199 protein-coding genes, 7 tRNA genes, 2 pseudogenes and 1 riboswitch (1 of these 209 running past the window's edge) are annotated in these 230,686 nt (G+C 73.0%); of the genes and pseudogenes, 153 read left to right on the plus strand and 55 right to left on the minus strand.

The features are described from left to right. Positions 1-405 precede the first annotated feature (405 nt). On the plus strand, positions 406-990 hold the full coding sequence (locus ACFY93_RS03675; protein WP_391353244.1) for a helix-turn-helix domain-containing protein: 585 nt from the start codon (positions 406-408) through the stop codon (positions 988-990). A 19-nt stretch (positions 991-1,009) separates the two neighbouring features. On the opposite strand, the gene ACFY93_RS03680 is transcribed toward ACFY93_RS03675, so the two are convergent. Continuing rightward, positions 1,010-1,690 carry a gamma-glutamyl-gamma-aminobutyrate hydrolase family protein gene (locus ACFY93_RS03680; RefSeq protein WP_391353246.1) on the minus strand — a complete coding sequence of 227 codons (681 nt, stop codon included), beginning with the start codon at positions 1,688-1,690 and terminating at the stop codon, positions 1,010-1,012. Positions 1,691-1,767: 77 nt separating this feature from the next. Next, on the minus strand, positions 1,768-2,505 hold the full coding sequence (locus tag ACFY93_RS03685; RefSeq protein ID WP_391353247.1) for an FCD domain-containing protein: 738 nt from the start codon (positions 2,503-2,505) through the stop codon (positions 1,768-1,770). Positions 2,506-2,581: 76 nt separating this feature from the next. On the opposite strand from ACFY93_RS03685, the gene ACFY93_RS03690 reads away from it, so the two are divergent. From ACFY93_RS03690 to ACFY93_RS03710, 5 genes are all read left to right on the plus strand, one after another. Then, on the plus strand, positions 2,582-3,946 hold the full coding sequence (locus ACFY93_RS03690) for a glutamine synthetase family protein (protein ID WP_391353249.1): 1,365 nt from the start codon (positions 2,582-2,584) through the stop codon (positions 3,944-3,946). An 11-nt stretch (positions 3,947-3,957) separates the two neighbouring features. Then, complete coding sequence (locus tag ACFY93_RS03695) at positions 3,958-5,337, plus strand: aldehyde dehydrogenase family protein (RefSeq protein ID WP_391353250.1); 1,380 nt, start codon at positions 3,958-3,960, stop codon at positions 5,335-5,337. Then, a complete protein-coding gene (locus ACFY93_RS03700; protein WP_391353252.1) occupies positions 5,334-6,125 on the plus strand; it encodes a 3-oxoacyl-ACP reductase in 792 nt (263 codons plus the stop codon). Before ACFY93_RS03695 ends, ACFY93_RS03700 begins: the two co-directional genes overlap by 4 nt. Before the next feature lie 64 nt (positions 6,126-6,189). Beyond that, positions 6,190-7,449 (plus strand): haloacid dehalogenase-like hydrolase, encoded by a 1,260-nt coding sequence (locus ACFY93_RS03705; protein WP_391353586.1) that lies wholly within the window; start codon positions 6,190-6,192, stop codon positions 7,447-7,449. 47 nt (positions 7,450-7,496) lie between these two features. Beyond that, positions 7,497-8,414, plus strand: coding sequence for a DUF2510 domain-containing protein (locus ACFY93_RS03710; protein ID WP_391353253.1), 918 nt, complete (start codon positions 7,497-7,499; stop codon positions 8,412-8,414). A gap of 25 nt (positions 8,415-8,439) precedes the next feature. Here ACFY93_RS03710 and ACFY93_RS03715 read toward each other — a convergent pair whose 3' ends face one another. Next, positions 8,440-9,642, minus strand: a complete 1,203-nt coding sequence (locus ACFY93_RS03715; RefSeq protein WP_391353255.1) for an alanine racemase — start codon at positions 9,640-9,642, stop codon at positions 8,440-8,442. Between the two features lie 291 nt (positions 9,643-9,933). Here ACFY93_RS03715 and ACFY93_RS03720 point away from each other — a divergent pair, with 291 nt between their 5' ends. Beyond that, on the plus strand, positions 9,934-11,730 hold the full coding sequence (locus ACFY93_RS03720) for a hypothetical protein (protein WP_391353257.1): 1,797 nt from the start codon (positions 9,934-9,936) through the stop codon (positions 11,728-11,730). Then, positions 11,727-13,001, plus strand: coding sequence for a type VII secretion-associated serine protease mycosin (gene mycP / locus ACFY93_RS03725; protein WP_391353259.1), 1,275 nt, complete (start codon positions 11,727-11,729; stop codon positions 12,999-13,001). Before ACFY93_RS03720 ends, mycP begins: the two co-directional genes overlap by 4 nt. Positions 13,002-13,077: 76 nt before the next feature. Here the strand turns inward: mycP and ACFY93_RS03730 are convergent, their stop codons facing one another. Next, positions 13,078-14,049 carry a serine hydrolase gene (locus tag ACFY93_RS03730; RefSeq protein WP_391353261.1) on the minus strand — a complete coding sequence of 324 codons (972 nt, stop codon included), beginning with the start codon at positions 14,047-14,049 and terminating at the stop codon, positions 13,078-13,080. A 152-nt stretch (positions 14,050-14,201) separates the two neighbouring features. Here ACFY93_RS03730 and ACFY93_RS03735 point away from each other — a divergent pair, with 152 nt between their 5' ends. Then, complete coding sequence (locus ACFY93_RS03735; protein WP_391353262.1) at positions 14,202-14,933, plus strand: SseB family protein; 732 nt, start codon at positions 14,202-14,204, stop codon at positions 14,931-14,933. A gap of 54 nt (positions 14,934-14,987) precedes the next feature. Here the strand turns inward: ACFY93_RS03735 and ACFY93_RS03740 are convergent, their stop codons facing one another. Further along, positions 14,988-15,362, minus strand: coding sequence for a DUF1844 domain-containing protein (locus tag ACFY93_RS03740; protein ID WP_391353264.1), 375 nt, complete (start codon positions 15,360-15,362; stop codon positions 14,988-14,990). 392 nt (positions 15,363-15,754) lie between these two features. Between ACFY93_RS03740 and infC the strand changes: the two genes are divergently transcribed. From infC to ACFY93_RS03790, 10 genes are all read left to right on the plus strand, one after another. Next, entirely contained in the window at positions 15,755-16,450 is a 696-nt protein-coding gene (infC, locus tag ACFY93_RS03745; RefSeq protein WP_391353588.1) for a translation initiation factor IF-3, read from the plus strand. Positions 16,451-16,601: 151 nt separating this feature from the next. Then, a complete protein-coding gene (gene rpmI / locus ACFY93_RS03750) occupies positions 16,602-16,796 on the plus strand; it encodes a 50S ribosomal protein L35 (protein ID WP_007829094.1) in 195 nt (64 codons plus the stop codon). Between the two features lie 99 nt (positions 16,797-16,895). Continuing rightward, a complete protein-coding gene (gene rplT, locus ACFY93_RS03755) occupies positions 16,896-17,279 on the plus strand; it encodes a 50S ribosomal protein L20 (RefSeq protein WP_019325184.1) in 384 nt (127 codons plus the stop codon). A 131-nt stretch (positions 17,280-17,410) separates the two neighbouring features. Next, positions 17,411-18,259 carry a TrmH family RNA methyltransferase gene (locus ACFY93_RS03760; protein WP_391353266.1) on the plus strand — a complete coding sequence of 283 codons (849 nt, stop codon included), beginning with the start codon at positions 17,411-17,413 and terminating at the stop codon, positions 18,257-18,259. A gap of 110 nt (positions 18,260-18,369) precedes the next feature. Next, positions 18,370-19,542: an ATP-binding protein gene (locus ACFY93_RS03765; protein ID WP_391353268.1), complete on the plus strand. Its 1,173-nt coding sequence runs from the start codon at positions 18,370-18,372 to the stop codon at positions 19,540-19,542. A 163-nt stretch (positions 19,543-19,705) separates the two neighbouring features. Next, entirely contained in the window at positions 19,706-20,827 is a 1,122-nt protein-coding gene (pheS, locus tag ACFY93_RS03770) for a phenylalanine--tRNA ligase subunit alpha (RefSeq protein ID WP_391353270.1), read from the plus strand. Beyond that, positions 20,827-23,394, plus strand: a complete 2,568-nt coding sequence (gene pheT / locus ACFY93_RS03775) for a phenylalanine--tRNA ligase subunit beta (RefSeq protein WP_391353272.1) — start codon at positions 20,827-20,829, stop codon at positions 23,392-23,394. The genes pheS and pheT overlap by 1 nt, the downstream gene beginning before the upstream one ends. Before the next feature lie 250 nt (positions 23,395-23,644). Then, on the plus strand, positions 23,645-24,775 hold the full coding sequence (locus ACFY93_RS03780) for a SpoIIE family protein phosphatase (RefSeq protein ID WP_391353273.1): 1,131 nt from the start codon (positions 23,645-23,647) through the stop codon (positions 24,773-24,775). A gap of 248 nt (positions 24,776-25,023) precedes the next feature. Then, positions 25,024-26,364, plus strand: a complete 1,341-nt coding sequence (locus tag ACFY93_RS03785; protein WP_391353274.1) for a transcriptional regulator — start codon at positions 25,024-25,026, stop codon at positions 26,362-26,364. Between the two features lie 212 nt (positions 26,365-26,576). After that, entirely contained in the window at positions 26,577-27,116 is a 540-nt protein-coding gene (locus ACFY93_RS03790; protein ID WP_391353276.1) for an NUDIX domain-containing protein, read from the plus strand. A gap of 88 nt (positions 27,117-27,204) precedes the next feature. On the opposite strand, the gene ACFY93_RS03795 is transcribed toward ACFY93_RS03790, so the two are convergent. Continuing rightward, complete coding sequence (locus tag ACFY93_RS03795; RefSeq protein ID WP_391353278.1) at positions 27,205-28,077, minus strand: 3-hydroxybutyryl-CoA dehydrogenase; 873 nt, start codon at positions 28,075-28,077, stop codon at positions 27,205-27,207. Positions 28,078-28,246: 169 nt separating this feature from the next. Between ACFY93_RS03795 and ACFY93_RS03800 the strand changes: the two genes are divergently transcribed. Next, positions 28,247-29,503 carry a family 10 glycosylhydrolase gene (locus ACFY93_RS03800; protein ID WP_391353280.1) on the plus strand — a complete coding sequence of 419 codons (1,257 nt, stop codon included), beginning with the start codon at positions 28,247-28,249 and terminating at the stop codon, positions 29,501-29,503. Positions 29,504-29,691: 188 nt separating this feature from the next. On the opposite strand, the gene ACFY93_RS03805 is transcribed toward ACFY93_RS03800, so the two are convergent. Beyond that, complete coding sequence (locus ACFY93_RS03805) at positions 29,692-29,919, minus strand: DUF1918 domain-containing protein (protein WP_391353282.1); 228 nt, start codon at positions 29,917-29,919, stop codon at positions 29,692-29,694. A gap of 79 nt (positions 29,920-29,998) precedes the next feature. Continuing rightward, complete coding sequence (locus ACFY93_RS03810) at positions 29,999-30,967, minus strand: EamA family transporter (protein WP_391353284.1); 969 nt, start codon at positions 30,965-30,967, stop codon at positions 29,999-30,001. Between ACFY93_RS03810 and ACFY93_RS03815 the strand changes: the two genes are divergently transcribed. Together ACFY93_RS03815 and ACFY93_RS03820 are read left to right on the plus strand one after the other, a co-directional pair. After that, the gene (locus ACFY93_RS03815) at positions 30,966-32,432 is read left to right on the plus strand and encodes an aminotransferase class I/II-fold pyridoxal phosphate-dependent enzyme (RefSeq protein WP_391353285.1); all 1,467 of its coding nucleotides are present in this window, start codon (positions 30,966-30,968) and stop codon (positions 32,430-32,432) included. The genes ACFY93_RS03810 and ACFY93_RS03815 overlap by 2 nt on opposite strands. 227 nt (positions 32,433-32,659) lie before the next feature. Next, on the plus strand, positions 32,660-33,244 hold the full coding sequence (locus tag ACFY93_RS03820) for a histidine phosphatase family protein (RefSeq protein WP_391353287.1): 585 nt from the start codon (positions 32,660-32,662) through the stop codon (positions 33,242-33,244). On the opposite strand, the gene ACFY93_RS03825 is transcribed toward ACFY93_RS03820, so the two are convergent. Continuing rightward, positions 33,180-33,761, minus strand: a complete 582-nt coding sequence (locus ACFY93_RS03825) for a DUF6314 family protein (RefSeq protein ID WP_391353590.1) — start codon at positions 33,759-33,761, stop codon at positions 33,180-33,182. The genes ACFY93_RS03820 and ACFY93_RS03825 overlap by 65 nt on opposite strands. 200 nt (positions 33,762-33,961) lie before the next feature. Here ACFY93_RS03825 and argC point away from each other — a divergent pair, with 200 nt between their 5' ends. The 5 genes from argC to ACFY93_RS03850 are packed head-to-tail and all read left to right on the plus strand — an operon-like array spanning position 33,962 to position 38,873. Next, positions 33,962-34,990: an N-acetyl-gamma-glutamyl-phosphate reductase gene (gene argC / locus ACFY93_RS03830; RefSeq protein WP_391353288.1), complete on the plus strand. Its 1,029-nt coding sequence runs from the start codon at positions 33,962-33,964 to the stop codon at positions 34,988-34,990. After that, positions 34,987-36,138, plus strand: coding sequence for a bifunctional glutamate N-acetyltransferase/amino-acid acetyltransferase ArgJ (gene argJ / locus ACFY93_RS03835; RefSeq protein WP_391353290.1), 1,152 nt, complete (start codon positions 34,987-34,989; stop codon positions 36,136-36,138). Before argC ends, argJ begins: the two co-directional genes overlap by 4 nt. Further along, on the plus strand, positions 36,135-37,061 hold the full coding sequence (gene argB / locus ACFY93_RS03840) for an acetylglutamate kinase (protein WP_391353291.1): 927 nt from the start codon (positions 36,135-36,137) through the stop codon (positions 37,059-37,061). The genes argJ and argB overlap by 4 nt, the downstream gene beginning before the upstream one ends. After that, on the plus strand, positions 37,058-38,329 hold the full coding sequence (locus ACFY93_RS03845; protein WP_391353293.1) for an acetylornithine transaminase: 1,272 nt from the start codon (positions 37,058-37,060) through the stop codon (positions 38,327-38,329). Before argB ends, ACFY93_RS03845 begins: the two co-directional genes overlap by 4 nt. Positions 38,330-38,336: 7 nt before the next feature. Continuing rightward, the gene (locus ACFY93_RS03850; protein WP_391353295.1) at positions 38,337-38,873 is read left to right on the plus strand and encodes an arginine repressor; all 537 of its coding nucleotides are present in this window, start codon (positions 38,337-38,339) and stop codon (positions 38,871-38,873) included. A 34-nt stretch (positions 38,874-38,907) separates the two neighbouring features. Here the strand turns inward: ACFY93_RS03850 and ACFY93_RS03855 are convergent, their stop codons facing one another. From ACFY93_RS03855 to ACFY93_RS03875, 5 genes are all read right to left on the minus strand, one after another. After that, positions 38,908-39,645 carry an FAD:protein FMN transferase gene (locus tag ACFY93_RS03855; RefSeq protein WP_391353592.1) on the minus strand — a complete coding sequence of 246 codons (738 nt, stop codon included), beginning with the start codon at positions 39,643-39,645 and terminating at the stop codon, positions 38,908-38,910. A 43-nt stretch (positions 39,646-39,688) separates the two neighbouring features. Beyond that, positions 39,689-40,153, minus strand: coding sequence for an FMN-binding protein (locus tag ACFY93_RS03860; RefSeq protein WP_391353297.1), 465 nt, complete (start codon positions 40,151-40,153; stop codon positions 39,689-39,691). Positions 40,154-40,172: 19 nt separating this feature from the next. After that, positions 40,173-41,555, minus strand: coding sequence for a ferric reductase-like transmembrane domain-containing protein (locus tag ACFY93_RS03865; protein WP_391353299.1), 1,383 nt, complete (start codon positions 41,553-41,555; stop codon positions 40,173-40,175). Positions 41,556-41,663: 108 nt separating this feature from the next. Further along, positions 41,664-42,362, minus strand: a complete 699-nt coding sequence (locus ACFY93_RS03870) for a L,D-transpeptidase family protein (protein WP_391353301.1) — start codon at positions 42,360-42,362, stop codon at positions 41,664-41,666. 3 nt (positions 42,363-42,365) lie between these two features. After that, positions 42,366-42,953, minus strand: a complete 588-nt coding sequence (locus ACFY93_RS03875) for a pyridoxamine 5'-phosphate oxidase family protein (protein ID WP_391353302.1) — start codon at positions 42,951-42,953, stop codon at positions 42,366-42,368. Between the two features lie 241 nt (positions 42,954-43,194). On the opposite strand from ACFY93_RS03875, the gene ACFY93_RS03880 reads away from it, so the two are divergent. The 3 genes from ACFY93_RS03880 to ACFY93_RS03890 all read left to right on the plus strand — a co-directional run bounded on the left by ACFY93_RS03880 (position 43,195) and on the right by ACFY93_RS03890 (position 47,043). Beyond that, positions 43,195-44,391: an argininosuccinate synthase gene (locus tag ACFY93_RS03880; RefSeq protein WP_391353304.1), complete on the plus strand. Its 1,197-nt coding sequence runs from the start codon at positions 43,195-43,197 to the stop codon at positions 44,389-44,391. Between the two features lie 180 nt (positions 44,392-44,571). Continuing rightward, positions 44,572-45,999: an argininosuccinate lyase gene (gene argH / locus ACFY93_RS03885; RefSeq protein ID WP_391353306.1), complete on the plus strand. Its 1,428-nt coding sequence runs from the start codon at positions 44,572-44,574 to the stop codon at positions 45,997-45,999. 72 nt (positions 46,000-46,071) lie between these two features. Beyond that, positions 46,072-47,043, plus strand: coding sequence for an aldo/keto reductase (locus ACFY93_RS03890; RefSeq protein ID WP_391353308.1), 972 nt, complete (start codon positions 46,072-46,074; stop codon positions 47,041-47,043). Between the two features lie 25 nt (positions 47,044-47,068). Here ACFY93_RS03890 and ACFY93_RS03895 read toward each other — a convergent pair whose 3' ends face one another. After that, positions 47,069-47,740, minus strand: a complete 672-nt coding sequence (locus tag ACFY93_RS03895; RefSeq protein WP_391353593.1) for a 1-acyl-sn-glycerol-3-phosphate acyltransferase — start codon at positions 47,738-47,740, stop codon at positions 47,069-47,071. A gap of 340 nt (positions 47,741-48,080) precedes the next feature. Between ACFY93_RS03895 and ACFY93_RS03900 the strand changes: the two genes are divergently transcribed. The 3 genes from ACFY93_RS03900 (at position 48,081) to ACFY93_RS03910 (ending at position 50,412) form a co-directional block, all read left to right on the plus strand. Next, entirely contained in the window at positions 48,081-49,250 is a 1,170-nt protein-coding gene (locus ACFY93_RS03900; protein WP_391353309.1) for a glycerophosphodiester phosphodiesterase family protein, read from the plus strand. A 107-nt stretch (positions 49,251-49,357) separates the two neighbouring features. Further along, the gene (locus ACFY93_RS03905) at positions 49,358-49,864 is read left to right on the plus strand and encodes a sigma-70 family RNA polymerase sigma factor (RefSeq protein ID WP_391353310.1); all 507 of its coding nucleotides are present in this window, start codon (positions 49,358-49,360) and stop codon (positions 49,862-49,864) included. Between the two features lie 44 nt (positions 49,865-49,908). After that, the gene (locus ACFY93_RS03910) at positions 49,909-50,412 is read left to right on the plus strand and encodes a GNAT family N-acetyltransferase (protein ID WP_391353312.1); all 504 of its coding nucleotides are present in this window, start codon (positions 49,909-49,911) and stop codon (positions 50,410-50,412) included. Between the two features lie 100 nt (positions 50,413-50,512). Here ACFY93_RS03910 and ACFY93_RS03915 read toward each other — a convergent pair whose 3' ends face one another. After that, entirely contained in the window at positions 50,513-51,001 is a 489-nt protein-coding gene (locus ACFY93_RS03915) for a hypothetical protein (RefSeq protein WP_391353313.1), read from the minus strand. A gap of 1 nt (position 51,002) precedes the next feature. After that, complete coding sequence (locus tag ACFY93_RS03920) at positions 51,003-51,362, minus strand: hypothetical protein (RefSeq protein ID WP_391353315.1); 360 nt, start codon at positions 51,360-51,362, stop codon at positions 51,003-51,005. 753 nt (positions 51,363-52,115) lie between these two features. On the opposite strand from ACFY93_RS03920, the gene ACFY93_RS03925 reads away from it, so the two are divergent. From ACFY93_RS03925 to ACFY93_RS03960, 8 genes are all read left to right on the plus strand, one after another. Then, complete coding sequence (locus tag ACFY93_RS03925; protein WP_391353317.1) at positions 52,116-53,159, plus strand: ATP-binding cassette domain-containing protein; 1,044 nt, start codon at positions 52,116-52,118, stop codon at positions 53,157-53,159. Continuing rightward, complete coding sequence (locus tag ACFY93_RS03930) at positions 53,156-53,938, plus strand: ABC transporter permease subunit (RefSeq protein ID WP_391353319.1); 783 nt, start codon at positions 53,156-53,158, stop codon at positions 53,936-53,938. The genes ACFY93_RS03925 and ACFY93_RS03930 overlap by 4 nt, the downstream gene beginning before the upstream one ends. Positions 53,939-54,026: 88 nt before the next feature. Continuing rightward, positions 54,027-54,854 (plus strand): MetQ/NlpA family ABC transporter substrate-binding protein, encoded by an 828-nt coding sequence (locus ACFY93_RS03935; protein WP_391353321.1) that lies wholly within the window; start codon positions 54,027-54,029, stop codon positions 54,852-54,854. Positions 54,855-54,981: 127 nt separating this feature from the next. Next, positions 54,982-55,626 carry a GNAT family N-acetyltransferase gene (locus ACFY93_RS03940; protein ID WP_391353323.1) on the plus strand — a complete coding sequence of 215 codons (645 nt, stop codon included), beginning with the start codon at positions 54,982-54,984 and terminating at the stop codon, positions 55,624-55,626. Between the two features lie 191 nt (positions 55,627-55,817). Then, positions 55,818-57,029, plus strand: a complete 1,212-nt coding sequence (gene cbiE, locus ACFY93_RS03945; RefSeq protein WP_391353325.1) for a precorrin-6y C5,15-methyltransferase (decarboxylating) subunit CbiE — start codon at positions 55,818-55,820, stop codon at positions 57,027-57,029. A 346-nt stretch (positions 57,030-57,375) separates the two neighbouring features. Next, the gene (gene cobT, locus ACFY93_RS03950) at positions 57,376-60,915 is read left to right on the plus strand and encodes a nicotinate-nucleotide--dimethylbenzimidazole phosphoribosyltransferase (protein WP_391353327.1); all 3,540 of its coding nucleotides are present in this window, start codon (positions 57,376-57,378) and stop codon (positions 60,913-60,915) included. Positions 60,916-61,215: 300 nt separating this feature from the next. Then, a complete protein-coding gene (gene cobA / locus ACFY93_RS03955) occupies positions 61,216-62,448 on the plus strand; it encodes a uroporphyrinogen-III C-methyltransferase (protein WP_391353329.1) in 1,233 nt (410 codons plus the stop codon). A gap of 73 nt (positions 62,449-62,521) precedes the next feature. Beyond that, on the plus strand, positions 62,522-63,340 hold the full coding sequence (locus tag ACFY93_RS03960; protein WP_391353331.1) for a TrmH family RNA methyltransferase: 819 nt from the start codon (positions 62,522-62,524) through the stop codon (positions 63,338-63,340). A gap of 234 nt (positions 63,341-63,574) precedes the next feature. Here ACFY93_RS03960 and ACFY93_RS03965 read toward each other — a convergent pair whose 3' ends face one another. Beyond that, the gene (locus ACFY93_RS03965) at positions 63,575-64,882 is read right to left on the minus strand and encodes a protein kinase (RefSeq protein ID WP_391353595.1); all 1,308 of its coding nucleotides are present in this window, start codon (positions 64,880-64,882) and stop codon (positions 63,575-63,577) included. A gap of 624 nt (positions 64,883-65,506) precedes the next feature. On the opposite strand from ACFY93_RS03965, the pseudogene ACFY93_RS03970 reads away from it, so the two are divergent. From ACFY93_RS03970 to ACFY93_RS03980, 3 genes and pseudogenes are all read left to right on the plus strand, one after another. Then, positions 65,507-65,697: pseudogene (locus ACFY93_RS03970) on the plus strand (hypothetical protein). Positions 65,698-65,905: 208 nt separating this feature from the next. Then, positions 65,906-66,880 carry a phosphotransferase gene (locus tag ACFY93_RS03975; protein ID WP_391353332.1) on the plus strand — a complete coding sequence of 325 codons (975 nt, stop codon included), beginning with the start codon at positions 65,906-65,908 and terminating at the stop codon, positions 66,878-66,880. Positions 66,881-66,954: 74 nt separating this feature from the next. Continuing rightward, positions 66,955-67,248: a zf-TFIIB domain-containing protein gene (locus ACFY93_RS03980; protein ID WP_391353334.1), complete on the plus strand. Its 294-nt coding sequence runs from the start codon at positions 66,955-66,957 to the stop codon at positions 67,246-67,248. Between the two features lie 46 nt (positions 67,249-67,294). Here the strand turns inward: ACFY93_RS03980 and ACFY93_RS03985 are convergent. The 5 genes from ACFY93_RS03985 to ACFY93_RS04005 all read right to left on the minus strand — a co-directional run bounded on the left by ACFY93_RS03985 (position 67,295) and on the right by ACFY93_RS04005 (position 67,777). After that, positions 67,295-67,366: transfer RNA gene (locus ACFY93_RS03985), tRNA-Val, on the minus strand. 45 nt (positions 67,367-67,411) lie between these two features. Further along, positions 67,412-67,483 (minus strand) — tRNA-Val (locus tag ACFY93_RS03990). A gap of 35 nt (positions 67,484-67,518) precedes the next feature. Continuing rightward, positions 67,519-67,590, minus strand: a tRNA-Val gene (locus tag ACFY93_RS03995). A gap of 1 nt (position 67,591) precedes the next feature. Continuing rightward, positions 67,592-67,665 (minus strand) — tRNA-Cys (locus tag ACFY93_RS04000). 39 nt (positions 67,666-67,704) lie between these two features. Then, a tRNA-Gly gene (locus ACFY93_RS04005) sits at positions 67,705-67,777 on the minus strand. A 156-nt stretch (positions 67,778-67,933) separates the two neighbouring features. Here ACFY93_RS04005 and ACFY93_RS04010 point away from each other — a divergent pair. The 3 genes from ACFY93_RS04010 (at position 67,934) to ACFY93_RS04020 (ending at position 70,809) form a co-directional block, all read left to right on the plus strand. Then, a complete protein-coding gene (locus tag ACFY93_RS04010; RefSeq protein WP_391353336.1) occupies positions 67,934-68,989 on the plus strand; it encodes a chorismate-binding protein in 1,056 nt (351 codons plus the stop codon). After that, positions 68,986-69,807 carry an aminotransferase class IV gene (locus tag ACFY93_RS04015; RefSeq protein WP_391353337.1) on the plus strand — a complete coding sequence of 274 codons (822 nt, stop codon included), beginning with the start codon at positions 68,986-68,988 and terminating at the stop codon, positions 69,805-69,807. Before ACFY93_RS04010 ends, ACFY93_RS04015 begins: the two co-directional genes overlap by 4 nt. A gap of 144 nt (positions 69,808-69,951) precedes the next feature. After that, a complete protein-coding gene (locus tag ACFY93_RS04020) occupies positions 69,952-70,809 on the plus strand; it encodes a GNAT family N-acetyltransferase (protein WP_391353339.1) in 858 nt (285 codons plus the stop codon). A 41-nt stretch (positions 70,810-70,850) separates the two neighbouring features. On the opposite strand, the gene ACFY93_RS04025 is transcribed toward ACFY93_RS04020, so the two are convergent. After that, a complete protein-coding gene (locus tag ACFY93_RS04025; protein WP_391353340.1) occupies positions 70,851-71,375 on the minus strand; it encodes a DsbA family protein in 525 nt (174 codons plus the stop codon). A 239-nt stretch (positions 71,376-71,614) separates the two neighbouring features. On the opposite strand from ACFY93_RS04025, the gene ACFY93_RS04030 reads away from it, so the two are divergent. Further along, on the plus strand, positions 71,615-72,061 hold the full coding sequence (locus ACFY93_RS04030) for a hypothetical protein (RefSeq protein ID WP_391353342.1): 447 nt from the start codon (positions 71,615-71,617) through the stop codon (positions 72,059-72,061). Positions 72,062-72,328: 267 nt separating this feature from the next. Next, positions 72,329-72,481, plus strand: a complete 153-nt coding sequence (locus ACFY93_RS04035) for a hypothetical protein (RefSeq protein WP_391353344.1) — start codon at positions 72,329-72,331, stop codon at positions 72,479-72,481. Positions 72,482-72,522: 41 nt separating this feature from the next. On the opposite strand, the gene ACFY93_RS04040 is transcribed toward ACFY93_RS04035, so the two are convergent. Together ACFY93_RS04040 and ACFY93_RS04045 are read right to left on the minus strand one after the other, a co-directional pair. Continuing rightward, positions 72,523-73,080, minus strand: coding sequence for a CGNR zinc finger domain-containing protein (locus ACFY93_RS04040; RefSeq protein ID WP_391353345.1), 558 nt, complete (start codon positions 73,078-73,080; stop codon positions 72,523-72,525). 313 nt (positions 73,081-73,393) lie between these two features. Further along, positions 73,394-73,807, minus strand: a complete 414-nt coding sequence (locus ACFY93_RS04045; protein WP_003959770.1) for an SsgA family sporulation/cell division regulator — start codon at positions 73,805-73,807, stop codon at positions 73,394-73,396. Positions 73,808-73,998: 191 nt separating this feature from the next. Here ACFY93_RS04045 and ACFY93_RS04050 point away from each other — a divergent pair, with 191 nt between their 5' ends. The 7 genes from ACFY93_RS04050 (at position 73,999) to ACFY93_RS04080 (ending at position 81,791) form a co-directional block, all read left to right on the plus strand. Then, positions 73,999-74,433: a TIGR02611 family protein gene (locus tag ACFY93_RS04050; protein WP_391353347.1), complete on the plus strand. Its 435-nt coding sequence runs from the start codon at positions 73,999-74,001 to the stop codon at positions 74,431-74,433. Between the two features lie 207 nt (positions 74,434-74,640). Next, positions 74,641-74,712 (plus strand) — tRNA-Val (locus tag ACFY93_RS04055). A 459-nt stretch (positions 74,713-75,171) separates the two neighbouring features. Next, positions 75,172-76,458 (plus strand): extracellular solute-binding protein, encoded by a 1,287-nt coding sequence (locus tag ACFY93_RS04060; RefSeq protein ID WP_391353348.1) that lies wholly within the window; start codon positions 75,172-75,174, stop codon positions 76,456-76,458. Next, positions 76,458-77,456: an ABC transporter permease subunit gene (locus ACFY93_RS04065; protein ID WP_391353350.1), complete on the plus strand. Its 999-nt coding sequence runs from the start codon at positions 76,458-76,460 to the stop codon at positions 77,454-77,456. Before ACFY93_RS04060 ends, ACFY93_RS04065 begins: the two co-directional genes overlap by 1 nt. Continuing rightward, positions 77,456-78,352: an ABC transporter permease subunit gene (locus ACFY93_RS04070; protein WP_391353352.1), complete on the plus strand. Its 897-nt coding sequence runs from the start codon at positions 77,456-77,458 to the stop codon at positions 78,350-78,352. The genes ACFY93_RS04065 and ACFY93_RS04070 overlap by 1 nt, the downstream gene beginning before the upstream one ends. Positions 78,353-78,361: 9 nt before the next feature. Further along, positions 78,362-78,961: a hypothetical protein gene (locus ACFY93_RS04075; protein ID WP_391353354.1), complete on the plus strand. Its 600-nt coding sequence runs from the start codon at positions 78,362-78,364 to the stop codon at positions 78,959-78,961. Between the two features lie 91 nt (positions 78,962-79,052). Continuing rightward, on the plus strand, positions 79,053-81,791 hold the full coding sequence (locus ACFY93_RS04080) for a Tat pathway signal sequence domain protein (protein WP_391353357.1): 2,739 nt from the start codon (positions 79,053-79,055) through the stop codon (positions 81,789-81,791). Positions 81,792-81,823: 32 nt separating this feature from the next. On the opposite strand, the gene ACFY93_RS04085 is transcribed toward ACFY93_RS04080, so the two are convergent. Further along, entirely contained in the window at positions 81,824-84,271 is a 2,448-nt protein-coding gene (locus ACFY93_RS04085; RefSeq protein WP_391353359.1) for an SCO7613 C-terminal domain-containing membrane protein, read from the minus strand. A gap of 158 nt (positions 84,272-84,429) precedes the next feature. Here ACFY93_RS04085 and ACFY93_RS04090 point away from each other — a divergent pair, with 158 nt between their 5' ends. Both ACFY93_RS04090 and ACFY93_RS04095 read left to right on the plus strand, forming a co-directional pair. Then, positions 84,430-84,876, plus strand: coding sequence for an SRPBCC family protein (locus ACFY93_RS04090; RefSeq protein WP_391353360.1), 447 nt, complete (start codon positions 84,430-84,432; stop codon positions 84,874-84,876). 39 nt (positions 84,877-84,915) lie between these two features. Further along, a tRNA-Val gene (locus ACFY93_RS04095) sits at positions 84,916-84,987 on the plus strand. Between the two features lie 52 nt (positions 84,988-85,039). Here the strand turns inward: ACFY93_RS04095 and ACFY93_RS04100 are convergent. Then, positions 85,040-85,765 carry an exonuclease domain-containing protein gene (locus ACFY93_RS04100; protein ID WP_391353362.1) on the minus strand — a complete coding sequence of 242 codons (726 nt, stop codon included), beginning with the start codon at positions 85,763-85,765 and terminating at the stop codon, positions 85,040-85,042. A 168-nt stretch (positions 85,766-85,933) separates the two neighbouring features. On the opposite strand from ACFY93_RS04100, the gene ACFY93_RS04105 reads away from it, so the two are divergent. The 4 genes from ACFY93_RS04105 to ACFY93_RS04120 all read left to right on the plus strand — a co-directional run bounded on the left by ACFY93_RS04105 (position 85,934) and on the right by ACFY93_RS04120 (position 90,468). Then, entirely contained in the window at positions 85,934-86,500 is a 567-nt protein-coding gene (locus ACFY93_RS04105; protein WP_391353364.1) for a DUF4365 domain-containing protein, read from the plus strand. Next, positions 86,497-87,720: a hypothetical protein gene (locus ACFY93_RS04110; RefSeq protein ID WP_391353365.1), complete on the plus strand. Its 1,224-nt coding sequence runs from the start codon at positions 86,497-86,499 to the stop codon at positions 87,718-87,720. Before ACFY93_RS04105 ends, ACFY93_RS04110 begins: the two co-directional genes overlap by 4 nt. A 136-nt stretch (positions 87,721-87,856) precedes the next feature. Then, positions 87,857-89,833, plus strand: coding sequence for a threonine--tRNA ligase (gene thrS / locus ACFY93_RS04115; protein WP_391353367.1), 1,977 nt, complete (start codon positions 87,857-87,859; stop codon positions 89,831-89,833). A gap of 77 nt (positions 89,834-89,910) precedes the next feature. Then, positions 89,911-90,468, plus strand: coding sequence for an HIT domain-containing protein (locus tag ACFY93_RS04120; protein ID WP_391353368.1), 558 nt, complete (start codon positions 89,911-89,913; stop codon positions 90,466-90,468). A 416-nt stretch (positions 90,469-90,884) separates the two neighbouring features. Here ACFY93_RS04120 and ACFY93_RS04125 read toward each other — a convergent pair whose 3' ends face one another. Both ACFY93_RS04125 and ACFY93_RS04130 read right to left on the minus strand, forming a co-directional pair. Continuing rightward, entirely contained in the window at positions 90,885-92,552 is a 1,668-nt protein-coding gene (locus ACFY93_RS04125; protein WP_391353370.1) for a hypothetical protein, read from the minus strand. Between the two features lie 129 nt (positions 92,553-92,681). Continuing rightward, positions 92,682-94,877 (minus strand): elongation factor G-like protein EF-G2, encoded by a 2,196-nt coding sequence (locus ACFY93_RS04130; protein WP_391353371.1) that lies wholly within the window; start codon positions 94,875-94,877, stop codon positions 92,682-92,684. 232 nt (positions 94,878-95,109) lie between these two features. Between ACFY93_RS04130 and pgsA the strand changes: the two genes are divergently transcribed. The 15 genes from pgsA to ACFY93_RS04205 all read left to right on the plus strand — a co-directional run bounded on the left by pgsA (position 95,110) and on the right by ACFY93_RS04205 (position 110,802). After that, a complete protein-coding gene (gene pgsA / locus ACFY93_RS04135; RefSeq protein WP_391353597.1) occupies positions 95,110-95,829 on the plus strand; it encodes a phosphatidylinositol phosphate synthase in 720 nt (239 codons plus the stop codon). Next, positions 95,826-96,929, plus strand: a complete 1,104-nt coding sequence (locus ACFY93_RS04140; protein WP_391353373.1) for a phosphatidylinositol mannoside acyltransferase — start codon at positions 95,826-95,828, stop codon at positions 96,927-96,929. Before pgsA ends, ACFY93_RS04140 begins: the two co-directional genes overlap by 4 nt. Continuing rightward, positions 96,926-98,086 carry a glycosyltransferase gene (locus tag ACFY93_RS04145; RefSeq protein WP_391353374.1) on the plus strand — a complete coding sequence of 387 codons (1,161 nt, stop codon included), beginning with the start codon at positions 96,926-96,928 and terminating at the stop codon, positions 98,084-98,086. The genes ACFY93_RS04140 and ACFY93_RS04145 overlap by 4 nt, the downstream gene beginning before the upstream one ends. 263 nt (positions 98,087-98,349) lie before the next feature. Further along, positions 98,350-98,895 carry a hypothetical protein gene (locus ACFY93_RS04150; RefSeq protein ID WP_391353376.1) on the plus strand — a complete coding sequence of 182 codons (546 nt, stop codon included), beginning with the start codon at positions 98,350-98,352 and terminating at the stop codon, positions 98,893-98,895. 143 nt (positions 98,896-99,038) lie between these two features. Continuing rightward, a complete protein-coding gene (gene pdxS, locus ACFY93_RS04155) occupies positions 99,039-99,962 on the plus strand; it encodes a pyridoxal 5'-phosphate synthase lyase subunit PdxS (protein ID WP_391353378.1) in 924 nt (307 codons plus the stop codon). Between the two features lie 4 nt (positions 99,963-99,966). After that, on the plus strand, positions 99,967-100,575 hold the full coding sequence (gene pdxT, locus ACFY93_RS04160; protein ID WP_391353380.1) for a pyridoxal 5'-phosphate synthase glutaminase subunit PdxT: 609 nt from the start codon (positions 99,967-99,969) through the stop codon (positions 100,573-100,575). A gap of 48 nt (positions 100,576-100,623) precedes the next feature. After that, positions 100,624-101,376: a YebC/PmpR family DNA-binding transcriptional regulator gene (locus tag ACFY93_RS04165; protein WP_391353383.1), complete on the plus strand. Its 753-nt coding sequence runs from the start codon at positions 100,624-100,626 to the stop codon at positions 101,374-101,376. A gap of 135 nt (positions 101,377-101,511) precedes the next feature. Then, positions 101,512-102,042, plus strand: coding sequence for a crossover junction endodeoxyribonuclease RuvC (gene ruvC, locus ACFY93_RS04170; protein ID WP_391353385.1), 531 nt, complete (start codon positions 101,512-101,514; stop codon positions 102,040-102,042). Next, positions 102,039-102,650: a Holliday junction branch migration protein RuvA gene (gene ruvA / locus ACFY93_RS04175; RefSeq protein WP_391353388.1), complete on the plus strand. Its 612-nt coding sequence runs from the start codon at positions 102,039-102,041 to the stop codon at positions 102,648-102,650. Before ruvC ends, ruvA begins: the two co-directional genes overlap by 4 nt. A 38-nt stretch (positions 102,651-102,688) precedes the next feature. Continuing rightward, a complete protein-coding gene (gene ruvB / locus ACFY93_RS04180) occupies positions 102,689-103,759 on the plus strand; it encodes a Holliday junction branch migration DNA helicase RuvB (RefSeq protein ID WP_391353390.1) in 1,071 nt (356 codons plus the stop codon). Between the two features lie 165 nt (positions 103,760-103,924). Beyond that, a complete protein-coding gene (gene yajC / locus ACFY93_RS04185) occupies positions 103,925-104,416 on the plus strand; it encodes a preprotein translocase subunit YajC (RefSeq protein ID WP_391353392.1) in 492 nt (163 codons plus the stop codon). Positions 104,417-104,557: 141 nt separating this feature from the next. Next, the gene (gene secD / locus ACFY93_RS04190; protein ID WP_391353394.1) at positions 104,558-106,357 is read left to right on the plus strand and encodes a protein translocase subunit SecD; all 1,800 of its coding nucleotides are present in this window, start codon (positions 104,558-104,560) and stop codon (positions 106,355-106,357) included. Position 106,358: 1 nt separating this feature from the next. Continuing rightward, positions 106,359-107,480, plus strand: coding sequence for a protein translocase subunit SecF (gene secF, locus ACFY93_RS04195; RefSeq protein WP_391353396.1), 1,122 nt, complete (start codon positions 106,359-106,361; stop codon positions 107,478-107,480). Beyond that, positions 107,477-108,025 (plus strand): adenine phosphoribosyltransferase, encoded by a 549-nt coding sequence (locus ACFY93_RS04200; protein ID WP_391353397.1) that lies wholly within the window; start codon positions 107,477-107,479, stop codon positions 108,023-108,025. The genes secF and ACFY93_RS04200 overlap by 4 nt, the downstream gene beginning before the upstream one ends. 170 nt (positions 108,026-108,195) lie before the next feature. Next, complete coding sequence (locus tag ACFY93_RS04205) at positions 108,196-110,802, plus strand: RelA/SpoT family protein (protein WP_391353399.1); 2,607 nt, start codon at positions 108,196-108,198, stop codon at positions 110,800-110,802. 81 nt (positions 110,803-110,883) lie between these two features. Here the strand turns inward: ACFY93_RS04205 and ACFY93_RS04210 are convergent, their stop codons facing one another. Then, positions 110,884-112,113, minus strand: a complete 1,230-nt coding sequence (locus ACFY93_RS04210; RefSeq protein ID WP_391353401.1) for a DUF349 domain-containing protein — start codon at positions 112,111-112,113, stop codon at positions 110,884-110,886. A gap of 135 nt (positions 112,114-112,248) precedes the next feature. Then, a complete protein-coding gene (locus tag ACFY93_RS04215) occupies positions 112,249-113,091 on the minus strand; it encodes a peptidylprolyl isomerase (RefSeq protein ID WP_391353402.1) in 843 nt (280 codons plus the stop codon). Between the two features lie 181 nt (positions 113,092-113,272). Here ACFY93_RS04215 and ACFY93_RS04220 point away from each other — a divergent pair, with 181 nt between their 5' ends. The 5 genes from ACFY93_RS04220 (at position 113,273) to rpsD (ending at position 118,563) form a co-directional block, all read left to right on the plus strand. Next, positions 113,273-113,989 carry an MBL fold metallo-hydrolase gene (locus ACFY93_RS04220; protein WP_391353404.1) on the plus strand — a complete coding sequence of 239 codons (717 nt, stop codon included), beginning with the start codon at positions 113,273-113,275 and terminating at the stop codon, positions 113,987-113,989. Positions 113,990-114,000: 11 nt separating this feature from the next. After that, a complete protein-coding gene (gene hisS, locus ACFY93_RS04225; RefSeq protein ID WP_391353406.1) occupies positions 114,001-115,263 on the plus strand; it encodes a histidine--tRNA ligase in 1,263 nt (420 codons plus the stop codon). Positions 115,264-115,522: 259 nt separating this feature from the next. Then, positions 115,523-116,173: a vitamin K epoxide reductase family protein gene (locus ACFY93_RS04230; protein ID WP_391353408.1), complete on the plus strand. Its 651-nt coding sequence runs from the start codon at positions 115,523-115,525 to the stop codon at positions 116,171-116,173. 92 nt (positions 116,174-116,265) lie between these two features. Continuing rightward, positions 116,266-117,621 carry an AAA family ATPase gene (locus ACFY93_RS04235; protein ID WP_391353410.1) on the plus strand — a complete coding sequence of 452 codons (1,356 nt, stop codon included), beginning with the start codon at positions 116,266-116,268 and terminating at the stop codon, positions 117,619-117,621. A gap of 327 nt (positions 117,622-117,948) precedes the next feature. Then, entirely contained in the window at positions 117,949-118,563 is a 615-nt protein-coding gene (gene rpsD / locus ACFY93_RS04240) for a 30S ribosomal protein S4 (RefSeq protein WP_391353412.1), read from the plus strand. Positions 118,564-118,596: 33 nt separating this feature from the next. Here the strand turns inward: rpsD and ACFY93_RS04245 are convergent, their stop codons facing one another. Next, positions 118,597-120,777, minus strand: a complete 2,181-nt coding sequence (locus ACFY93_RS04245; protein ID WP_391353414.1) for an ATP-binding protein — start codon at positions 120,775-120,777, stop codon at positions 118,597-118,599. Positions 120,778-120,903: 126 nt separating this feature from the next. On the opposite strand from ACFY93_RS04245, the gene ACFY93_RS04250 reads away from it, so the two are divergent. The 13 genes from ACFY93_RS04250 (at position 120,904) to nusB (ending at position 134,136) form a co-directional block, all read left to right on the plus strand. After that, on the plus strand, positions 120,904-121,380 hold the full coding sequence (locus ACFY93_RS04250) for a DUF948 domain-containing protein (protein WP_391353415.1): 477 nt from the start codon (positions 120,904-120,906) through the stop codon (positions 121,378-121,380). A gap of 7 nt (positions 121,381-121,387) precedes the next feature. Then, positions 121,388-121,756, plus strand: a complete 369-nt coding sequence (locus ACFY93_RS04255; RefSeq protein WP_391353416.1) for a DUF6167 family protein — start codon at positions 121,388-121,390, stop codon at positions 121,754-121,756. After that, on the plus strand, positions 121,756-124,428 hold the full coding sequence (gene alaS / locus ACFY93_RS04260) for an alanine--tRNA ligase (protein ID WP_391353418.1): 2,673 nt from the start codon (positions 121,756-121,758) through the stop codon (positions 124,426-124,428). Before ACFY93_RS04255 ends, alaS begins: the two co-directional genes overlap by 1 nt. Continuing rightward, complete coding sequence (gene ruvX / locus ACFY93_RS04265) at positions 124,428-124,892, plus strand: Holliday junction resolvase RuvX (RefSeq protein WP_391353419.1); 465 nt, start codon at positions 124,428-124,430, stop codon at positions 124,890-124,892. The genes alaS and ruvX overlap by 1 nt, the downstream gene beginning before the upstream one ends. Positions 124,893-125,015: 123 nt before the next feature. Then, complete coding sequence (gene mltG / locus ACFY93_RS04270; RefSeq protein WP_391353421.1) at positions 125,016-126,911, plus strand: endolytic transglycosylase MltG; 1,896 nt, start codon at positions 125,016-125,018, stop codon at positions 126,909-126,911. After that, entirely contained in the window at positions 126,908-127,744 is an 837-nt protein-coding gene (locus ACFY93_RS04275) for a shikimate dehydrogenase (RefSeq protein ID WP_391353422.1), read from the plus strand. Before mltG ends, ACFY93_RS04275 begins: the two co-directional genes overlap by 4 nt. A 187-nt stretch (positions 127,745-127,931) precedes the next feature. Continuing rightward, the gene (gene aroC, locus ACFY93_RS04280; RefSeq protein ID WP_391353424.1) at positions 127,932-129,116 is read left to right on the plus strand and encodes a chorismate synthase; all 1,185 of its coding nucleotides are present in this window, start codon (positions 127,932-127,934) and stop codon (positions 129,114-129,116) included. Beyond that, complete coding sequence (locus ACFY93_RS04285) at positions 129,113-129,628, plus strand: shikimate kinase (RefSeq protein WP_391353426.1); 516 nt, start codon at positions 129,113-129,115, stop codon at positions 129,626-129,628. Before aroC ends, ACFY93_RS04285 begins: the two co-directional genes overlap by 4 nt. After that, positions 129,625-130,728 carry a 3-dehydroquinate synthase gene (gene aroB, locus ACFY93_RS04290; protein WP_391353428.1) on the plus strand — a complete coding sequence of 368 codons (1,104 nt, stop codon included), beginning with the start codon at positions 129,625-129,627 and terminating at the stop codon, positions 130,726-130,728. The genes ACFY93_RS04285 and aroB overlap by 4 nt, the downstream gene beginning before the upstream one ends. 163 nt (positions 130,729-130,891) lie before the next feature. Next, positions 130,892-131,830, plus strand: coding sequence for a Pro-rich N-terminal domain-containing protein (locus ACFY93_RS04295; RefSeq protein ID WP_391353429.1), 939 nt, complete (start codon positions 130,892-130,894; stop codon positions 131,828-131,830). 135 nt (positions 131,831-131,965) lie between these two features. After that, on the plus strand, positions 131,966-133,072 hold the full coding sequence (locus tag ACFY93_RS04300; RefSeq protein WP_391353431.1) for a M24 family metallopeptidase: 1,107 nt from the start codon (positions 131,966-131,968) through the stop codon (positions 133,070-133,072). A 60-nt stretch (positions 133,073-133,132) separates the two neighbouring features. Continuing rightward, positions 133,133-133,699: an elongation factor P gene (gene efp / locus ACFY93_RS04305; protein WP_391353433.1), complete on the plus strand. Its 567-nt coding sequence runs from the start codon at positions 133,133-133,135 to the stop codon at positions 133,697-133,699. 2 nt (positions 133,700-133,701) lie between these two features. Then, positions 133,702-134,136: a transcription antitermination factor NusB gene (gene nusB, locus ACFY93_RS04310; RefSeq protein WP_391353435.1), complete on the plus strand. Its 435-nt coding sequence runs from the start codon at positions 133,702-133,704 to the stop codon at positions 134,134-134,136. A gap of 194 nt (positions 134,137-134,330) precedes the next feature. Here the strand turns inward: nusB and bldD are convergent, their stop codons facing one another. Then, complete coding sequence (gene bldD, locus ACFY93_RS04315; protein WP_391353437.1) at positions 134,331-134,831, minus strand: transcriptional regulator BldD; 501 nt, start codon at positions 134,829-134,831, stop codon at positions 134,331-134,333. A 245-nt stretch (positions 134,832-135,076) separates the two neighbouring features. Between bldD and pyrR the strand changes: the two genes are divergently transcribed. The 14 genes from pyrR (at position 135,077) to ACFY93_RS04385 (ending at position 151,809) form a co-directional block, all read left to right on the plus strand. Next, the gene (gene pyrR, locus ACFY93_RS04320; RefSeq protein ID WP_391353440.1) at positions 135,077-135,655 is read left to right on the plus strand and encodes a bifunctional pyr operon transcriptional regulator/uracil phosphoribosyltransferase PyrR; all 579 of its coding nucleotides are present in this window, start codon (positions 135,077-135,079) and stop codon (positions 135,653-135,655) included. 92 nt (positions 135,656-135,747) lie between these two features. Next, entirely contained in the window at positions 135,748-136,737 is a 990-nt protein-coding gene (locus ACFY93_RS04325; protein WP_391353441.1) for an aspartate carbamoyltransferase catalytic subunit, read from the plus strand. Positions 136,738-136,741: 4 nt separating this feature from the next. Further along, positions 136,742-138,037: a dihydroorotase gene (locus tag ACFY93_RS04330; protein ID WP_391353443.1), complete on the plus strand. Its 1,296-nt coding sequence runs from the start codon at positions 136,742-136,744 to the stop codon at positions 138,035-138,037. A 47-nt stretch (positions 138,038-138,084) separates the two neighbouring features. After that, positions 138,085-138,642, plus strand: a complete 558-nt coding sequence (locus tag ACFY93_RS04335; protein WP_391353599.1) for a hypothetical protein — start codon at positions 138,085-138,087, stop codon at positions 138,640-138,642. Beyond that, positions 138,639-139,796 carry a glutamine-hydrolyzing carbamoyl-phosphate synthase small subunit gene (gene carA / locus ACFY93_RS04340; RefSeq protein WP_391353445.1) on the plus strand — a complete coding sequence of 386 codons (1,158 nt, stop codon included), beginning with the start codon at positions 138,639-138,641 and terminating at the stop codon, positions 139,794-139,796. The genes ACFY93_RS04335 and carA overlap by 4 nt, the downstream gene beginning before the upstream one ends. Beyond that, positions 139,789-143,100, plus strand: coding sequence for a carbamoyl-phosphate synthase large subunit (carB, locus tag ACFY93_RS04345; RefSeq protein WP_391353448.1), 3,312 nt, complete (start codon positions 139,789-139,791; stop codon positions 143,098-143,100). Before carA ends, carB begins: the two co-directional genes overlap by 8 nt. A 92-nt stretch (positions 143,101-143,192) precedes the next feature. Next, on the plus strand, positions 143,193-144,299 hold the full coding sequence (locus ACFY93_RS04350) for a quinone-dependent dihydroorotate dehydrogenase (protein WP_391353450.1): 1,107 nt from the start codon (positions 143,193-143,195) through the stop codon (positions 144,297-144,299). Continuing rightward, positions 144,296-145,159 (plus strand): orotidine-5'-phosphate decarboxylase, encoded by an 864-nt coding sequence (gene pyrF / locus ACFY93_RS04355; RefSeq protein WP_391353453.1) that lies wholly within the window; start codon positions 144,296-144,298, stop codon positions 145,157-145,159. The genes ACFY93_RS04350 and pyrF overlap by 4 nt, the downstream gene beginning before the upstream one ends. Before the next feature lie 299 nt (positions 145,160-145,458). Then, the gene (locus ACFY93_RS04360; protein ID WP_016638838.1) at positions 145,459-145,782 is read left to right on the plus strand and encodes an integration host factor; all 324 of its coding nucleotides are present in this window, start codon (positions 145,459-145,461) and stop codon (positions 145,780-145,782) included. A gap of 37 nt (positions 145,783-145,819) precedes the next feature. Then, on the plus strand, positions 145,820-146,413 hold the full coding sequence (gmk, locus tag ACFY93_RS04365; RefSeq protein WP_391353455.1) for a guanylate kinase: 594 nt from the start codon (positions 145,820-145,822) through the stop codon (positions 146,411-146,413). Positions 146,414-146,451: 38 nt separating this feature from the next. Then, on the plus strand, positions 146,452-146,724 hold the full coding sequence (gene rpoZ, locus ACFY93_RS04370) for a DNA-directed RNA polymerase subunit omega (RefSeq protein ID WP_003982715.1): 273 nt from the start codon (positions 146,452-146,454) through the stop codon (positions 146,722-146,724). A gap of 147 nt (positions 146,725-146,871) precedes the next feature. Continuing rightward, positions 146,872-148,074: a bifunctional phosphopantothenoylcysteine decarboxylase/phosphopantothenate--cysteine ligase CoaBC gene (gene coaBC / locus ACFY93_RS04375; RefSeq protein WP_391353601.1), complete on the plus strand. Its 1,203-nt coding sequence runs from the start codon at positions 146,872-146,874 to the stop codon at positions 148,072-148,074. 240 nt (positions 148,075-148,314) lie between these two features. Next, entirely contained in the window at positions 148,315-149,538 is a 1,224-nt protein-coding gene (metK, locus tag ACFY93_RS04380) for a methionine adenosyltransferase (protein WP_391353457.1), read from the plus strand. 123 nt (positions 149,539-149,661) lie between these two features. Beyond that, complete coding sequence (locus ACFY93_RS04385; RefSeq protein ID WP_391353458.1) at positions 149,662-151,809, plus strand: primosomal protein N'; 2,148 nt, start codon at positions 149,662-149,664, stop codon at positions 151,807-151,809. A gap of 104 nt (positions 151,810-151,913) precedes the next feature. Here the strand turns inward: ACFY93_RS04385 and ACFY93_RS04390 are convergent, their stop codons facing one another. Beyond that, on the minus strand, positions 151,914-152,477 hold the full coding sequence (locus ACFY93_RS04390) for a hypothetical protein (protein ID WP_391353460.1): 564 nt from the start codon (positions 152,475-152,477) through the stop codon (positions 151,914-151,916). Between the two features lie 368 nt (positions 152,478-152,845). On the opposite strand from ACFY93_RS04390, the gene fmt reads away from it, so the two are divergent. The 9 genes from fmt to ACFY93_RS04435 all read left to right on the plus strand — a co-directional run bounded on the left by fmt (position 152,846) and on the right by ACFY93_RS04435 (position 164,349). Next, the gene (gene fmt, locus ACFY93_RS04395; RefSeq protein WP_391353461.1) at positions 152,846-153,781 is read left to right on the plus strand and encodes a methionyl-tRNA formyltransferase; all 936 of its coding nucleotides are present in this window, start codon (positions 152,846-152,848) and stop codon (positions 153,779-153,781) included. Positions 153,782-154,105: 324 nt separating this feature from the next. Then, on the plus strand, positions 154,106-155,536 hold the full coding sequence (locus tag ACFY93_RS04400) for a transcription antitermination factor NusB (RefSeq protein WP_391353463.1): 1,431 nt from the start codon (positions 154,106-154,108) through the stop codon (positions 155,534-155,536). An 84-nt stretch (positions 155,537-155,620) separates the two neighbouring features. Beyond that, positions 155,621-156,307, plus strand: coding sequence for a ribulose-phosphate 3-epimerase (gene rpe, locus ACFY93_RS04405; protein ID WP_391353465.1), 687 nt, complete (start codon positions 155,621-155,623; stop codon positions 156,305-156,307). Between the two features lie 78 nt (positions 156,308-156,385). Continuing rightward, positions 156,386-157,429 carry a sugar-binding domain-containing protein gene (locus tag ACFY93_RS04410; protein WP_391353466.1) on the plus strand — a complete coding sequence of 348 codons (1,044 nt, stop codon included), beginning with the start codon at positions 156,386-156,388 and terminating at the stop codon, positions 157,427-157,429. A gap of 299 nt (positions 157,430-157,728) precedes the next feature. After that, a complete protein-coding gene (locus tag ACFY93_RS04415; RefSeq protein ID WP_391353603.1) occupies positions 157,729-159,171 on the plus strand; it encodes a GuaB1 family IMP dehydrogenase-related protein in 1,443 nt (480 codons plus the stop codon). A gap of 341 nt (positions 159,172-159,512) precedes the next feature. Beyond that, the gene (locus tag ACFY93_RS04420) at positions 159,513-161,015 is read left to right on the plus strand and encodes an amino acid transporter (protein WP_391353467.1); all 1,503 of its coding nucleotides are present in this window, start codon (positions 159,513-159,515) and stop codon (positions 161,013-161,015) included. 10 nt (positions 161,016-161,025) lie between these two features. Further along, positions 161,026-161,478, plus strand: a complete 453-nt coding sequence (locus tag ACFY93_RS04425) for an AsnC family transcriptional regulator (RefSeq protein ID WP_391353469.1) — start codon at positions 161,026-161,028, stop codon at positions 161,476-161,478. A 311-nt stretch (positions 161,479-161,789) separates the two neighbouring features. Then, a complete protein-coding gene (locus ACFY93_RS04430; protein ID WP_391353471.1) occupies positions 161,790-162,584 on the plus strand; it encodes a nitrilase-related carbon-nitrogen hydrolase in 795 nt (264 codons plus the stop codon). Between the two features lie 55 nt (positions 162,585-162,639). Continuing rightward, positions 162,640-164,349 carry an FAD-dependent oxidoreductase gene (locus tag ACFY93_RS04435; RefSeq protein WP_391353472.1) on the plus strand — a complete coding sequence of 570 codons (1,710 nt, stop codon included), beginning with the start codon at positions 162,640-162,642 and terminating at the stop codon, positions 164,347-164,349. Positions 164,350-164,387: 38 nt separating this feature from the next. Here ACFY93_RS04435 and ACFY93_RS04440 read toward each other — a convergent pair whose 3' ends face one another. The 3 genes from ACFY93_RS04440 to ACFY93_RS04450 all read right to left on the minus strand — a co-directional run bounded on the left by ACFY93_RS04440 (position 164,388) and on the right by ACFY93_RS04450 (position 167,655). Then, positions 164,388-165,317 (minus strand): TIGR03619 family F420-dependent LLM class oxidoreductase, encoded by a 930-nt coding sequence (locus ACFY93_RS04440; RefSeq protein ID WP_391353473.1) that lies wholly within the window; start codon positions 165,315-165,317, stop codon positions 164,388-164,390. A 91-nt stretch (positions 165,318-165,408) separates the two neighbouring features. Then, positions 165,409-166,104 carry a DUF5995 family protein gene (locus ACFY93_RS04445; protein WP_391353474.1) on the minus strand — a complete coding sequence of 232 codons (696 nt, stop codon included), beginning with the start codon at positions 166,102-166,104 and terminating at the stop codon, positions 165,409-165,411. Between the two features lie 144 nt (positions 166,105-166,248). Next, entirely contained in the window at positions 166,249-167,655 is a 1,407-nt protein-coding gene (locus tag ACFY93_RS04450) for a solute carrier family 23 protein (RefSeq protein WP_391353475.1), read from the minus strand. A 397-nt stretch (positions 167,656-168,052) separates the two neighbouring features. Here ACFY93_RS04450 and ACFY93_RS04455 point away from each other — a divergent pair, with 397 nt between their 5' ends. Continuing rightward, complete coding sequence (locus ACFY93_RS04455) at positions 168,053-168,511, plus strand: thioesterase family protein (RefSeq protein WP_391353476.1); 459 nt, start codon at positions 168,053-168,055, stop codon at positions 168,509-168,511. On the opposite strand, the gene ACFY93_RS04460 is transcribed toward ACFY93_RS04455, so the two are convergent. Further along, the gene (locus ACFY93_RS04460) at positions 168,471-169,682 is read right to left on the minus strand and encodes an MFS transporter (RefSeq protein WP_391353478.1); all 1,212 of its coding nucleotides are present in this window, start codon (positions 169,680-169,682) and stop codon (positions 168,471-168,473) included. The genes ACFY93_RS04455 and ACFY93_RS04460 overlap by 41 nt on opposite strands. Positions 169,683-169,845: 163 nt before the next feature. Between ACFY93_RS04460 and ACFY93_RS04465 the strand changes: the two genes are divergently transcribed. From ACFY93_RS04465 to ACFY93_RS04510, 10 genes are all read left to right on the plus strand, one after another. Beyond that, positions 169,846-171,048 (plus strand): ROK family protein, encoded by a 1,203-nt coding sequence (locus ACFY93_RS04465; protein ID WP_391353480.1) that lies wholly within the window; start codon positions 169,846-169,848, stop codon positions 171,046-171,048. A 355-nt stretch (positions 171,049-171,403) separates the two neighbouring features. Next, positions 171,404-171,534, plus strand: a riboswitch (FMN riboswitch). A gap of 155 nt (positions 171,535-171,689) precedes the next feature. After that, complete coding sequence (locus ACFY93_RS04470; RefSeq protein WP_391353482.1) at positions 171,690-172,298, plus strand: riboflavin synthase; 609 nt, start codon at positions 171,690-171,692, stop codon at positions 172,296-172,298. Continuing rightward, positions 172,295-172,939, plus strand: coding sequence for a nicotinamide mononucleotide transporter (locus ACFY93_RS04475; protein WP_391353483.1), 645 nt, complete (start codon positions 172,295-172,297; stop codon positions 172,937-172,939). Before ACFY93_RS04470 ends, ACFY93_RS04475 begins: the two co-directional genes overlap by 4 nt. Continuing rightward, positions 172,936-174,234: a bifunctional 3,4-dihydroxy-2-butanone-4-phosphate synthase/GTP cyclohydrolase II gene (locus ACFY93_RS04480; RefSeq protein WP_391353485.1), complete on the plus strand. Its 1,299-nt coding sequence runs from the start codon at positions 172,936-172,938 to the stop codon at positions 174,232-174,234. Before ACFY93_RS04475 ends, ACFY93_RS04480 begins: the two co-directional genes overlap by 4 nt. Positions 174,235-174,253: 19 nt before the next feature. Next, positions 174,254-174,739, plus strand: coding sequence for a 6,7-dimethyl-8-ribityllumazine synthase (gene ribH / locus ACFY93_RS04485; protein WP_391353486.1), 486 nt, complete (start codon positions 174,254-174,256; stop codon positions 174,737-174,739). Between the two features lie 34 nt (positions 174,740-174,773). Then, positions 174,774-175,046, plus strand: a complete 273-nt coding sequence (locus tag ACFY93_RS04490; RefSeq protein WP_391353488.1) for a phosphoribosyl-ATP diphosphatase — start codon at positions 174,774-174,776, stop codon at positions 175,044-175,046. Positions 175,047-175,098: 52 nt separating this feature from the next. Continuing rightward, entirely contained in the window at positions 175,099-175,947 is an 849-nt protein-coding gene (hisG, locus tag ACFY93_RS04495) for an ATP phosphoribosyltransferase (RefSeq protein WP_391353490.1), read from the plus strand. A gap of 22 nt (positions 175,948-175,969) precedes the next feature. Further along, complete coding sequence (locus ACFY93_RS04500) at positions 175,970-176,425, plus strand: PH domain-containing protein (protein WP_391353492.1); 456 nt, start codon at positions 175,970-175,972, stop codon at positions 176,423-176,425. A 245-nt stretch (positions 176,426-176,670) separates the two neighbouring features. Continuing rightward, positions 176,671-178,005 (plus strand): CNNM domain-containing protein, encoded by a 1,335-nt coding sequence (locus tag ACFY93_RS04505; RefSeq protein ID WP_391353494.1) that lies wholly within the window; start codon positions 176,671-176,673, stop codon positions 178,003-178,005. Beyond that, positions 178,002-179,105, plus strand: coding sequence for a CNNM domain-containing protein (locus tag ACFY93_RS04510; protein WP_391353495.1), 1,104 nt, complete (start codon positions 178,002-178,004; stop codon positions 179,103-179,105). Before ACFY93_RS04505 ends, ACFY93_RS04510 begins: the two co-directional genes overlap by 4 nt. Before the next feature lie 43 nt (positions 179,106-179,148). Here the strand turns inward: ACFY93_RS04510 and ACFY93_RS04515 are convergent, their stop codons facing one another. Both ACFY93_RS04515 and ACFY93_RS04520 read right to left on the minus strand, forming a co-directional pair. After that, a complete protein-coding gene (locus ACFY93_RS04515) occupies positions 179,149-181,020 on the minus strand; it encodes an AAA family ATPase (RefSeq protein ID WP_391353497.1) in 1,872 nt (623 codons plus the stop codon). A gap of 452 nt (positions 181,021-181,472) precedes the next feature. Beyond that, a complete protein-coding gene (locus ACFY93_RS04520; protein ID WP_391353499.1) occupies positions 181,473-182,009 on the minus strand; it encodes a uridine kinase in 537 nt (178 codons plus the stop codon). Positions 182,010-182,441: 432 nt separating this feature from the next. Here ACFY93_RS04520 and ACFY93_RS04525 point away from each other — a divergent pair, with 432 nt between their 5' ends. The 6 genes from ACFY93_RS04525 (at position 182,442) to ACFY93_RS04550 (ending at position 189,181) form a co-directional block, all read left to right on the plus strand. Continuing rightward, entirely contained in the window at positions 182,442-183,398 is a 957-nt protein-coding gene (locus ACFY93_RS04525; RefSeq protein ID WP_391353500.1) for a hypothetical protein, read from the plus strand. A 57-nt stretch (positions 183,399-183,455) separates the two neighbouring features. Continuing rightward, a complete protein-coding gene (locus tag ACFY93_RS04530; protein WP_391353502.1) occupies positions 183,456-185,009 on the plus strand; it encodes an amino acid permease in 1,554 nt (517 codons plus the stop codon). 202 nt (positions 185,010-185,211) lie between these two features. Then, a complete protein-coding gene (locus ACFY93_RS04535; protein ID WP_391353504.1) occupies positions 185,212-186,564 on the plus strand; it encodes a C39 family peptidase in 1,353 nt (450 codons plus the stop codon). Between the two features lie 218 nt (positions 186,565-186,782). After that, on the plus strand, positions 186,783-186,929 hold the full coding sequence (locus ACFY93_RS04540; RefSeq protein WP_391353505.1) for an SCO1431 family membrane protein: 147 nt from the start codon (positions 186,783-186,785) through the stop codon (positions 186,927-186,929). A gap of 135 nt (positions 186,930-187,064) precedes the next feature. Beyond that, a complete protein-coding gene (locus ACFY93_RS04545; protein ID WP_391353507.1) occupies positions 187,065-187,733 on the plus strand; it encodes a TetR family transcriptional regulator in 669 nt (222 codons plus the stop codon). 275 nt (positions 187,734-188,008) lie between these two features. Next, on the plus strand, positions 188,009-189,181 hold the full coding sequence (locus ACFY93_RS04550; RefSeq protein WP_391353508.1) for an acyl-CoA dehydrogenase family protein: 1,173 nt from the start codon (positions 188,009-188,011) through the stop codon (positions 189,179-189,181). A 391-nt stretch (positions 189,182-189,572) separates the two neighbouring features. On the opposite strand, the gene ACFY93_RS04555 is transcribed toward ACFY93_RS04550, so the two are convergent. Next, on the minus strand, positions 189,573-190,010 hold the full coding sequence (locus tag ACFY93_RS04555) for a hypothetical protein (protein WP_391353510.1): 438 nt from the start codon (positions 190,008-190,010) through the stop codon (positions 189,573-189,575). 265 nt (positions 190,011-190,275) lie between these two features. Between ACFY93_RS04555 and ACFY93_RS04560 the strand changes: the two genes are divergently transcribed. The 4 genes from ACFY93_RS04560 (at position 190,276) to fxsA (ending at position 194,420) form a co-directional block, all read left to right on the plus strand. Beyond that, the gene (locus tag ACFY93_RS04560; protein ID WP_391353512.1) at positions 190,276-190,716 is read left to right on the plus strand and encodes an AsnC family transcriptional regulator; all 441 of its coding nucleotides are present in this window, start codon (positions 190,276-190,278) and stop codon (positions 190,714-190,716) included. A gap of 108 nt (positions 190,717-190,824) precedes the next feature. Continuing rightward, positions 190,825-192,438: an amidohydrolase family protein gene (locus ACFY93_RS04565; RefSeq protein ID WP_391353513.1), complete on the plus strand. Its 1,614-nt coding sequence runs from the start codon at positions 190,825-190,827 to the stop codon at positions 192,436-192,438. Positions 192,439-192,990: 552 nt separating this feature from the next. Next, complete coding sequence (locus ACFY93_RS04570) at positions 192,991-193,782, plus strand: glycosyltransferase (RefSeq protein WP_391353515.1); 792 nt, start codon at positions 192,991-192,993, stop codon at positions 193,780-193,782. Between the two features lie 59 nt (positions 193,783-193,841). Continuing rightward, complete coding sequence (fxsA, locus tag ACFY93_RS04575; RefSeq protein WP_391353517.1) at positions 193,842-194,420, plus strand: FxsA family membrane protein; 579 nt, start codon at positions 193,842-193,844, stop codon at positions 194,418-194,420. 229 nt (positions 194,421-194,649) lie between these two features. Here fxsA and ACFY93_RS04580 read toward each other — a convergent pair whose 3' ends face one another. Together ACFY93_RS04580 and ACFY93_RS04585 are read right to left on the minus strand one after the other, a co-directional pair. Beyond that, complete coding sequence (locus ACFY93_RS04580) at positions 194,650-195,024, minus strand: RNA polymerase-binding protein RbpA (RefSeq protein ID WP_030677841.1); 375 nt, start codon at positions 195,022-195,024, stop codon at positions 194,650-194,652. A 452-nt stretch (positions 195,025-195,476) separates the two neighbouring features. Next, positions 195,477-196,092 (minus strand): annotated as a pseudogene (locus tag ACFY93_RS04585) (YitT family protein); the annotation flags it as partial. Positions 196,093-196,193: 101 nt separating this feature from the next. Here ACFY93_RS04585 and ACFY93_RS04590 point away from each other — a divergent pair. Further along, positions 196,194-197,693, plus strand: coding sequence for an aminotransferase class I/II-fold pyridoxal phosphate-dependent enzyme (locus ACFY93_RS04590; protein ID WP_391353604.1), 1,500 nt, complete (start codon positions 196,194-196,196; stop codon positions 197,691-197,693). A gap of 6 nt (positions 197,694-197,699) precedes the next feature. On the opposite strand, the gene ACFY93_RS04595 is transcribed toward ACFY93_RS04590, so the two are convergent. Beyond that, positions 197,700-199,388 carry a hypothetical protein gene (locus tag ACFY93_RS04595; protein WP_391353519.1) on the minus strand — a complete coding sequence of 563 codons (1,689 nt, stop codon included), beginning with the start codon at positions 199,386-199,388 and terminating at the stop codon, positions 197,700-197,702. A gap of 37 nt (positions 199,389-199,425) precedes the next feature. Continuing rightward, positions 199,426-199,620, minus strand: coding sequence for a hypothetical protein (locus tag ACFY93_RS04600; RefSeq protein WP_391353521.1), 195 nt, complete (start codon positions 199,618-199,620; stop codon positions 199,426-199,428). 341 nt (positions 199,621-199,961) lie between these two features. On the opposite strand from ACFY93_RS04600, the gene ACFY93_RS04605 reads away from it, so the two are divergent. Both ACFY93_RS04605 and ACFY93_RS04610 read left to right on the plus strand, forming a co-directional pair. Beyond that, positions 199,962-200,354, plus strand: coding sequence for an ankyrin repeat domain-containing protein (locus tag ACFY93_RS04605; RefSeq protein ID WP_391353522.1), 393 nt, complete (start codon positions 199,962-199,964; stop codon positions 200,352-200,354). A 301-nt stretch (positions 200,355-200,655) separates the two neighbouring features. Then, positions 200,656-202,068 (plus strand): HEAT repeat domain-containing protein, encoded by a 1,413-nt coding sequence (locus ACFY93_RS04610; RefSeq protein ID WP_391353524.1) that lies wholly within the window; start codon positions 200,656-200,658, stop codon positions 202,066-202,068. Positions 202,069-202,075: 7 nt separating this feature from the next. Here ACFY93_RS04610 and ACFY93_RS04615 read toward each other — a convergent pair whose 3' ends face one another. From ACFY93_RS04615 to ACFY93_RS04635, 5 genes are read right to left on the minus strand one after another with little or no spacing between them, the layout of a single operon-like run. Beyond that, positions 202,076-202,957: a 5-oxoprolinase/urea amidolyase family protein gene (locus ACFY93_RS04615; RefSeq protein WP_391353526.1), complete on the minus strand. Its 882-nt coding sequence runs from the start codon at positions 202,955-202,957 to the stop codon at positions 202,076-202,078. Further along, positions 202,954-203,571: a carboxyltransferase domain-containing protein gene (locus ACFY93_RS04620; protein ID WP_391353528.1), complete on the minus strand. Its 618-nt coding sequence runs from the start codon at positions 203,569-203,571 to the stop codon at positions 202,954-202,956. The genes ACFY93_RS04615 and ACFY93_RS04620 overlap by 4 nt, the downstream gene beginning before the upstream one ends. Then, complete coding sequence (locus ACFY93_RS04625) at positions 203,568-204,326, minus strand: 5-oxoprolinase subunit PxpA (RefSeq protein WP_391353529.1); 759 nt, start codon at positions 204,324-204,326, stop codon at positions 203,568-203,570. Before ACFY93_RS04625 ends, ACFY93_RS04620 begins: the two co-directional genes overlap by 4 nt. A 50-nt stretch (positions 204,327-204,376) precedes the next feature. Next, a complete protein-coding gene (locus ACFY93_RS04630; protein WP_391353605.1) occupies positions 204,377-205,216 on the minus strand; it encodes a putative hydro-lyase in 840 nt (279 codons plus the stop codon). A gap of 26 nt (positions 205,217-205,242) precedes the next feature. Next, a complete protein-coding gene (locus ACFY93_RS04635) occupies positions 205,243-206,562 on the minus strand; it encodes an MFS transporter (protein ID WP_391353530.1) in 1,320 nt (439 codons plus the stop codon). A 170-nt stretch (positions 206,563-206,732) separates the two neighbouring features. Between ACFY93_RS04635 and ACFY93_RS04640 the strand changes: the two genes are divergently transcribed. From ACFY93_RS04640 to ACFY93_RS04655, 4 genes are all read left to right on the plus strand, one after another. Continuing rightward, a complete protein-coding gene (locus tag ACFY93_RS04640; protein ID WP_391353531.1) occupies positions 206,733-207,437 on the plus strand; it encodes an FCD domain-containing protein in 705 nt (234 codons plus the stop codon). 202 nt (positions 207,438-207,639) lie between these two features. Beyond that, positions 207,640-209,166 carry a hypothetical protein gene (locus tag ACFY93_RS04645; protein ID WP_391353532.1) on the plus strand — a complete coding sequence of 509 codons (1,527 nt, stop codon included), beginning with the start codon at positions 207,640-207,642 and terminating at the stop codon, positions 209,164-209,166. Positions 209,167-209,463: 297 nt separating this feature from the next. Further along, the gene (locus tag ACFY93_RS04650; protein WP_391353533.1) at positions 209,464-210,345 is read left to right on the plus strand and encodes a hypothetical protein; all 882 of its coding nucleotides are present in this window, start codon (positions 209,464-209,466) and stop codon (positions 210,343-210,345) included. A 68-nt stretch (positions 210,346-210,413) separates the two neighbouring features. Further along, positions 210,414-215,189, plus strand: a complete 4,776-nt coding sequence (locus ACFY93_RS04655) for a hypothetical protein (protein WP_391353535.1) — start codon at positions 210,414-210,416, stop codon at positions 215,187-215,189. 104 nt (positions 215,190-215,293) lie between these two features. Here the strand turns inward: ACFY93_RS04655 and ACFY93_RS04660 are convergent, their stop codons facing one another. Beyond that, positions 215,294-215,809 carry a hypothetical protein gene (locus ACFY93_RS04660; RefSeq protein WP_391353606.1) on the minus strand — a complete coding sequence of 172 codons (516 nt, stop codon included), beginning with the start codon at positions 215,807-215,809 and terminating at the stop codon, positions 215,294-215,296. Positions 215,810-216,239: 430 nt separating this feature from the next. Here ACFY93_RS04660 and ACFY93_RS04665 point away from each other — a divergent pair, with 430 nt between their 5' ends. Genes ACFY93_RS04665 through ACFY93_RS04685 form a run of 5 tightly spaced genes read left to right on the plus strand, consistent with a single transcriptional unit; the run spans position 216,240 to position 224,246 of the window. Beyond that, positions 216,240-219,170 carry a nitrate- and nitrite sensing domain-containing protein gene (locus ACFY93_RS04665; RefSeq protein WP_391353536.1) on the plus strand — a complete coding sequence of 977 codons (2,931 nt, stop codon included), beginning with the start codon at positions 216,240-216,242 and terminating at the stop codon, positions 219,168-219,170. Continuing rightward, the gene (locus ACFY93_RS04670; RefSeq protein WP_391353538.1) at positions 219,167-219,607 is read left to right on the plus strand and encodes a roadblock/LC7 domain-containing protein; all 441 of its coding nucleotides are present in this window, start codon (positions 219,167-219,169) and stop codon (positions 219,605-219,607) included. The genes ACFY93_RS04665 and ACFY93_RS04670 overlap by 4 nt, the downstream gene beginning before the upstream one ends. Positions 219,608-219,616: 9 nt before the next feature. Then, on the plus strand, positions 219,617-220,012 hold the full coding sequence (locus ACFY93_RS04675) for a DUF742 domain-containing protein (protein WP_391353540.1): 396 nt from the start codon (positions 219,617-219,619) through the stop codon (positions 220,010-220,012). Between the two features lie 24 nt (positions 220,013-220,036). After that, positions 220,037-223,660: a hydantoinase B/oxoprolinase family protein gene (locus ACFY93_RS04680; RefSeq protein ID WP_391353541.1), complete on the plus strand. Its 3,624-nt coding sequence runs from the start codon at positions 220,037-220,039 to the stop codon at positions 223,658-223,660. Then, positions 223,641-224,246 carry an ATP/GTP-binding protein gene (locus tag ACFY93_RS04685; RefSeq protein ID WP_391353543.1) on the plus strand — a complete coding sequence of 202 codons (606 nt, stop codon included), beginning with the start codon at positions 223,641-223,643 and terminating at the stop codon, positions 224,244-224,246. Before ACFY93_RS04680 ends, ACFY93_RS04685 begins: the two co-directional genes overlap by 20 nt. Before the next feature lie 107 nt (positions 224,247-224,353). Here ACFY93_RS04685 and glpK read toward each other — a convergent pair whose 3' ends face one another. Both glpK and ACFY93_RS04695 read right to left on the minus strand, forming a co-directional pair. Continuing rightward, positions 224,354-225,889, minus strand: a complete 1,536-nt coding sequence (gene glpK, locus ACFY93_RS04690; RefSeq protein ID WP_391353545.1) for a glycerol kinase GlpK — start codon at positions 225,887-225,889, stop codon at positions 224,354-224,356. Positions 225,890-225,909: 20 nt separating this feature from the next. Then, positions 225,910-226,671, minus strand: a complete 762-nt coding sequence (locus tag ACFY93_RS04695) for an aquaporin (RefSeq protein WP_391353547.1) — start codon at positions 226,669-226,671, stop codon at positions 225,910-225,912. Positions 226,672-227,098: 427 nt separating this feature from the next. Between ACFY93_RS04695 and ACFY93_RS04700 the strand changes: the two genes are divergently transcribed. Together ACFY93_RS04700 and ACFY93_RS04705 are read left to right on the plus strand one after the other, a co-directional pair. After that, positions 227,099-227,923 carry a M15 family metallopeptidase gene (locus ACFY93_RS04700; RefSeq protein WP_391353549.1) on the plus strand — a complete coding sequence of 275 codons (825 nt, stop codon included), beginning with the start codon at positions 227,099-227,101 and terminating at the stop codon, positions 227,921-227,923. Positions 227,924-228,027: 104 nt separating this feature from the next. Beyond that, positions 228,028-228,564, plus strand: a complete 537-nt coding sequence (locus ACFY93_RS04705; RefSeq protein WP_391353551.1) for an NUDIX domain-containing protein — start codon at positions 228,028-228,030, stop codon at positions 228,562-228,564. Here ACFY93_RS04705 and ACFY93_RS04710 read toward each other — a convergent pair. After that, on the minus strand, positions 228,555-230,686 hold the 3' portion of the coding sequence (locus tag ACFY93_RS04710) for a TIM-barrel domain-containing protein (protein ID WP_391353552.1). Its footprint extends 265 nt past the window's final position; only the last 2,132 of its 2,397 coding nucleotides appear in the window; its start codon lies beyond the right edge, outside the window; its stop codon occupies positions 228,555-228,557. The genes ACFY93_RS04705 and ACFY93_RS04710 overlap by 10 nt on opposite strands.

Consider the following 230,686-nt stretch of genomic DNA (forward strand, 5'->3'; position numbering starts at 1 on the left):
GCCGGGTGGCTCCCTCGGCGCCGGGGCGGGGGGGGCGGGGGGGCGGCGGCGGGGCGCCCCCCCCCGGGGGGGGGGGGGGGGGGGGGGGGGGCCCCCCCGGGGGGGGGGGGGCCCGCCCCCCCCCGCCCCTCGCGGCGTTCGCGGGCACGGGCGGCGGCACGGGCACCCGGCACGGGCGTTCGGCCCCCGCCGGGGACCGGTACCTGGTGTACTGGCGCGAACCGTGGGGTTCGGGCCCGTTACGGGACGCGGATGTCACGCACGCGTGAAACCGTTTGCCGAACATGCGTAGGGTGCAGTGAGGCCGTGGGTCCCGGTGGACCGCCCGGCGCGGGTGCGGCGGCCTCGGCCGCGGCACCCGCCGTGACCCCGTGGACCGACGACGCACAGGAAGGAGCCGGAGCGATGGGCGACCACAAGGAGCAGCCCCTTCGGGTGGGCGCCGCCGTCCGGCGGCGACGCCGGGCCCTGCAGCTGACCCTTGCCGTCGTGGCCCAGCGCAGCGGCCTCTCGGTCCCCTTCCTGAGCCAGGTCGAGAACGAGCGCGCGCGACCGAGCAGACGCTCCCTCGAACGGGTCGCCGACGCCCTGGGCACCACCGCCGTCGAACTGCTCGCCGTCGCCGACCCGGCGTGCAGCGTCGACGTGGTACGCGCCGACGGCGCCGAGTTCACTCCCGAAGCCCGCGTGCGCTCCCTCGTGCGCGGTCACCACCAGCTGCACGCCATGGAGTTCACCGGCGACCACGACGAGGGCCGCGAATTCCAGCACCGCAACGACGAGTTGATGTACGTCGCCGACGGAGCCGTCGAGATCGAGGCCGAGGGCCGCGCCCACCGGCTGGGCCGCGGCGACACCCTCTATCTGACGGGCGGGGTGCGCCACCGGTGGCGGGCGACCGAACCGGACACCCGGGTGATCGTCGTCGCGGTCGCCGACCACATCGAGGCGATGGAGGACCGGCAGACCCGCGGCGGCCGGGGCGCCTGAGCGCCGTCGGGAGGCCGCGTCAGGACGCCGCGCGGACCAGGGCCCGCATCACGCTCAGGTCCTCTGCCATCTCCGGATGCCACTGGATGCCCAGCGCCCAGGCGGGCGCGGGCAGTTCGACGGCCTCCACCGTGCCGTCCGCGGCGTGCGCCGAGACCGTCAGCCCCCGGCCGAGACGGTCCACCGCCTGATGGTGGTACGTCGGAACGTCGGCCGGGTACGGCACGATCCCCGCGTACCGGCTCCCGGGGACGGCCGTCACCGTGTGACGGCCGAAGACACCCACCCCGGTGACATGGCCGTCGAGGTGCTGCACGAGGGTCCCGCCGAGCGCCACGTTCAGGAGCTGCATGCCCCGGCAGATGCCGAGAAGCGGGGTGCCGGAGGTGAGCGCCGCCTCGATCAGGGCGAGCTCCCAGGCGTCCCGCTCGGGCGCGGGCGGCCCCGTACGCGGGGAGCGCGCGGCGCCGTAGCACGAAGGGTCCACGTCGGGGCCTCCCGCGATCACCAGCCCGTCGAGGCGGGCGACGGCCGCCGCGGCGTGCCCGGGGGCGTCCGGCGGAAGCATCGCGGCCAGACCGCCCGCGCCCTGGACGAGCCGGGGATAGCCGGACGGCAGCAGGACGGCCTCCAGCTCCCACACACCCCAGCGGGCCCGGGCCTCCAGATACGTACTCACACCGATCAGCGGTCCGCTCACGCCCGCCCCTCCCAGCCTCGTCCTGGACCCCCGCGTTCCGGACGGGTCCCCGGGGGGATTCTCCGGTGCCCGGGGGGTCACGCGAGGAAGCCGCGCAGCAGCGCCGCCGTCCCCGCGCAGTGCTCGCGCATCATCTCCCGCGCACCGTCCGCATCCCCGTCGAGCACGGCCCCGACCAGGGCCATGTGCTGACGCTGCGAGTGTTCGAGGTTGCGGACCAGCAGCGGGATGCAGTCGAGCAGATCGTTGACCGACGCCCGCACGGCCGCGTACCGGGCCGTGAGCGACGGGGAGCCGCACAGCTGGGCCAAGGTGAGATGGAGCAGGGTGTCCAGCCGGCGGTAGTCGGCCGGTGACGCGTCGTGCGTCCGGGCCAGCGCGTCGCGCAGCCGCCCCGCGCCCTCCTCGCCGAGGCCGTGCGCCGCGCACAGACCCGCGGCACCCACCTCCAGGACCTCCCGGAACCGCAGGACGTCCTCGATGTCGACCTCGCGGACCCGGCGGCGCAGCGCGTCCTCGCCGTGCGCGTCGGGACGCGGCAGCACGAACGTGCCGCCGTGACGGCCGCGCCGCGGCTCCACCAGCCCCTGCTCCCGCAGCACCTTCAGCACCTCGCGCAGCGTGACCCGGCTGACGCCCAGCCGCCCGGCCAGCTCGCGCTCCGCCGGCAGCCGCTCCCCGGCCGGCACGAGCCCGAGCCGCACCAGCTGCAGGATCCGCTCCAGCGCCTCCTCGAATCCGTTGCCCGCCCGCACCGGCCGCAGCACCGCCGCCAGCCGGTCCCCCGGGAGGCCGTCGGCATCCGTCCCCGGCATCCGGTCGCGCCCCCTTCCCAGCAAAGGTTCTCCGCCATACCTTAAGGCTTCCGGCTGACCGAAGGAGGCCCTTCCCGTGGCAGACCGCACACCACCGCTCGGCGTGGAGGAACTGCACGCGCTCGTCGCGGCCGGCGACATCGACACCGTCGTCCTGGCCTTCCCCGACATGCAGGGCAGGCTCCAGGGCAAGCGGTTCGCCGCCCGCTTCTTCCTCGACGAGGTCCTGGAGCACGGCACCGAGGGCTGCAACTACCTGCTCGCCGTCGACACCGACATGAACACCGTCGACGGCTACGCGATGTCCTCCTGGGAGCGCGGCTACGGCGACTTCGCCCTGCGCCCCGACCTCTCCACCCTGCGCCGCCTGCCCTGGCACGAGGGCACCGCCCTGGTCGTCGCCGACCTGGCCTGGGACGACGGAGCCCCCGTGACGGCCGCCCCCCGCCAGATCCTCCGCCGCCAGCTGGAGCGTCTCGCCGACCGCGGCTTCACCGCCCGGGTCGGCACCGAGCTGGAATTCATCGTCTTCCAGGACACCTACGACCAGGCCTGGGACGCCGGCTACCGCGGCCTGACCCCCGCCAACCGGTACAACGTCGACTACTCGGTCCTCGGCACCGGCCGCGTCGAGCCCCTGCTGCGCCGCATCCGCAACGAGATGCAGGCCGCGGGCCTCACCGTGGAGTCCGCCAAGGGCGAGTGCAACCCCGGCCAGCACGAGATCGTGTTCCGCTACGACGAGGCCCTGGTCACCTGCGACCAGCACGCCGTCTACAAGACCGGCGCCAAGGAGATCGCCGCCCAGGAGGGTGTCTCGCTCACCTTCATGGCCAAGTACAACGAGCGCGAGGGCAACTCCTGCCACATCCACCTCTCGCTCGCCGACGCGGACGGCACCGGCGTCATGGCGGGCGACGGCCCCGACGGCATGTCCGCGACCATGCACCACTTCCTCGCCGGACAGCTCGCCGCGCTCAGGGACTTCTCGCTGCTGTACGCACCCGGCGTCAACTCCTACAAACGCTTCCAGCCCGGCTCCTTCGCCCCGACCGCCGTCGCCTGGGGCCACGACAACCGCACCTGCGCCCTGCGGGTCGTCGGGCACGGCCGCTCCCTGCGCTTCGAGAACCGGCTGCCCGGCGGCGACGTCAACCCGCACCTGGCCGTCGCCGGCCTCGTCGCGGCCGGACTGCACGGCATCGAGCACGAGCTTGAGCTGCCCGAGCCGTGCACGGGCAACGCCTACGCCGCCTCGTACGAGCACGTCCCGGCCACGCTGCGCGAGGCCGCCGAGCTCTGGGAGAACAGCCCCCTGGCCCGCGCCGCCTTCGGCGACGACGTCGTCGCCCACTACACCAACATGGCCCGCGTCGAACTCACCGCCTTCGACGCCGCCGTCACCGACTGGGAGCTGCGCCGCTCCTTCGAACGCCTGTGAGGGCCGCCGCCGTGCCGTACGAGCACCGACTGCGGGTACTGAACCCGGCGACCGAGGACGTCGTCGCCACCGTCCCGGCCGCCTCGCCCGACGACGTGGACACGGCCGTCCGGCGCGCCACGGCGGCCCAGACCGCGTGGGCCGCGGCCGCCCCCGGCGACCGGGCGCGGCTGCTGCGCCGGTTCGCCGCCGTCGTCGACGGCCACGTCGAGGAACTCGCCCGGCTGGAGGTCCGCGAAGCCGGACACGTCATCGGCAACGCCCGCTGGGAGGCGGGCAACGTCCGCGACCTGCTGGACTACGCCGCCGGGGGAGTGGAACGGCTCACGGGCCGGCAGATCCCGGTGCCCGGCGGCCTCGACGTCACCTTCCTCGAACCCCTCGGCGTCGTCGGGGTCATCGCGCCCTGGAACTTCCCCATGCCCGTCGCGGCCTGGGGCACCGCGCCCGCCCTCGCGGCCGGCAACGCGGTGCTCCTCAAACCCGCCGAGACGACCCCGCTCACCGCCCTGCGGCTGGCGGAACTCGCCCTGGAGGCGGGCCTGCCCGAACACCTCTTCCAGGTGCTGCCGGGCGAGGGCCCCGTCGCGGGCGAGGCGCTCGTCGGGCACCCCGGCGTGGCGAAGATCGTCTTCACCGGGTCGACGGCCGTGGGCAAGCGGGTCTGGGCGAAGGGCGCCGCCCACCTGAAACGCGTCACCCTCGAACTCGGCGGCAAGAGCCCCAACATCGTCTTCGCCGACGCCGACCTGGAAGCCGCCGCGGCCGCCGCCCCGATGTCCTTCCTGGACAACTCCGGCCAGGACTGCTGCGCCCGCACCCGCATCCTCGTCCAGCGCTCCGTCCACGACCGCTTCCTCGCGCTCCTCGCCCCCGCCGTGGAGTCCGTCGTGGTCGGCGACCCCGCCGCCGACGGCACCGCCATGGGCCCGCTGATCTCCCGGACCCAGCTGGAGCGCGTACGGTCCTACGTCCCCGCCGGCGCCGACGGCATCCGGGGCAAGGCCCCCGAAGGGCCCGGCTTCTGGTTCCCGCCGACCGTCCTCACCGGAGTCGACCCGCACGCGCGCGTGGCCGTCGAGGAGGTCTTCGGGCCGGTCGCGGTCGTCCTCCCCTTCGACGACGAGGCGGACGCCGTCCGGCTCGCCAACGCCACCGACCACGGCCTGGCCGGGTCCCTGTGGACCCGCGACGTCGGCCGGGCCATCCGCGTCTCGCGCGCCGTCCGCGCCGGGAACCTGTCCGTCAACTCGCACTCCGCCGTCCGCTACTGGACGCCGTTCGGCGGATTCAAGCAGTCCGGGATCGGCCGTGAACTCGGACCCGGAGCACTCGACGCCTTCACCGAGACCAAGAACGTCTTCATCAGCACGGAGGGCCCCGCACTGTGACCTCGCAGCCAACGGACACCATCTGCCGACGCCTGGCCGGCCGCACCGCCGTCGTCACCGGCGCCGGCAGCGGGATCGGACTCGCCACCGCGCACCGGCTCGCCTCCGAGGGCGCGCACGTCGTCTGCGCCGACGTCGACGAACCCCGCGGCGGCGCGGCGGCCGAAGCGACCGGCGGGATCTTCGTCAGGACCGACGTGACCGACGCCGAGCAGGTCGAAAGGCTCTTCGAGACGGCGTACGACACCTACGGCTCCGTCGACATCGCCTTCAACAACGCGGGCATCTCGCCGCCCGACGACGACTCCATCCTGGAGACCGGCCTGGAGGCGTGGAAGCGCGTCCAGGACGTCAACCTCACCTCCGTCTACCTGTGCTGCAAGGCCGTCATCCCCTACATGCGGCGCCAGGGCAGGGGCTCCATCATCAACACCGCGTCGTTCGTGGCCCGGATGGGCGCCGCGACCTCGCAGATCTCGTACACGGCGTCCAAGGGCGGCGTCCTCGCCATGTCCCGCGAACTGGGCGTCCAGTTCGCCCGCGAGGGCATCCGCGTCAACGCGCTGTGCCCCGGCCCCGTCAACACCCCACTGCTGCGGGAGCTGTTCGCCAAGGACCCGGAGCGGGCCGCACGGCGCCTAGTGCACATCCCGCTGGGACGGTTCGCCGAGGCCACCGAGATCGCCGCCGCCGTCGCGTTCCTCGCCAGCGACGACTCCTCCTTCGTCAACGCCACCGACTTCCTCGTGGACGGCGGAATCTCGGGCGCCTACGTCACGCCTCTCTGACCCGGCCCACTTGTCGGTGTACGGTCCACCTTCCATGGGATACCGAACTCTTCTCGCGTGGACCATGACCGCTGCCGTCGCCGCCGCTCCGCCGGCGGCGGCCGCCGCGGCCCCGTCCCCCCACCGGCCGGCCTGCCCCCAGCTGTCCAGGAAGCTGAGCTGGTACGGCGACAACCGTGAGCACCTGCAGGACGTCATCGACCGGCGCGGAACCTGCGCCGGACACCGGAGAACACCGGTCGCCGCCTTCGACTGGGACAACACCGTCACGAAGAACGACGTCACCGACGCCACGATCACCTGGTCCCTGCGGCACGACAAGATCCTCCGCCCCGCCCGCTGGAAGGACACCAGCGCGTGGATGACCGACGAGGCGGACCGGGCGCTGACCGCCGCCTGCGGCACCGACGTGCCCGTCGGGGCCCCGCTGCCCACCTCCACCGACACCGGCTGCGCCGACGAGATCCTGGAGATCCGCGAGGACGCGCGGACGATGAGCGGCGCCGCCGCCTTCGCCGGCGAGTGGAACCACCGCCGCACCGTCCCCCAGTACGCCTGGGTCCCCCAGCTCTTCGCCGGGCACACCGTCGCCGAACTCACCGCGTACACCGAGAAGGCACGCCAGGAGGCCCTCGCGGCGCCCGTCGGCTCGACCCGCACCGTCGGCACGCACACCGTCCCCGCGTACGTCCGCTACTACGCCCAGCAGCGCGACCTGATCCGGACGCTCCAGCGGGCCGGATTCGACGTCTACATCGTCTCGGCGGGCTCCGAACCCGTCACGGAGGTCTGGTCGCGCGGCGTCGGCGTCGACCGCCGGCACACCATCGCGATCCGGTCGATTCTCGACCGGCGCGGCCGCATCACGACCCGCAACCAGGGCTGCGGCGACGTCCCCGACAGCAAGGGCGAGGCCATCCCGTACATCGACGGCAAACGCTGCTGGATCAACCAGGAGATCTACGGTGTGCACGGCGCCGCCGCCTGGCAGCGCCAGGACGCGCGCCGGCGGGTGACGATCGCGGGCGGCGACGCCGACACCGACGTCACCTTCGTCGGCGACGCCACCGGGGCCCATCTCGTCCTCAACCGGAACAAGAACGAGATCATGTGCCGCGCGTACGACGACGCCGACGGCCGCTGGGTGATCAACCCGATGTTCATCGAGCCGCTGCCGCGCAGGACCGATCCGTACCCGTGCGCGAGCACCGCGTACAACGAGCCCGACGGCAGCCGCGGACCCGTACGGCGCGAGGACGGCTCGGTCGTCCCCGCCCAGCGGGACACCGTGTCCGGTCCGGCCGGGACGTCTGACCGGTTGTGATCCATGGGCGCGGACGGCGGTCCAACGGCAGGCTCTAGAGTGCCGGGATGAGTGTGACGCCTCCGCCCGGCTGGTACCGCGACCCGTCGTACCCGCTCGTCGAGCGCTGGTGGGACGGGACCGCCTGGACCGATCACCGGCGGCAGCCCGAGACGCCCCAGCAGCCCGCCCCGGTTCCGCCCCCGGCGCCCTCGCCGGGCGGCGGCCCGGGCCGCGCCAAGGCGGTGGCGCTCGCCACGGCCGCGGCCGTCCTGGTCGCCGCCGTCGTCACCGGGGTCGTCGTCCTCGGCGGCGGGGACGACGGCGGCGCCGAGGCGAGGACCACGTCGGAGCCGACCACGCGGACCGGCACGGCGTCGCCGTCGCCCTCCGCCTCCGAGTCCGCCGGGAACGACCCCGACGTCGTCGTCGACGACCTCAACGGCATCACCCTGCGGCTGCCCGACGGCTGGACCGAGCCCGGGGACCTCAGCGACGACGACGTCGTCATGACCACCCGCGGCACCTACGACTGCCCGGGCGGAGGCGGTGTCTGCCGGCACGGCACCGTCACCTCGCGCACCGTCACGTCGAACGACGAGAAGTCCCCGAAGGCGCTCGCCGAGGGCGACATCCCGGACGCCACGGACCACTTCTTCGACAACGAGGTACTCGACCGGCAGCCCTACGGGGGCGTCACCTCGCACCGGCTCGTCGCGTCCGGTCCGGTCGCCGTCGCGGGCAGCGCCGGATACTACGTCCGCTGGCGGGTCGAGACCGGCGAGGGGCCCGGCGGGTACGTCCAGTCGCTGGCGTTCCGGTCCAGCGTGGGCTCCCAGTCGATGGTCATCGTCCGCCTCGCCTTCGACGCGGGCGAGGCGGGGCCGCCGCAGGCCGACATGGACAGGATCACCAAGGGCATCCGGCCGGTGGGCGACGCGGACACCGGCGGAGGCGTGGGCAGCAGCATCGGGCCGTCGAAGTAGCGGCGGCCCCCGGGGCGGACGGGGCCTACAGGAACGTGTGGCCCTCACCCCGGTAGGTCGGCACGCTCGCCGTCACCGCGTCGCCCTCCACCAGGTGCAGCTCGGCGAACCGCTCGCACAGCTCCCCGGCCTTCGCGTGCCGGAACCACACCTTGTCGCCGACGAGCAGATCATCCGCCGGGGAGCCCAGCAGCGGAGTCTGCACCTCGCCCGCGCCCTCCTGCGGGTCGTACACCAGCCCCTCCGGCAGGTACGGGACGGGCAGCCGGTCCGCACCGGGGGCGCCCGACGCCGGATAACCGCCGCCGAGCACCGTCACCACCCCGACGCCCGGCCTGCGGACGACGGGCTGGGCGAAGAGCGCGGCCGGACGCCCCCGGAACGACGTGTAGTTGTCGAACAGCCGGGGCACGTACAGGCCCGACCCGGCCGCGATCTCGGTCACGGCGTCCTCGGCGGCCGTGTGCTGCACGCTGCCGGTGCCGCCCCCGTTGACGAACTCCAGGCCGGGCGCCACCGCCCGCACGGCGCGCACCACCTCCGCACGCCGCACGGAGAGCTCCCTGCGCGCCGCGGCCTGCATGAGCCGGACGGCACGCGAGCGCACCGGCCGCCCGGCGAGCGCGTCGCCGACCCCGGCGACATGCCCCTCGTACGCCATGATCCCCACCAGCCGGAACCCCGGCCGCCGTTCCACCGCGCGGGCCAGCTCGGCCAACTGATCCGCCGAGTGCAGCGGGGAACGCCGCGCCCCGACCCGCACCCGGCCGCCCAGCAGCCTGAGGGACGTGTCCAGTTCCAGGCAGACCCGGATCTCCTCCCGGCCGCCCCGGCGGGCGTCGTCGACGAACCGGAGCTGGGCCGGGTCGTCGACCATGACGGTCACGGCGGCCGCGAGCTTCGGGTCACCGGCCAGCTCGGCGTACCCCTTCCGGTCCGCCGACGGATAGGCGAGCAGCACGTCGTCGAAACCGGAGCGGGCCAGCCACAGCGACTCGGCGAGGGTGAACGACATGATCCCGGCGAAGCCGTCCCGGGTCAGCACCCGCTCCAGGAGCGCCCGGCAGCGCACCGACTTGCTGGCGACCCGGACCGGTTTGCCGCCGGCCCGGCGTACGAGGTCGTCCGCGTTCGCGTCGAACGCCTCCAGGTCCACGATCGCGACGGGCGCGTCGAGATGAGCGGTCGCCCGGTCGTAGCGGGCTCGGTCGGCGGCACGGGCAGTCATGACCGAAGCCTGCCAGACAGAATTACCGCAGGGTAGGGGGACGTTCCGGGCAGATCCCCCCGCCCTGCGGACTGGTTCCCTCCGGACGCCGGGCAGCCCGTAGAGTGGCGCGCACGCAGGGAGGGACGACCTGCCCGCCGGGCCGTGCCCGGGGTGGCGGCGCGCCGCCACGGGTATGCGTGCCGGTGACGGCCGGCCCGTCAGGGGGTGCGGCCCCTCCACGCGTGGAAGCAGGCCCCGCCGGGCACCGCGGCGGGCGAGCGGCCCGGGTGACGAGGAAACGGGGGGTGCATGAGCACGGACGCGCGCCGCGCCTCCATCCCTCCGCGCCCGGAAGCCCCGCCCCGCCCGGCGCACGCACCGGACACCACGGACACCGGCACCCCGGACGACGCGACGGCTCAGGACACGGCGAACCCGGGTACGACGGCTCAGGACGCGACGGCCCCGGGCGCGACTGCTCCGGACACGGCCGCCGCGGCCACGACGGACCCCGGCAGCGCGCGGGCCGCCACCGGCGCGCCGCGTACCGAGACCGGCCCCCCGGCCCCGTCCGCACCGACCGCCCCGCCCGCACCTACCGGGCCCACGGCGCCCCCCGCACCCCGGCGGCCCGGGGCCCGGCCCGCGCCGGCTCCCCGCCCGGACCAGTCCTTCACGGCGGAGGACTGGCCCCCGACCTCCCCGCGCCCGCAGTGGCGGCGCGCCGCGGAGCAGCGGCCGGCGGACCACGACGTGCGGACGCCGCCCCCGCGCACCCAGGACCGGCCCCCGGCGGGGCAGTGGCCGACCCCCTCGCGGCGGAGCCCGGACTTCGCCGGCGGCCGGCCCGTGCGCCCGCGGGAGCGCGACGGCGACGCGACCCCCGCCGGTTCCGTCGGTGCCCCCGCGCCCGGCGCCCCCTGGGCGCCCCCGGCCCGCAGGCCCGGTGGCCCGGACGACGGCGCCGCCTCACCGGACGGCTCCCACAACGGCACGGCGGACAGCGGCGGGCCCCCGTCCCGCGCGCCGCGCGTCTCTCCTGACACCGTCGCTCCCGGCCCCGCCGGCGCCCCGGACACGGACCCCGACGTCCGGGACGCGGACGGGTCCGTCCCGCCCCCGCCCGCGGCCTCCGCCCGGTTCCCCGACGGGCCGCCTCCCGCCGCACGCACCACCGGCCCGCCCGGCGGCACCGACCCCGACACCACGCGGCTGCGGCCGGTCCCGGCCCGCTCGCCCGGCGAAGCCCCGCGCCCCGCCCGCCCGTTCGTGTCGTTCGCGCGGCCGCAGACCCCCCCGGAGACCGGTGCGCAGCCGTACGGCGACCCCGCCGCCGCACGCCCCGGCGGCGCCCGCCACCGCTCCCGCGTGGCCGCGGCCGCCGCCTGCGTCGTCCTGGGCCTCGGCCTCATCGGTGGCGCGGCGACCGGCAGCTGGCTGACCGGCGACAGCGCGGCGGCCGGTTCGGCCGGCGCCTTCACGGCGGCCGGAGAGCTCTGGCACGGCGTCCCCGTGGACCGGCTGTTCCCGCCCACCGTGCGCGGCGACGGCGCCGGACCCGGCGGCGCCGACCGTACGTGGACGCGGATCGCCGTCGCCCCGGACAGCGGCTGCCGTACGGCCTTCGACCCGCTGCTGCGCAAGGCCCTCGCGCCGGTGGGCTGTCTGCGGCTGCTGCGCGCCACCTACACGGACGCCACCCGCAGCCATGTCACCACCGTCGGACTGCTGTTCACCGAGGGGGACGAGGCGGCCATGCGCGCGCTGAAGTCCCGCTTCGGGAAGGAGGGGCTCGGCGACCGTACCGACCTGATGCCCCGCCCGTACGCGGCGAAGGGCACCGTCGCCGCCGGCTTCGGCGACCGGCAGCGGGCCACCTGGACGCTGTCCGTCCTCACCGACGCGCCCGTGGTCGTCTACGCCGTCTCCGGGTTCGCCGACGGACGCACCGTCCGCAGCCCGCAGCCCGCGGAGAAGGCGACCGAGTCCGGCGCCACCTCGGCACCGGCCCAGTCCGGCCTCGGCCACGAGGCGCGGGGCCTCGCGGACCGCATCGAGCGGAGCTTCCGCAAGACCGTCGCCAAAGCCGTGGAGGACCCCTCATGAGCGCCCGGACGACCAACGGCCGGACCCCGGGCGCCCGCCGCGCGAACGCCCCGGTCCCGGGCGGCTCCACCACGGCGCGCGCTGCCGGCCGCGCCCGGGTGCGCGGCGCCGGACGCGTCCTCACCACCCTCCTGCTCGCCGGCTCCCTCGCCGTGCTGCCCGCGACCACCGCGCACGCCGACGGCATACGCGACCAGCAGTGGGCCCTGGACGCGATGCACATCCAGCAGGTCTGGGCCACGACGAAGGGCAAGGGCATCACCGTCGCCGTCCTCGACACCGGCGTCGACGCCGAGCACCCCGACCTCACCGGCAACGTCCTCGACGGCAAGGACATGGTCGGCTTCGGAGCCTCCCGGGGCGACCGGGCCTGGGCCCGGCACGGCACCGCGATGGCCGGGATCATCGCCGCCCACGGCCATGGCGCGGGCGACGCCGACGGCGTCGTGGGCGTCGCGCCCGAGGCGAGGATCCTGCCCGTGCGGGTGATCCTGGAGGACGGGGACCCGGCCCGCGGCAAGGCCCGCAACACCCGCGGCAACGCCCTGGCCGAAGGCATCCGCTGGGCCACCGACCACGGTGCCGACGTCATCAACCTCTCGCTGGGCGACGACTCCAGGTCGGCGCACCCCGAGCCCGCCGAGGACGCGGCCGTCCAGTACGCCCTCAAGCGGGGCGTCGCCGTCGTCGCCTCGGCGGGCAACGGCGGCGAGAAGGGCGACCACATCTCCTACCCCGCCGCGTACCCGGGTGTCATCGCCGCCACCGCCGTCGACCGGTACGGCACCCGCGCCTCGTTCTCCACCCGCCGCTGGTACGCCACCGTCAGCGCGCCCGGCGTCGACGTCGTCATCGCCGACCCGGACGACAAGTACTACGAGGGCTGGGGCACCAGCGCGGCCTCCGCCTTCGTCTCCGGGGCCGTCGCCCTCATCAGGGCGGCCCACCCGGGCCTCACCCCGGCCCAGATCAAACAGCTCCTGGAGGACACCGCCCGCAACGCGCCCAAGAGCGGCCGCGACGACGCGCGGGGCTACGGCTTCATCGACCCGGCGGCCGCCATGGACGCGGCAGGGGACCTGAAGCCGGAGGGACTGCACGCGGCGGCGTACGGCCGGAAGTACTTCGGGCCGGGCCCCGACGAGGCCGTGGACGACGAGGACACCGCGGGCTGGGTGAGCCTGCTCGCGGGCGGCCTCGGCGCGGTCCTGCTCGCCGCGGCGGTCGTGCTCTGGCGCGGCCGGAGGAACCCGCGCCACCCGTTCCTCTGATCCCTGACGGGAGCGGCGGAGACGCGCGGCCCGTCCCCGGGGCCCCCTGCGCCGAGGCCCTTCCGACGGGCGGCCGTCAGTCCGCGTCGGCCTCCCGGAGCGCGGAGACCGCCGCGCGGGCGGCCGACTCCACCAGCGAGACACCCTCCGCCTTCGTCGTGCCGCCGTCGGACAGCACCGCCACCAGGTAGTCGCGTCCGCCGGCCGTGACCCGTCCGATGCTGTTGACGTCCCACAGCCCGGTCGTGCTCCGCGGCAGCCAGCCGTTCTTGAGCGCCCACCCGGTGCCGTCGGCCGCCGCCGAGACACCCCAGTCCTGACCGGCGGCGACGGAGCTCATGAGACGGCGCACGAACGCACGGGAGCCCGCGTCGAGCACCGACCCACCCTTGCCCTCCGTGTCCTTCCCGAACAGCACCCGCAGCAGGGTCAGCTGATCGGCGGCCGTGGTCCGCGTCAGCCCCCACAGCGCCCCGTCCCCGCCCTCGGTCTCCGTCAGCCCGAACCGCTTGTTCGCCGTGCCGAGCCCGTCGGCCCGCCCGATCGCCTCCCACAGCGCCGACGCGGAGGCGTTGTCGCTGTTCTCGATCATCGCGGTCGCCCGCGACCTCTCCGGGGCGGTGAGGTCCCGGCCGGCGTCCTGCGCCTGGAGCAGCAGCGCCGCCAGGATGTCCGCCTTGACGATGCTGGCCGTGTCGAACGTCCGCGAGCCGTACGACGCGTCGGCGCCCGACTCCACGTCGAGCACCGCGACGGACACCTCGGCCCCGTCCTCCACGCTCACCGACGCCATCGCCTCGGCGAGCAGGGCGTCCCGGTCCACCGAGGGCTGTGCCAATGACTCCACCGACGCCTCCTCGCCCGCCCCGGCCCGTACCCGGGGCGTCGCGGACGACGGTACGGCGCCCGCGCCGGCGTGCGCCCGCTCCTTCACGTACACGGTCCCCGCCGCCGTACCGCCGACGGCCACCACGGCGGCCAGCGCGGTGCACAGCAGCGGGGGCCGGCGGGTTCGGCGGGCACGGCGGCGCCGTCCGGGAGAGTCCATGCCGGGGATGCTGGAGGGCGGCCCTGTGCGCACCGCCTGCCCGCGATGAGAGGCGTCTCAGGCGCGGCTGAGAAAACCGTGAGGGCCCCCGGCCTCGGGCCGCCCCGGGTCGGCGGCGCCGTCCCGGGGACCCACCGATAGGGTCGGTGACCGTGGCGAACAAGAACATTCCCGACCCCGGCTTCTCCGACGACGACGGTTCGGCCGACCCCCGGCTGAGCGCGGCGCTCGCCGCCTGGGCCGAGGACCGGACCGCCGTGGCACCGGTCCTCGAGGCGCTGAAGGGCGCCCGGCTGCTCGTGCCCGTGGTGGCCGTGCTCGGCGAGGTCGAACAGGACGCGTCGGGACTGCGCCGCGAGAAGACCAGTGACATGGCGGTGCCGACCCTCAGGGCGGGCGGCCGCACGGCGCTGCCCGCCTTCACCTCCACCGAGTCGCTGGCCCGCTGGGACCCGGAGGCCCGCCCCGTGGCCGTACCGCTGCACCAGGCACTGCGAGCCGCCGCGCACGAGAAGGCCGACACGGTCGTGCTCGACCTGGCCGGACCCGTCCCCTACGAGCTGACCGGGCCCGCCCTGCTGGCCCTCGCCGAGGGGCGGGCGACGACGGACCCGCTCACCGACCCCGCCGTGCTCGACGCGGTGCGCGGCGTCGTCGCGGCCGAACCGGCCGTGCGCCGTGCCCACCTCGGCCCCGGCCGGGCGGACGGCACCCTGGCCCTCGTCCTGGACGCGGACGCGATCCCGGCCGAGGCCGCCCGCGCGGTCGCCGAGCGGCTGGCCGCCGACGAAACGCTGAGGGCCCGCCTGGTGCGCGGTCTCGACCTGGCACTGCTGCCGGCCGGGACGACGCCTCCGGGCGAGCCCCTGTTCGTACGCGGGTGACGCGTGCGCGCGTGAGGTCGTACGCGTGAAGTCGTACGCGTGCGCGCGTGAGGATCAGCCGTAGACCGGGCCCGTGTACTTCTCGCCAGGACCCTGGCCCGGCTCGTCGGGGACGATCGACGCCTCGCGGAAGGCCAGCTGCAGCGACTTCAGACCGTCGCGCAGCGGCGCCGCGTGGAACGAGCTGATCTCGGTGGTGCTCGCGTCGAGCAGGCCGGCCAGCGCGGTCACCAGCTTGCGGGCCTCGTCCAGGTCCTTGTGGGACTCGCCCTCCTCGGTGAGGCCGAGCTTCACCGCGGCGGCGCTCATCAGGTTGACGGCGACCGTCACGATCACCTCGACCGCGGGAACCTCGGCGATGTCGCGGGTCATGGCGTCGAAGTCGGGGGCCCCGGCGGTTTCGGGGGACTGGGGAGGGGTGTCACTCATGGCCCCCACGATACGGTCCGGCGCGCGTGGCCCGGCGTCCGGTGCCCGTGCGCGGGACGGGGTGCGGGCCCCGTCGACCTCCGGTTAGCACCTGCCCGGGGGAGCTGCTAACCTTGTGTAACGACCGGTCGGACACGCATGTGTTCGACCCGCAAGTGGAGGCTCCGATCTCCCACCCGACCGTCCCCCGGGACGGCGGGTCACCCGGTCAGGCGGCCGCCATCGTTCCGTACGGACGATGGAGTCGCCCGAAGTGCGCCCCGCGGTTCACCGTGGCGGTGCTCCGGTAGTGCTTGGAGCCCCGCCTGTGTACCGGCCGGGGCATTTTTCATGTGCCGCGGTGGTTGGTCCACATGTCATCAGAGACATACGCGGCTGTCCGCCAGACCGCCGTGTGGTGCTACCGAGGAGGATCCATCAGCGCCGAGCCCCGCATCAACGACCGGATTCGCGTTCCCGAGGTGCGACTTGTCGGTCCCAGCGGCGAGCAGGTCGGGATTGTTCCGCTTGCCAAGGCCCTGGAGCTTGCGCAGGAGTACGACCTCGACCTGGTCGAGGTGGCCGCGACCGCGCGTCCGCCGGTCTGCAAGCTCATGGACTACGGGAAGTTCAAGTACGAGTCGGCCATGAAGGCCCGTGAGGCGCGCAAGAACCAGGCGCACACGGTCATCAAGGAGATGAAGCTCCGGCCGAAGATCGACCCGCACGACTATGACACCAAGAAGGGTCACGTCGTCCGGTTCCTCAAGCAGGGCGACAAGGTCAAGATCACGATCATGTTCCGTGGTCGCGAGCAGTCCCGGCCCGAGCTGGGCTACCGACTGCTCCAGCGTCTCGCTTCGGACGTCGAGGACCTCGGGTTCGTCGAGTCGAACCCGAAGCAGGACGGCCGAAACATGATCATGGTTCTCGGTCCGCACAAGAAGAAGACCGAGGCGATGGCCGAGGCCCGTGAGGCGCAGGCGGCTCGCAAGGCGGAGGCGAAGGCCAACCCCGGCAAGTCGCAGAACGCCGCCGACGACGAGATCACCGAGGCACCTGCCGAGGAGATCACCGAGGCCCCGGCCGAGGCTTCGGCCGAGGCCTGATCCCGGGGCGAGGGCCCTGGGCGCCCGGGACGCTGGTCCCGGGAGTCCCAGGACGCGAGTCCGGGGATGCCAACCCACACGAATGACGTTCCACCGTGCCCGGTCCCCGGACCGGGCACCGGAACGCCACTGACGAGGAGAGAACGGCGCCATGCCGAAGAACAAGTCGCACAGCGGTGCCAGCAAGCGCTTCAAGGTCACCGGCTCCGGCAAGGTGCTCCGTGAGCGCGCCGGCAAGCGCCACCTGCTCGAGCACAAGTCGTCGCGTCTGACGCGTCGCCTCACCGGCAACGCCGAGATGGCCCCGGGCGACGCCAAGAAGATCAAGAAGCTTCTCGGCAAGTGATGGCGGGACGCGCCCACCGCGCGTCCGACCCCAGACCGGGACCCAATCGTTTTCGGGTCGTGTGAGTCCAACCACGGCCCCGCTACAAGGAGTCAACAAGTGGCACGCGTCAAGCGGGCAGTCAACGCCCACAAGAAGCGCCGGGCGATCCTCGAGCAGGCCTCCGGCTACCGCGGTCAGCGTTCGCGCCTGTACCGCAAGGCCAAGGAGCAGGTCACCCACTCGCTGGTCTACAACTACAACGACCGCAAGAAGCGCAAGGGCGACTTCCGTCAGCTGTGGATCCAGCGCATCAACGCCGCTGCCCGCGCCAACGGCATCACGTACAACCGCTTCATCCAGGGTCTGAAGGCCGCCAACATCGAGGTGGACCGCAAGATCCTCGCGGAGCTGGCCGTCAACGACGCCGGTGCGTTCGCCGCCCTGGTCGAGGTCGCCCAGAAGGCGCTGCCGTCGGACGTGAACGCGCCCAAGGCCGCGTGACGCCCGCGCCGGCCCCGCCGGATGTGAACCGGACCCGCAGGCCCCCGCGGCCTGCGGGTCCGGTGCGTCCGGCCCCGCCGGCCGCCCGCAGCGTCCCCGATCCGCCCCCCTCCCTTCACCCGAGGTGACCCATGTCCGCCGCCCCTGAACCGGTCTCGCCGCGTTCGCCACGCGTCTCCGCCGCCCGGAGGCTGGCCCGGCGGAACTTCCGGGGCAAGGAGCGGCTGTTCCTCGCCGAGGGGCCGCAGGCCGTGCGCGAGGCCGCCGGACACCGGGCGGCGGGCACCGGCACCGCCACCCTCGTCGAGCTGTTCGCCACCGCCGAGGCCGCCGAGCGCCATGCCGGCATCGTCGCGGCCGCCCGCGACGCCGGGGCCCGCGTCCACCTGGCCGCCGACGAGGTCATCGCCGACATCTCGACCACCGTCACCCCGCAGGGGCTCGTCGGGATCTGCCGCTTCCTCGACACCCCGTTCGAGGAGATCCTGCGCACCCGCCCCCGGCTCGTCGCCGTCCTCGCGCATGTACGCGACCCCGGGAACGCCGGGACGGTCCTGCGGTGCGCGGACGCGGCCGGGGCCGACGCGGTGGTGCTCACCGACGCCTCCGTCGACCTCTACAACCCCAAGTGCGTGCGCGCGAGCGTCGGCTCGCTGTTCCATCTGCCGGTGGCCGTCGGCGTCCCCGTCGAGCGCGCCGTCGAAGGCCTCAAGGAGGCGGGAGTCCGCATCCTCGCGGCCGACGGCGCCGGGGACGACGACCTCGACGACGAGCTCGACCACGGCACCATGGACGTGCCCACCGCCTGGGTCTTCGGCAACGAGGCCTGGGGGCTCCCGGTGGAGACCCGGGCGCTGGCCGACGCCGTCGTGCGCGTGCCGATCCACGGAAAGGCCGAGAGCCTGAACCTCGCGACCGCCGCCGCCGTATGTCTGTACGCGTCCGCCCGCGCCCAGCGCGCCCGCGGCGCTCGCGCCTGAGGACGCCGGTGCCCGCGGCCTCCGTCCCTCAGGGGGTCCGCTCCGTCACGGAGAGCTAGTAGGGTGACGGGCTCGGGGGCCCTGCGCCGGACGAGAGGTGGGGTACGGGGATGAGTGTCGGTACGAGCGGGGCGCACAGGGCGCCGCGGGCCCGGGACGGGCGCGGCGCGTCCGGGTTCCCGCGCGGCGATCTCACCGGCCTCGGCATCGGCCCCGACGACCTGCCCGACGGACTCGTCGTCGCCGACGAGCACGGCCGGGTGATCTGCTTCAACGCCGCGGCCGCGAGGATCACCGCCCTCCCCGCCGCCGACGCCCTCGGCGGGCGGCTGGAGAAGGTCCTGCCCCTGGAGGACCTCGAAGGCCGCCGCTGGTGGCAGCTGACCGACCCGTACGGGGGTCTCGCGATCCGCGTCGCACAGCCCGAGCGCAACCTGCTGCTGCCGGGCGCCCGCGAGGTCCTCGTCTCCGCGCGGTACGTGCGCACCCGGCCCACCGGCCCCGTCCACCGCGTCGTCGTCAGCCTCCGCGACACCGAGGCCCGCCGCCGCACCGAGCGCAGCCACGCCGAGCTGATAGCCACCGTCGCCCACGAACTGCGCTCCCCGCTCACCTCCGTGAAGGGCTTCACGGCGACCCTGCTCGCCAAGTGGGAACGGTTCACCGACGACCAGAAGAAGCTGATGCTGGAGACGGTGGACGCCGACGCCGACCGGGTCACCCGGCTCATCGCCGAACTCCTCGACATCTCCCGCATCGACTCCGGCCGCCTCGAGGTGCGCCGCCAGCCCGTCGACATCGGCGCCGCCGTCGGACGGCACATCCAGGCGTACGTCGCCGCCGGCCAGCCCGCCGACCGCTTCCTGCTGCGGATCGAGCACCCCCTGCCCGCCCTGTGGGCAGACCCCGACAAGATCGACCAGGTGCTCAGCAACCTGCTGGAAAATGCGGTGCGCCACGGCGAGGGAACCGTCACCATCGACGTGACGCCCTCGGCGCCCCCGCGGGAGCGCGGTCGCACCGAGAACACCGAGGGCGCAGAGCACGCGGCCACGTCGGTCACCGTGAGCGACGAGGGCCCCGGCATCCCGGAGGAGTCCATGAACCGCGTCTTCACCCGCTTCTGGCGGGGCAGCAAACGCGGCGGCACGGGCCTGGGCCTCTACATCGTCAAGGGCATCGTCGAGGCCCACGGCGGCACCATCACGGTCGGCCGCGCCCCCGCCGGCGGCGCGGAGTTCCGATTTACGTTGCCCGTGAGCACCCCGGCGTATCTCCAGTAACGCCGCACGAGGGCCCACGGGCGCGTCCGCACACCCTGCGAGGTTCACCTCGCACCCCCGTTAGACTCGGCCTTTGGCACCTTCGCGTCCCCGTTCAGGGACCGATGCGTCTCCGAGCCGCGGACGGGGACCCACAGCCAGCCAACCGGAAGCACGGGAAGAGATGTCGGCACCGAATAAGTCGTACGACCCTGTAGAGGTCGAGGCCTTGAAACCGGAAGAGATCGAGCGCATGCGGGACGAGGCGCTCGCCGCCTTCGCCGCCGCCGGTGACCTCGACGCGCTCCAGGAGGCGAAGGTCGCCCACACCGGCGGCACCTCGCCGCTGGCCCTCGCCAACCGCGAGATCGGCGCCCTGCCCCCGCACGCCAAGGCCGACGCGGGCAAGCGGGTCGGCCAGGCGCGCTCCGCCGTGAACAAGGCGTTCGCCGCCCGGCAGGCCGAGCTGGAGGCGGAGCGCGACGCCCGCGTCCTGGTCGAGGAGGCCGTGGACGTCACGCTGCCCCACGACCGGGTGCCGGCCGGCGCCCGGCACCCGCTGACCACGCTCTCGGAGCGCATCGAGGACGTCTTCGTCGCCATGGGCTACGAGGTCGCCGAGGGTCCCGAGGCCGAGGCCGAGTGGTTCAACTTCGACGCCCTGAACATCGGTCCGGACCACCCGGCCCGAGGCGAGGCCGACACCTTCTTCGTGCAGGGGCCGGACGGCGGCACCGAGTCGGGCGTGGTGCTGCGCACCCACACCTCGCCCGTGCAGATCCGCTCCGCGCTCGACCGCGAGCCGCCGGTCTACGTGATCTGCCCCGGCCGCGTGTACCGCACCGACGAGCTGGACGCCACGCACACCCCCGTCTTCCACCAGGTCGAGCTGCTCGCCATCGACGAGGGCCTGACCATGGCGGATCTCAAGGGCACCCTGGACCACATGGTCCAGTCGCTGTTCGGCGCGGGGATGAAGACCCGGCTGCGGCCGAACTTCTTCCCCTTCACCGAGCCGTCCGCCGAGATGGACATGCTCTGCTACGTCTGCAGGGGCGAGTCCGTCGGCCACCCCGACCGGCCCTGCCGCACCTGCTCCAGCGAGGGCTGGATCGAGCTCGGCGGCTGCGGCATGGTCAACCCGCGGGTGCTCGTCGCCTGCGGCGTCGACCCGGAGAAGTACAGCGGATTCGCCTTCGGGTTCGGCATCGAGCGGATGCTGATGTTCCGCCACAACGTCGAGGACATGCGAGACATGGTCGAGGGTGACGTGCGCTTCACCCGGCCGTTCGGGATGGAGATCTGATGCGGGTCCCGCTTTCTTGGCTGCGGGAGTACGTCGACCTGCCTGCCACGCAGACCGGCCGTGACGTCCAGGCCAAGCTCATCTCGGCCGGGCTCGAGGTCGAGACCGTCGAGCACCTCGGTGCCGACCTCAAGGGCCCCCTCGTCGTCGGCCAGGTGCTGACCATCGAGGAGCTGGAGGGCTTCAAGAAGCCCATCCGGTTCTGCACCGTCGACGTGGGCCGGGCCAACGGCACCGGTGAGCCCCAGGAGATCGTCTGCGGCGCCCGGAACTTCGCCGTCGGCGACAAGGTCGTCGTGGTCCTGCCCGGCGCCACCCTGCCGGGCGGCTTCTCGATCAGTGCCCGCAAGACCTACGGCAAGACGTCCCACGGCATGATCTGCTCCGGCGACGAGCTGGGCATGGGCGACGACGGCACGCACGGCATCATCGTGCTGCCGCCCGAGTACGAGGCCGGCACCGACGCGATCGAGCTGCTGGAGCTCGTCGACGAGGTCCTCGACATCGCCGTCACCGCCAACCGCGGCGACTGCCTGTCACTCCGCGGTGTCGCCCGCGAGGCCGCCATCGCCTACGGCCTGCCGCTGCGCGACCCGGCCCTGCTCGACGTGCCGGGACCGAACGCCTACGGCTACCCGGTGAAGGTCTCCGACCCGGCCGGCTGCGACCGCTTCACCGCCCGCACGGTGACCGGGCTCAGCGCCGAGGCGCGCTCGCCGATCTGGCTCAAGCGGCGGCTCCAGAAGGTCGGCATGCGCCCGATCTCCCTCGCCGTCGACGTCACCAACTACGTGATGATGGAGCTGGGCCAGCCGCTGCACGCCTACGACCGCGGTCTGGTCAGGGGCACCGTCGGCGTGCGCCGGGCCGAGGAGGGCGAGAAGATCGTCACCCTCGACGGCGTCGAGCGGAAGCTGCACGCCGAGGACCTGGTCATCACCGACGACCGCGGTCCGATCGGGCTCGCCGGCGTCATGGGCGGCGCCGACACGGAGATCGCCGATCACGGCGACGCCGGGAACGCGACGAGCGACGTGGTCATCGAGGCCGCCCACTTCGACCAGGTGTCCATCGCGCGCACGGCCCGCCGCCACAAGCTGTCCTCGGAGGCCTCCCGCCGCTTCGAGCGCGGCGTGGACCCGCAGGCCGCCGCCGCTGCCGCGCAGCGCACCGTCGACCTGCTGGTGCTGCTCGCGGGCGGCACCGCCGAGGCCGGTGTCACCGAGGTCATCGCCCCGGCCGCGCCGCACACGATCACCGTCGCCGCCGACCACCCCGACAAGGTCGCGGGGGTGACGTACGGCCGGGAGACCGTCGTACGCCGCCTCCAGGAGGTCGGTTGCGACGTCTATGGAAATCCCGCCGCGTGGAACGCGTCGTTGGGGGGTGGTGGTCGGGCGACGGGCGGGCAGGACGAGCTGATCGTCACCGTGCCGTCCTGGCGGCCCGACCTCACCGACCCGAACGACCTGGCCGAAGAGGTCATCCGGCTGGAGGGCTACGAGAACCTGCCCTCCACGCTGCCCAGGCCGCCCGCCGGCCGGGGCCTGACCGCCCGCCAGCGGCTGCACCGCCGTGTCGGCCGCGAGCTCGCCGGGGCCGGGTACGTCGAGGCGCTGAACTACCCGTTCGTCAGCGAGCAGGTCTTCGACCAGCTCGGGCTGGACGGCGACGACCCGGCCCGCCGGGTCGTGAAGCTGGTCAACCCGCTCAGCGACGAGGAGCCGGCGCTGCGCACCTCGCTGCTGCCGGGCCTGCTCGGCGCGCTGCGCCGCAACGACGGCCGGGGCTCGCACGACCTCGCGCTGTTCGAGACCGGTCTGGTCTTCCGGCCGGGCGACGAGCGCGCGGCGGCCGCGAACCTGTCCGTCGACCGGCGTCCGAGCGAGGACGACATCGCCGCGCTGAACGCCGCGCTCCCCGCCCAGCCCCGGCACGTCGCGGTCGTCCTGGCCGGTGCCCGCGAACAGGCCGGCTGGTGGGGCAAGGGCCGCCCGGCGGACTGGGCCGACGCCGTCGAGGCCGCGCGGACCGTGGCCCGTGAGGCGGGCGTCGAACTGATCGTCCGCGGCGGCCGGTACGGACCGTGGCACCCGGGCCGCTGCGCCGAGCTCGCCGTCGTCTTGGACGGCACGGAGCACGTCGTCGGGCACGCGGGCGAACTGCACCCGCGCGTGGTGAAGGCGCTGAACCTGCCCGCGCGCACCTGCGCCATGGAGCTCGACCTCGACCGGGTGGAGCAGGCGGGCGGCGGGGCCCTGCGGGCACCGAGGATCTCCGGGTTCCCGGTGGCCACCCAGGACGTCGCGCTCGTCGTCGACACGTCGGTCCCGGCCGGCGACGTCGAGGGGGCGCTGCGCGAGGGCGCCGGTGAACTCCTCGAGTCCATCCGTCTGTTCGACGTCTTCACCGGCGAGCAGATCGGCGAGGGCCGCAAGTCCCTGGCGTACGCGCTGCGCTTCCGCGCCGCCGACCGCACCCTGACCGTCGACGAGGCCTCCGCGGCCCGCGACGCGGCCGTCGCCCTGGCGGCCCGGCGCACGGGAGCGGTGCTGCGCGGAGTGTGAACCCGGCCCGGCGGTGCCCCCGGCCGGGGCACCGCCGGGCGCCGCGCGAGGCTCGATCGGAGGGCGTGTCCGGAGTCCCGGGCGCGCCCTCCGGCGCGTTCCGCCCGCCCCTCGACGCCCGTACGGATACCTCACTCGTTCGGGTGACAAGTCAGGGCGTTCCATCCCGTTCGGGGCATGTGGTCGACAGAATCGGACCGGCCTCTCGGGGCCGGTCCACGCTGTCAGGGCCTATTGGGGGGCCGTCGGCATGACTCGTATCAAGGCTGGGCCTCCCCGAAGGTCAGGGCGCCCGGCACCGCCCGGCAGGGGCCTCGGGGCCGCCGTCGCCCGCACCATCCCGTCCGGGACCTCCCCGCGGCTGCGCCGCGCGCTGTCCCTCGGGCTGCCCACCCTGTGGGGCGCGACGGCGGTGACGTACAAGCTGACCTGCCCCCTCGCGCAGCAGACCGGACTCGGCGCCCGGCTGCTCAGCAGTGCCGTGTTCCTCGCGGTCGGCACCGGGCTGGTGTTCCATGTCCGGCGCGCGCTGCTGCGCGAGCTCAGGCAGGCCCGCGAGGCGGCGGGCGCCGCGCGGAGCGTGCTGCTGCGGCCGCTGCCGCCGCGGATCGAGGGGCTGAGGGTCGCGGCGGCGCAGCTCTCCGCGGACCGGGGCGCCCTCGTCGGCGGTGATCTGTACGAGGTGATCGCCACCGAGCACGGTGTCCGCGTGGTCATGGGCGACGTCCGCGGTCACGGGCTTCCCGCCGTCGCCACCGCGGCCGCCGTCCTCGGCAGTTTCCGCGAGGCCGTGCACGACGAGGACCGCCTCGACCGCGTCCTGAGGCGGCTGGAGCGGGCGCTCGAGAGGCATCTGCGGCAGCGGGCCCGGGGTGAGGCGGCCCCGGTGGGCACGGACCCCCACGACCCGGTGGCCGAGGAGTTCGTCACCGTGCTGCTGCTGGAGATCGGCGAGGACGGCCGGGTGAGCGCCCTCAACCGCGGCCACCCGTGGCCCTATCTGCTGCGCTCCCGCGCGGGCGCGGACGGCGCGCTGCACCGGGTGGAGCGATTGGTGGGCGGTGAGCCGCTGCCCCCGGCCGCCTGCGGCCGGCTCCCGCCCGGCGACGGCCTCCTGCTGCACACCGACGGCGCCGAGGACGCGCGCGACCGGCACGGCCGGTTCTTCCCGCTGCCGGCCGCGCTCACCGAAGCCCTCCGCGCCCAGCCGCACTCACCGCAGTCCGTCCTGCGGACCGTCTTCACGGGGCTGCTGCGCCACACCGGCGGAGCCCCCGCCGACGACGTCGCCCTGCTCGTCCTGCACAACGACCGGCCGCACGCCCCCGGACCGCGGGAGCCCGCCCCGCACGACCCGGCCGTCGCGCACCGCGCGCTCTGACCGTGCGGCGGGCGCCGTCCGCCCGGCCGCGGAGTGTCGGGCAGGCGGCCGGGCGGACGACGCGACGGGCCACCGCACTGTACGAGGGGGAGCCGGCGGCCCGGCCGGCCTCTTGCGAGGCATTTCAGTCAACCGGTACGGAACCCGTTGCGACAGCGCGCGTACCGCCCGTGTTCGCGCGTTCCGTTCACACCCCGTGTGAAGGGCCGGGCACTACCCTGTCGGCACCGAGCCACCGGAGGGCATCCATGCAGCCCAACACCCTGCTCGACGCGATACTCGACGAGGCCGGCGTCTCCCACGCGGGGCTCGCCGCCCACGTCAACCAGACGGGACGGGCACGCGGCCTCACCCTGCGCTACGAGCACACGGCGGTGGCCCGCTGGCTGAAGGGCCAGCGCCCGCGGGGACAGGTGCCCGACCTGATCTGCGAGGTGCTCGCGGCGCGGCTGCACCGCCCCGTCACCCTCGACGACATCGGCCTGGGCGTGCCCGGCGAACCGGCCGGCGCGCACGGCGCCTCGCTGAGCGGCTTCGTGGAGCGCGCCACCGCCCTGTGGCGCTCCGACGAGCAGCAGCGCCCGCACGTCCTCGGCGCCCCGGCCGTCACCGGGACACCCGCCGTGATGCCGGTGTGGGAGTGGGAGAACCCGCCCGAGGACGTGGACGTCTCGCGCGGCGGACGCCACCGGGTGAGCATGGCCGACATCGAGATGCTGCGGTCGGCCCGCGCGCACTACGAGGCGATGTACCGCAAGACGGGCGGCGTCGCGACCCGCACCCGGATCGTCGGATTCCTCAACTCCGAGACCGCGCCGCTGCTGCGCGGCAGTTACACCGACGCCACCGGGCGCCAGCTGCACCGTGCCACCGGCGGACTCGTCGCGGTCGCCGGCATCTGCGCCTACGACTCCGACGCGCACGGACTCGCCCAGCGCTACTTCCACCAGGCGCTGAGGCTCGCCAAGGCCAGCGGCGACCGGGGGCTGGGCGCCTACGTGATAGCGCTCCTCGTCAACCAGTCGCTGTTCATGCGGGAGTACCGGCAGTCCGTCGCCTTCGCGGAGGCCGCGCTGCGCGCCGCCGGCCGCCACATCACCCCGGCGCTCGCCTCCGACCTGTACGCGATGCAGGCCAAGGCGTACGCGCACCTCGGCGACGGCAGCGGCGCGCTGGCCTGCATCCGGCGCGCCGAACAGGCGGCGGAGCGCATCCGGCGCGGCCGTGAACCGGACGAGACGGGCTATGTGCAGCCGGGCCTGGTCAACGTGCAGGTGGCGGAGGCGCTGCTCAGCCTCGGCGATCTGGAGGCGGCGGCCGAGCACGCCGCGGCGGCCGTGGACACACCGGCGCACGACCGCGGCCGGGTGCACCGGCTCGCCATGCTCAGCCAGATCGAACTGCGGCAGGGCAACGCCGACAAGGCGGTGGCGACCGCGGTGCGGATGGCCGAGCAGGCGCGCGGCATGGAGTCGCAGCGGCTGCGGGACAGACTCCGGGCGGTGCGCGAACACCTGGTGCGCAACGGTTGCGCGGGCACGGCCGAGGCGGCCGAACTCATCGACGGGGCCCTGCGCGTACCGCTGTAGAGCGGCACGAGCGGCACGAGCGGCACGAGGGCGCGCTCCTCGGCGGCCGTGCGCCCACGCCACCGCCGCGTACGCCGCCACCGCCGCCGTACGACGCCGCCCGCCCGCTCCGCGCTCGCCCCCGCTGCCCCGCGCGCGGCCCTCCGTGAGCCCTGCTGCCGGGCCGTGCCTGCTGCGATATTGCCGTCTACTCGACGGAAGGTGGCAGAACCGTGCAGTGGACGAAAGAAAACGAACAAACTGTGTATGAGAACCGCTGGTTCAGCGTCAACCTCGCGGATGTGGCACTGCCGGACGGCCGGCACATCGATCACTTCTTGATACGGCTGCGGCCCGTCGCCGTCGCCACCGTCGTGAACGAGGCCAACGAGGTGCTGCTGCTGTGGCGGCACCGCTTCATCACCGACAGCTGGGGGTGGGAACTCGCGGCGGGCGTCGTCGAGGACGGCGAGGACATCGCCGAGGCGGCGGCGCGGGAACTGGAGGAGGAGACGGGATGGCGGCCGGGGCCGCTGCGCCATCTCCTGAGCGTGGAGCCCTCCAACGGGCTCACCGACGCCCGGCATCACGTGTACTGGGCCGACGAGGGCACGTACACCGGTCACCCCGTGGACGACTTCGAGTCGGACCGCCGGGAGTGGGTGCCGCTGAAGGTCGTCCCCGATCTGGTGGCCCGCGGCGAGGTCCCGGCCGCGAACATGGCGGCGGCGCTCCTGCTGCTGCACCATCTGCGGCCGGGCCAGGACGGCTGACGCACGCGTTCCCCGCGCCCGGGAGCCGGGCGCGGGGAACGGGGGCGGCACGAGGACAGCGGAAGCCGACCCAGGGCCCCGTGGGCGGTCAGCCGTACGTGTAGAAGCCCGAGCCCGACTTGCGGCCCAGCCGGCCCGCGTCGACCATCCGCTGCAGCAGCGGGGGAGCGGCGTACAGCGGCTCCTTGTACTCGTCGTACATGCTCTGCGCGACCGAGGCGACCGTGTCCAGACCGATCAGGTCGGAGAGCTTCAGCGGGCCCATCGGGTGGGCGCAGCCGAGCTCCATGCCGTTGTCGATGTCCTCGCGGCTGGCGATGCCCGACTCGAACATCCGGATCGCGGAGAGCAGGTACGGGATGAGCAGCGCGTTGACCACGAAGCCCGAGCGGTCCTGAGCGCGGATCGCGTGCTTGCCGAGGATCTTCTCGACCAGTGCCTGCGCGCGGCTCAGGGTGCCCTCGGAGGTGGTCAGCGCAGGGATCAGCTCGACGAGCTGCTGCACCGGTGCCGGGTTGAAGAAGTGGATGCCGATGACCTGGTCGGGGCGCGAGGTCGCGACGGCGAGCTTGACCAGGGGGATCGAGGAGGTGTTGGAGGCGAGGATCGCGTCCTGCCGGGTCACCACCTGGTCGAGCACCTGGAAGATCTCGGTCTTCACCTGCTCGTTCTCGACGACCGCCTCGATCACCAGGTCGCGGTCGGCGAACTCGCCGAGGTCCGTGGTGAAACTGAGCCGGTGCTGGGTGGCGGTGAGCTCGTCTTCGGAGATCTTTCCGCGTCCGGCGGCCTTGGCGAGGGAGTTGAACAGCCGGGTGCGGCCGATCTCCAGGGCCTCGCCGGTGGTCTCGGCGACCTTGACGTCGAGGCCGGCGCGCGCGCACACCTCGGCGATGCCCGCTCCCATCTGGCCGCAGCCCACCACTCCGACGCGCGAGATGTCTCCCGGGGTGTCCGTCACATCGTCCCTTTCGCAGATCAACGGGCCTGGGCAGGTTCCCGTGGTCCGGTGCCTGCTCCGATCGTGCACGTTACTCCGGAGGCACCGTTGATCGATCGTCCGGGTGGCGCCATGCTGCATGCCAGGACGGTCCGTGACGGAGCGGATCCACTGTGTTCGGAGGTAGCCGATGGGACGACTGTCACGCCGGGCGTTCGCGGTGGCCGCGGCGGCGACGCTGTCGGGGCTGGTGACGGCAGGCGACGCGGGCGCGGCGGGCTCGGCGTCCCGGGGCGGCGCGGGGCGCGGCCACCGCGGGACGCGTGAGCTGCGGGGGATGTGGCTGGCCACCGTCTCCAACCGGGACTGGCCCTCGCGGCCGGGACTGAGCGCGGGGGAGCAGCGCGCCGGACTCCTCGCCCACCTCGACACCGCGGTCGCCCGCCGCCTCAACGCCGTGATCTTCCAGGTGCGCCCCACCGCCGACGCCCTCTGGCCCTCCCCCTACGAGCCGTGGTCCCAGTACCTCACCGGCACCCAGGGCGAGGACCCTGGCTGGGACCCGCTCGGCACGGCCGTCGAGGAGGCCCACGCGCGCGGCCTGGAACTGCACGCCTGGTTCAACCCGTACCGGATCGCCAACCACACGGACCCGTCGAGGCTCGTCCCCGCGCACCCGGCCCGGATGCACCCCGACTGGGTCGTGCCGTACGGCGGGAAGCTCTACTACAACCCGGGTCTGCCCGAGGTCCGCGCCTTCGTCCAGGACGCGATGCTCGACGCGGTGCGCCGCTACGACATCGACGCCGTGCACTGGGACGACTACTTCTACCCGTACCCGGTGGCGGGGCAGACGTTCGACGACGACGCCGCGTACGCCGCGTACGGCGGGGACTTCCCGGACCGGGCCGCGTGGCGGCGCCACAACATCGACCGGTTGGTCCTGGAGACGGCCCAGCGCGTCGCGCGCGTCCGGCCCGGCACCCGCTTCGGGATCAGTCCCTTCGGGGTCTGGCGCAATGCCTCCACCGATCCGGGAGGCTCGGACACCACGGCGGGCGTGCAGACCTACGACGACCTCTACGCGGACACCAGGAAATGGGTGCGCGAGGGCTGGATCGACTACATCTGTCCCCAGGTGTACTGGAACATCGGCTTCGCCGTCGCCGACTACGCCAAGCTGCTGCCCTGGTGGTCGGCGGCCGTCCGCGGCACGGGCGTGCACCTGTACGTGGGGGAGGCGCTGTACAAGGCGGGCGACCCGGCGCAGCCCGCCGCCTGGCAGGATCCGGCCGAACTCTCCCGGCACCTCACCCTCGCCCAGGAGTATCCCCAGGTGCGCGGGCACGTCTTCTTCTCGGCCAAGGAGGCCGGCGAGGACCGGATCGGCGCGATGGCCCGCGTCGTCGCCGACCACTACCGGCATCCGGCGAGACCGCCGCGCTGACGGCGGCACGGCGGGCCGGGGTGCGGCTCCGGACGGTGGGCGGGTGGCCAGCGGCAAGCCGGATACGGGCTCGGCGCGGCGCCCATCGCGCCGAGGCCCGGCAGCGTGACGGGAGTCTTCTCCACCATGTTCTCCGCCATGCCGGTCAGGGCCACCGCCCGGCGTTCCCGCCGATTTCGCGACAGACCTCAGTACGCCTGGTGTGCGCCGAGGCCCCCGTGACCCGGCGCGGCGCTCCTGTGGCGGATCTCCGAGTCGGGACCCGGGGCCATCACGGCCTCGTGCCCGTCCTGGAAGCGGACCCGGTAGGGCGGGTTGCCCTCCGTGCCCATCACCTCGACGATCTCGGTGACCTTGTCGTGCTGCCCGACGACCCTGCCGTGCTGCACGAGCTGGTCACCCACGATTGCACGCATCCGAAGCGCCTCCTCTTCACCCGCGGGAGCAGCGGTTTCACGCCCGGCCGTCCCCGGCCGAAGGCCGGGCGCGCGGCTGTCATCCCCGCGCCCGCTGGGTGACCGCGATGCAGACCAGCACGGCGGCGGCCGTCAGTGGCGCGGCCGGTGTGAGGTGCTCACCGAGGAGCAGTACCGACCACACCAGTGTGAGCAGCGGTTGCGCCAGCTGCAACTGGCTGGCCTTCGGGACGCCGATCGCCGCCATGCCCCGGTACCAGACGACCAGACCGAGGAACTGGGAGCCGATCGCCACCCACAGCAGTCCCGCCACACTGTGCGCGCCCAGCCGCACGGGCTCGTGCGCGAGCGCGAGCAGGGTGCCGGGCAGGGACAGCGGCAGGCACAGCACCAGCGCCCACCCGATGACCTGCCAGCCGGGCATGACCTTCGCCAGCCGCCCGCCCTCGGTGTAGCCCGCCGCGCAGACCAGCAGCGCGGCGAAGAGGAACGCGTCCGCGCGGGTCAGCGCGCCACCGCTCTGCCGCACGGTGAACGCGATCACCGCCGCGGCGCCCGCGAGCGCGGCGAACCAGAACGTCCGCGAGGGACGGGCACCGGTGCGCAGCGCCGACAGCAGGGCGGTGGTGAGCGGGAGCAGACCGACGACGACGGCCGCGTGCGCGGTGGTGGAGGTCTGCAGGGCGAGCGTCGTCAGCAGCGGAAAGCCGAACACCACACCGCCCGCGACGACGGCGAGACCCGCCCAGTGCCGCCGGGCCGGCACGGGTACGCGCAGGGCCGCCAGACAGCCGCCCGCGACGACGGCCGCCAGCACACCGCGCACGGCCACCAGGGACCAGGGCCCGAACCCTTCGAGGCCCCACGCCGTCGCGGGGAAGGTGAGGGAGAACGCGGTGACGCCCAGCGCCGCCTGGAGGGTGCCGGAGCGGCGCGTCCGACGCGTGGCGGCCGGGTCGGCGGGGCCCTGGGCGGCGGCCGCGGTGGGGACGGCGGGCGACGTCACCGCTATCGGACTTTCGGCGATAGCGCTACTCTGTGCTCTCATGCAAGAGCGTAGCAGTGTCGGTGAACTGGCGGAACGGCTCCGAGGAGAGCTCGACCGCTACTCACCCGGCGGAAAACTGCCGTCGAGCCGGGCCCTGGTCGAACGGTTCCGGGTGAGCCCGGTGACCGTCTCCCGGGCCCTCGCCCAGCTGGCCGCCGAGGGCCTGGTGACCACCCGGCCCGGCGCGGGCGCTTTCCGGGCGCCGGCCCGCGCGCGGGCCGCCCCGGCGGGCGACACCTCCTGGCAGGAGGTCGCCCTGAGCGCCGACGCGGCCTCCGAACTCGTACCGCGCGGTGTCGACGCCTCCGGTGTCCTGGTCTCGCTCGCCGCCCCGCCCCCCGGCGTCATCGAGTTCAACGGCGGCTATCTGCACCCCTCGCTCCAGCCCGAGCGGGCGATGGGCGCGGCCCTGTCCCGGGCGGGCCGCCGCCCCGGCGCCTGGTCCCGGCCGCCGATGGAAGGACTGCCCGAGCTGCGCGAGTGGTTCGCGCGGGGGATCGGAGGCGTGATCGGCCCCGCCGACGTGCTGATCACGGCGGGCGGCCAGTCCGCGCTCACCACCGCGCTGCGCGCGCTCGCCCCGCCCGGCGCCCCCGTCCTCGTCGAGTCGCCCACCTACCCGGGGATGCTGGCGATCGCCCGCGCGGCCGGACTGCGGCCCGTACCGGTGCCCGTCGACACGGACGGCGTGCGGCCGGAACTGCTCGCCGACGCCTTCCGGGCGAGCGGCGCCCGGGTCTTCGTCTGCCAGCCGCTGTTCCAGAACCCGACCGGCGCCGTCCTCGCCCCAGGACGCCGGGGAGAGGTGCTGCGCATCGCCCGGGACGCCGGCGCGTTCGTGGTCGAGGACGACTTCGTACGCCGCCTGGTGCACGAGGACGCCGGGCCGCTGCCGCGCCCGCTGGCCGCCGAGGACCCCGACGGCGTCGTCGTGCACGTCGGCTCGCTGACCAAGGCGACCTCGCCCAGCTTCCGGGTGAGCGCGCTGGCCGCCCGGGGGCCCGTCCTGGAACGGCTGCGCGCCATCCAGGTCGTCGACACCTTCTTCGTGCCGCGTCCGCTGCAGGAGGCCGCCCTCGAACTCGTCGGTTCACCGGCCTGGCCGCGCCATCTGCGCACCGTGGCGGCCGAGTTGAGGAGCCGCCGCGACGCGATGGTCACCGAGCTGCGCGCGGGGCTGCCCGGGCTCGCCCTCCCGCACGTCCCGTCCGGCGGCTACCACCTGTGGCTGCGGCTGCCCGGCGCCACCGGGGCGGCCTGTCGCACCCACGGCCCCGGGGGAGAAGCCGCCCTGGTGGCCGCCGCCCTGCGGGCCGGTGTCGCCGTCACCCCGGGCCGCCCCTACTTCAGCGCCGAACCGCCCGCCGGGCACCTGCGGCTGAGCTTCGCCGCCGTGGCCGGCCGGGCGGAGATCACCGAGGGGGTACGGAGGCTGCGGGCCGCCTGGGAGGAGCTGCGGGGCTGAGAGGCCGCCCGCGCGGCCCAAGGGCCGGTTGCCGACGTGGTCCCGGCACCGGCCCGGCGTGGTCCCGGCACCGTTCCCGGCGCCGGGGACGGTGCCGGTGCGGGGCCCGCCCGCGCTCCCGTGGCCGGAATCCGCCGCTCCGTCAGGTCGGCGACACCGGCGTGAGTCGCCAAATACCCTCAGTTACGCCTCTTGACCTGCGCACTTCTTGGTCCCACGATCTCGACATGCATCTTCGGGTCACGTTCGTCGCCGCCGCGCGCAGCTCCTCGCTGCTCGCCGAACGTTTCGATGACGACCGGCCGCTCGACCAGGCGGGCTGGGACGAGGTCCAGCTCGCCGCCCCCGAACTGGTGCCCCTGTCGGCGGCCGAGCTGCGCTACTGCTCGCCCACCCCGCGCAGCAGGGCGACGGGTGCCGCGCTCGGCTACGCGCCGCTGGCCCAGCCCGCCCTGCGCGACTGCGACATGGGGCGCTGGCGCGGCTTCACGCTGGGCGAGGCGATGGCCCGCGAACCGGCGGCCGTCGACGCCTGGCTCGCCGATCCGCGCTCCGCGCCGCACGGCGGTGAGTCCCTGCTGTCCTTCATCTCCCGGATCGGCGGCTGGCTCGACACCCGGCCGGCCGACGACGGCAGCCGCATCGTCGCCGTGGCGGAACCCGCGGTCGTCCGGGCGGCCCTCGTCTACGCGCTCAAGGCGCCGCCGTCGACGTACTGGAACATCGACGTCCGCCCCTTGGCGACGGTCACCCTCGCGGGACACGGAGGCCGCTGGAACTTCCGGCTGGAGGGGTCGCCGCAGCGGGTGTGAGCCCGGCCCGGACACGCGTGTACCCGGTCGTGAGCACCAGGTCCTTGGCGGGACCGGCCACCCGCCACACCGTGCGCCAGTGGTCCCGGTCCGTGACCGTGAACTCGCCGCGGTAGTGGTCCGCCGCGCACGGATGGTCCGCGACGTACCGTCCGGTGCCGAGGTCCAGGTCGTGGAAGGGGCGGCCGTCGGCGAAGCGGACGGCCGCGGTGCCGGGGCGCGGGCCGGGCAGGAAGCGCAGCGTCCGCTCGGCCGGCCGGGGCGTGCCGTGCCAGACGAAGACACCGGACTCGTGATGCAGCAGCCCGCCGCCGCCCGCCCGGCCGCCGCCGTCGTCGTCCTCAGAGCCAAGGCCGGCGGTGGCGCCGGAGCCCGTGCCGGCGTCGAGCGGCGTGAAGGCCGTCGTCCCCGTGAACCGCCCCTCGACGCCGCCCGCGAGGTCCCGCACGACGCGCTCCACCCGCCACTCACCGGCGAGGTACTCCAGCACGTCCGCCACTGGCCCGAACTCGCCCATCGCGTCCCGCACTCCGTCCCGTCCGATCCCGCGCGCACCGTCGACGCGCTCCGCTTCCCTCCCCATCCTGCCGTCCGCGACGTACTGACCGGTCTCCGGGACTCCAATGGCACCCGGTCCGCGGCCGCCCCCGCCTCCTGGAAGGCGATTGCATAAACGTGCAGCGAAACGTATAGTCATGCCAACGAGGAGGAGGGTTCATGGCTGTACGTGCGGCAGTGGCCGGGGCGAGTGGGTACGCGGGCGGGGAACTGCTCCGTCTGCTCCTGGCGCATCCCGAGGCCGAGATCGGCGCGCTCACCGGCAACTCCAACGCGGGACAGCGCCTCGGTGCGCTGCAGCCCCACCTGCTCCCCCTGGCCGACCGGATCCTGCAGCCGACGACCGCCGAGGTGCTCGGCGGCCACGACGTGGTCTTCCTGGCCCTGCCCCACGGGCAGTCCGCCGCCGTCGCCGAGCAGCTCGGCCCGGACGTCCTCGTCGTCGACATGGGCGCCGACTTCAGGCTGAAGGACCCGGCCGACTGGGAGCGGTTCTACGGTTCCGCGCACGCCGGGACCTGGCCCTACGGCCTTCCCGAACTGCCGGGCGGCCGCGCCGCGCTGGAGGGGTCCAAGCGCGTCGCGGTGCCCGGTTGCTACCCGACGGCCGTCTCCCTGGCCCTCTTCCCCGCGTACGCGGCGGGACTCGTGGAGCCCGAGGCCGTGGTCGTCGCCGCGTCCGGCACCTCGGGAGCGGGCAAGGCGGCCAAGCCGCACCTGCTCGGCAGCGAGGTCATGGGCTCCATGTCCCCGTACGGAGTCGGCGGTCTCCACCGGCACACCCCCGAGATGATCCAGAACCTCGGCGCGGCCGCCGGTGAACCCGTCACCGTCTCCTTCACGCCCACCCTCGCCCCGATGACCCGCGGCATCCTCGCCACGTGCAGCGCCAAAGCCCGCGACGGTGTCCCCGCCGAGTCCGTGCGCGCCGTGTACGAGAAGGCGTTCGCCGACGAACCCTTCGTCCACCTGCTTCCCGAGGGGCAGTGGCCCGCCACCGCCTCCGTCCACGGCTCCAACGCCGTCCAGGTGCAGGTCGCCCACGACCCCGCCGCGCACCGCGTCCTCGCGATCAGCGCCATCGACAACCTGACCAAGGGCACCGCGGGCGGCGCCGTCCAGAGCATGAACATCGCCCTCGGCCTCCCCGAGGAACTGGGACTTTCCACGATCGGAGTCGCACCGTGAGCGTCACGGCAGCACAGGGATTCACAGCGGCGGGCATCGCCGCCGGAATCAAGGAGAACGGCAACCCGGACCTCGCCCTCGTGGTCAACAACGGGCCCCGCCTCGCCGCCGCGGGCGTCTTCACCTCCAACCGCGTCAAGGCCGCGCCGGTGCTCTGGTCCGAGCAGGTCCTGAAGGGCGGCCTCGTCTCCGCCGTCGTCCTCAACTCCGGTGGCGCCAACGCCTGTACGGGCCCCAAGGGCTTCCAGGACACGCACGCCACCGCCGAGAAGGCGGCAGAGGTCCTGAACGTCAACGCCGGAGAGGTCGCCGTCGCCTCGACCGGACTCATCGGCGTCCTGCTGCCCATGGACAAGCTGCTCCTTGGCGTCGAGCGGGCCGCCGCCCAGCTCTCCGAGCACGGCGGGGAGAAGGCCGCCATCGCCATCAAGACCACCGACACCGTCCACAAGACGTCGGTCGTGACCGGGGAAGGCTGGACCGTCGGCGGCATGGCCAAGGGCGCCGGCATGCTCGCCCCCGGCCTCGCCACCATGCTCGTCGTCCTCACCACCGACGCCGACGTCGAGGCCGACGTGCTCGACCGGGCCCTGCGCGACGCCACCCGGGTCACCTTCGACCGTGTCGACTCCGACGGCTGCATGTCCACCAACGACACCGTGCTGCTGCTCGCCTCCGGCGCCTCCGGGGCCACCCCGCCGTACGCGGAGTTCGCCGAGGCCGTCCGGGCCGTCTGCGACGACCTGGGCCGGCAGCTGATCCGGGACGCCGAGGGCGCGAGCAAGGACATCAAGGTCGAGGTCGTGAACGCCGCGAGCGAGGCCGACGCCGTCGAGGTGGGCCGCTCCATCGCCCGCAACAACCTGCTCAAATGCGCCCTCCACGGCGAGGACCCCAACTGGGGCCGCGTGCTCTCCGCGATCGGCACCACCTCCGCCGCCTTCGAGCCGGACCGGCTGAACGTCGCCATCAACGGCGTCTGGGTGTGCAAGGACGGCGGCGTCGGCGAGGACCGGGAGAAGGTCGACATGCGCTACCGCGAGGTCCACATCGTCGCCGACCTCGCCGCCGGCTCCGAGACCGCCACCATCTGGACCAACGACCTCACCGCCGACTACGTCCACGAGAACAGCGCCTACTCGTCATGAGCGAAACCAACCCCGCGGGCACGACCCGCAGGCACACCGCGCTGCCCAAGGCGCAGATCCTCATCGAGGCGCTGCCCTGGCTCACCCGCCACCACGGCAGGACCGTCGTCATCAAGTTCGGCGGCAACGCCATGGTCGACGAGGACCTGAAGGCCGCCTTCGCCCAGGACGTCGTCTTCCTGCGGCACGCCGGCCTCAAGCCCGTCGTCGTGCACGGCGGCGGCCCGCAGGTCAGCGCGGCCCTCGACCGGCACGGCATCGTCAGCGAGTTCAAGGCGGGCCTCCGGGTCACCACCGAGGACGCCATGGACGTCGTACGGATGGTGCTCGCCGGGCAGGTCCAGCGCGAACTGGTCGGCCTGCTCAACCAGCACGGGCCGCTCGCCGTCGGGATGACCGGCGAGGACGCGCACACCATCACCGCCGTGAAGCACCGGCCCACCATCGACGGCGAGTCCGTCGACATCGGCAGGGTCGGCGAGATCACCGGCATCGACACGGGCGCCATCGAGGCGCTCCTCGCGGACGGCCGCATCCCGGTCGTCTCCTCGATCGCCCGCTCCGAGGACGACGGACATGTCTACAACGTCAATGCTGATACGGCGGCTGCGGCACTCGCTGCGGCACTGGGCGCCGAGACCCTCATGGTCCTCACCGACGTCGAGGGCCTCTACGAGGACTGGCCGCACTCCGACGAGGTGATCAGCCGCCTCACCGCGAGCGAGCTGGAGAAACTGCTGCCGGAGCTGTCCTCGGGCATGGTGCCGAAGATGGAGGGCTGCCTGCACGCCGTACGCGGCGGCGTCACCACGGCCCGCGTCATCGACGGCCGGGTCCAGCACTCGATCCTGCTGGAGATCTTCACCGACGAAGGCATCGGCACGATGGTCGTGCCGGACGAACCGACCGAGGGGGACGCATGACCGGGACCACCGGTAACAACGCCGGGGCCATCACCGACGCCGGGGCCACCACCAACGCCGGGCTCACCGAGCGGTGGCGGGGCGCGCTCATGGACAACTACGGCACCCCCCGGATCCCCCTCGTGCGCGGCGCGGGCAGCAGGGTGTGGGACGCCGACGGCAAGGAGTACCTCGACTTCGTCGGCGGCATCGCCGTGAACGCGCTCGGCCACGCCCACCCGGCGGTCGTCGAGGCCGTCAGCACGCAGATCGCCTCGCTCGCGCACGTCTCCAACCTCTTCGTCGCCGAACCGCCCGTGGCGCTCGCCGAACGGCTCCTGGAGCTCTTCGGCCGCGACGGCCGCGTCTACTTCTGCAACTCCGGGGCCGAGGCCAACGAGGGCGCCTTCAAGATCGGGCGCCTGACCGGGCGTTCGCACATGGTCGCCACCGACGGCGGCTTCCACGGCCGGACCATGGGCGCCCTCGCGCTGACCGGCCAGCCCGGGAAGCGTGAGCCGTTCCTGCCGCTGCCCGGCGACGTCACGCACGTCCCGTACGGAGACGCGAAGGCCCTGGCCGAAGCGGTCACCGAGGACACCGCGCTCGTGGTCATCGAGCCCGTCCAGGGAGAGAACGGCGTCGTCGTGCCGCCCGCCGGCTACCTCAAGGCGGCCCGCGCGATCACCGCGGCGACCGGCAGCCTCCTCGTCCTGGACGAGGTGCAGACCGGCATCGGCCGCACCGGCCACTGGTTCGAGTACCAGGCCCACGAGGGAGTCCTGCCGGACGTCGTGACCCTCGCCAAGGGCCTCGGCGGCGGCCTGCCGCTGGGCGCCACCGTCGCCTTCGGCCGGGCCGCCGAGCTGATGAAGCCGGGCCACCACGGCACGACGTTCGGCGGGAACCCGGTCGTGTGCGCCGCCGGTCTCGCCGTCCTCGACACGATCGCCTCCGAGGGACTGCTGGAGAACGTCAAGCGGACCGGGGAGCGGCTGCGGGAGGGAATCGAGGGCGCCGACGGCCGCCCCGGCCACCCGTTGGTCGACCACGTCCGGGGTTCGGGGCTGCTCCTGGGTATGGTGCTCACCGAGCCGCTCGCGCCCCAGGTGCAGCGGGCGGCTCAGGACGCCGGCTTCCTGGTGAACGCGCCCGCCCCCGATGTCGTACGGCTGATGCCCCCGCTGAACCTGCGCGACGACGAGGTGGACGCCTTCCTGGAGGCCCTTCCCGGTGTCCTGGACGCGGCGGCCGCGGCAGCGGGCGGGGACGGACGATCCGGAGAATGAGACGACGATGAGCCAGGCGCAGGAGCACGACCACGCGGGACCCGCGGTACCGCAGACCCGCACCGCACGCCACCGCCGGATCGTGGACATCCTCAACCGGCAACCGGTGCGCTCCCAGAGCCAGTTGGCGAAGCTTCTCGCCGACGACGGGCTGACCGTCACCCAGGCGACGCTCTCCCGGGACCTGGACGAGCTGAACGCGGTGAAGATCCGCAACAACGACGGCGACCTCATCTACGCGGTACCGAGCGAGGGCGGCTTCCGCACCCCGCGCGCACCGCTGGGCGAGTCGGCGAAGGAGGAGCGGATGCGGCGGCTCTCCGCGGAGCTGCTGATCTCCGCGGAGGCGTCCGCGAACCTCGTGGTCCTGCGCACCCCGCCGGGCGCCGCGCAGTTCCTCGCCTCGGCCATCGACCAGGCCGAACTGCACGACGTCCTCGGCACCATCGCCGGTGACGACACGCTGATGCTGATCAGCCGCGACCCGGCCGGCGGCCAGGCGCTCGCCGACCACATGCTGCGGCTGGCACAGAACGACCACTGAGCAGGACGGGACCGGGCCGCGGCCGTACGGCGGCTCAGCCCAGACGGGCGGCGAGACCTCCGGTGCACCGGACCTCGTCGCCCGCCGTGATCAGCAGCGCCTCCGCGTCGGGCAGCTCCTCCAGCCATCCGAGCGCCGACCGGGAGCCCATCGCGAACGCGGCCGTCGCCCAGGCGTCGGCCCAGGTCAGCCGGGGCCCCACCACGGTCACGGCGACCAGGTCGGTGACCGCCGGCCTGCCGGTGCGGGGATCGACGATGTGCGCGCCCCGCTCCGCGGTCCCCGAGGTGGCCACCGCGAGCTCGTCGACGCCGGCCGCGGAGACCACCGCCGCCAGCGCGCCGGGACGCGCCGGATCGCTCACGCCGACCCGCCACGGACGGTGCGGCCCCGGCACCCCGCACAACTGGACGTCGCCACCGCCGTTGACGCTGACCCCCTCCGCCCCGGCGGCGACGAGATGCCGGGCCGCGCGTTCGGCCGCCCAGCCCTTCACCAGCCCCGTCGGATCGAGCCGTCCCTCGTACGTCGTGCTGAACCAGCCCTCGCTCAGCCGCTCCGCCTCCGCGCACAGCTCCAGCACCTCGGCGACCTCGGGGTCGCACGCGTCCAGGGCCAGGTCGCCGCGGGCCAGCCGGGAGACCTGGCTGTCGTCGCGGTAGGTGCTGAACACCTCGTCGGCCCGGTGCAGCCGCCCGACCGCCTCGTCCAGCGCCGCCCGCACGGCGCCGGGCTCTCCGCCGCGCACGTCGAAGGAGAAGACCGTGCCCATGACCTCCTCGGCGTGCCGCAGCGCGAACGGCGCCCGCGCGGCCTCAGCCACCGGCCCGGTCCAGCGCCGACTGCAGGGACTTCTTGTATCCGCCACTGGTGTAGGTGGCTCCCGAGACGGCGTCGATGTCGGCGCTGCCCGCCGCGACGGCCTCCCGGTTGAGGACCGGTACGGCGCTGTCGGTCACCTCGGTGCTGTGCCCGCCGCTGGGCGCCTGCACGGCCTCCGCCCCGGTGACCCTGCCGCCCGCCAGGGTGAGGCGGACCTGCACGGGGCCGTACTGGGTCTTCACGACGTCGCCGGTGACCGCACGGGCCGCGGAGGACCGCTGGGGGCCGCCTCCTTGGGGCGACTCCTGGCCCACGGCGCCGGGCCCGGGCTCCGCGCCGGCCCGTGCCGCCGCCTCCGCCGGGTCGGAGGCGGGTTTCAGCGACAGCAGCAGGACGATCCCGGACACGGTGGCGGCGGTCGCGAGGACGGCACGCCGAAGGGGGTGGCTCTTCTTCATCGCTCCTGGCTCCCGCCGCTCACATCTCGAACGACTCGTGGTGGATGCGGCGGGCGGGGACCCCGGCGCCGCGCAGTGCCTCGTACACCTGCTGGGCGAAGCCGGGCGGCCCGCACATGAAGACGTCGTGCCGGTCGATGTCCGGCAGTTTGCGGGCCAGGGTCTCCGGCGAGATGTCCGGGCGCTCGCCGTCGGGGCTGTTCACCGCGTACATCAGCCGGGCCCCGCGTTCCTCCGCGATGGTCTGCAGCTCGTCCCACAGGGCCAGATCCTGGGTGCTGTTGGCGCGGTACAGCAGGGTCAGGTCGCCGGAGGCCCCGGGCAGCGTCTCGAACAGCGCCCGCATCGGGGTGATGCCGACGCCGCCCGCGACCAGCAGCACCTTGCCGCGGCTGCGGCGGGACGCGGTCAGCGCGCCGTACGGGCCCTCGGCCCACACGCGGGTGCCCGGTTCCAGGTCGCGCAGCGCCGCGCTGTGGTCGCCGATTGCCTTCACGGTGATGCGCAGCATGGTCGGCCGGGGGGCCGCCGACAGCGAGTACGGGTGCGAGCTGAGCCGCATCCCCGGGGCGAGGAAGCGCCAGCGGAAGAACTGCCCGGCCTCGGCGCCCATCCGGTGCAGCTTCCGGCCGCTGATCAGCACCGAGACGATGCCCGGTGTCTCCTCGATCACCGCCTCGACGCGCATCCGGTGCCGCAGGTTCAGCCGGACCGGCACGAGCACCCGGTACCAGAGCAGCAGCGCGGTCACCGTCCCGTACAGCCCGTACCAGGCGGTCTTCGCGGCCGGCTGCGCGGCGAACTCGTTGCCGGTGGACAGCTGGTGCCAGAACGTCAGGAACACGGACGCGTACGTGAGCAGGTGCACGTGGTACCAGAGGTCGTACGGGATCCGGCGCCGCACCGGGCCGATCGAGAGCAGGCCGATGAGGAGCAGCAGCCCGGTGCCGATCGCCGCCTTGCCCATGTCCGGCAGCTGCCGCACGGAGTCGACGGTCTGGTCGACGAGGCCGCCGAGCCCGAGACCGGCCCGCAGCGCGTAGCCGTACATCGTCAGCACCAGGTGCGCGAGGACGAGGCAGAGCGTGTAGCGCCCGCTCATCGCGTGCCAGCGCGCGACCCGGTCGGAGCCCACCCGGCGTTCCAGGGCGGGCACCCGGGCCATCTGGAGCACCACGAGCGCCATCAGATAGCCCGCCAGCAGGCCGGTGATCCGGCCCGCGCCCAGGATCCGGCCGTCGGTGTCCGCGATGGCGGGGGTGGTGCTCCACCACAGCCAGAGCACCCCGGCCGCGCCCGCCCAGACGGCGAGCAGCAGGGGGACCGCCGGGGAGCGGCGTGGACGGATGCGGCGCATGGTCTGGCGACGCGCGGCGCGACCGCCGGCGATCGTCGTGGTCACGGTTCCTCCGTGGGGACGGGACCAGCTTGTGTGGCTCCTCGGCCCACAGATACGTCCCGGGACGGCGGTGCGTTCAACTCCCCGCCCCCGCCGTGGTGAAGGCCCGGTTCAGTACCGGGTGACGGCGGTCCCGCCCGACGCCGTGCCGATCGCGATGTGCGGGGAGCGCCGGGGATCCGCCCAGGCCAGCAGGCGCCGCATCGTGTCGCGCGGCACCGACACGCAGCCGGCCGTCGCTCCGCGCCCGTTCACGTGCAGGAAGACGCCGGCGCCGCGGCCGCGCACCGGCCGGTCGTAGTTGAAGCCGATGACGAGGGCGTACGCGTACGGGGTGGCGTACGACGCGAGGTGCTCCGCCTCGGCGGCGCGGCAGTCGGCGGGGCGGGGCTCGGTCCAGCGGTTGTAGGAGCGGGAGCGGTTGTCCTGGCACCACCAGGAGTCCTGGCGCACCCGGCGGTAGGGGACGTCCGTGCCCCCGGGTGCCCGCCGGAGGCCGAACGCGAACGGGAGGCCGTACAGCCCGGTGGGCGTGGTGTTCGTGCCCTGCCGGCGCGTGCCGCCCTCGGTGAGCCCGGCGGAGCCGAAGCGCGCGGGCGCCGACCCGGCCCGGACCCAGGTGCCGCGCCTGCGGTCCCACCAGGTGAGCGTCCCGGTCGTGGACGAGGTGCTCGCGGCGCGGGCGACGATCAGCTGGGTGCCGCCGCCGGTGTCCGCCATCCGCGCGGGCAGCGGCGGCCCGCCGCCGGGCACGGCGGCGAGCGTGAGGAGGGAGGCGGACGCGAGGGCGGCGACGGCACCGGGGGGCATGGCTCAGACGGTATGGGGCGGCAGCGGCAACGGCAGCCCGGGAAGTCCGTCCATGCTCGTCGCCACGTGCTCCTTCTTGGTGAAGTACGCGCTGAGCGAGGCGTCGTCCTCGCGCGCGAAGCGCTTGGCGTGCAGGTCGCGGTCCTCGTCGTAGGACATGAAGGGCACCGCGTAGCCGCAGGTGTCGCGGACGAGGTCGGCCCGCACGACGACGATCGCGCGCAGGCCGTGCCGGGAGGTGTCGATGTCCGGGAAGTGGTCCAGCAGCCCGGTGAAACGCGGGTCGCCACGGAAGACGGGCTCACCGCGGCCGTGCACCCGCACGATGTTCGGCGGGCCCTGAAAGGCGCACCACATCAGGGTGATCCTGCCGTTCTCGCGCAGGTGGGCGATGGTCTCTGCGTTGCTCCCCGCGAAGTCCAGGTAGGCCACGGTCAGCTCGTCGATCACCGCGAAGGATCCGGTGAGCCCTTTGGGGGAGAGGTTGACCGTGCCGTCCCCGGACAGGGGCGCGGTCGCCGTGAAGAAGAGGGGCTGCGCCTCGATGAACGTACGCAGGCGGCCGTCTATGCGCTCATAAGTCTTTCCCATGTCTAACGATTATGCTGGGAAATCTTTCGGCTGTCTAAGGGAATCGGCTCATTCCGGTAAGTGCCGGGTGTCAGGTGCCGGGCGCCGGGTGTGGGGGCGCGGGGGTGCGGGGCGGGGTCGAGGGGGCCGTCCCCTCTCGCCTCCGCAGGTTCGCCCGCAGGGGTGACACGACGGAATTGACGAATCATGCAGCCTCCTGCATACTCATGCATATCAGCGAATGCACTGTGAGGAGAATCCCGTGACCGAGCGCGTCGTACTCGCCTACTCGGGCGGCCTGGACACCTCCGTCGCCATCGGCTGGATCGCCGAGGAGACGGGCGCCGAGGTCATCGCCGTCGCCGTGGACGTCGGCCAGGGCGGCGAGGACCTGGACGTCATCCGCAAGCGCGCGCTCGCCTGCGGTGCCGTCGAGGCCGAGGTCGCGGACGCCAAGGACGAGTTCGCCGACGAGTACTGCCTCCCGGCGATCAAGGCCAACGCCCTTTACATGGACCGCTACCCGCTGGTCTCCGCCCTCTCCCGGCCGACCATCGTCAAGCACCTCGTCGCCGCCGCCCAGAAGCACGGCGCCACCACGGTCGCCCACGGCTGTACCGGCAAGGGCAACGACCAGGTCCGCTTCGAGGCCGGTATCGTCGCCCTCGCCCCCGGCCTCAAGTGCATCGCCCCGGTCCGTGACTACGCGATGACCCGGGACAAGGCGATCGCCTTCTGCGAGGACAAGCAGCTCCCGATCGCCACCACCAAGAAGTCCCCGTACTCCATCGACCAGAACGTCTTCGGGCGGGCCGTCGAGACGGGCTTCCTGGAGGACATCTGGAACGCGCCGATCGAGGACATCTACGAGTACACCTCCAACCCGGCCGAGCCCCGCGAGGCGGACGAGGTGGTCATCACCTTCGAGCAGGGCGTCCCGGTCGCCATCGACGGCAGGCCCGTCACCGTCCTCCAGGCGATCCAGCAGCTCAACGAGCGCGCCGGGGCCCAGGGCATCGGCCGGATCGACATGGTCGAGGACCGGCTCGTCGGCATCAAGTCCCGCGAGGTGTACGAGGCGCCGGGCGCGATCGCGCTGATCACCGCGCACCAGGAGCTGGAGAGCGTCACCGTCGAGCGCGAACTCGCCCGCTACAAGCGGCAGGTCGAGCAGCGCTGGGGCGAGCTGGTCTACGACGGCCTGTGGTTCTCCCCGCTCAAGCGCGCCCTGGACGGCTTCATCGACGAGGCCAACCAGCACGTGAACGGCGACATCCGGATGACCCTGCACGGCGGCCGCGCCGTCGTCACCGGCCGGAGGTCCGACACCTCGCTCTACGACTTCAACCTGGCCACCTACGACTCGGGCGACACGTTCGACCAGTCCAAGGCGCAGGGCTTCATCGAGATCTTCGGCCTCTCCCAGAAGATCGCCGCGCAGCGGCAACTGCGGGCGTAGCCCGACGCGGACCCGGCGCGACGGCACGGCGTCGCGGCCCGGCCGGGAACAGGCGGCCGCGACCCGACGCCGCGCACCCAGGAGCGTGCACACCGCCTCCCCGTCGTACCCGGCCGGGAGGCGGCCGCGCATCAGCGTCCTGCCCGTCGCACCTCACCCTCTCTCCAAGGAGCAACCGCAGTGAGCAGCAACACCGGTGACGTACGGCTCTGGGGCGGCCGTTTCGCCGACGGTCCCGCCGAGGCCCTGGCCAAGCTGTCCGCGTCCGTCCACTTCGACTGGCGGCTCGCGCCCTACGACATCGCCGGATCACGCGCCCACGCGCGCGTGCTGCACGCGGCGGACCTGCTGAGCGCCGACGAGCTGGACCGCATGCTCGCCGGGCTCGACCGGCTCGAACAGGACGTCGCCTCGGGCGAGTTCACCGGCACCGTCGCCGACGAGGACGTCCACACCGCCCTGGAGCGCGGACTCCTGGAGCGCCTCGGCGCCGACCTCGGCGGCAAGCTGCGGGCCGGCCGGTCGCGGAACGACCAGGTGGCCACGCTCTTCCGGATGTACCTGCGCGACCACGCCCGGATCATCGGCGGCCTCGTCGCCGACCTCCAGGACGCGCTGATCGGTCTGGCCGAGGCCCACCCGGACGTCGCCATGCCCGGCCGCACCCACCTCCAGCACGCCCAGCCGGTCCTCTTCGCCCACCACGTCCTCGCCCACGTGCAGTCCCTGTCCCGGGACGCCGAGCGGCTGCGCCAGTGGGACGAACGGACCGCCGTCTCCCCGTACGGTTCGGGCGCCCTGGCCGGCTCCTCCCTCGGCCTGGACCCGGAGGCGGTCGCGAAGGACCTCGGCTTCGAGCACGGCAGCGCCGCCAACTCCATCGACGGGACGGCCTCCCGGGACTTCGTCGCCGAGTTCGCCTTCATCACCGCGATGATCGGCGTGAACCTCTCCCGGATCGCGGAGGAGGTCATCATCTGGAACACGAAGGAGTTCTCCTTCGTCACCCTCCACGACGCCTTCTCCACCGGCTCGTCGATCATGCCGCAGAAGAAGAACCCGGACATCGCCGAGCTGGCGCGCGGCAAGTCCGGCCGGCTGATCGGCAACCTGACCGGCCTGATGGCGACCCTCAAGGCCCTGCCCCTCGCCTACAACCGCGACCTCCAGGAGGACAAGGAGCCGGTCTTCGACTCCTGCGACCAGCTGGAGATCCTGCTCCCCGCCTTCACCGGCATGATGGCGACGCTGACCGTGCACCGCGAGCGCATGGAGGAACTGGCCCCGGCCGGCTTCTCGCTGGCCACCGACATCGCCGAGTGGCTGGTCAGGCAGAGCGTGCCCTTCCGCGTCGCGCACGAGGTCGCGGGGGAGTGCGTCAAGGCCGCCGAGGCCGACGGGATCGAGCTGGACGAGCTCAGCGACGAGCAGTTCGCGAAGATCTCCCCGCATCTGACCCCCGAGGTGCGCGGCGTGCTGAACGTCCCCGGCGCCCTCGCGTCCCGTTCGGGCCGCGGCGGCACGGCCCCCTCCGCCGTCGCCGTGCAGCTCGCCGACATCAAGAAGGACGTGGCGGCCCAGCACACCTGGGCCACCGCCAAGCGGTAATCACCGCCCGCCGGGTGCCTCGCGGGTTACGTTGGTCGAAACCGTAACGGAGCCGACCCGACGGAGCCCGCGATGCCCCTGTCCCGCCTCGCCGCAGCGACGACTCCCACCGCCCACATCGGCCTGGGACTGGCCGCGGTGGGCCGCCCCGGGTACATCAACCTCGGACGCGACGACGACCTGCCCGCCGAGCGCAGCGTCGAGGCGCTGCGCGAGCGCACCCACGAACTCCTCGACGCGGCCTACGCGCAGGGGGTGCGCTACTTCGACGCGGCCCGTTCCTACGGGCGCTCCGAGGAGTTCCTCGCCGACTGGCTGAAGGCGCGCACCGGCGTCGACGACGTCGTCGTCGGCAGCAAGTGGGGTTACACGTACACCGCCGAATGGCGTACGGACGCCGAGGCGCACGAGGTCAAGGACCACAGCCTGGCCACGTACGAGCGGCAGCGCGCCGAGACCGCCGCACTGCTCGGCGACCGGCTCGACCTGTACCAGATCCACTCGGTGACCCCGGACAGCCCCGCGCTCACCGACAAGGAGCTGCACGCCCGGCTCGCCGAGGCCGCGGCCCAGGGCCTCACGATCGGCTTCTCCACCAGCGGCCCCGGCCAGGCCGACGCGATCCGCGCCGCGCTCCGGGTCACCGTCGACGGCGAGCCCCTCTTCCGTACGGTCCAGTCCACCTACAACGCGCTGGAGACCTCGGCGGAGCCGGCGCTCGCCGAGGCGCACGAGGCGGGCCTCACGGTGATCGTCAAGGAGGGCGTGGCCAACGGCCGTCTCGCCGGTCCCCACGCCCCGGCCGCGCTGCGGGCGGTCGCCGAGCAGGAGGGGCTGGGCGCCGACGCGGTGGCCCTCGCGCTCGTCCTGCGCCGGCCGTGGGCGGGCGTCGTCCTCTCCGGGGCCGCCACCAGCAACCAGCTCGCCTCGAACCTGCACGCCGCCGTCGTCGACCTGGACGAGGAGCACCTCGCCCGTCTCGCGTCCCTCGCCGAGGAACCGGGGGCGTACTGGCAGACCCGCGCGCGGCTGCCCTGGCACTGAACCGGGCGCCGCGTGCCGGGTGCGGTCAGGCGGCCTTCGCCTTGGTGGCGTACATGTCGACGTACTCCTGGCCCGAGAGCCGCATGACCTCGGTCATCACCGAGTCGGTCACCGCGCGCAGCACATAGCGGTCGCGGTCCATGCCCTCGTACCGGGAGAACTCCATCGCCTCACCGAAGCGGACCGTGACCCGGCCGGGGCGCGGGAAGCCGGAGCCGCCCGGCTGGAGCTTGTCGGTGCCGATCATGGCGAACGGGACGACCGGGGCGCCGGTCATCAGCGTCAGCCGGGCGATACCGGTGCGGCCCCGGTAGAGGCGGCCGTCGGGGGAGCGGGTGCCCTCCGGGTAGATGCCGAAGATGTTGCCGTCGTCCAGCACCCGGCGTCCGGTCATCAGCGCGGCCACGCCGCCGCGCCCGCCGTCGCGGTCCACCGGGATCATGCCGACGCCGGTGAAGAACCACGCCATCAGCCGGCCCTTGAGGCTCTTGCCGGTGACGTACTCGTCCTTGCCGATGAAGAAGACCTGCCGGTCGCAGACGAGCGGGAGGATCATCGAGTCGATGAACGTGAGGTGGTTGCCGGCCAGGATGACCGGACCGTCGCCCGGGATGTGCTCGGCGCCCTCCGCCCGTAGGCGGAACATCAGGCGCATGATCGGTCCGAGCACTGCCTTGATGAGCGCGAAGCGGGACAACGGGCCCTCCGGTGTCAAGGGATTCGGTATAAGTCTGTGCAGGTGAGGACGATACTCGCGGTCCCGGGATGATTGCACATCGGGTTCGTCCGCCGGCCGCGTGTCCTGGACACCCCTTCACCTGCGGGACTGCCCCGCGACGCGCCCCCGGGCCGGACGGACGGTGTGACGGACCTCGCGTCCCGCGGCCCGCCCGCGAGCCGACGCACCGTCACCCCACCGCCCCCGTCCGGCATCCGGTGTCACCCGCGTGTTCCGCCGGGGGTCTCCCCTCCGTCACCTCCTGGCACCTACGATCGTCCAGTTTTGACAGGTGCGGAGCGACGGCGGAAGGAAGCGCATGGGGACGCAGGAGTCGGACGAGCAGGACCGGGGAACGGCGCGGCGGGCACTGCTGACGGCCGCGGTGCTCGGAGCGGGCGGAGCGGTCGTGGGGCTGCCCGGCACGGCGCGGGCGGACGGACACCACGGGGGAGGCGGCTACCGGAGCCTGCCGAGACCGACCGTCATCGGACACCGCGGGGCCAGCGGCTACCGGCCGGAGCACACCCTCGGCTCCTACCAGCTCGCCCTCGACATGGGCGCGGACGTCGTCGAGGCGGGCGACCTGGTACCCACCAAGGACGGCCACCTGGTCTGCCGCCACGAACCGGAGATCGGCGGGACGACCGACGTCGCCTCGCACCCCGAGTTCGCCGGACGCAGGACGACCAAGAGCCTCGACGGCGTCGCCACCACCGGCTGGTTCACCGAGGACTTCACCCTCGCCGAACTGAAGACGCTGCGCGCGAAGGAGCGGATCCCGAAGAACCGCCAGCGCAACACCGTGTATGACGGCCGCTGGGAGATCCCCACCTTCGAGGAAGTCCTCGAATGGGCCGACGAGCAGACCCGCAGGCGCGGCAGGCAGGTCTGGATCTACCCCGAGCTCAAGCACCCCACCTACTTCCGCAAGCAGGGCCTCGGCCTGGAGGAACGGCTGGCGCGGCTGCTGCGCCGCTACGGCAAGGACAAGAAGAACTCACCCGTCATCATCCAGTCCTTCGAGCCCACCAGCATCCAGCGGATGAACAAGCTCGTCGGCAACCCGCTCGCCGTGCTGCTCTCCTCCGCGGGCAGCCGTCCCTACGACTTCGTCGAGACGGGCGACCCCCGCACCGTCGCCGACCTCATCACGCCCGAGGGCCTGCGGTGGATCGCCTCCTACGCGCAGGGCATCGGGCCCACCCTCGACCTGATCATCCCGAAGGACGCGGACGGCAACCTCACCTCGCCGACCACCCTCGTCCACGACGCGCACGCCGCGGGGCTGATCCTGCACCCGTACACGATGCGCAACGAGAACACCTTCCTGCCCGCGAACTTCCGCGAGGGCACCGATCCGAACGCCTACGGCGACGTCTTCGGCGCCTTCCGGACGTACTTCGAGACCGGGATCGACGGCGTCTTCTCGGACAACGCGGACACCGCGCTGCTCGCCCGCCAGGACTTCCTGGCGGACAAGGGCTGACGCGCCCGCGCCCCGGGGCGGTCAACAGCCCGGCCTCCTCACCCCGGTTCGGGTGACAACCGGCCGGTCCGGCAACCACGTGCCGGGCCGGCCGCGTCCCGGCGCACATGACCCACGACCTCGTTGCCGCCCTGCGTCCGCTGCTCAGCGCGGAGGCCTCGGCCGAGGCGCATGCCTGCGGGAGCGAGCCGGGCGACCTGGAACAGGCCGTCTGGGTCCGGTTGCTGGAGCGGCTGGAGAGGGACGGCCCGCCCCTCGACCCGCAGGCGTGGCTGCGCCGGGCCGTGCGCTTCGAGGTCCGCCGCAGCCGCCGTACGGCCCGCCACGAGCGCCCGTACGCCGCCGAGCCGGCCGACGTGCGCTGCCCCGGTCCCGAACAGCAGGCCCTCACCGACGCCCGTCGCCGCGCCGTGCACGCGGCGGTCCGCCGTCTCCCCGGCCGCTGCCCCGGCCTGCTCGCCGCGCTGCTCTCCCCGGCGGACCCGACCTACCGGGAGATCGCGGGCGAGTTGGGTATCTCACAGGGCAGCCTCGGTCCGGAACGCTCCAGATGCCTGGGATGTCTGCGCCGGTTGCTGACGCCGGAGGTTGCGGCTCCCGATCCGCGGGGATAGAAGTCAGGGAAACGGCTGAACAGGTGAGCGGGAGGCATGCACACATGGGCATGAGTGTGACCATCTCTGTGGCGTCCGAGGGGGACGCCGAGCAGATCTTCCGGTTGCAGTACCTGTGTTTCCAGGGCGAGGCCGCGCTGTACGGCAACTACCGCATCGCCCCGCTCGTGCAGAGCCTCGACTCGCTCCGCGCGGAGGTCGCAGCGGACTGCGTGTTCGTGGCGCGGCTCGGCGAGGAAGTGGTCGGCTCGGTCCGCGGCAGGGTCGACGCCGACGGGACGGCCGCGATCGGCCGGCTCTGCGTGCACCCGCGGCTGCAGGGCCACGGCATCGGGGCCCGCCTGCTCAACGCCGCGGAGAACGCCCTCGCCGGCGAGCACGGCGCCACGACGTTCCGGCTGCACACGGGCCACCGCAGCGAGGGCAACCTGCGCCTGTACCGGCGGGTGGGCTACGAGACGGTCGGCACCTCCGAGGGCGACGACGGCGTACCGATGATCGTCCTGGAGAAGCGCGTCCCCGCGGGCTCGTACGCCGCGACGGCGTAGGACGGGGCGGAAGGGGGCGCGACCGCGCACCGCGTGCGCGCCTCTGTCCCCCGCAGTCCCGCCGCCTCGGGGCGGGAGGGGCCGAGCGCCCCGGCGGGCGCTATCGGGCGGCGGGGCGCGCCGCCGCCTTGCGCAGCCAGTACATCGCCGACAGCGGCAGCAGCACCGGGATGAACAGATAGCCCATGCCGTAGTCCGACCACACCGTGGCATCCGTGAACGCCGACGGTTCCACCAGCGTCCAGGTCCCGACGATCAGCACGCCCGCGAGCTCGGCGGCGCAGCACACCAGCGCCGCGCGCCGGGCCCGCTCACCACCGCGTACGAGCGTGTACGTGATGAAGCCGTAGACGATCCCGGCGACGGCCGAGAGCGAGTAGGCCAGCGGGGCCTTGCCGAAGTCGGTGGAGATCTGGACGGCGGAGCGCGAGACGGCGCCGACCACCATCACCCCGTACAGCCAGACCAGCAGCATGCCGGGTCCGCGGATCAGCCGCGTACGCGGCGGGTCCTGCGCAGACCCGTGCCGCCCGTCGTGCGGCGCGTCCTGCCCGCCGGGCACGGTCCCGTTCTCCTCCGTGGCCGTCATCTCAGCTTCCCCAGATGTCATAGAGCCGTACCTCGAGGACGGCGAGGACGACGCCGCCGGCCGCCACCGTGATCGAACCCCAGCGCGTGCGTTCGGCCAGAGACATGAACCCCGTGGCCGGGACGCACGCGAAGGCGCCCAGCAGATAGGCCACGAAGATCGTCGTGCCCTGTTCCGGCTTCTCGCCCCGCGCCAGCTGGACGACGCCGACGACGAGCTGGGCCGCCGCGAGCAGTGACACGACGGCCATGCCGAGGAAGTGCCAGTCCTTCGTGGGCTGATCGCGGTAGGCGGCCCAGCCGCACCAGGCGGCGAGCAGCAGCGCGGCGACGGCGGTCGCGACCGTCAGGGCATCAAGCATGCCGCGACCCTATTACGGCCGGAGCCCCGCCCGCCCGCACCCCCGTGGCCGCCCGCCCCGCCTCCGGGACGCCCCCGGCCCGGCCACCTCCGCGCCCCACCGGGCACGACCGTCTCCGGGCCGCCCCGAGCCCGACCGGCTCCGGGGTTTCCCCGGCAGCCGCCCTCCCCGGGCTGCCCGCGCGCCGTCCTCGCCGCGGGCCGTCCGCGGCGCCGCCCTCGGCCGGTGCGGCCCGGCGCCCTGCGGGCGGCGTCGTCGTGTCCTTGCCCACAGCACCGCGGTGGTGAAGGCCGCGTCCGAGCCCCGCTCCGTACGGCCTCCGGCACGTACCCGCTGGTCAGCGGCCCGGGCGCGGTCGGCCGAGCGGCGCGGCCTGGGCTGTCCACGGGAGTCCGCTATGCGGACACCGGTGGCCGACTCCCGTCAAGTGTCTGCTTTACTTGCCCGCATGACCACGACGAGCAACCGCATCCCTGCGACCGAGGCGACCATGACGCCCGGTGCTCGTTGTATGTGTCGAATGTGCGCCTTCTAGAGGGCCCCCGCACCACCACCCCGAGTCTCGCGCCCCGAAGCGAGCCGCCGCGCCCTGTCCGTCCCCGGACGTGACCGGGCCCGCCCCGCGCACACGTTTCTTCCTTCCTCCCGGCTGCCGACGCCCCGGCGAGAACCGTGCCGCGTTCCCGACCGAATGCACCCGTGCCCGGGCACACCCACGCCCCGCACTCGACAGTGACGGAAACGGAAACCCCAGTGATCACGACCACGGACCTGACCAAGGTCTACCGCTCGCGCGGCCGTGAGGTCACCGCCCTCGACGGCGTCGACCTGCACGTCCGCGAGGGCGAGGTGTACGGCGTCATCGGCCAGTCCGGCGCCGGGAAGTCCTCGCTCATCCGCTGCGTCAACCTCCTGGAGCGCCCCACGTCCGGCACCGTGACCGTCGCCGGGACGGACCTCACCGCCCTGGCCGGACGCGGACCGCGTGCCGGGCGGGAACTGCGCCGGGCCCGCAGCCGGATCGGCATGGTCTTCCAGCACTTCAACCTGCTGTCCACGCGCACCGTCCAGGACAACGTCGAACTGCCCCTGGAGATCCTCGGCGTCTCGGGGAGGGAACGTTCCCGCAAGGCGCTGGAGCTGCTCGACCTCGTCGGACTCGCCGACAGGGCCAGGTCCTACCCGGCCCAGCTCTCCGGCGGCCAGAAGCAGCGGGTCGGCATCGCCCGCGCCCTGGCGGGCGACCCGAAGGTGCTGCTCTCCGACGAGGCGACCAGCGCCCTCGACCCGGAGACCACCCGCTCCATCCTCGGGCTGCTGCGCGACCTCAACCGCCGGCTCGGCCTGACCGTCCTGCTCATCACGCACGAGATGGACGTCGTCAAGACGGTCTGCGACTCGGCCGCCCTGATGCGCGACGGGCGGATCGTCGAGTCCGGCACCGTCGGCGAACTGCTGGGCACTCCGGGCTCCGAACTGGCGGCGGCCCTCTTCCCGGTGAGCGGCGACGCCTCCGCCGACGACCGGACCGTCATCGACGTCACGTTCCACGGGGACGCCGCGACCCAGCCGGTCATCTCCCAGCTCTCGCGCACGTACAACATCGACATCTCCATCCTCGGCGCCGCGATGGACACGGTCGCCGGCAAGCAGGTCGGCCGGATGCGCATCGAACTGCCCGGCCGCTACGAGGAGAACGTCGTCCCGATCGGCTTCCTGCGCGAGCGGGGGCTGCAGCTCGAGCTCGTCGAGAAGCCCGCCCGGACGCCCGTACTGGTGAAGGAAGGTGCCAAGTGACCTGGTCGGAGATGCAGCCGCTGCTGTCCGAGGAGGGCTGGAACACCTTCTACATGGTCGGCTGGTCCACCCTCATCGCGATCGTCGGCGGCCTCCCGCTCGGTGTCCTGCTGGTCCTCACCGACCGCGGCGGACTCCTGCAGAACGTGCTCGCCAACAAGGTCATCGGGCAGATCGTGAACGTCGCCCGCTCGCTGCCCTTCATCATCCTGATGGTCGCGCTCATGAGCTTCACGCGCTGGATCACCGGGACGACCATCGGCCGTGAGGCCGCGATCGTGCCGCTGGCCATCGGGGCCATCCCGTTCTTCGCGCGGCTCGTCGAGACGGCCGTCCGCGAGGTGGACGGCGGGCTCGTCGAGGCCGTGCAGTCGATGGGCGGCAACACCTGGACCGTCGTGCGCAAGGTCCTCGTCCCCGAGTCCCTGCCCTCGCTGATCTCCTCCGCGACCACGACGGTCGTCGCCCTCATCGGCTACTCCGCGATGGCCGGCACCGTCGGCGCCGGCGGGCTCGGAGACCTCGCCGTCCGGTACGGCTACCAGCGCTTCGAGACCGAGCTGATGTGGATCATCGTGGCCGTCCTGGCCGTGGTCATCTCGGCCATCCAGTTCGCCGGCGACTACGCGGCGCGCTCCCTGGACCGGCGCGGCGGACGCTCAGGCCCGGCACCGAGGCTGCGGTTCCTGAAGGCCGGCGAGTCCGCCCGCACAGGCCCCCGCCCCGGCGGCCCCGCGACGGCCGAGGCCGCGAAGGCGGACGCCGGCAGGACGGTCTGACCGCCCGGCACCAGGCGCCCGCACCCCCGAAATCTCCCCCGGCGCACCCGGCCGGGGGCGCACCACCCCTGAAGGAAAGGCACTTTTCGTGCGTAACACCGCCAAGATCACCACCGCTGTCCTCGCCGCCGGAGCCCTCACCCTGGGCCTCACCGCCTGCGGCTCGGACAAGGACGCCGCCTCCGGCACGAGCGGCCCGCTCGTCGTCGCCGCGAGCCCCGTCCCGCACGCCGAGATCCTCGACTACGTCAAGGACCACCTGGCGAAGAAGGCGGGCCTCGACCTGGAGGTCAAGGAGTTCACCGACTACGTCACGCCGAACACGGCGACCGAGGACGGCTCCGTGGGCGCCAACTTCTTCCAGACCCAGCCCTACCTCGACGACTTCAACAAGAAGAACGGCACCCACATCGTGTCCGTCGTCGACGTGCACCTGGAGCCCCTGGGCCTCTACTCCCACAAGGCCGAAAAGGCCGGCGACCTCAGGAGCGGCGCGACCGTCGCCGTCCCGAACGACACCGTCAACGAGGGCCGCGCCCTGCAACTGCTCGCGGCCCACGGGATCATCACCCTCAAGGACGGCGTCGGCACCTCGGCGACCCCCTCGGACATCACCGAGAACCCCAAGAACCTGAAGTTCAAGGAGCTGGAGGCGGCCCAGACGCCGCGCTCCCTCGACGATGTCGACGCCGCGGTGGTCAACGGCAACTACGCGATCGAGGCGGACCTGAAGCCGGCGAAGGACGCCCTCGTCCTGGAGACCGCCAAGGGCAACCCGAACAGCAATCTCCTCGCCGTGAAGAAGGGCAACGAGGACGACCCCCGGGTGAAGAAGCTCGCGAAGCTCCTCACCTCGCCCGAGGTGAAGAAGTTCATCGAGGACAAGTACGCGGGATCCGTCCTCGCCTCCTTCTGACACACCGTCTGCACCCCCACCGCCGCCGGGCGGTGGGGGCGGACCCCGTGGTGCGACCGAGTGCGTTCATGCTGCATGCTGGGCAGTTCAGCTGGCCCGAAGGTTTCCGAAGGTTACGGAGCGGCGCATGACTACAGCCCTCTCGGGGTTTCCCGACATCTCCATCAGCACGGAGCGGCTGGTGTTGCGCGCCCTCGACGAGGACGACGTCCCCGCCCTCGCCGAGATGATGAACGACGAGCAGATCGCCGCCTGGACCGACGTGCCCCAGCCCTTCACCGAGGACGGCGCCCGCACCTGGATCACCGAGTACGCGCCCGCCGAACGCGCTGCGGGCCGGGGCCTGGACCTCGCGGTCACCGAGTTCCTCACCCAGCGGCTGGTCGGCGTCATCCAGCTGGGCAGAACGGACTGGCGGCTGCGGGCCACCGAGCTCTCCTACATCACCGCCTCCTGGGCGCGCGGCGAGGGCTACGCGTCCGAGGCGGCGCTCGCCACCGCCCGGTGGCTGTTCAGCGACCAGAAGTTCGAGCGTGTCGAGATCCGCACCGCCGCCGACAACGCCGCCTCCCAGCAGGTCGCCCAGAAGATCGGCTGCATCAGCGAGGGCGTGCTGCGCAACGCCTGCATAGCCCACACGCGCACCGAGGACGGCGGCTGGGCCGACCTGCGCACCGACTTCATCGTGTGGAGCCTTCTCCCGGAGGACCTCGAGGGCAACGAGCGGCTCGCGGACCCGAGCGGATTCACCTCGTACTCCGACTGGAACTGACCCCCGGGCCGCCGGCCCCGGCGGGTTCGGGCCGTCCCACGGCGGGCGGCACCGGGACGGCACGGGCCCAGGACGCGCGGGAGGGCTCCCACACCCTTCGCGGCGCGGCCCGGCTCCACCAGGTACCCTCACCAAGCCCGCGTACGGGCTGCCCCGCACGACCGCGAAGAACCCCCTGGAGACTGACGACGATGGCCGACCGGGTCACGGTGATCGGCTGGGACGGCTCGCCACTGACCGCCGCGGCGCTCTCCGCCCTCGGCGCCGCCACGCTCGTGGCCGGTGCCGCCCACCACCTCGCGCTGCCCGAGGTGCCCGCCGCCGCGGAACGCGTACGGCTCGGCAGCGTCGCCCTCGCCGCGCGCCGCATCGCCGGCCACCGGGGCACCGCCGTCGTCCTCGCCGACGGGGACCCGGGCTTCTTCGGGGTGGTCCGCACCCTGCGGGCCCCCGAGTTCGGCCTGGAGGTCGAGGTCGTGCCCGCCGTCTCCTCGGTGGCCACCGCCTTCGCCCGCGCCGGAATGCCCTGGGACGACGCACAGGTGGTCGTGGCACACCCGCGCACGCTGCGACGCGCGGTGAACGTATGCCGGGCACACACCAAAGTGGCCGTCCTCACCTCGCCCGGCGCCGGACCGGCGGAACTCGGCCTCCTCCTCGACACGGTGCACCGCACCTTCGTCATCTGCGAGGAACTGGGCACCGAGCGCGAACAGGTCACCGTCGTCACCTCCGACAAGGCCGCCGACCACACCTGGCGCGACCCCAACGTCGTCATCGTCATCGGCGGCTTCACCGCCGCGGCCGAGGGCGGCGGCTGGATCGCCGGCCGCGACCCCGGCACCGGCCCGCGCGGCTGGGCGCTGCCCGCCGAGCTGTACGACGGTGAACTCGGCGAGGGCGAGGGCGAGTTGCTGCGCGCCGCCCAACTGGCCCGGCTGGGGCCCCGGGTCGGCGACCTGGTGTGGGACATCGGGTCGGGCAGCGGCGCCTTCGCCGCCGAGGCCGCGCGTGCCGGCGCCGCCGTCATCGCGGTCGACCGGGAGGCGGACGCCTGCGCCCGCACCGAGGCCGCCGCCCGGCGCTTCGGCGTCCAGACGCAGACCGTGCGCGGGAGCGCGCCGCACGTCCTGGAGAACCTCCCCGAGCCCGACGTCGTACGCGTCGGCGGCGGGGGAGCGGCCGTGGTCTCCGCCGTCGCCGACCGCCGTCCGCGGCGCGTCGTGACGCACGCGGCGACCCGTGACGCCGCCGAACTGATCGGCAGGACCCTGACGGAACACGGATACCGGGTCGAGTGCGCCCTCGTGCAGTCCGTCGAACTCGACACACGGGCCTGGACGGAGAAGGAGCGGAGCGTCGTGTTCCTGCTCAGCGGGGTACTGCCTGATCGCGCCCCGTGATCGTGTTGTCGTACCGCGCGAGGTAGGCTGGCCGATCGTTGTACCGCTCCCGCATGTCCGATATTCCGTCGGCCAATGTCCGGAAAACGCACCCGTTTTGGGGTGCGTGTGGTACGGCATGAACCGGAGGACGCGCAACGTGGCGCAGTCCACAGCGGACCGTCGCGGATCAACCTGTCGCGAGGACCGGACGACCGGGACAATGCCAGTTAATGGCTTTGTCGTCTTTGTTGGCCGGTCGTTCGTGCCGCTGGGCACGCACGCTCGTTCTTCACTGTGGGGCGGTCGGTGCGCCGTTCCGGGCGAGCTGGACTTGGAAGCACTAACCGATGGGCGAGGGGTACGCATGACCGACACCGGCCAGGTCCCGGGCGAGGGGCTGCCGGAGAACGCAGGCATGGTGGAGCAGTCCGGCGTCCTCACGCCGGGGGCGTACACCTACCTCGAGCCCTCCGAGAGTCCCGCCGACGAAGACGATCTGCTCCTGATGCCGGGCGCCCAGGGCGCCTGGGGCAACGAGGCGCCGCAGCAGGCGCCCGCCGTCCACGAGCCGGGACCGCACGAGACCGCGGGCCGCGACAGCGGTTCCGTCGACCTCGGCGGCGTCCGGCTGCCCGAGGCCGCGGCGCCGCAGCCCGTGCCGCCGCGCCGCCCGCTGCACCTGGGCCCGCCGACCCCGGACGTCTCCGCGAGCCCGGTGCGCTCGCTCGCCGACCGCGGCCCCGCGGGCGCGCCCGTCGCCGCACGTCCCGTACGGCAGCCGGGTCCGCCCACGACCGGCCCTGAGTACCTCGACACCCGGCACCTCGGCGAGACTCCGCCGCAGGGCGCCATGCCGTGGGGGGCGCCGGACACCGGTACGGGCGGCCTCACCGACGCCCAGCCGGTCCCGGAGCCCGCGCCGGCGCCCCCGGCACCGGAGGCGGCCGCGCCGGAGCCCGAGCCCGAGGCGCTCCAGAACCCCGACGGCACATTTCCGGCCGATGTGCCGGGCGTGGAGGCACCGGCTCAGGAGATCCCCGCGCAGGCCCCCGCCGTCGACACCCCCGCCGTCGGCGCCCCGGACATCGCCACCCCGGCCGTCGAGGCCGCGGCAGCGGTCGAGGCCGCCGCTCCGGAGACCGGGACCGAGGCCGACGCCACTTCGCAGCCGGTGCACACGATCCTGGAGGACGACGCCGCCGCACACGCGGGCGACGCGTCCGCGCAGGAGGCGGCGCCCGTGCCGCCGGGCGAGCCGCACCTCGCTCCCGCACCGGAGCCCGCCGCTGTCGCGCAGCCGGACCAGCCGTCCCCGGTGGCGGCCCCCGGCATCCACCTGATCGACACCCTGCCCGCCGCCGAGCAGCCCGTCGAGGCCGCCTACGTCGTGGACGCGGCGCAGGAGCCCGCCCCGGCCGCGCAGCCCGAGGACGCCCAGGCGGCGTACGCGGAGCCGCGGACCGAGGACGCCGTGTCCGTCGTCCACGAGGGCGCCGTCGCCCCGGCGCACGCACCCGGCGCGATCCCCGGTCAGGGAGCTGGACCCGTCCACGGTGAGGCGGAGGTTCCGGTCGCCGGTGCCCCCGGCCTGCCGGGCGTACCGCTCGGCCTCCCGCAGGAGCCCGGCGCGGACGACTCCCTCGGCCGCTTCGTACCCGTCGAGGGCCAGGTGCCGACGACCCCGCACCTCGCACCGACCCCGCCGCACCCCATGACCGTCGTGCCCCTCCCCGTGGACGAGGGCCGGGCGACCGGAGAGCAGCCCCCGGCGACGGAGCCGGACCCGGCCCCCGAGGCGGGCGTGGACGTCCCCGCTCCCGAGGCCGCCGACCCCGCGCCGCCGGCCCCCGAGACCGCCGACCCCGCGTCCCTCGCCCCCGAGGCCGTCGCCGACGTCGCGCCCCTCGACCCCGAGGCGGTCGCCACTCCTGCCGCACCGACCGGGCAGACCGGGACGCCCGCACCGGAGCCGGTGGGCCAGGAGCCCGTCACGGTCCCCGTCCCCGCCCCCCGCGAGGCCGAGGCGGCCGCGGCACCCGCGCCCGCGGCGGAGCCGGTGGCCGAGCCGGACGCCGAACCCGTAGCCGCACAGCAAGCGGACGACCTGGACACCCAGGGCGCCGACCAGGAAGAGAGCACGGCCCCTGTGGAAGACGTACGAGAGTCCACCGGTCCGGCCGCGCCCGGTTACGACGACGCCGAGCGCGAGGCGGTCCTGCGCGTGATGCGCGAGCGCCGTGACATCCGCAACGGCTTCCGCGCCGACCCGATCCCGCACGACGTCCTGCTGCGCGTCCTGGAGGCGGCCCACACCGCGCCGTCCGTGGGCCACTCGCAGCCCTGGGACTTCGTCGTCATCCGGTCCGCCGAGACCCGGCGGACCATGCACGAACTGGCGGCCCGCCAGCGCGAGGCGTACGCCAAGTCGCTCCCCAAGGGCCGCGCCAAGCAGTTCAAGGAACTGAAGATCGAGGCCATCCTCGACACCCCGGTGAACATCGTCGTCACCGCCGACCCGACCCGCGGCGGCCGGCACACCCTGGGCCGCCACACCCAGCCGCAGATGGCCCCGTACTCCTCCGCGCTCGCCGTGGAGAACCTGTGGCTCGCGGCCCGCGCCGAAGGACTCGGCGTCGGCTGGGTCAGCTTCTTCGACGAGCGCGAGATGGTCCGCGAACTGGGCCTCCCCGACCACCTGGAGGTCGTCGCCTACCTCTGCGTCGGCTACGTCGACGAGTTCCCGGACGAGCCCGAGCTGATGCAGGCCGGCTGGTCCAAGCGCAGACCGCTGTCGTGGGTCGTCCACGAGGAGACGTACGGCCGCCGTGCCCTGCCCGGTGAGGAGCCGCACGACCTGCTCGCCGAGACCGTCTCCAACATCCGGCCGCTGGACGCCAAGGCGCTCGGAGAGGCCTGGGAGCGGCAGAAGCGCATGACGAAGCCCGCGGGCGCGCTCGGCATGCTGGAGATCATCTCGGCGCAGCTCTCCGGACTGTCCCGGCAGTGCCCGCCCCCGATCCCCGAGCCCGCGGCCGTCGCCATCTTCGCGGGCGACCACGGCGTCCACGCCCAGGGTGTCACCCCGTGGCCGCAGGAGGTCACCGCCCAGATGGTGGCCAACTTCCTGGGCGGCGGCGCGGTCTGCAACGCCTTCGCGAACCAGGTGGGCGCCGAGGTCTGCGTCATCGACGTCGGCGTCGCCTCCGACCTCCCGGCCACCCCGGGCCTGCTGCCGCGCAAGGTCCGCGCCGGCACCGCCGACATGACGACCGGCCCCGCGCTGAGCCGCGAGGACGTCAGGGCGGCCATCGAGGTGGGCATCGAGACCGCCCGCGACCTGGTGGCCGCGGGCAACAAGGCCCTGCTCACCGGAGAGATGGGCATCGCCAACACCACCGTGTCCGCCGCCCTCATCTCCGTCTTCACGGGCGTCGACCCGGCCGAGGTGACGGGCCGGGGCACCGGCATCAACGACGAGACGCTGGCCCGCAAGACCGAGGTCGTGCGCCGCGCCATCGAGCTGCACCAGCCGGACCCGGCCGACCCCATCGGCGTCCTCGCGGCGATCGGCGGCCTGGAGCACGCGGCCATGGTCGGCCTGCTGCTCGGCGGCGCCTCCCTGCGCACTCCGGTGATCCTGGACGGGGTGAGCGCCGGAGCCGCGGCCCTGGTCGCCCGCGCCATCGCCCCCGAGGTCCTGGCGGCCTGCATCGCCGGTCACCGCAGCGCGGAGCCCGGTCACGTGGCGGCCCTCAACAAGCTGGGCCTGCGCCCCCTGGTCGACCTCGACCTCCGCCTCGGCGAGGGCACGGGCGCCCTGCTCGCGCTGCCGGTCGTCCAGAGCGCGGCGCGGGCGATGCACGAGGTGGCGACGTTCGACTCGGCCGGCGTCACCGAGAAGTAGCAGCATGGACGGGGCCGGACCGCGAGGCCGGGCCCCGTCCCCCTGCGGGCCGGACCGGGGCCGTGACCGGGCCGGGGGAACCACCCCCTCCGCTCATCGTCCCGTCCGTGTCCTAAAATCCGCACGTCAGGGGCAACTCCAGCGCCGCAGCGGCCCCGTCCGGCACCGCCCCGGTGCCGTCCCGCACCGCCGGAACCGAACCGCCCGGATGCGGACCCGGACCCGGGCGATGCCGCACCGCCCGGACCGCCGGACCGCGTCGCACCGTCCGGACCGCCCCGCACGAGGAGCCGTACCGCCATGGCCGAACACCCCGCCTACCCCGTAGGCCTCCGCCTCGCCGGTCGCCGCGTCGTCGTCCTCGGCGGCGGCCAGGTGGCCCAGCGCCGCCTCCCCGCCCTGATCGCGGCCGGCGCGGACGTCCACCTCGTCTCTCCCGACGCCACCCCCTCCGTCGAGGCGATGGCCGACGCCGGAGAGATCACCTGGGAGCGGCGGGCCTACCGGGACGGCGACCTCGCCGACGCCTGGTACGCCCTGATCGCCACCGGCGACACCGGAGCGAACACCGCTGCCTCCGCCGAGGCCGAGCGCCACCGCGTCTGGTGCGTCCGGTCCGACGACGCCGACGCGGCCACCGCCTGGACGCCCGCCACCGGTCACAGCGAGGGCGTGACCGTGGCCGTGCTCACCACCGACGCCCGGGGCCGCGACCCCCGGCACACCGCCGCGATCCGCGATGCCGTCGTCGAGGGCCTGCGCGACGGCACCCTCGTGGCCCCGCACCACCGCACCCGCACCCCCGGCGTCGCCCTGGTCGGCGGCGGGCCCGGCGACCCGGACCTGATCACCGTTCGGGGCCGCCGCCTGCTCGCCGAGGCCGACGTCGTCATCGCCGACCGCCTCGGCCCGCGCGACCTGCTCGCCGAACTCCCCCCGCACGTCGAGGTGATCGACGCGGCGAAGATCCCGTACGGCCGTTTCATGGCCCAGGAGGCCATCAACAACGCGCTGATCGGGCACGCCAAGCAGGGCAAGTCGGTGGTCCGGCTCAAGGGCGGCGACCCCTTCGTCTTCGGCCGCGGCATGGAAGAGGCCCAGGCGCTCGCCGAGGCCGGCATCGCCTGCACCGTCGTGCCGGGCATCTCCAGCTCGATCTCCGTCCCCGGCGCCGCCGGAATCCCGGTCACCCACCGGGGAGTCGCCCACGAGTTCACCGTGGTCAGCGGGCACGTGGCGCCCGACGACGAGCGGTCGCTCGTCGACTGGGCGGCGCTCGCCAGGCTGCGCGGCACGCTCGTGGTCCTCATGGGTGTCGACAAGATCGGCCGGATCGCCGAGACGCTGATCGCCCACGGCAGGGCGCCCGGCACCCCGGTCGCCCTCGTCCAGGAGGGCACGACGGCAGCGCAGCGCCGCGTCGACGCCACCCTGGAGACGGTCGCCGAGACCGTCCGCGCCCAGGACGTGCGGCCCCCCGCGGTCATCGTCGTCGGCGACGTGGTGAACGTGGGCCCGCACGCCCCGGCGTGACCACCGGCGCCCCGGCCACCCCGCGCAGCACAGGATCACAGGACCACCAGACCCAGGACGAGGCAGCACACCCGTGGCCGAGCTCATCACCATCGAGGACCCCGACGACCCGCGTCTGCACGACTACACGGGCCTGACCGACGTCGAGCTGCGCCGCAGGCGCGAGCCCGCCGAGGGACTGTTCATCGCCGAGGGCGAGAAGGTCATCAGACGGGCCGCGGACGCGGGTTACGCCATGCGCTCGATGCTGCTCTCCGCCAAGTGGGTCGACGTCATGCGCGACATGATCGACGGGCTCGCGGCCCCGGTGTACGTGGTCGACCCGGTTCTCGCCGAACGGGTCACCGGCTACCACGTGCACCGCGGCGCCCTCGCCTCCATGCAGCGCAGGCCGCTGCCGACGGCTCCCGAACTGCTGCGGACGGCACGCCGGGTGGCCGTCATGGAAGCGGTCAACGACCACACCAACATCGGCGCGATCTTCCGCTCGGCCGCCGCCCTCGGCATGGACGCCGTGCTGCTCTCACCGGACTGCGCGGACCCGCTGTACCGCCGCTCCGTGAAGGTCTCCATGGGCGCCGTCTTCTCCGTGCCGTACGCGCGCCTCGACGCCTGGCCGCGGAGCCTGGAGTCGGTCCGCGACGCCGGGTTCGCCCTGTTCGCGCTGACGCCGGACGAGAAGGCGGTCTCGCTGGACGAGGTGGCCGCGCACCGGATGGACCGGGTCGCGCTGATGCTCGGCGCCGAGGGCGACGGGCTCACCCGGCGGGCCCTCGGCGCGGCGGACACCTGGGTCCGCATCCCGATGGCCCACGGCGTCGACTCCCTGAACGTCGGCGCGGCGGCCGCCGTCGCCTTCTACGCGGTGACCGCGGGCCGGCCCACGGCCTGAGCCGTCCCGGGGTGTGGCGGCGGGCCGAGCCCGGCACGGAGCCGCGGGCCCGCCCCGGCATGGAGCGGGGGCCCGCCCCGGCATGGAGCGGGGGCCCGCCCCGGCATGGAGCGGGGGCCCGCCCCGGCACGGAGCGGCGGTCCTGATCCCGGGAGCGGCGGGCCCGAACCGGCCCGGGACCGGGCAGCGTGCCCGAGCCGCCCGGGACGACCGGGCGCGGGCCGGGGCGGAGGACTACTCCTCGCCGCTCAGCTCGCTCCAGTACCGCTGGGCCATCATGTCCTCGCCGGTGAGCGGAGCGTAGCCCTGCTCCTGCCGTACGCCCTCACGCCCGCCGCCGTCGTCGAGACCGCGCGCCGGCCCCTGGCAGCCCTGGGCCGCCGCGATGCCGAGCGCGACCAGCAGCGTGACCACGATGAACACGAACAGCCGCTGGCGCAGCAGCCGCGGGTTGGCCGGCCGCCGCCCCGTACCGGTGGGCCGGGGGCCAGGGCGCCCCGTACCGCTGCGCGGCGCGGGCCTGCCACCGGAGCGCGTGGTGTTGCGTGCCGGGGCCGGACGCGCGCCGGAGCGGGAACCGCCGCCCGTCCGGGGAGAGGGAGCACCCTGCGCCGGACGCCGCTGGGTGCGCTGCTCGGCGTACTGCTCGGCGAGGCGTCCGGTCGGCCGGTCCGGGTCGGTGCGCGGCCCGGGCGGCCGCACGTCCGTGAGCCCCTGCGCCTCGCGGGCGGCGATCTCCTTCAGCCGCAGCGACAGCTGGAGCGTGCTGGGCCGCTCCTCGGGGTCCTTGGCCAGACAGGCGCGCACCAACGGCGCCAGGGCGTCGGGGACGCCGTTCAACTGCGCCTCCTCGTGCACCACCCGGTACAGCATCACCTCCGAACTGCCGTGTCCGAAGGGGGAGTCCGAGGTGGCCGCGTACGCGAGTGTCGCCCCGAGCGCGAACACGTCCGTGGCCGGGGTGACCGCGGCGCCGCGCACCTGCTCGGGCGCCAGGAACCCGGGCGACCCGACGGCCGTACCGACGTGGGTGAGGGTCGAGGCGCCGGTCGCCCACGCGATGCCGAAGTCGATGATGCGCGGCCCCTTGGGGGACAGCAGGATGTTGGAGGGCTTGAGGTCCCGGTGGACGACACCGGCCTCGTGCACCGCGACGAGCCCCTCCGAGAGGGCCGCTCCGACCGCGGCGACGTCGGCCGCCGCCAGTGGGCCCTCCTCGGCGACCTTGTCGTGCAGCGAGGGCCCGGGAACGTACTGCGTGGCGAACCACGGCCGGTCCGCCTCCAGATCGGCGGCGACGAGCCGGGCCGTGCACCCGCCCCTGATCCGCCGGGCCGCCGACACCTCCCGCGCGAAGCGCGAGCGGAACTCCTGGTCCTCCGCCAGGTCGGGCCGGATCACCTTGAGCGCGACCCGCTGGCCACGCCGGTCGGAGCCCAGGTAGACCACGCCCATGCCGCCCGCGCCGAGCCGTCGGTGAAGCCTGAACGAGCCGACGACACGCGGGTCCTCGCGCCTCAGGCGCATCATCGCCATGTCCATCCCCGCTGCCCGGTCCGTTTGACGAGCCACAGCTTACGTTTCCACGGCCGGGTGCGCGCAGAGGCCGCGCCCTCACGACCCGATCGATTGTCCGCGTCCGGCGGCGTACGTGAAGAACGGTCAGGGTCCTTGCCTGCCCTGCGCCTTGGGGGTGCAGGTGTCCTCAACCGGCGCACCGCGCAGGGTGGTTGGGGTGGAGGCGGACGAACGGGGGGAGCGGGACGTTGTGCCCGGGGGCGGGCCGGACCCCCACGGCGCGGGGGAGGCCCGGCCGGGCCGGGGAGGGGGCGGAGCCGTACCTCCCGGCGCCGTGGAAGTGAGCGAAGTCACCCGGAGCGCCCAAGGGCCCGGCGGCCCGGCCGAGGACGGCGCGGAACGGACGGCGCACACCGGACCTCCCCCTCCGGGAAGACCCTGAGGACCGGGCCCGTTTCTCCACCCAGGGGAGTACTCGCCAGGTCATCGCTCATCCTCCGGGAGGCCCGGCAATCGGTACGAGGGCATGACGCCCGGCAGCCTTCGCACGCCTAGATTTGAGGTCGAGCGGCGGGTGGCAGCACTCGTCCCCCGAGGTCAGACACCCGCCGCTGCCCGACACGACAGAGACTCGGTCAGGAGAGGACCATGGCTCACGCGGCACAGCGGACGATGATCCGCACGCAGGGACGCAAGGCGTACGCCGTACGGGCAGCCGCCACCCCCTGGTGGCGACCGCGATGGTCCTTCCCCTGGCGGCCCTGTTCGTGGTCGTCTTCGGCGGCTGGGAAGCAGTGGTCACACAGGCGTCGTCCGTGGGCGTGATGCTGGGGCGCTGAGCGGCGCCCCGGGCCCGGATGAGCGGTCCGGGCGGGGACATCCGGCCATGAAACCCCGTGGGGACGGGGGTGCGGCGGACGGCGCACGTGCCCGCGCAGCTGGGGAGCTGCGCGGGCACGTGCATGTCCGCCCACGGGCGGCTCGAGGGCATCGGCCGCGTAGGGTCGTAGGCGCATCTGTACACGTGACGCGGACCCGGGAGCGGTGTTGACCGTCGAGGCGCTGGTGCCCGTACTGACCGCGCGGGCGCGGGGGGAGGCCCACCCGGACGGCGGCCGCTGCGCGCACGCCGACACGGTGCTCGCCGAGCGGCCGGACGGCACGGTCGTACGGCACGACGGCACCGTCGCCAAGGCCCACGCGCCCGGCACCGACCCCGCCGCACTGACCCGGCGTCTCGCCGTGGCCGCAGACCCCGCGCTCGGGGACACCCTGCTCGCCCCGATCCGTAGGGCGCCCGTCGGCCTGCACGGGCGCCTCGTCACCTTCTGGCCGTACGGCGCCCCCGTCGACCCCGACGACCCCGAGGCCGCCCCCTGGGAGGCCGTCGGCGCCCTCCTGGCCCGGCTGCACCGAACGCCCGTGCCTGACGGACTGCCGCCCATGCGTGGCCCCGTCAAGGCGGCCCGCGCGATCACCCGGCTGCGCGCGGCGGGCCCGCACCCCGCCGCGGCCCCGGTGCTGCGGGCCTGGTCGCGGCTGCCCGGCTGGGCGCGCGCCGAGGCCCCGATGCCGGCCGGGCCCCGCGCCCTGTGCCACGGCGACCTGCACCTGGGACAGCTGGTGCGCCGCCCCGGGGACGCCCCGGTGCCCGGCCCCGGCGCGCCGGCCGCGGGGGCGTGGCTGCTCATCGACGTGGACGACCTGGGCGCCGGTGTGCCGGCCTGGGATCTGGCCCGCCCGGCCGCCTGGTACGCCTGCGGTCTGCTGCCCGCCGGGGAGTGGCTCCGCTTCCTGACCGCCTACCGGGACGGCGCGGGCCCCGCCGTCCCGGCGGACGGCGACCCCTGGCCCGCCCTGGACGTGGCCGCGCGCGCCCTGACGGTGCAGACCGCCGCGCTCGCGATCGCCAAGTGCGCCGCGGCGGGGCGCCCGTTGGACGAGGTCCAGCAGGCCGTCGTCGACGCCTGCGACCGGATGGACCCCGCCCCGGACGAGTCGCCGCGGGGTGGTCCGACGTAAGGTGCAACCGTCCGAGGCCGGACAGTGTCTGTCCTGGCGGAAGCAGTACCGAACGGCGAGGAGTTGAGCCGAGCATGCAGTGTCCGAAGTGCCATGCGCCGATGCACACCTACAACCGCAACGGCGTACAGATCGAGCAGTGCAGCGGCTGCCGCGGGATCTTTCTCGACTACGGCGAGCTGGAGTCGCTGACGCGCCTCGAGTCCCAGTGGCAGCAGCCCGCCCCGCCGCCCCCGTCCGCTCCGCAGGCCTATCCGTCCGCGCCCGCCTGGGGCGCCCCGCAGCACGGCGGCCACGGCGGTCATGGCGGTCACTACGGCGGTCACCAGCGCCACAAGAGCTTCGGGCACATGCTCTTCTCGTCCTGACACACGAAACCCCCGGCCGTACGAGACGGCCGGGGGCTTCGGACTGTGCGCGATACTGGGATTGAACCAGTGACCTCTTCCGTGTCAGGGAAGCGCTCTCCCGCTGAGCTAATCGCGCGGGACAGGAGCCCGGCGAACCGGACCCGTGGTGCTGCGTGGTGCGTGCGCGATACTGGGATTGAACCAGTGACCTCTTCCGTGTCAGGGAAGCGCTCTCCCGCTGAGCTAATCGCGCGGGGATCCTCGCGGATCGAAGTCCTTGCGGACCAGTGGACGATACTGGGATTGAACCAGTGACCTCTTCCGTGTCAGGGAAGCGCTCTCCCGCTGAGCTAATCGTCCTTGGAGGTGGAGACGGGATTTGAACCCGTGTAGACGGCTTTGCAGGCCGTTGCCTCGCCTCTCGGCCACTCCACCAGGAGTGCGGGGGTTCGGGAAGATCCCCCACTTCCAGCGAGCGGACGACCAGGTTCGAACTGGCGACCTCAACCTTGGCAAGGTTGCGCTCTACCAACTGAGCTACGTCCGCGTGCCGTTTCCGGTGCGCTTGCGCGTCCCGGCGACGTGTTGAACTCTAGCGGATTCCGGGGCCAGTACAAAAACGCGTTTGTGCAGCGTGCTGCGGTGTGCCCGCGCGGCGACGCGGCCGGGTCGCCGCGCAGGTCACCCGTCCTACACTCGCCGTGTGCCCGAGCTACCCCCTCTCGCCCGCTTCGGCGGCCTCGTCGCGACCGGACTCCTCGACGTCACCAGCGACCCCGCGGCCCTGGACTCCACCGGGTTCTGGGCCGTCTGCGCCGACTTCGAGGGGTCGCTGACCTGCGCCCGCTTCCGGGATGTCCGCCCCGAGCCCGTGCCCGCTCCGGTGCCCGGCGCCTGGCGCGGCCCCGCCACCGGGGACTGGACGACGTCCCTCGACCGCGCCGCGTACACGGCGGGGGTCCGCCGCATCCGCGAGCACATCGCGGCGGGCGACGTCTACCAGGCGAACCTCTGCCGGGTGCTGTCCGCGCCCGTCGCGGCCGGCGCGGACGTGGACGCGCTCACCGCGCTGCTGGCGCGCGGCAACCCCGCCCCCTACGCAGGAACGATTCGCCTCCCCGGCCACGGCGTCGAGATCGCCACCGCGTCCCCGGAGCTGTTCCTGCGGCGCGCCGGCGGGACCGTCGAGTCCGGGCCCATCAAGGGCACCGCCCCCACCGAGGGGGAGCTGCTGGAGAAGGACCACGCCGAGAACGTGATGATCGTGGACCTCGTCCGCAACGACCTCGGCCGCGTCTGCGCCACCGGCAGCGTCACCGTGCCCGACCTGTGCGTCGTCGAGAAGCACCCCGGGCTCGTCCACCTCGTCTCCACCGTCCGGGGGGAGCTGCGCGAGGGCGCGGGCTGGCCGGAACTGCTCGCCGCCTCCTTCCCGCCCGGCTCCGTCACCGGCGCGCCCAAGGAGAGCGCCCTGCGGATCATCGACGCCCTGGAGACCACACCCCGCGGCCCCTACTGCGGGGGCGTCGGCTGGGTGGACGCCGACCGCGGCACCGGTGAGCTGGCCGTCGGCATCCGCACCTTCTGGATCGACCGCGCCGAGGGGGCCCTGCGCTTCGGCGCGGGCGCCGGCATCACCTGGGGCTCCGACCCCGAGGGGGAGTGGCGGGAGACCGAACTGAAGGCATCCCGGCTCCTCGCGATAGCGTCGGGAGAGTACGAGGACACGCACTGGGCGAGTGGAGGAAACCGCACGTGAAGATCTGGCTCGACGGCGGACTGCAGGACATCGGTTCCGCCCGTGTCTCCGTCCTCGACCACGGGCTGACCGTGGGCGACGGCATCTTCGAGACGGTCAAGGCGGCCGAGGGGCGGACGTTCGCGCTCACCCGCCACCTGGACCGGCTGACCCGCTCGGCCCGCGGCCTCGGGCTGCCCGACCCCGACCTCGACGAGGTGCGCCGCGCCTGCGCCGCCGTCCTGGACGCCAACCCGATGCCGCTCGGCCGGCTGCGGATCACGTACACCGGCGGCCACGGCCCGCTCGGATCCGACCGGGGCGAGCAGGGCCCCACCCTCGTGGTCGCCCTCGGGGCGACCGACCGCCGTCCCGACTCCACGGCGGTGATCACCGTGCCGTGGACCCGCAACGAGCGAGGCGCCCTCACCGGCCTGAAGACCACCTCCTACGCGGAGAACGTCGTGGCCCTGGCCCGCGCGCGCGAACAGGGCGCCACCGAGGCACTGTTCGCGAACACGGTCGGCGACCTGTGCGAGGGCACCGGATCGAACGTCTTCGTCGTCCTCGACGGCGAGATCCACACCCCGCCCGTCGCCTCCGGCTGCCTCGCGGGCATCACCAGGGCGCTCACCGTCGAGTGGACCGGCGCCAAGGAGACCGACCTGCCACTGGACGTCCTGGAGCGCGCCGAGGAGGTCTTCCTCACGTCCACGCTGCGCGACGTGCAGGGCGTCCACCGCGTCGACGGACGCGAACTGCCGGGCGCGCCGGGCCCGGTGACCGCCAAGGCCATGCGCGTCTTCGACGAGCACGCGGGCCACGACCTCGACCCGTAGACGCTTCGAGGCCGCTCCGGCGGCGCCGAGGGCCCGGACTCTCGGTGGGCGCCGGATCCCCGGAGCCGGAGCCCCGTGATCCGGATTGCCGGGATCCGGAATACCGGGATGACGGGGCGCCGTCGGACGGGTACAACACCCCTGATGACCACCACCCTGCGGCCGACCGAGCCGCTTCAGTCCGCCGCCGACGGAACGCGCTCGCGCCACTACCAGGTGTGCGTGAACAGCCGCCCCGTCGGCGTCATACACCTCGGTACCTCCGCCGCCCTCGGCGACTCGGTGGCCGTGATCCACGAGCTGCGCATCGACGTGCCCGACCGCCGGCGCGGCCGTGGCACGGTGGCCGCGCTCGCCGCGGAGGAGGTGGCGCGCGGCTGGGGCTGCCGGCAGATCGAGGCGGGCGTCGACGTCGTGGCGGACGCCGACGCCGAGGCGGGCACCCGGCTCGCGCAGGTGCTCGGCTACGTCCTGCGCAACCGCGGCATGACCAAGCGGCTCGGCGACACCGCGCCCGGCCTGCCCGACGGCAGCCGCGCGCGGCCCATGACAGACGACGAGTACGAGGCCTGGCACGCCCACGAGTCGGAGCGGTACGCCCGCACCTGGATGGAGCGGGGGGTGCCCGAGGCCGCCGCCCGCGCCAAGGCGCGACGGGACCACGAGACGCTGCTGCCGCAGGGGCCGGACACCGAGAACATGGTCTTCAGCGTGGTGGAGCACGAGGGGGAGAAGGTCGGCATCCTCTGGCTCGCGCTGCGCGAGGACCGCGCCTACGTCTTCGACGTCGAGGCCGACCCGGCCCACCGCGGCCGCGGGCACGGCCGCACGCTGATGCTGCTGGCCGAAGCCCAGGCGATCGCCGCCGGCCGCCGCCTGCTCGGCCTCAACGTCTTCGCGGGCAACACGGCGGCCGAGCGGCTCTACGAGTCGCTCGGCTACGAGACCACGCGGCACGCCTACTACAAGCCGCTGCTCCAGGTGTACGGCCCAGCGCGGTGACGCGGTGCTGTGGTGGTGCAGCGGATCCGTGGTGCGGTGGCTCAGGCCTCCTGGGCGGTCGCCAGCAGGCGGTCCGCGATCTCCTCGATGCGCTCGCGCAGTCCCGCCTGGCTCTTGCCGCCGTCCAGGCGCTCGCCTCCGATGACGTACGTCGGGGTGCCGGTCACGCCGATCGCCTTGCCCTCGGCCTGATCGGCGTCCACGATGAGGATGTGCCGTCCGTCGATCAGGGCGGTGTCGAACTCCTCGGCGTCCAGGCCCAGTTCCCTGGCCACCTCGACCAGCAGGGGCTCTCCCCGGCGGGCCAGCTCCTCCGTCCTGGCGAGCACCGCCTCCGCGTACGGCCAGCCCTTGCCCTGCTCCGCGGCCTCCTCGGCGGCCTGGGCGGCGGCGAAGGCGTGCTGGTGCTTCTCCAGCGGGAAGTGCCGCAGCCGCAGCTCCAGCCGGTCGCCGTAGCGTGCGCGCAGGGCGCGCAGATCGTCGAGGGCGCCATGGCAGTCCGGGCACTGCAGCTCGCACCACACGTCGAGGACGGGGACGGCGCGGGCGGGGGAGGAGTCGCTCATGGTCACAGTCTTCCAGGCCCTGGCCGGACGCCCCAAACGGGACCGTCCCGCCCCCGCCCCGCCCTCGCCGTGCCCCCGTCGCGCTCACCGCCGGGAGGCGCGGACCGGGACTCCGGGAGGACGGCGACCCGGAGATCTCCCTGAGGTCTGCCCGGGGGCGTGGCACACCGCAGGTGCGGCGGTGCAGGATGGAAGGGACGAACCACCCCGCCCGACCGAGCACCTGCCTGGAGGACCGGATGATTGCCGAGACCGTCTGTTCCGCCGTCTCCGCGGCCGGCCTGGGCATCGCCGCGGTCACGGCCTACCGCAAGCGTTTCCTCGCCGCGGCGCGCGTCGCCGCCTATGCCCTCGTACCCGTCGGGCTGGTCATGACGGGCATCGTCGGCTGGCTGGCGGACACCGCTTTCAGCCCCACCGCCTGGGCGGGCTTCGCCGTGCTCGGCTGCGCCTGGCTGCTCTTCATGATCACCAGGGCGGTGGAGCGGCGCGGTGGAGGGACCCGCAAGGAGCGCAGGGCGGCGCGGGCCGCTCAGCGCGAGGCCGCCGCGCCCGGGGCCCCGGCGTCCGCCCTGGAGCCCGCTGCGCGCCCGGCCACCCGCCGCCCCGGGGCCGAGCCCCGCTCCTCCCAGGGCGCGGACGACTTCAGTGACATCGAGGCCATCCTGAAGAAGCACGGCATATGAGACCGACGGCCCGGACGCGCGGCGTGCAGACAGTGAGGCCGCCTCGTCCGCACCGTCTGCACGCCGCCCCGTCCGCACGTCCGCACGTCCGTCCACGCGTCCGTGAGGCACTCCGGCATATGACGCGCTGAAACGACACAGCAGATCACGCGACGGCGGGTAAATGATCACGTTCGCTCGTGCCCGCAGCGGATCTTGGTGAACTACCGGTCACTCCGGGCGTGTTGATCGCGAGGCGGGCCCACGCTGAGTCATCATCGCCGCGAGATGCTGGACACAACACAGAGCGAAACCGCCGCCCCTCCCGAGGAGCGACGGGGTTGTCTCTTCGCGCTCTCCCAGCCACCGCTGATGATCTTCCTTGCGGTAATCGGCTGTCTGCTGCTCATCGCTTCGCTGCACGACCTGCTGCTGCTCTGAGCCGTATGCGAAGCCCCCGGCGTCACCCGCCGCGGGCTTCGTCAGCCCGCCGCCTCCTTCCGCCGCGCCCGGTACGCCGCCACGTGCAGCCGGTTGCCGCAGGTGCGGCTGTCGCAGTAGCGCCGCGAGCGGTTGCGGGACAGGTCGACGAAGGCGCGCCGGCAGTCCGGCGCCTCACAGCGCCGCAGCCGTTCCTGCTCGCCCGCCACCACGAAGAACGCCAGTGCCATCCCGCAGTCGGCGGCGAGGTGATCCGCGACGGAGGCACCGGGCGCGAAGTAGTGCACATGCCAGTCGTAGCCGTCGTGGTCGGTGAGCCGGGGCGTGGTCCCGGCGGCGGCGACCAGGTCGTTGATGACCAGCGCGGCGGCGCGCGTGTCGGCGGCCGCGAAGATCCCGGCGAACCGCCCGCGCACCGCTCGTACGGCCGCCAGATCGCGCTGCGACAGCACACCGACATCGCTGACCTGGTGATTGCGTACGAAGTCCTCGAGGGACGCGAGCGTGGTGAGCCCGTCCGCAGTGTCGTCCTCCGGTGCGGTGTTCACCAGATCGACCACGGTGTCGAGGGCGCACCGGGTGTCGTGGGTGATCAGCACGTTTCGCTCCCTGGCCTGGGGGTCGGGCCGGCGCCCGCCCGGTGCTGGCCGATGGTAGTGGCTCCACGGCGCGGACGGCCGGGCGCGGTCCCCGTCGGGGGCCGGACGGGGCCCGGCCGGGGCCCGGCGCGCACACGAAGCACGGACCCCGGCGGGTGACCGGCAGCGCCGGGCCAGGGCGCGAGAAGGACCCACCGGCGCCGCCTCCGCGGAGTTCCGCGGCCACAGCGCCGGTGGGTCCTGTTCTGTGCGGTTGTCTGAGCCCGAGCCGTCTCCCCGAGTGGACGGCGCCGGGCGGCTTGGAGGGGCCTCGCTAACTCTCGGCCAGGATGTGTGACAGCTCGGTGTCGAGATCGAAATGGCGGTGCTCCGTGCCGGGGGGCACGGCGGCGTCCGTCCGCTTCAGGAACGACTCCAGGGCCCGCGCCGGGGCCTCGAGCAGTGCCTCGCCCTCGGGAGAACTCAGGGCGATGCAGACGACTCCCTGACCATGACTCCGGGACGGCCAGACTCGGACGTCGCCGGTACCGGTGGGCCGGTGCAGGCCCTCGGCGAGGAGGTCGCGGGCGAACACCCACTCGACGGTTTCCTCGGCTCCGGTGTGGAAGGTGGCGTGCACGGCGTAGGGATCGGCCGTGTCATACCGCAGTCCTGCGGGAACAGGCAGTGAGGACTCGCTCGACACAACGAGGCGCAGGTGCAGCTCGCAGCTGACCGTGGTGTTCATAAGCGCCAGGGCCTTTCGCTCAGTGTGCGCTCGGGGATTCGCACGTCGGCGAAATCGACATGCCACCTACGGTGCCGTTGTAAACCCCTCTGCGTGTTTTGCGTGTCTTTAGGTCGCTCGTCCGGCCGAGAGGGCGTTCGCGAGGTACCACCATTCCGGTGACTGGTTTCTCTCGGGTAGGGTTGGGATCCATGAATACGGGGAGTGACGAGCCGGTTGTGGCCGACTTGGCCACCGGTGGAACGAAGGCGGAGCCGGCGCTCGGTTCGCGGGCGCCGGAATTCATCAAGGCCCGGCGGGCCCTGCACCTGAGCTGGCAGGTGGGCGTCTTCGTCGTCGGCCTCGCGGTCGTGGCGGCGGGCGTGGTGATGCTTCCGCTGCCGGGGCCCGGCTGGCTGGTGATCTTCGGCGGCATGGCGATCTGGGGGACCGAGTTCGTCTGGGCCCAGCTGGTGCTGCGCTGGACGAAACGCAAGGTCACCGAGGCGACACAGCGCGCGCTCGACCCCACGGTCCGGCGCCGCAACATCATCCTCACGTCCGTCGGCCTGGTGATCGCCGCGGTCGGCGTGAGCGTCTACGTGTGGCGCTTCGGCTTCGAGATGCCGTGGCGGATCAAGGAATGACCGGGCGGGCGTCCCGGCGGACCGCGGTCCGGCCGGCCGCGTCCTGTCCGCGCCGCCGCGCCCTGCCGGCGCCGCCGTGCTTCGGCGGTGCGCTGCCCGCGACCGCCCGGCGCCGGTCCGCGGCCGCCCTCGGCGTCCGGCCCGCACCGCGGTCTGACATCCGGTCCGGACCACCGTCTGACATGGGGTAATGTTCTCTCTGCGCCCGGGCGATTAGCTCAGTGGGAGAGCGCTTCGTTCACACCGAAGAGGTCACTGGTTCGAACCCAGTATCGCCCACGCCCGCGACAGGCGGCCCCCTCCACCACATGGTGGAGCGGGCCGCCTTCGTCATTGTCCCGGGCCGCTCACCGTCACCGCCGGTCAGGCCCGGGGCCGTTCCGGAGAGTGCCACGCAGGGTGCTCCGTCGCCGCCCGGGGCTTCGCTCGGGACGCGCCCCCATTGCCACGCTCCGTCACGCCACGTGACGTCCCGCCGCGTCCCGCCACACCTCACCCGGCCGATCGCCGGCACCGGCCCGGTCCGTTCGGCCCGTCGGTCCTCCGCGCCCGACCTGCACGGTCGGGCGCGGAGGGCCGACGGGAGTCCCGGCCGCGGTGAGGTGCTGCCGAACCGCAACACATGAATTCCTGTCCGAATCATTGACGTGCCCGGAGGGCCTCCGTACCTTGTGCCAGCAAGCGCTTACTTGAAACGATTCATGACGGCGGCCTGCACGTCGCGGGGAGGGCCTGACTATGGCAGAGAACAGAAGTGTCGAGAGGCGAACGATCCTCAAAGCGGCCGGAGCCTCGCTGGCCACGCTGGGGCTCGCCGCCACGACGGGCTGTGGCGGCGACAGCGGCTCCGGGGACGGGACGGTGACGATCCGTTATTCATGGTGGGGCGCGGACGACCGGGCCGAGCGGATCAACCGGACCATCGCGCTCTTCGAGAAGAAGTACCCGAAGATCAAGGTGAAGACGGACTTCCAGCCGTACACGGACTTCTGGAAGAAGTTCAACACCCAGGCTTCCGGCGGGAATCCGCCCGACGTCTTCCAGAATGCCATCGGATTCCTCCGGAAATACGACGCGAAGAATGTCCTGCTCGACCTCGACGAGCAGGTGAAGGCCGGCAACCTTTCCATGGACGGATTCCGGGCGGATCTGGAGAAGTTCGGCGTGGTCGACGGCAAACTCCTCGGCGTTCCCGTCGGTTCGAACTCGATGGCCCTGGTCATCGACAAGCACGTCTGGACAAAGGCGGGCGTGAAGCCGGAACAGGGCTGGACGTGGGACGACTTCGACGCGGCGATGAAGAGGATCCGGGACAGGGCGGGTCGCGCCGGGGACAGCGGCATGTACGGCGTCATGTACCTCTACGACCTGTACCTGCGCCAGAACGGCAAGGCGTTCTTCACCGAGAAGGGGCTCGGTTTCACCGAGGCCGATCTCGAGGACTGGTGGACCAAGGCCAAGAAGGGTGTCGAGGAGGGGCTTTACGCCGACCCGAAGAAGGTCGCCCAGGTCAAGCCCAAGTCCGCGGTCTCCGCCGAACTCGCCGGCTCCGAGTTCACCTGGGACAACTTCACCGTCCGCTACACCGCCGAGGGGAAGAGCGAGTACGGCCTCGCCCCGATCCCGACCACCGACGGCGAGAAGACCGGCCAGTACCTCGGTTCCCTGATGCTCAGCGCCTCCAAGCGCACCGAGCACCCCGAGGAGGTCGCTCAGTTCATCGACTTCATGGTGCACGACCCCGAGGTCGCCAAGATCATGGGCTACGACCGCGGTGTCCCGGCCACGCGGGCGCAGTACGACGCGTACCAGCCGGCGGACGAGGTCGACAAGGGCATCGCCGCCTACGAGGAGTCCCTGGTGAAGGCGGGCGTTCTGGAGACCATCACCCCGCACCCGAACGGCGCCGACATCTGCGAGGCCGCCTTCCTGCGCATCGCCGAGGAACTCGCGCTGGGCAAGCGGTCGGTGGACGACGCGACCAAGCAGTTCTTCACCGAGTCGAAGACGGCTCTCGCCGGCTGATGGGAACCACCGTGACACACGCCCCCGCGACGGAGGCCCCGGCCAGGGGCTCCGAGCCGCGGCACGGTCCGGTGGACTCCCCGCGCCCCGCCGCCCTCAAGCGGCGGGGCCGCCGGGAGAACCTGGCCGGCTACCTCTTCATGTCCCCCTGGATCGCCGGGTTCCTGCTGCTCACCGCCGAGCCCATGATCGCCTCCCTCTATTTCGCGTTCACCGACTACAACCTCTTCGACGCGCCCCGGTGGATCGGTCTCGACAACTTCTCGGAGATGTTCGGCGACCCCCGCTGGCGCCACTCGGTACGGGTGACGATGTGGTACGTCGTCGTCGGCACGCCGGTCAAACTGATCGCGGCGCTCGCGGTGGCCCTGCTGCTCGCCCAGAAGCGGCGCGGGCAGGCCTTCTACCGGGCCGCCTTCTACGCACCCTCGCTGATCGGGGCGAGCGTCTCCGTCGCCATCGTCTGGAAGGCGATCTTCTCGGACGACGCGATCGTCGACCGGACGCAGAAGCTGTTCGGCGTGGACGCCGGGGGCTGGACCGGCGACCCCGACATGATCCTCTACAGCCTGGTGGCGCTCACCGTCTGGCAGTTCGGCGCCCCCATGGTCATCTTCCTCGCCGGCCTCAAGCAGGTCCCGCGCGAACTGTACGAGGCGGCGCAGGTCGACGGCGCGGGGAAGCTGCGGCAGTTCTGGAACATCACCCTGCCGATGATCTCCCCCGTCCTCTTCTTCAACGTCCTGCTGGAGACCATCCACTCCTTCCAGATCTTCAGCTCGGCGTACATCGTGGGCGGCGGGGCGGGAGGCAACGCCTGCGGTCCCGCGGACGGCTCCATGGTCTACACCTGCTACCTCTACGTCCAGGGCTTCGAGAACAGCCGGATGGGCCTGGCCTCCGCCATGGCCTGGATGCTGCTCGTCGCGGTCGCCCTGGTGACGGCGGTGCTGTTCTGGTCCCAGAAGCGCTGGGTGCACTACGAGGAGGGCGCCTGATGAGCGCGCAGGTCACCGACGTCGCACAGACCCCGTCCACCAAGTCCGGCGGTGGCCTCCGCCGCGGGCTGCCCGGATCGCTCGCCTGGCACCTGGGCTCCCTCGCCCTCCTCGCCGTCATCCTCTATCCGGTGATCTGGGTCGTCGGCGGCTCGTTCAAGAAGAGCGAGGACATCGTCGGCAGCCTGGACCTGTTCCCCGGCTCCCCGATCACGTCCAACTACGCCCGCCTGACCGAGGGCATCGCGGACATCTCCGTCTCCACGTTCTTCCTCAACTCGCTGTTCCTCGCCGTCGGCTCCGTGGCCGGCATCCTGCTGTCCTGCTCACTGACCGCGTACGCCTTCGCGAAGATCAGGTTCGCGGGCCGCAACCTGCTGTTCACGCTGATGATCGGCACCCTGCTGCTGCCCTACCACGTGCTGCTCATCCCGCAGTACGTGCTGTTCCGCAACATGGACCTGATCAACTCGTACACACCCCTGCTGCTCGGCAAGTACCTCGCCACCGAGGCGTTCTTCGTCTTCCTGATGATGCAGTTCATGCGCAACCTCCCCCGGGAACTCGACGAGGCGGCCCGCCTCGACGGCTGCGGGCATCTGCGCATCTACTGGTCGATCGTGCTCCCGCTGAGCCGGCCGGCCCTGATCACCAGCGCGATCTTCACCTTCATCAACTCCTGGAACGACTTCATGGGCCCGCTGATCTACCTCAACGAGCCCGACAAGTACACGGTCTCCCTCGGCCTGAAGATGTTCGTCGACCAGGAGGGCGTGGCCGACTACGGCGGCATGGTCGCCATGTCCCTCGTCGCGCTGCTGCCCGTGCTCGCCTTCTTCCTGGCGTTCCAGCGCTATCTGATCGACGGCATGGCCACGTCCGGACTGAAGGGCTGAGGTGCGGCGATGAGCCAGGCAACCGTAAGGCCGCGCCGCACGCCGGGGGAGTCCCCGCTTGCCGGCAGGTTCGCGCTGTTCGCCGAGTGCCTGCTGACCGGAGTGTGGATCACGGTGGCCGCGCTGCCGCTGGTCACCTACCCCGCCGCGTTCGCCGCGGGCAGCCGCCATCTGCGCCGGCACACGGCCCACGAGGGAGGCGGCCTCGGCGCGTTCGCCGCCGACTTCCGCGCCGCCCTGCGCGGCGGATGGCTCGCCGGGCTCGCCGGCTGGGCCGCGGCGGGCGCGGTCTGGGTGGACGTGCGGGCCGTCCGCGCCGGTCTGCCCGGCGGTCCGCTCGTCGGCGCGGTGGGGGTGCTCGCCCTGATCGGCCTGGCCGTGGCCGGACTGCGCGCGGCGGCCCGCTGGGAGCCGGGCGCCTCGTGGCGCTCGCTGCTCGCGGCCGCCGGCCGCCGCACGCTCGTGGACCCCGCCGGTTCCTTCCTGCTCGTCGGCGGACTGGCCGTGGTGGTCTGCTCCGCCTGGTTCTCCGCACCGCTGGCGGTCCCCGTCCTCGGGGCCGTCGCGGCGGCCGCCGTCGCCGTGGAGGAACGCCACCGCCACCGCTGACCGCCCTCTGCGCCCCACCCGCGGGCCGGCGCTCCGGCGCCGCCCCTCGATCTGTCATGCCCCTGACTTCCCCGTCCGGAAAGGAAAGGCCATGTCCCCCATCCCCCGCAGGTCCCTCCTCAAGGCGGCCGCCGTCGCAGGCGCCGCCGCACAGTTCAGCTGGGCACTGGGCCCGAAGAACGCGCAGGCCGCCACCGGGACCGAGGCGTCCGGCCAGGACCCGGTGACCCTGGACTGGCTGGAGGACGGCGGCCTCGGCGCCGCCCCCGGCACCACCGTGGGCGTGCCCTGGCCCAAGGGCGCCCACGACGAGGACCAGACCTTCGCGCTCACGACCGCGGACGGCAAGGACGTACCCGTGCAGTCCTGGCCGATCGCCTACTGGCCGGACGGCTCCCTCAAGTGGACCGCGCACGCGGTGGGCGCGGGCGCGGGCAGCGGAAAGCTCACCCTGGCGCCCGGCGCTCCCGCCGCCCCCGACAGGAAGGTCACCGTCGACGAGCGCAGCGGCTCGATCGACATATCGACCGGAGTCGTCACCGCGAGGATCGGCAAGAGCGGCTCCGCCCTCGTCAAGTCGGTCAGGCGCGGCTCCACCGAGATCGCCAGGAACGGACGTCTGGTCCTCATCCGGCAGGGCGAACTGGAGGACGGTGACCAGGGCGCCGAGAAGTACGAGCGGTTCGAGAGCCACATCTCCGGGACCGAGGTCGAACAGGACGGCCCGGTCCGCGCCGTCGTCCGCATCGACGGCGAGCACCGCCACGGCGGACGCGGCTGGATGCCGTTCTCCGTCCGCCTGTACTTCTACGCGGGCTCCGAGTCGTTCCGCATGGTGCACACCGTGACCTTCGACGGGAAGCAGGAGCCCGGAAAGGCGAGCGGCGACTTCGTCCGCGGCCTCGGCGTCCGCTTCACCGTGCCCATGCGCGACGAGGCATACGACCGGCACATCCGCATCGGCGGCGAGGGCACCGGGCTGCTGCGGGAGGCCGTCAAGGGCGTCACCGGTCTGCGCCGCGACCCCGGAGCCGCCGTACAGGCCGCCCAGTTCGCCGGCGAGAAGCTGCCCGACCCGTCCACCTGGGACCAGCGGGTCACCACCCGCCTCCGGTACATCCCCGAATGGGGCGACTACACGCTCTCCCAGCTCTCCTCCGACGGCTTCACCCTGCGCAAGCGCACCACGAAGGGCCACGGCTGGATCGGCGCCGGCGGCGGGAAGCGGGCCTCCGGGTTCGGCTACGTCGGCGGCGCGAGCGGCGGACTCTCCTTCGGGCTGCGGGACTTCTGGGAGAAGTACCCCGCCCAGCTCGACATCCGCGACGCGCGGACCGACGAGGCCGAGGTCACCCTCTGGCTCTGGTCGCCCGAGGCACAGCCCATGGACCTGCGCTTCTACCACGACGGCATGGGCCAGGACACCTACGCCGAACAGCTCGAAGGCCTCAACATCACCTACGAGGACTACGAACCCGGGTTCGGCACCCCGCACGGCATCGCCCGCACCTCCGAACTCCTCTTCTGGGCCAACGAGTCCACCCCCGCCCCCGAGAAGCTCGCCGACCAGGTCAGGGCCGTCCGGACCCTGCCCCAGCTCGCCGCGCCGCCCAAGCACCTCGTGAAGGCAGGGGTCTTCGGCGGCCTCTTCTCCGAACCCGACCGCTCCACCGCCGCCAAGGCGAGGATCGAGGACCACCTCGACTTCCTCTTCGCCTACTACAAGGACCAGGTGGAGATGCGCCGTTGGTACGGCTTCTGGGACTACGGCGACGTCATGCACTCCTACGACCCGGCCCGCCACCAGTGGCGCTACGACGTCGGCGGATACGCCTGGGACAACTCCGAACTCTCCCCGGACATCTGGCTCTGGATGGCCTACCTCCGCTCGGGCCGCGCCGACATCTTCCGCTTCGCCGAGACCATGACCCGCCACACCGGCGAGGTCGACGTCTACCACCTCGGCAAGTGGGCCGGGCTCGGCACCCGGCACGGCGTGCAGCACTACGCCGACAGCGCCAAGCAGCAGCGCATCGCCAACACCACGTACCGGCGCTACTACTACTTCCTCACCGCGGACGAGCGCGTCGGCGACCTCATGCACGCCAACGTCGACTCCGACGAGACCTTCCTCGCCCTCGACCCCCTGCGCAAGATCCGCACGGAGCCGTACACGCCCGACCGGCACGCCCTGTCGATCGGCTTCGGCACCGACTGGAGCGGCCTCGTCTCCGCCTGGCTCACCGAGTGGGAACGCAAGGGCCCCAAGTGGGAGAAGGCCAAGGCACGCGTCCTTTCCACCATGGAGACCATCGCCGCCCAGCCCAACGGCTTCGTCCAGGGCAGCGGGCTCTACGACCTGGACACCGGCAGGTTCGCGATCGCCTCCGAGCCCGTGGTCTCCGTCTCACACCTGTCCGCGGTCTTCGGCCTGGGCGAACTGTGCGCCGAACTCATCGACCTCGTGGACGTCCCGGGGTTCAAGGACGCCTACCTCGACTACTGCCGCTACTTCAACGCCTCCAAGACCGAACAGGCGGCACGCTACGGCTCGGATTTCGGCTCACTGATCCTCTTCCAGGGCCACTCGCGCCTCGACGCGTACGCCGCCGTCCGGACCGGCGACGAGAAGCTGGCCCGGCGCGCCTGGAACAAGTTCTACGACTCCGACGGCTACAAGGAGTCGGCGCCCTGGACCACCGAGAAGGTGAGCGGCCCCGTCACCCTGGTACCGGGCAGCGAGGCCGACTGGGTGTACACCAACGACACGGCCCTCTACGGCCTCGCCGCCATCGAGAACCTGGCCCTGCTCGGCGACCGGATGCCCTGACCTCCGGCGGCGCCCAGGAGGGCCCGCCTGCCTCAGCGCATCCGTCCCAGCGCCTCCCGCATCCGCCTCGCGTCCCGCAGCCGCTGCTCGTACGTCGCGCCGAGCCCGAGCAGCAGCAGACCGGCGAGTGCGGGAGGCGCCCAGCGGGGGAGCGCACCGGCCACCTGGAGGATGTACGGGGCGAGCTCGTGCAGGGCGTCGAGGGCGAGGACCGTCGCGCCGAGCACGAGCGGCGCCCGCAGCCGCTGCCGGGCCCCCACCAGCGTGACCGCCAGGGCAGCCGCGCCCAGCAGCAGCGGCCGCGGCCCGTACGCGTCGCCCCAGGCCGCGAGGAGACTCGGGACGAGGGTGACCGCGAGACCCGGTCCGTACGCCGTCCAGGACGACGCCCGCGCGTCCTCACGGCGCCTCAGCGCGCCCATGAGCAGCGCCGGCACGGTCACCGGCAGCGTGTACGCCTCGGGCGAGCCGACGTCCCAGGAGACCAGGCGCACCCAGGAGGCCAGCGCGAACAGCACGGCGGCGGCGTAGCCGACCCGCCTGCGGTCGGCGCGGACGGCCGTGCCCACGGCGACCACACCGCTCAGGGCGAGGACCAGCGACAGCATCGACGGGTCGAGCGCCGACAGCCCGATCGCGAGCAGACCAGCGGCTGCGCCCGTCACCTCGACCGTCACGGTGAGCACCTGGTCGCGCGTCCGGGCCGCGAGCAGCGCCGCCGCGACCGGCACCACCAGCACCAGCAGCGCGATGTGCTGCGGTGCCCAGCCGGCCCACGCGCCCACCGCGCAGACCAGCGCCGTGGCGTACGCGAGGCCGGCCGCCGCACCGCCGGGCGCGAGAGGCGGCGACCACCGCGCGGCACCGGCGAACAGCACGGTCAGGGCCGCCAGCACCGCCAGCGTCGACCCCTGCGTGGCCAGGGCCAGGAACGCCAGCCCGAGCGAGGTCACCAGAGCCAGCCCGGCCGCCGTGACACCGAGCGGCGACGGCACCGTGCGCACCGCCACGGCCAGCACCGCCACCGTCGTCAACCCCTGCACCACCAGCCCCGCCGCGTAGGGCAGTTCGAGCGTCGCCGGGAACACGAGCGCCGTCGCCCACGCCAGGGCCAGTGCCCCGGCCGCCGCCCCGGGCCGCCGGTCCGTGCCCCGGCCCGCGAGTGCCAGGACACCCGCGACGACGGCGGGCACCAGCGGAGCCGTGGTCATGTCCGACGGCCACGTGCCGCCGGGCGTCACCGCCGCCCGGACGTCCGCGGGAGCGCCGGACCAGACGTGCTCCACGAGGCCCACCGGCCCCAGCAGCGCGGCGGCCACCAGGGGCACCGCCCAGGACAGCGCCAGCACCTGGACGCACACCGAGGCCAGCACCGACCCGCGCCGCACCGGCGCCGGCAGCGCACTCCGTACGACGGCCAACAGCGCGACACCGAGGGCGAGATGCACCGGAACGGTCCACTCGCCGGGCAGCACCGCGCGCGGCACGCCCCCCAGGGCCACGACCAGCAGCAGCGCGCAGGCCAGCGCGTTGCCGACCGCGACGTCCTGTTCCGGCCCCCGCCACGCCGCCGCCAGCGCGACCGCCGCGGCGAACAGCAGCAGCGCCGCCGCACCGGCCGCCTCGCCCGGACCGTGGGCCGCCCACGAGAGCCGGCCGGCCGCCAGGACACCCCAGCCGCCCATCCCGTACGCGCCGGTGACCGCGACGATCCGCACCGCCCGCACCGGCACCCGGAGCGCCAGAACCGTGTCGAACGCGGCCGTCGCCAGCAGTGACACGGTCATCGTGTGCGCGTCCGCACCGGCCGCGGCCGCCCACAGGAGCAGCGGGAGCTGCGCCGTGGCCGCGGCGGCCGGGAGCGGCAGCCCCAGCGGAAGCCCGACCGGCCCCGATGCCCGGCCGGAGGCGGTCCGCGTGTCCATGGCCAGCCCGTAGCCGGCCCACACCGCGGCCAGTACGGCCGACGCGGCGGCCGCGTACGCGACGCCCCGCGCGCCGGGGAACGCGACCTCGTGCAGCGCGTACACGTCGAGCACCGTCAGGGCCAGCCCGAGCGCCGCCACCGCCTCGGCGGTCGAGCGCAGCCCCCGGCGCAGCAGCGCCACCGGCGCACCGAGCGCGGCCAGTGTCACCGCGGCCAGCACGACGGCCCGCCCCGCGATCCCCATCCGGCCCCAGCTGACCAGCGTGAACGCGATCGCGGCGACGGTCAGCAGAATGCCGCCGAGCACCAGCAGCACGTTCTGTACGCCCGGCGCCGACGCCTCGGGCCGGCGGGCGGCGACGGGCGCCGGCCACGACCGGTGGGGCCCGGCCTGCGGAAGCGGGGCGGCCTGCGGCGGCGGGGCGGCGGCCGCCCGGAGCACGTCCACGAGCCAGGCGCGGCGTATCAGCAACTGCGCGCGGCGGCCGTCCAGTTGCCGCAGCTCGGCGTCGAGCAGCCGCAACTCCTCGGCGGGAGGCGGAATATTCGTCATACGACGGAGTGTGGTTCCGGTCACGGCGCACGGCATGAGCGCACGTACTCAGCCCCGTACTCAGATGCCCGGCACCCGCACCCGGCCCCCGCACCCGACCCCCTGCCCCGCCCGTACCCCCGGCCCCGGGACCCCCTCGCGACCGGCAGACTCGGCCCATGGACTGGACCCACTACCGCTTCCGCACCCTGTGGGAGCTGCCCGCCCCGCCCGCCGCCGTGTACGCCGCCCTGGAACGCCCCGAGGACTATCCGCTCTGGTGGCCCCAGGTCCGCGAGGTCACCCGGATCGACGACCGCACCGGCCGGCTCCGCATCCGCTCGCTCCTCCCGTACGACCTGGTGTTCACCGCGCGGCAGACGCGCCGCGACCCGGAGGCCGGGGTCCTGGAGGCCGCCATGACCGGCGACATCGAGGGCCGGGCGCGCTGGACCGTCACCGCCGGGGGGCCGGGCACCCGGGCCCGCTACGACCAGGAGGTCGACGTGACCAAGCCACTGCTGCGGCGCCTCGCCGTACCGGGACGGCCCCTCTTCCGGGCCAACCACACGCTGATGATGCGAGCCGGACGGCGGGGACTGAGGGAACACCTGGAAGCGGTTTGAACCTCACCCGCCCGGACCTGTATGGTTCAGTGCGTTCCCGGGCGATTAGCTCAGTGGGAGAGCGCTTCGTTCACACCGAAGAGGTCACTGGTTCGAACCCAGTATCGCCCACCGGGAAGGCCGGTCCGTCACCGACGGACCGGCTTTTTTGCGCGCCCGCGCCTCACGCCGCGGCCGGGAGCTCCGGACGCAGCGGCCACGCCGGGTCCACCAGCTCCTCCGAGCCGCTGCGCGCGAACCACGCCTGCAGACCGTGCGCCTGCGCCGCGTGCCACACAGCCTGCAGCGTGTGCAGTTCGGCGGGCGAGAGCCGCTCCAGACGCGCCGCGAAACGACGCCCCACCGCCCGCACCACCTCGAGCGCCGCCAGCGCGTCCGCCGCCGCGTCGTGAGCGGCCTCCAGTTCGACGCCGTAGTGCGCGCACAGATCGGTGAGGGTACGGCGGCCCTTGCGGTAGCGGTCCAGATGCTTGTCGAGGACCCGCGGGTCGAGCACATGCAACGGCACGGAGCCGAGCCGGCGGTCGAGACCGGACGCCCGGTGCCGGCGCAGCTCACGGTCCAGCAGCGTCAGATCGAACGGAGCGTTCATCACCACCAACGGGCGCCCCGCGGCGCTCTGTTCGCCCAGCTCCCGGGCTATCTCGTCCATCACCGGCGACGGCCAGCGGCCGTTGCGCTGCAGGAACTCGTCCGTGAGCCCGTGCACCTCCGTCGCCCCCGCGGGCACCGGCACCCCCGGATTCACCAGCCACCGCATCACCCGCGGCCGGGCACCCGGCGCGACCTGGACGACGACGGCGGCCGACACGATCCGGTCGGTCTCGACGTCCACGCCCGTCGTCTCCGTGTCGAACGCGGCCAGCGGGCCTTCGTACCAGCACGTCATACGCGACAACTCCTCGTTCACCTCCGGCAGCTGACGCACCGTCCTCTGCCCGTTTCGGTGATACCCGCCCTGTTTGCGACGTACGCCGGGAGGAGACAACACAGGTACGGGTCTTTGCAGTTCAGCGACCCGTGGCAAGGATCCACCCGGCTGGAAAGGCTGTTGGCCATGGCACTCGCGCAGCCCGAGCGGGGCGGGCTGCTGCCCGACAGGACGGCACCGCGTCGCGGCACCCTGGCGACCACCGCCTGCATGGAGACGCTCCAGGTGGGCTACCTCCACGCCGTGGCGGCCGCGGCGGGCTGCTCCCTCTCCCAGCCGTTCCCGGACAACGGCATCGACTGGCACGTCAGCCACAGCGCCCCCGGGCACACCGTGGACGACGAGGTCACCATCAAGGTCCAGCTGAAGTGCACGTACCAGATACCGCCGAACCCTCCCGGGCCCGCCTTCTCCTTCACGCTCGACAACGACCACCTGGCGAAGCTGGCCCGCACCCCCGTCTCGGTGCACAAGATCCTCGTCGTGATGCTCGTGCCCCGCGCCCAGGAGGACTGGCTGCGGGCCGGTCACGACCGCCTCGACCTGCGGCACTGCTGCTACTGGACCAACCTGGCCGGTCACCCCGTCACCGGCCGCCGGAAGACCACCGTGCGGATACCGACCTCGCGCATCTTCGACGACCGGGCGCTCTGCGAGATCATGACGCGGGTCGGAACGGGAGGCAGACCATGACGCACCGCCCCCTCGACGGACCTCTGCGCCCCGTCCGCCCGCACCCGGTCGAGGCACCGGGCCCCTGGCCCGGACCCCCGGCCCCGGAACACGTCGATCCGGCCGTGCTGAGCGCGCTGCTGCACCGGCACGGCTGGCAGCGCCGCGGCGGGGCCGCCGGACGGTACGGGCGCTGGACACCACCGGGACCCGGCGGCGCGGCGACGAGCCTGCTCGTACCGGAGAACCGGTCCTTCCCCGACAGCGACGACCTGCTCGGCGAGGCCCTCGTCGCGCTCTCCCGCAGCGGATCCCCGGCCGCCCGGGACGTCCTGCTCGGCCTCACCGTCCCCAGCGACGAGATCCGCTGGTGGCGCGACGTCCCCACCGGCCCCGCCGGCGCGGCGCCGTGGACCGTGGAGGAACAGCTGCGCGCCGCCGCCCGGCAGATGCTCCTCGCCGGCGCGCTCGCCGCCCGCGCGCGGGCCGGCTACTACGGCGCCCGCCACCGGGGGCCCGCCGCCGCGTCGCTCGAGAGCGTCCTGACCGGCGCCGCCCCCGGCGGCCGCCGCCTCACCGCCTTCGTGCCCGTCCGTACCGGGCGCCCGCTCGCCGTCCGCCTGCACCAGGCGCTGTACGCGGCCCGGGAGGCCGTCGACTACCAGCGCGCCACCGGCGGCATGGACGCCTTCGACACGGCCGTGGAGGCGGGCGTCAGCCATGAGCTGACCGAGGCGATCGTCGCCCTGGTCCACGGCACCCAGGGCGCCAGGATCGCCGTCGAGTGGGCCCCGGCCGCCGGAGTCCCCGAGGGGTGCGCCGCCCCCGCCGAGCCGGTCGAGTTCTCTCCGGGCGACCTGCCCGCGCTCCGTGCGGCGGCGGCCCGCTATCTGCGCCGGGAACCGTCCGTCCCGGTGTGCGTCACCGGCGCCGTGGTGCGGATGCGCAGGTCAGATCCGCGCGGCGAGGGCGTCGTACGGCTGAGGGTGGTCGCGGGCGCGGAGGTTCCCTACGTCCGTGTCGCCCTCGGCGAGGAGGCGTACCGGATCGCCGGGCACGCCCACCTCGTCGGGCTGCCGATCCGGGTCCGGGGCCGGCTGGAGCGCCGCGGCGGCTTCCGCCGGCTCACGGACGCCTCGGGCGTCGCACCGGTGCCGGTCGACGAGGCCGAGCGGGACCGGCTGATGAAGTCGCTCCAGGAGAACATGGATTTCTTCGGGGAGGCGTGCAGCGGGGAGTGACGGCGTCCGGCGCGGGGCGGCGGCACCCGCGCGCGGGCAAACCGTTTCGCGAAGCTCCCCCCGGGCTCGGTACGATCGCTCTCGTATCGCGTGCGCAACAGTCGATGCGCGCGTGCCCTTCAGGCAGGAGAGACCGGTGTCAGACGTCCGTGTGATCATCCAACGCGATTCCGAGCGGGAAGAGCGCGTGGTGACGACGGGCACTACGGCGGCCGACCTGTTCGCCGGCGAGCGCACCGTCGTCGCGGCCCGCGTGGCCGGAGAGCTCAAGGACCTCGCGTACGAGGTGCGGGACGGCGAGAAGGTCGAGCCCGTCGAGATCTCCTCCGAGGACGGCCTGAACATCCTGCGCCACTCCGCCGCGCACGTCATGGCCCAGGCCGTGCAGGAGCTGTTCCCCGAGGCCAAGCTGGGCATCGGGCCGCCGGTCAGGGACGGCTTCTACTACGACTTCGACGTGGAGAAGCCCTTCACGCCCGAGGATCTCAAGGCCGTCGAGAAGAAGATGCAGGAGATCCAGAAGCGCGGCCAGCGCTTCTCCCGCCGCGTCGTCACCGACGACGCCGCCCGCGAGGAGCTGGCGAACGAGCCGTACAAGCTGGAGCTGATCGGCCTCAAGGGCTCCGCGTCGCACGACGACGGGGCGGACGTCGAGGTCGGCGCCGGCGAGCTGACGATCTACGACAACCTGGACGCCAAGACCGGCGACCTGTGCTGGAAGGACCTCTGCCGAGGCCCGCACCTGCCCACCACCCGCGCCATCCCGGCGTTCAAGCTGATGCGCAACGCCGCCGCGTACTGGCGGGGCAGCGAGAAGAACCCGATGCTCCAGCGCATCTACGGCACCGCCTGGCCGTCCAAGGACGAGCTGAAGGCGCACCTGGAGTTCCTCGCCGAGGCCGAGAAGCGCGACCACCGCAAGCTGGGCAGCGAGCTCGACCTCTTCTCCATCCCCGAGCAGATCGGCTCCGGCCTCGCCGTCTTCCACCCCAAGGGCGGCATCATCCGCCGGGTCATGGAGGACTACTCGCGCCGCCGCCACGAGGAGGAGGGCTACGAGTTCGTCTACACCCCGCACGCGACGAAGGGGAAGCTCTTCGAGACCTCGGGCCACCTGGACTGGTACGCCGACGGCATGTACCCGCCCATGCAGCTCGACGAGGGCGTGGACTACTACCTCAAGCCCATGAACTGCCCGATGCACAACCTGATCTTCGACGCGCGCGGCCGCTCCTACCGCGAACTGCCCCTGCGGCTCTTCGAGTTCGGCACGGTCTACCGCTACGAGAAGTCGGGCGTCGTGCACGGCCTGACCCGCGCCCGCGGTTTCACCCAGGACGACGCGCACATCTACTGCACCAAGGAGCAGATGGCGCAGGAGCTCGACACGACGCTCACCTTCGTCCTCAACCTCCTGCGCGACTACGGCCTGACCGACTTCTACCTGGAGCTGTCCACCAAGGACCCGGAGAAGTTCGTCGGCAGCGACGAGGCCTGGGAGGAAGCCACCGAGACGCTCCGCCAGGTCGCCGAGAAGCAGGGCCTGCCCCTGGTCCCGGACCCGGGCGGCGCGGCCTTCTACGGCCCGAAGATCTCCGTCCAGGCACGCGACGCCATCGGCCGTACCTGGCAGATGTCGACGGTGCAGCTGGACTTCAACCTGCCGGAGCGCTTCGACCTGGAGTACACCGGCCCGGACGGCTCGAAGCAGCGCCCCGTCATGATCCACCGGGCCCTGTTCGGCTCGATCGAGCGCTTCTTCGCGGTGCTCCTGGAGCACTACGCCGGGGCCTTCCCGGCGTGGCTCGCCCCGGTGCAGGCGGTGGGCATCCCGGTGGGTGACGCGCACATCCCGTATCTGCAGGAGTTCGCCGCCGAGGCGAAGCGGAAGGGCCTGCGGGTCGAGGTCGACGCGTCCTCGGACCGGATGCAGAAGAAGATCCGCACCCAGCAGAAGCTCAAGGTCCCGTTCATGATCATCGTCGGTGACGACGACATGCACGCGGGCACGGTGTCGTTCCGCTACCGCGACGGTTCACAGGAGAACGGCATCCCGCGCGACGAGGCGCTGGCGAAGCTCGTCGACGTGGTGGAGCGCCGCGTCCAGGTGTGAGACGCGGGCCCCCGGGGTCTTCCCCGGGGGCCCGTCCCCGTCCGCCCCCGCGACACGCCGACCGACGTCCAGGTCATATGCTGCTTCACATGACGAGTGAGCCGGAGCAGCAGATCGGGGTGGGCACGCAGGACGCGTTCCAGCGCTTGTGGACGCCTCACCGGATGGCCTACATCCAGGGCGAGAACAAGCCGACCGGCCCCGGCGCCGAGGACGGCTGCCCCTTCTGCTCCATCCCGGCGAAGTCCGACGAGGACGGGCTCGTGGTGAGGCGCGGCGAGCACGTGTACGCGGTGCTCAACCTCTACCCGTACAACGGCGGCCACCTGATGGTCGTGCCCTACCGCCACGTCGCCGACTACACGGATCTGACCGGCCCGGAGACCGTCGAACTGGGCGAGCTGACCAAGCAGGCGATGACCGCGCTGCGGACCGCCTCGGGCGCGCACGGCTTCAACATCGGCATGAACCAGGGCAGCGTCGCGGGCGCGGGCATCGCCGCGCACCTGCACCAGCACATCGTCCCCCGCTGGGGCGGCGACACCAACTTCATGCCGGTGGTGGGCCACACCCGGATCCTCCCCCAGCTCCTCGCCGACACCCGCAAAATGCTGGCAGAAGCCTGGCCCACCTGACCCCACCCCGCGGCAGCCGACGGCGCACCGGGCCGTTCCCCCACCCGCCCGCAGCCGGGCCGACCGCCCACCCGCCCCACCTGCCCGCAGCCGACGGCGCAGCCGGGCCCCGGCCACCCGTCCCACCTGCCCGCAGCCGACCGCGCAGCCGGGCCGCCGTCACCCGCCCCCATCCGCCCGCAGTCGGCGGCGTACGGGAGGGGGCGTGCCGGAACGTCCGCCCGCAGCGGCCGGCGCGTCAACACCGTCCACTGACAAGCACCCGATTCCGCGCCGGACCGAGGACGGATGCTCCGGCGCGACCCCGACGCACCCGTAACCGCACCCGCACCACCCGCACCGCAACCGAGCCGCACCCGCCCCAAGCCGCACCGAGCCCCCCGGCCCCGCGCCCCCCGCTCCCCGGCCGGCAAGGCCTACGCGTCGTAGACGTCCGCCTTCCGAGGCGAGACATCCTGCACCGACGTGCTCAGGAACGCCGACCGCGACCCGAACTTGTCGGTGTCCACGCCGTTCTCCTCGAGGACCTTGATCGCCGCGGAGTGCACCACCCGCAGCACCGGCGTCGCGGCCCGCAGCGCGTCGTCCGCCATGAACCGGTGCCGCCACGGCTGGTCCGCCCACGCGTGCCGGAGCCCGAACGGCTCGGGCAGCGCCAGTGATCCCCCGAGCCAGTTGAGCAGCGGCGGGTACCAGCTCAGCGGCGCGCGCGCGGTGAGGCGGACGACCTCGTCCGCGTCGACCAGCGGCAGCTTCACCTTGCGGGTCTCCCAGAATTTCACCGACTTGGAGACGACCTTCTCCTTGGCCGCGGGCTTCGTGGTGAAGAGCGGGTTGACGGGCCCCAGCGCATGCCCGGTGACCTCGATGCGCAGCGTCTCGTACAGCACGGTCACCGTGATCAGCATGGTGATGACCAACTGCCCGTCCCACAGCGTCCACTGCACCCCGAGGTAGTGCCGGTCGCCGCTGCCGAACTGCTGCTTGTTGCAGATGTCCTGTATGGCGTGCGTCTTGACCTGGTAGGCCTCCACGTCCGTGCCGCCGGGACGGGCCACCGCGGTGGCGTTCTCGCCGATGGGTGTGACGACCCAGTGCTTGATCGAGGGCTTGGGGAAGCCGCCGGTGTTGAGCGGGCCGCGCTCCAGCATCCGCAGCTGGTCGTGGATGGAGCGGATGACGTCCCAGCTGCGGAACGGATGGATCTCCTTGTCCGCGTCCCGGGGGATCAGGTCCTCGGCGAGCTGCCAGCTGCCCCAGCGGGTTCCCATGCCGAGTATGCCCTTGGGACCGGCGTAGAAGACCGAGTTGGACTGCTGCTCGGCGGACAGCCGGGCGAGGCTCTGGCGGAGCCGTTCGGCGGAGGTCTCCCCGGGGCTGCCGGGCACGGCCTCCGGGATCTTCGCCCCGATGCCGCCACCGGCGAGCAGGCTGTCCCACCTCTCGCGCAGGTCCTTCGCCGTGCGTTCGCAGATCTGCTTGGCCCAGAGCCAGCCGACGACGGGAAGCACGATCGCGGCGCGCGTGTACCAGCCCCAGAATCCGGCGAAGGGCGTCTTGACGAGGAAGAGCACGGCGAGCGCGCCCACGGCGACGAGCAGCGCGGTGCCGAGGGCCGAGGCCCGCTTGTCCACCGTCTTGGAGACGGCGCGGCGGGTCTGGAAGACCAGCAGCCACACGAAGAGGCCGGGCAGGAAGATCACTCCGCACAGCACCATCACCGCCGAGAGCCAGTTGTCGCGCTCGCGGCGGATGCGGCTGGCGGCCAGGCAGTGCTCGACGACGGCCTGGGGTTCGGTGCCGAAGGACTGGATGAGCGGGGCGCGGCCGGCGCCGAGCATCCGGTCCTGGACGGCGCGCGAGAAGGCCTCGCCCAGGTTGGGTGTGAACAGCGAGAGTTTCCCCGCCTTGACGGTGGACTTGTGCCATTCGTTGTCGGCCTTGAGGATCTCCGTGACGTCACTGTCGCGGTACGCCGCGGAGGCGAGCGCGAAGGTCGCCGCCGTCTGCCCCGCGGTGCCCGAGAGGGGCACCTGCGCCCCCGGGCTGAAATCGAATCCGTCGTCCGCCACTGCCGCCCCCATCGCCGCCGTCCACTGCTGCGGCTTTTCCCGACTTCCCTGCCCCGCACACCTGTTGATCCTGCCCGGACCACAGGTCCTGACCATCCCTCAGGGTATCGGCAGCCGCGGGCCGCCTCCGGCACACCGGCCCTACGCCGCTGCCCGCATCCGCTCCGCGACCTGCGCGGGCATCGCCTCGTGCCGTACGTACCGCCGGTCGAAGCGCGCCGTGCCGTGGGAGAGGGACCGCAGGTCGACGGCGTACCGGCCGATCTCGAGTTCCGGGACCTCGGCCCGTACGAGAGTGCGCGCGCCGCCCGCCTGCTCGGTGCCGACGACCCGTCCGCGCCTCCCGGACAGGTCACTCATGACCGGGCCCACGTACGCGTCCCCGACGAGGACGCTCACCTCGGCGACGGGTTCGAGGAAGTGGATCCCGGCGTCGGCGGCGGCCTCGCGCAGCGCCAGCGCCCCGGCGGTCTGGAACGCGGCGTCGGAGGAGTCCACGGAGTGCGCCTTGCCGTCGACGAGGGTGACGCGGATGTCGGTGAGCGGATGGCCGGCGGCGACGCCCTTCGCGGCCTGGGCGCGCACGCCCTTCTCGACGGAGGGGATGAACTGCCGGGGCACGGCGCCGCCGACGACCTTGTCGACGAACTCGATGCCGGAACCGCCGGGCAGCGGTTCGACCTCGATCTCGCAGATCGCGTACTGGCCGTGGCCGCCGGACTGCTTGACGTGGCGGCCGCGCCCCGTGGACCGCTTCACGAACGTCTCGCGCAGGGAGACCAGGTGCGGTACGACGTCCACCTGGACGCCGTAGCGGCTGCGCAGCCGTTCCAGGGCGACGTCGGCGTGGGCCTCGCCGAGGCACCACAGGACGACCTGGTGGGTGTCCTGGTTCTGTTCGAGGCGCATGGTCGGATCCTCGGCGACGAGCCGTCCGAGCCCCTGGGAGAGCTTGTCCTCGTCGGCCTTGCTGTGCGCCTGGATGGCGAGCGGCAGCAGCGGGTCGGGCATGTCCCAGGGCTCCATGAGCAGCGGGTCGTCCTTGGCGGAGAGGGTGTCGCCGGTCTCCGCGTGGCTCAGCCGGGCCACGCAGGCCAGGTCGCCGGCGATGCAGTGGGTCAGCGCCCGCTGCTGCTTGCCGAAGGGCGTGGAGAGGGCGCCGACACGTTCGTCGGCCTCGTGGAGGGCGCGGCCCTCGTGGCCGTGGTCGGCCAGCCCGTGACCGGAGACGTGCACGGTGTCGTCGGCGCGCAGGGTGCCGGAGAAGACCCGGACGAGCGAGAGACGGCCCACGTAGGGGTCGCCGGCCGTCTTCACGACCTCGGCGACCAGCGGACCGCCGGGGTCGCAGGCCCGCATGCGGCGGGCGGTGCCGTCCGGCGTGGTGACGGCGGGGGCCTCGCGCTCCAGCGGGGTGGGGAAGCCGCCGGTGATCAGCTCGAGGAGTTCGACCGTGCCGAGGCCCTGGCGGGCGCCGGGGGCGGCGGGCGCGGCGGCCAGGACGGGGAAGAAGGCCCCGCGGGCCACGGCTCGTTCCAGGTCCTGGACGAGTGTCCTGTAGTCGATCTCCTTGCCCCCGAGATAGCGGTCCATGAGGGTCTCGTCCTCGCTCTCGGCGATGATCCCCTCGATCAGCCGGTTCCGGGCCTGCTCGACGACCGGGAGCCGGTCCGGCCCGGGCTCGGCCTCCTCACGTCCGCCCGAGGCGTAGTCGAAGACGCGCTGGGACAGCAGGCCGACCAGCCCCGTCACCGGCGCGTGCCCGTCCGGCCCGGGCGCGCCGCGCAGCGGGAGGTACAGCGGCAGTACGGCGTCGGGGTCGTCGGCGCCGAAGGCCTCGGCGCAGTCCCTGGTCATCTGCTCGAAGTCGGCCCGCGCGGCCTCCAGGTGGGTGATCACGATGGCGCGTGGCATGCCGACGGCCGCGCACTCCTCCCACACCACGCGGGTCGAGCCGTCCACGCCGTCGGAGGCGGAGACGACGAAGAGGGCCGCGTCCGCGGCGCGCAGACCGGCCCGCAGTTCCCCGACGAAGTCGGCGTATCCGGGGGTGTCCAGCAGATTGATCTTGTAGCCGTCCCAGTCGACGGGCACCAGGGAGAGCTGTACGGAGCGCTGCTGACGGTGCTCGATCTCGTCGTGGTCGGAGAGGGTGCCGCCCTCCTCCACGCGGCCCGCCCGGTTCACCGCTCCCGCGGTCAGCGCGAGAGCCTCCACCAAAGTCGTCTTGCCCGATCCGCTGTGGCCGACCAGCACCACATTCCGTACGGACGCGGGGTGGTCGGCCGCCGTGGCCCTGCCGGCGGCTCCGGGGTGTGCGTTCGCCTTGTCGCCCATGGCCTTGCCTCCCGTACACGGTGAGGTCTCTGTGGGCGCGGACACGCGTGAGCCGCGTGCGGTGGCGGCGGCTGCGACGCCCGCGGTGCCTTCGAGCTTTCCACTCCCGTCACGGCGCGTCCATACGACGGACGGGATCGCGCGGGCCGGGGCCGCCGCGACGGGTTCCGTCGCCGAGCCGTGACGCCGGGTGTGGGTGCCCGGCCGTCGCCCGTACTCGCGCGTGGCTACGATGGGCCAGCCGGGGGCCAGCAGGGGCCGTCCGGCGACACCGACCCTCGGGAAGGCCATGCTGAACAAGTACGCGCGTGCATTCTTCACGCGTGTCCTCACACCGTTCGCCGCGTTTCTCATCCGCCGGGGGGTGAGCCCCGACACCGTGACGCTCCTCGGCACGGCCGGAGTGATGGCGGGTGCGCTGGTCTTCTACCCCAGGGGTGAGTTCTTCTGGGGCACGGTCGTGATCACGCTGTTCGTGTTCTCGGACCTCGTGGACGGCAACATGGCACGCCAGCTCGGCCGTTCGAGCCGCTGGGGCGCCTTCCTGGACTCGACGCTCGACCGGGTCGCCGACGGCGCGATCTTCGGCGGCCTCGCGCTCTGGTACGCGGGCGGCGGCGACGACAACGCGCTGTGCGCGGTCTCCATCTTCTGCCTGGCCAGCGGCCAGGTGGTGTCGTACACCAAGGCCCGCGGCGAGGCGATCGGCCTGCCCGTCGCCGTCAACGGCCTGGTCGAGCGCGCCGAGCGCCTGGTGGTCTCGCTGGTCGCGGCCGGCTTCGCGGGGCTCCACAAGTTCGGTGTGCCGGGCATCCAGGTGCTGCTCCCCATCGCGCTGTGGATCGTCGCCGCCGGCAGCCTGGTGACCTTGATCCAGCGGGTGGTGACGGTGCGCAGGGAGTCCGCCGAGGCGGACGCCGCGGCCTCCCGGGGCAGCGGGGCCACGCCGTGAGCGGTCTGCGGGGACGTCTCGCGGACGGGGCGTACGCGCTGGGCTGGAGCACGGTCAGGAAGCTCCCCGAGCCGGTCGCCGTGCGGCTCGGGCGGACGATCGCCGACATCGCCTGGAAGCGGCGCGGCAAGGGCGTCCGGCGGCTGGAGGCCAACTACGCGCGCGTGGTGCCCGACGCGAGCCCCCAGCGGCTCGCCGAGCTGTCCCGGGCGGGCATGCGGTCGTATCTGCGCTACTGGATGGAGTCCTTCCGGCTTCCCTCGTGGAGCGAGGAGCGGGTGCGCACGGGGTTCGACCCCCAGGACGTGCACCACCTCACCGAAGGGCTCGCCTCCGGCCGCGGGGTCGTCCTCGCGCTGCCCCACCTGGGCAACTGGGACCTCGCGGGCGCCTGGGTCACCACCGAGCTGAGGACGCCGTTCACCACGGTCGCGGAGCGGCTGAACCCCGAGTCGCTGTACGACCGCTTCGTCGCCTACCGCGAGGGCCTGGGCATGGAGGTCCTGCCGCACAGCGGCGGCTCCGCGTTCGGCACGCTGGCCCGGCGGCTGCGGGACGGCGGACTGGTCTGCCTGGTCGCCGACCGGGATCTGTCCGCGTCCGGCATCGAGGTCACGTTCTTCGGGGAGACCGCCCGGATGCCCGCGGGACCGGCGCTGCTCGCCCAGCAGACCGGGGCCCTGCTCCTCCCGGTGACGCTCTGGTACGACGAGTCCGCCGTGATGCGCGGGCGTGTCCATCCGCCGGTCCCCGTCCCCGAGTCAGGTGACCGGGCGGAGAAGACGTCTGTCATGACACAGGCGCTGGCCGACGCCTTCGCCGAGGGGATCGCCGCACATCCGGAGGACTGGCACATGCTGCAGCGACTGTGGCTCTCCGATCTCGACCCGGCCGGGGCGCCGCCGGGCGCGTCGCCGGCACCGGACGCGCTGACGCCGGGGGAGGGACCCGCCGTCTCGGCGCCCCGCTCCGGGCCGGACCCGTCCGGTGAGCCGTCGGGCACCGCCCCGGCGGCCACCCCGCGCGACGACTCCGCGCGCGTGCCCCGTGACGAGGCCCGCGAGGGCGCCACGAGCGACACCGCCGAGGGGGCCTCGTGAGGATCGGCATCGTATGCCCCTACTCGTGGGACGTCCCCGGCGGCGTCCAGTTCCACATCCGCGATCTCGCCGAGCACCTCGTCCGCCTCGGGCACGAGGTGTCCGTGCTCGCCCCCGCCGACGACGACACACCGCTGCCCCCGTACGTGGTGTCGGCGGGCCGTGCGGTCCCGGTGCCGTACAACGGCTCGGTCGCCCGGCTGAACTTCGGCTTCCTGAGCGCGGCACGCGTCAGACGCTGGCTCCACGAGGGCATGTTCGACGTCATCCACATCCACGAGCCGACCTCGCCGTCGCTGGGCCTGCTGGCCTGCTGGGCGGCGCAGGGCCCGATCGTGGCCACGTTCCACACCTCCAACCCGCGGTCCCGCGCGATGATCGCCGCGTACCCGATCCTGCAGCCCGCGCTGGAGAAGATCAGCGCCCGGATCGCGGTGAGCGAGTACGCGCGGCGCACGCTCGTCGAGCACCTGGGCGGCGACGCGGTCGTCATCCCGAACGGCGTGGACGTCGACTTCTTCGCACGGGCCGAGCCCAAGGCGGAGTGGCAGGGCGGCACCCTGGGCTTCATGGGCCGGATCGACGAGCCCCGCAAGGGTCTGCCCGTGCTGATGAAGGCGCTGCCGAAGATCCTCGCCGAACGCCCGGACACCCGGCTCCTGGTCGCCGGCCGCGGCGACGAGGAGGAGGCCGTGTCGGCGCTGCCGGCGAAGATGCGCTCCCGCGTCGAGTTCCTGGGCATGATCAGCGACGAGGACAAGGCCCGGTTCCTGCGCAGCGTCGACGTGTACGTCGCGCCCAACACCGGCGGCGAGAGCTTCGGCATCATCCTGGTCGAGGCGCTGTCGGCGGGCGCGCCGGTCCTCGCCTCCGACCTCGACGCGTTCGCGCAGGTCCTGGACCAGGGCGCGGCGGGCGAACTGTTCGCCAACGAGGACGCGGACGCGCTGGCCGCCTCGGCGGTGCGGCTCCTCGGCGACCCGGACCGCCGGGCGGAGCTCCGGGAGCGCGGCAGCGCGCACGTCCGCCGCTTCGACTGGTCCACGGTCGGCGCGGACATCCTCTCCGTCTACGAGACGGTGACGGACGGCGCGGCAGCGGTGGCCGCCGACGAACGCACCGGCCTGATGGCCCGCTTCGGCCTCGCCCGCGACTGAACCCCCGCGAGGGGTCTTTCAGCCCGTCCGGCGTTTGAGGACGAGGCCGGCAGGCCGATACGGAACGGGAACGGGAAGGGGCGGAGGGGGCGAGACAACAAGGCGGTCGCTCCCGTCGCACCTGCACGGGGGGCGGACACGGCCCCCCGCGCGGGCCGACACCGACCGGCCCCCGACCGGCGCGGCTTCCGGCCCCCGCCGAGAAGCCGTGAAGGAGAGCGCGCCCCCACCCCCGGGGGCGCCCACCGGTAGCCTTGCCACCCGTGACCGCAACCCTGATCTGGATCCTCGTCGGCCTCGTCGTCATCGGCCTCTATCTGAGCTGGACGGCCGGCCGCCTGGACCGGCTGCACGCCCGGATCGACGCCGCCCGCGCCGCCCTGGACGCCCAGTTGCTGCGCCGCGCCTCGGTCGCCCAGGAACTGGCCACCTCCGGCGTCCTCGACCCCGCCGCCTCGATCGTGCTCTACGAGGCGGCCCACGCGGCCCGCCAGGCCGAGGAGGAGCACCGCGAGGTCGCCGAGAGCGAGCTCAGCCAGGCGCTGCGGGCGGTCTTCGGAGAGGTGCCGCAGGTCGACGCGGTACGGGCGGCCCCCGGCGGTGAGGAGGCCGCGAACGAGCTGGCCCAGGCGGTGCGCAGGGTCCCGATGGCCCGCCGGTTCCACAACGACGCCGTACGCGCCGCCCGCGCGCTGCGCCGGCACCGCAAGGTCCGCTGGTTCCGCCTCGCCGGGCACGCCCCGTTCCCGCTGGCCTTCGAGATGGACGACGAACCTCCGTCGGCCCTCGCGGACCGTCTCACCGCGTAGCCCCAGCGGTTTCCACGGTCCCCGGGTCGACCGGCCCACCGCCAAAATGAGCCACCGCCTCCCCATTGGCCCTTGCTGTGGACTGGTCTCGCGAGGTTCCCTCAGTGCTGCAGAAACCCTCTTTCACCGAGCGAGGTCAACCCGTGTCCAGCACGCTTCCCCAGACCGTCCGGCCCGACGACAGCCCCGCGACCGGCACAGCGCGCGTGAAGCGCGGCATGGCCGAGCAGCTCAAGGGCGGCGTGATCATGGACGTCGTCACGCCCGAGCAGGCGAAGATCGCCGAGGACGCCGGCGCCGTCGCCGTCATGGCCCTCGAGCGGGTCCCGGCCGACATCCGCAAGGACGGCGGCGTGGCCCGTATGTCCGACCCGGACATGATCGAGGGCATCATCGACGCCGTCTCGATCCCGGTCATGGCCAAGTCCCGCATCGGCCACTTCGTCGAGGCCCAGGTCCTGCAGTCCCTCGGCGTCGACTACATCGACGAGTCCGAGGTCCTCACCCCGGCCGACGAGGTCAACCACTCCGACAAGTGGGCCTTCACCACGCCGTTCGTGTGCGGTGCCACCAACCTGGGCGAGGCCCTGCGCCGCATCGCCGAGGGCGCGGCCATGATCCGCTCCAAGGGCGAGGCCGGCACCGGCAACGTCGTCGAGGCCGTCCGCCACCTGCGCCAGATCAAGAACGAGATCGCCAGGCTGCGCGGCTTCGACAACAACGAGCTGTACGCGGCCGCCAAGGAGCTGCGCGCCCCGTACGAGATCGTCAAGGAGGTCGCCGAGCTCGGCAAGCTCCCCGTGGTGCTGTTCTCCGCCGGCGGTGTCGCCACCCCGGCCGACGCCGCGCTGATGCGCCAGCTCGGCGCCGAGGGCGTGTTCGTCGGCTCCGGCATCTTCAAGTCCGGCGACCCGGCCAAGCGCGCCGCCGCCATCGTGAAGGCCACCACCTTCTACGACGACCCGAAGATCATCGCGGACGCGTCCCGCAACCTGGGCGAGGCCATGGTCGGCATCAACTGCGACACCCTCCCCGAGGCCGAGCGCTACGCCAACCGCGGCTGGTAGTCACATGACCGACGCCCCCGTGATCGGCGTCCTGGCTCTCCAGGGCGACGTACGGGAGCACCTCATCGCCCTGGCCGCGGCGGACGCCGTGGCCAGGCCGGTGCGGCGCCCCGAAGAGCTCACCGAGGTGGACGGCCTGGTCATACCGGGCGGCGAGTCCACCACCATCTCCAAGCTGGCCGTCCTGTTCGGCCTGATGGAACCCCTTCGCGCGCGCGTGCGGGACGGCATGCCCGTCTACGGCACCTGCGCCGGCATGATCATGCTCGCCGACAAGATCCTCGACCCGCGCTCGGGCCAGGAGACCGTCGGAGGCATCGACATGATCGTGCGCCGCAACGCCTTCGGACGTCAGAACGAGTCCTTCGAGGCGGCGCTCGACGTGCGGGGTGTCGACGGCGACCCCGTGCACGCCGTCTTCATCCGCGCCCCCTGGGTGGAGTCCGTGGGCGCCCGGGCCGAGGTGCTCGCCGAGCACGACGGCCACATCGTCGCCGTACGCCAGGGCACCGCGCTCGCCACCTCGTTCCACCCGGAACTCACCGGCGACCACCGGGTGCACGGCCTCTTCGTCGAGATGGTGCGCGCCAACCGGGGACCGGGATCCTTGTAGGATCTCTGGGGTTCGTATCGAGATGGTTTACGCGAAGGAGACAGGCAGATGTCCGGCCACTCTAAATGGGCCACGACGAAGCACAAGAAGGCCGTGATCGACGCCAAGCGCGGCAAGCTCTTCGCGAAGCTGATCAAGAACATCGAGGTCGCGGCGCGGATGGGCGGCGTCGACGTCGAGGGGAATCCGACGCTCTACGACGCCGTGCAGAAGGCGAAGAAGCAGTCGGTTCCCAACAAGAACATCGACTCCGCGATCAAGCGTGGCGGCGGTCTCGAGGCCGGCGGCGCCGACTACGAGACGATCATGTACGAGGGTTACGGGCCGAACGGCGTCGCGGTGCTCATCGAGTGCCTCACCGACAACCGCAACCGCGCCGCCTCGGACGTCCGCGTCGCGATGACCCGCAACGGCGGCTCCATGGCCGACCCGGGCTCCGTGTCGTACCTGTTCAACCGCAAGGGTGTCGTCATCGTCCCCAAGGGCGAGCTGACCGAGGACGACGTCCTGGGCGCCGTCCTGGACGCGGGCGCCGAGGAGGTCAACGACCTCGGCGAGTCCTTCGAGGTGATCAGCGAGGCCACCGACCTGGTCGCGGTCCGCACGGCCCTCCAGGACGCCGGGATCGACTACGACTCGGCCGACGCCAACTTCGTCCCGACCATGCAGGTCGAGCTGGACGAGGAAGGCGCCCGGAAGATCTTCAAGCTGATCGACGCCGTGGAGGACAGCGACGACGTGCAGAACGTCTTCGCCAACTTCGACGTGAGCGACGAGGTCATGGCGAAGGTGGACGCCTGAGGCGCTCCTCGCCGACAGGCTCACACCGGCACCGCGCCCAGGGGCCGGCGGGACACGTTCCCGCCGGCCCGTCCGTGTGTTGTCGGTGCGAGCCGATAGCCTGCACGAACCGGTGATCGAAGGAGGGGGCTGGGGATGCGGGTACTGGGTGTGGACCCCGGACTGACCCGGTGCGGTGTCGGTGTCGTCGAGGGCGTCGCCGGCCGGCCCCTGACGCTGCGCGGCGTCGGAGTCGTGCGGACCCCCGCCGACGCCGAGCTCGGCCCGCGCCTCGTCGCCGTCGAACAGGGGATAGAGCGGTGGCTCGACGAGTACGAGCCCGAGGTCGTCGCCGTGGAGCGCGTCTTCAGCCAGCACAACGTCCGCACGGTGATGGGCACCGCCCAGGCCAGCGCGGTCGCCACACTGTGCGCCGCCCGGCGCGGCATCCCCGTCGTCCTGCACACCCCCAGCGAGGTCAAGGCCGCCGTCACCGGCAGCGGTCGGGCCGACAAGGCCCAGGTCGGGGCGATGGTCACCCGGCTGCTCCGGCTCGACGCGCCGCCCAAGCCGGCCGACGCCGCCGACGCCCTGGCCCTGGCCATCTGCCACATCTGGCGCGCGCCCGCGCAGAACAGACTCCAGCAGGCCGTCGCCCTGCACGCATCGAAAGGCCGTACCGCATGATCGCCTTCGTCAGCGGCCCGGTCGCCGCGCTCGCCCCGGACGCCGCCGTGGTCGAGGTGGGCGGCATCGGCATCGCCGTCCAGTGCGCGCCGAACACGCTGTCCGCGCTCCGCGTGGGACAGCCCGCCCGGCTCGCCACCTCCCTCGTCGTCCGCGAGGACTCGCTCACCCTGTACGGCTTCGCCGACGACGACGAGCGGGGGACGTTCGAGCTGCTGCAGACCGCGAGCGGCGTCGGACCCCGGCTCGCGCAGGCGATGCTCGCCGTGCACACGCCCGACGCGCTGCGCCGGGCCGTCTCCACCGGCGACGAGAAGGCGCTGACCGCCGTCCCCGGCATCGGCAAGAAGGGCGCCCAGAAGCTCCTGCTCGAACTGAAGGACCGGCTCGGCGAGCCCCTCGGCACCGGCGGCCCCGCGATCGGCACGGCCGTCACCGCGGGCTGGCGCGACCAGCTGCACGCCGCCCTCATCGGCCTCGGGTACGCGACCCGCGAGGCCGACGAGGCCGTCTCCGCCGTCGCCCCGCAGGCCGAGGCGTCCGAGGGGGCGCCCCAGGTGGGCGCGCTGCTCAAGGCGGCCCTGCAGACCCTGAACCGGGCCCGCTGACCCGCTCCACCACCCGACCACACGACCGCGAGGCACGCATGAACTGGGACGACACGGCCGACGAGAGCGCCGCCGAGCGGCTGGTGGGTTCGGTCGCCGACCGCGAGGACCAGGCGGTCGAGGCGGCGCTGCGCCCCAAGGACCTGGGCGAGTTCATCGGCCAGGAGAAGGTCCGCGAGCAGCTCGACCTCGTCCTGCGCGCCGCCCGCGCCCGCGGCGCCACCGCCGACCACGTGCTCCTCTCCGGCGCCCCCGGCCTCGGCAAGACCACCCTCTCGATGATCATCGCGGCCGAGATGGGCGCACCCATCCGCATCACCAGCGGCCCCGCCATCCAGCACGCCGGCGACCTCGCGGCGATCCTCTCCTCGCTCCAGGAGGGCGAGGTCCTCTTCCTCGACGAGATCCACCGCATGTCGCGGCCCGCCGAGGAGATGCTCTACATGGCGATGGAGGACTTCCGCGTCGACGTCATCGTCGGCAAGGGGCCCGGAGCCACCGCCATCCCCCTCGAACTGCCCCCGTTCACCCTCGTCGGCGCCACCACCCGGGCCGGGCTGCTGCCGCCGCCACTGCGCGACCGGTTCGGCTTCACCGCCCACATGGAGTTCTACGAGCCGGCCGAGCTGCAGCGCGTCATCCACCGCTCCGCACACCTGCTCGACGTCGAGATCGGCGCCGACGGCGCCGCCGAGATCGCCGGCCGCTCCCGCGGCACGCCCCGTATCGCCAACCGCCTGCTGCGCCGCGTCCGGGACTACGCGCAGGTCAAGGCCGACGGCGTCATCACCCGGGACATCGCCGGCGCGGCCCTCGCGGTCTACGAGGTCGACGCGCGTGGCCTCGACCGCCTCGACCGGGGCGTCCTGGAGGCCCTGCTGAAGCTCTTCGGCGGAGGTCCCGTCGGCCTGTCGACCCTCGCCGTGGCGGTGGGGGAGGAGCGCGAGACCGTCGAGGAGGTCGCCGAGCCCTTCCTGGTCCGTGAGGGGCTGCTCGCCCGTACGCCACGGGGCCGGGTGGCGACCCCGGCCGCATGGGCGCACCTGGGCCTCACTCCGCCGTCGGGGTCAACGGGGACAACCGGACAAGGGGACCTGTTCGGGGCGTGACGGCGTGCTCGTGGCGGGCCGAGGAACCCCGGTGCCATGCTGAGCGTTGTTCCATGAGTGCGGACTCGCTTAGACTCCGCCGATGCCGCCCTTGCAGGACGGCGCAGCCCACCCCCATCCACCAGGCCGCCCACCCGAGCGGTCGTGCGAAGGAAACTCCGTCCCGTGAATATCGTGACCCTTCTCCCCTTCATCGTGCTCATCGGGGCCATGTTCCTGATGACCCGCTCGGCCAAGCGCAAGCAGCAGGCGGCCGCGCAGATGCGCAACGACATGCAGCCCGGCACCGGCGTCCGCACGATCGGGGGCATGTACGCGACGGTGAAGGAGGTCAACGACGAGACGGTCCTTCTCGACGCGGCCCCCGGTGTCCACCTGGTCTTCGCGAAGAACTCGATCGGCGCCGTCCTCACCGACGACGAGTACAACCGCATCGTGCACGGCATCGACCCCGAGCTGAACGACGACGGCCTGGTCGTCCCGGACGACGCCTCCTCCCTCACCGAGACCGACGAGCCCGCCGACGACGCTTCCGACGCCTCCGCCGACAAGCCCCTCGACCTCGGTAAGAAGGACCCGGCCGACGAGAAGGCCGAGGCCGGCACGGTCGACGCAGCAGAGCCGAAGAAGACCGACGGCGAGTCCGACGCGAAGTAGTCACGTCCCACGGCCGCGGCGCGATCCGCTCGTGCGCCGCGTCCCGGGGGACGTGCGGTTCCCGCACGGAGTCCCGACACCATGTCATGGCCGCCCGCGCGCTCACCCGGCGCCGGTCGGCCCGAGAGGGAGTACGAGAAGGTGGCAGCACCGAAGAAGGGCCGGAGCGCGAGCGCCCAGAGCAGGCCGGGGCGCTCGCTGGCCCTCATCCTGATCGCCATCGTGGCGCTCACCGGGGGGATGTTTCTCTCCGGGCAGACCACTCCGCGTCTCGGCATCGACCTCGCCGGCGGCACCAGCATCACGCTGGAGGCGAAGAACGAGCCCGGCCAGCCCAACGCGATCAACAAGACCAACATGGACACCGCGGTCGACATCATGAACCGCCGTGTCAACGGTCTCGGCGTGTCGGAGGCGGAGGTCCAGACCCAGGGCGATCGCAACATCATCGTCAACATCCCCAAGGGCACGAACTCCAAGCAGGCCCGTGAGCAGGTCGGTACCACCGCCAAGCTCTACTTCCGGCCGGTGCTGACCACCGAGGTCTCCGGAGCCGCCGCGACCAAGAGCCCCGCGCCCAGCGCCTCCAAGGAGGCGACGGACAAGGCCAGCGACAAGGCCACCGACAAGGCGACGGACAAGTCGGACGACAAGGCCGGGGCGCCGTCCTCGAGCTCCGCGACGCCGTCCGCGACCCCCACCTCCCAGGGCCGCGCGGTCACCGACGCCCTGAAGGCCGACGACACCCCCTCGTCGAGCGCCAAGGCGTCCTCGAGCGCCAAGGCTTCCCCCAGCGCCTCCCCGTCCGCGAGCAGCAGCGCCGACGACGCCGCGGGCAAGCTCCAGGCCCAGTACGCCGCTCTGAACTGCGCCAAGGAGAGCGACCGGGCCACCGCCGGTGACGGGGTCAAGCCCAGCGAGCCCACCGTGGCCTGCGGGCAGAACTCCGACAAGCAGTGGCAGAAGTACATCCTCGGCCCGGCCGAGGTCGCGGGCACGGACATCAAGAAGGCCCAGGCCGTCTACGACACCCAGACCGCCGCGGGCTGGAAGGTCACCATGGACTTCACGTCCGGTGGCTCCAAGAAGTTCGCCGACATCACCGGCAAGCTCGCGAAGAACCAGTCGCCGCAGAACCAGTTCGCCATCGTCCTCGACGGTGAGGTCGTCTCCGACCCGTTCGTCCGCGAGGCACTGACCGGCGGCACCGCGGAGATCTCCGGCAGCTTCGACCAGACCGAGGCCCAGGACCTGGCGAACATGCTGAAGTACGGCGCCCTGCCGCTGTCCTTCAAGGAGGCGAGCGTCACCACCGTGACCGCCGCGCTCGGCGGCGAGCAGCTGCACGCCGGTCTGATCGCCGGCGCGATCGGCCTCGCCCTGGTCGTCATCTACCTGGTGGTCTACTACCGGGGCCTCTCGCTCATCGCGATCGCCTCGCTGCTGGTCTCGGCCGTGCTCACCTACGTGATCATGTCGCTGCTCGGCCCCGGCATCGGCTTCGCGCTGAACCTGCCGGCCGTCTGCGGCGCGATCGTGGCGATCGGTATCACAGCGGACTCGTTCATCGTGTTCTTCGAACGGATCCGGGACGAGATCCGCGAGGGACGCACGCTGCGCCCCGCCGTCGAGCGGGCCTGGCCGCGTGCCCGGCGCACCATCCTGGTCTCCGACTTCGTGTCGTTCCTGGCGGCCGCGGTGCTCTTCGTCGTCACCGTCGGCAAGGTCCAGGGCTTCGCGTTCACGCTCGGTCTGACCACCCTGCTCGACGTGGTCGTGGTGTTCCTCTTCACCAAGCCGCTGATGACCCTCCTCGCGCGCAGGAAGTTCTTCGCGAACGGTCACCGCTGGTCCGGCCTCGACCCGAAGCGACTGGGTGCCAAGCCCCCGCTGCGCCGTACCCGCCGTCCCTCCGCCCCCGTCGACCCGAAGGAGGCGTGAGATGTCGAAACTCGGCACCCTCGGCGCCCGGCTCCACCGCGGCGAGATCGGTTACGACTTCGTCGGCAAGCGCAAGATCTGGTACGGCATCTCGATCCTGATCACCATCACGGCCATCCTCGGCCTGACGGTGCGAGGCCTGAACATGGGCATCGAGTTCGAGGGCGGCGCCGTCTTCACCACCCCGAAGACCAGCACGTCCGTCAGCCAGGCCGAGACGTACGCGGAGGACGCCTCCGCGCACGACGCGATCGTCCAGAAGCTCGGCAACGGCGGTCTGCGCATCCAGGTCGCCGGGATCGACACCGACAAGTCCGACAAGATCAAGGAGCAGCTCTCCAAGGATCTGAAGGTCGACTCGGAGAAGATCAACGCGGACCTGGTCGGCCCCAGCTGGGGTGACCAGATCGCCAACAAGGCCTGGCAGGGCCTGGCGATCTTCATGGTCCTGGTCGTGATCTACCTGGCGATCGCCTTCGAGTGGCGCATGGCCGTAGCGGCCCTCGTCGCCCTGATCCACGACATCACCATCACGGTCGGCATCTACGCCCTGGTGGGCTTCGAGGTCACCCCGGGCACCGTGATCGGTCTGCTGACCATCCTCGGTTACTCGCTCTACGACACGGTCGTCGTCTTCGACAGCCTCAAGGAGCAGACGAAGGACATCACCAAGCAGACCCGCTGGACCTACAGCGAGATCGCCGACCGCTCGATCAACGGCACCCTGGTCCGCTCCATCAACACCACGGTCGTCGCGCTCCTGCCGGTCGGCGGCCTGCTGTTCATCGGCGGCGGTGTGCTGGGCGCGGGCATGCTCAACGACATCTCGCTGTCGCTGTTCGTCGGCCTCGCGGCCGGCGCGTACTCCTCGATCTTCATCGCCACGCCGCTCGTCGCCGACCTCAAGGAGCGCGAGCCGCAGATGAAGGCCCTGAAGAAGCGGGTGCTCGCCAAGCGGGCGGCGGCCGCGGCCAAGGGCGAGTCGGCCGAGGCCCCGGTGACCGTCCCGGACTACGACGACGAGGACGGCCCCGAGGACGCCGCCCCCGCCGTCGTCGGCCCGCGCAACCAGCCCGCGTCCCGCAACCGGGGACGCGGCCGGCCCTCGGGCAAGCGCCGATGACCGGGATCACCGACATCTCGGCGCTGCTGCTCAGCCGCATCCGGGACGTCGAGGACTACCCGGAGCCGGGGGTGAGGTTCAAGGACATCACCCCGCTGCTGGCGGACCCGGCGGCGTTCACGGCGCTGACCGACGCCCTCGCCGGACTGTGCGTCCGCAGCGGCGCCACGAAGGTCGTCGGCCTGGAGGCACGCGGGTTCATCCTGGGCGCCCCGGTCGCCGTCCGCGCCGGGCTCGGCTTCATCCCCGTACGCAAGGCCGGAAAGCTCCCCGGGGCGACCCTGCGCCAGGCGTACGACCTGGAGTACGGCTCCGCCGAGATCGAGGTGCACGCCGAGGACCTGGTCGCGGGCGACCGCGTCATGGTCGTCGACGACGTCCTCGCCACCGGCGGCACCGCCGAGGCCTCGCTCCAGCTCATCCGCAGGGCGGGCGCCGAAGTCGCGGGCGTCGCCGTGCTGATGGAGCTCGGCTTCCTCGGCGGCCGGGCCCGCCTGGAGCCGGCCCTGTCGGGCGCCCCGCTGGAGGCGCTGCTCACGGTCTGAGCACCCGTAGGACACCGCGGAGGCGGGCCCGGAGGAATCCGGAGCCCGCCTCTTGTGTTTCCCGGGACAAAGGCGTCCCACCGGCCGAGGAGGAGCCCGGCGCCCCGGGTCGATACCATGGGGCGTCCGGGACCTGACCGGGGGACCCGGATCGTGCACGAGGAGCCCTCTTGCCAGACGAGGCCCAGCCCCTGCCCCACAGTGCGGACCGCCTGGGGGCGACCCCAGCCGCACAGGCCGCCCAGGCCGGCCGCTCCCAGGCCGGTCCCGCTTCCGCGCCCGCCGAGCCCGCGGGGAACGCCGCGCCCGCCGCGAGCAGCGGCACGGCGGACGGCGGCGCGAGCGGCCCGGGTCAGCGCCCGCGGCCCGCGCCCGGCGCGAAGGGGTCCGAGCAGCCACGCCCGGCGCCCGCCGAGCCCGCCGCGCACACACCCGCGCTCCGCCCGACGGCGAGCCAGGGAGCGCGCACCGGCGGCTCCTCCAACCGCGTACGGGCCCGCCTCGCCCGACTCGGCGTGCAGCGCTCCAACCCGTACAACCCGGTCCTGGAGCCCCTGCTGCGGATCGTGCGCGGCAACGACCCCAAGATCGAGACATCCACGCTCCGGCAGGTCGAGAAGGCCTACCAGGTGGCGGAGCGCTGGCACCGAGGCCAGAAGCGCAAGAGCGGCGACCCGTACATCACGCACCCGCTCGCGGTGACCACGATCCTCGCCGAACTGGGCATGGACCCCGCCACCCTCATGGCCGGCCTCCTCCACGACACCGTGGAGGACACCGAGTACGGCCTCGACACCCTCAGGCGGGACTTCGGCGACCAGGTCGCACTGCTCGTCGACGGCGTCACCAAGCTCGACAAAGTCAAGTTCGGCGAGGCCGCGCAGGCCGAGACCGTCCGCAAGATGGTCGTCGCCATGGCCAAGGACCCGCGCGTCCTGGTCATCAAGCTCGCCGACCGCCTGCACAACATGCGCACCATGCGCTACCTCAAGCGCGAGAAGCAGGAGAAGAAGGCGCGCGAGACCCTGGAGATCTACGCGCCGCTCGCCCACCGCCTGGGCATGAACACCATCAAGTGGGAGCTGGAGGACCTCGCCTTCGCGATCCTCTACCCCAAGATGTACGACGAGATCGTCCGCCTGGTCGCCGAGCGCGCCCCCAAGCGGGACGAGTACCTGGCCATAGTGACCGACGAGGTCCAGTCCGACCTGCGCGCCGCCCGGATCAAGGCGACCGTCACCGGGCGCCCGAAGCACTACTACAGCGTCTACCAGAAGATGATCGTCCGCGGCCGCGACTTCGCGGAGATCTACGACCTGGTGGGCATCCGCGTCCTCGTCGACACCGTCCGGGACTGCTACGCCGCCCTCGGCACGGTGCACGCGCGCTGGAACCCGGTCCCCGGCCGGTTCAAGGACTACATCGCGATGCCCAAGTTCAACATGTACCAGTCGCTGCACACGACGGTCATCGGACCCAACGGCAAGCCCGTCGAACTCCAGATCCGAACGTTCGACATGCACCGCCGCGCCGAGTACGGCATCGCCGCGCACTGGAAGTACAAGCAGGAGGCCGTCGCCGGAGCCTCCAAGGTGCGCTCCGACGCGCCTCGCAGCACCGGCAAGGACGACCACCTCAACGACATGGCGTGGCTGCGGCAGCTCCTCGACTGGCAGAAGGAGACGGAGGACCCGGGCGAGTTCCTGGAGTCCCTGCGCTTCGACCTCTCCCGCAACGAGGTCTTCGTCTTCACGCCGAAGGGCGACGTCATAGCGCTCCCGGCGGGCGCCACCCCGGTCGACTTCTCCTACGCCGTCCACACCGAGGTCGGCCACCGCACCATCGGCGCCCGCGTCAACGGCCGCCTCGTCCCCCTCGAGTCGACCCTGGACAACGGCGACCTGGTGGAGGTCTTCACCTCCAAGGCGGCCGGCGCGGGTCCCTCCCGCGACTGGCTCGGCTTCGTCAAGTCACCCAGGGCCCGCAACAAGATCCGCGCCTGGTTCTCCAAGGAGCGCCGCGACGAGGCGATCGAGCAGGGCAAGGACGCCATCGCGCGCGCCATGCGCAAGCAGAACCTGCCGATCCAGCGCATCCTCACCGGGGACTCGCTGGTCACCCTCGCCCACGAGATGCGCTACCCCGACATCTCGTCGCTGTACGCGGCGATCGGCGAGGGCCACGTCACCGCGCAGAGCGTCGTGCAGAAGCTGGTGCAGGCACTCGGCGGCGAGGAGGCGGCCACCGAGGAGATCGACGAGAGCGTCCCGCACACCCGGGGCCGCGGCCGCAAGCGCCGCAGCAACAACGACCCCGGTGTGGTCGTCAAGGGCGTCGACGACGTGTGGGTCAAGCTGGCCCGCTGCTGCACACCGGTGCCCGGAGACCCGATCATCGGCTTCGTCACCCGGGGCAGCGGCGTCTCCGTGCACCGCAGCGACTGCGTCAACGTCGACTCGCTCTCGCGGGAGCCGGAGCGCATCCTCGAGGTCGAGTGGGCGCCCACCCAGTCCTCGGTGTTCCTGGTCGCCATCCAGGTCGAGGCGCTGGACCGCTCCCGGCTCCTGTCGGACGTCACCCGCGTCCTGTCGGACCAGCACGTCAACATCCTCTCGGCGGCCGTCCAGACCTCCCGGGACCGCGTGGCCACCTCCCGCTTCACCTTCGAGATGGGCGACCCCAAGCACCTGGGGCACGTCCTGAAGGCCGTCAGGGGAGTGGAGGGCGTCTACGACGTGTACCGGGTGACCTCGGCGCGCAGGCCCTCGGAGGCCTGACGCCCCACGGCCGCACACCACGCGCAGGGGCTCCCCGTACGCACCGTACGGGGAGCCCCTGCGCATACCGCTGGGCGACGGTCAGCCGCCGAACTCGTGCAGACCCTTCAGCGCCTGGTCCAGCAGCGCCTGACGGCCGTCCAGTTCCTTCTGGAGCTTGTCGGCCCTGGCCGCGTTGCCCGCGGAGCGGGCGGTCTCGATCTGACCTTGGAGCTTGTCCACCGCGGCCTGGAGCTGACCGGTGAGACCCTCGGCACGCGCGCGTGCCTCCGGGTTCGTCCGGCGCCACTCGGCCTCCTCGGACTCCTGCAGGGCGCGCTCCACCGCGTGCATCCGGGCCTCGATCTTCGGGCGGGCGTCCCTCGGCACGTGACCGACGGCCTCCCAGCGCTCGTTGATCGAACGGAACGCCGCCCGGGCCGCCTTCAGCTCCCGCACCGGGACGAGCTTCTCGGCCTCCTCGGCCAGCTCCTCCTTGAGCTTCAGGTTCTCGGCCTGCTCCGCGTCCCGCTCGGCGAAGACCGATCCGCGCGCGGCGAAGAACACGTCCTGGGCGCCGCGGAAGCGGTTCCACAGGTCGTCCTCGTGCTCGCGCTGGGCACGGCCGGCCGCCTTCCAGTCCGCCATCAGCTCGCGGTAGCGCGCCGCCGTCGGACCCCAGTCGGTCGAGCCCGACAGCGCCTCGGCCTCCGCGACCAGGTGCTCCTTGACCTTGCGGGCCTCCTCGCGCTGCGCGTCCAGCGACGCGAAGTGCGCCTTGCGGCGCTTGGAGAACGCCGAGCGCGCGTGCGAGAAGCGGTGCCACAGCTCGTCGTCCGACTTCCGGTCGAGGCGCGGCAGCCCCTTCCAGGTGTCCACCAGCGCCCGCAGCCGCTCACCGGCCGACCGCCACTGATCGCTCTGCGCCAGCTCCTCGGCCTCGGTGACCAGCGCCTCCTTGGCGTGCCGGGCCTCGTCGGACTGCTTCGCCCGCTGGACCTTGCGCTCCTCACGGCGTGCGTCGACGGTCTCGACCAGCCGGTCCAGCCGCGCGCGCAGCGCGTCGAGGTCGCCGACCGCGTGGTGCGCGTCGACCTGCTCGCGCAGGTGACCGATCGCGATCTGGGCGTCCTTTGCCGACAGGTCGGTGGTCTTCACACGTCGCTCGAGGAGGCCGATCTCGACAACCAGGCCCTCGTACTTGCGCTCGAAGTAGGCCAGCGCCTCGTCGGGGGAGCCTGCCTGCCAGGAACCGACGACCTGCTCGCCGTCGGCCGTTCGCACGTACACGGTCCCCGTCTCGTCGACGCGGCCCCACGGGTCGCTGCTCACAGCGCCTCCTCCACATGATGCCCGCGAGGGGCCTCAGCGCCCCCGGGCATCGTCCACAGTTTCGTCACGGCCAACATAGGCGACCGGCGGGGCGGCTGTCCGCATCCCGCGCGACCGAAGTTCCGCAGTTGAAGGTCAGGATTTCCTCACCGTCGCCTTGTCGATGACGACCGTCGCGTTGGGCGTCCCGTCGCCCTGGCCGGTGCTCTCCCCGGCCGCCGCGATCTTCTTGAGGACCTTCATACCGGATTCGGAAATCGTCCCGAACGGTGTGTAGTCGGCCGGGAGCTGACTGTCCTGGTAGACGAGGAAGAACTGGCTGCCGCCGGTGTCGCGGCCCTTGTTCTCCTGCGCGTTGTACTGGTTGGCCATGGCCACCGTGCCCGCCGGGTACACGTTGCCCTTGAGGCGCTTGTCCTTGAGGTTCTCGTCCGGGATGGTGTAGCCGGGCCCGCCCATGCCGGTGCCCTGCGGGTCTCCGCACTGGAGCACGTAGATGCCGGCCGTGGTGAGGCGGTGGCACTTGGTGTGGTCCAGGTAGCCCTTGTTCACCAGGAAGTCGAACGAGTTCACGGTGTGCGGGGTCTTGGCGGCGTCCATCGCGATGTCTATCGCGCCGCACGTCGTCTGCAACTTCATCGTGTACTGCGCGGACTTGTCGATGGTGATCGCCGGTTCCTTCTTGTAACTCAGCGACTTCACCTTGCCCTTGGCCGCCTTCTCGCACGGGTCCGCGGGCTTGCTCGCCGACGGGGACGCGCTCGGCGTCACCTCCGCGTTCGCGTTGGCCTTGTCGTCGTCGTTCTTCAAGACCCCGGTTGTGTACAGCGCCACGCTGCCGATGATCACGACGCCGAGGACCGACGCCACCACCGAGTTGCGCGTACGTGTCTTGCGCCGGGCGGCCGTACGCCGCTGCTGCTGCCGCAAGAACTTCTCCCGAGCGAGCTGACGCCGCCGCTGATCCTGGCTGACCACGGGGTTTTCTCCTCATGCGTCTCGTACGTCGTTGGGGACGCGCGGGTCTTGTGAGCCGACCGCCCGCGTGTGCCCCGTACCGTATATGGGTTCGCTGAGGAAACGGCAGCGCCGGTAGGCTCTGACCCACAGCCACCCACCCCGTACGACACCATGTCGTGCGCCATGACGAAGGACGATCGTGCTCATTGCCGGGTTCCCCGCCGGGGCCTGGGGGACCAACTGTTACCTGGTCGCCCCCGCCGCCGGTGAGGAGTGCGTGATCATCGACCCGGGCCACCAGGCCGCCCAGGGAGTCGCGGACGCACTCGAGAAGCATCGGCTGAAGCCCGTCGCGGTCGTCCTCACCCACGGCCACATCGACCACGTCGCCTCGGTCGTCCCGGTCTGCGGAGCGCATGACGTACCGGCCTGGATCCACCCCGACGACCGGTACATGATGAGCGACCCGGAGAAGGCGCTCGGCCGTGCCATCGGGATGCCGCTGATGGGCGAACTGACCGTGGGGGAGCCGGACGACGTGAGGGAACTCGCGGACGGCGCGCGGCTGGAGCTCGCCGGCCTCGACTTCTCCGTCGCGCACGCGCCCGGCCATACCAAGGGGTCGGTGACGTTCCGGTTGCCCGAGAGAGCGGACATCCCGTCCGTGTTCTTCTCCGGTGACCTGCTCTTCGCCGGCTCCATCGGACGCACCGACCTGCCCGGCGGCTCCCACGCCGAGATCCTCGACTCGCTGGGCCGCGTGTGCCTGCCTCTCGACGACTCGACCGTGGTGCTGTCCGGCCACGGCCCCCAGACGACCATCGGCCAGGAGCGCGCCACCAACCCGTATCTGCGGCAGGTGGCGGCGGGCCGGCCGGAGCGCGGCGCCGAGCCCGCTCCCCGACGAGGAATGTGACGAGACCTTCCGTGAGCACCTTCAAGGCCCCCAAGGGCACGTACGACCTGCTGCCGCCCGACTCCGCCACGTTCCTGGCGGTCCGCGAGGCGATCGCCGCCCCGCTGCGCAACTCCGGCTACGGCTACATCGAGACGCCCGGTTTCGAGAACGTCGAGCTGTTCGCGCGCGGTGTCGGTGAGTCCACCGACATCGTGACCAAGGAGATGTACGCCTTCGAGACCAAGGGCGGCGACCGGCTCGCCCTGCGCCCGGAGGGCACCGCCTCGGTTCTGCGCGCCGCGCTGGAGGCCAATCTGCACAAGGCGGGCAACCTTCCCGTCAAGCTCTGGTACTCGGGTTCCTACTACCGCTACGAGCGTCCCCAGAAGGGCCGTTACCGCCACTTCTCGCAGGTCGGAGCCGAGGCGATCGGAGCCGAGGACCCGGCCCTGGACGCCGAGCTGATCATCCTGGCCGACCAGGCGTACCGCGCACTGGGCCTGCGGAACTTCCGCATCCTGCTCAACAGCCTGGGCGACAAGGAGTGCCGCCCCGTCTACCGCGCCGCGCTCCAGGCCTTCCTGCGCGGCCTGGAGCTGGACGAGGAGACGCTGCGCCGCGCGGAGATCAACCCGCTGCGCGTCCTGGACGACAAGCGCCCGGACGTGCAGAAGCAGCTCACCGGCGCCCCGCTGCTGCGCGACTACCTGTGCGACGCCTGCAAGGCGTACCACGAGGAGGTGCGCGAGCTGATCACGGCGGCGGGTGTGGTCTTCGAGGACGACCCGAAGCTGGTGCGCGGCCTGGACTACTACACGCGCACCACCTTCGAGTTCGTCCACGACGGCCTCGGATCGCAGTCGGCGGTGGGCGGCGGCGGCCGCTACGACGGCCTGTCCGAGATGATCGGCGGCCCCTCCCTGCCGTCGGTCGGCTGGGCCCTCGGCGTCGACCGCACCGTCCTCGCCCTGGAGGCGGAGGGCATCGTGCTGGACATCCCGTCCCTCACCTCGGTCTTCGCCGTCCCCCTCGGCGAGGAGGCACGCCGGATCCTCTTCTCCAAGGTCACCGAGCTGCGCAAGAACGGCGTCGCCGCCGACTTCTCCTACGGCGGCAAGGGCCTGAAGGCCGCGATGAAGGCGGCCAACCGCTCGGGCGCGCGCTACGCCCTCGTCGCCGGCGAGCGCGACCTCGCCGAGGGCGTCGTCCAGCTCAAGGACATGGAGTCCGGGGAGCAGACGGCCGTCAAGGTCAGCGAGATCGTGGCGGAACTCGAGGCCCGGCTGGGCTGAGGCCCGCCGCCGGCCGGAGCCGGTGCGCCGTCAACCCGGCGGCCACCGGTTCCCTCTCCGCCACCCTGTCCGGTCCTCCCGGCCGGGCGCGCCCCGCACGCACGCGTGCACGGCGCCGGACCACCCGCCGGGCCCGGCCGAAACCGAACGTTCCACGGCCCGCACCCGTACTTCCTTATGCGCAGCGAACGGTGAAGACGCGCACGCGTGCGGCACAATGTCCGTGCCCACCGGCCCCTCGAAGCTACGGAACGGCGTGATGAGCAAGACGACAGTCAGGGAAGGCGTCTCCACCGGCCCCGAGCGGCACGGCGGCCCCCGCACGGCGGGCGGCAGCCGCGCCTTCGCGCTGCTGCTGGTGATCACCGGCGCGGCCGGACTGCTCGCCGCGTGGGTCATCACGATCGACAAGCAGAAGCTCCTCGAGGCCAAGGTCGCGGGCACCACGTTCACCCCGGGCTGCAGCCTCAACCCCGTCGTCTCCTGCGGCAGCGTCATGGAGAGCGACCAGGCCGCCGTCTTCGGCTTCCCGAACCCGATGCTCGGTCTCGTCGCCTACGGCATCGTGATCTGCGTCGGCATGAGCCTGCTCGCCCGCGCCACCTTCCCCCGCTGGTACTGGCTGACCTTCAACGCGGGCACGCTGTTCGGCGTCGGCTTCGTCACCTGGCTGCAGTTCCAGTCGCTGTACCGGATCAACGCGCTGTGCCTGTGGTGCTCGCTGGCCTGGGTCGCCACCATCCTGATGTTCTGGTACGTCACCTCGTTCAACGTGCGCAACGACTTCCTGCCCGCGCCCCGCTGGCTGAAGGGCTTCTTCGGCGAGTTCACGTGGGTCGTGCCGGTCCTGCACATCGGCATCATCGGCATGCTGGTCCTGACCCGCTGGTGGGAGTTCTGGACCAGCTGACGGACCTCCCCGTCCCTGCCGGACAGCGCCGCCGGCCCCCGCGGATCCGGGGGCCGGCGGCGCTGTCGGTGGGGTGACATAGGGTTTCCAGAGTGGAGCCCGACCTTTTCACCGCCGCCGCCGAAGACCGCCAGGAGAAGGATCCGTCCAGCAGCCCCCTGGCGGTCCGGATGCGCCCGCGCACCCTCGACGAGGTCGTGGGCCAGCAGCACCTGTTGAAGCCGGGCTCCCCGCTGCGCAGACTGGTCGGCGAGGGCGCCGGCGGCCCGGCCGGACCCTCCTCCGTCCTCCTGTGGGGCCCGCCCGGCACCGGGAAGACGACCCTCGCGTACGTGGTCTCCAAGGCCACCGACAAGCGCTTCGTGGAGCTCTCCGCGATCACCGCCGGGGTCAAGGAGGTCCGGGCGGTCATCGAAGGTGCCCGCCGGGCCACCGGCGGCTTCGGCAAGGAAACCGTCCTCTTCCTCGACGAGATCCACCGCTTCAGCAAGGCCCAGCAGGACTCCCTGCTCCCGGCCGTCGAGAACCGCTGGGTGACACTGATCGCCGCGACCACGGAGAACCCGTACTTCTCGGTGATCTCCCCGCTGCTCTCCCGCTCCCTGCTCCTGACCCTCGAACCGCTCACCGACGACGACCTGCGCGGACTGCTGCGCAGGGCCCTCACCGACGAGCGCGGCCTCGTCGGCGCCGTCACCCTCCCCGAGGACACCGAGGCGCACCTGCTGCGCATCGCGGGCGGGGACGCCCGCCGCGCCCTCACCGCGCTGGAGGCGGCCGCCGGATCGGCGCTCGACAAGGGCGAGCGCGAGGTGACCCTGTCGACCCTGGAGGAGACCGTCGACCGGGCCGCCGTGAAGTACGACCGCGACGGCGACCAGCACTACGACGTGGCGAGCGCCCTGATCAAGTCGATCCGCGGCTCGGACGTGGACGCCGCCCTGCACTACCTGGCGCGGATGATCGAGGCCGGCGAGGACCCCCGGTTCATCGCCCGCCGCCTGATGATCTCCGCCAGCGAGGACATCGGCCTCGCCGATCCGAACGCCCTGCCCCTCGCGGTCGCCGCCGCCCAGGCCGTCGCGATGATCGGCTTCCCCGAGGCCGCGCTCACCCTCAGCCACACCACCATCGCCCTGGCCCTGGCCCCCAAGTCGAACGCCGCGACCACCGCGATCGGCGCCGCCCTGGAGGACGTGCGCAAGGGGCACGCGGGCCCGGTCCCCGCGCACCTGCGCGACGGTCACTACAAGGGCGCCGCCAAGCTCGGCCACGCCCAGGGGTACGTGTACCCCCACGACCTGCCCGAGGGGATCGCCGCCCAGCAGTACGCCCCCGACGGGCTGAAGGACCGCTCGTACTACGAGCCCACCCGGCACGGCGCGGAGGCGCGCTACGCGGACGCCGTGGAGTGGACCCGCACGCACCTCGGTCGAGGGCGGTCCTGACCACCCTGTAGCATGGCTCGGAGCGCTGCGTCCCGTGTCCGGCTCCGGTCGGCACCACCAGAACGGGACATCCAGCCGGAACCCCGCCTCCTCGGGGGGATTCCAGGAGCGTCGCGCACCGTCGAAGGTGTCGCGGGCAGCCCACCACCACCCGGTTCCCGGGACGGTCGGTGGGCCACTCGCGTGCTGCACGTATGTGCCCAGACCAGGGAGCGGCTGCCCGCCTAGTCCGCAAGGACGGCCCGGCGGGTTTCCCCGGCTGCGGATGCGACCTCCCCTAACCCTGGTGAAGCCGTATTCACATCAGAAACACGAGGTGTTTGGTTCATGGCGAACCAGTCCCGCCCCAAGGTCAAGAAGTCGCGTGCCCTCGGCATCGCGCTGACCCCGAAGGCCGTCAAGTACTTCGAGGCCCGCCCCTACCCGCCGGGCGAGCACGGCCGCGGCCGCAAGCAGAACTCGGACTACAAGGTCCGTCTGCTCGAGAAGCAGCGTCTGCGCGCGCAGTACGACGTGTCCGAGCGCCAGCTCGTCCGCGCCTACGAGCGTGCCGCCAAGACGCAGGGCAAGACCGGTGAGGCCCTGGTCATCGAGCTGGAGCGTCGTCTCGACGCCCTGGTTCTGCGTTCGGGCATCGCCCGCACGATCTACCAGGCCCGCCAGATGGTCGTCCACGGCCACATCGAGGTCAACGGCCAGAAGGTCGACAAGCCGTCCTTCCGCGTCAAGCCCGACGACGTCGTGATGGTCCGCGAGCGCAGCCGCGAGAAGCCGCTGTTCCAGGTCGCCCGCGAGGGTGGCTTCGCCCCCGACGGCGAGACCCCGCGCTACCTCCAGGTGAACCTCCGCGCCCTGGCCTTCCGCCTGGACCGCGAGCCGAACCGCAAGGAGATCCCGGTGATCTGCGACGAGCAGCTCGTCGTCGAGTACTACGCCCGCTGATCACTCGGCGGACGCGGTACCACCACGCGCACGTCAGCCCGTCGTCTCCCCGCCCTTCCGGGCGGGCGAGACGGCGGGCTGCCGCGTTTGCGGGCCCGCGCCGGGGTGCGGCTCCCGCGCCGCCGGCAGCGTGGGAGCCGCGGCCGCGCGGTCGCGCCGCAGGGCCCGCTCCACCGCCGCGTCCCGGCCGAGCCGCGCCCCCGCCCGCACGCACTCCTCGTACCGCGCGTCGCCCAGCCGCTCGCGTGCCGTCGCCTCGCACAGCTCGTGCGGCCGCCCGTAGTGCACCGAGCCGAACAGCGGCAGGCCCACCGACGGCCACATGCCGGCCGCGGCGCCCTGCAGCACGGAGGCCTCCGCCGGATCGCCCTCGGCGGCGGTGACCACGGCCAGCAGTTCGATCGTCAGGACGGTGCCCAGCAGGTCCCGGAAGGCGTGCCCGACGGCCAGGCACTCCTCCAGGAGCTCCCGGGCCCGCGCCGGATCGCCGTCCGTCCACGCCTCGTACGCCAGGACGTACAGCGCGTACGTGAGGACCCAGCGCTCCCCGTGGTCCTCGCAGACCCGGCGGACGTCCTCGCACAGCCGCACCGCGCCCGGCAGGTCGCCCTGGAACGCCAGCGCCATCGCCAGTTCGACCTGGGCCATCAGCACGTTGCCGTTGAGCTCGCCGATCTCCCGGTAGCGCGCGAGCGCCGAGGCGAGCAGTGTCTCGGCGCGCGGCATGTCGTCCGTGACCAGCGCCAGGCACCCGGTGCGGTGCTCGGCGTACGCGGCCGCCGTCGCGTCACCGGTGCGCTCGGCCGCCTCGCGGCACTCGTGCAGCACCGCGAGGGCCCGTACCCGGTCGCCCTGCAGCGTCGCGACATGGCCGAGCACCCACAGCGCCTTCAGCCGGGACCGCTCGTGCGCCGCCTCCCCCGGGCAGGGCTCGACGCAGCGGTCCAGCCAGTACCGGCCCTCCGACAGCCGGCCGCAGCCCACCCAGCAGAACCACAGGCTGCCCGCCAGGTACTGGCCCAGATACGTTTCGCCGGGTTCGACCAGGCAGTACTCCAGGGCCCGCCGCAGATTCGGGAGCTCCGCCTCCACCCGCGCCGCGATCTCCCGCTGCCTCGGCGAGAACCACTCCAGCTCGCACCAGGTGGCCAGCCCCAGGTACCAGTCCCGGTGCCGGCGGCGCAGCCGTGCCCCGTCGCCCGCCGCCTCCAGCCACTCGGCGCCGTACTCCCGGACGGTGTCCAGCATCCGGTAGCGCACCCCCGCCGGCGTCTCCTCGCGGGTGATCACGGACTGGGCCAGCAGTTCACCGAGCACGTCGAGGACCTCGTCGGCGCCCACCCCGTCACCGGCGCACAGGTACTCGGCCGCCTCCAGGTCGAACTGGCCGGCGAACACCGAGAGGCGCGCCCAGAGCAGCCGCTCCCGCGGGGTGCACAGCTCGTGGCTCCAGCCGATCGCCGTCCGCAGCGTCCGGTGCCGCGGCAGGGCGTCACGCACCCCGCCGGTCAGCAGCCGGAACCGGTCGTCGAGCCGGGACAGCAGCTGCGCGGGCGCCAGGGCCCGCAACCGTCCGGCTGCCAGCTCGACCGCGAGCGGGATCCCGTCGAGACGCCGGCACAGCTCCAGGACGTCCCGCCGGTTGCCGTCGTCCACCGCGAAGCCGCGCACCGCGGCGGCCGCCCGGTCCGCGAACAGCTCCACCGCCTCCTCGTCGGTCAGCGGCGGGAGCGGGAACAGCCGCTCGCCCCGGACGTCCAGTGGCCGGCGGCCCACGGCGAGCACCCGCAGCCCCGGCGCCGCGCGCAGCAGCTCGCCGACGAGCGGGGCGCACACCTCCACGAGATGTTCGAACCCGTCGAGCACCAGAAGGAGTTCGCGTCCGGCGAGATGGCCGAGGACGACCTCGCGCGGTGGCCGCGAGGTGTGGTCCGTCAGCCCCAGCGCCTCGACGACCGCGTGGTCGACGAGATCCGGGTCGCGCACCGGCGCCAGGTCCACCCACCGGACGCCGTCGCCGGTGTGCGCCCGCGCCGCGGCACGCGCGGCGAACCGCGACTTGCCGACGCCGCCGACACCGGTCACCGTCACCAGACGCGACACACCGAGCGCCCCGGTCAGCTCGGCCAGTTCGGCGGATCGGCCCACGAAGGCGTTGAGCTCCGGGTGCGGATCGCCCGGGATCGCGTCGCCGTGGCGCGTAGAACGTCGCATGGGATACGGAGCGTACTGATCCATAAGCATTCCGTACAACCGGACCCGGTGGCGCGGTGGCGGGCCGGCGTCAATGCGGTACGGAGCGGCGGCCCCGGCGCGATAGGCTCGGTGGACGACTTTTCGATGTTGAGGCACGTATCAGGGAGCGGGTGCACAGTGTCCGGTGGCGAGGTGGCCGGGATCCTGGTGGCCGTCTTCTGGGCGATCCTGGTCTCCTTCCTCGCCGTCGCTCTGGCGGGGCTGGCCCAGACGCTCAGGGCGACCACCAAGCTCGTGGCGGATGTGACCGACCAGGCCGTCCCGTTGCTGGCCGACGCCACGGACGCGGTGCGCTCCGCGCAGACCCAGATCGACCGGGTGGACGCCATCGCGTCCGACGTCCAGGAGGTCACGTCGAACGCGTCGGCGCTCTCGACGACCGTCGCCTCCACGTTCGGCGGCCCGCTGGTGAAGGTGGCCGCTTTCGGCTACGGCGTCCGCCGGGCCATCGGAAGCCGTCGTGACCAGGGCCAGAGCGCGCCCGCCGGCAAGGCCCGGCGTACCGTGATCGTGGGCCGCACCGTCCCGTCGGCACGGCGGGGAAAGCGGAAGAAGGACTGACGCAGCGATGTTCCGCCGTACGTTCTGGTTCACCGCGGGCGCAGCCGCCGGTGTGTGGGCCACCACCAAGGTCAACCGCAAGCTCAGGCAGCTGACGCCCGAGAGCCTCGCCGCCCAGGCCGCGAACAAGGCGCTGGAGACGGGCCACCGGCTCAAGGACTTCGCGCTCGACGTCCGCGACGGCATGGTCCGGCGCGAGGCCGAACTGGGCGAGATGCTCGGGCTGAACGCGGATACCGAACTGCCCGCACCGCGCCACGTCGCCGCCCTGGAGAACGGCGGCCACGCGCAGCACGGCACGTACCAGAAGCACAGCAAGAACCCGACGTACGTCGAGAGGTCGACGTACTCGTACAACCGGAATGAGGACCACTGATGGAGTCGGCCGAGATCCGCCGCCGCTGGTTGAGCTTCTACGAGGAGCGCGGTCACACCGTCGTGCCTTCGGCGTCGCTCATCGCGGACGACCCGACTCTGCTCCTGGTCCCCGCCGGCATGGTCCCCTTCAAGCCGTACTTCCTCGGCGAGGTCAAGCCGCCGTGGGCGCGCGCCACCAGCGTCCAGAAGTGCGTACGCACGCCCGACATCGAAGAGGTCGGCAAGACCACCCGCCACGGCACGTTCTTCCAGATGTGCGGCAACTTCTCCTTCGGCGACTACTTCAAGGAAGGTGCCATCACCTACGCCTGGGAGCTGCTCACCTCGCCCCAGGACAAGGGCGGTTACGGGCTCGACCCCGAGCGCCTGTGGATCACGGTCTACCTCGACGACGACGAGGCCGAGACCATCTGGCGGGAGAAGATCGGTGTCCCCGCCGAGCGCATCCAGCGCCTCGGCAAGAAGGACAACTACTGGTCCATGGGCGTCCCCGGCCCCTGCGGCCCCTGCTCCGAGATCAACTACGACCGCGGCCCCGAGTTCGGAGCCGAGGGCGGCCCGGCCGTCAACGACGAGCGCTACGTGGAGATCTGGAACCTGGTCTTCATGCAGTTCGAGCGCGGCGAGGGCGTCTCGAAGGACGACTTCGAGATCCTCGGCGAGCTGCCCAGCAAGAACATCGACACCGGTCTCGGCCTGGAACGCCTCGCGATGATCCTGCAGGGCGTGCAGAACATGTACGAGATCGACACCTCGATGGCCGTCATCAAGAAGGCCACCGAGCTGACCGGCGTCGAGTACGGCGCCGGCAAGGACTCCGACGTCTCGCTGCGCGTCGTCACCGACCACATGCGCACCGCCGTGATGCTCATCGGCGACGGCGTGAGTCCGGGCAACGAGGGCCGCGGCTACGTGCTGCGCCGCATCATGCGCCGCGCCATCCGCAACATGCGGCTGCTCGGCGCCACCGGCCCGGTCGTCAAGGACCTCGTCGGCGTCGTGATCGCCATGATGGGGCAGCAGTACCCGGAGCTGGTCACCGACCGCGGGCGCATCGAGACCGTGGCCCTCGCCGAGGAGGCCGCCTTCCTCAAGACGCTGAGGGCCGGCACCAACATCCTCGACACCGCCATCACCGACACCAAGGCCGGCGGCGGCAGCGTCCTCGCCGGCGACAAGGCCTTCCTGCTCCACGACACGTGGGGCTTCCCGATCGACCTCACCCTCGAAATGGCCGCCGAACAGGGCCTGTCCGTGGACGAGGACGGCTTCCGCCGCCTGATGAAGGAGCAGCGGGACAAGGCCAAGGCCGACGCCCGGGCCAAGAAGACCGGCCACGCCGACCTCGGCGCCTACCGCGAGATCGCCGACGCCTCCGGCGAGACCGAGTTCACCGGCTACACCGCCACCGAGGGCGAGTCGCGGATCGTCGGCATCCTCGTCGACGGCGTCTCCTCGCCCGCCGCCACCGAGGGCGACGAGGTCGAGATCGTGCTCGACCGCACCCCGTTCTACGCCGAGGGCGGCGGCCAGATCGGCGACACCGGCCGCATCAGGGTGGACACCGGTGCCGTCGTCGAGGTCCGCGACTGCCAGAAGCCGGTCCCCGGGGTCTACGTCCACAAGGGCGTCGTCCAGGTCGGCGAGGTCACGGTCGGCGCCTCGGCCCAGGCCGTCATCGACGGCCGCCGCCGCAAGGCCATCGCCCGCGCCCACTCGGCCACCCACCTCACCCACCAGGCGCTGCGCGACGCCCTCGGCCCGACGGCCGCCCAGGCCGGTTCGGAGAACCAGCCCGGCCGCTTCCGCTTCGACTTCGGCTCGCCGTCCGCCGTGCCCACGGCCGTGATGACGGACGTCGAGCAGCAGATCAACGAGGTGCTCGCCCGCGACCTGGACGTGCACGCCGAGGTCATGGGCATCGACGACGCCAAGAAGCAGGGCGCCATCGCCGAGTTCGGCGAGAAGTACGGCGAGCGCGTCCGCGTGGTCACCATCGGCGACTTCTCCAAGGAGCTGTGCGGCGGCACGCACGTCCACAACACCGCCCAGCTCGGCCTGGTGAAGCTGCTCGGCGAGTCGTCGATCGGCTCGGGCGTGCGCCGCATCGAGGCCCTGGTCGGCGTCGACGCGTACAACTTCCTGGCCCGGGAGCACACGGTCGTCGCCCAGCTCCAGGAGCTGGTCAAGGGCCGGCCGGAGGAGCTGCCGGAGAAGGTCTCCGCGATGCTCGGCAAGCTGAAGGACGCCGAGAAGGAGATCGAGCGGTTCCGTGCGGAGAAGGTCCTCCAGGCCGCCGCGGGACTCGTCGAGTCCGCCAAGGACGTCCGGGGCATCGCCCTGGTCACGGGTCAGGTGCCGGACGGCACGACCGCCGACGACCTGCGCAAGCTGGTCCTCGACGTGCGTGGCCGCATCCAGGGCGGGCGGGCCGCCGTGGTCGCCCTGTTCACGACGGTGGGCGGCAAGCCGCTGACGGTCATCGCCACCAACGAGGCCGCCCGTGAGCGCGGTCTCAAGGCCGGTGACCTGGTCCGCACGGCCGCCAAGACCCTCGGCGGCGGCGGTGGCGGCAAGCCGGACGTCGCCCAGGGCGGCGGTCAGAACGCGGCCGCCGTCGGCGACGCCGTCGGCGCCGTCGAGCGCCTCGTCGCGGAGACGGCCAAGTAGTGCGCCGCGGACGCCGGCTCGCCATCGACGTCGGGGACGCCCGGATCGGGGTCGCCTCGTGCGACCCCGACGGGATCCTCGCCACCCCGGTCGAGACGGTGCCGGGGCGCGACGTCCCCGCCGCCCGCCGCCGGCTGAAGCAGCTCGTCGACGAGTACGAGCCGATCGAGCTCGTGGTCGGCCTCCCTCGCTCCCTCAAGGGCGGCGAGGGCCCGGCCGCGGTGAAGGTCCGCGGCTTCGCGCAGGAGCTGGCCCGCGTCGTCGCGCCGGTCCCGGTGCGGCTGGTCGACGAGAGAATGACCACGGTGACGGCGAGCCAGGGCCTGCGGGCCTCGGGGGTGAAGTCCAAGAAGGGCCGATCGGTCATCGACCAGGCGGCGGCCGTGATCATCCTGCAGCAGGCGCTCGAATCCGAACGAGTGTCAGGTACAGCACCTGGCGAGGGCGTCGAAGTGGTTGTCTGATCGCGATACGGTAACGTTCCGCGCGATGCGGCGGTGTTCGAACAGCTGCCGCACAGTTCAAGAGGCGGACGGAAGCCGAGCCACCGGCACCAGCGCCCGCTGCCTCGCGGCTCTAGGGGATCGATGACTGAGTATGGCCGGGGCCAAGGCTCCGAACCGTGGCATCCGGAGGACCCGTTGTACGGGGACGGCGGATGGGCAGGACAGGCCGACGACGGCCAGTCCTCCGACGGCGGCCGGCCGCAGTACTACCCGCAGCAGCCGCAGCAGCACTACCAGGACCCGCAGGCCCAGCAGCCCCAGTCGCAGTACGGCGACTGGGGCCACGGTCAGCAGGGCGCGTACGGGCACGGACAGCAGCGGTACCCCGACCAGTCCGGCGGGCAGCAGCAGTACGGCGGCACGCCTCAGCAGCAGTACGGCGGCCAGTCCCCGCAGCAGTACGGCTCGCAGGGCGGACAGCCCTACCCGGACCAGGGCTACCCGGCGCAGGGCGGCCCGGACCAGGGCTACCCGCAGTACCACGACCAGGGGCAGGACCGGCAGCACTACCAGGGACAGCAGCCGTACCAGGGGCAGGGTCAGCAGTACGACAACGGCGGCTGGGACAACGGCGCGCACACCCAGGTCCCGTACGGCGCCGACCCCGTCGATCCCTACACGGGTCAGCCCGCCTCCTACGGGAACCAGCAGCCCGACGCCTACGGCACCCCCGGCGCGTACCCCCCGCCCGAGCCGCCCGCCCGCCGCCGCCCCGAACCGCGACCGGAACCGGAGCCGGAGCCGGAACCCGACTGGGACCCGGGTCCGGACCGGGGCGAGCACGCCTTCTTCGCGGACGGCGACAGTGACGACGGCGACGAGGACGACGAGGCCGGCAGCCGCCGGGGCCGGGGCGGCAAGGACAAGCGCGGCCGCGGTGGCGGCAAGCCGAAGAAACGTCGCAGCGGATGCGCCTGCCTCGTGGTCGGCGCCGTCTTCGCCGGCGTTCTGAGCGGAGTCGGCTACTTCGGCTACCAGTTCTACCAAAACCGTTTCGGCGACGCTCCGGACTACGCGGGCGACGGCATCTCCGAGAAGGTGTCCGTCACCATCCCGAAGGGAGCGGGCGGCTACGCCATCGGACAGGCGCTGAAGACCGAGGGCGTCGTCAAGAGCGTCGACGCGTTCGTGGCCGCGCAGGCGGCCAACGAGAACGGCGGCAAGATCCAGCCGGGCGTCTACACCCTCAACAAGAAGATGTCCGCCGCCAGCGCGGTCGAACTGATGCTCAGCCCCAAGAGCCGCAACAACCTGGTCGTCACCGAGGGCATGCGCAACGCCGTGGTGTACAAGCTGATCGACAAACGCCTCGAACTGAAGGCGGGCACGACCGGCGACATCGCCGAGAAGCAGTGGTCGAAACTCGGCCTGCCCGAGTGGGCGAACAACGACAAGGACATCAAGGACCCGCTGGAGGGATTCCTCTACCCGGCCACGTATCCGGCCGCCAAGGGCATGAAGCCCCAGGAGATCCTCAAGGACATGGTCAGGCAGGCCACGACCAAGTACGAGGAGATCGGCCTGGCGGACAAGGCCGACGACCTCAAGCTGGACAACCCGCTCCAGCTCCTCACCGTCGCGAGCCTCGTCCAGGCCGAGGGCAAGTCCAAGGACGACTTCAAGAAGGTCGCCACCGTCGTCTACAACCGCCTCAAGCCGACGAACACCGAGACGTACGGCCTGCTCGACTTCGACTCGACGGTGAACTACCTGCGCGGCGAGTCCAAGCTCGCCACGGGCTCCGTCGACGCGCTGCGCAAGATCCAGGACCCGTACAACACCTACAAGATCAAGGGACTGCCGCCCGGACCGATCGGCAACCCCGGCGACGTGGCGATCAGGGCCGCGCTCGATCCCGCCAAGGGCAACTGGTACTACTTCGTCTCCGTCAGCGAGGACAAGACGCTGTTCGCCGAGACGAACGAAGAACAGAACCGCAACCGCGAGAAGTACCTGAAAGAGCAGAACGGCCAATGAGCGGCACTGGAGACAAGCGCCGGGCCGCCGTGCTCGGCTCGCCCATCGCGCACTCCCTCTCACCGGTGCTCCACCGCGCCGCGTACCGGGAACTGGGGCTGGGCGACTGGACGTACGACCGGTTCGACGTCGACGAGGAGGCGCTGCCCGCCTTCCTGGCCGGGCTCGGCGACGAGTGGGCGGGCCTGTCCCTGACCATGCCGCTCAAGCGGGCCGTCATCCCGCTGATCGACGAGGTCAGCGAGACGGCGGGCTCGGTCGAGGCCGTCAACACAGTGGTGTTCACCGACGACGGACGGCGCCTCGGCGACAACACCGACATCCCCGGCATGGTCGCGGCCCTGCGGGAGCGCGGCATCGAACAGGTCGAGTCGGCCGCGATCCTCGGCGCCGGTGCCACCGCCTCCTCCGCCCTGGCCGCCCTGGCCCGGATCTGCACCGGCGAGGTCGTCGCCTACGTCCGCGGTGACGCCCGCGCCGCCGAGATGCGGCAGTGGGGCGAACGGCTCGGCGTCGAGGTGCGCACCGAGGACTGGGCCGACGCCGCGCGGGCACTCACCGCGCCCCTGGTCGTCTCCACCACCCCGGCCGGCGCCACGGACGCCCTGGCCGCCTCGCTGCCCGAGCGGCCCGCCACCCTGTTCGACGTCCTCTACGACCCCTGGCCCACCGAGCTGGCGGCCCGCTGGTCCGCGTACGGCGGCGCCGTGGTCGGCGGACTCGACCTGCTCCTGCACCAGGCGGTGCTCCAGGTCGAGCGGATGACCGGACGTTCCCCCGCGCCGCTCGACGCCATGCGGAAGGCGGGCGAGCACGCGCTCGCGAGCCGCTGAGCGCCCGGGACCCCCGCCGGCCCGGGCCGGCGGACGTCCGCCTGATGGACCTGCGACCGGCCGGGGACGCCGGACGTGGGAGGATCGGGGACGGCGGGCCAGGGCCGCGCACCCGGTCGCGCCGTCGCCGTACGCGAGGACACGCGTACGCAGCAGCAGTACCAGGGCGCGAGCATGAGGAGCACCGTTGAGCAGGTTGCGCTGGCTGACCGCGGGGGAGTCCCACGGACCCGCACTTGTCGCGACGCTGGAGGGCCTTCCCGCCGGCGTGCCGATCACCACGGACATGGTGGCGGACCATCTGGCCAGGCGGCGGCTGGGCTATGGACGCGGTGCCCGCATGAAGTTCGAGCGCGACGAGGTCACCTTCCTCGGCGGTGTCCGCCACGGCCTCACCCTCGGCTCCCCGGTCGCCGTCATGGTCGGCAACACCGAGTGGCCCAAGTGGGAGCAGGTCATGGCGGCGGACCCGGTCGCCCCGGAGATCCTCGCCGACCTGGCCCGTAACGCCCCGCTGACCCGGCCCCGGCCCGGCCACGCCGACCTCGCCGGAATGCAGAAGTACGGCTTCGAGGAGGCCCGGCCGATCCTGGAGCGCGCCTCCGCCCGTGAGACGGCGGCCCGGGTGGCCCTGGGCGCGGTGGCCCGGTCCTACCTGAAGGAGACGGCCGGCATCGAGATCGTCAGCCACGTCGTCGAGCTGGCCGCGGCGAAGGCGCCCTACGGCGTCCTGCCCAAGCCCTCCGACGTCGAGAGGCTGGACGCCGACCCGGTGCGCTGCCTCGACGCGGACGCCTCCGAGGCGATGGTCGCCGAGATCGACCAGGCCCACAAGGACGGCGACACCCTCGGCGGCGTGGTCGAGGTCCTGGCCTACGGGGTGCCGGTGGGCCTGGGCTCGCACGTGCACTGGGACCGGCGCCTCGACGCCCGGCTCGCGGCCGCGCTCATGGGCATCCAGGCGATCAAGGGCGTCGAGGTCGGCGACGGCTTCGGCCTCGCCCGGGTGCCCGGCTCCCAGGCACACGACGAGATCGTCACCACCGAGGACGGCGTCCGGCGCACCTCGGGCCGCTCCGGCGGCACCGAGGGCGGCCTGACCACCGGCGAACTGCTGCGGGTGCGGGCCGCGATGAAGCCGATCGCGACCGTGCCGCGGGCCCTGGCCACCATCGACGTGGCCACCGGCGAGGCCGCGAAGGCGCACCACCAGCGCTCCGACGTGTGCGCGGTCCCGGCCGCGGGCATCGTCGCCGAGGCCATGGTGGCGCTGGTCGTCGCGGACGCGGTGGCGGAGAAGTTCGGCGGCGACAGCGTCCCGGAGACCCGCCGCAACATCCGGTCGTACCTCGAGAACCTGGTCGTGCGATGAGCGCGCCGCTGGTCGTCCTGGTCGGCCCGATGGGCGTCGGCAAGTCGACGGTGGGCGCGCTGCTCGCCGAGCGGCTGGGCTGCGGCTACCGGGACACGGACGACGACATCGTGGCCGCCCGGGGCCGCGCCGTCGCCGACATCTTCGTCGACGAGGGCGAGCCGGTCTTCCGCGCCCTGGAGAAGGAGGCGGTCCGTACGGCGCTGGACGAGCACGAGGGTGTCCTCGCGCTGGGCGGCGGCGCCGTCCTCGACCCGGCGACGCGCGCGCTGCTCACCGGCCACCAGGTCGTGTACCTCTCGATGGACGTCGAGGAGGCGGTCCAGCGCACCGGCCTCAACGCGGCGCGGCCCCTGCTCGCGGTCAACCCGCGCCGCCAGTGGCGCGAGCTGATGGAGGCACGCCGCCACCTGTACACCGAAGTCGCCCGCGCGGTCGTGGCCACCGACGGCCGCACCCCCGAAGAGGTCGCCCAGGCGGTCCTCGACGCACTGGAGTTGAAGAAGGCATGACGGAGCATTACGCGCAGGCGGTGACCCGTATCCACGTGGGCGGCACGGCGGGCACCGATCCGTACGAGGTGCTGATCGGCCATCAGTTGCTGGGCGAGCTCGGCGGGCTGATCGGCGACCGGGTCAAGCGGGTCGCGGTCATCCACCCGGAGGCGCTCGCCGAGACCGGCGAGGCGCTGCGCGCCGACCTGGCCGGCCAGGGCTACGAGGCCGTGGCCATCCAGGTGCCCAACGCCGAGGAGGCCAAGACCGCCGAGGTCGCGGCCTACTGCTGGAAGGCGCTCGGCCAGTCCGGCTTCACCCGCACCGACGTCGTCGTGGGCGTCGGCGGCGGCGCGACCACGGACCTCGCCGGGTTCGTGGCGGCGACCTGGCTGCGCGGCGTGCGCTGGATCGCGATCCCCACCACGGTGCTCGGCATGGTCGACGCGGCGGTCGGCGGCAAGACCGGCATCAACACCGCCGAGGGCAAGAACCTCGTCGGGGCCTTCCACCCGCCCGCCGGGGTCCTGTGCGACCTGGCCGCGCTGGAGTCGCTGCCGGTCAACGACTACGTGTCGGGACTCGCGGAGATCATCAAGGCCGGTTTCATCGCCGACCCGGTGATCCTCGAACTCATCGAGGCGGACCCCGAGGCGGCCCGCACACCCGCCGGCCCGCACACCGCCGAACTGCTCGAACGGTCCATCAGGGTCAAGGCGGAGGTCGTCTCCGGCGACCTCAAGGAGTCCGGGCTGCGCGAGATCCTGAACTACGGGCACACGCTCGCGCACGCCATCGAGAAGAACGAGCGCTACAAGTGGCGGCACGGCGCCGCCGTCTCGGTGGGCATGCACTTCGCCGCCGAACTCGGGCGCCTGGCAGGGCGGCTGGACGACGCGACCGCGGACCGCCACCGCACCGTCCTGGAGTCCGTGGGCCTCCCGCTGCACTACCGCTACGACCAGTGGCCCAAGCTGCTGGAGAACATGAAGGTCGACAAGAAGTCCCGCGGCGACCTGCTGCGCTTCATCGTCCTCGACGGTCTGGCCAGGCCCACGGTCCTGGAGGGTCCCGACCCGGCCGTCCTGCTCGCCGCCTACGGCGAGGTGGGCGAGTAGCCCCGCCGGGTCCGCCCGCCCGACTCCGCTCGTCCCCCGGGCACTTCGCGCCGTCCCCGGCCGTTCACACAACGACGGCCGGGAACGGTACCGTTCGGTAACGCGGCGGGGCCCGACCCCGGCCGCCAGCGTCAGTCGCCTGTACGAGACGGAGTGGCACCGGATGCAGCACGCAGTGGGGGCTCCGCTGCCGCCCCATCAGCCGGGGCAGAGCCAGGCCGCCGGCTGGTCACCCGGCACGCCCCATCCCGCGGCGGGGTCGCACCACCCCGGGCCGCCGCACCCGCCGGCCGGGCCGGGCCCCGCCCCCGCCGCACCGCGGGCCCCCGGCTTCAGCGGCGCCGGGGTGCCACCCGGGACCCATCTGCCGCAGCCGCACGTGCCCCAGCCGCACCAGCCCCCGCATCTTCCGCAGGCGCCGCACCAGGGCGGCTCGTCCGTCCCCGTGCCGCCGCCTGACGGCACGGGCCATGTGCGGCTGCCGCCCGGCGGCCCGGTCGCCGTGCCGAGCCCGCCGCCCTCGGCGGGCGCGCCCGACCCGGCGTCCACGACGCTCGCGGTGCTGCTCATCGGCCCCGCGGGCGCCGGCAAGACCAGCGTCGCCAGGTACTGGGCGGAGCACCGCCGCGTGCCCACGGCCCACATCAGCCTCGACGACGTACGCGAGTGGGTGCGCTCCGGCTTCGCCGACCCGCAGTCCGGGTGGAACGACCACTCGGAGGCGCAGTACCGCCTGGCCCGCCGCACCTGCGGCTTCTCCGCGCGCAACTTCCTGGCCAACGGGATCTCCTGCATCCTCGACGACGCCGTCTTCCCGGACCGCCCGGTCGTGGGCCTCGGCGGCTGGAAGCGGCATGTCGGCCCTGGGCTGCTGCCGGTCGTGCTGCTGCCCGGCCTCGAGGTCGTCCTGGAGCGCAACGCGGAGCGCTCGGGCAACCGCAGGCTCACCGACGAGGAGGTCGCCCGCATCCACGGCCGGATGGCCGGTTGGTACGGCTCCGGGCTGCCCATCATCGACAACTCCCAGCTCGACGTGGCCGCCACCGCCCGCGTCCTGGACGAGGTCCTGGCCCGCTCGATCGCGAGCCCCCCGCCCTGGTAGCGGTGGCGGTGGCCGTAACGCGGGCGCGCGCCGCGGGCGGCCCGCGGCACCGCCCCGGCGGGTGCCGGCGGCCCCTGCCGCCCGGTCGGACCCGCTGAACCGGCGGTTTCCGGCCACCGCTCGTACGCTCGGCTCATGTCAGAGGTGTACGCGGCCCGCCGGGAGCGGCTTCGGGAACGGTGTACGGCGGGCGGGAGTGCGGCGGCACTGGTCACCCGCCCCGCCAACGTGCGGTATCTCGCGGGAGCGGCGCCCAGGAACGCCGTGCTCCTGCTCGCCGGTGACGAGGACCTGCTGCTGTGCGGGCGCCCCGTGGGCGCCGAACAGGACGAGGGCCGCCCGGACGAGGCGCTGCGGGTGCGGACCCTGTCCGGGCCGGGCGGTGACGCGGCCGTCGCGGCGGCGGACCTGGCGGTTCAGGCGGGCGCCGAGTCCCTTGCGGTCGAGGAGCACCATCTGACCGTGACCCGGCACCGCGCCATCGGTTCCGTGGTGCCCGGGCTGCGCCTGGCCGACCTGGGCGGCGCGGTCGAGCAGTTGCGGGTCACCAAGGACGAGGAGGAGATCTCCTGTCTGCGGATCGGCGCCGAGATCGCCGACCAGGCGCTGGGTGAGCTGCTGGAGTCGATCCTGGTCGGGCGGACCGAGCGCCATCTCGCCCTCGAACTGGAACGCCGCCTCGTCGACCACGGTGCCGAGGGTCCGGCCTTCGCGACCTCGGTCGGCACCGGCCCGAACTCCGGGCGGCGCGGCCACCGGGCCACCGACCGGCGGGTGGAGGAGGGCGACTTCCTCACCGTCTGCCTCGGCGCGGCCTACCGGGGCTACCGCTGCGAGATCGGCCGCACCTTCGTGATCGGCACCTCGCCCGCCGACTGGCAGATCGAGTTGTACGACCTGGTCTTCGCCGCGCAGCGGGCCGGCCGGGAAGCCCTCGTACCCGGCGCGGCCTGCCGTGACGTGGACCGCGCGGCACGCCAGGTGCTGGACTCCGCGGGGCACACGGAGGGCCTGCCGACGATGATCGGACACGGCGTCGGGCTCGAAATCGACGAGGACCCGCAGTTGGCTCCCGCCGCCATGGGTAAACTGGACGCTTGTGTGCCGGTCACCGTCGAACCGGGGGTCCACCTCCCGGGCCGGGGCGGTGTCCGGATCGATGACACGCTCGTCGTGCGCCCCGAGGCGGACGGCGGACCCGAGCTACTCACCATCACGACCAAGGAGCTGCTCGCGCTCTAGCCTTCCAGCTGTGCGCCTGCGCCGGGGTCGTCCATCGTCAGTCCAGGAGATTCCGCAACCGTGGCTTCCACGAACGACCTCAAGAACGGCCTGGTGCTCAAGCTCGACGGAGGCCAGCTCTGGTCCGTCGTCGAGTTCCAGCACGTCAAGCCCGGCAAGGGCCCGGCCTTCGTGCGCACCAAGCTCAAGAACGTGCTCTCCGGCAAGGTCGTCGACAAGACCTTCAACGCCGGCGTCAAGGTCGAGACGGCCACGATCGACAAGCGCGACATGCAGTTCTCGTACATGGACGGCGAGTACTTCGTCTTCATGGACATGGACACGTACGACCAGCTGATGGTCGACCGCAAGTCCGTCGGTGACGCCGCCAACTTCCTGATCGAGGGCTTCACCGCCACCGTCGCGCAGCACGAGGGCGAGGTGCTCTTCGTCGAGCTGCCCGCGGCCGTCGAGCTGACCATCCAGGAGACCGAGCCGGGCGTACAGGGCGACCGCTCCACGGGCGGCACCAAGCCCGCCACGCTGGAGACCGGCCACCAGATCCAGGTGCCGCTCTTCATCACCACCGGTGAGAAGATCAAGGTCGACACCCGCACCAGCGACTACCTCGGCCGGGTGAACAGCTAACCGTGGCTGCCCGCAACACGGCCCGCAAGCGCGCCTTCCAGATCCTCTTCGAGGGTGACCAGCGCGGCGTGGACGTCCTGACGGTCCTCGCGGACTGGATCCGGCATTCCCGGTCCGACACCCGGCAGCCGCCGGTGAGCGAGTACACGATGGAGCTGGTCGAGGGGTACGCCGGGAAGGCGGCCCGGATCGACGAGCTCATCGCGCAGTACGCCGTCGGGTGGACCCTGGACAGGATGCCGGTCGTCGACCGCAACATCCTGCGCCTCGGGGCCTACGAGCTGATCTGGGTCGAGCAGACCCCGGACGCCGTGGTGCTCGACGAGGCGGTGCAGCTGGCCAAGGAGTTCTCCACGGACGAGTCGCCCTCGTTCGTCAACGGTCTGCTCGGCCGGCTGAAGGAGCTCAAGCCGTCCCTGCGCCGCGACGAGGCCTAGGCCCGGCGCAGCACACGACCACCGACGCACCACCGCAACGCCGGAGGGCCCGCAGCGCACCTGCTGCGGGCCCTCCGGCGTGCGCCTCGCGGCCCCCGGCGGTCCCCGCGACGCGGAAACGCCGGAGGCGGCCGGGAACCGTGCTCCCGGCCGCCTCCGGCGGTACGTTTCTGCGCTGGGCGGGGCCCTTTGGCTCAGCCCTCGTCGTGGGTGACCGCGCGGCGCGCGTCCGCGTCGAGCACGCCCCAGCTGATCAGCTGCTCGGTGAGGACCGAGGGGGACTGGTCGTAGATGACGGCGAGCGTGCGCAGGTCGTCCTGGCGGATCGACAGCACCTTGCCGTTGTAGTCGCCGCGCTGCGACTGGATCGTCGCCGCGTACCTCTGCAGGGGGCCCGCCTTCTCGGCCGGCACGTGGGCCAGCCGCTCAAGGTCGAGGACCAGCTTCGGCGGCGGCTCGGCGGCCCCGCCCGGCGTGGTGCCCGGCAGCAGCTCCTGCACGGGGACCCCGTAGAAATCCGCCAGCTCGGCAAGACGCTGCACGGTGACGGCGCGGTCGCCGCGCTCGTACGAACCGACCACGACCGCCTTCCAGCGTCCCTGTGACTTCTCCTCGACGCCGTGGAGGGAAAGGCCCTGCTGGGTGCGGATGGCGCGGAGCTTGGCCCCGAGCTGCTTGGCGTATTCGCTGGACATATAGCTCCCCGGACGCTGTATCAACGTGCGGCTCCGCCGCGTTGCTGGTGACTCACTGTGAGGTTACGCAGCGTTACTCTCCCCCGTCAAGCCGAACGGATTTCCACCGGCCCTCCCGGGAGAGTCACCGGTCGTGGTTCCCGGGGTGGTGGTCAGGCGCGTTGCCCGGCCTGGTAGCGTGGATGGCGCAATTCCGACGTCCTTTAAGGTCCGTCCCGTGAGACGGAGAAGGAGGTCCGTTTCCCATGGACACTCAGCAGTACGAGTCCGGTGCCCGGCCCGTCCTCGAGGGCCCCGACATCGCGCGGGTCCTCACCCGCATCGCCCACGAGATCGTCGAGCGCGCCAAGGGCGCCGACGACGTGGTGCTCCTCGGCATTCCGACCCGAGGCGTCTTCCTGGCCCGCAGACTGGCCGGCAAGCTCCAGGAGATCACCGGCCGCACGATCCCGGTCGGCTCGCTCGACATCACCATGTACCGCGACGACCTGCGCATGCACCCGCCGCGCGCGCTGGCCCGCACGGAGATCCCCGGTGACGGCATCGACGGCAGGCTCGTCGTCCTCGTCGACGACGTGCTCTTCTCCGGCCGCACCATCCGCGCCGCCCTCGACGCGCTGAACGACATCGGCCGTCCGCGTGCCGTGCAGCTCGCCGTCCTCGTCGACCGCGGCCACCGCGAACTCCCGATCCGCGCCGACTACGTCGGCAAGAACCTCCCCACGTCGTTGCGGGAGACGGTCAAGGTCCAGCTCGCCGAGGAGGACGGTCGCGACACCGTGCTGCTCGGTGCGAAGCGGACCTCCCCGGCCGGCGAGCAGTAGCACCCGCGTACGGCCCCCGTGCCGTACGCGTGCCACCGCGCGCCCGCATGCCCGCGTTCTCCCGAACTGAACTGCCTTACGGAGCCTGACAGATGCAGCGTCATCTCATCTCGGCCGCCGACCTCACCCGCGACGACGCCGTCCTGATCCTCGACACCGCCGAGGAGATGGCCCGGGTCGCCGACCGGCCGATCAAGAAACTGCCGACTCTGCGCGGCCGCACCGTCGTCAACCTCTTCTTCGAGGACTCGACCCGCACCCGGATCTCCTTCGAGGCCGCCGAGAAGCGCCTGTCGGCGGACGTCATCAACTTCACCGCCAAGGGGTCGAGCGTCTCCAAGGGCGAGTCCCTGAAGGACACCGCCCAGACGCTGGAGGCGATGGGCGTCGACGCCGTCGTCATCCGGCACGGCGCCTCCGGGGCCCCCTACCGGCTCGCCACCTCCGGCTGGATCGACGCCGCCGTCATCAACGCGGGCGACGGCACCCACCAGCACCCCACCCAGGCGCTGCTCGACGCCTTCACCATGCGCCGCCGCCTCGTCGGCCGGGACGCCGGGCTCGGCCAGGACCTCGCCGGCAAGCGCGTCACCCTCGTCGGCGACATCCTGCACAGCCGCGTCGCCCGCTCCAACGTCGACCTGCTGCACACGCTCGGCGCCGAGGTCACCCTGGTCGCGCCGCCCACCCTGGTCCCCGTCGGCGTCGGGACCTGGCCCTGCGAGGTCTCCTACGACCTCGACAGCACGCTCTCCAAGTCCGACGCGGTGATGATGCTCCGCGTCCAGCGCGAGCGGATGAACGCGGCGTTCTTCCCGACCGAGCGCGAGTACGCGCGGCGCTACGGCCTCGACGGCGACCGCATGGCGAAGATGCCCGAGCACGCCATCGTGATGCACCCCGGCCCCATGGTCCGCGGCATGGAGATCACCGCCGAGGTCGCCGACTCCGACCGCTGCACCGTCGTCGAGCAGGTCGCCAACGGCGTATCCATCCGGATGGCCGTGCTCTACCTGCTGCTGGGCGGCAACGAGCCCGCCGTCACCCACACCCGCCCGACCACCCCCGCCGAGGAGAAGTAACACCATGAGCAAGATCCTGATCCGCGGTGCGCGGGTGCTGGGCGGCGAGCCGCAGGACGTCCTGATCGACGGCGCGACGATCGCGCGGGTCGGTACCGGCCTGACCGCCGAGGACGTCGAGGGCGCCGAGGTGGTCGAGGCCGGCGGCAAGGTCCTCCTCCCCGGCCTGGTCGACCTGCACACCCACCTGCGCGAGCCCGGCCGCGAGGACTCCGAGACGGTGCTGACCGGCACCCGCGCCGCCGCGAGCGGCGGTTACACGGCCGTCTTCGCCATGGCCAACACCTTCCCCGTCGCCGACACTGCCGGCGTCGTCGAGCAGGTCTGGCGGCTCGGCCGGGAGTACGGCTACTGCGACGTGCAGCCCATCGGCGCCGTCACCGTCGGCCTGGAGGGCAAGAAGCTCGCCGAGCTCGGCGCCATGCACGACTCCGCGGCCGGAGTCACCGTCTTCTCGGACGACGGCAAGTGCGTCGACGACGCGGTGATCATGCGCCGGGCGCTGGAGTACGTGAAGGCCTTCGGCGGCGTCGTCGCCCAGCACGCCCAGGAGCCCCGCCTCACCGAGGGCGCCCAGATGAACGAGGGCGTCGTCTCCGCCGAGCTCGGCCTCGGCGGCTGGCCCGCCGTCGCCGAGGAGTCGGTCATCGCCCGCGACGTCCTCCTCGCCGAGCACGTCGGCTCCCGCGTCCACATCTGCCACCTGTCCACCGCGGGCTCCGTCGAGATCGTCCGCTGGGCCAAGTCCCGCGGCATCGACGTCACCGCCGAGGTCACCCCGCACCACCTCCTGCTCACCGACGAGCTGGTCCGCACGTACAACCCGGTGTACAAGGTCAACCCGCCGCTGCGCACCGAGCGCGACGTGACGGCGCTGCGCGAGGCGCTCGCGGACGGCACCATCGACATCGTCGCCACCGACCACGCCCCGCACCCGCACGAGGACAAGGACTGCGAGTGGGCCGCGGCCGCCATGGGCATGGTCGGCCTGGAGACCGCCCTGTCCGTCGTCCAGCAGACGATGGTCGACACCGGCCTGCTCGACTGGGCCGGCGTCGCCGACCGCATGGCGTTCGCGCCGGCGCGGATCGGCCGGGCGCAGGGGCATGGACGGCCCGTCTCGGCAGGTGAGCCCGCCAACCTCACGCTGGTCGATCCGGCATACCGTGGAGCCGTGGACCCCGCGGGCTTCGCCTCGCGCAGCCGCAACACCCCCTACGAGGGCCGCGAGCTGCCGGGCCGTGTCACCCACACCTGGCTGCGGGGCCGGCCCACGCTCGTCGACGGGAAACTCGCGTGACATCACTGCATCTGGCGCACCTGGCGCACCTGGCGCATCCGGCCCGCCTGCCGTACACGGCAGCGGAACAGAAGTCGGCGGAGGTGACCGACTGGGCCGCCCGCGTCGGCTGGCTGGTCGGCCTCGCGCTCTTCGTCGCGCTCGTCTACTGGCTGATGCGCGAGGGCTGGAAGTGGCGGGTCACCCTCCAGGGCGACCTCCCCGAGCTGCCCAGCGCGCCGGACGAGCCCGGCCCGGCGAAACTGACCATGAGCGGCCGCTACCACGGCTCCACCACCGCCGGGCAGTGGCTCGACCGCATCGTGGCGCACGGCCTGGGCACCCGCAGCAGGGCCGAGCTCACGCTGACGGACGCGGGGCTGGACGTGGTGCGCCCCGGCGCCGCCGACTTCTTCGTCCCGGCCGGCGCGCTGCGCGAGGCCCGGCTCGACAAGGGCATCGCGGGCAAGGTCCTCACCGAGGGCGGACTGCTCGTCGTCACGTGGGAACACGGCGGCAAGCTGATCGACTCGGGTTTCCGCTCCGACCACGCGGCCGAGCACAACGAGTGGGCCGAGACCCTGAACGACATGATCAACAAGACGGAAACGGAAGGCGCACGATGACGACCTCCACCAAGGGAGCCGTGAAGGCTCCCGCCGTACTCGTCCTGGAGGACGGCCGGATCTTCCGCGGCCGCGCCTACGGGGCCGTGGGGGCCACCTTCGGCGAAGCCGTGTTCTCCACCGGCATGACCGGATACCAGGAGACCCTCACCGACCCGTCCTACCACCGCCAGGTCGTCGTGATGACCGCCCCGCACGTCGGGAACACGGGCGTCAACGACGAGGACATGGAGTCCCGGAAGATCTGGGTCTCCGGCTACGTGGTCCGCGACCCCGCGCGCGTGCCCTCCAACTGGCGCTCACAGCGCTCGCTCGACGACGAACTGCGCGCTCAGGGCGTCGTCGGCATCAGCGGCATCGACACCCGCGCCCTCACCCGCCATCTGCGCGAGCGCGGCGCCATGCGCGTCGGCATCTTCTCCGGCAACGCCCTGCCCGACGAGGGCACCATGCTCGCCGAGGTCCGTCAGGCCCCCGAGATGGCGGGCGCGGACCTCGCCGCCGAGGTCGCCACCACCGAGGCGTACGTCGTCCCGGCGATCGGTGAGAAGAAGTTCACCGTCGCCGCGATCGACCTCGGCATCAAGGGCATGACCCCGCACCGCATGGCCGAGCGCGGCATCGAGGTGCACGTCCTGCCCGCCACGGCCACCGTCGAGGACGTCTACGCCGTCGGCCCCGACGGTGTCTTCTTCTCCAACGGCCCCGGCGACCCCTCCACCGCCGACCACCCGGTCTCGGTCATGCGCGGCGTCCTGGAGCGCGGCACCCCGCTGTTCGGCATCTGCTTCGGCAACCAGATCCTGGGCCGGGCCCTCGGCTTCGGCACCTTCAAGCTGAAGTACGGCCACCGCGGCATCAACCAGCCGGTGCAGGACCGTACGACCGGCAAGGTCGAGGTCACCGCGCACAACCACGGCTTCGCCGTGGACGCCCCGCTCGACAAGGTCTCGGACACCCCCTACGGCCGCGCCGAGGTCTCCCACGTCTGCCTCAACGACAACGTGGTCGAGGGACTCCGGCTCCTCGACCGGCCGGCCTTCAGCGTCCAGTACCACCCCGAAGCGGCGGCGGGCCCGCACGACGCCGCCTACCTGTTCGACCGCTTCACGTCTTTGATGAGCACCGCATCGATGGAGGGCCAGCGTGCCTAAGCGCACCGATATCCAGTCCGTCCTGGTCATCGGCTCCGGCCCGATCGTCATCGGCCAGGCCGCCGAGTTCGACTACTCCGGCACCCAGGCGTGCCGCGTCCTGCGCGCCGAGGGACTCAGGGTCATCCTGGTCAACTCCAACCCGGCGACGATCATGACCGACCCGGAGATCGCCGACGCCACCTACATCGAGCCGATCACCCCGGAGTTCGTCGAGAAGATCATCGCCAAGGAGCGGCCGGACGCCCTGCTGCCCACCCTCGGCGGCCAGACGGCGCTCAACACGGCCATCTCGCTGCACGACGCCGGAACACTCGACAAGTACGGCGTCGAACTCATCGGCGCCAACGTCGAGGCGATCAACAAGGGCGAGGACCGCGACCTCTTCAAGGGCGTCGTCGAGGCCGTCCGCGGGAAGATCGGCCACGGCGAGTCCGCTCGCTCGGTCATCTGCCACTCCATGGACGACATCCTCAAGGGCGTGGACACGCTCGGCGGCTACCCCGTCGTCGTCCGGCCCTCCTTCACCATGGGCGGCGCCGGCTCCGGATTCGCGCACGACGAGGAGGAACTGCGCCGCATCGCCGGCCAGGGCCTCACCCTCTCGCCGACCACCGAAGTGCTCCTGGAGGAGTCCATCCTCGGCTGGAAGGAGTACGAGCTGGAGCTGATGCGCGACAAGAACGACAACGTCGTCGTCGTCTGCTCCATCGAGAACTTCGACCCGATGGGCGTGCACACCGGTGACTCGATCACCGTCGCCCCGGCGATGACGCTCACAGACCGCGAGTACCAGATCCTGCGCGACATGGGCATCGCCATCATCCGCGAGGTCGGCGTCGACACCGGCGGCTGCAACATCCAGTTCGCGGTGAACCCCGAGGACGGCCGGGTCATCGTCATCGAGATGAACCCGCGCGTCTCCCGCTCCTCGGCGCTCGCCTCCAAGGCGACCGGCTTCCCGATCGCCAAGATCGCCGCGAAGCTCGCCGTCGGCTACACGCTCGACGAGATCCCGAACGACATCACCGAGCAGACCCCGGCGTCCTTCGAGCCCACGCTGGACTACGTGGTCGTGAAGGCCCCGCGCTTCGCCTTCGAGAAGTTCCCGAGCGCCGACTCCACGCTGACCACCACCATGAAGTCGGTCGGCGAGGCCATGGCGATCGGCCGGAACTTCACGGAGGCGCTGCAGAAGGCGCTGCGCTCGCTGGAGCGCAAGGGCTCGCAGTTCACCTTCACCGGGGAGCCCGGCGACAGGAAGCAGCTCCTCGAAGAGGCCGTGCGGCCGACCGACGGGCGCATCAACACCGTCATGCAGGCGATCCGCGCGGGCGCGAGCCCCGAGGAGATCTTCGCGGCGACGAAGATCGACCCGTGGTTCGTGGACCAGCTGTTCCTGATCAAGGAGATCGCGGACGAGCTGGCCGCCGTCGACAAGCTGGAGCCCCAGCTGCTCGCCGAGGCCAAGCGGCACGGCTTCTCCGACACGCAGATCGCCGAGATCCGCGGACTGCGCGAGGACGTCGTGCGCGAAGTCCGGCACGCGCTGGGCGTGCGCCCCGTCTACAAGACGGTCGACACCTGCGCCGCCGAGTTCGCCGCGCGGACGCCGTACTTCTACTCGTCCTACGACGAGGAGACCGAGGTCGCCCCCCGCGAGAAGCCCGCGGTGATCATCCTCGGCTCCGGCCCGAACCGCATCGGCCAGGGCATCGAGTTCGACTACTCCTGCGTCCACGCCTCCTTCGCGCTCAGCGACGCGGGCTACGAGACCGTGATGGTCAACTGCAACCCCGAGACCGTCTCCACCGACTACGACACCTCCGACCGCCTGTACTTCGAGCCGCTGACGCTGGAGGACGTGCTGGAGATCGTCCACGCCGAGACGCTGGCCGGACCGGTCGCGGGCGTGGTCGTGCAGCTCGGCGGCCAGACCCCGCTGGGGCTCGCGCAGGCCCTCAAGGACAACGGCGTGCCGGTCGTCGGCACGCCGCCGGAGGCGATCCACGCCGCCGAGGACCGCGGCGCCTTCGGGCGCGTCCTCGCCGAGGCGGGCCTCCCCGCCCCGAAGCACGGCACCGCGACCACCTTCGCCGGCGCCAAGGCCATCGCCGACGAGATCGGCTACCCGGTCCTCGTCCGGCCGTCGTACGTCCTCGGTGGCCGCGGCATGGAGATCGTGTACGACGAGACGCGGCTGGAGGCGTACATCGCCGAGTCGACCGAGATCTCGCCCTCCCGGCCCGTCCTCGTCGACCGCTTCCTCGACGACGCCATCGAGATCGACGTCGACGCCCTGTACGACGGCGAGGAGCTCTACCTCGGCGGCGTCATGGAGCACATCGAGGAGGCCGGCATCCACTCCGGCGACTCGGCGTGCGCCCTGCCGCCGATCACGCTCGGCGGGTTCGACATCAAGCGGCTGCGCGCCTCCACGGAGGCCATCGCCAAGGGCGTCGGCGTCCGCGGGCTGATCAACATCCAGTTCGCCATGGCGGGCGACATCCTGTACGTCCTGGAGGCCAACCCGCGCGCCTCCCGGACCGTCCCCTTCACCTCGAAGGCGACCGCCGTGCCGCTCGCGAAGGCCGCCGCCCGGATCTCGCTCGGCGCGACCGTCGCCGAACTGCGCGCGGAGGGCCTCCTCCCGGCGAACGGCGACGGCGGCACCCTGCCGCTCGACGCGCCGATCTCCGTCAAGGAGGCCGTGATGCCGTGGTCGCGCTTCCGCGACATCCACGGACGCGGCGTGGACACGGTCCTCGGCCCGGAGATGCGCTCCACCGGCGAGGTCATGGGCATCGACTCCGTCTTCGGCACGGCGTACGCCAAGTCGCAGGCCGGCGCGTACGGGCCGCTGCCCACCAAGGGCCGCGCGTTCATCTCCGTCGCCAACCGCGACAAGCGCTCGATGATCTTCCCCGCGCGCGAACTCGTCGCCCACGGCTTCGAGCTGCTCGCCACCTCCGGCACCGCCGAGGTCCTCAAGCGCAACGGCATCAACGCGACCGTCGTGCGCAAGCAGTCCGAGGGCGAGGGCCCGAACGGCGAGAAGACGATCGTGCAGCTCATCCACGACGGCGAGGTCGACCTGATCGTCAACACGCCCTACGGCACCGGCGGCCGCCTCGACGGCTACGAGATCCGTACGGCGGCGGTCGCCCGCTCCGTTCCCTGCCTCACGACGGTCCAGGCGCTCGCCGCCGCCGTCCAGGGCATCGACGCGCTCAACCACGGGGACGTGGGCGTGCGCTCGCTCCAGGAACACGCGGAGCATCTGATCGCGGCCCGCGACCACTAGCCCCCAGGGGGACACCGGAAACGGTGTCCCCCTCTTCATGAGCTCCCCTCCACGAGCCCCGACGGGCTCCGCACGAGGCTTCACGAGGACACATGTACAAGACCCTCTTCACACTCGTCTTCTCCCGCATGGACCCGGAACGGGCCCACCACCTGGCCTTCCGCTGGATCCGCCTCGCCGCCCGCGTCCCCGTGCTGCGCACCTTCGCCGCCGCCGCGCTCGCGCCCCGGTACGAGGAGCTGCGCACCGAGGCCCTCGGGCTGCGGATGCACGGCCCCTTCGGGCTCGCCGCCGGCTTCGACAAGAACGCCGTCGCCATCGACGGGATGGCCATGCTCGGCTTCGACCACGTCGAGATCGGCACGGTGACGGGGGAGCCGCAGCCCGGCAACCCCAGGAAGCGGCTGTTCCGCCTCGTGGCGGACCGGGCGCTGATCAACCGCATGGGCTTCAACAACGAGGGCTCCGCCGCCGTCGCCGCCCGGCTGGCGGCCCGCACACCGGTCTTCCGGACCGTCGTCGGGGTCAACATCGGCAAGACCAAGGTCGTCCCGGAGGGGGAGGCCGTCGCCGACTACGTGAAGTCCGCCGAGCGGCTGGCCCCGCACGCCGACTACCTGGTCGTCAACGTCTCCTCGCCCAACACGCCCGGCCTGCGCAATCTCCAGGCCACCGAGGCGCTGCGCCCGCTCCTGAGCGCCGTCCGCGAGGCCGCCGACCGCGTGGTCACCGGCCGGCGGGTGCCGCTGCTGGTCAAGATCGCGCCCGACCTCGCCGACGAGGACGTCGACTCGGTCGCCGACCTGGCCGTGGAACTGGGCCTGGACGGCATCATCGCCACGAACACCACCATCGCGCGCGAGGGCCTCGGACTGACGTCCTCGCCGGAGCTGGTCGCGGAGACGGGCGGCCTCTCGGGCGCCCCGCTCAAGGCGCGCTCCCTGGAGGTCCTGCGCCGCCTGTACGCGCGCGTGGGCGACCGGATCACCCTGGTGGGCGTCGGCGGCGTGGAGAACGCCGAGGACGCCTGGCAGCGCATCCTGGCCGGCGCCACCCTGGTCCAGGGCTACAGCGCCTTCATCTACGAGGGGCCGTTCTACGCTCGCGACGTCCACAAGGGCCTCGCCGCCCGCCTGCGGCAGAGCCCCTACGCCACCCTCGCCGACGCGGTCGGCTCCGACGTGAGGAAGCCCCGATGACCAGCACGACGGTACTCGAACCCTTCGGCGCCCGGCTGCGCCGTGCCATGGACGAGCGCGGCCCGCTGTGCGTGGGCATCGACCCGCACGCCTCGCTGCTCGAGGACTGGGGTCTCGGCGACGACGTCGCGGGCCTCGAACGCTTCAGCCGCACCGTCGTGGAGGCACTCGCCGACCGCGTCGCGGTGCTGAAGCCGCAGAGCGCGTTCTTCGAGCGATTCGGCTCACGCGGCATCGCCGTCCTGGAGAAGTCCGTCGAGGAGGCGCGGGCGGCCGGCGCGCTGGTCGTCATGGACGCCAAGCGCGGCGACATCGGCTCCACCATGGCCGCCTACGCCGAGACCTTCCTGCACAAGGACGCCCCGCTCTTCTCCGACGCCCTCACCGTCTCCCCGTACCTGGGCTACGGCTCGCTGCGGCCCGCCGTGGACCTCGCCAGGCAGAGCGGCGCCGGACTCTTCGTGCTGGCGCTCACCTCCAACCCCGAGGGCGCCGAGGTGCAGCACGCGGTGACCGGTCCGGACGCGGGCGGGCGCTCCGTCGCGGCGACGGTGCTCGCGCACCTCGCCGAGGAGAACGCGGGGCAGACGCCGCTGGGTTCCTTCGGCGCCGTCGTCGGCGCCACGCTGGGCGACCTGTCCTCGTACGACCTCGCGATCGGCGGACCGCTGCTCGCCCCCGGCATCGGCGCGCAGGGGGCGACCCCGGCGGATCTTCCGGCGGTCTTCGGCCCGGTGCTGCGCGACGTGGTGCCGAACGTCAGCAGGGGTGTCCTGCGTCACGGGCCCGACGTCGCGGCCCTGCGCGCGTCCGCCGGCCGCTTCGCCGAGGAGATCAGGGCGGCCGTGGAGGGTGCCTGAGCCCGCGCGGAAGCCGCCGGCGAGGGCCGTGCGCGGGCCCCGCGCCTGGATACACCCTCAAATCCGGGGCATTACGTCCTAAATGTCCGGCTGGCCAGAGGCTGACCAGGACTTTTCCGCTGTTCTCGCTGACTCCGGCGGACTTGGCCGCTAGTCTCCGACGAGTGAGGGCACCTTCGGGCCCTCGACGCAGTGGGGGAGAACGGGCGAGTGTGTCGCCCGTGGCTCCCCAGGTGTGGGGCGACTAGGTTCCTCACCGGTCCGTATCCGACAAGATCGACATCCGAGGTGACGTAGGCGTGGCTCTTCCGCCCCTTACCCCTGAACAGCGCGCAGCCGCGCTCGAAAAGGCCGCCGCGGCTCGCCGGGAGCGGGCCGAGGTCAAGAATCGACTCAAGCACTCCGGCGCCTCCCTCCACGAGGTCATCAAGCAGGGCCAGGAGAACGACGTCATCGGCAAGATGAAGGTCTCCGCCCTTCTCGAGTCGCTGCCGGGCGTGGGCAAGGTCCGCGCCAAGCAGATCATGGAGCGACTGGGGATCTCCGAGAGCCGCCGTGTGCGTGGCCTCGGTTCGAACCAGATCGCCTCCCTGGAGCGCGAGTTCGGCGGTTCCGGCGCCTGAGTCCTGGGCACCGGCCGATTGCTGGAATAATCGCCGTATGGCTGCAACACCCCGGGGGACGACCCCCGTACCCCCGGACGCACGTCCGCGGCTGACCGTGCTCTCCGGCCCCTCGGGGGTCGGCAAGAGCACGGTCGTCGCGCATATGCGCAAGGAACACCCCGAGCTCTGGCTGTCGGTGTCGGCGACGACCCGCAGGCCGCGCCCCGGGGAGAAGCACGGCGTCCACTACTTCTTCGTCTCCGACGACGAGATGGACAAGCTGATCGCCAACGGCGAGCTGCTGGAGTGGGCGGAGTTCGCGGGCAACCGCTACGGGACGCCGCGGGCCGCCGTCGTGCAGCGGCTGGAGGCGGGCGAGCCCGTCCTCCTGGAGATCGACCTCCAGGGCGCCCGGCAGGTCCGGGAGTCCATGCGGGACGCCCTGCTGGTCTTCCTCGCCCCGCCCTCCTGGGAGGAGCTCGTGCGCAGGCTCACCGGGCGGGGCACCGAGCCGCCCGAGGTGATCGAGCGCCGCCTGGCGGCGGCGAAGGTCGAGCTGGCCGCCGAACCCGAGTTCGACACCACCCTGGTCAACACCTCCGTCGAGGACGTGGCCCGTGAGCTGCTAGCCTTGGTGGACGTAGTGTGATCGTTTTCGATCTCATCCCATCTTTCGGAAGGTAGAGCGTGTCCTCTTCCATTACCGCGCCCGAGGGCATCATCAACCCGCCGATCGACGAGCTTCTCGAGGCCACTGACTCGAAGTACAGCCTCGTCATCTACGCGGCCAAGCGCGCCCGCCAGATCAACGCGTACTACTCGCAGCTCGGCGAGGGCCTCCTCGAGTACGTCGGTCCCCTCGTGGACACGCACGTCCACGAGAAGCCGCTCTCGATCGCGCTGCGTGAGATCAACGCGGGTCTGCTGACCTCCGAGGCCGTCGAGGGCCCCGCGCAGTAAGTCGTATCCGCTGATCGCGGCGGAGTTTTCCACAGGCCCGGCAACCGACTGCCGGGCCTGTGGTGTGTCATGCAACCGTACGGTTCGAAGCCTCCACGGGTTTCGGAGCCTCTGCGAGTGAAGCCTCTACGAGTCTGGGGAGACCTGGTGGACAAGCCGAAGGTCGTGCTGGGGGTCAGCGGCGGGATCGCCGCGTACAAGGCGTGCGAGCTGCTGCGCAGGCTGACGGAATCGGGCCACGACGTACGGGTGGTGCCCACCGCGTCCGCGCTGCACTTCGTCGGCGCCGCCACCTGGTCCGCGCTCTCCGGGCACCCCGTCTCGACCGAGGTCTGGTCCGACGTGCACGAGGTGCCGCACGTCCGCATCGGGCAGGACGCCGACCTCGTCGTCGTGGCCCCGGCCACCGCCGACATGCTCGCCAGGGCCGCCCACGGACTGGCCGACGACCTGCTGACCAACACGCTGCTCACCGCGCGCTGTCCGGTCGTCTTCGCCCCGGCCATGCACACCGAGATGTGGGAGCACCCGGCCACCCAGGAGAACGTGGCGACGCTGCGCCGCCGGGGAGCCGTCGTCGTCGAGCCCGCGGTCGGCCGGCTGACCGGCGTCGACACCGGCAAGGGCCGGCTGCCCGACCCCGGGGAGATCTTCGAGGTCTGCCGCCGCGTCCTCGCCCGCGGCGCCGCCGGGACCGACCTCGCCGGACGGCACGTCGTCGTCAGCGCGGGCGGCACCCGCGAGCCCCTCGACCCCGTGCGCTTCCTCGGCAACCGCTCCTCCGGCAAGCAGGGGTACGCCCTCGCCCGCACCGCCGCCGCGCGGGGCGCCCGGGTCACCCTGATCGCCGCGAACACCGGCCTGCCGGACCCGGCCGGCGTGGACGTCGTGCCGGTGGGCACGGCCGTGCACCTGCGGGAGGCCGTCCTGAAGGCGGCCGGGGACGCCGACGCCGTCGTGATGGCCGCGGCCGTGGCCGACTTCCGCCCGGCGGTGTACGCGACCGGGAAGATCAAGAAGCAGGACGGCAGGGAACCGGAGCCGATCGCCCTGGTCCGCAACCCCGACGTCCTCGCGGAGCTCTCCGCTGACCGGCCCCGCCCCGGTCAGGTCGTCGTCGGCTTCGCCGCCGAGACGGACGACGTGCTGGCCAACGGCCGCAAGAAGCTGGCGCGCAAGGGCTGCGACCTCCTCGTGGTGAACGAGGTGGGGGAGAGCAGAACCTTCGGCTCCGAGGAGAACGAGGCCGTGGTGCTCGGCGCCGACGGCAGCGAGACACCGGTGCCGCACGGGCCCAAGGAGGCCCTGGCCGACACCGTCTGGGACCTGGTGACACGCCTGTTCGAGTGACGGGTCCTCCGCCTCCAGGGGGATCCACTTCACGCGCTTTCGACCGGGGCGCCCCCTGGCGGAGAGCGACGGACATGGCACAGAATGCCCGTGCCGCAGGTCACAGCGTTTCCGAGAGGCGAGACGGGTGACCCCGTGGCCGGGCACGACCGATAAACTGTCCGCGGACGGCGCCGGGCGCAGCTCCCCGCACCGTCCGACAATGATCAGCCAGCAGCCGCTGCAACCCCAGGGAGCGTTGTGTCCCGTCGCCTGTTCACCTCGGAGTCCGTGACCGAGGGTCACCCCGACAAGATCGCTGACCAGATCAGCGACACCATCCTCGATGCGCTTCTGCGTGAGGACCCGACGTCCCGGGTCGCCGTGGAGACGCTGATCACGACCGGCCTGGTGCATGTGGCCGGAGAGGTCACGACCAAGGCGTACGCGCCGATCGCGCAGCTCGTGCGCGACAAGATCCTCGAGATCGGCTACGACTCCTCGAAGAAGGGCTTCGACGGCGCCTCCTGCGGCGTGTCGGTGTCCATCGGCTCGCAGTCCCCGGACATCGCCCAGGGTGTCGACACGGCCTACGAGAGCCGGGTCGAGGGTGCCTCCCAGCGGGACGAGGGCGACGAGCTGGACCGGCAGGGCGCCGGCGACCAGGGCCTGATGTTCGGGTACGCGACGGACGAGACCCCCGAGCTGATGCCGCTGCCGATCCATCTGGCGCACCGGCTCTCCCGCCGGCTGTCCGAGGTCCGCAAGAACGGGACGATCCCGTACCTGCGCCCGGACGGCAAGACGCAGGTCACCATCGAGTACGACGGCGACAAGGCGGTCCGCCTGGACACGGTCGTGGTGTCCTCGCAGCACGCGTCCGACATCGACCTGGACTCGCTGCTGGCGCCGGACATCCGTGAGTTCGTGGTGGAGCCGGAGCTGAAGGCGCTGCTCGAGGACGGCATCAAGCTGGACACCGAGGGCTACCGGCTGCTGGTCAACCCGACCGGGCGGTTCGAGATCGGCGGCCCGATGGGTGACGCCGGCCTGACCGGCCGGAAGATCATCATCGACACCTACGGCGGGATGGCCCGGCACGGCGGCGGCGCCTTCTCCGGCAAGGACCCGTCCAAGGTGGACCGCTCGGCGGCGTACGCGATGCGCTGGGTCGCCAAGAACGTGGTCGCGGCGGGGCTCGCCTCCCGCTGCGAGGTGCAGGTCGCGTACGCGATCGGCAAGGCCGAGCCGGTCGGTCTGTTCGTGGAGACCTTCGGCACCGCCAAGGTCGACGCCGAGAAGATCGAGGCTGCCATCGGCGAGGTCTTCGACCTCCGCCCGGCCGCGATCATCCGCGACCTGGACCTGCTCCGCCCGATCTACTCGCTGACCGCCGCGTACGGCCACTTCGGCCGCGCGCTGCCCGAGTTCACGTGGGAGCGCACCGACCGCGTCGACGCGCTCCGCGAGGCCGTGGGCCTGTAGGTCCCCGCGCGTCATCGAGGCCCGGTGCCCCTTCGGGGGCGCCGGGCCTCGCCGCGTCGCCCGCGCGTCGCCGCCCTCCGCCGCCGCCGCTCGTTGTCGGTGGCGTCTGGTAGGAATGCAGGCGTGAGCAGCGAGAACGGGCAGGGGGACGGCGGCGCGGAGCGGACGGCGCCGGAGCAGCTCGCGCTCGTCCGGGACGCCGTGCGCAAGGCCGGGGTGCCCAAGGCCAAGCCCCGGACCTGGCGGGGGGCGCCGCTGGCGAAGGAGCTGCCCGTCGCGCGCGTCCTCGTCGACAAGGGCGTCCTCCACCTCGACCGGTACTTCGACTACGCGGTGCCCGAGGAGCTGGACGAGGCCGCGAAACCCGGGGTCCGGGTCCGGGTACGGTTCGGCGCCGGAGGCCGGCGGGTCCGCGAGGGGCGGCGGGAGGGCGGCGGGCTCATCGACGGCTTCCTCGTCGAGCGGGTCGCCGAGTCCGACTACGCCGGGCCGCTGGCCGCGCTCGCCCAGGTCGTCTCGCCCGAGCCGGTGCTCGACGCCGGGCTGCTGGGCCTCGCCCGCGCCGTCGCCGACCGGTACGCGGGCAGCCTCGCGGACGTGCTGCAGCTTGCCGTACCGCCCCGGCACGCCCGCGCCGAGGCACGGGCCGCCGCCGAGCCGCCCCCCGCCCCGCCCGCCCCCGAACCGGGCACCTGGCGGAGGTACGGGCGGGGCCCCGGGTTCCTGGACGCGCTCGCCACCGGTGGCTCCCCGCGAGCCGTGTGGACCGCGCTGCCCGGCCCGGAGTGGGCCGACGAGATCGCCCGGGCCGTGCAGGCGACCCTGGCCTCAGGCCGGGGCGCGCTCGTCGTCGTACCGGCAGGGCGGCCCGCCGCGCGGGTGGACGCGGCACTCACCGCGCTCCTCGGCCGGGACCGGCACGCCCTGCTGACCGCCGACGCGGGCCCCGAGAAGCGCTACCGGGAGTGGCTCGCCGTCCGGCGCGGCGCCGTACGGGCCGTCGTCGGCACCCGTGCCGCCATGTTCGCGCCGGTGCGCGACCTGGGGCTGGTGGCCGTCTGGGACGACGGCGACGACGGCCACAGCGACGACAACGCGCCCCACCCGCATGTCCGCGAGGTGCTGGAGCTGCGGGCCGCCCGTGACAAGTGCGGTTTCCTGCTGGGCGGCTGGAGCTGCACGGTGGAGGCCGCGCAGCTGGTCGAGAGCGGCTGGGCGCTGCCGCTGTCCGCGGACCGGGAGCGGGTGCGGTCCGCGGCGCCGCTCGTGCGCACCGTGGGGGACCAGGACCTCGCCCGGGACGAGGCGGCGCGGGCCGCCCGGCTGCCGAGCCTGGCCTGGCAGATCGTGAAGGAGGGCCTGCGGGACGGCCCCGTACTGGTGCAGGTCCCGCGGCGCGGCTACGTGCCCCGGATGGCCTGCGCCCAGTGCCGCGCGCCCGCGCGCTGCGCGCGCTGCGCGGGGCCCCTGGCGGCCGAGGACGCCGGAGCCCTGCGCTGCGGCTGGTGCGGGTGCGAGGAGACGGCCTGGCACTGCCCCGAGTGCGGCGGATTCCGGCTGCGCGCGCAGATCGTCGGCGCCCGCCGCACGGCCGAGGAGCTGGGGCGGGCGTTCCCGGCGGTGCCGGTGCGCACGTCGGGGCGCGAGCAGGTGCTGGACACGGTGCCGGGCACGCCCGCGCTCGTCGTGAGCACCCCCGGAGCCGAGCCCGTCGCCGAAGGCGGGTACGCGGCCGCACTGCTCCTGGACGGCTGGGCCATGCTCGGACGGCCGGACCTGCGGGCCGGTGAGGAGGCGCTGCGGCGCTGGATCGGCGCCGCGGCGCTGGTGCGCCCGCAGGGGGCCGGGGGCACCGTGGTGGTCGTCGCCGAGCCGACGCTGCGGCCCGTGCAGGCGCTGGTGCGCTGGGATCCCGCGGGGCACGCGGTCCGCGAGCTCGCCGAGCGCGCCGAGATCGGCTTCCCGCCCGTGTCCCGGATGGCGGCGGTCTCCGGCCCGCCCGAGGCCCTCGCCGACTTCCTCGCGGCGGCCCGGCTGCCCGGTGACGCCGAGGTGCTGGGTCCGGTGCCGCTGCCCGTCACCGACCCGGGGCGGCCGCGCCGGGTCGGTGCGCCGCCGCCCGGCGAGTTCTGGGAGCGGGCGCTCGTGCGGGTGCCGCCGGGGCGGGGCGCCGCGCTGGCGGTGGCGCTGAAGACCGCACAGGCGGCGCGGATGGCGCGGGGCGGGCAGGAGCCGGTGCGGATCCGGATCGACCCGCCGGACATCGGCTGAGCGGGGCCGCGGGCGCACCGGCCGACGGCTCATCGGGCGGCGGCCCCCGGACGGGCTGGTGCGTGCGCCTCCCGCTCGGGGAACGAGGTGGCGGGGAGCGGCGGTCAGCCGTTGCGCGGGCCCGGGAACGCGGTGGGCCGGGCCTCGTCGCGCAGCGCGGAACCACTCGTACTCGCACTCGCGGTCGGCTGCGGCGGCATGGAGCGGGCCGCGGGGACCGTGGGAAGCGTGGGAAGCGTGGACACCGCGGTGTCCACGGCGACCGTACGGCCGCCCGACGACTCGGTGGCCCGCTCGGCCTCCGCCGCGGCCTGGGCGGCGGCGCGGCGCGCGCCGTAGCGGCGGTGCACCGCCTGCTTGGTGACGCCGAGGGCCGAACCCACCGCGTCCCACGAGAAACCCAGCGACCGGTCGAAGTCCACAGCGGCGGTGACCAGCGTCTCGACGCTGTCCCTGAGCTCCTGCGCGAGCCGGACGGTCGGCGCGGGCGCGCGTCCGTAGACGACGAAGCCCGCGGAGGAACCGGAACGGCGGGGGCGGTAGACGTTGCCCAGCTGGGCGGTGAGCGTGCGCAGTGCGTCCACCTGCCGGCGGACCCGCTCGATGTCCCGCACCAGCAGGTGCAGGCTGGCCCGAGCCTGGGCGTCGTGGGTTGCGTGGTCGGCCATGAACAAGCCTCTCGAACCGGCGATGAATAGGATCGGGGCCGCGACTGCGCCCCGCTGTGGTCAACTCCGTCTTGACCAACGCGCGGCGGGGTGAGTGGTCACGCTGCCGGGGCGTACGGGCATATGCGCGGGGCGCGCGTGCGGGCACGCGTACGCCCCGCGGCAACCGGCTCACGCGCGCCTGCGGAGGAGGAGGGCCGGACGCCGGCGCGACGCCCTGGACCACCGCCGCGTGCCCGCCTCATAGACTGGTGCGCCGTCCGCCGCTCCCCGTCGGCCGGGCCGTCCGCCGATTCCGCTCGGCGGCCTGTCCGCCGTGGTGAGGGCGGCACCGCCGTCGTCCACGTCCGAGAGGCCCACCGCTTCCCATGAAGCTCGTCTTCGCAGGCACCCCCGAGGTCGCCGTCCCCGCTCTGGACGCCCTGATCGCCTCCGGGCGGCACGAGGTCGCCGCCGTGGTCACCCGCCCCGACGCCCCCGCGGGCCGGGGACGCCGCCTCGTGGCCAGCCCGGTCGCCGAGCGGGCCGAGGAGGCCGGGATCGAGGTGCTGAAGCCGGCGAAGCCGCGGGACGAGGCGTTCCTGGCGCGGCTGCGGGAGATCGCCCCGGACTGCTGTCCCGTCGTCGCCTACGGCGCGCTGCTGCCCCGCGTCGCCCTGGACGTCCCGGTCCACGGCTGGGTCAACCTGCACTTCTCCCTGCTGCCCGCCTGGCGCGGCGCGGCCCCCGTGCAGCACGCGATCATGGCCGGCGACGAGATCACCGGCGCCTCCACCTTCCTGATCGAGGAAGGGCTCGACTCCGGCCCGGTCTACGGGACGGTCACCGAGGAGGTCCGTCCCACCGACACCAGCGGAGACCTGCTGACCCGTCTCGCGTTCGCCGGGTCCGGACTGCTCACCGCCACCATGGACGGCATCGAGGACGGCACCCTCAAGGCCCTGCCGCAGCCCGCCGACGGCGTCTCCCTCGCCCCGAAGATCACCGTCGAGGACGCGCACGTCGACTTCGGCGCCCCCGCGCTGCGCGTCGACCGGGTCGTCAGGGGCTGCACGCCCGCCCCCGGCGCGTGGACCGTCTTCCGCGGCGAGCGGCTCAAGCTCATCCAGACCGTGCCCGCCCCGGACCGCACCGACCTCGCCCCCGGCGCACTCGCCGTCGGCAAGAACAGCGTCCACGTCGGCACCGGCTCGCACGCCGTCGAGCTGCTCTGGGTCCAGGCCCAGGGCAAGAAGCCGATGCGCGCCGCCGACTGGGCGCGCGGGGTCCGCATCGCCACGGGCGAGACGGTCGGCGCCCAATAGGGCCTCCCGTTCGGATCAGGCCGGGCCCGCGGGGCCCGGCACCGCACCTCGCCGCGTTGTCGTCGGTCTCCCCCAAGCTCCCGGCCGCGCTCGAGCGGGGAGGTGCCCCACGGCTCAGCCATGCCGCCCTCCTCCGCCTTGCAGCCGCACGCACCACCCCCCGCTCACCGGCGCTGACCAGGCACCGCCGGCCTCCTGCGACTCGATCCGCCGGACAGGCCCTGACCGCCGGCGGCGTCCGGCCCGCCACCGGGGCGGAGAACCCCTCCCGGCCGCGACGTAGGCTGGACGGACACGTCATCCAGGATCCGGAGCACCTTCTTCGTGAGCGAGCAGTCCCGTCGGCCCCGCAAGCCGGGCAAGCCCCACCGCCGTCCGCACAAGGACCCCGTCCGCGTCCTCGCCTTCGAGGCGCTGCGGGCCGTGGACGAACGCGACGCGTACGCCAACCTCGTCCTGCCGCCGCTGCTGCGCAAGGCGCGCGAGAAGGGCGACTTCGACGGGCGCGACGCGGCACTGGCGACCGAGCTGGTCTACGGGACGCTGCGCCGCCAGGGCACCTACGACGCGATCGTCGCGGCCTGCGTGGACCGCCCGCTGCGCGAGGTCGACCCGCCGGTCCTCGACGTGCTCGGTCTGGGCGCCCACCAGCTCCTCGGCACCCGTATCCCGACGCACGCCGCCGTGTCCGCGACCGTCGACCTCGCCCGGGTCGTCCTCGGCGACGGCCGCGCCAAGTTCGTGAACGCGGTGCTGCGCAAGGTCGCGCAGCACGACCTGGACGGCTGGCTGGAGCGTGTCGCCCCGCCGTACGACGAGGACCCCGAGGACCATCTCGCCGTCGTGCACGCGCATCCGCGCTGGATCGTCTCCGCCCTCTGGGACGCGCTCGGCGGCGGCCGGGCCGGCATCGAGGACCTGCTCGACGCGGACAACGAACGGCCCGAGGTGACCCTGGTCGCCCGCCCCGGCCGCTCCACCGCCGCCGAACTCCTCGACGGGATCGGCGAGGAGGCCGGTCTGCCCGGCCGCTGGTCGCCGTACGCGGTCCGGCTCACCGAGGGCGGCGAACCGGGCGCCCTCGACGCCGTGCGCGCGGGCCGGGCCGGAGTCCAGGACGAGGGCAGCCAGCTGGTCGCGCTCGCCCTCGCCAACGCCCCGCTCGACGGGCGCGACGAGAAGTGGCTGGACGCCTGCGCGGGCCCCGGCGGCAAGGCCGCCATGCTGGCCGGGCTCGCCGCCGAGCGCGGCGCCGTGCTGCTCGCCTCCGAGAAGCAGCCCCACCGCGCCGGACTCGTCGCCAAGGCCCTGGCCGGCAACCCCGGCCCGTACCAGGTCGTCGCCGCGGACGGCACGCGGCCGCCGTGGCGCCCCGGCACCTTCGACCGCGTGCTGGTGGACGTCCCCTGCACCGGGCTCGGCGCCCTGCGCCGCCGTCCCGAGGCCCGCTGGCGGCGCCGTCCCGAGGACCTGGACGGCTTCGCGCCGCTCCAGCGCGGGCTGCTGCGCACCGCGCTGGACTCGGTACGCGTCGGCGGCGTCGTCGGCTACGCGACCTGCTCCCCGCACCTCGCGGAGACCCGGGCCGTCGTCGACGACGTCCTCAAGCACTACGACGGCGCGGCCGAACCGGTCGACGCCCGCCCGCTGCTGCCGGACGTGCCGGCCCTGGGCGACGGCCCCGACGTACAACTGTGGCCACACCTGCACGGAACGGACGCGATGTACCTGGCCCTGCTCCGCCGGACGGCGTGACCGGGGCCGCCCGGGGCGGAACCCGGGCCGTCCGGGGTGCGGACCGGCCGACCGGGGGCGCCGCGGGCATGGGAGGCTGGGGGCATGGCCGCGCAGATCAACCCCAGCATCCTGTCCGCCGACTTCGCCCGCCTCGCGGAGGAGGCGAAGGCGGTGGAGGGAGCCGACTGGCTCCACGTCGACGTGATGGACAACCACTTCGTCCCGAACCTCACGCTCGGGGTGCCCGTCGTGGAGTCGCTGGCCCGTGCGACGGACACCCCGCTGGACTGCCACCTGATGATCGAGGACCCCGACCGCTGGGCGCCGCGGTACGTGGAGGCGGGCGCCGGCTCCGTCACCTTCCACGTCGAGGCGGCCGCCGCGCCGGTGCGGCTCGCGCGGGAGATCAGGGCCAAGGGCGCCCGCGCCTCCATGGCGCTGAAGCCGGCGACGCCCGTCGAGCCGTACGAGGATCTGCTGCCCGAGCTCGACATGCTGCTGATCATGACGGTCGAGCCCGGCTTCGGCGGCCAGGCGTTCCTGGACATCATGCTGCCCAAGATCCGCAGGACCCGGGAGCTGATCGGCAAGCACGGACTCGAACTCTGGCTGCAGGTCGACGGCGGAGTCTCGGCCTCCACCATCGAGCGGTGCGCCGACGCGGGGGCGGACGTCTTCGTCGCCGGCTCGGCGGTCTACGGGGCGCAGGACCCGGCCGAGGCGGTACGCGCACTGCGCGACCGGGCGGAGGGGGCGACGGCCGCGGCGTCCTGGGCGTGCGGCCACTGAACCAAGAGAACGTGAACGGCGCCCATCAGGGCTGATCAAGTACGCCGGATCTGCAAGGATGAACGGCGAGTCCAGAGTGTGAACAGCAGTGAGGAGAGCGCCGTGTCGGGTATGTCGGCGGGCCGGTCGTCCATGCGGATGGGACCCGCTGAGCTGGTGCAGGCGGCGGCCATGGCCCGCCGCTTCTACCTCGAGGGGAAGTCCAAGATCCAGATCGCCGAGGAGTTCGGCGTCAGCCGCTTCAAGGTGGCCCGGGTCCTGGAGACCGCCCTCGAACGGGATCTGGTGAGGATCGAGATCCGTGTCCCCGCCGAACTGGACGCGGAGCGCTCGGACGCGCTGCGCGCCCGCTACGGACTCCGGCACGCCGTCGTGGTCGAGTCCCCGGCCGACGCCGAGGAGTCGCCCGACCCGGAGAACCTCGGGGAGGTGGCCGCCGACCTGCTCGGCGAGCTGGTCAACGAGGGCGACGTGCTGGGCCTCGCCTGGGGCCGCTCCACCATTCACATGGCGGCGGCCCTCGACCGGCTCCCGCCGTGCACGGTGGTGCAGCTGACCGGCGTGTACGACGCGGGGACCGCGGAGCGCGGCTCGGTGGAGGCGGTACGGCGGGCGGCCCAGGTGTCGGGCGGCGACGCGCACCCCATCTACGCGCCGATGCTGCTGCCGGACGCCGCCACCGCGGGTGCGCTGCGCCACCAGACGGGCATCGCCCGCGCCTTCGAGTACTTCGACAAGGTCACGGTCGCCTGTGTGTCCATCGGGTCCTGGGAGGCCGGCATCTCCACGGTGCACGACATGCTCAGCGACGAGGAGCGCGCCCACTACGCCTCGCTCGGTGTGGCCGCCGAGATGTCCGCGCACCTCTTCGACGCCGAGGGCCGGCGGATCGGCCGGGACCTGGGGGAGCGGTGCATCACGGTCGAGGCCGACCGGCTGCGGCGCATCCCCGAGGTGGTGGCGATCGCGGGCGGACAGCGCAAGGCGGCGGCGATCGACGCGGTGCTCCGCTCGGGGCTCGTCACCAGCCTCGTCACCGACACCTCGGCGGCGGACTCCCTGATGACCGCGGGTCCGGCACCGCGCCCGGCCCTGAACCGGGCGGACCCCGACGGCCCCTGAGCGGCGGCGCGGCCGGTCGCCACGACGTCCCCGGGGCCGGGTGGCGCCGGGGCGACGGCCGGTCTCCGCCGGGGGCGCGCGGACGGTCCGGGCCCCGGGCGGCGGGTCCGACGACGCCGTCCCCGGCGCCGTGGCGCCGCCGTGCCCTCGCTTGGAGGATCCGCCGAAGGCCCCTCCGACCTGCCTGGATGATCAGCCCGGGGACCGCTGCCGGGTCGCCGTGGGAGAATGAAGTACGTGCTCTTCCCCCTGGCTGACCTGTCCGGGGGCCACCTCTGATCGACTGGGATGTGCAGCACGTGCGTTTCCTCAACGACATCCAGCCCCCGTACGACCTCACGTACGACGACGTCTTCATGGTGCCGAACCGCTCGGCGGTCGGCTCCCGTCAGGGCGTGGACCTCGGTTCCCCCGACGGCACGGGCACCACGATCCCGCTGGTCGTCGCCAACATGACCGCGATCGCCGGACGCCGGATGGCGGAGACCGTGGCCCGCCGCGGCGGCCTCGTCGTCATCCCGCAGGACATCCCGAACGAGGTCGTCACCGAGGTCGTCTCCTGGGTCAAGGGCCGTCATCTGGTGCTGGACACCCCGATCGTGCTCGCACCCCACCAGACCGTCGCCGACGCGCTGGCGCTGCTGCCCAAGCGGGCGCACAACGCGGGCGTCGTCGTCGACGAGGACGGCAGGCCGGTCGGTGTGGTCACCGACGCCGACCTGAACGGCGTCGACCGCTTCACCCAGCTGTCCGAGGTCATGTCCCGGGACCTGCTGCTCCTCGACGCGGACATCGCGCCCCGTGAGGCCTTCAACCGGCTGGACGGCGCCAACCGCCGCTACGCCCCCGCCGTGGACGGCGACGGCAGGCTCGCGGGCATCCTCACCCGCAAGGGCGCCCTGCGCGCCACGCTGTACACGCCCGCCACCGACGCGAACGGCCGGCTGCGCATCGCCGCCGCCGTCGGCATCAACGGCGACGTCGCGGGCAAGGCCAAGCAGCTGCTCGACGCGGGCGTCGACACCCTGGTGATCGACACCGCCCACGGGCACCAGGAGTCGATGATCGCCGCGATCCGCACCGTGCGCGCGCTGGACCCGAAGGTCCCGATCGCCGCGGGCAACATCGTCGCCGCCGAGGGCGTGCGCGACCTCATCGAGGCCGGCGCGGACATCATCAAGGTCGGCGTCGGACCGGGCGCCATGTGCACCACGCGCATGATGACCGGCGTGGGCCGCCCGCAGTTCTCCGCCGTCCTGGAGTGCGCCGCCGAGGCGAAGAAGTACGGCAAGCACGTCTGGGCCGACGGCGGGGTCCGCCACCCGCGCGACGTCGCCATGGCCCTGGCCGCCGGAGCGTCCAACGTCATGATCGGCTCCTGGTTCGCGGGCACGTACGAGTCCCCGGGCGACCTCCAGCAGGACGCGAGCGGACGGCTCTACAAGGAGTCGTTCGGCATGGCCTCGGCCCGTGCCGTGCGCAACCGCACGAGCGAGGAGTCGGCGTACGACCGCGCCCGCAAGAGCCTCTTCGAGGAGGGCATCTCCACCTCGCGGATGTTCCTCGACCCGGCCCGCCCGGGCGTCGAGGACCTGATCGACTCGATCATCGCGGGCGTCCGCTCCGCCTGCACCTACGCGGGCGCGGGCTCCCTCGAGGAGTTCTCCGCGCACGCGATCGTCGGCGTCCAGAGCGCCGCCGGCTACGCCGAGGGCAAGCCGCTGCACGCCAGCTGGAGCTGACCCGCCCCGCGCCGCCTTCCCGCGCGGCCCCTGCCGTCCCGGACCGGACGGCGGGGGCCCGGGCGGTCCCGGCGCGAGCCCTCGCCGGACGGCCGGAAAACGGTCCTGCCCGCCCGTGCGCAACCATCGAAACGGACGGCGCAACGAACCTCCACCCGGCCGCGATGAACGCAACGATCCTGCACCAACGCGCAAGGCTGCTGCATTACGCCCGGAAGGCCGGGCTCGTAGGGTCATGCGCTGTACGTGGCGTGGCGAGGACCCCGCTCGGTGGGTCCCCGCTGCCAGGGGGTGCCGCCGGTCCTCGCCGCCCTGACCGGCAGCGATGAAGGAGCCGACGCGTGCTCGACCAAGGCGCACCCCCGCAGTCCCGCAGTCATCCCGCCCCCTCGCCCCCCGGGCTCGGCGCGCGTCTGATGCGCCGCAAGCCCGTCGAACGGCTGGTCGCCGAGGGCGGTCAGGGCGAGGGCGGCAGCCTGCGGCGCTCCCTCGGCCTGTGGCAGCTGACGATGATCAGCATCGGCGCCACCCTCGGCACCGGCATCTTCGTGGTCCTCGGCGAGGCGGTCCCCAAGGCCGGACCGGCGGTCACCCTCTCCTTCGTGATCGCGGGCCTCACGGCGCTGTTCTCCGCGCTCTCCTATGCCGAGCTCGCGGGCACCATCCCGGTCTCCGGCTCCTCCTACTCGTACGCCTACGCCACCCTCGGCGAGCTCATCGCCTGGATCTGCGGCTGGTGTCTCGTCCTCGAGTACGGCGTGTCCGTCGCCGCCGTCGCGGTCGGCTGGGGCGAGTACCTGAACGAGTTCCTGGACGGCACCATCGGCGTCACCATCCCCGACGCCCTCTCCGCCCCGCCCGGCGACGGCGGGATCTTCAACCTGCCCGCGCTGATCGTCGTGCTGCTCGCCATGGCGTTCCTGCTCGGCGGCGCCAAGGAGTCCGCGCGCGCCAACACGATCATGGTCATGGTGAAGATCGCCGCGCTGCTGCTCTTCTGCGCCATCGGCGTCCAGGGCTTCCGTTCCGGCAACTACGAGAACTTCATGCCGATGGGCATGGGGGGCGTCAGCGCCGCCGGCGCCACGCTGTTCTTCTCCTACATCGGCTTCGACGCCGCCTCCACCGCCGGTGAGGAGGCGAAGAACGCCCAGCGCGACCTGCCCCGCGCGATCATGCTCTCGCTCGTCATCGTGACGGCCCTGTACGTCCTGGTCGCCGCCATCGCCGTCGGCGCCAAGCCCTGGAAGGGGTTCACGGACTCGGAGGCGGCGCTCTCCGGGATCATGGAGAACGTGACCGGCGACACCGTCTGGGGCACGCTGCTCGCCGCGGGCGCCGTCATCGCCATCGCCAGCGTCGTCCTGACCGTCCTCTACGGCCAGACCCGCATCCTGTTCGCCATGTCCCGCGACGGACTCGTGCCCAAGGTCTTCTCCCGCGTCCACCCGAAGACCGGTGCGCCGCGCGCCAACACCGTCATCGTGTCGCTGTTCTGCGGCGTCCTCGCCGCGGCCGTCCCGCTCGGCCAGCTCGCCGACGCCACCAGCATCGGCACGCTCTTCGCCTTCGCCCTGGTCAACGTCGCCGTCGTGGTGCTGCGCCGGACGCGCCCGGAGATGCCCCGTACCTTCCGGGTCCCGCTGTCCCCGGTGGTGCCCGCGCTGGGCTTCGCCTTCTGCGTGTGGATGATGGGCAGCCTGTCCGCCGTCACCTGGGTGGTCTTCGGAATCTGGATGGCCGTCGGGCTCGTGGTCTACTTCGGTTACGGCCACCGGCGCTCCCGGCTGGCCGCCGGCGACCCCACCGGCACCGCCGACACCGCAGTCATCGCACAGAAGTGAACCGCCCGCCTTGCTGAACCATCTCGACGAACGCATCGTGCACGCCCTCGCCGAGGACGCCCGTCGCTCCTACTCCGACATCGGCCAGCTGGTCGGCCTGTCCGCGCCCGCCGTCAAGCGGCGCGTGGACAGGCTGCGCGCCACCGGCGCCATCACCGGCTTCACCGTCCGGGTCGACCCGGCGGCGCTCGGCTGGGAGACCGAGGGGTTCGTCGAGATCTACTGCCGGCGCAACACCTCGCCGGAGACCATCCAGCGGGGCCTGGAGCGGTACCAGGAGGTCGTGGCCGCCTCCACCGTCACCGGCGAGGCGGACGCGGTCGTCCAGGTCTTCGCCTCGGACATGCGCCACTTCGAACGGGTCCTGGAGCGGATCGCCGGGGAGCCGTTCGTCGAGCGCACCAAGTCGGTGCTGGTCCTCTCACCGCTCCTGCGCCGCTTCTCGTCGGGTTCGCCGACCTAGACGGGACAGGACTGGCCCGGATCCGGTCCGGGCGACCGGCCCGCACCGCCCCGCACCGCCCCGCGCCGGCCCGGACGGGACGAACCCGGACCTCCGACCGCCCCGGCGTCACCGTCAGGGGCGCGGCCCCCACCGGCGTGTCCGCCGTGGGGGCCGACGCGTCCGGCGGGCGCGCAACGAATCGCCGCTTCGCCCGCGACGGACGCAACGATCCTCCCGCCGACGCGCAACGCTGCCGCCTTGTCCGCCCGCGCCGGCCGACCGTACCGTCTAATCCGGCCCCCGAACCTCCGTACCGGTGAGGAACACGCATGCGCACCGCCCTGCTCCAGAGCTCCGGCCACCCCGGCTCCGTCGACAAGAACCTCGAGGTTCTCGACGAGGCAGCCGGCCGTGCCGCCGCCGCGGGCTCCGGGCTGCTCGTGACCTCGGAGCTGTTCCTGACCGGGTACGCGATCGGCGACGGCCTGGCCCGCCTCGCCGAACCGGCGGACGGCTCCATCGCCGACGCGGTCGCCGCCGTCGCCGGCCGGCACGGCCTCGCGATCGCCTACGGCTACCCCGAGCGGGGCTTCGACACCGGTCTCGTCCACAACGCCCTCCAGCTGATCGGCGCCGACGGCACCCGCGTCGCGAACTACCGCAAGACCCACCTCTTCGGCTGCTTCGAGCGCGAGCACTTCACTCCGGGCGACGAACCGGTGGTGCAGGCGGAGCTCGGCGGACTGCGGATCGGCCTGATGATCTGCTACGACGTGGAGTTCCCGGAGAACGTGCGCGCGCACGCCCTCGCCGGAACGGACCTGCTGCTGGTGCCGACCGCGCAGATGCACCCGTTCCAGTTCGTCGCCGAGTCGGTCGTCCCGGTGCGCGCTTTCGAGAACCAGATGTACATCGCGTACGTCAACCGGACCGGCCCCGAGGGCGACTTCGAGTTCGTCGGGCTCTCCACGCTGGCCGGGCCCGACGGGGTCCCGCGCGCCCGCGCCGGCCGGGGCGAGGAGCTCGTCCTCGGCGACACCGACCCCGCGTTCCTCTCGGCCTCGCGCGAGCAGAACCCGTATCTGAAGGACCGCCGCCCCGGTCTCTACGGGCCGCTCGTCTGAGCCCGGCCGCCCTTCCCTCACCTCGAACAGCTTTCGCGCAAGGAGTCCGTACCCCATGACGTCCACCGTGCCCAACGCCGTCCAGCACGCCGACGCGCAGCAGCCGCCGATCACCATGTTCGGCCCGGACTTCCCCTACGCGTACGACGACTTCCTCGCGCACCCCGCGGGGATCGGCCAGATACCCGCGACCGGGCACGGCACCGAGGTCGCGGTCATCGGCGGCGGTCTGTCCGGCATCGTCGCCGCCTACGAGCTGATGAAGATGGGCCTGAAGCCCGTCGTCTACGAGGCCGACCGGATCGGCGGCCGGCTGCGCACGGTCGGCTTCGACGGCTGCGACCCCTCGCTGACCGCCGAGATGGGCGCCATGCGCTTCCCGCCGTCCTCCACGGCCCTGCAGCACTACATCGACCTGGTCGGCCTGAAGACGAGCCCGTTCCCCAATCCGCTCTCCGAGGCCACGCCCTCGACCGTCGTCGACCTCAAGGGCGAGTCGCACTACGCGGAGACGATCGACGACCTGCCCGAGGTCTACCGCCAGGTCGCGGCGGCCTGGAACGCCTGCCTCGAGGACGGCGCCGACTTCTCCGACATGAACCGGGCGATGCGCGAGCGCGACGTGCCGCGCATCCGCGAGATCTGGGCGAAGCTCGTCGAGAAGCTCGACAACCAGACCTTCTACGGCTTCCTCTGCGACTCGGAGGCCTTCAGGTCCTTCCGGCACCGCGAGATCTTCGGCCAGGTCGGCTTCGGCACCGGCGGCTGGGACACCGACTTCCCGAACTCCATCCTGGAGATCCTGCGCGTCGTCTACACCGAGGCCGACGACCACCACCGCGGCATCGTCGGCGGCTCCCAGCAGTTGCCGCTCAGGCTCTGGGAGCGCGAGCCCGAGAAGATCGTGCACTGGGCGTACGGCACGTCGCTGGCGTCGCTGCACGGCGGCGACCCGCGCCCGGCCGTGACCCGGCTGAACCGCACCGCGGGCAACCGCATCACGGTCACCGACGCCTCCGGCGACATCCGCACCTTCGAGGCGGCGATCTTCACCGCCCAGTCCTGGATGCTGCTCTCCAAGATCGCCTGCGACGACTCGCTCTTCCCGATCGACCACTGGACCGCGATCGAGCGCACGCACTACATGGAGTCGAGCAAGCTCTTCGTGCCCGTCGACCGGCCGTTCTGGCTCGACAAGGCCGTCGACGACAGGGGAAACCCGACCGGACGGGACGTCATGTCGATGACGCTCACCGACCGCATGACCCGCGGCACCTACCTCCTCGACGACGGCCCGGACAGGCCCGCCGTCATCTGCCTCTCCTACACCTGGTGCGACGACAGCCTGAAGTGGCTGCCGCTGTCCGCGAACGAGCGGATGGAGGTCATGCTGAAGTCCCTCGGCGAGATCTACCCGAACGTCGACATCAGGAAGCACGTCATCGGCAACCCGGTGACGGTCTCCTGGGAGAACGAGCCCTACTTCATGGGCGCGTTCAAGGCCAACCTGCCCGGTCACTACCGCTACCAGCGCCGCCTGTTCACCCACTTCATGCAGGAGACGCTGCCCGAGGACAAGCGCGGCATCTTCCTGGCCGGCGACGACATCTCCTGGACGGCCGGCTGGGCGGAGGGCGCCGTGCAGACCGCGCTGAACGCCGTCTGGGGCGTCATGCACCAGCTCGGCGGGACGACGGACCCCACCAACCCCGGCCCGGGCGACGTCTACGACGAGATCGCCCCGGTGGAGCTGCCCGAGGACTGAGCCCGAGCCGGTACGCGGCCGCCGGTGCCGGACGCCGTTCAGACCCCGGCGGCCCGGGCCGCCGCGTACAGCTCGGCGGCCACGTCCTTCAGTTCCTCCGCGTCGCGCGGGGTGCCCTGGACGTCGAGGAGGATCTCGTCGAGGCCGACCCCGGCGTGCGCCGCCAGGTCCTCCACGATCTGCGCGACGCCGCCCTGGAAGGGGCGCCGGCCGGCGCCCTCGTACGGCTTCGGCGTGTACCAGACGTTGGCGCGCAGCACGGTCCGCAGCGGCTCGGTGCGGCCCCGCTCGGCGGCCGGCTCCCGCAGCCGCCGCCACTGCTCGGCCAGCGGCCCGGCTCCGGTGGCCACCGGCAGCCAGCCGTCGGCGTGGTCGACGAGGCGCCGCCGGGCCCGGCCGCTCCTGGCCGCCAGCAGGATCGGGATGGGCCGGGCGGGCTTCGGGCCGACCGCGGCCGACGTGATCCGGCTGAGCCGCCCGTCGTGGACGACCGGATCGGGTCCCCACACGGCCCGGCAGACCTCGATGACCTCGTCCAGGACCCGGCCGCGTTCCTCGAACGGCCGCACCGAGGCCGCCGCGTACTCGTCGTGCGACCAGCCGGTGCCCAGGCCCGCGACGACCCGGCCGCCGCTCGCCGCGTCGAGCGTGGCGAGGGACCTGGCCAGCTGGAAGGGCACGTGCAGCGGGGCGACCAGCACGCTGGTGCCGAGCAGGGCGCGCTCGGTGGCCGCCGCGGCCAGCGTCAGTGTCACCAGGGGTTCGGCGACGCCCCGGTACCGCTCCGGCCAGGGCAGCCCCTCGACGCCGTAGAGGCCCTGGGTCGCGGGTTCGGGGAACAGCGCCCGTTCGAAGACCCACAGGCTCTCGTACCCGATCCGTTCGGCGGCGCGGGCCACGTCGGGCACGTCCCGTCCGAGGTCGTACTGCTTGGTCTGCGGGAGTCCGAGTCCGAGCCGGGCCGTCATCGCCTGCGTGCTCCTTCGCCGTCGGGTGCCTTCGGGCCAACGTACAGCGGCGGTACGGGAGTTCTCGGCGCCCGCGCGACCGGTGGCCGGATCAGTCCGGCAGCGGGGTGAGCAGCATCCGGCCGGTCAGGCCGACCGCCGCGTCGAGCCGTCCGGCGAACTCCCCGGCCACGTCGGGCAGATCGCGCAGCGCCCACAGCGCGCGGGCCGCCGACCAGGTGGCCTCCCGGGCCCGCTCCAGGCTCCACGAGCCGAGCAGATGCGTGAGCGGGTCGGCGATCTCGAGGAGGTCGGGCCCCGGCATCAGATCCTCGCGGACCCGTTCCTCCAGCGAGACGAGGAGCTCGCCCACGCGGTCGAACTCGTCCTCCAGATCGGCCGGTTCGCAGCCGAGCGTGCGGCAGGCGTCGACCACGGCGAGCGCGAGGTCGTGCCCGATGTGCGCGTTGACGCCCGCGAGGGCGAACTGCAGCGGCCGTACGCCGGGATGACGGCGGAACTGGAAGAGGGGACGCCAGCAGGCGGGCGGACGGCCCCCGCCGGCGTCCGCGCCGACGGCCGCCAGGTAGCGCTCGGCGAAGCGGACGTCCAGGGTGAGGGCGGCCCCGGGATCCGTGAAGTGCCCGTCGTCCACCCGCCGGGCCACCTCCTCGGTGACGGTGAGGTAGACGCGGTTGAAGACCGCGACCCCGTCCCGCTCAGGCAGCGCCGCGCCGAGCGCGCGCATCCACCCCACCACCGCGTCGATCCCGCGCAGGGGGACCTCGGTCCGTTCCGACAGCACCATGGCGGCAGCGTCCCAGTGCGGGGGCCGCCGCGGTGCCGCCCGACCGCGGGCTTCCCCGGAACGGGGGAACGCGTGCCGCCGGGGGAGTGGCCGCCACCGCGGGCCCGCGGCCGGTGCCCGAGGGGCGTCCTACGCCGTGCGCGGCTACGAGCCGGCGCGCCGGTCCTGGCCCGCGCCGTCCTTCTCGTCGTACGACGACGTACCCGAGTCCAGCAGGGGTTCCTGCGACTTCAGGTGCGCGGGGGCCAGCGCGCGCAGCACGTGGTAGCCGGTGATGACGACCAGCGTGCCGAGCGCGATCCCGCTCAGCGTGAAGGTGTCGGTGAACTTCATCGTGACGTTGCCGACGCCGATGACGATGCCCGCGGCGGCGGGCACCAGGTTCAGCGGGTTGCGCAGGTCCACCCGGGCGTTGAGCCAGATCTGGGCGCCGAGCAGGCCGATCATCCCGTACAGGATGACGGTGATGCCGCCGAGCACCCCGCCGGGGATCGCGGCGACGATCGCGCCGAACTTCGGGCAGACGCCGAAGACGAGCGCGAAGCCGGCCGCCGCCCAGTACGCGGCGGTCGAGTAGACCCGGGTCGCCGCCATCACGCCGATGTTCTCGGAGTACGTGGTGTTGGGCGGGCCGCCCAGGGCGGTGGAGAGCACGGAGGCGACGCCGTCCGCCGAGATCGCGGTGCCCAGCCGGTCGTCCAGCGCCTCGCCGGTCATCTCGCCGACCGCCTTGACGTGGCCCGCGTTCTCGGCGACCAGCGCGATCACGACGGGCAGCGCGACCAGCACCGCCGACCACTCGAAGCTCGGCCCGTGGAAGGAGGGCAGGCCGATCCAGTCCGCCCGGCCCACGCCGGACAGGTCCAGGCGCCAGTGGTCGGTGAGCTTGCCGGACGCGTCCACCGAGTGGATGCGGCCGAAGACCCGGTCGAAGACCCAGGAGACGGCGTAGCCGAAGACCAGGCCCAGGAAGATCGCGATACGGGAGAGGAAACCGCGCAGGCACACCACCGCCAGACCGGTGAACAGCATCACGAGGATCGCGGTCCACTGGTCCTGCGGCCAGTACGTGGACGCGGTGACCGGCGCCAGGTTGAAGCCGATCAGCATCACGACCGCGCCGGTGACGATCGGCGGCATCGCGGCGTGGATGATCCGTGCCCCGAAGCGCTGCACGGCGAGTCCCACCAGGAACAGCGCGACGCCGACCACCAGGACCGCGCCGGTCACCGTCGCGCTCGTGCCGCCCTGCGCGCGGATGACGGCGGCGACGCCGACGAAGGAGAGGGAGCAGCCGAGGTAGCTGGGCACCCGGCCGCGCGTGGCGAGCAGGAAGATGACGGTGGCGACCCCGGAGAGCATGATCGCGAGGTTCGGATCGAGGCCCATGAGGACCGGGGCGACGAACGACGCCCCGAACATCGCCACCACGTGCTGGGCGCCGAGACCGACGGTACGGGGCCACGAGAGCCGTTCGTCGGGGCGGACCACCGCTCCGGGCGCGGGCGTGCGCCCGTCACCGTGCAGCTTCCAGCGCACGCCGAGATCCATGGTGAGTTTCCGCTTCCGTAGTGCTGTGCGCAGCGCGCGGTGCGGCGCCCGGGACAGCGCGTCCGTGCTGCTCGTCGTGCCGGTCCTCGTGCCGGCTCCCGTGCAGCCGGCCCTGGTGCCTCCCGTGTGCCCGAAGACCCTGGGGAGTGTATGCGGGGCCGCGTCCGGGGCCGTCGGGTGCCTCCGGGACGCGTTCGGCGGCCGGACCGGGCCGGACCCGCCGGAGGAGTGGCTGAGCGTCCGCTTAGGATGGGGGTGCGTTTCCGGCCACCCGGGCGGCTGTCCCCGGCCACCCCGGCCGGGCAGCAGGGGGTGTCGGACACCCTCCGGCCCGCAGTCCCCGCACGGAACCTCGCCCTGTACGAGTCCCGCGCCCGCACGTCCCAGGAGTCCCGCCGTGACCGCCGAAGCCCCGACCGCCCCCGCCCTCTCGTACGGGCGGATCGTCCCCGTCACCGTCCACTTCGACGACCTGGACGCGCTCGGGCTGCTGCACAACGCCCGCTACCCGGTGATGGTCGAGCGCGCCTGGGCCGCGCTCTGGCACGAGCACGGCTTCGGTTTCGAGGGCGACTGGGAGGCGGCGGGCGACTTCTGCAACGCCGTCAGGGAGCTGCGCGTCAGCTACGACGTCCCGGTGAACCGCCCCGGCGCCTACGCCGTCCACCTCTGGCTCGACCGGCTCGGCACCACCGGACTGACGTACGGCTTCCGCTTCTGCTCGGCCGACGGTGCCACGACGTACGCGCACGGCACCCGGGTCCTGGTCCGCCTCGACGCCGGCACGCTGCGGCCGGCGCCGTGGAGCGAGAGGTTCAGGGCCGTGGGTCGGGGACTGCTGCGCTCGGACGGCTGATCCTCGGCCGGTTCCGGTCGCCCGCGCGCAGCACGCCCGCGAAGGCGGTGAGGCCGCACGCCAGCACGGTCACCAGGCCGAACGACACGACGAGACTGGTCGCCTGGGCGAGCGTGCCGATGGCGCTCGGCGCGACCAGCCCCGAGGTGTACGTGATGGTGGCGACGCCCGCGATGGCCTGGCTGGGGTTGGGTCCGCTGCGCCCGGCCGCGGCGAAGCAGAGCGGGACGACGACCGCGATGCCGAGGCCCATCAGCGCGAACCCGGCCATCGCGACCGCGGGATGGCCCGCCACCACGATCAGCAGTCCGCCGAGCGCCGCGAAGAGGCCGCTCACCCGGACGGTCCGTACGGCGCCGAACCGGTCCACGACACGGTCGCCGGCGATCCGGGCGACGGCCATGGTGAGGGTGAAGCCCGTGGTGGAGGCCGCCGCGAGTCCGGCCGAGGTCTCCAGCTGGTCGCGGAGGTAGACCGCCGACCAGTCCAGGCTCGCGCCCTCCGCGAACACCGCGCAGAAGCCGATGGCGCCGATGAGCAGCGCCGACCTGGGCGGCAGGGTGAACCGGGGCGGCGGCTCCTCGTCCTCGGTCGGCCGCAGGTCGAGGACCCAGCCGCAGGCGACCAGTCCCGCGGCCGTCAGCACGACGGCCGCCAGCGCGTGGTGCAGCCGCGCGTCCGAGCCCAGGTGCGCCGCGATGGTGCCGGCCGCCGAGCCGGTCAGCGCGCCCGCGCTCCACAGACCGTGCAGCCCCGACATGATCGACTTGTCCAGGCGGTTCTCGACCTCGACGCCCAGGGCGTTCATCGCGACGTCCGACATGCCGGCCGTCGCGCCGTAGACGAACAGGGCCGGGCAGAGCGTGTACAGGTTCGGCGCGAGCGACGGCAGGATCAGCGCCAGCGTCCACAGCGAGAGCAGTCCGCGCAGCGCCGCGCGGGCGCCGAACCGGTGGCTGATCCGCCCCGCCAGGGGCATCGCCAGGGACGCGCCGATCGCCGGGAAGGCGAGCGCGAGACCGAGCTGCCCGGCGCTGATCCCGGCGTGGTCCTGGATCCAGGGCACCCGGGTCGCGAACGAGCCCGTGACGGCGCCGTGCACCGCGAACACGGCGGCCACGGCGTACCGCGCGCGTTTCACCTCGCGCAGGTCGTAGATCACATCACTCATCGTTTCCCGGCCCCTCCCGGCTCCGTTGCCACACTGCCGGGCGTAAACTAGCAGGAACCCTGCCTGATAGAAACGGGGCGGGGGGACGGCCGGGCGGGACGCCCGGCGCGACCGCTCCGGGGGCCCGCGCGGACGGCTTCCGGCGATCTGGGAGGATCCCGGCATGCCCGCATCTCCGAGCACCGCCCGGGCGATCAACGACCGGCTGGCCCTGCGGCTGCTCCAGCAACAGGGCCCGCTGACCGCCGGGCAGTTGAAGCAGCTCACCGGACTGTCCCGGCCCACGGTCGCCGACCTCGTCGAACGCCTCGCGGCCGCCGGGCTGATCGCGGACGTGGGGGAGTCGGACAGCCGGCGGCGAGGCCCGAACGCCCGGCTGTACGGCATCGTCGCCGACCGCGCCCATCTCGCCGCCCTCGATGTCCGCACCGAAGGCGTGCGGGTCCTCGTCTCCGACCTGGTCGGCAGGGTGCTCGCCGAGGCGTCCGTGCCCATCGGCGACGACACCGGCACCGGGAACGCGGTCGAGCAGGCTCTCGCCCTGGTGGAACGCACCGTCAAGGAGGCCGGCGCCGAGCGTCTGCACACCGTCGGGATCGGCGCTCCGGGCCTGATCGACCCGGCCACCGGCGAACTGCGCGACTCCACCGGCCTGCCCGAGTGGCACCGGCGCCTCGGGTCCGCCCTCCACGAGCGTCTGGCGGCCCGGGTCATCGTGGAGAACGAGACCAATCTCGCCGCCCTGGCGGAGCAGCGCGACGGCGCGGCCCGCGACCGCGACACCTTCGTCCTGCTCTGGCTCGGCCACGGCACCGGAGCGGCCGTCGTGCTCGACGGCGCACTGCGCCGGGGAGCCTCCGGCGGCACCGGGGAGATCGGCTTCCTGCCGGTCCCCGGCACCCCGAAGCTCCCCTCGGCGACGGACTGCGGGGGCGGCTTCCACTCGCTCGCCGGGGCCGCCGGGATCGCCGCTCTCGCCGCCGTTCACGGCCTCACGGCCCGCGCCCGCGGCGGCGAACCTGCCGCCGCCGTCCTCGTGCGCGAGGCCGTCTCCGCGGTGTCGGACGGCGGGGCGGACCGTCCGGCCGCCGAGGCGTTCCTCGACGTGCTCGCGGACCGGATCGCCGTCGGCGCCGCCTCGGTCGTCGCCGTGCTCGACCCGGGATGCGTCGTGCTGGGCGGCGAGGTCGGGCAGGCGGGCGGCGCGGAACTCGCGCGGCGGGTGGCGGAGCGGGTGGAGCGGATGTCGCCGCTGCCCGTCGAGGTGCGGCCGAGCACCCTGGGGGGCGGCGCCGTACTGCGCGGCGCGCTGCTGACGGCCCGCGACGGCGCCCAGGACGACCTGTTCGCGCCCCGGGGACGCTGAGCGCCGTCGCGGGTGGAAGCCCGGAGGGGACCCGGCGGCGGGGCAAGGGCCGTCGTCACCGCCGCCGGGTCGCTCGTGGGGGCGGGCGGCTCCCGCGTGCGCGGAGCCGGATCGCGACCGGTGGTGACCGCCGGTCGCCCACGGCCCGGACGCCGCCCGGTGATGACCGCCGACCCTAAGAGGACTAGACCACACCGTCAATAGGTATGGACCAGCCGCAAGAGGGTGCGCCCGCAAGGGAATTGTCGCCTTCCGGCAGCCGGGGAAGTCCACCGGCGCGCCCTGTGAGCCAGCCCACAGCGATTCACCCGCATGGCGGTCGGCGCGGCGTGGCACACTGACCCTGTACCAGTAGCAGCGCACTCCGGGGTCGGTGAAATTCCGAACCGGCGGTTACAGTCCGCGACCCGGCCGCTTCCAGCGGCCGGTTGACCAGGTGAAATTCCTGGACCGACGGTTAAAGTCCGGATGGGAGGCAGTGCGCGGCGGGCGGGCATTCGTGCGCGCTGCCGTCTGTTGCGACGTGTCCCTCAGGGGACGGGTCTCTCACGCGGCATCGCCCGGAGTGTCGCGGTCCGCTCATGCTGTCGTCATCGACAGGCCCCGGAGTCCGTGCCCGAAGAGGCAGGAGGACCCGGGAAGTGTTCACCGGAATCGTCGAAGAGCTGGGTGAGGTCACCGCCGTCGAGAACCTCGGCGACGCCTCCCGTTTCCGTCTGCGCGGCCCCGTCGTCACGCAGGGTGCCCGGCACGGCGACTCCATCGCCGTGAACGGGGTCTGCCTCACGGTCGTGGACCACGAGGGCGACGAGTTCACCGCCGACGTCATGGCGGAGACACTGAACCGCTCCAGCCTCGGCGCACTCGTCGCCGGCTCCCGCGTCAACCTGGAACGGCCCACCGCGGTCGGCGCCCGTCTCGGCGGCCACATCGTGCAGGGCCACGTCGACGGCACGGGCGAGATCATCGAGCGCAAGCCGTCCGACCACTGGGAGATCGTCAGCATCTCCCTCCCCGCCGGCCTCTCCCGCTACGTGGTCGAGAAGGGCTCCATCACCGTCGACGGCATCAGCCTGACCGTCGTCGACGCCGGACCCGGCCACTTCACCGTCAGCCTCATCCCGACCACCCTCGCGCTGACCACGCTCGGCCACAAGCAGCCCGGCGACCCGGTCAACCTCGAAGTGGACGTCATCGCCAAGTACGTCGAGCGGCTGCTGGCCGCCAAGGGCGAGGAGAGCTCACGGTGAACTGGCTCAACTCCCAGGCTTTCACGGCCTTCGGCCAGCACATCATCTGGTCCGACCTGATCGGCAACACCGTCGGACTGGCCGCACTCGCCCTCGGCTGGCTGCGCAACATCTGGACCTGGCCGGCCCAGCTGCTGTCCGGGCTCGTCCTCATCGCCGCCAACCTCTCCGTCCAGCAGGCCGGAGGCGTCGGCAAGCAGCTCGTCGTCATCGTCGTCGCCCTGTGGGGCTGGCGCGCCTGGACGGTGGGCCGGCGGGGCGCGAAGGACGGCACCATCGCCGTCCGGTTCGCCACCTGGCGCGAGCGGGCCTGCCTGGTCGGCGGAGCCGCGCTCGGCACCCTCGCGGTGGGCGGCCTGTTCGCCGCCTACCCGTCCCTGTCCTGGAGCCCCTGGGCCGACGCGTACATCTTCGTCGGCACCCTCGCCGCGATGTACGCGCAGGCCCGCGGCATGGTCGAGTTCTGGTTCGCCTGGCTCCTCGTCGACCTCGTCGGCGTGCCGCTCAACTTCCGCAGCGGCCTCGCCTTCTCCGGTCTCATCTACGTCGTCTACGGCGCGCTCGTCCTGTGGGGCATGCGCGACTGGTGGCTGCGCTCCCGCAGGAGCACGCGGCCCGCTCTGGAAGGAGCCCCGGCATGACCACGGCGCCCGCCCGGTACAGCACCGCGCACGAACAGGACCTCCTCGGCTTCGCCCTCGACCCGGTGGAGCAGGCCGTCGCCGACATCGCCGCCGGCCGCCCGGTCGTGGTCGTCGACGACGAGAACCGCGAGAACGAGGGCGACCTCGTCATCGCGGCCGAGAAGGCCACGCCCGAGATCGTCGCCTTCATGATGAGCGAGTGCCGCGGCCTCATCTGCGCCCCCATGGAAGGCCCCGAGCTGGACCGCCTGCGGCTCCCGCAGATGGTCGACGACAACACCGAGTCGATGAAGACCGCGTTCACCGTGTCCGTCGACGCCTCCGCCGCGCACGGCGTCTCCACCGGCATCTCCGCCGCCGACCGCGCCACCACGCTCAGGCTGCTCGCCGGCGGTGAGGCATCCCCGGCCGACTTCGTCCGCCCCGGCCACATCTTCCCGCTGCGCGCCAGGCCCGGCGGTGTCCTCGCCCGCAACGGCCACACCGAGGCGGCCGTCGACCTCGCCCGGCTCGCCGGACTGCGCCCCGCCGGTGCCATCGTCGAGATCGCCGGCGAGGACGGCCGGATGCTGCGGCTGCCCGAACTGGTCCCGTTCGCCCGCAAGCACGGGCTGACGATCATCTCGATCGAGGACCTGATCGCCTACCGCCGCTCCGCGGAGCCCACCGTCCGCCGCGAGGCCGAGGTCCGGCTGCCCACCGCCTTCGGCGACTTCACCGCGTACGGCTACCGCTCCACCGTCGACGGGGTCGAGCACGTCGCCCTGGTCCACGGGGAGATCGGCGACGGCCGGGACGTCGTCGTGCGCATCCACTCCGAATGCCTCACCGGCGACGTCTTCCACTCGCTGCGCTGCGACTGCGGTCCCCAGCTGGAGGCGTCCCTGCGGCGCATCCAGGACGAGGGACGCGGTGTCGTCGTCTACCTGCGCGGCCACGAGGGACGCGGCATCGGCCTGCTGTCCAAGCTGCGCGCGTACGAACTGCAGGAGCGCGGCCGGGACACCCTCGACGCCAACCTGGAGCTCGGCCTGCCCGCCGACGCCCGCGACTACGCCGCGGGCGCGCAGATCCTCGAGGACCTGGGCGTGCGCAGCCTGCGGCTGATGACCAACAACCCCGACAAGACGGACGCGCTCGTCCGGCACGGCCTCGACGTCACCGCGCGGGAGCCGATGCCCGTCCAGGCGGGTGAGCACAATCTCCGGTACCTGCGCACCAAGCGCGACCGGATGGGGCACGACCTGCCCTGGCTGGACACACCGACCGTGTCCGCCTGCGGCAACCAGTAACAAGTCACTGAGGAGAGACGTGAGCGGCAAGGGTGCACCTGAACTGTCCGTACGCAACTGCGGCGACCTGCGCGTCGCGGTCATCGCGGCGCAGTGGCACGAGAAGGTGATGGACGGCCTCGTCGACGGCGCCCTGCGCGCCCTGCACGAGCTGGGGATCGACGAGCCGACGCTGCTGCGCGTCCCGGGCAGCTTCGAGCTCCCGGTCGTCGCCAAGGTGCTCGCGGGCCGCGGGTACGACGCCGTCGTGGCGCTCGGCGTCGTCATCCGGGGCGGCACTCCCCACTTCGAGTACGTGTGCCAAGGCGTCACCCAGGGGCTCACCCAGGTCTCCATCGAGACCGGTGTCCCCGTCGGCTTCGGAGTCCTGACCTGTGACACCGAGGAACAGGCCCTCGACCGGGCCGGGATCGAGGGGTCCAGGGAGGACAAGGGGTACGAGGCGGTGACGGCGGCCGTCTCGACCGCGGCCACGCTGCGTTCAGTATCCGAACCCTGGCGCTGAGGCACCGGCACTTGCGCGTAGGGTAGGCAGCACCATGTCCAAGAAGACGTTCGAGGAGCTCTTCACCGAGCTCCAGCACAAGGCCGCCGAGGGCGACCCCACGACATCCCGTACCGCCGAGCTGGTGGGCAAGGGGGTCCATGCCATCGGCAAGAAGGTCGTCGAAGAGGCCGCCGAGGTCTGGATGGCCGCCGAGTACGAGGGCAAGGAAGCGGCCGCCGAGGAGATCTCGCAGCTGCTCTACCACGTCCAGGTGATGATGGTCGCCCGCGGCATCTCCCTCGACGACGTGTACGCCCATCTCTGAGCCGCACCCCACCCGTCCCGCACGCACCGAACGAACGAAGGAAGCCGACCTCATGCTGCGCATCGCCGTCCCCAACAAGGGTTCCCTGTCAGGCCCTGCGGCGGACATGCTGCATGAGGCCGGCTACCAGCAGCGCCGGGAGTCCAAGGAACTCGTCGTCGTCGACCCCGTCAACGAGGTCGAGTTCTTCTACCTGCGCCCGCGCGACATCGCGATCTACGTGAGCTCCGGCAAGCTCGACATCGGCCTCACCGGCCGCGACCTGCTCATCGACTCGGGCGCGAACGCCGAGGAGATCCTGCCGCTCGGCTTCGCCCGCTCCACCTTCCGCTTCGCCGCCAAGCCCGGCACGGCGACCGGCGTCGCGGACTTCGGCGGCATGACGATCGCCACCTCCTACGAGGGCATCGTCGACAAGTACCTCGCGGACAACGGCGTCGACGCCTCCGTCGTCCACCTCGACGGCGCCGTCGAGACGGCCATCGAGCTCGGCGTCGCCCAGATCATCGCCGACGTCGTCGAGACCGGCACCTCCATGCGCAACGCCGGCCTGGAGGTCGTCGGCGAGCCCATCATGAAGTCCGAGGCCGTCGTCATCCGGCGCACCGGCGCGGACACGGACGAGCCCAAGGTGCAGCAGTTCCTGCGCCGCCTCCACGGGGTCCTGGTCGCCCGGACGTACGTGATGATGGACTACGACTGCCGCGCCGAGCACCTGGAGCGGGCCGTGGCCCTCACCCCCGGTCTCGAGTCGCCGACCGTCTCCCCGCTGCACAACGAGGGCTGGGTCGCCGTGCGCGCCATGGTCCCCGCCAAGGAGGCCCAGAGCATCATGGACGACCTGTACGCCCTCGGCGCGCGGGCCATCCTGACCACGGCCATCCACGCCTGCCGGCTCTGACCCGCACGATCCGGAGCACGTCATGTCCGACCACCCGGGGCTGCCCGCCCTGCCCGTCACCTTCCGGCCGGGCCTCACCCGCGCCGTACTGCTGAGCGCCGGCGCCGCGATCCTCGCGGTCATCACCGCGGTCGCCGTCCTGCTCGACGGGCTCGGGCCGGGGGAGCGCCTGAGCTTCGTCCTCGTCGCGGTGCTGCTGTGCGGGGTGCTCGTCCTGCTCGCCCGGCCGAAGGTCGTCGCCGACGACCGAGGGGTCACCGTCGTCAACATCGTGGCCCGCAGGCAGCTGGCCTGGGCGGAGATCGTCCAGGTCAACCTGCGGCCCGGCGACCCCTGGGTCTTCATCGACCTCAGCGACGGCACCAGCCTGCCCGCCCTCGGCATCCAGCCGGGCATCGCCAGGCAGCGCGCGATCAGCGACGCCCGCGCGCTGCGCGCGCTCGCCGAGTCCCGGACGGCCGGCCCGGACCGGGGATAGATCACACGACGTCCGGACCGACTCGGGGCTTCGGCCCCTGACGTCATGGGCCCCGACGCGATTAATCTGGTGGACGGAGGCGTCCACCATGCCCCCGCCCCTGTCGCGCCGAGCGCGCCGCAGGGGCTCCTGCTACCCGAGGAGTGACTCCCTCCAGCGATGGACGGATCGTCCTGTAGTACCTGCGCCGCCCCCTCCCGACAACGCGTGGACCGTGTCCGCGCGCGCGTGGAGGCGGCGGCATCATGACCATCCCTCTGCTGCTCCTCGGGGCGGCGTTCCTGCTGATCCTCGCGAACGGCTTCTTCGTGGCCGCCGAGTTCGGCCTCGTCACCGTGGAGCGCCCCGACGCCGAGAAGGCCGCGGCCGAGGGCGACCGACGGGCCCGTACGGTCGTGAACGCGCTGGGGGAGCTGTCCTTCCAGCTGTCCGGCACCCAGCTCGGCATCACCATCACCTCGCTCGTCGTCGGCATGCTCGCCGAACCGGCTCTCGCCGCGTTGCTGCACGGCCCGTTCACCGCGATCGGCCTCCCCGGAGGAGCCGTCCCCGGTGTCGCCGTCGTCGTCGGCATGCTGCTGGCCTCGGCCGTGCAGATGGTCGTCGGTGAACTGGTGCCCAAGAACTGGGCGGTGTCCAGGCCGCTCCAGGTCGCCCGCTTCGTCGCCGGCCCCCAGCATGCCTTCTCCCGCCTGTTCAGGCCGGTGATCGCCGCCCTCAACACCGTCGCCAACCGGCTCGTACGGGCGCTGGGCGTCGAGCCCGCCGAGGAGCTGGCCTCCGCCCGCACCCCCGGCGAACTCGTCTCCCTGGCCCGCCACTCGGCCCGGGCGGGCACCCTGGAGCAGGACACCGCCGACCTGTTCGTGCGCACCCTCTCCCTCGCCGACCTGACCGCGCAGCACGTCATGACCCCGCGGGTGAAGGTCAGCGCGCTGCAGTCGTCGGCCACCGCCGAGGACGTCGTCAACCTCACCCGCGCCACCGGTCTGTCCCGCTTCCCCGTCTACCGGGAGCGGATCGACGAGATCGTCGGGATGGTGCACCTCAAGGACGCGCTGGCGGTCGCCGCCCACGACCGGCTGCGCACGCCCGTCGTCCGCATCGCCCAGACACCCCTGCTCGTCCCGGAGACGCTGCCGGTGCGGCCCCTCCTGGAGCGGCTGCGCAGCGAGCAGCCGATCGCCGTCGTCGTCGACGAGTACGGCGGCACGGCCGGGGTCGTGACCCTGGAGGACATCGTGGAGGAGCTGGTCGGCGAGGTCCGCGACGAGCACGACGGCCACGATCTGCCCGAGCTCGCCGCGGCGCCGCCCGAGGACGGACGGCCCGCCTGGGACGCCGACGGCAGCTGCCGCGTCGACATCCTCCTGCGCATAGGCCTCGACGTGCCCGAGGGCCCGTACGAGACCGTGGCCGGCCTCGTCGCCGACCTGCTCGGCCGGATCCCCGCCCCCGGGGACCGGGCCGAACTGCCCGGCTGGCGGCTGTCCGTGCGCCAGGTCGGCCACTACCGCGCCGAACGGGTCCGGCTGGTGCGGACCGCGGACGCCGCCGCCGCGGCGGAGGCGGTCCGATGAGCCTGCTCCAGCTCCTGTTCGCCGGTCTGCTCGTGCTCGCCAACGGCTTCTTCGTCGGCGCCGAGTTCGCGCTCGTGTCCGTGCGGCGCAGCCAGATCGAACCCCTGGGCTCCGCGCGGGCCCGCCAGGTCCTCAACGGACTGGAACGGCTGCCGCAGATGATGGCCGCCGCGCAGTTCGGCATCACCGTCTGCTCGCTGACGCTCGGCGCGGTGGCCGAGCCGACGGTGGCGCATCTGCTGGAGCCGGTCTTCGAGGCGGTCCGGCTGCCCGAGGGCGTGATCCACCCCCTCGGCTATGTCATCGCGCTCGCCCTCGTCGTCTTCTTCCACCTCGTCATCGGCGAGATGGTGCCGAAGAACCTGGCCATGGCCGCCCCGGAGAAGACCGCGCTGTGGCTGGGCCCCGGCCTGGTCGCCTTCGCCCGGCTGTGCCGTCCGGTCACGGTGGCGCTCGGCGCCTGTGCCCGGGTGGTGCTGAGGCTGTTCGGTGTGGACCCCAAGGACGAGGTCGAGGCGGTCTTCACCAGCGAGCAGCTGAACCGCCTGGTGGAGGACTCCGGGCAGGCCGGCCTGCTCGACCCCGAGGAGCAGGAACGCCTGGAGGACGCGCTGGAACTGGGCTCCCGCCCGGTCACGGACGTGCTGCTCGACCGGGCCTCCCTGGTGACGGTCGACCCGTCGGTGACTCCGGGCCGCATCGTCGAGCTGACCGCCCTCACCGGGTACTCGCGGTTCCCGGTGGCCGCGGAGAACGGCGCCTTCATGGGCTATCTGCACGTCAAGGACGTCCTGGACGCGGAGGACTCCGACCGGGCGGTGCCCCAGCAGGTGTGGCGCCCGATGACGACCCTGCGGGCCGAACTGCCCCTGGACGACGCCCTGACCGTGATGCGCCGGGCAGCGACCCATCTCGCCCAGGTGGCGGACGCCTCGGGCAAGGTCCTCGGCCTCGTGGCGCTGGAGGACGTACTGGAACTGCTGGTCGGCGAGGTGCGCGACCCGGCGCACCGGGACACCGCCGCGGCACCGGTGAAGCTGACCGAGCCCCGGACGGGGCAGACGGGCGAGAGCGCCCCGGAAGAGGTCCTCGCGAGCTGAGCGCGGTCCCGGCCCGGACCCCCGAGGGGCCCGGGCCGGGCGCTCACATCGCCGACGGATCCTGGGGCGCGCGGCCCGAGAGCACCTCACCGTAGGCCTGCATCAGATCCGGCAGCCGCAGCGTCGCCAGGTCGTCGCGCGAGGGCGTGGACGGGAATCCCGACAGCCGCAGGTCCCGGTAGGCGCAGCTCTTCTCGTAGAGGGTGCGCAGGAACCGGCCGTTGCCGAGTTCGTCGATCCAGCCCTGGTCGACGACGTGACCGCTGATGGAGCGGAGCTCGTCCAGGGCCTCCTCGTCCCACACGTCGCCGTTCTCGGCGGCCAGCACCTCACCGATGGAGGTGAGCTCCAGCGGCCGGTACGAGGGGAAATCGACGCGCGTCGTGAAACGGGACGACAGACCCGGGTTCGCGGCCAGCAGGCGGTCCATGCCCTCCGGGTACCCGGCGAGGATGACGACCAGGTGGTCGCGGTTGTCCTCGGCCCGCTTCAGCAGCACCTGCAGGGCCTCGTCGCCGTACGCGTCGCCCTTGCCGTACCCGGAGTTCGACAGGGAGTACGCCTCGTCCACGAAGAGCACGCCGCCGATCGCGGAGTCGATCAGCTCGTTGGCCTTCACCGCCGTCTGGCCGAGGTACTCGCCGACCAGGTCGGCCCGCTGCGCCTCCACCAGATGGTCGCCGCCCAGCAGCCCCAGGGCGTAGAAGACCCGCCCGAGGATGCGGGCCACGGTGGTCTTTCCCGTACCGGAGGGCCCCGAGAAGACGAAATGGCGCTTGGGCGGCTGGACCGGCAGCCCCTGCCCGGTGCGCAGCCGCGCCATGTTCAGCTGCGCCGACAGCGCCTTCACCTGGCGCTTCACCGGCTCCAGGCCCACCATGCGCTCGAGTTCGGCGAGCGCCTCCTCCAGCAGGCCGGGGTCGGCCGGCCCGGCGGGCAGCGGCGTCACCGGCACCACGGCCTTCTCGCGCACCGAGTCCGGCTCCGCGGGCCGCGCGGGGGGTACGCGTCCCGGCTCGGGAAGCCTCAGGTCACGGCCCTCCGCGCCGAACAGCGGGTCGATCCCGTCCGGCCCCTCCATCATGTCCTGCACCATGTCCTGCGCGATCCCGGTCAGCGTGATCGCCGCGAGGTCGGTGCCGTCGTCGTAGCCGTCGCCCTCGGCTATCGCGGCGAGCCGGGCCGAGGTGTCCATGAAGGCGGGGTCGACGCGGTGCACGGCCCGGTAGAGGGGAAGGGCGGCGGCGCTGCGGCCGGTTCCCTCGTGCGCCCGCGCCAGCCAGTACCGCAGCTCCTTGCGCTGCGGCTGCTCACTGCGGCAGCGCATCAGCGCGGAGGAGAGCAGGGGCTCGGCCTGTCCGTACATCTCCAGCCGCACCCGGGCCATCCCTCCGAACAGCCCGGCCTCGATGCCCAGCATCGAGTCGTCGACCAGCGGATCGGTGTGCCGGGCCAGCTGCTCCCAGTCCTTGACCAGGTAGGCCCGGCAGGCGTGGAGGAAGCGGACGTGCCGGTCCGTGTCGACGGGCGCCAGCCCGGCCAGTGCCCGGTCCAGCTCCGGGACGTGGCGTCCGTCCAGCCAGTGCGAGGCGTGCGCGAGCAGCAGATCGCGCGCGGTCTCCAGCACCGGCTGCACCCACCAGCCCAGCCAGTACCAGGAGTTGAGGGTCCGCCGGTGCCGGGCGCGCTGCTCGCCGAAGCGCTCCCGGTGGCGGAACATCCGCAGCAGCGCGGTCGTCGTGTCGACGCGCAGCGCGTGCAGGCCGAGCCAGCCGTCCGCCATCCCGGGGTCCAGCCGGACCGCGGCGCGGAACTCCTCCTCCGCCTGCGGATAGGCGCCCATGGTGTAGGCGTCCACGCCTCGAAGCCAGGCGAGGTCGGCCGGTGCCTCGGGGCCCCGCGTGCCGAAGTCCATCACGTCCCCCACAAACCGTGCCCCCGTCGAATGCCGGGCGGGCCGGTGCCCGTCGGCAGTCTTCGTCGAACCCCAGTGCCGCGGACGGGAGTTGCGCCGGTGCGCGAAGCAGCCGTCCGGTGGTCGCACCGAGAGGCATCGTACCTGCGGGGCAGGCGCTGACCGAAGGGTGCCGCACATCCCGTTGCGCGGGGCGGGAGGGGACGGGACACGCGTCGAGCGGTCACCGAGGGTGAGCGAAATGCGGTGCCCGACGTCCGGAAAAGGGGGGTGAGGGCAGAACGAAGCCCCCGATCACGGGGGAACAACCGGGGGCTTCGCGTCTGAGGGCGGCATCGTCGCGCCGCACATTCAGAACGTAAGTCCTGTACGGCCCCTGGGTCAAGCGGAGTTGGAGCACCGGGACAACTTCCCGAACGGCGATCTTCACGGGTTCAGCACATTGCCGACCGTCAGTCACCGTCCGTGACGAACAGGCCCGGCTCGGACGTGCCCACGGGCCCCGGCAGCACCTCGTACCCCGCCCGACACTGCCGTACCAGAAGGTCGGCGAACGGCCGTGAGGGGTCGCGGGCGAAGTGCCGGCGCTCCTCGCGCTCCCACCCGGTCCAGAAGTCGCCCAGGGCCGGGCCGTCCCGTCGCCGTCCCCGCGTCCACGCCTCGTCCGGGGGCAGCTCCATCCACAGCAGCCGTGTCAGGAACGGGCGCAGCGCACGGCGGCCCGCTCCGACGCCCTCCACGAGGACGACGGGCGCCGGCGGCAGGTCCCGGGGGTCGCCGAAGCGGCGTCCGGTCCAGTCGTAGGGGAGGTAGCGGGCGCTCTCGCCGCGGCCGAGGGGTGTGATCACCTGGCGAAGCAGGCGTTCCGTCCAGGCGAAGGGCTCCGCGTGGGTGGCGACGTCGTCGAGGTGCAGGACGGGTGCGCCGCCGAGGGCGGTGGCCAGGCGGGCGGTGAAGGTGGACTTCCCGGACCCGGCGTGCCCGTCCACGGCGACGAGGCGGACGGGGCCGCAGGCGGGCGGCAGCCGTCGCAGGCGGGTCGCGAGGTCGTGGATGACGGGTCCAGGGGTCTGGTGCGGGGCCGGGCCGGTGCGCCGGGGCCGGCGGGACCGGGCGGCGCGGTGGAGGCATATTCCGGGGGAACATTCTACCGCGGTCCGGGACGGGATGAAGCGTGAGAAGGGCCGGGGAAATGGAGAAGACCGTGGAGGGGATGGGGGAGGTGGTGGGGGAGGGGGCGAAAAAATGGTGTCACTTTGAACCATCCCTTGAATCATCTTCAACGCACATCTTTCACCCTCCGTTCGAACGGGTGGAGGCGGAACCGGGTATTTCGGAAGTGCCGTTCCTCTTGTGGCCTGAGCTGAGTAGTGTGCCTGTTGCGTATCTGCGAGACGTCGCACGGGGACGGACAGGGGAAGATGGCCGCGGGGTTATTCGAGGGGCAGTTCGTATGGCATCCGGCGGCGGACGACCGCAGACTCGCGAGCGTATGTGTGGACGTTCGCGCGGGCCGCTATCTGAGCGCGTACGAGGCACTGGCCGAGACGCGCGGTGACTTCGGGCTGCGCGCCCACCGTTCCCTCGTCCTGGCCTCCGAGGCGGCCGACTCCGACCTCGCCGAACGCTGGCTGGCCGAGGACCCCGCACCCGAGGCCGCCCTGCTGTGGGCCCGGGTGGCCGTGCTGCGGGCGCTGCGCGCGGCCGACGGCGGGGACGACCGCGCCGAGGCACTGGAGCGCATAGCTCTGGCCGCCTGCGACCGGGCCGCGACGGTGGCGCCCGCCGACCCGACTCCGTGGGCCGCCAAGCTGGCCATGGCGCGGCTGCACGATCTGCGCGACCCGGCGCCGCACGGGCTGCTCACGGCGCCGCCCGGCCCCTGGCAGCTGTTCTCGCACATCCTGAGCCTCGACCCGTATCACCGCGAGGGGCACCACCGGTTCCTGACGTTCTTCTTCGCCCGGCACGGCGGGTCGGTGAACGCGGCCTGGGACGTGGCCGCCTTCCTCAGCCAGCGCGCCCCCGCCTCCTCGCCGCTGCGGCTGCTTCCGCTGGTCGCCCTCGTCGAGAGCTACAACCCCTCGCAGCTGCTGGCCGACCGCGTCTGGGAGCAGCCGCAGTGGCGCTCCACGGCGCTGGCCATCTACCAGAACTGGCTGCCGCATGTGACGGGCTACCGCTTCACGCCCGTGCTCGACCTCGCCTACCTCGCGCACGCGCTGTTCATGGCCCAGCGGGAATTCGAGGCGCGGGCCGTGCTCATGGCGATGGGCCCCTACGCCTCCCGCATGCCCTGGAGCGTGTTCGGCGAGCCGGAGGAGCAGCTGTCGCGGGCCCGCCGCGCCTGCGGGCTCCCCGTGCCGGGAGCCGACTGACGCCGGCCCCTCCGTACGTACCACCTTCCTCCGCCCCCACCAGAAAGGTGCCCGGTCGTGTCAGAACGGATAACAGCCCCCCGCAGCAGAGGACGTGCCGCGCCAGGGTCGGGTGAGAGTTCCGCGGCGCTCGACGACGATGCGACGCTGCACGCGATGGGATATCCGCGAAAGCTGACGCGCCGTTTCAAGGCGTTCGACAACTTCGCGATCTCTTTCACCATCATCAATATCATCTCGGGAATTTTCTCGTCCTTCGGATTCGGAATGAACGCGGGCGGCCCGCGCATTCTGGTATTCGGCTGGATCGGGGTCTCCGTCATGGTGCTCTTCATCGGTGCGGCCATGGCGGAAGTCGCCTCGGCCTATCCGACCAGTGGGGCGCTCTATTTCTCCGCCGGGAAACTCGCCAAGCGGCACAAGGGGGCCTGGTCCTGGTACACGGGGTGGCTCAATTTCGTGGGCCAGGTGGGCGGGACGGCCGCCACCGGTTACGCGGCGGCCACCTTCATCCAGGCGTTCGTCGCCATGCAGTGGTCCTCCTACGAGCCCACCGCACAGCAGACGGTGCTGATCACAGCGGTGATCATCGTGCTGCAGGGCCTGGCCAACACGTACACGGTGCAGCTCGTGGCCGTGCTCAACCGCATCTCCGTGTGGTGGCTGCTGATCGGACTCGTGGTGATCGTGAGCACACTGATCGTGATGCCGGACGATCACCAGTCCGCGTCGTTCGTCACGCATTTCGCGAACAACACCGGTTTCACGAACGGCCTTTACGGAGGGATGCTCGGCCTGCTGGTCACGAGTTGGACCTTCACGGGCTTCGACGGCAGCTTCCACATGTCCGAGGAAACAGTGCAAGCCACGGTCAACGCGCCCAAGGGGATCACGCGCGCGATCGGCTATTCGGCGATCACCGGACTGATCCTCATGCTCGCCCTCGTCTACAGCATTCACGACTACGACCGGGTGGCCGGCTCCTCGGCCCCGCCCGTGCAGATTCTGATCGACGGGCTTGGCATGGGCATGGCTAAGGCGATGCTGTTGATCGTGATCGGCGCGATGCTCTTCTGCGGCCTCGCCAATCTGACCAGCAACACCCGGCAGATCTTCGCCTTCTCCCGGGACGGCGCCATGCCCGGGTCCCGCTGGTGGCACTCGGTCTCACCGCGCACCCGCACCCCCGTCAAGGCCGTGTGGCTCGCGGTCGGCTGCTCGCTGGCCCTGGTGCTGCCCGGCTGGTGGTCGCACACCGCCTTCACCGCCATCGTCAGCGTCAACGTCGTCGGGCTCTTCCTCGCCTACGCCGTGCCGATCTTCCTGCGGCTGAGGCTCGGCGACGAGTTCCGGCCCGGCCCGTGGAACCTGGGGCGGTGGAGCAGGCCGGTCGGCATCGTGGCCGTGACCTGGATCCTGCTCAGCAGCGTGCTGTTCATGCTGCCGCAGGCCTCGCCGATCACCGTGGACACCTTCAACTACGCGTCGATCGCCCTGGCCGTCGTGCTCGTCGTCGCCACGATCTGGTGGTTCGCCACCGCGCGCCGCCGCTTTCAGGGACCCGTGAGCTACGGGCGCCCCGACGAGGTCGCCGCGATGGACCTGATCTGACCCACGGCCCCCGGCGGGCCCCGGTGCGCACGACCCGTGCGCGCCGGGGCCCGCCGCCCGTCGAGGCGCCAGTGGTCGGGACCAATATTCATGGGTGCGACGCGGGTCGAGGTGCTGGCAGAAGTCGGTACCGGGCGTCCATAGTTGGCGCACGACCGTGCGTCTGAACCGCCCATTCCGGACAACTGGGGGTCACCCACCCATGACCAGAGCTTCAGAGCCGTCCCGCAGATCGATCCTGGCCGTGGCCGTCGCCGCCGCGGCGGCCTCGGCCACCGCCCCGGCCGCCGCGGCCACGCCCGCCCGGCCGGTGAAGGCCCCCGCGGGCCTCGTCGACAACCACGCCTGGACCTCGTACGCGGACTGGCGCCGCGGGACCGCGCACGGCACCCGCGCCGTGGCGGGCGCGCGCCCCGGACTCGTCATCGCCCGCCCCGAGGGCCGCGTCGACTACCGGGATCCGCACACCGGGAAGACCGCCGCCTGGGAGTACGCGACCTGGACGAGCCCCGTCCACCGGCTCGGCGTCCCGGCCACCGAGGTCATCGCGTCCTGGAACGCGCGCACCCCGGCGGGCACCTGGCTCCAGGTCGAGCTCATGGGCACGTACTCCGACGGCACGGACACGCCCTGGTACGTGATGGGCCGCTGGGCCTCGGGCGACGAGGACATCCGGCGGACCTCGCTCGACGACCAGAGCGACGGCAGAAGCAGCATCTGGACGGACACGTTCGCCATCGACGACGCCGCCTCGGGCCTGCGCCTGGTGTCGTACCGGTTGCGGCTGACGCTCTACCGCGCGCCCGGCGGCAAGGCCACCCCCACCGTGTGGCGGCTCGGCGCCATGGGCTCCGACATCCCCGACCGCTTCACCGTCCCCGCGTCCACGCCCGGTCTCGCCCAGGAGCTGAGGGTCCCGCGCTACTCGCAGGAGATCCACGCCGGCCAGTACCCGGAGTACGACAACGGGGGCGAGGCCTGGTGCAGCCCCACCTCGTCACAGATGATCACCGAGTACTGGGGACGCAGGCCCACCGCCGAGCAGCTGGCCTGGATCGACCCCACGTACCGGGACCCGCAGGTGTGCCACGCGGCCCGCTTCACCTTCGACTACCAGTACGACGGCTGCGGCAACTGGCCCTTCAACGCCGCGTACGCCGCCACGTACAAGGACCTGCAGGGCGTGGTGACCCGGCTCGGCTCGCTCACCGACCTGGAGACGCTGATCGCCGCCGGCATCCCGGCCATAACGTCCCAGTCCTTCCTGGAGACCGAGCTGACCGGGTCGGGCTACGGCACCTCGGGCCATCTGATGACGGTGATCGGCTTCACCGCCGACGGCGACGTGATCGCCAACGACCCCGCCTCGCCGAGCGACGACGCGGTGCGCCGCGTCTACAAGCGGCGCGAGTGGGAAAATATCTGGCTGCGCACCAAGCGGTACAACGCGAGTGGCAGGGTCGTCTCGGGCACGGGCGGCGTCTGCTACCTGTACTTCCCGGCGCACCCCTCGCCCCGCCAGCGCAAGGCCCTCGCGGCGGTGGGCGTCCGCTGAAGCCGGACCGCGCGTGCGCGGCGGCCCCCTCGCCCGTCCGGTGCGGGCCGGGGGCCGCCGCGCGGCCGTCCTGGGCCCGGTGGGACCCGTGCCACGGCCTGCGGGCGCGTGACCAAGGTCTCCCTCGCAAAAGCCCGTTCCGGTGGCAAGGTGGACATGCCGGTGGCTCAGCCCGCCGTGTGGGGGAGTCCACCGCAAGACGACGACTGCGAGAAGCCATGACCACCACCACCACCGCCATCGCCGCCCGCGTCCGTGCCCGTACCGGCGGTCCCGACGACGGCCCGGAGATCCTGGAGCACGTCGTCGGCTGGGTTCTGGTCGTGGTCGTCGCGATGCTCGTCACCCGGCTCGGCCTGATCTGACCGGACCGCCTCCCGCCCGTCGGCGCCGGCGGCCGCGCCCGAACCGACCGGAACCGATCAGAGTCGAACAGCCGCCCGGTGCGGGTCTGCCATACTGCGCGTGTCCCCGTCGGGAGCTGGAGACCAGGGCCGGAATTGAGCAGAAGCCGACAAGGCGTCGACCGCCCCCGCGCACGCGGTACCGAGCGTTCCGTGGCGCGTCGGGCCGAACTGATCGCCACCGGACGGAAGTTGTTCGCCGACACGTCGTACGACGCGCTGTCGATGGACGACATCGCCCGCCAGGCGGGGGTCGCCAAGGGCTTGATCTACTACTACTTCGCGTCCAAGCGCGGCTACTACCTGGCGGTCATCGAGGACTCGGTGGCCGACCTCGTCTCCCGGGCGGCCGGCGCGCTCGATCTGCCGCCCGCGGACCGGGTGCACCGCACCATCGACGGCTACCTCCGCTACGCCGAGCACCATCAGGCCGCCTACCGCACGATCATCAGCGGTGGCGTCGGCTTCGACGCCGAGGTGCAGGCGATCCGGGACGGTGTGCGCGAGGCCATGATCGAGGCGATCGCGCGGGGCGCGTGGCCGTCGTCCGGCGACGGCGGTCACGGGCCCGTCGCCCCGCTGCCGCGCATGGCGCTGCTGGGCTGGCTGTGCGGCGTCGAGGGCGCCACCCTGGACTGGATCGGCCACCGGGCACTGCCGCGCGACACCATGCGCGAGCTGCTGGTGAAGACCCTGGGAGGCGCGCTGCGCGCGGTCGAGGAGCTCGACCCCGCCTACCCGGCCCCGCCGCCCGCCCGCCGGTAGCCGCGGCGTGGGCCCTTTCCGGCCGCCCGGCACAACCGCGGAGAGGCCTGGACCCCTGTGCCAATGGTTCGGACCAACAGATCTCTTTTCAGTAAGCGGTCGTTAACAAGTGACGCGCTGCTGCGGATCGGGCATACTCACAGCGCCACAGCCGCTGGTCAGCCTGTTCCGAGACCCGGGACGGCAGCATCGGCTGTGCACTGTGAGACCCGGCGGAGCCGCCCCACCCAAGGCCGTCGCCCGCCGATGTGCCCGACAGGGAGGAGAGCGTCGCCATGCCCGACCGCGCCCCGCAGCCGGTGGACCGGCAACTGCCCACGGACGAGGCCCGGGATCTGATCTCGCTCGTCCGCGACATCGCGCAGCGTGAGATCGCCCCGAAGGCGGCCGAGGAGGAGGACGCCGGACACTTCCCGCGCGACGTCTTCGGGCTGCTGTCAGAGTCGGGACTGCTCGGACTGCCGTACGACTCCGAGTACGGCGGCGGCGACCAGCCGTACGAGGTCTACCTCCAGGTCCTCGAAGAGCTCGCCGCCGCGCGTCTGACCGTCGGTCTCGGCGTCAGCGTCCACTCACTGGCCTGCCACGCCCTCGCCAACTTCGGCAGCAAGGAACAGCAGGCCGAACATCTGCCGGCCATGCTCGGCGGCGGCCTGCTCGGCGCGTACTGCCTCTCCGAGCCCGCCTCCGGCTCCGACGCCGCCTCGCTGCGGACCAAGGCCGTGCGCGAGGGCGACGACTGGGTGATCACCGGCGGCAAGGCGTGGATCACCCACGGCGGCATCGCCGACTTCTACACCGTGCTCGCCCGTACCGGCGTCGAGGGGCCCCGTGGCATCACGGCGTTCCTCGTGCCGGGCGACGCCGAGGGGCTGAGCGCGGCGGTGCCCGAGAAGAAGATGGGCATGAAGGGCTCGCCCACGGCGCAGGTCCACTTCGACGGCGTCCGCGTCCCCGACGAGCGGCGCCTCGGGGACGAGGGCCAGGGCTTCACGATCGCGCTGTCCGCGCTCGACTCCGGGCGGCTGGGCATCGCCGCCTGCGCGATCGGCGTGGCGCAGGCGGCCCTCGACGAGGCGGTCGGATACGCCACCGGGCGGCAGCAGTTCGGCCGGCCGATCTCCGACTTCCAGGGGCTGCGCTTCATGCTCGCCGACATGGCGACGCAGATCGAGGCGGGCCGCGCCCTGTACCTGTCGGCGGCGCGGCTGCGCGACGCGGGCCTGCCGTTCTCCAAGCAGGCCGCCATGGCCAAACTGCTGTGCACGGACGCGGCCATGAAGGTCACCACCGACGCCGTCCAGGTGCTCGGCGGCTATGGCTACACCGCCGACTTCCCGGCCGAGCGCTACATGCGCGAGGCCAAGGTGCTCCAGATCGTCGAGGGCACCAACCAGATCCAGCGGATGGTCATCGCTCGTCACCTCGCGGGTCCCGACTCGCGCTGAAACGGCCGGTCCCGGCCGGGGGCGCCACCAGCCGGACCCACTCCGGGTCGTGGCGCCCCGGCAGCGTACGGCCGCGGTCGGCCCATGCCCGGATCAGCGCCCGGTAGATGGGCGGGTCCTGGGGCTGCGGCGGCGCCAGGGGCTGGGGAACCGATTCTGCGGACACGAGGGCGCGGCGGCGACGGCCCGTGGAGAGATGCGCGAGGGTCATATCAGGTCAACGGCCGGACGGGCGCACAGGTCACCCGCATGCCGAATCGGGCGTGCGTTCAGGGCGGATCCGGCAGGGTCTTCCCGCACCTGCCCGGATGCCGGGCGAGGCGTCCCGTCGTGCGGGACGCCCGTGACCGTCTCCTCGCGGCGTGGGCGACCGTGATGCCGCCAGGGCCCGTCAGGCCGCCTGACGGCCCATCGACGCGACCCGCACCGGGCGTGAGCCCGGACCGCCGACGTGCGAGAAGGGCTGGGTGCGCCAGTCGAGTCCCTGGGGGAGCGTCAACAGCAGCGCGGTGTCCTGCTCCTGGGGCTCGGCGGTCTCGTCGGCCGAAGGCGCGTCGCCCGCCGCGCGGCCCGTACCCGCGCACACCGTGAGCCCGAACGGGTCCCACGGAGTCGCGCACAGCGCGTGCTCGGGCAGCACCTCCTCGTCCGCCAGCAGCGCGATCGGCTGCGCGCAGTCCGGGCAGATGACCCGGTACATCTCGAAGGTGTCGTACGCGTCGGGCTCCTCGCCCTCCAGGACGTCCGGTTCGACGCCCTCCGGCTGGGACTCGACGACCGGCTGCCGCCGCTTGGGCGCGCCGCGACCTGGACGCTTCAGACTCTGCATGGGATCTCCCCCTCGGGTGGGCCGACAAGGCACTGCGGCCTCGGCCACAGCAAGCACTTCCCGCCCCGTCATGGAGGTAATCACGAGAACATCACAGACCCTGTCGGCGCACTGTGTCGTTCGTCACATGCCACCCGCGCGTGCCGGGCGCGGCTGATTTGTCCCGAGCGCGGCCCGCGGCCACCGCCCGGCCACATCACGAACCGGCTATGACCTGCGCCGCCAGGTATCGGAGGTGATCTGCGGGCCTGTAGGTTCTTGCGCCATGGAGGAGCTCGACCGACAGATCGTGCAGCTGCTCGTCGCGGACGGGCGGATGAGTTACACCGACCTGGGCAAGGCCACCGGCCTGTCCACGTCGGCGGTGCATCAGCGGGTACGCCGGCTGGAACAGCGCGGCGTCATCCGCGGCTACGCCGCGGTCGTCGATCCGGAGGCGGTCGGACTGCCGATGACCGCCTTCATCTCGGTGAAGCCGTTCGACCCCAGCGCACCCGACGACATCGCCGAACGCCTCGCGGGCGTACCCGAGATCGAGGCCTGCCACAGCGTCGCCGGCGACGAGAACTACATCCTCAAGGTCCGCGTCGCCACCCCGCACGAACTCGAGGAACTCCTCGCCCGTGTGCGCTCCCTCGCCGGCGTCTCGACCCGCACGACCGTCGTCCTGTCCACACCGTACGAGGCGCGTCCGCCGCGGGTCTGAGGGCGCCGGCCGCCGGTGCCCCGCCCCGGGAGGGCCGGAAGGGCGGCACGAGCCCCCGGAAGGCCCCCGGGCGCGGTCCGGGCGCCCGGAGGCGCGAGACTGTTGCGCATGAGTGAGAGCACCGCCTCGCCGGACACCGTGCTGCTGCGCGGTGGAGAGGTCCACAGTCCCGCCGACCCGTTCGCCACCGCGATGGTCGTCGAACGCGGTCATGTCGCCTGGGTCGGCTCCGAGGGCGCGGCCGACTCCTTCGCCGACGGGGTCGCCGACGTCGTCGACCTCGAAGGCGCGCTGGTCACCCCGGCGTTCACCGACGCGCACGTGCACACCACCAGCACCGGGCTCGCCCTCACCGGCCTCGACCTCGCGGACGCCCTCACCGCGGCGGACGTCCTCACCCGTGTACGCGACTTCGCCGCCGCCCGCCCCGCCGACCGTGTCCTGCTGGGCCACGGCTGGGACGCCGCTCGCGTGCCCGGCGGCCGCCCCGCGACCCGCGCCGAGCTCGACGAGGCGGCCGGCGGCCGCCCCCTCTACCTCTCCCGCGTCGACGTCCACTCCGCGGTGGTCTCCACCGCCATGCTCGACCTCGTCCCGGGCGTCACCGGCCTCGCCGGCTACGCCGACGGCCCGCTGACCCGCGACGCCCACCACGCCGTCCGCGCCGCCGCCCTCGCCGCCGTGACGCCCGCCCAGCGCACCGAGGCCCAGCGCGCCGCGCTCGCGCACGCCGCCTCGCTCGGCATCGGCTCCGTGCACGAGTGCGGTGGCCCGGAGATCTCCTCCGAGGACGACTTCACCGGGCTGCTGCGCCTCGCCGCCGAGGAGCCGGGCCCCCGGGTCGTGGGCTACTGGGCCGAGCGGAACGTCGAGCGGGCGCGCGCACTCGGCGCCGTCGGCGCCGCCGGTGACCTCTTCGCCGACGGCGCCCTCGGCTCGCACACCGCCTGCCTGCACGAGCCGTACGCCGACGCCGGCCACACCGGCACCGCATACCTGGACGCCTCCGACATCGCCGCACACGTCGTCGCCTGCACCGAGGCGGGCCTCCAGGCGGGCTTCCACGCCATCGGCGACGCCGCCATGGCCCGCGTTGTCGACGGGATGCGGGCAGCTGCCGAGAAGGTCGGCCTCTCCCGCGTCCGCGCCGCCCGCCACCGCGTCGAACACGCCGAGATGCTCACCCCCGAGACCATCGCCGGCTTCGCCGAACTCGCTCTCAGCGCCTCCGTGCAGCCCGCCTTCGACGCCCTCTGGGGCGGCGACGACGGCATGTACGCCCAGCGCCTGGGAGCCGAGCGGGCCCGCACCCTCAACCCGTACGCCGCGCTGCTGCGCGCCGGTGTGCCGCTCGCCTTCGGCTCCGACAGCCCCGTCACCCCCCTCGACCCCTGGGGCACCGTCCGGGCCGCCGCCTTCCACCGCACCCGGGGCCACGCCGTCTCGGTCCGCGCCGCGTTCACCGCGCACACGCGGGGGGGATGGCGGGCCGTCGGACGGGACGACGCGGGGGTCCTGGTGCCCGGTGCGCCGGCCGACTACGCCGTCTGGCGCACCGACGACCTGGTCGTGCAGGCCCCGGACGACCGGGTCGCCCGCTGGTCCACCGACCCCCGCTCCGGCACCCCGGGCCTGCCCGACCTGAGTCCGGGCGCCGGCCTGCCGCTCTGTCTGCGCACCGTGGTCGGCGGACGGACGGTGTTCGTACGGCCACAGGAGTGATCTCGCGGGGCGGTGCGGCCCCCGCGCACGCCCGGCGTCCCGTCGCGTCACCTGGGCATCCTCCGCTCTGACCTGGGCTTTCGTGGAGAACGCCCAGGTGGGGCGGCTGTTGACAGCCGGGCGCGGGTGGCCGGTAGGTTCGGCCGGGTCCACCACCGGACGTCCGACCGGGGAACTTTCGCGGGTCCACGAAGTGCCGCTGGGTCAGGGGAGGTGTGCCGCACCGGCGCACCACCACTGGCAGCCAGGCCCAGCGCCAGGGGGCGAGGGAACGTTCCGGCCGGTCGGCAGGTGCGACCCGGGTGGGGCCCGGACGTCCAGTAGACAACGGCTTTCGGTCGACCCGCAGCCAGCGGGCCCCTGGTCGGCCCGAAGGACGCCGGGCCCCGATCCGCAGCGCGAAACCCCTGAATCACCGACGGCTCGGTGGTTTCCGGGCACCCCTTGCTCCCGCTCGGGCGCGATCGGCGCCCTCGTACGCACGTGCCGTAACAACGGCGCAGGCCGCGGCCACTATGGTGGACCTCTGCGTACGGACATGAAGGGGCAGCAGTGAACGACGTCGACGGGACCCTCGCGTCAGGAGCCCAGGGGAGACAGTTCGGCCCGCTCGGCACGGCCTTGGTGATCATCCCGACCTACAACGAGGCGGAGAACATCACGTCGATCGTCGGCCGGGTGCGTGCCGCCGTGCCCGACGCGCACATCCTGGTCGCCGACGACAACAGCCCCGACGGCACGGGCAAGCTCGCCGACGAACTGGCCGCCGCCGACGACCATGTCCAGGTGCTGCACCGCAAGGGCAAGGAGGGCCTCGGCGCCGCGTACCTGGCCGGCTTCCGCTGGGGCATGGAGCACGACTACGGCGTCCTCATCGAGATGGACGCCGACGGCTCGCACCAGCCGGAGGAGCTGCCGCGGCTGCTGACCGCCCTGAAGGGCGCCGACCTCGTGCTCGGCTCCCGCTGGGTCCCGGGCGGCCGGGTCGTGAACTGGCCCCGGTCCCGGGAGATCATCTCCCGCGGCGGCAGCCTCTACTCCCGTGTGCTGCTCGACGTGCCGATCCGGGACGTCACCGGCGGCTACCGGGCCTTCCGCCGCGAGACCCTCGAGGGACTGGGTCTCGGCGAGGTCGCCTCCCAGGGCTACTGCTTCCAGGTCGACCTGGCCAGGCGCGCGGTCAAGGCCGGTTACCACGTCGTCGAGGTGCCCATCACCTTCGTGGAGCGCGAGCTCGGCGACTCCAAGATGAGCCGCGACATCCTCGTGGAGGCCCTGTGGCGGGTCACGTCGTGGGGTGTGGGGGAGCGGGTCGGCAAGGTCACCAGGCGCAAGCCGTCCTGACCGGCGCCGGTGATCGTCCGCTTATCCCGTTCTGAGGCGCCGCCAGGCACACTGGGAGCATGACGACCGGCGCTTCGACCCCCAGCCCCTCCACGCGGCCGCGGCGCTCGCGGCCGCTCAGGTTCCTGCCGCTGGGCATCGCCGCATGGCTGGTGCTGGAGATCTGGCTGCTCACGGTCGTCGCGGACGCGGCGGGCGGGCTCGCCGTCTTCCTGATCATCGCCGGAGGGCTGGTGCTCGGGGCCACGATCATCAAGAGGGCCGGACGCCGTGCCTTCCGCAATCTGAGCGAGACGCTGCGACAGCAGCAGAGCGGCGCGCAACCGGCGAGCGCGGGCACCGAGGGCAACGGGCTGATGATGCTGGGCGGCCTGCTCCTGATGATCCCCGGGATGATCTCCGACGCGCTGGGACTGCTCCTTCTGATACCCCCGGTGCAGAAGGCCCTGGGCCGGTACACGGAGCGCACCATCGACCGCCGGGTGCGTGCGGCCGCCACCAGGGGCGGCTTCGGTGACGCCTTCCAGCAGGCTCGCATCCACCGCCCGGACGGAAAGATCGTCCAGGGCGAGGTCGTCCGGGACGACGAGCCGCGGCAGGACCGGCGACCGGGCCCGCGTCCCCCGCTCAGCCACTGACCCGCCCGGAGCGCGGAGCCGCGGACCCCGTGGGTCCTCCCGCTGAGCCACTGGCTCCGTGACCCACCGGGGTGGGCACTTCTGCCTGGGCGGCGGGGCGGCGGCATCCGGCGTGCCGCAGGGGGGTGACGCCGGGGGTCGCCCGGACGCACAGAGCCGCGGACCCCGTACCTCAGTACGGTGCCCGCGGCTGCGTGCGTACGTGTCTGCCGCTCGGCCCCCGGAGGGGTCAGGCGGACTTGCGGCTGTCCCGCGGATGAACGGCGATGTTCATCGCGCCGGAGCGCAGAACTGCAAGGCGCTCGGCGAGGACCTCTTCGAGTTCCTCGCGGGTGCGCCGCTCCATCAGCATGTCCCAATGCGTACGCGCGGGCTTGGCCTTCTTTTCCTCAGGGCCGTCGCCGTCCACCAGGAGTGCCTGGGCCCCGCAGACCTTGCACTCCCACTCAGGCGGGATCTCCGCCTCGACCGAGAAGGGCATCTCGAACCGGTGCCCCTTCTCGCATGCGTACTCCACGGCCTGGCGCGGGGCCAGGTCGATGCCGCGGTCCGTCTCGTAGCTGGTCACCACGAGGCGCGTGCCGCGAAGAGCTCGCTCACTCATGAATCGTGCCTCCCGGGCTTGTCGCCCACAGGACAGGTGTCGCTGTCGTCGTCATCCGGTCAACGTCCGGTCGGCGGTAAAGATTCCCGAAGTACCCGTTCCGGGTCATGCGTCGCCGTCGTAGCCGCCCCTTGTTGTACCCACCAACGCCCGGATTGTCACATCTGGCAGCAGATGTCACCCAGTGCTTCACTATCTTTGACGCGCAGTAACGGTACGCCTGGCAGGCCAAACGCGTACACTACCGCCCTTCGGGCCCCGGCGCTAAATTCTGTCCGACACGGCGTTGCCCGCGTCGCGGATCGCCCGCCTCACCGAAACCCGCGGAGTCACGCCTTCCGCCTGCCCGGAGGCGACCGCCCGGGTCTTGGCGGACGGGCTCTCGGCGGAGAGGCCTGTGGCTGTGGCCGGGGTTTCTGCGGCAGGGCATTCGGCGGACGGGCTTGCCGCGGACGGTTCGGCGGGCGCCTCGGGCAGCGCGAAGACCCGCAGGAAGAGCTGGGCCAGCGGGCCGATGCAGACCGCGTACAGCACCGTGCCGACGCCGATCGTGCCCCCGAGGGCGAACCCGGTGATGACGACCGCGACCTCGACGGCGGTCCGCATCAGCCGGATCGAGCGCCCCGTGCGCCGGTGCAGACCCGTCATGAGACCGTCGCGCGGGCCGGGTCCGAACCGGGCGGAGATGTACAGGCCGGTGGCGACACCGTTCAGCAGGACGCCCGCCACCAGCAGGGGTATCCGCACCGCGAGCGCGCGTGTGTCCGGGACCAGCGCCAGGGTCGCGTCCATGGAGAGGCCGACGGCGAAGACGTTGGAGACCGTGCCGAGCCCGGGCCGCTGGCGCAGCGGGATCCACAGCAGCAGCACCAGCGCCCCGATCACGATCGACACCACCCCGATCGTCAGGCCCGTGAGCTCGGCCAGGCCCTGGTGCAGCACGCCCCAGGGCTCCAGGCCGAGGCCCGACTCGACGAGCAGGGCGGAACTCGCGCCGAACAGCGCCAGTCCCGCGTACAGCTGGACGAGGCGGCGGACGATCCGCCCCGAGCCGGAGCGTACGGCCACGAGATTCCCCCAAGGTGGTGTCGGTGGACTGATGCATGACACTCTGTGGCGTGACGGTGAACGTCATCCAGGGCCAATTCGAGCAAGGTGGACCGGTCATCATGGCGCAGTGGACCTCGGCGGTGGGGGCGGCACAGCTCGCCCGGCTGCTCAACTCGCAGCAGGAGAGGCCCGCGGGCCCCGGTACGCGCCGCCCGCCCGCCTATCGCGCGCTGGCCGACGGTATCCGGCTGCTCGTCCTCGAGGGGCGGGTACCCGTCGCCGCACGGCTGCCCGCCGAGCGGGAACTGGCGCTGGCGCTCTCCGTGAGCCGCACCACGGTGGCCGCCGCCTACGAGGCGCTGCGCTCCGAGGGATTCCTGGAGTCCCGCAGGGGCGCCGGCAGCTGGACGGCCGTGCCCGCCGGGAACCCGCTGCCCGCGCGCGGCCTGGAGCCGCTGCCCCCGGAGGCCCTGGGCTCGGTGATCGACCTCGGCTGCGCGGCCCTGCCCGCCCCCGAGCCCTGGCTGACCCGGGCCGTCCAGGGAGCCCTGGAGGAGCTGCCGCCGTACGCGCACACGCACGGCGACTACCCCGCCGGGCTGCCCGCGCTGCGCTCGATGATCGCCGAGCGGTACACGGCACGCGGTATCCCGACCATGCCCGAGCAGATCATGGTGACGACCGGGGCGATGGGCGCCATCGACGCGATCTGCCATCTGTTCGCCGGGCGCGGCGAGCGCATCGCCGTCGAGTCCCCCTCGTACGCCAACATCCTCCAGCTGATGCGGGAGGCGGGGGCTCGGCTGGTGCCGGTCGCGATGGCCGAGGGCCTGGCCGGCTGGGACATGGACCGCTGGCGCCAGGTGCTCCGGGACGCGGCGCCCCGGCTCGCGTACGTCGTCGCCGACTTCCACAATCCGACGGGCGCCCTGGCCGACGAGGACCAGCGCCGCCGGCTGGTGGACGCGGCCCGGTCCGCGGGAACCGTGCTGGTCGTCGACGAGACCATGAGCGAGCTGTGCCTGGACGCGGACGTGGAGATGCCGCGCCCGGTGTGCGCCTTCGACCCGGCGGGTTCCTCGGTGATCACGGTCGGTTCGGCGAGCAAGGCCTTCTGGGCGGGGATGCGGATCGGCTGGGTGCGCGCGGCACCCGACGTGATCCGCAGTCTCGTCTCCGCGCGCGCGTACGCGGACCTCGGCACCCCCGTCCTGGAGCAGCTGGCCGTGAACTGGCTGCTCAGCACCGGTGGATGGGAACAGGCGGTCGACATCCGCCGGGAGCAGGCCCGCGGCAACCGGGACGCGCTGGTCGCCGCGGTGCGCAGGGAGCTGCCCGGGTGGGAGTTCTCGGTTCCGCTGGGCGGGCTCACGCTCTGGGTGCGCACCGGCGGGCTGTCCGGCTCGCGGCTCGCCGAGGCGGGGGAGCGGGTCGGGGTGCGGGTGCCGTCGGGGCCCCGGTTCGGGGTGGACGGCGCCTTCGAGGGGTATGTGCGGCTGCCGTTCACGGTCGGCGGCGCGGTGGCCGAGGAGGCGGCGGTGCGTCTCGCGGCCGCGGCGCGGCTGGTGGAGACGGGCGCGTCCACGGGGACGGAGGCGCCGCGCACGTTCGTCGCGTGAGCGGCGTCAGCCCTCGGCGACCGCGGCGTCCGCGGCGGGTGACACCGCCTCCTGCGGGGCGATCACCGCGTCCTGGAGGACGGCCGGCTCCCTGTCGGGGAGCGCGTCCGTCTTCTTGAACACGGTGTCCTCCTTCTGGAAGGCGGTGTCCGCCTTCCAGACCGTCGTGTCCGTCGCGTCCGTCTCGGTCGTGCGCTCCGGCAGCAGCGCCAGGACCGCCTGCCGGTCGGACTCGGCCGTGGCGTCGTCGTACGGGTCCGGGGTGGCCGGCACCTGGAGGCGGTGCACCGGGCCCGAGCCCAGCCGGGCGTAGCCGCGGCCCGGGGGCACCTCGGCGGCGGGGACGGTGGGCGGGGGCGCGCCCAGGACCGCCTCCAGCCGGGCGCGGGACGCCGGGCCGAGCACCACGCGCGCGCGGGTGTGGCGGCGTACGGCGTCGCTCAGCGCGTCAAGACCGTCGAACTGGTCGGCCACGACGACCGTCACCCCTGTCGCACGTCCGTGCCGCAGGGGTGTCTGGAGCAGCGCCTGCGGGTCCCTGTGGTCCCCGGACGCGCCGAGGTGACCCAGGGTGCTGGGCCGGTCCAGGATGATCCACAGGGGGCGCCCGATGTCGTCCGGGGCCGGGCGGCCCGCCTGCCTGGCGCGGTTCCCCGCGGCCAGCCTGCGCTCCGTCTCGTGGGCGGCCCACTCCAGGCTCGCCAGCGCTCCCGTGGGGCCGGATTCGACGGCCAGCACACCGGCACGGCCGGACAGGCAGGCGTACTCTCCGACGCCGCCCCCCTCGACGATCAGGACGTCGCCGTGCTGGAGGGCCTGCAGCGCCAGGGAGCGCAGCAGTGTGGTCGTGCCGCTGCCCGGCTCCCCGACGACCAGCAGGTGCGGTTCGGTGGAGCGGGCTCCGGTGCGCCAGACGACCGGCGGCACGTCGCGCTGCTCGTCGCCCCACGACAGGGGCAGCGTGCGCTGCACGCCGTCCGCGTCGGTGAATCCGAGGACGGTCTCTCCCGGCGCGGTCACGAACCGCTGGGCCGCGATGTCGGTGGGCAGCGGCGCGAGGACCGTCATCGCGAGTTCGTTGCCCTCCTCGGACCAGGCGAAGCGGTACTCGCGGGCCCGGCCGGACTTGGTGCGCAGGAGCTGTTCGATCCGGGCCCGGGACTCGGGCTCGCCGTCGGTGAAGTACGCCGGGTAGCGGATGCTCAGCTCGGACACGCGTCCGGTCTCGTCGAAGCCGTACGAGGGGAACGCCTTGTCCCAGCCGCCGCCGTGCGCGTACAGCGGGTCGGGGTCCTCGGGGGCCGAGAAATAGGGGACCAGGGCGTCGTACAGGGACTGGAGCCGCTGGGCCTGCGACTCGTCAGGGCCCTCGGGGCGCACCGGAGCGCGGTCGCGGCCCGTCCACGCCGCCGCCGTCATCAGGGCGATGACGGCGACGGGCGGCCCGTACGGCACCAGTGCCACGCCGAGGACGACCGCGGCGACGGCGCACAGCAGTGGCCCGCGCCGGTCCTGGGGGGTCGCGCCCCATCTGCGCCGTCCGGCGGCCGCCAGCCGGCGCAGCCCGCGCGTGATCGTGATCAGCGGGTGGAGGACGTCGGTGGCGCCGTCGGCCGCCGTCCGGGCCAGCTCCCGGCTTCGGGCGATCCGGGCGCTGCCGTTGCTCAGGATGCGGGGGAGGGGGCGCCGGGCCACTGCTGTCTCCTGGAGGTGCGCGCGAGGGGCAGGGAGGTCAGAACTTGATCCCGCCGAGGAGGCCCGCCAGGCTCTCCCCGCCGGCCTTGATGCTCGGCGCCAGGGCCGTGCTCGCGAGGTAGAAGCCGAAGAGGGACGCGACGAGGGCGTGGGACGCCTTGAGCCCGTCCTTGCGGAAGAACAGGAAGACGATGATGCCGAGCAGGACGACGCCTGAGATGGACAGAATCATGTGAGCTCTCCTGGTGGGTGGGGGACAGTCACCATCAGTTGTCCCAGGATCACAGCATGTATCCATACGATAAAAGGTGCAAGTGGGTGAAAAACGGCCTCTTTCGCCGCAGTGGGGCCGCTGAAGTGGGCGTTTCGCGCGGAGCCCGTCGTCGCGGGGCCCGGGCGAGCGGGGCCGGGGGGCACGGCCGCCGTCCGGGCCCCGTGCGCCGCCCGGTATGTGCCGTGACAGCCAGTACCCTGACGGTTCACCCGTACGGCCGCGCCGCTCGCTGCCGTACGCTCGCGCAGACCGCGTGCGCGGTCCCCAGAAGTTCGTCGCAGTGAGAGGCGGTCCGGCCGATGAGCGAAGCCCTCGACCCCGAGGTCGTGGAGCTGGCGACCAAGATCTTCGATCTGGCCCGCCGCGGCGACGCCGAGGCTCTCGTGGCGTATGTGGACGCGGGCGTCCCCGCCGATCTGACCAACGACCGCGGCGACTCGCTCGTGATGCTCGCCGCGTACCACGGCCACGCCGACGCGGTGCGTGCGCTGCTGGCGCGCGGCGCCGAGGCCGACCGGATCAACGACCGGGGCCAGACCCCGCTCGCGGGCGCCGTCTTCAAGGGAGAGGAAGAGGTGATCCGGGCGCTCCTCGACGGTGGAGCCGATCCGGCCGCGGGCACCCCCTCGGCCGTGGACACGGCCCGCATGTTCGGCAGGACACAGCTGCTCGAACTGTTCGGCACACACTGATGCATCTGCCCTGACCAGGCAGAACGCACGAAACGGGGGAGGCGGTACGGGGCCGCCGGAAATGCGGTCGCGGCAGGAAGAAGCGCTGGGTCATCATGACGTCGTGATTCACGGACGCGATGGCCAGGCAGTTGTTGCCGCACCGCGCGGGCCGTGAAACGGCCCGCATGGGCCACCGACGAGAGGCAGAGGAAGATGGGCTACAGCAAGCAAGAGACGGCGGGCGCACCGACGTGTTGTCACGCGGCCAGGTAATGCAGGACCCCCGGTTGCGTCGACGCTTGATGTGAGGCTGTTTCCCATGTTCGAACCGGTCATAGCGCCCAGCGGTACGCTGCTCGGCCTGCTCCAGAGGGGCCGCGGCGACGGCACGCTGCACGCGCTCACCGCACCGCGCGCCGAGGCGCTCGCGGCACTGAACCAGTGTGTGCTCAGCGACCCCCGCCACGACTGGCAGGTGGAGAACCGCTCCCTCTACTACGCCCGTCTCCACCTCGATCTGAACGGGGACCTCGACGCGATCGAGGGCCACCTCTTCGACGCCGAGGACGTCCTGGACGCCGACGAGAACCGCACCGGGCTCGCGCTCGCGGTGCTCGGCCACCTCGCCTCGTACGGCCGGCGGGACGCCCTCGGGCTGCTCCGGCGGTACGCGGCCACGGGCAGCAACTGGGCCTGGGCCCTCGACGAGCTCGCCCTGCGCGACGACGACGCCGGACTGCGCGCCCTCGCCGCCCCCGTGCTCGCCCGCTTCCCCGCCGACGCCGAGGGCGAGGCCGAGCTGGCCGCCGCCGTGCGCGACGCCTTCGAGCCGCGGCCGTGGCGCCTGTGGGCCGACGATCCCCGCCCCTCGGTCGGCACGCGCGTGCGTGCCGCCCGGGAACGGGGCTCGTTCGACCGGTGGCAGCGGCAGATGCGGCCCTCCGGACCCGCCTGGAGTGTCCGCGCCGTCTTCGACTGGGCGCAGCAGGGCGCCGACCGGGGTGCCTCCTACCACGTGGCCGCCGCCCGATGCCTGGCCGCCGTGGCGGGCCCCGAGGACCGGCCCGAGATCCTCGGTGCCGCGCGCGCCGGCACCGAAGGAGCCCGCTGCACCGCCCTGCGCTATCTCGCCGACAGCAACGACCCGGACGTACTCGACCTGATCGAGACGGCCGTGTGCACCGGGTCGGCGGCGGTCGTCGAGGCGGCCGTGGAGGCCTTCGAACGCCTGCGCAGTGTCGCCGCCGTCGACCGGGCGCGCGGCTGGGCCCACCGGCCCGACGAGCTCGGGGCCGCGGCCGGGCGCATGCTCGCCTGCCGGGGCGGGGCACAGGACAGCGAACTGGTGCTCGGCGCTCTCCGCGAGGCCGTCCGGGGCGAGGGCCCCGACGCCCCGACGCTGTGGACACTGGTCGACGGAGCCGGCCGGCTCGGCATCGCCTGCGCCGCGCCCGTGCTGCGCCACGTCTACCGGGAGACCGCCTCGTCCCATCTGCGCGGCCGGGCCGCCCGCGCCCTGGCCGCCACCGATCCGTCCTTCCCCACGGGCTTCGCCGTCGAGTGCCTCTGGGACTGCGAGGAGACCACCCGCGAGGTGGCCGCACGGTACGCCGAGACCGGCGACGCGCGCGTGGTCGACCAGCTCCGCCGGCTCGCCGCGGATCCCGCCGAGGAGGCGGAGGTCCAGACGGCCGTACGCAGCCGGATCGGACCCGACAGGCCCACCGTGTGAGGGCGCGTCACCCCGCCCGGCCGCGACGGCGTGCCGTCGTGAAGCGGACCGGGGTGCCCGGGACGGCCTGCGCCGCTGCGGGCAGGCCCGACGGGTCGGCGACCGCGATCACCGGATAGCCGCCGGTGGTCGGATGGTCGGCCAGGAAGACGACCGGTCTGCCGTCCGGCGGTACCTGGACGGCACCCAGGACCATCCCCTCGCTGGGGAGCTCACCCGTGAAGGCCCGCTCCAGCGCGGGGCCCTCCGTCCGCAGGCCGATGCGGTTGCTCGCCGGGGAGACCCGGTAGGCGCGCGACGTCAGGGTGCGCAGGGCCACCGCGGTGAACCAGTCGTCGCGGGGCCCCGGCGTGACGCGCAGGACGAGTTCGGCGGGCGGCCCGGGCTGCGGGGCGACGTCCACGCGCGCGTGGGGGAGCCCCGGACGCCCGAGGGGCAGCACGGTGCCGTCGGCGAGCGGCGCGGGGCCGAGCCCCGACAGGAGATCCGTGGAGCGGCTGCCCAGCACCGGGTCGACGGCCACCCCGCCCGAGACGGCCACATAGGCCCGTACCCCCCGCACGGCCCGGCCGATGTCGAGGAGCGCCCCGGCGGGCACCGGGAACGGCGCTCCCCAGGGCGCCGGACGTCCGTCCACGGTGACCGGGCAGGGCGCACCGGTGACCGCGGCGGTGAGCGCCCGGCGGGGGCGCAGCGCGCAGCCGTCCAGCGTGGACTCCAGGACGGCGGCGTCGGGCGCGTTGCCGACGAGCCGGTTGGCCAGGGCGGCGGCCGGCGCGTCGAGCGCCCCGGAACGCGGCACCCCGAGATGGGCGTGACCGGGTCTGCCCCGGTCCTGCACGGTGGTCAGAGCCCCGGAGCGCACGACGGACAGGGCACGGTCGGTCATGAACGCCCCGCCAGTACGAAGCGGACCCTGGTGCCCGGGGACAGCAGGGCGGCCGGCACGCGCGCGTGGTCCCACAGGACCGCGTCCGCCGTGCCGATGAGCTGCCAGCCGCCCGGCGAGGACCGGGGGTAGACGCCGGTGTACGGGCCGGCGAGGGCCACGGAGCCCGCCGGGACCGCCGTACGGGGCGTGGCGCGGCGCGGCACGTCGTACCGGGACCCCAGTCCCGTGAGGTAGCCGAACCCCGGCGCGAACCCGCAGAAGGCGACGCGGAAGACGGCCGCCGAGTGGATCCGGGCCACCTCGTCCTCCCGGACGCCCCAGTGACGCGCGACGTCCCCGAGGTCGGGGCCGTCGTACCGTACGGCGATCTCGACCGCCTCCCCCGCGCGCGGGGGCAGCGGCGGAATCTCCCATCCCGGGAGCAGGCGGGCCAGCCGGCCGGGATCGTCCACGCCGTCCAGGAGCACCGTGCGGGCCGCGGGGACGATCTCCCCCACGGTCAGGGAACCGTCGGCGCGGCGGCGCAGCAGCTCCGCGTGCAGGGCCTGCGCCGCCTCGCCCGACGGGACCTCGACGAGCAGAGCCCGCTCACCGACCGGCAGCGCCCTCATGCGAACGCCCTGACGGGCAGACCGGAGGACTCCAGCGCGGTACGGACCCGCCGGGCGAGCTCCACCGCGCCGGGCGTGTCCCCGTGGACGCACAGGGAGCGGGCCCGGACGGCGACCCGTTCGCCGGAGTGTGACGTCACGACGCCGAAGCGGGCGAGTCCCACCGACCTCTCGACGACCGCGTCGGGGTCGGCGAGCACCGCTCCCGGCTCGCCGCGCGGCACCAGGGTGCCCTCGTCGGTGTAGGCGCGGTCGGCGAACGCCTCGGTGACGGTGGGCAGTCCGGCCTCCTCCGCCGTCTTCAGCAGCAGCGACGACGGAAGCCCGAGGACGGGCAGCGTCGCGCCGGCGAGCCGCACGCCCTCGACGACCGCCGCCGCCTGCTCCGCGTCGTGGACGACGCGGTTGTAGAGCGCGCCGTGCGGCTTGACGTACGACACGCGCGTGCCCGCCGCGCGCGCGAAGACCTCCAGCGCGCCGATCTGGTAGGCCACCTCGGCCGCCAGTTCGCCGGACGGCACGTCCATCGCGCGCCGTCCGAACCCGGCCAGATCGCGGTAGGAGACCTGGGCCCCGATCCGTACGCCGCGCGCGGCCGCCAGCTCGCACACCCGCCGCATGGTGGCCGGGTCGCCCGCGTGGAAGCCGCAGGCCACATTGGCGCTGGTCACGACGGACAGCAGCTGCTCGTCGTCGGTCAGCCGCCAGCGGCCGAAGCCCTCGCCGAGGTCGGCGTTGAGGTCGATCGGGGTCATGGTCCTTCCGTTTCTGCCGGTCCGGCCGCCCTCGCGCGGCGCGGCGCTGATCAGACGACGCGGTACCGCTCGTCGCGGGTGTCGGTCAGGAACATCTGACCCGGTGCGTGGGTGATGGCGAAAGGGGGCCGGGACGCCATCACCGCCGCCTGCGGGGTCACCCCGCAGGCCCAGAACACCGGGATGTCGTCGGACTCCATGTCCACGGGATCGCCGAAGTCGGGGCGCGAGAGGTCCGCGATGCCCAGCCCCGACGGATCACCGCAGTGCACCGGGCTGCCGTGCACCGCGGGCAGGAGGCTGCTCTCCCGGATCGCCGCGGCGAGGTGCTCGGGCGGGACCGGACGCATCGACACCACCATGGGGCCGTGCAGCCGCCCGGCGGGGCGGCACCGCCGGCCGGTCACGTACATGGAGACGTTGCGGCCCTGCTCGATGTGGCGCATCGGGACCCCCGCCGCGGTCAGCGCCCATTCGAAGGTGAAGCTGCAGCCGATGAGGAACGACACCAGGTCGCCGCGCCAGCGGTCCAGCACGTCGGTCGGCTCGTCGACCAGTTCGCCGTGCTCCCACACCCGGTAGCGGGGGAGGTCGGTGCGCAGGTCCGCGCCGTCCGCGAGCACCGTCGTCCACGCGCCGGCGTCGGTGACGTCGAGGACCGGGCAGGCCTTCTGGTTGCGCTGGCAGAACAGCAGCATGTCGTACGCCCAGTCGGCCGGGACGGAGATCAGGTTCGCCTGGGCGTGACCGGCGGCGACCCCGGCGGTGGGACCGCACACGCCCGTACGGAACCGGGCCTGCGCCGCCCTGGGGGTCCACGCGCGCGCGTGCCCGACGGGACCGAGCGGCGGGAGGCCGTCGCGGTCGCCGTGGTCCCGGCCCGCGGCCATGGCGTCCGTGCGCCGGGTGACGGCCCTCACCGGAGCTCCTTCCCGCGCGTCTCCGGGAGACCGAGCAGGGCCACCGCCGCGAGGACGTAGCCGATCGCACCGAACACGAGCGCGCCGCCCACGCCCCAGCTGTCCGCCAGGAAGCCGACCAGGGTCGGGAAGACGGCGCCGACGGCGCGGCCGGTGTTGTACGTGAAGCCCTGTCCCGTGCCGCGCACCGCCGTCGGGTACAGCTCGCTGAGGAACGAGCCGAAGCCGCTGAAGATGGCCGACATGCAGAAGCCGAGCGGGAAACCGAGTATCAGCAGGAGGGTGTTGGCTCCGCTCGGGATGTTCGCGTACACGAGGATGCCGGCCGCCGAGAGGACCGCGAAGAGCAGGATGTTCCGCTTGCGGCCCAGCCGGTCGGTGAGGTATCCGCCGGTCAGGTACCCGAGGAACGCCCCGGAGATGAGGAAGGTGAGGTAGCCGCCCGTGCCGACGACGGACAGGTCGCGCTCCGTCTTCAGATAGGTGGGCACCCAGGTGGCCAGCGTGTAGTAGCCGCCCTGCACACCGGTGGAGAGGAGAACCGCGAACAGGGTGGTCCGCAGCAGACCGGGAGTGCCCGCCGAGGCGGGCCGGAAGATCGCGGTGAACGACCCCTTCCGCGCGCTCTGTTCACGCCGCGCCGCCGCCTCCGGGGCGTCGTGCACCCGCCGGCGCACCCACAGGACGAGCAGCGCGGGCAGGGCGCCGGTCCAGAACATCACCCGCCAGGCGAGGTCGTCACCCAGGAACTGGAAGACCAGCGTGTAGACGACCACCGCGAGCGCCCAGCCGACGGCCCAGGAGCTCTGGATCGCGCCGAGCGTACGGCCGCGGTGCCTCGGGCTCGCGTACTCGGCGACCAGGATCGCCCCGACCGCCCACTCGCCGCCGAACCCGAGGCCCTGGAGGGCGCGGAAGACCAGCAGCGTCTCGTAGTCGGGCGCGAAGCCGCACGCGACGGTGAACACGGCGTACGTGGCCACCGTGATCAGCAGCGCCTTGACGCGCCCGATCCGGTCGGCGACCACGCCCGCCACGGCGCCGCCCACGGCCGAGACGACCAGCGTGACGGTGGTGAACAGGCCGGTCTGGCCGCTGTCCAGGCCGAAGTACGCGGCCAGCGCGACCATGCTCAGCGGCAGGGTGAAGTAGTCGTACGAGTCGAGGGCGTAGCCGCCGAAGGCGCCGGCGAAGGCGCGGCGGCCGCGCGGCCCCAGGGCGCGCAGCCAGCCGAACGCGCCGTCTTCGCCGGGGAGTTCGCCCGTGCGGGGCGGGGCTTCGGCGGGCAGGGCCTGAGGGGGAGGGGTCGTGCTCATGGGCACCTCGCTGAGGGATGGAGGGTGCGTGAGGACTGAGCCGTGCCGTGCGGGAGACGCTCGGCGCCGCAGCGGTGTGACCGGCGCCGCATCGACAAGGTAGAGGATCGTTGAACGATCCCTCAATACCCGTGTTGTCTCGTTCTTCGGACTGCGATTGAATTCCGGGCATGGCGGAGCTGTCGGGACTGGCGGACGATCGAGCCCTGCTGGGGCGGACCAGCACCGCGGAGCGGGTCGCGGACATCCTCAGGAGCCGTATCGCGGAGGGGTACTTCCCGCCCGGGACGCGGCTGTCCGAGGACAGCATCGGGGGAGCGCTCGGCGTCTCCCGCAACACCCTGCGCGAGGCGTTCCGGCTGCTCACCCACGAGCGGCTGCTCGTCCACGAACTCAACCGCGGCGTCTTCGTACGGGTGTTGAGCGTCGAGGACGTCCAGGACATCTACCGCATACGGCGCCTGGTCGAGTGCGCCGTCGTACGCGGACTCGGCGCGCCCCCGTACGCGCTGGACGGAGTCGCGGGTGCCGTCCAGGACGGCCGGAAAGCGGCGCAGGAGGGGGACTGGGCGGGCGTCTCGACGGCCAACATCCACTTCCACCGGGAACTCGTCGCCCTCGCGGGCAGCGCCCGCACCGACGAACTGATGCGCAGCGTCTTCGCCGAACTGCGCCTCGCCTTCCACGTGATGGCGGACCCCCGGCGGCTGCACGAGCCGTACCTCGCGCGCAACGGACAGATCCTGGAGACGCTGCGGTCCGGCGCCCGCGAGCAGGCCGAGCAGCTGCTCGCCGCCTATCTCGACGACTCGCGGAACCTCGTCGTGGACGTCTACAGCCGGCGCGTGGCGCGGGCCGAGCCGGCGGGGGACTGAGCGAGGGCACGGCACGGGCGGCCGCCGGACGGGCGGCGTCCCCGCGGCGGGGTGCCCGGGGCGGAGTGCCCGGGGCGGAGCGGCCGCGGGTCCGGCCGCGACCGGGCGGGGCGCCCGGGACGAGACGGCCGCGGGGGCCGGTCACGCGGTCTCATCTGCGCCGTTTCGACCGTTGTCGGACCGAGGACCTAGTCTGTGCACCGTGACTTCGCCTGCATCGACGGACAGTGTTCCGCCCCAGCTCAGCGCGGGGCCGCGCCCCGCGCCGGGCCCGGCCGCCGACGAGGGCCTGGCGCGGCGGCTGCGCGCGCTCGCCTGCACGGCACCGCTGCACGACCTCGACGCCCGCAAGGCGAACCTCGCCGGTGAGTACTCGGTGTACGGGATGGCGGAGGTGGCCCTCGCCGCCATCGACCTCGTGACCCTGAACATGGACTTCGACACGGGCGCCGACCACGACCAGATAGTGGCCCGGCTCATTCCCCGCATCGCCGCGCAGGCGCCCCGGCGGCCCGTCGCCGAGCACGAGCGCGTGGCCCGCTGGGTCCTCGAGAACCTGATCAACGTCGGCAGCGTCGACCGCGGCTTCCGCGCCGTGTACGGCACCTTCGCCCCGGACGGTTCGTACGTGCGCCGGGACTACGACTTCAAGCTCATCGAGGAGGTGCCCGGCCACGGCGGGAGCGTGTACCTCCGTACCACCGACGAGGCGGTCAACGTCCTCGTCGGCGCCCTGGACACCGACGTCACCAGCGCGCAGATCGCCGCCGAGGTCAAGCTGGAGGTGCTGATCAGCAGAGGCCGCCTCGCCGACGCGCAGCTCGCCGCCGAGCAGGCCCGCTACCGCACCGTGCAGTACTCGGAGACGCTCAGGCGGGCCCTGGACGCCACCCGGCGCAACGTCCGCGCCGTGGACTGGACGCGGGCCGTGCCCGACATGATCGCCGAGGCCCTCGACCACGTGGCCGACCGCTACCGCCACGAGAACGCGATCCTCACCAATATCCGCAAGGCCCGCGACGAGTCGGAGGACCCCGAGCAGAAGCGGCGCGCCGCCGAGCTGGTCGACATCGTCAAGGACTGCATCCGCCGCCACACCCAGTTGCAGTCCCGGCTCCTGGAGGCCGGCCCGCTGTTCCGCGCCGAGCAGGACCGGCAGGCATTCGCCGCCCCCATGACGACCTCCGGGATCGACCTGTACGGGCATCTCGTCGCCCCCGTGCTGCCGCTCGCCGCCGAGAGCGCGCTGCGGGTGACGGACGCCTTCTTCGCCCACGGCACGGGCCTGCGCACACCCGTGTCGGTGCGGGTCGCGGACCTCGTCGAGATACTGCTGACGCCCCCGACGGAGCGGGAGCACCTCGGCGCCGAGATGCCCGAGCCCGACCTGATCGCCACGCCGGACGACAGCCGCTTCAGCGAGGAGCAGCTCGCCGCCGCCACACACCTGCTCGACCTTCCGGCCGACGCGCCCCGACGGCTGTCCGGCCTCCTTGCCGAGGCCCGTCGCCGCGACCCCGAACTGCCGTACCTGGTGGCGCTGCTCGCCGTGCACGCGGCGAGCCCGCCGGTCGGCACGGCGTACCGCCAGGGCGAGGAGAAGCTGCTGTTCGCGGTGGACGACGGCACGGAGCTGGACGACCCGGAGTTCGGCGGCGCCGACCTCATCGTCGGTACGGCCCTGCTGGACGCCGCGGGCATGGCGGCCGGCCGCACGGAGGCGGCATGACAGCCACGCGCGGCGCCCGCGTCCCCGGGACCGGAGCCGCCCGGACCGAGGGCCCGCGGACCGGAGAACTTCCGGCCGGGGGCCGCCGCGCCGTGGCCACCGCACGCGCCGTGGCCACCGCACGCGCCGTGGCCACCGCACGCGCCGTGGCCACCGCACGCGCCGGGGCCGCCGCCCGTGCAGGGACCGCCCGGCCGCCGGAGGCGCGGCGCACCGGAGCCACCGGGGCGGCGGCCGACCGCCCGTACACCCGCAACCGTCCGACCGCGGACACCACCTCAGCAAGGAGCACCAGCCGTGACCGAGCACGTCGAGTGGGGTGAGCCGGACGCCCCGGCCGCACCGGCGACCGGCGCCGCCGTCACCCCCGCCGACGCCGCCGACGCGGCGCGGCTCGTCGCCTTCGGACTGCAGCCCCGACTGCAGCCGTCCCGCGACCAGGAGTACACGGAGCTGCTGCGGCGCTACCGGGAGGACCCGCCCTTCGCCCGGCTCGCGGACGCCGTGGCCACCGGGCTCGGCCTGGTCGTCCTGGAGGTGTCCCCGCGCGCGGGGATGGCCGTCACCGCCGCCGAGGACTCCGTGTTCGCCGTCCGCATGGGCGACTACGCGCGCCGGGCCTCCGCCGACTCGGGTGACCGCTTCCTGCACGGGCTCGCCCATCTCGCGGTCGCCGCGATGGCCTTCCCGCGCCCCGAGGACCTGGCCGACGACGGCTACATCGGACGTGTCTCCGTCAACGGCGTGGACGCGTTCGTCCGGCAGGCCTGCCGCCGCCTGGAGGAGCGGGCCGACGAACGGGGCGTCAACACCGACCCGGCCACGGACGCGCCGGGCCTGGAGGCCGCCTGGCGGATCTGGGCACGGCGCAGCTCCACCGGCGCCACCAAGGACGCGCGCAGACTGGCCGGTTCCACCACCGGCATCGTCGGCAAGGCCGTCACGTTCCTCACCGAGTCCGGGTTCCTCCAGCGCACCGGGGACGACGCGGGAGGCACCTACCGCACGACCGCCCGCTACCAGCTCCAGGTCCGGGACCTGGCGGGCAGCGCCGCCCTGGCCGAGCTGCTGGAGCTGGGCGTCGTCCCCGTGACCGACGGCACGGCGACCCTGCTGCCCGCCGAGGACACCGACGACATGGACCTGGTCGCCGACGCCGGCCTGCCCTTCCACTCCTGAGGGCGCTCCCCGCCGCCCGCCTCCACCCCGTCCGCCCCCGCTGAAGACCGACGCGAGAGTCCGCCACCATGTACGAGCTGTCCCGGGTCCGCCTCTACTCCATCGGCCCCGCCGGTGCGCGCTACGCCGACACCGTGCTGGACCTGCGGGGTGTCGGCGAGCCCGTGCCCGACCCCGCGCCCGCGCAGGCGGAGTTCTTCGAGGAGGAGCCCGTCGGGCCGCCGCGCCGCCCCGCCCCCGCGGGAGTGCTCTTCCTGGAGAACGGCGGCGGCAAGTCAGTGCTGCTCAAGCTGATCTTCTCGGTGATGCTGCCGGGCCACCGCAACACACTGGGCGGCGCCAGTTCGGGCGTGCTGCGCAAGTTCCTGCTCGCCGACGACTGCGGGCACGTCGCGCTGGAGTGGCAGCACACGCTGACCGGCGAATGCGTCGTCGTGGGCAAGGTCAGCGAGTGGCGCGGACGGCAGGTGTCGGGTGATCCCCGGAAGTTCGCGGAGGCCTGGTACTCCTTCCGGCCCGGTCCCGGACTGAGTCTCGACAGCCTGCCCGTGGCCGAGGCCACCGCGATGCGGCCGCCCGTCGAGGGTGCCTCCGGGGCCCAGGGGCGCCGGCGCACCATGAAGGGCTTCCGGGACGCCCTCACGGACGCGGGCAAGTCGTACCCGCACCTCGAAGTGCACTGGGAGGAGATCCACGACCGGTGGAACGAACACCTGGGCGATCTCGGTCTCGACCCCGAACTCTTCCGCTACCAGCGGGAGATGAACGCCGACGAGGGTGAGGCCGCCGGCCTCTTCGCGGTCAAGAAGGACTCCGACTTCACGGACCTGCTGCTGCGCGCCGTCACCGACACCCGGGACACCGACGGCCTCGCCGACCTCGTCAGCGGCTTCGGCAACAAGCTGGGGCGGCGCTCCGAACTCATCGCCGAGCGGGACTTCACCGCCGGATCCGCCGACCTGCTCGGCCGCATCGTGGAGGCCGCCGGCGCCCGGGCCCGGGCCCGGGACATCCACACCGCCGCCGAACGCCGCACACGCACACTGGCCCGGCGCCTGTCCGCGCGAGCCGTAGGGGAGCGGGGCCGGGCCGGGGACCTCGCCCAGCGGGTCACGGCAGCCGCGCACACGGTGACCGAGGCCGAGGCGGCCCGTTCCCGCAGCGCGCTGATCGCCGCCGAACTCGCCTACCGGCACGCGTCTTTGGCACTGGCCGGCGCCGAGAAGTCGGCCGCCGCCCAGAAGCGGGAGCTCGCCGACGCGCGCACCCTGCACTCCGCGTGGCAGGCCGCCGAGGCCGTACTGCGGCACCGGGCCGCCGCCGACCGGTCGGCGCGCGTGGCCGCCGCGATCCGTGAGGCCGAGCGGGACGCGGCGCCCGCGCTGGCCGCCCGGGCCCGGGCGGCCGTCGATCTCGTACGGGCCCTGCACGGAGCCGCCGAGGGCGCCGAGGCCCTCGCCAACGAGGAGGAGGAGCGTTCCGCCGGACTCCAGGAGACCGGCGAGGCCGCCCACCGCGACGCGACCGCCGCCGCCACCCAGGCGCAGCGGGCCCGCAGCGAGATCGGCCATCTGCGCCAGCGGCTGACCGAGGTCGAACAGGAGACCGCGGAAGCGGTGCGCGCGGGATGGCTGGACGACAGCGCGCCCGACGCCGACCCGGCCCGCGCCGCGCTCGCCGCCAGCGACGCCGAGAAGACGGCCGTCGCCGCCTGGGACACGGCACGCGACGCCTCCCGCCGGGCCGCGGAACACGCCAGGGAGGCCGCCGCGGCCGAGTCCCGCGCGGAACTGACCGCGGCCCGCGCCGCCGACGCGTCGACCGCGGCGGAACGCGCCCACGACGCCGAGCGGCGGACCGCCGAGGCCCTCGCGGGCGAGGAACGGCTCGCCGAGCTGCTGAGCCTGCCCCACAGCGTCCCGGGACCGGGAAGGGCCGGACTGCCCAGGCCGCGCAGCGCGGCGGGCTCCGGCGCCGCCGCCCCGGCGGCCTCCCCGAACGGCTCGGGCGGCGGACGCGGCACCACCGATGAGGGCCGCGGCGGGCACGAGGACGACGTGTGGGGCGAGAGGCGTACCCCGCTGTCGGCCGAGGAGCTGGACCACGCCACCGACGATCTCCGCCGGCAGCTCGACGACGGGGTCGCCAACGCCGAACGGCAGCTGTTCGAGCTGAGGACCGCCGCGGCGGACGACGCCCGGATCCTCGGCGCGCTCGGCGACGGCGGACTGCTGCCGCCGGGGCCCGACGTCCTGGCCACCGTCGAGTTCCTCGGGGAGCACGGCATCCCGGCCCTGCCCGGCTGGCGCTACCTGGCCCAGGCCGTCGACCCCGCCGACCACGCACAGGTGCTCGCCGCCCGGCCGGAGCTCGTCGACGGCGTCATCATCACCGATCCCGACACCCACGCCCGGGCCCGCGAAACCCTCGGCGACGCGGCGCTGCTCCCGCGGTCCGCCGTCGCCGTGGGCACGGCCGCGGCGCTGCTCGCGCCCACCCCCGCCACCGGCGAGGGCGAGGGCGACGTCTTCCTCGTACCACCGAACCCCGCCATGCACGACGAGCACGCCGCGGACGAGGAGCGGCAGGCGCTGCGCACCCGTGCGGCCCGGAGGGACGAGGACATCCGGGCGCTCGCCGCGCGGCTCGCCAAGGACCGGGAACTCGCGGCGAGACTCGCGTCCTGGCGCGCCGGCTGTCCGGCCGGCCGCCTCGCCGAGCTCGCCGAAGCGGCCCGCCAGGCCCGCACGTTCGCCGAGGAGTCCGAGGCGGAACTCGCCGAGGCACGTGCGCTCCGGGCCGAGGCGGACGAGTCCGCCGCCGAGGCCGCCCACGTACGGGACGAGCGCCAGGAGGCCGCACAGCGCGCCCGGCGCGCCGCCGACGCACTCGCCGGACTGGCCTTCCGGCTGCGCGAACGGGCCGGCTGGCAGGTCCAGCTCCGCGAACTCGCCGACGAGGCCGCCGAGTCCGAGGCCCGCGCCCAGTCCTGCCTGGAGCGGGCCCGCGCCGCCGACGAGGACCGCCGGGCCGCGCAGCGCGCCGCTGACGACGCCCGCCGCACCGCACGCGCCCTGCGCGCCGAACGGTCCGAGATCGCGGGCGTGCCCGACGACTCGGCGCACCTCACCGACGCCGGGGACGCGGCCGGCGACGGCGCCGGGGCACCGGACGGCCCGGCCCCCGCCACCTCCCGGCCCTCTCTCCCCGCCCTGCGCGAGGCCTATCGCGCCGCCTCCCAGCTCTACGAGAAGGTCGGCGTCGGCGCCGACCTGCGGGCCGAGCAGGCGCGGGCCGAGAGCGACGAGAGCGCGGCGCTGGCCGAGCTCGACCGGCTCAGCAACAAGGTGCGCACGCGCGCCGCACAGCTCCTTCAGTCGCCCGACGGCTCCGACGGCCCGTCCCGGCAGGCCGCCGCCGCACGCGCCGAGGAACTCGTCCAGCTCCTGGAAACGCGCATGTCGACGGCGAGCGAGCACCTCGGACGGCTGCGCGGCGAGGCGGAGCGGCACGCCCCTGACGACGGCGAGGCCCACACCGGGCTGCCCGAGGACCTCACGCCCCGCGACGCCGAGCACGCCCAGGCGCTGCTGCGCACCGCCACCGGTGAACTCGCCGCGCACAGCGACGCCCTGAGCACGGCCCGGGAGGCGCACGCCGCACTGCTCGACGCGCACCGCGCCGCCGAGGACGGGGCCGGCGGCTTCGACGAGACGGCCGCACTGCTCAGGGACCTGCTGCGGGAACAGGCTGACGACGAGGGAGACGAACCAGAGCCGTACCCGGGCACCCTCGAAGAGGCCCGGCACTCCGCCGCCGAGGCCCGCCGTTCGCTGCGCGGCTGCGCCGCCGACCTCTCCGCCGCCGAGGCGGCCGTGCGCGAGGCGAGCGACATCCTGGTCCGGCACGCCAACTCCACGCGCTACGAACAGGTCCGCACCCCCGCCCGGCAGCAGATCCGCGAGCTGCCCGCCTCGTCGCTGCCGGAGCACGCCCAGAAGTGGGCGGACGCCTTCGCGCCGCGACTTCGGGTCCTCACCGACGAGCTGGACCAGCTGGAGCGCAACCGCGACTCGATCGTCGACCGGCTGCGCGGGCTGGTGGAGTCGGCGCTGGCCACCCTGCGCTCCGCACAGCGGCTGTCCCGTCTCCCGGAGGGGCTCGGCGAGTGGTCGGGCCAGGAGTTCCTGCGCATCCGCTTCGAGGAACCCGACCAGGCCACGCTCGCCGAGCGGCTCGGCGAGGTCATCGACGAAGCCACCAGGGCGGCCGTCAGGAAGAACACCGACCTGCGCCGCGACGGCATGTCGCTGCTGCTGCGCGGTGTCAGCGCCGCACTCCAGCCGAAGGGCGTCGCCGTGGAGATCCTCAAGCCGGACGCCGTGCTGCGCGCCGAACGCGTCCCGGTGGGGCAGATGGGCGACGTCTTCTCCGGCGGCCAGCTGCTCACCGCGGCGATCGCCCTGTACTGCACGATGGCCGCGCTGCGCTCCAACGACCGCGGACGCGACCGGCACCGGCACGCCGGCACCCTCTTCCTGGACAACCCCATCGGGCGCGCCAACGCCACGTACCTGCTCGAACTCCAGCGGGCCGTCTCCGACGCGCTGGGTGTCCAGCTCCTCTACACCACCGGTCTCTTCGACACCACCGCGCTCGCCGAGTTCCCGCTCGTCATCCGCCTGCGCAACGACGCGGACCTGCGCGCCGGGCTCAAGTACATCTCCGTGGAGGAGCACCTCAGGCCCGGTCTGCCGCAGCCCGGCCCGGACGGGGACGCGGTGCACAGCGAGATCACGGCGACCCGCATGTACAAGCGTCCGGCGGCACCTCGGACGGCCTGACGTCAGGCCCGCCCGGTGGCGCGGCCGCCGACACCGTGTGCCTCACGGAGCGACACCGCGCGCGTCACGCAGCGGCGCCGTAACCGGGCACGGGCCAGTTGCCGTCAGGAGTGCGACAGCCGGCGTCCGGCCCCGCCGCGCCGGCGTATTCGCTCCTGGGACCGCTGCGCCGCCCGGGCTTGGCGGTGTGCCCTGCGGCGCTCGCGTCGCAGGGCGCGGGCCGTGCTGCTCGGCGCCGACACCACGCCGTGCCGCTGGTTCCACACCTGACGGGTCACCCACACGTCCAGGACGCCCCAGGTGGCCACCACGGTGCTCGCCACGCTGCTGAGCACCATCGGGAAGGCCAGCCACGAACCGGCCAGCGTGCTCAGGAGGGCCACCATTGCCTGGATCAGCGTGACCGCGATGATCAGGACCGCGCGGACCGCCGCCGTGCGCACCGGGTCGGGCAGCCGCCTCCCGCGCGCCGGTTCCTCGATCCACAACGGCCGGTAGTACGCGCGCTCTTCGTCGACCCGCGCCGGAACCTCCTGTCCGCGTGCCCGGGTGGCTCGTGGTGCCGCCTGGGGCTGCGCGACGCCGATCCCCGCCGTCGCGTGCCGCTCCGCCGTGCCCATCACCTTGTCACTCCCCACCGCCCTGCAGACCACGTACTCCGGTCGTTCCGGTGTCCCGGACTCCGGTTCCCCTTTGGCTGCCCGGCTTGCGCTGTTTTACGCCGCCTGGACGCGGCATGCGGCGCCTGTGGCCGATTCCGCCCCCGATTCCCGTACAGAAAGACGAACAACGTGCCCGGAAGATTCCCGGTGAGCGATACTTTCCAGCCAACTGCCCCGTGTCACCGACCGGATGTCACTGGTTCCCGGTGGTCGAATCGCGGCAGGCATCTCCCCCAATGAACGGACAACTGAGGACGTCTCGTTCCCCGAAACGGAAGGGAGGCCGCGAACGGCCCTTCGAGTTACCTGTGCGTCGGTAGTAGGCTCACGCCGTTTGTTGACGCACATGTGTACCCCCGGGCCGGAGGGGGTCGAGCTGGGGGAGGCCATGCGCTTTCGCGGGAAGTCCATCCGCCGGAAGATCGTGGCGCTGCTCCTCGTGCCGCTCGTGTCGCTCACCGCCATCTGGGGCTTCACCACGGTCCTGACAGGACGTGAGGCCGGCCGGCTGTTCGAGGTGTCGTCGGCCGTGGAGAAGATCGGTTATCCGACCGAGGACACCATCCGGGTTTTGCAGACCGAACGCCGGCAGACGCTTGTCTATCTCGCCGACCCCCGCGCCTCCGACGCCCTGGCGGCACTGAAGCGGAGCCGCCACCGCACCGACGCGGTCGTCGCGAAGGTCCGCGGGAACGCCGCGAACGGCGAGTTGCGCGAGGATCTGGGCTCGGGCACCTCCGAGCGTCTCACCTCCCTCCTCGACGCCGTCGACGGGATTCCGGCCCTGCGCCGCAGTGTCGAGGACGGCACCGTCAACCGGTCCCAGGCCCTCGACCTCTACAACCGCCTGGTCGACCCCTGCTACGCCCTGCTGGCCAACCTCCACGTGCTGGACGACGTGGAGCTCGACAAGCAGGGCCGCGCCCTCGTCAACGCCTCCCGCGCCCGGGAACTGCTCTCCCGGGAGGACGCCCTGCTCAGCTCGGCGCTCGTCGCCGGGCATCTCACCCGGGGCGAGATCCGTGACGTCTCCGACCTCGCGGCGCAGCGGGCCCTGATGTACGACGTCAGCCTGCCCCTGCTGCCCTCCTCCGAGCGCGTCCGCTACGAGCGCTACTGGAAGAACGCCGGCACGGCACCCCTGCGCGTGGCCGAGCAGTCCGTGGTCAACGCCGAGGCGGGCACGCCGCACGGCGTCACCGCCAAGAGCTGGGACAGCGCCGCCGGGAACGTCCTCGACGAACTGGCCGACCTGGACGACGAGGCGAACGACCGCTACCAGGACCGCGTCCAGCCCGTCGCGATGGGCGTCATCGTCAAGGCCGCCGTCGTCGGCGTCCTCGGCCTCGCCGCCGTACTCGTCTCGCTCATCCTGTCCGTACGCATCGGCCGCGGCCTCATCCGGGACCTGCGCAGGCTGCGCCTGGAGGCCCACGAGGCGTCCGGTGTCCGGCTGCCCAGCGTGATGCGGCGCCTCTCCGCCGGTGAACAGGTCGACGTGGAGACCGAAGCGCCCCGCCTGCAGTACGACAAGAACGAGATCGGCGAGGTCGGCCAGGCCCTCAACACCCTCCAGCGCGCCGCCGTCGAGGCCGCCGTCAAACAGTCCGAACTGCGCGACGGTGTCTCCGACGTCTTCGTCAACCTCGCCCGGCGCAGCCAGGTCCTGCTCCACAAGCAGCTCACCCTGCTGGACACCATGGAACGCCGGACCGAGGACACCGACGAACTCGCCGACCTCTTCCGCCTCGACCACCTGACGACCCGTATGCGCCGGCACGCCGAAGGCCTGGTCATCCTGTCCGGAGCCGCCCCTTCGCGGCAGTGGCGCAAACCCGTCCAGCTCATGGACATCGTCCGCGCCGCCGTGGCCGAGGTCGAGGACTACGAGCGCATCGAGGTGCGCCGGCTGCCGCGCGTCGCCGTGACCGGCCCCGCTGTCGCCGACCTCACCCACCTCGTGGCCGAACTCCTGGAGAACGCGACCGTGTTCTCGCCGCCGCACACCGCCGTCCAGGTGGTCGGGGAGCGGGTCGCCAACGGCTTCACCCTGGAGATCCACGACCGCGGCCTCGGCATGGCGGCCGAAGCACTCCTCGACGCCAACCTGCGTCTCGCCGAGACCCCGGAATTCGAACTCTCCGACACCGACCGGCTCGGCCTCTTCGTGGTCAGCCGTCTCGCCCAGCGGCAGAACGTCCGCGTCTCCCTGCAGCCGTCCCCCTACGGCGGCACCACCGCCGTCGTCTTCATCCCGGACACGCTCCTCACCGACGACGTACCGGACACCAACGGCATCGGCTTCCGGCTCGACCGCGCGCTCCCCAGCAAGGAGGCCGAGGTCGAGGCGGAACAGCAGGCCGCCCTCTCCCACGTCCCCGTACAGCTGCCCGGCCTGCCGGGGCTGCCCGCCTCCATCCTGGACGGTCCGGTCGAGCTGGAGGCGCCCGTCGATCTGGAGGCGCCGGTCGGCCTGGACGTGCTGGGCGGGTTCCCGGGAGCTCTCGGAGATGCAGACAGTGAACGCGGGGGCCTGTTCCGGCCGCGGCGTTCCGTCGCCGGAGTGCCGGTGGAGCAGCACCAGCCCGCAGACGACGGCCAGGACGAGCGGGCCCGCGCCGACGACGACGGCCACCCGGACGCCCCCGTCCCGCTGCCCCGGCGCGGGGCCCCCAAGCTCGTCAGCTCGCACGGCCGCCCCGTGACCCGGGCACGCCCCCGGCGCGTCGGTGAGCCGGAGACACCCACGGACCACCGCGAGCCGGTGGAGCCGGACGTCGCCGGCCTGGAGGGCGCCACGCAGGCCGGACGCCTCGGCCGGCTGGGTGACGGCCCGGCCCGCCGTATCGGCGACCGGCCGGAGATCCCGGCCCGTCGCAGCGGTGACCGCCCGGAGATTCCCTCGCGCCGCATCGGCGACCGCCGCGAGGGCCCGGCCCGCCGCGACGGTGAGCGCGCCGCGGCCCCCGCACTGCCCCAGCGCAACCGTCGCGCCGGCACCGGTGCGTCCGCCGGCACGGACGCGACGCCCCCGGCGACCGCCGCGGCAGGGTCGGAACCGAACGCGGGCGCACTGCCCCGCCGCGTCCGGCAGGCCAGTCTGGCGCCGCAGCTCAAGGACGGGCCCGCGTGGCGCACCGAACGCGACAAGGCCCGCGACGGACAGGGCGCGGACCCTGCCGACCGGGACGCCGACGAGGTACGCAGCCGGATGTCCTCGCTCCAGCGCGGCTGGCAGCGGGGGCGGGAGAAGAACGCCGAGGGCGACCAGGCCCAGGACGGCACAGCACGAGGAACGACTAAGGGGGACGGTCGATGACCGCACCGAAGGCCGCAGGGCCCACCATGTCCGGCCAGACGTCGGGGGAGCTGAACTGGCTGCTCGACGACCTGGTCGAGCGGGTGGCCAGCATCCACAAGGCGATCGTGCTCTCGGGCGACGGTCTTCCCACGGGGGTCTCCAAGGGACTGACCCGGGAGGACAGCGAGCACCTCGCCGCCGTCGCGTCCGGCTTCCACAGCCTCGCCAAGGGGGTCGGCCGGCATTTCGAGGCCGGCAGCGTGCGCCAGACCGTCGTCGAGCTCGACGAGGCGTTCCTCTTCGTGACCGCGGCGGGTGACGGCAGCTGCCTGGCCGTCCTCTCCGACGCCGACTCGGACGTCGGGCAGGTCGCCTACGAGATGACGCTGCTGGTCAAGCGGGTCGGAGTGCACCTGGGCGCCGCCCCGCGCACCGACCTGTCCGCGGGCGGGTAGTGGGATGGCATGAGCGGAGACGGTCAGGGCGGACGCCACTGGTTCGACGACGAGGCGGGACCGGTGGTCCGTCCGTACGCGATGACGCGCGGACGCACCACCAGTGCGGCCCAGCACCGCCTCGACCTGATCGCGGTGGTCGTCGCCGAGCCGCACGCGGACGACCCGGAAGCGGACCATACGCTGTCCCCGGAACACGTGGACATCGTCGAGCTCTGTCGTGACACGCCCCAGTCGGTCGCCGAACTCGCCGCCGGACTCGATCTCCCCATCGGAGTGGTCCGTGTCCTCATCGGGGACCTCGTGGGTGAGGAATTGGTCCATGTGACACGTCCGGTGCCCCCCGCCGAGCTGCCGGACGAGAGTATTCTGCGCAACGTGATCAACGGCCTCCGGGCGCTCTGAGCAGCGCGGAAGCGGAGAACAGACGTGACAGGCTGGCAGTTCTGGGTCGACCGGGGCGGCACGTTCACCGACGTGGTCGCGCGGCGCCCGGACGGCCGCCTGCTCACGCACAAGCTGCTGTCCGACAACCCCGCGCGGTACGACGACGCCGCGGTGGCCGGCGTACGGGAACTCCTCGGTGAGGACGCCGCACACGCACGCGTCGACACCGTCCGGATGGGCACCACCGTCGCGACCAACGCCCTCCTGGAACGCACGGGGGAGCGCACCCTCCTCGTCGTCACCCGCGGCTTCCGCGACGCCCTGCGCATCGCCTACCAGAACCGCCCGCACATCTTCGCCCGCGAGATCGTGCTGCCCGAGCCGCTCTACGAGCGGGTGATCGAGGTCGACGAGCGGATCACCGCCGACGGGACGGTCCTGCGCGCCCCCGACCTGGACGCCCTCGCCGTGGACCTCCGGGAGGCGTACGACGAAGGGATCCGTGCCGTCGCCGTCCTGTGCGTGCACAGCCACCTCCATCCGGCGCACGAGGAGGCGGTCGGCGAGCTGGCCGCCCGCACCGGATTCCCCCAGGTCTCGCTCTCCAGCGAGGTCAGCCCGCTGATGAGACTCGTCCCCCGCGGGGACACGGCCGTCGTCGACGCCTACCTCTCGCCGGTCCTGCGCCGCTACGTCCAGCACGTGGCCGACGAACTGCGAGGCGTCAGGCTGATGTTCATGCAGTCCAACGGCGGCCTCGCCGAAGCCGGCCAGTTCCGCGGGAAGGACGCCGTCCTGTCCGGTCCCGCGGGCGGCATCGTCGGCATGGCCCGGATGTCGCGGCTCGCCGGATACGACCGGGTCATCGGCTTCGACATGGGGGGCACGTCCACGGACGTCTCGCACTACGCCGGCGCGTACGAGCGCGTGTTCACCACCCGGATCGCCGGAGTCCGGCTGCGCGCGGCCATGCTCGACATCCACACCGTCGCCGCCGGCGGCGGCTCGGTCCTCCGCTTCGACGGCTCCCGCTACCGCGTCGGCCCCGACTCGGCGGGCGCCGACCCCGGCCCCGCCTGCTACCGCGCGGGCGGCCCCCTCACCGTCACCGACGCGAACGTGGCCCTCGGACGGATCCAGCCCGCCCACTTCCCCCGGGTCTTCGGCCCCGGCGGCGACCAGCCGCTCGACGACGCCCTCGTGCGCGACCGGTTCGCGGCGCTCGCCAGGGAGATCCGCGCGAGGACCGGCGACGACCGGACCCCGGAGCAGGTCGCCGAGGGCTACCTGCACATCGCCGTCGCCAACATCGCCAACGCCGTGAAGCGGATCTCCGTGCAGAAGGGACACGACGTCACCCGGTACGCGCTGACCACGTTCGGCGGCGCCGGCGGCCAGCACGCGTGCAGGGTCGCCGACTCCCTCGGTATCCGCACGGTCCTGGTCCCGCCGATGGCCGGAGTGCTCTCGGCGCTCGGGATCGGACTCGCCGACATCACCGCGATGCGCGAGCAGTCCGTCGAGGAGCCCCTCGGGGCGCCGGCGATGCCCGGCGTCCTGAGGACCGCGGACGAACTGGAACGCGCGGCCCGCGCCGAACTCCGCGCGGAGAACGTGCCCGATGACCGCGTCGAGGTCGCCCGCCGCGCCCAGCTCCGCTACGACGGCACGGACACGACGCTCACCGTCGCCCTCACCGGGCCCGACGCCATGGCCCGCGCCTTCGAAGAACTCCATCGCGCCACCTACTCCTTCACCCTCGACCGGCCGATCGTCGTGGAAGCCCTTTCCGTGGAAGCCACCGGTCTCACCGAACCCCCCGATCTCTCCGCCCTGAACACCCGAAGCCCCGCGCCCGCCGACCCGGCGACCGCCCGCCTCCACGACCGGGGAGCCTGGCGCGACGTGCCCCTGCACCGCCGTGAGCAGCTTCCGCCGGGCGAGCGCGTCACCGGACCCGCGATCATCACCGAGGCGAGCGCCACCACCGTCGTCGACCACGGCTGGAGCGCCGCCGCGAGCGACGACGGGCATCTGGTCATGGAACGCGCGGCGGTCACGCAGAGTTCCGATCTCGGCACAGAAGCGGACCCCGTACTGCTGGAGGTCTTCAACAACCTCTTCATGTCGATCGCCGAACAGATGGGCGCACGCCTCGAGTCGACGGCCCAGTCCGTCAACATCAAGGAACGTCTGGACTTCTCCTGCGCACTCTTCGACCCCGACGGAAACCTCGTCGCCAACGCCCCCCACATCCCCGTCCACCTGGGATCCATGGGGACGAGCGTCAGGGAGGCCGTCCTCCGGCGCGGCCCGGGCATGCGACCGGGGGACACCTACGCGGTCAACGACCCGTACCACGGCGGGACCCATCTGCCCGACGTCACCGTCATCACTCCGGTCTTCGACACGGAGGGTGAGCACATCCTCTTCCACGTCGCCTCGCGCGGCCACCACGCCGAAATCGGCGGCATCGCCCCCGGCTCCATGCCCGCGGACAGCCGGACCATCGACGAGGAGGGCGTCCTCTTCGACAACTGGCTGCTCGCCGAGGCCGGCCGGTTCCGTGAGGAGGAGACCCTGCGTCTACTCACCGAAGCGCCCCACCCCTCACGCGACCCGAGGACCAACCTCGCCGACCTGCGCGCGCAGATCGCCGCCAACCAGAAGGGCGCCGACGAGGTCGCCCGCATGATCGGGGACTTCGGCCTCGACGTCGTACAGGCGTACATGAAGCACGTCCAGGACAACGCCGAGGAAGCGGTGCGGCGCGTCGTCGACGCCCTGGAGGACGGCGCGTACACCTACCGGACCGACTCGGGAGCCGTCATCCGTGTACGCGTCGGCGTCGACCGTGAACGACGCTCGGCGACCATCGACTTCACCGGCACCTCCCCGCAGCTCGCCACCAACTTCAACGCCCCCCTCTCCGTCGTCCACGCGGCGGTCCTCTACGTCTTCCGGACCCTCGTCGACGACGACATCCCGCTCAACGAAGGCTGTCTGCGCCCCCTCCGCATCGTCGTCCCGCCCGGATCGATGCTCGCCCCCGAGCCCCCCGCGGCCGTCGTCGCGGGCAACGTGGAGACCTCGCAGGCCGTCATCGGCGCCCTCTACGGAGCCCTGCGCGTGCAGGCCGAGGGCTCCGGCACGATGAACAACGTCACCTTCGGCAACGACCGCCACCAGTACTACGAGACCGTGGCCTCCGGATCCGGCGCCGGCGACGGCTTCCCCGGCGCGCCCGTCGTCCAGACCCATATGACCAACTCGCGGCTGACCGACCCCGAGGTCCTGGAGTGGCGGCTGCCGGTGCTGCTCGACGCGTTCGCGATCCGGCACGGGAGCGGCGGCGCCGGACGGTGGCGCGGTGGCGACGGCGCCGTGCGCCGTATCCGCTTCCGCGAGCCCATGACCGTCTCGACGCTCTCCCAGCACCGCGTGCTCCCGCCGTACGGCATGGCGGGCGGCGCGCCCGGCGCACTCGGAGCCAACCGTGTCGAACGCGCCGACGGCACGGTCACCGAACTCGGCGGCAGCGACGTCGCCGAGGTCGGCCCCGGCGACGTACTCGTCGTCGAAACCCCCGGCGGGGGCGGATACGGTCCGTCCCCGCGCGATACCGACCCAGCAGGAGAAGAAACCGATGATCTTCGGGCGCACTGAGCGCGGCAAAGCCCCCGTCGAGCCCGTCACGCTCAAGATCCTCGTGGCCGGCGGCTTCGGCGTGGGCAAGACCACACTCGTCGGCGCGGTCAGCGAGATCAAGCCGCTGCGCACGGAGGAGCTGCTGACCGAGGCGGGCCGCCCGGTCGACGACACCAGCGGCGTGGAGGGCAAGCACACCACCACCGTCGCCATGGACTTCGGCCGCATCACGCTCCGCGAGGACCTGGTGCTGTACCTCTTCGGGACGCCCGGGCAGGACCGCTTCTGGTTCCTCTGGGACGAGCTCGCCACCGGGGCGCTGGGCGCCGTGGTGCTCGCCGACACCCGCCGGCTCGAGGACTGCTTCGCAGCCGTGGACTACTTCGAGCGGCGTTCCATTCCCTTCGTCGTCGGCGTCAACTGCTTCGAGGACGCTGTCCGTTACCCCGTCGAGGACGTCCGCCAGGCCCTCGACCTCGACCCGGGTGTGCCGGTCGTGTTCTGCGACGCCCGGGACCGCGAGTCCGTCAAGGAGGTCCTCGTCGATGTCGTACGGCACGCGATGGCGTACGCGGCGGACCGCCGCCAGACCGTCGGCACCTGACGCACCGCATCCGGCCGGAGGGCGAGTGCGGGCCCACGCGTGCGTGGAGGGCGGCCCCGGGTGAGGGGACCGCCCACGCGCGTGTGAGAGGCGACTGCCTCAGGACTTCACCCGCCGGACGGGTCCGGGCCCCCGTCCTCCAGCCAGCCGAAGCTCTTCTCGACCGCCTTGCGCCAGTTGTGGTACTCGCGGTCGCGCACCGCGGACTCCATGGAGGGCGTCCACTCGGCGTCCTTGCGCCAGTGCGACTTCAGCTCGTCCAGGTCGCTCCACACCCCGGTCGCCAGCCCGGCCGCGTACGCGGCGCCGAGACAGGTCGTCTCGGAGACCCGGGGCCGGATCACCGGAACGCCCAGGACGTCCGCCTGATGCTGCATCAGCAGCTGGTTCCTGGTCATGCCGCCGTCGACCTTGAGCGTGGTGATCCGCACCCCGGAGTCCTGGTACATGGCGTCGACGACCTCGCGCGTCTGCCAGCTCGTCGCCTCCAGTACCGCCCGGGCCAGGTGCGCCTTGGTGACGTACCGCGTCAGACCGGTGACGACACCGCGCGCGTCGGCACGCCAGTACGGTGCGAACAGGCCGGAGAACGCGGGCACGATGTACGCGCCCCCGTTGTCCTCGACGCTCGCGGCCAGCGTCTCGATCTCGTCGGCGTCCCGGATGATGCCGAGTTGGTCGCGGAACCACTGCACCAGGGCACCGGTGATCGCGATCGACCCCTCGAGGCAGTAGACCGGTGCCTCACCGCCGATCTTGTAGCCCATCGTGGTCAGCAGGCCGTTCTTCGACGCCACCGGCCGGTTGCCGGTGTTGAGCAGCAGGAAGCTGCCCGTGCCGTACGTGTTCTTCGCCGTGCCGACGTCGTAGCAGGTCTGGCCGAACACCGCCGCCTGCTGATCCCCGAGCGCCGATGCCACCGGTACACCGGCGAGGGCGCCCACGGCGGTGCCGTACACCTCGGACGACGACCTGATCTCCGGGAGCATCGCCTCGGGGATGTTCATGGCGGACAGGATGGACGTGTCCCACTGGAGCGTCTCCAGGTCCATCAGCATCGTGCGCCCGGCGTTGGTCACATCGGTGACGTGCCGGCCGCCGTCCGTACCACCGGTCAGGTTCCAGATCAGCCACGAGTCGATCGTCCCGAAGGCGATCTCGCCGCGTTCCGCGCGGGCCTGCAGCCCGGGCACGTTGTCGAGCAGCCAGGCCGCCTTGGGCCCGGAGAAGTAGCTCGCCAGCGGCAGCCCGGTCCGCTCGCGGAACCGGTCCTGGCCGTCCGCGCCGCCGAGTTCGTCGCAGAGCGCCGCGGTGCGGGTGTCCTGCCAGACGATCGCGTTGTGCACCGGCTTGCCGGTGGCGCGGTCCCACAGGACCGTCGTCTCCCGCTGGTTGGTGATGCCGAGCGCGCTCAGCCGGTCGGCGCGGAGCCCGGCCCTGGCGAGCGCCCCGGCGACCACCGCCTGCACCTTGGACCAGATCTCGATGGCGTCGTGCTCCACCCAGCCCGGCCTGGGGAAGATCTGGCGGTGCTCGCGCTGGTCGACGGCGACGATCGCGCCGCCGTGGTCGAAGACGATGCACCGGCTCGAGGTGGTGCCCTGGTCGATCGCGGCGACGTACTTCTGGGAGGTGTCCGTCATGACGTCCCCTTCGTCGTGGGTCAGAAGGCTGCGTTGTACACGAGGGCCGACAGGGCCCCGCCGATCAGCGGCCCGACGACGGGCACCCACGAGTAGGCCCAGTCCGACGTCCCCTTGTTGGGGATCGGCAGCACGGAGTGGACGATGCGCGGACCGAGGTCGCGGGCGGGGTTGATCGCGTACCCGGTCGGCCCCCCGAGGGAGAGACCGATCCCGACGACGAGCAGGGAGACGAGCAGGATGCCGATGCCCGAGCCGTACGCGGTGTCGCTGCCCGGGATCGGGCCGATCCCCGTCCCGAGGTTCTCCCCGAAGAACAGGATGGGCAGCACCAGGCCGACGGTCGCGATGATCTCGGACGTCAGGTTGGCGACCGGGTTGCGTATCTCGGGCGCCGTGGAGAAGACACCGAGCGTGGGCAGCGCCGTCTCCGTGTCCGCGTTGGCCTGGAACTGCGAGAAGTAGGCCAGCCAGGTCAGAACGGCACCGAGCATCGCGCCGGCCATCTGCCCCAGGACGTAGTACGGGACGTCCCCCCACTCGGTGACATCGGCGACGGCCAGCCCCAGGGTCACCGCCGGGTTGAGGTGCCCGCCCGACTTGGGCGCCGCCGTGTAGGCACCGGCCAGCACACCGAACCCCCAGCCGAACGCGATGACGACCCAGCCGGCCCCCTTCGCCTTGGAGTGGTTCAGCGTGACGGCGGCGCAGACTCCCGCGCCGAACAGGATGAGAACGGCCGTTCCGATCAACTCACCGACGAAGATGCTTCCATGCGTCATGGCGGCTCCTAGGCCCTCGCCCGGGACGGTCCGCCCCGGTCCTCCGTGCAGGGTGCGTTTCCCATGGCCACTTCGGCCGGGGCAGGGAGCACCGCACCCCGCTCGGCGTCCGTGACGAGCGTGCCGTGGCAGCGGAATCGCCCGTGGGAACGGGTCCTGGGAGCAGGCGCGGGCCCGCGCCTGCGCAGAGCCCGGAAACGCCCGAATGCGGCGATGCCGACCGACACCGGGAAGTGTTCACCGGCACCCGGGGAGCGTCAAGGTCGCCGACCGCACCGGTTGCCGGAACGCTCAGCACGCCTCACGAACCGTCAGATGCCGTGCCCGGCAACCCGCTTGATGGTGCCGCACGCCGACGAACTTCCGCCGTGCCCGCGCCTGCCGATCGCTTCCCAGTACGCCCCCGCGCCTGATAGACGCAGGAGGCATGACACGACTCTCCGTCGCGGTACGCGGGCTCGTCACCGCCCTCGCCGCGCTCCTGGCCGTCACCGCCGCCTCCGCCACCGCCGCCTCCGCCACCGCCCGGGCCGAGCCCGAGCCGAGGGCGCCGCGGGAGTTCGTCGCCCTGAGATCCGTCGATCCGACGATCATCCAGGAGATGCGCTACTTCACCCCGCACAACTTCATGGGCGAGCGCGTCGACGGCTACCGGCAGCCCCTGTGCATCCTGACCAGGCCCGCCGCCGAAGCCCTCCACAAGGCTCAGACGAGGCTGCTGCGCAAGGGCTACAGCCTCAAGGTCTACGACTGCTACAGGCCGCAGCGCGCCGTCGACCACTTCGTGCGATGGGCCAAGGACCTCGACGACGAGACGATGAAGACCGAGTTCTATCCCAGAGTCGACAAGTCCCGCCTGTTCGAGGACGGATACATCGCCGAGAAGTCCGGGCACAGCCGCGGCTCGACGATGGACCTGACGATCGTCAGGCTCCCCGCGAAGCCGACCCGGCCCTATGTTCCCGGACAGGCCCTGGCGCCCTGCTACGCGCCCCAGGACGAGCGGTTCCCCGACAACTCCGTGGACATGGGCACCGGTTACGACTGCTTCGACACCCTCGCCCACACCCTGGACCCGCGTGTACAGGGCACCCAGCGCGCCAACCGGCTGCTGCTGAAGGACACCCTCGAAGACCTCGGCTTCGTGAACCTCGCAGAGGAGTGGTGGCACTACACCTACAAGCCCGAGCCGTTCCCGGACACGTACTTCGACTTCCCGGTGGCGAGGAGGTCCGTCGGGCACTCCCGCTGAGTCCTGGCGGGGCACCCGGCCCCGGCTGCCGCATTGCCCCGCTCCCTAGGCGGACCCGGACGCCGCTGAAGACGCCGCCGGACCGATGGACTACAGTCCCCGGCGTGTCCGCCACCCCGCATCCCGCCGCCGATTTCGGTCAGGGATCCCACTGCTCCAGTTGCGGAGCGCCCTACGGAGACGGTGTCTCCGGCTGGCCCCGCACCTGCCCCTCCTGCGACACCGTCGCCTACCGCAACCCGCTGCCGGTCGCGGTGGCCCTGCAACCCGTGTACGACGAGAAGGGCGCCGCCCTGGTCGTCATCACCCGGACGACGGCCCCCGCGCGCGGAGGCGTCGCTCTGCCCGGCGGCTTCATCGACCACCGGGAGGACTGGCGGCACGCCGTGGTCCGTGAACTCAAGGAGGAGACCGGCATAGGCGCCGCGAGCCACGAGGTGCGGCTCGCGGACGCGCTGAGTTCCCCGGCCGGGCACCTGCTCCTCTTCGGGCTCCTGCCGGAACGCCCGGCCGCCGAACTGCCCGCGTCGGCGCCGACGGACGAGACCGAGGGCTGGCATCTGCTGCGCAGGCCCGCCGAACTCGCCTTCCCGCTGCACACCCTGGCCGTACGGGCCTGGTTCGAGGGCCGCTACATCTGAGCCGGCCGCGCCCGGCTCCCGTCCCCGCCGAGCCCCCGCACCCGCACCGGGCGGCACGGCTCGCCGCCGACCCCCTCGCCGAAGTCCCGCTCCACGATCAGCCGGTTGCCCTCCCACCGGGTCGTGTACCGCTCGACCTCCGGCTCGTCGCAGCCGTCGCCCTCGTCGGGGATCACGAGCCCGCCCCCGGTCCGTCCGGAAGCGGGCGGCCACACCTCCAGCTCCACGCCGCCGTCGTCACCGCGCACCGGCAGCACCGAGCCCGCGCGCGCGAGCACCGGGATCCGGGACAGCGGAGCGTCGACCATCACCTGTCCCGGGCCCGTGTGCGGCTCCTCGGTCACCGTGTCGTACCAGCGCCCCCGGGGCAGACGCACCGCGCGCCGGACGGCACCCTCCTGCGTCACGGGTGCCACCAGCAGACGGTTGCCGAGGAGGAAGGCGTCCTCGCAGTCGCGCAGCGCCCGGTCGTCGGGCGCTCCCCACCACACGGGCCGTGCGACGGGCGCACCGGTGCGGCGCGCCAGATGGGCCAGGGTCATGAGGTAGGGCGTCAGCCGGCGCCGTTCCAGCAGCGCCACGCGCGCGTGCTCCAGTATGTCCTCGCCGAACTCCCAGGGCTCGCCGTACCCGACGCGCCGGCCGGCCTCGGTACGGAACAGGGGGAGGTACGCCCCGAGCTGCAGCCGGCGCAGATACAGCTCGGGTGACGGTCTCTCCTGCGGACCGACGGTGCCGGCCCCCGCGTGGGGCACCCCGCACAGTCCGAGGCCCAGCACCGTCGACAGCGACGCGCGCAGCCCCGGCCAGCCGTCGGTGACCTCCTCGGGCCAAGCCCCGCCGTAGCGCTGCATCCCGGCCCACCCCGAGCCGGACACGAGGAACGGCCTGCTGCGCGGCGCCAGTTCACGCAGCCCGGTGTGGCCGGCCCGGGCCATGCACAGCGCGTACACGTTGTGGGCCTCGCGATGGTCCCCGCCGTCGCCCTCCAGGAAGTGCCGGGCCGACAGGGGCAGCGCGGACGGTGCCGAGGCCGCCGACGGCGCCTGCCCGTGCACGCCGTACCAGAAGCCGGCGTACCCCTGGCCGAGCCGCTCCCCGTGGAGGCGGCCCCACCACACACGCACGCGCGCGTGCGTGAAGTCCGGGTACACCGACACTCCCGCTCGCCCAGCACTCCGTACGAGCCCGCCGGCGCCGTCCCGCACGAACACGTCCTCGGCGACGCCCCGGTCGTACACGGCGTCGCCCGGCTCCGCCGGGACGGCGGGGCCGGCCACTGACACGAGGCGTATCCCGTCTCGTCGCAGCTCTTCGGCGAGCACCGCCGGCCTCGGAAGACCCTCCGGGTCCGCCGCCGGCCCCGGGTGCCGCTCGTGCCGACCGAGGTCCACGTGCACCGCGTCCAGCGGCAGACGGTGCTCCCGGTGACCGGCCACGATCCGCGGCAGCTCCCGCACCCCGCCCGGGCCCGCCGCCGCGCGATGGTGGCCCAGGGCCCAAGCGGGCGGCAGCGCGGGCGCTCCCGTCAGGGACGCCCAGGTGCGCAGCACGCGCGCGGGGGTGCCCACCATCACCCAGCAGCGCAACGGCCCGCCGTCCATCCGCAGCTCGCACGTCCCCGCCCGGTCGTGCCCCGAGCCCGCGCCCTCCGCGCCCTCCCGCAGGGTCATCGTGCCGTCCCACGTCGAGTCGTGGAAAACGAGGCAGGTGGCGGCGTCCGACACCACCATGTGCAGAGGCATCGTGATGGCAGACGGCGTGTCCGCGCCCGCCGGAACCCGGCCGGGATCCGCGTTCCAGAGGCGGTACGTCCCGTCCCGCAGCCGGGGACCCGGGGTGCGCCCGCCCAGCCCGAAGAACCGGGCGTCGGCGGACACCTCGGTGCGCTGCATCCACCGCCCCCGGCCGCCGTCGGTCGGTTCCCACCACCGGGGCGGCAGGTCACGGCGCAGGAACACCCCGCCGGGCGTGCGCACCTCGACCGCGCCGTGGCGGGAGACGGTGACGGTGACCCGCTCTGCCACGACACGCCAGCCGCCGTCCTTGCCCGGCTCCAGGACGGCCCGCTGATCGGGCTCCGGGCCGTCGCCGACGAGTGCGTACGACGGCCCGGGGCGGG

Source organism: Streptomyces sp. NPDC008313 (assembly GCF_042956125.1).
Classification (GTDB): Bacteria; Actinomycetota; Actinomycetes; order Streptomycetales; family Streptomycetaceae; genus Streptomyces.

Coding starts and splice junctions, on each gene's coding strand:
- ACFY93_RS03675 (WP_391353244.1), top strand. CDS start 406: ATGGGCGACCACAAGGAGCAGCCCCTTCGGGTGGGCGCCGCCGTCCGG.
- ACFY93_RS03685 (WP_391353247.1), bottom strand. CDS start 2,505: ATGCCGGGGACGGATGCCGACGGCCTCCCGGGGGACCGGCTGGCGGCG.
- ACFY93_RS03705 (WP_391353586.1), top strand. CDS start 6,190: ATGACCGCTGCCGTCGCCGCCGCTCCGCCGGCGGCGGCCGCCGCGGCC.
- ACFY93_RS03710 (WP_391353253.1), top strand. CDS start 7,497: ATGAGTGTGACGCCTCCGCCCGGCTGGTACCGCGACCCGTCGTACCCG.
- ACFY93_RS03715 (WP_391353255.1), bottom strand. CDS start 9,642: ATGACTGCCCGTGCCGCCGACCGAGCCCGCTACGACCGGGCGACCGCT.
- ACFY93_RS03720 (WP_391353257.1), top strand. CDS start 9,934: ATGAGCACGGACGCGCGCCGCGCCTCCATCCCTCCGCGCCCGGAAGCC.
- mycP (WP_391353259.1), top strand. CDS start 11,727: ATGAGCGCCCGGACGACCAACGGCCGGACCCCGGGCGCCCGCCGCGCG.
- ACFY93_RS03730 (WP_391353261.1), bottom strand. CDS start 14,049: ATGGACTCTCCCGGACGGCGCCGCCGTGCCCGCCGAACCCGCCGGCCC.
- ACFY93_RS03740 (WP_391353264.1), bottom strand. CDS start 15,362: ATGAGTGACACCCCTCCCCAGTCCCCCGAAACCGCCGGGGCCCCCGAC.
- rpmI (WP_007829094.1), top strand. CDS start 16,602: ATGCCGAAGAACAAGTCGCACAGCGGTGCCAGCAAGCGCTTCAAGGTC.
- ACFY93_RS03760 (WP_391353266.1), top strand. CDS start 17,411: ATGTCCGCCGCCCCTGAACCGGTCTCGCCGCGTTCGCCACGCGTCTCC.
- ACFY93_RS03765 (WP_391353268.1), top strand. CDS start 18,370: ATGAGTGTCGGTACGAGCGGGGCGCACAGGGCGCCGCGGGCCCGGGAC.
- pheS (WP_391353270.1), top strand. CDS start 19,706: ATGTCGGCACCGAATAAGTCGTACGACCCTGTAGAGGTCGAGGCCTTG.
- pheT (WP_391353272.1), top strand. CDS start 20,827: ATGCGGGTCCCGCTTTCTTGGCTGCGGGAGTACGTCGACCTGCCTGCC.
- ACFY93_RS03780 (WP_391353273.1), top strand. CDS start 23,645: ATGACTCGTATCAAGGCTGGGCCTCCCCGAAGGTCAGGGCGCCCGGCA.
- ACFY93_RS03785 (WP_391353274.1), top strand. CDS start 25,024: ATGCAGCCCAACACCCTGCTCGACGCGATACTCGACGAGGCCGGCGTC.
- ACFY93_RS03800 (WP_391353280.1), top strand. CDS start 28,247: ATGGGACGACTGTCACGCCGGGCGTTCGCGGTGGCCGCGGCGGCGACG.
- ACFY93_RS03805 (WP_391353282.1), bottom strand. CDS start 29,919: ATGCGTGCAATCGTGGGTGACCAGCTCGTGCAGCACGGCAGGGTCGTC.
- ACFY93_RS03815 (WP_391353285.1), top strand. CDS start 30,966: ATGCAAGAGCGTAGCAGTGTCGGTGAACTGGCGGAACGGCTCCGAGGA.
- ACFY93_RS03810 (WP_391353284.1), bottom strand. CDS start 30,967: ATGAGAGCACAGAGTAGCGCTATCGCCGAAAGTCCGATAGCGGTGACG.
- ACFY93_RS03820 (WP_391353287.1), top strand. CDS start 32,660: ATGCATCTTCGGGTCACGTTCGTCGCCGCCGCGCGCAGCTCCTCGCTG.
- ACFY93_RS03825 (WP_391353590.1), bottom strand. CDS start 33,761: ATGGGCGAGTTCGGGCCAGTGGCGGACGTGCTGGAGTACCTCGCCGGT.
- argC (WP_391353288.1), top strand. CDS start 33,962: ATGGCTGTACGTGCGGCAGTGGCCGGGGCGAGTGGGTACGCGGGCGGG.
- argB (WP_391353291.1), top strand. CDS start 36,135: ATGAGCGAAACCAACCCCGCGGGCACGACCCGCAGGCACACCGCGCTG.
- ACFY93_RS03845 (WP_391353293.1), top strand. CDS start 37,058: ATGACCGGGACCACCGGTAACAACGCCGGGGCCATCACCGACGCCGGG.
- ACFY93_RS03850 (WP_391353295.1), top strand. CDS start 38,337: ATGAGCCAGGCGCAGGAGCACGACCACGCGGGACCCGCGGTACCGCAG.
- ACFY93_RS03855 (WP_391353592.1), bottom strand. CDS start 39,645: ATGGGCACGGTCTTCTCCTTCGACGTGCGCGGCGGAGAGCCCGGCGCC.
- ACFY93_RS03860 (WP_391353297.1), bottom strand. CDS start 40,153: ATGAAGAAGAGCCACCCCCTTCGGCGTGCCGTCCTCGCGACCGCCGCC.
- ACFY93_RS03870 (WP_391353301.1), bottom strand. CDS start 42,362: ATGCCCCCCGGTGCCGTCGCCGCCCTCGCGTCCGCCTCCCTCCTCACG.
- ACFY93_RS03875 (WP_391353302.1), bottom strand. CDS start 42,953: ATGGGAAAGACTTATGAGCGCATAGACGGCCGCCTGCGTACGTTCATC.
- ACFY93_RS03890 (WP_391353308.1), top strand. CDS start 46,072: ATGCCCCTGTCCCGCCTCGCCGCAGCGACGACTCCCACCGCCCACATC.
- ACFY93_RS03900 (WP_391353309.1), top strand. CDS start 48,081: ATGGGGACGCAGGAGTCGGACGAGCAGGACCGGGGAACGGCGCGGCGG.
- ACFY93_RS03905 (WP_391353310.1), top strand. CDS start 49,358: ATGACCCACGACCTCGTTGCCGCCCTGCGTCCGCTGCTCAGCGCGGAG.
- ACFY93_RS03910 (WP_391353312.1), top strand. CDS start 49,909: ATGGGCATGAGTGTGACCATCTCTGTGGCGTCCGAGGGGGACGCCGAG.
- ACFY93_RS03915 (WP_391353313.1), bottom strand. CDS start 51,001: ATGACGGCCACGGAGGAGAACGGGACCGTGCCCGGCGGGCAGGACGCG.
- ACFY93_RS03920 (WP_391353315.1), bottom strand. CDS start 51,362: ATGCTTGATGCCCTGACGGTCGCGACCGCCGTCGCCGCGCTGCTGCTC.
- ACFY93_RS03940 (WP_391353323.1), top strand. CDS start 54,982: ATGACTACAGCCCTCTCGGGGTTTCCCGACATCTCCATCAGCACGGAG.
- cbiE (WP_391353325.1), top strand. CDS start 55,818: ATGGCCGACCGGGTCACGGTGATCGGCTGGGACGGCTCGCCACTGACC.
- cobT (WP_391353327.1), top strand. CDS start 57,376: ATGACCGACACCGGCCAGGTCCCGGGCGAGGGGCTGCCGGAGAACGCA.
- cobA (WP_391353329.1), top strand. CDS start 61,216: ATGGCCGAACACCCCGCCTACCCCGTAGGCCTCCGCCTCGCCGGTCGC.
- ACFY93_RS03965 (WP_391353595.1), bottom strand. CDS start 64,882: ATGGACATGGCGATGATGCGCCTGAGGCGCGAGGACCCGCGTGTCGTC.
- ACFY93_RS03980 (WP_391353334.1), top strand. CDS start 66,955: ATGCAGTGTCCGAAGTGCCATGCGCCGATGCACACCTACAACCGCAAC.
- ACFY93_RS04020 (WP_391353339.1), top strand. CDS start 69,952: ATGACCACCACCCTGCGGCCGACCGAGCCGCTTCAGTCCGCCGCCGAC.
- ACFY93_RS04025 (WP_391353340.1), bottom strand. CDS start 71,375: ATGAGCGACTCCTCCCCCGCCCGCGCCGTCCCCGTCCTCGACGTGTGG.
- ACFY93_RS04030 (WP_391353342.1), top strand. CDS start 71,615: ATGATTGCCGAGACCGTCTGTTCCGCCGTCTCCGCGGCCGGCCTGGGC.
- ACFY93_RS04035 (WP_391353344.1), top strand. CDS start 72,329: ATGCTGGACACAACACAGAGCGAAACCGCCGCCCCTCCCGAGGAGCGA.
- ACFY93_RS04045 (WP_003959770.1), bottom strand. CDS start 73,807: ATGAACACCACGGTCAGCTGCGAGCTGCACCTGCGCCTCGTTGTGTCG.
- ACFY93_RS04050 (WP_391353347.1), top strand. CDS start 73,999: ATGAATACGGGGAGTGACGAGCCGGTTGTGGCCGACTTGGCCACCGGT.
- ACFY93_RS04060 (WP_391353348.1), top strand. CDS start 75,172: ATGGCAGAGAACAGAAGTGTCGAGAGGCGAACGATCCTCAAAGCGGCC.
- ACFY93_RS04065 (WP_391353350.1), top strand. CDS start 76,458: ATGGGAACCACCGTGACACACGCCCCCGCGACGGAGGCCCCGGCCAGG.
- ACFY93_RS04070 (WP_391353352.1), top strand. CDS start 77,456: ATGAGCGCGCAGGTCACCGACGTCGCACAGACCCCGTCCACCAAGTCC.
- ACFY93_RS04075 (WP_391353354.1), top strand. CDS start 78,362: ATGAGCCAGGCAACCGTAAGGCCGCGCCGCACGCCGGGGGAGTCCCCG.
- ACFY93_RS04080 (WP_391353357.1), top strand. CDS start 79,053: ATGTCCCCCATCCCCCGCAGGTCCCTCCTCAAGGCGGCCGCCGTCGCA.
- ACFY93_RS04085 (WP_391353359.1), bottom strand. CDS start 84,271: ATGACGAATATTCCGCCTCCCGCCGAGGAGTTGCGGCTGCTCGACGCC.
- ACFY93_RS04090 (WP_391353360.1), top strand. CDS start 84,430: ATGGACTGGACCCACTACCGCTTCCGCACCCTGTGGGAGCTGCCCGCC.
- ACFY93_RS04100 (WP_391353362.1), bottom strand. CDS start 85,765: ATGACGTGCTGGTACGAAGGCCCGCTGGCCGCGTTCGACACGGAGACG.
- ACFY93_RS04105 (WP_391353364.1), top strand. CDS start 85,934: ATGGCACTCGCGCAGCCCGAGCGGGGCGGGCTGCTGCCCGACAGGACG.
- ACFY93_RS04110 (WP_391353365.1), top strand. CDS start 86,497: ATGACGCACCGCCCCCTCGACGGACCTCTGCGCCCCGTCCGCCCGCAC.
- ACFY93_RS04120 (WP_391353368.1), top strand. CDS start 89,911: ATGCTGCTTCACATGACGAGTGAGCCGGAGCAGCAGATCGGGGTGGGC.
- ACFY93_RS04125 (WP_391353370.1), bottom strand. CDS start 92,552: ATGGGGGCGGCAGTGGCGGACGACGGATTCGATTTCAGCCCGGGGGCG.
- ACFY93_RS04130 (WP_391353371.1), bottom strand. CDS start 94,877: ATGGGCGACAAGGCGAACGCACACCCCGGAGCCGCCGGCAGGGCCACG.
- pgsA (WP_391353597.1), top strand. CDS start 95,110: ATGGGCCAGCCGGGGGCCAGCAGGGGCCGTCCGGCGACACCGACCCTC.
- pdxT (WP_391353380.1), top strand. CDS start 99,967: ATGACCGACGCCCCCGTGATCGGCGTCCTGGCTCTCCAGGGCGACGTA.
- ACFY93_RS04165 (WP_391353383.1), top strand. CDS start 100,624: ATGTCCGGCCACTCTAAATGGGCCACGACGAAGCACAAGAAGGCCGTG.
- ruvC (WP_391353385.1), top strand. CDS start 101,512: ATGCGGGTACTGGGTGTGGACCCCGGACTGACCCGGTGCGGTGTCGGT.
- ruvA (WP_391353388.1), top strand. CDS start 102,039: ATGATCGCCTTCGTCAGCGGCCCGGTCGCCGCGCTCGCCCCGGACGCC.
- ruvB (WP_391353390.1), top strand. CDS start 102,689: ATGAACTGGGACGACACGGCCGACGAGAGCGCCGCCGAGCGGCTGGTG.
- secF (WP_391353396.1), top strand. CDS start 106,359: ATGTCGAAACTCGGCACCCTCGGCGCCCGGCTCCACCGCGGCGAGATC.
- ACFY93_RS04200 (WP_391353397.1), top strand. CDS start 107,477: ATGACCGGGATCACCGACATCTCGGCGCTGCTGCTCAGCCGCATCCGG.
- ACFY93_RS04230 (WP_391353408.1), top strand. CDS start 115,523: ATGAGCAAGACGACAGTCAGGGAAGGCGTCTCCACCGGCCCCGAGCGG.
- rpsD (WP_391353412.1), top strand. CDS start 117,949: ATGGCGAACCAGTCCCGCCCCAAGGTCAAGAAGTCGCGTGCCCTCGGC.
- ACFY93_RS04245 (WP_391353414.1), bottom strand. CDS start 120,777: ATGCGACGTTCTACGCGCCACGGCGACGCGATCCCGGGCGATCCGCAC.
- ACFY93_RS04250 (WP_391353415.1), top strand. CDS start 120,904: ATGTTGAGGCACGTATCAGGGAGCGGGTGCACAGTGTCCGGTGGCGAG.
- ACFY93_RS04255 (WP_391353416.1), top strand. CDS start 121,388: ATGTTCCGCCGTACGTTCTGGTTCACCGCGGGCGCAGCCGCCGGTGTG.
- alaS (WP_391353418.1), top strand. CDS start 121,756: ATGGAGTCGGCCGAGATCCGCCGCCGCTGGTTGAGCTTCTACGAGGAG.
- mltG (WP_391353421.1), top strand. CDS start 125,016: ATGACTGAGTATGGCCGGGGCCAAGGCTCCGAACCGTGGCATCCGGAG.
- ACFY93_RS04275 (WP_391353422.1), top strand. CDS start 126,908: ATGAGCGGCACTGGAGACAAGCGCCGGGCCGCCGTGCTCGGCTCGCCC.
- ACFY93_RS04285 (WP_391353426.1), top strand. CDS start 129,113: ATGAGCGCGCCGCTGGTCGTCCTGGTCGGCCCGATGGGCGTCGGCAAG.
- aroB (WP_391353428.1), top strand. CDS start 129,625: ATGACGGAGCATTACGCGCAGGCGGTGACCCGTATCCACGTGGGCGGC.
- ACFY93_RS04295 (WP_391353429.1), top strand. CDS start 130,892: ATGCAGCACGCAGTGGGGGCTCCGCTGCCGCCCCATCAGCCGGGGCAG.
- ACFY93_RS04300 (WP_391353431.1), top strand. CDS start 131,966: ATGTCAGAGGTGTACGCGGCCCGCCGGGAGCGGCTTCGGGAACGGTGT.
- bldD (WP_391353437.1), bottom strand. CDS start 134,831: ATGTCCAGCGAATACGCCAAGCAGCTCGGGGCCAAGCTCCGCGCCATC.
- pyrR (WP_391353440.1), top strand. CDS start 135,077: ATGGACACTCAGCAGTACGAGTCCGGTGCCCGGCCCGTCCTCGAGGGC.
- ACFY93_RS04325 (WP_391353441.1), top strand. CDS start 135,748: ATGCAGCGTCATCTCATCTCGGCCGCCGACCTCACCCGCGACGACGCC.
- ACFY93_RS04330 (WP_391353443.1), top strand. CDS start 136,742: ATGAGCAAGATCCTGATCCGCGGTGCGCGGGTGCTGGGCGGCGAGCCG.
- carA (WP_391353445.1), top strand. CDS start 138,639: ATGACGACCTCCACCAAGGGAGCCGTGAAGGCTCCCGCCGTACTCGTC.
- ACFY93_RS04350 (WP_391353450.1), top strand. CDS start 143,193: ATGTACAAGACCCTCTTCACACTCGTCTTCTCCCGCATGGACCCGGAA.
- pyrF (WP_391353453.1), top strand. CDS start 144,296: ATGACCAGCACGACGGTACTCGAACCCTTCGGCGCCCGGCTGCGCCGT.
- gmk (WP_391353455.1), top strand. CDS start 145,820: ATGGCTGCAACACCCCGGGGGACGACCCCCGTACCCCCGGACGCACGT.
- ACFY93_RS04390 (WP_391353460.1), bottom strand. CDS start 152,477: ATGGCCGACCACGCAACCCACGACGCCCAGGCTCGGGCCAGCCTGCAC.
- fmt (WP_391353461.1), top strand. CDS start 152,846: ATGAAGCTCGTCTTCGCAGGCACCCCCGAGGTCGCCGTCCCCGCTCTG.
- rpe (WP_391353465.1), top strand. CDS start 155,621: ATGGCCGCGCAGATCAACCCCAGCATCCTGTCCGCCGACTTCGCCCGC.
- ACFY93_RS04430 (WP_391353471.1), top strand. CDS start 161,790: ATGCGCACCGCCCTGCTCCAGAGCTCCGGCCACCCCGGCTCCGTCGAC.
- ACFY93_RS04435 (WP_391353472.1), top strand. CDS start 162,640: ATGACGTCCACCGTGCCCAACGCCGTCCAGCACGCCGACGCGCAGCAG.
- ACFY93_RS04440 (WP_391353473.1), bottom strand. CDS start 165,317: ATGACGGCCCGGCTCGGACTCGGACTCCCGCAGACCAAGCAGTACGAC.
- ACFY93_RS04445 (WP_391353474.1), bottom strand. CDS start 166,104: ATGGTGCTGTCGGAACGGACCGAGGTCCCCCTGCGCGGGATCGACGCG.
- ACFY93_RS04450 (WP_391353475.1), bottom strand. CDS start 167,655: ATGGATCTCGGCGTGCGCTGGAAGCTGCACGGTGACGGGCGCACGCCC.
- ACFY93_RS04460 (WP_391353478.1), bottom strand. CDS start 169,682: ATGAGTGATGTGATCTACGACCTGCGCGAGGTGAAACGCGCGCGGTAC.
- ACFY93_RS04465 (WP_391353480.1), top strand. CDS start 169,846: ATGCCCGCATCTCCGAGCACCGCCCGGGCGATCAACGACCGGCTGGCC.
- ACFY93_RS04480 (WP_391353485.1), top strand. CDS start 172,936: ATGACCACGGCGCCCGCCCGGTACAGCACCGCGCACGAACAGGACCTC.
- ACFY93_RS04490 (WP_391353488.1), top strand. CDS start 174,774: ATGTCCAAGAAGACGTTCGAGGAGCTCTTCACCGAGCTCCAGCACAAG.
- hisG (WP_391353490.1), top strand. CDS start 175,099: ATGCTGCGCATCGCCGTCCCCAACAAGGGTTCCCTGTCAGGCCCTGCG.
- ACFY93_RS04500 (WP_391353492.1), top strand. CDS start 175,970: ATGTCCGACCACCCGGGGCTGCCCGCCCTGCCCGTCACCTTCCGGCCG.
- ACFY93_RS04505 (WP_391353494.1), top strand. CDS start 176,671: ATGACCATCCCTCTGCTGCTCCTCGGGGCGGCGTTCCTGCTGATCCTC.
- ACFY93_RS04510 (WP_391353495.1), top strand. CDS start 178,002: ATGAGCCTGCTCCAGCTCCTGTTCGCCGGTCTGCTCGTGCTCGCCAAC.
- ACFY93_RS04515 (WP_391353497.1), bottom strand. CDS start 181,020: ATGGACTTCGGCACGCGGGGCCCCGAGGCACCGGCCGACCTCGCCTGG.
- ACFY93_RS04525 (WP_391353500.1), top strand. CDS start 182,442: ATGGCCGCGGGGTTATTCGAGGGGCAGTTCGTATGGCATCCGGCGGCG.
- ACFY93_RS04535 (WP_391353504.1), top strand. CDS start 185,212: ATGACCAGAGCTTCAGAGCCGTCCCGCAGATCGATCCTGGCCGTGGCC.
- ACFY93_RS04540 (WP_391353505.1), top strand. CDS start 186,783: ATGACCACCACCACCACCGCCATCGCCGCCCGCGTCCGTGCCCGTACC.
- ACFY93_RS04550 (WP_391353508.1), top strand. CDS start 188,009: ATGCCCGACCGCGCCCCGCAGCCGGTGGACCGGCAACTGCCCACGGAC.
- ACFY93_RS04555 (WP_391353510.1), bottom strand. CDS start 190,010: ATGCAGAGTCTGAAGCGTCCAGGTCGCGGCGCGCCCAAGCGGCGGCAG.
- ACFY93_RS04560 (WP_391353512.1), top strand. CDS start 190,276: ATGGAGGAGCTCGACCGACAGATCGTGCAGCTGCTCGTCGCGGACGGG.
- ACFY93_RS04565 (WP_391353513.1), top strand. CDS start 190,825: ATGAGTGAGAGCACCGCCTCGCCGGACACCGTGCTGCTGCGCGGTGGA.
- fxsA (WP_391353517.1), top strand. CDS start 193,842: ATGACGACCGGCGCTTCGACCCCCAGCCCCTCCACGCGGCCGCGGCGC.
- ACFY93_RS04580 (WP_030677841.1), bottom strand. CDS start 195,024: ATGAGTGAGCGAGCTCTTCGCGGCACGCGCCTCGTGGTGACCAGCTAC.
- ACFY93_RS04590 (WP_391353604.1), top strand. CDS start 196,194: ATGGCGCAGTGGACCTCGGCGGTGGGGGCGGCACAGCTCGCCCGGCTG.
- ACFY93_RS04600 (WP_391353521.1), bottom strand. CDS start 199,620: ATGATTCTGTCCATCTCAGGCGTCGTCCTGCTCGGCATCATCGTCTTC.
- ACFY93_RS04605 (WP_391353522.1), top strand. CDS start 199,962: ATGAGCGAAGCCCTCGACCCCGAGGTCGTGGAGCTGGCGACCAAGATC.
- ACFY93_RS04610 (WP_391353524.1), top strand. CDS start 200,656: ATGTTCGAACCGGTCATAGCGCCCAGCGGTACGCTGCTCGGCCTGCTC.
- ACFY93_RS04615 (WP_391353526.1), bottom strand. CDS start 202,957: ATGACCGACCGTGCCCTGTCCGTCGTGCGCTCCGGGGCTCTGACCACC.
- ACFY93_RS04620 (WP_391353528.1), bottom strand. CDS start 203,571: ATGAGGGCGCTGCCGGTCGGTGAGCGGGCTCTGCTCGTCGAGGTCCCG.
- ACFY93_RS04625 (WP_391353529.1), bottom strand. CDS start 204,326: ATGACCCCGATCGACCTCAACGCCGACCTCGGCGAGGGCTTCGGCCGC.
- ACFY93_RS04630 (WP_391353605.1), bottom strand. CDS start 205,216: ATGGCCGCGGGCCGGGACCACGGCGACCGCGACGGCCTCCCGCCGCTC.
- ACFY93_RS04635 (WP_391353530.1), bottom strand. CDS start 206,562: ATGAGCACGACCCCTCCCCCTCAGGCCCTGCCCGCCGAAGCCCCGCCC.
- ACFY93_RS04640 (WP_391353531.1), top strand. CDS start 206,733: ATGGCGGAGCTGTCGGGACTGGCGGACGATCGAGCCCTGCTGGGGCGG.
- ACFY93_RS04655 (WP_391353535.1), top strand. CDS start 210,414: ATGTACGAGCTGTCCCGGGTCCGCCTCTACTCCATCGGCCCCGCCGGT.
- ACFY93_RS04660 (WP_391353606.1), bottom strand. CDS start 215,809: ATGGGCACGGCGGAGCGGCACGCGACGGCGGGGATCGGCGTCGCGCAG.
- ACFY93_RS04665 (WP_391353536.1), top strand. CDS start 216,240: ATGCGCTTTCGCGGGAAGTCCATCCGCCGGAAGATCGTGGCGCTGCTC.
- ACFY93_RS04670 (WP_391353538.1), top strand. CDS start 219,167: ATGACCGCACCGAAGGCCGCAGGGCCCACCATGTCCGGCCAGACGTCG.
- ACFY93_RS04675 (WP_391353540.1), top strand. CDS start 219,617: ATGAGCGGAGACGGTCAGGGCGGACGCCACTGGTTCGACGACGAGGCG.
- ACFY93_RS04685 (WP_391353543.1), top strand. CDS start 223,641: ATGATCTTCGGGCGCACTGAGCGCGGCAAAGCCCCCGTCGAGCCCGTC.
- glpK (WP_391353545.1), bottom strand. CDS start 225,889: ATGACGGACACCTCCCAGAAGTACGTCGCCGCGATCGACCAGGGCACC.
- ACFY93_RS04695 (WP_391353547.1), bottom strand. CDS start 226,671: ATGACGCATGGAAGCATCTTCGTCGGTGAGTTGATCGGAACGGCCGTT.
- ACFY93_RS04700 (WP_391353549.1), top strand. CDS start 227,099: ATGACACGACTCTCCGTCGCGGTACGCGGGCTCGTCACCGCCCTCGCC.